This window comes from Streptomyces sp. NPDC001668, from assembly GCF_042893155.1.
GTDB lineage: Bacteria > Actinomycetota > Actinomycetes > Streptomycetales > Streptomycetaceae > Streptomyces.
In genome coordinates this window covers 1-227117 of sequence record NZ_JBIAUQ010000004.1, presented here as the reverse complement: position 1 = coordinate 227117, position 227117 = coordinate 1, and the positions used below count along the sequence as shown (strand labels likewise).

Genomic DNA, 227117 nt, shown 5'->3' with positions numbered 1-227117 from the left:
TGCCGGTGGCCAGGCGGGTGCCGGAGGCGGTCCACAGGCTGCCGGTGTGGGTGCCGGTGTTGGCGGACGACTTGTAGAAGCGGACGCCGGTGACCGAACCGGCCACCGTGGTACGGAACTTGACGCCGAGCTCCAGGGAGCTGCCGTCACCGCCGTTGACGGTGCCGGGGACCGCCGAGGCCGGCCAGATGGTGCAGGGGCAGGCCTGCGGGCCGACGGTCAGCGCGAGCGTGGTGGCGGAGCCGATGTTGACGCTGTCGTCCACCGCGCGGACCTTGATCGACGCCGGGCCCGGGGTCGTCGGGGTCCAGGTGTAGGTCCAGGACGTGAGGCCGGTGGCCGCGTTCCAGGTCGATCCGCCGTCCGTGGACACCTCCACGCGGGCCACGACGCCGCCGGAGTCGGAGGCGGTGCCCTTGACGGTGACCGGCTTCAGCGCCGGGACAGTGGCTCCGGAGGCCGGGCTGGTCACGGTGACGGCAGGGCCGGTGGTGTCGCTGGAGGCGGTGGCGGCGACGAGGTTGCTCTGCCGGGTGAGCGGCTGGACGCCCATGTCGGCGAGGATGTTGACGGTCGCCTGCTGCATGCGGGCGTCCTCGGTGACCACGGTGTCCGCCGGGTCGTACGTCGGCAGGTTGGTCAGGCCCCACGACCACTGCACGGTTCCCGCCCCGAACACCAGGGCTCCGGAGTCCTGGTCGCGGAACTCGACGAGGTTGTGGGTGGCGGTGCCGTTGCCGTACATGTTGCCCCAGTCGAGGCGGTACTTCCCGTCGTTGATGTCCACGGTGGTGGACGACAGGTCGATCGCGCCCGCGGGCCGGGTGCTGTTGGAGATGTCGCTGTCCCACTCGTAACCGAGCGTGCCGGCCGGGAAGGTGGCCGTCTGGCTCGCCGTGAGGTTCGCGATGGAGGTGCCCCGCCACAGCCGGTTCTTGCCGTACGAACCGGGGACCGTGATGGCGTCGGCGCGGTAGCCGTTCACCGTGAACATGGAGCCGGTGAGGATGTTCGGCGGCTGGTAGTCCTGACCGTAGTTGGTGCTGGCCGGGTCCATCCAGGTGCCGGTCCACTGGCCGCTCGGGTCGGCGATGCCGTTGTTCTGGGCCATCTTGGTCATCTTGTAGCAGACCAGGGTGCGGTCGGCGGTGCTGGTGCCGTCGACGCTGGGTGCCAGACGGGTCTTCCAGAACACCTCGTTGCCGCTGAAGAAGGCCTGTCCGACGCCTGCCTTGCGGGCCGCGAGGACATTGCTGTACTGGCTCTGGGTCCAGTACTCGTCGTGCCCGGACGACATGTACACCTTGTGCTTCTTCAGCAGGGTGGCGCCGTTGGCCGAGGACACGTCCACACCGGAGAGGTAGCTGACGTCGTAGCCGTTGCGCTCCAGCCAGGACAGCATCATGTACTCGGAGCCGTAGATGCCGTTGTCGCCGCCGATGTCCAGCGGCCGGTTGTAACTGACCTCGTAGGCCCGGCCGTCGGGCGCGGGGCCCGTGCCGCCGTAGAGGTCCTGGCCGCCGTAGTCGTTGTACGCCTGCCAGGTCTGGTCACTGGTCTGCACGACGACGTCGGAGGTGCTGGAGTCCTTGCGGACGACGAACGGGTACGGCATCATGCCGTCGCCGTCGGTCTGGGTGAGGTTCGCGATGTACAGACCGGAGACGGCGTCGCTGGGCACGGTCCAGTTCACGGTCACGGGCCAGTTGCCGCAGTCGACCAGGCCCGTTGCGGCCTTGGTGGTGCAACCGGCCTCTTTGTTCGTGTAGTTGGCCGGGTAGGTCGTCGCCGCCTGGGCCGGGGTGGAGATCAGACGTGCCCCGTCGCCGCCGTACCAGCCGAGACGGTAGATCTCGACGTGGTACGAGACCGGTGACTGGATCTTGAACTGGACGGTGTCACCGGCCTGGACGCTCTCCTTGGTGGAGAACCCCTTGATGTCACCGTAGGCGTTGGGCGAGTACCAGTCGGACATCGGGCTGCCCGCCTTGGAGTTCTCGCATACGACAGGGTTCGACCCCGTACCGCAGGGGTCGGACGCCGCCTGGGCGGTCCCCACCTGCGGGAGCACCGCCCATACCAACGCGGCTACGACGGCGAGGCGGCCGCCCCGGAGCCGTCTGCTCCATCTGTTCATGTGTACCTCTCAGCGGTGCTGTGCAGGACCGACCCGGAAGTCGGGGGTGAGGCGTGTGGTGAGGGGACCGATCAGCCTCGGAGCGCTTCGGCGAGCGCGGCCACGACCTGTTGCTGCTGGTCGGGGGTGATCTGGGGGTGCAGCGGCAGCGACAGGATCCGCTGCGCCGCGTTCTCGGCGTTGGGGAAGTCTCCCTGCGTGTGGCCGAGATGGCGGTAGGCCGGGGTGAGGTGGACCGGGGCGGGATAGTGCACCCCGGCGCCGATGCCCTCGGCGTTGAGCTTGCCGACGATGTCGTCGCGGTCGGCTCCGTCCACCTGGACGACGTACAGGTGCCAGACGTGGACGTTGCCCGGGGCCGTCACCGGGAGGACGACCCGTCCGGCGGCCGCGAGGTCGGCGAGGAGTTCGTCGTAGCGGGCGGCGGCCGCCCGCCGCGCCGCGTTGCCGTCGGCCAGGCGCTTGAGCTTGGCGCGCAGGACGACGGCCTGGAGTCCGTCGAGGCGGCTGTTGAAGCCGGGCACGTCATGGCGGTACTTGGCGACGCCGCCGTGGTTGGCGATCGCCCGCACCAGGCCGGTGAGTTCCTCGTCGTCGGTCAGCACCGCGCCCGCGTCGCCGTAGGCGCCGAGGTTCTTGCCCGGGTAGAAGCTGGTGGCCGCGACGCCGCCACTGCCCGGAGCGCGGCCGTCGCGGGTGGCGCCCTGGCACTGGGCCGCGTCCTCCACCACCCTTACACCGTCGGGCAGTTGGGAGGTCAGTTCGGCCACCTCGGCCATCTGGCCGTACAGGTGGACCGGGACGACCGCCCGGGTGGCCGGGGAGACGGCCTCCAACGCGGCCCGGGGGTCGAGGAGATGGCTGTCGGGCAGGCAGTCCGCCAGGACCGGTCGCGCGCCGATCCGGGCCACGGCACCCGCGGTGGCGATGAAGGTGTTGGCGGGTATCACGACCTCGTCGCCGGGGCCCACCCCGCTCGCGCGCAGGGCGAGTTCGACGGCGTCGGTGCCGTTGGCGACCCCCACGCAGTGGGCGACACCGCCGAAGTCGGCGTACTCGCGCTCGAACTGCCGGACCTCGTCGCCGCCGACGAACGCGGTGTTCGCCAGCACTCGGTCGAAGCCGGCCCGGACCTCGTCGGCGACCTCTTCGTGGGCCGCCTTGAGGTCCACAAGCGGAATCTGGTTCATGTCAGCGGTCCCCCCACTGTTGTGTCGGCAAGTTCGTCCAGCGCGGGCGCCCCCGCCGCGCGCAGCCGCCGGGCCGGGCTCCCCACCCAGACCTCACCCGGCGGAACGTCTTCCAGTACGGCACTCCCCATGCCGATCTGCGACCAGGCACCCACCCTCGTGCCCTCCCTGACCAGAGCGCCGGAGCCCACGTAGGCACCGCGCTCCAGCCGCACCGTCCCGCCCAGGCGGACCCCGGACGTGAGCGTCACGAAGTCCTCGGCCACGTCGTCGTGGGTGAGCACGACCTGCGGCATCACCGCGACATGCTTGCCGACACGCACGGCGGCGGTCAGGACGCACTGCGCGAGCAGGACCGAGCCGGGGCCGATCACCGAGTTCGCCGAGACCACCGCGCTCGGGTGGACCACGGTGGCGTAGCGGTCGTCGGGCAGGCCGAACCTGCGGACCAGCCGGGCGCGGGCCGCGTAGTCGCGCGGGTTGCCCACGCAGATCACCACCCGCGCCTTCGGCAGTTCGTGGACCAGGTCGCAGCCGCCGAGGACGGGCACGCCGGCCACGTCGGTGCCGTGCAGGTCCGCGTTGTCGTCGAGGTGTCCGAGCAGCTCGAACTCCCCGGTGTCCGCCACGGCCTGGGCGGTCTCCCGGGCGAAGCCGCCCGCGCCGACGATCACAAGTCCGGTCATCCGCCCGCCTGTTCGCGCAGCGCCGCGACGACCCGGTCCTGCTGGGCCTCGGTCATCGTGTGGAACAGCGGCAGGATCAGCGAGTCCCGGCTGATCCGCTCGGTCACCGGCAGCGGCACGCTCGGGTGCTCCGCGTAGGCGGGTTCGAGGTGCGCGGCCATGATCCCGCGCCGGGCGGAGACACCGGCGTCGGAGAGCGCGGCCAGCAGGTCGTCGCGGCCGACGGGGAAGTCCTCGGCGAGCAGCACCCAGTAGGACTGGAAGTTGCTCTGCCCGTGCGCCGGGTCGCGTACGGCGGTGAGGCCCGGGATGTCACGCAGCAACGCGTCGTAGCGCGCGGCCAGTTCGCGGCGGCGGGCGATCATCGCGTCCAGCTTGCCGAGCTGGACCAGGCCGATCGCGGCCTGGACGTCGGTCATCCGGTAGTTGAAGCCGACTTCCAGGTAGCTCTCCAGCACCGGCCTGTTGCTCGCGTGGCGTTCGGCCGCCGAGGCGTTCATGCCGTGCTCGCGCAGCCGGCGCAGCCGCGTGGCCCACTCGGCGTCGTCGGTGGTGACCATGCCGCCCTCGCCGGTGGTGACGAGCTTGCGGGGGTGGAAGGACCAGGCGGCGAGCAGCGCGCCGTGCCCGACGGGCTTGCCTCCGACGGTCGAGCCGATCGCGCAGGCCGCGTCCTCGACCAGCGGCAGGTCCCAGTCGGCGCAGGCGGCGCGCAGCGCGTGCACGTCGGCCGGCACGCCGCCCTGGTGGACGGCGAGGACGGCCTCGGTGCGCGCGGTGCGGACCTGCTCCACGGTGGCCGGTGTCAGGTTGCCGGTGACGGGGTCGACATCGGCGAACACGGGCTCCGCGCCGACGTACCGTACGGCGTTGGCCGTCGCGATGAAGGACAGCGAGGGCACCACGACCTCGTCGCCGGGTCCGACGCCGAGGGCGACCAGCGAGAGGTGCAGGGCGGTGGTGCAGGAGCTGACCGCGACGGCGTGCTCGGCGCCGACCCGCTCGGCGAAGGCCTTCTCGAAGGCGGCGACCCGGGGGCCCTGGGCGACCCAACCGGACAGCACGGCGTCGGAGGCGGCCTTGGCCTCCTCCTCGCCGAGCCAGGGGATCATGACAGGGATGCGGTCGGTGCTCACTCGGCGGCCTCCTCGGCGGCGGAGCGCTCGGCGCGCCACCACTGGACCAGGTCCCTGAGGCCCGTGCGCAGGTCGATCTCCGCGGTGAAGCCGAGGCGTTCGGCGGCCTGGGTGGTGTCCGCGAGCCTGCGGACCACCGAGTTCACCGAGCGGGCGGGCCCGTGCACCGGCTCCAGGCCCTCGGCGCCCATCGCCTCCAGCAGTCCGTCGGCGAGCTCGCGCAGCGAGGTCTCGGTGCCGCTGGCGATGTTGAAGACCTCGTCGGTGACGTCGGATTCGGCGGCCAGGATGTTGGCTCTGGCGATGTCGCGGACGTCGACGAAGTCCATGGTCTGGGTGCCGTCGCCGAGGATCAGCGGCGGCTCGCCCGCCTCGATGCGCTCCATCCAGCGGATGAGCACCTCGGTGTACAGGCCGTGGATGTCCATCCGGGGGCCGTAGACGTTGAAGTAGCGCAGCGCCACGTAGTCGAGCCCGTACATGGCGTGGAAGCTGCGCAGCATGCCCTCGTTGAAGGCCTTCGCCGCGCCGTAGAAGGTGTCGTTGTTGTAGGCGTGGTGGCGCTCGGTCGTCGGGAAGACCTCGGCCATGCCGTAGACGGACGCCGAGGAGGAGGCGATGACCTTGCCGACGCCGGCCGCGGCCGCCGCCTCGAGGACGTTGAAGGTGCCGTCGACGAGGACCTCGTTGGCGAGCCTCGGCTCCTCCGCGCACTGGGTGATGCGGATCGCGGCGAGGTGGAACACCAGGTCCGCGCCCTCGGTGACCTTCTTCACGGTGTCGACGTCCCGGACGTCGCCCTCGACGACCTCGACCACGCCGCTGGGCAGGGCCTTCGCGAGGTTGGCCCGGCGCCCGCGCACGAAGTTGTCGAGTACGACGATCTCGCGGGCGCCGCCCTGGGCCAGCAGGTCGACCAGGTTGGAGCCGATGGTGCCCGCTCCCCCGGTGACCAGGATCTTCTTGCCACGTACGCTGCTCAACTGCTGTGCCCTCTCAGGGAATCGCATCGCTTGGTTGCTGTCGTCCGACTGCTCGGTCCCGCTCAACGACCGGCGCGCAGGCCGACGACCGCGCCCTTGAACTCCAGGCTCCGGGAGGCCGCCTCGAGGATGTCCAGCACCCTCAGGCCCGCACGTCCGTCGGTGAGCGGCGCCCGTCCGGTCCTGATCGAGTCGGCGAACTCGTCGACCATGCTGCGCAGCGCTTCCTTCTCGCCGATCGCGGGCGCGACCATGTCTCCGGAGCGGTAGGAGATGAGCATGTCCCGGCGCTCGTCCACGCCGATCTCCTGCGGCGCGGCCATGTCCACGCCCCGGTCGTAGACCGACACCCGCTGGAGGGGGTTGAGGTCGTCCCAGAGCAGGGTGCGCTTGGAGCCGCCCACCATGGTGGTGCGTACCTTCGTCGGCGACAGCCAGTTGACGTGCACGTGGGCGATGGCCCCGGTGCTGAGCGTGAGCGTCAGGTAGGCGATACAGGCCTGTCCGGCGCCGATCGGGTCCGCCCCGTGGGCGGCGACGGCGACGGGCTCGACGCCCTCGGGGAGGATGAAGTCCAGGATCGACAGGTCGTGCGGGGCGAGGTCCCACAGGACGTCGATGTCCTTCTGGACCAGCCCGAGGTTGATGCGGACCGAGTCGACGAAGTGGACCTCGCCGAGCTCGCCGGAGTGGACCAGTTCCCTGATGCGGCCCACTGCGGGCGTGTAGCAGTAGGTGTGGTCGCACATCAGGGTGAGCCCGCGCTCCTCGGCCTCGGCCACCAGCCGCATCCCGTCGGCGTAGGTCGCCGCGAGCGGCTTCTCCACGAGGACGTGCTTTCCGGCACGCAGGGCGGCCAGGGCGATGTCGAGGTGGGTCCCGGCGGGCGTGGCCACGGCGACGGCGGCCACGTCGGGGTCGGCGAGTACGGCCGCGTAGTCCGAGGTGGCCTCGACGGTCGAGTAGCCGCCGAGGACCCGCCGGGCGCGGTCCACGTCGAGGTCGCACAGATGGCGCAGCCGGAACTGCTCACTGGCCTGGAAGTTGCGGACGAGGTTGGGGCCCCAGTAGCCGGCCCCGACGACCGCGACCCCCAACGGCTCACTGGTCTTGGTCACTTGGTTCCTCTTCCTTCGGTCCATCAGTAGGCCCCCGTTCCGCGCACCACCGCTGTCGTGGTGCGCGCCAGGATGGACAGGTCGAGGCTGGTCGACCAGTTGTCCACATATGCGAGATCGAGCCGGACCGCTTCCTCCCAGGGCAGGTCCGAGCGGCCGCTGACCTGCCACAGCCCGGTGAGGCCGGGCTTCACGAGCAACCGGCGCCTGACCTCGGCCGGGTACTCCTCCACCTCCTCGGGCAGCGGCGGGCGGGGGCCGACGAGCGACATGTCGCCCCTGACCACGTTGATCAGCTGCGGCAGTTCGTCGAGCGAGCTGCGGCGCAGGAACGACCCGACCCGGGTGATCCGCGGGTCCCCCTTCACCTTGAACAGCAGTCCGTCACTGTTCTGGTTGAGGTGCTCCAGCTCCGCGCGCAGGGCCTCCGAGTCGGGGCGCATCGTGCGGAACTTGAACATGGTGAAGTGGTCGCCGTACCGGCCCACCCGCTGCTGCCGGAACAGTGCCGGTCCCGAGCTGTCCATGCGGACGATCAGCGCGATCAGCAGCAGGGGCGGGGCGAGCAGGAGCAGGAGCGCCGCCGCGAAGGAACGATCCAGCAGTTCCTTCGGCAGCCGGGAGGCGCGGGAGAAGTTCGGCGCCTGGACGCGCACCAGCGGCACCCCGTTCGTGGGCCGTACCGCGAGCCGGCCGGCGGACACGTCGGCCAGGACGGGGGCCAGCAGGAAGTCGACGCCCCGGGCGGCCGCGGTCCAGGACATCCTGCGCAGGACGGAGGCGTCGAACTCGGGCGCGGGCAGCACGACCAGCGTGCCGATGCCCATGGCCCGGATGACGTCGTCCATGGTGTCGACACCGCCGAGGACCGGGATCCCCAACTTGCGGACCTCAGTGGCGTTCTGAGGATCGCTCAGGCACACGCCGGCAGCCCTCAGTTCCTGGGAACCGCTGCGCCGCAGCACGGCGACCAGCTCCGCGATGCCGTGCGCCGGGCCGACCAGGAGTGTGGCGCTGCGGCCGCGGCCCCTCGCCCATCTGCGGTGCAGCCTGCGCCGGAGCGCGTAGCGGACCAGCAGGGCGAGGGCGGCGGCCGGCATCGCAGCCATGATCATGTCATGAAGGAGGTCTGCATCGTGGGTGAACGACCAGTGCGCGACCGCGGCGAGCGCCGGCAACGCCACGGCACCGCGGAGCACCCGTCGGTACTCCTCCGTCCCCAGCCCCAAGGCGCTGCGGTCGTAGGTGCGGTGGGCGACCATGGCCACGATCCATGTCGGGGGCAGCACCAGGGCCACCGCCCAGCGGCCGTAGGCCGCGTGGATCACGAAGGCCGCGGCCACAGCGGCAAGGCTGTCCGCGGCCAGCAGGACGATCCGGTACCTCTGCTCCCAAGGTCTTCGGCGATCTTGCGGATTCCGATGTTCCACAAGCTGTTGCTCATGCGTGACCTCAATGGTCATGCGCCCCCCACACGTGCACGGTTACCCCTGACCGAACACCGATGTGCCCCCGACACAGCGGCAGTTGAAACAAAAGAAGCCGCAGCGGTTCCCCAACCGCCTCATGTCCCCATACATGTCGGCTTGGACCTCACGTTCCCCACCCAAACCGGTTCGGCGGCCCTCAATCTAGACCACCGAACGCAGTCACGGGAACAGTTGGACGAAACACACATCGCAATAGTGACATCGACTGCATACTGCCCAGGTGACGAGCATCGTGATCCCGGCCCACAACGAGGCGCAAGTCATCGGCCGGCTCCTCGATTCACTTCTGGCCGATTCCGTGGAGGACGAGACAGACATCGTGGTCGTGTGCAATGGCTGTACGGACGACACCGCGCGGATCGCGGCCGCTCGCGGTCCCCGCGTGCGCGTGGTCGAGATCCCCGTGCCGTCCAAACACGCCGCGCTGCGCGCGGGCGACGACCACGCGCGCGGCTTCCCGCGCCTGTACGTGGACGCCGACGTCGTCCTCGGGAGCGCCGACGTACGGGCGCTGACCGCGCCGCTCGACGACGACACCTCGGGCATCCTCGCCACCGCACCGGAACGGCACGTTCCGCTGGACGCCTGCGCCTGGCGGGTGCGTGCCTACTACCGGGTGTGGCAACGGCTGCCCGCCGTGCGCGAGGGGCTGTTCGGCCGGGGTGTCATCGCGGTCTCCAAGGCCGGGCACGCCCGGATCGCCGCGCTGCCGCCACTGATGGCGGACGACCTGGCCGCGTCCCTGGCCTTCGCGCCCGAGGAGCGGTGCGTGGTCGACGCGGCCCGGGTCGTGGTCCAGCCGCCGCGAACATGGCCGGATCTGATCAAGCGGCGGATCCGGGCCGCGGTGTCCACGGCGCAGGTCGAACAGCAGCACCAGAGCCCGCAGGAGGCGTCGGCGCGCACCAGCAAGGCGGACCTGATCGCCCTGGTCCGCGCCGAGCCGGGGCTCATCACGGGTGTCGTAGTCTTCGTCGCGGCGGCGGTCGTCGCCCGGCGCGGGGCCGCGAAGGCCATCCGGGCACAGGACTTCGGCACCTGGCTGCGGGACGAGAGCAGCAGACAGAACTGAAGCGCACCAGATCCGGAGCTCGCGAACATGTACCTCACCGACCGCTCGGCGCCCGCGAGGGCGGACACCGGCCAGGGCCGAAGACGCGGCCTGCGCCCCGGAGTCGCCCCGGTCGTGCTCGTGCTGGGCACGGTCAGCCTGATCACCGACATCTCCTCGGAGATGGTCACCGCCGTCCTGCCGCTCTACCTCGTCTCCACGCTCGGCTTCACCCCGCTGGCCTTCGGCACCCTCGACGGTGTCTACAACGGCGTCAGCGCGCTGGTCCAGCTGACCGGCGGCCACCTCGCCGACCGGATCCGCAACCACAAACTCCTCGCCGGCCTCGGCTACGGCCTGTCCGCACTGTGCAAGCCGCTGCTCCTGCTGGTGAGCAGCATCGGCGCGCTCGGCACGGTCCTCGCCCTCGACCGCACCGGCAAGGGTCTGCGCACCGCCCCGCGCGACGCGATGATCTCCCTGTCCACACCGTCCGCCAAACAGGGCCGGGCCTTCGGTGTGCACCGGGCGATGGACACGACCGGCGCGATGCTCGGACCGCTCGCCGCCTTCCTCATCCTGAGCGCGGCGGCCGACGGCTACGACGCGGTGTTCGGCGTGAGCACGTGTGTGGCGGTGCTCGGGGTGGTCGTGCTGGTGCTGTTCGTGCCGGGGCGGCGAAGGGGTGGGACGGACGGTTCCGCGGCGGGCGGCGAGGGTGGGGATTCCGAGGCTGTCGCCGGTAAGCCACCTGTCCGTGTCCGCGAGGCGTTCGCGCTGCTGCGCCTGCCCCGCCTCCGTGCCCTCGCCGGCTGCGCCGCACTCCTCGGCCTGACGACGGTCAGCGACGCCTTCGTCTACCTGCTCCTGCAACGCCGCGCGGGCATCGGCGAGCAGTGGTTCACGCTGCTCCCGCTGGGCACCGCCGTGGTGTTCCTGCTGCTGGCGGTGCCCGTCGGCGCGCTGGCCGACCGGGTCGGACGGCACAGGGTGTTCCTGGCCGGACACCTGGCCCTGCTGACCGGTTACGCCCTCCTGCTGTGGGCGCCGGCCACCCCGGTGCTCCCGTTCCTCGTGCTGGCCCTGCACGGGGTGTTCTACGCGGCCACCGACGGCGTACTCCCGGCCGCCCTCGCGGACATCGTGCCCGAGGAACTGCGCGCCAGCGGCCTCGCCATCGTCGGCACCAGCCAGGCGCTGGCCCGGTTCTGCTGCTCGCTGGCCTTCGGCGCGGCCTGGACGGTGTGGGGCGACGGCCCGGCGCTGGCCGCCTCCGCGGTCGGCCTGCTGTGCTGCGCGGCCATCGCGAGCAGGGTGCTGCGACCGACGGACGGCAACCGATGACCGCCGGGACCTGGACACTCCGGGACCTCGGCGGCGCAGGTGCCTCCACGATCGCCACAGCGCCGCCCATGGTCCCGGGCTTGGACGACCGATCCACCACGGACGGCACTGAAGCCCCGACAACCATTCCGACCCGGACGGTCCAGAGCCCCAACAGCCGCCACAACCTCGGCGACACAGGAGCCTCGACGATCACCACGGCGCCGCCCACGATCCCGGGCTTGGACGACCGATCCGGCCTCGGCGGTCCTGAAACCCCGATGGCCATCACAGCCCGGACGGTCCAAGGCCCGGATGACCTGCCCGGCCTCGGCGGTCCTGGAGCCCGGACACCCGTCACAGCACCGACGGCCCAGGACCCCGAGGATCGAGGCGCCACCGCCCGTCTTGACGCCCCGACGATCACCACAGCCCGGACGGTCCAGGGCCCCCACGGTCGCCCAGGCCACCACCGTCCAGCAGCACCGACGGCCCAGGGCCCGTACGACCGACCCACCACGGACGGCCCTGAAGACCCGTCGGCCACCCCGGCCCCGCCGGACCAGCACCCTGAACGACCGCGAAGGCACCGACGGTCCCGAGGCCGGCACGACCGCCGCCGCCCCCACGTTCCCGAGGCCTCGACACCCGCCGCCGTCCCGACGGTCCGTGAGTCGATGATCTCCACGACCGCCAGGGCCCCGGAGCCCCGATGACCACCACCGCCACGCCGAGGAACCACATGACACCGCTACGCCGCCGCCTGCTCGTCCTCGTCACGGCGGTCCTGCTGCTCGCGGGCGTGGGCACGGTCCTGGTGCTGCGTGCCGCCGACCGCGCGGACCGGGCGAACCGGCCCCAGTCGGGCGGCCCCGCCGTCGCCACGGGCAAGCTGACGCTCGACCAGAAGAACCGCCTGACGTTCATCAACGCGGCCGCCGGCCCGCACCGCACCGCGGTCGCCTCGGTCCCGTCCGCCGATCCGAAGGGCGGACGCACCGCCTCGGACCTCAAGTGCGCACGCTTCTACGCGGCCGCCGGCACCGGCATCTGCCTCCAGTCCAACCCCGGTGTCCTCAAGCAGAGCAACCGTGCCCTGCTCCTGGACGCCGACCTGCGCACCCGGCACACCTACGCGCTGGCGGGCACCCCCAGCCGGGCCCGGGTCTCCCCCGGCGGACGCTTCGTCGCCTGGACCGTCTTCGTCTCCGGGGAGTCGTACTCGTCGGCCTTCTTCTCCACCCGGACCTCGGTCCTGGACACCCGCACCATGAAACTGACGCCCAGTCTGGAGTCGTTCGCCATCACGCTGGACGGCAAGGCCTACCAGGCCTCGGACGTCAACTTCTGGGGTGTCACCTTCGCTTCGGACGACGACACGTTCTACGCCACCCTCAACACCGCCAACAAGACCTACCTGGTGCGCGGTTCGCTCTCCGGCCGCAAGGTCACCACGCTCGTCGAGAACGTGGAGTGCCCCTCGCTCTCCCCCGACGGCACCCGAGTGGCCTTCAAGAAGCGGGTGTTGTCGCGTACCGCCCTGTGGCACGAGTACGTCCTGGACCTGCGCACCCTCAAGGAGACCGCGCTCGCCGAACGCCACAGTGTCGACGACCAGGCCACCTGGCTCGACAACGAGACCGTCGCCTACGCCCTGCCCGCCGAGGGCAAGGTCGGCACCAGCGACCTGTGGAGCGTCCCGGCGAACGGCACCGGCAAGCCGCGTCTGCTGATCTCGGGGGCGTCCTCCCCGGCCCCTCTGTAGCGAGGGTCGCCCGGGCGGGTGAGCTGCCGCCCGCGCGACCGGACGCCTCCGACACGACGCTCTCCCCACCCCCGCATGACGGGCCCTCAGATGTCCCGTCCAGGACGCTCGAACGGTTCATTCGAAGGAGTCGTCACGCCGGACCACGCACAGGGCCCAGATGACCAGGGCCGAGAACGCGATCATCACGACCGACCACACCGGGTAGTACGGCAGGGAGAGGAAGTTGGCGATGACGACGAGCCCGGCTATGCCCACGCCGGCCACCCGCGCCCAGGTGGCCGCCCGGAAGAGTCCGAGGCTGACGACCACGGCGATCGCGCCCAGGGCGAGGTGGATCCAGCCCCAGCTGGTCAGGTCGAACTGGAAGACGTAGTTGGGCGTGTTGACGAAGACGTCGTCCTTGGCGATGGCCATGATGCCCCGGAAGATGTCGAGCACTCCGGCGAGCACCAGCATGACGGCCGCGAAGACCATCGTGCCGGCGGCCCAGTTCTGCTTGGCCGTGCTGGTGTGTGTGGTGTGGTGTGTGGCGGTCATCCTGACCCCTCGTTTCTGTCGGACGGCGTGTTCAGCGCCGCGAGGTGGCGGCGGCACCGGGGGACGTCCCCGCGCCATGGCCGCTCAGGACCAGCTCCTTCGCCCTGGCGAACTCCTCGTCCGTGATGTCGCCGCTGGCACGGATCCGCGACAGCTTGGCGAGTTCGTCGGCGCTGCTGGTCGTCCCGCCGTCCTTGGCGGTCTCCCGGATGTACGAGTCGAAGGCCTGCTGCTGCGCACGGGCCTGCGCGGCCTCACGACGGCCCATGTTCTTCCCGCGGGCGATCATGTAGACGAAGACGCCCAGGAAGGGCAGCACGATCGTGAACACCAGCCAGCCGGTCTTCCCCCAGCCGCTCATGTCGTCGTCACGGATGATGTCGACGACGACCCGGAAGAGCAGGACGAACCACATGATCCACAGGAAGAACATCAGCATGGACCAGAAGACGCTCAGCAGCGGATAGTCGTACGCGAGGTACGTGGACGCACTCATGTCTGTCTCCTCCGTCCGGGGCCTTCGCCCGGCCGCCTGTCGGTGCCGTCCTCAGCGTGCCCACGGCAAGGACCGGGTGGCTTCACCCGGCGCGGGTGAGCGGGACCCGCGGCCCCGTCACGGACCGGTGGCCGGCCCCGGAGCACCGGGCCTGCGCGGTACCAGGCGCTGGAGGCGATGCTCTCGCCCAGGGCCAGGCCGCAGACGGCGACCAGGAAGACGCCGATCAGCCAGGACAGGAACGTGAAGACCGGCCCCAGCGGGCCGAACTCGTCGAGGCTGCGTTCCATGGCGAGCGGCAGGACCAGTCGGGCCGCCCCGCTCAGCGCGACCGTGCCGGTGCCCGCGAGGACCGCTCCCGGCAGCAGACTCCGCCAGCCGATCCGGCCGCCCAGCAGCAGATACGGGGTCCACCACCACAGCAGTGTCGCCGAGAGCAGGGACATCGTGAGGCCGACGGCCGGGCCGGCGCCGAACCCCTCGCGCAGCGGCGCCTGGGCCAGCAGGAACACCAGCCAGAGCACCAGCCACAGGGGCCAGCGCCAGACCGCGGCCCGCAGCGGGGCCCGGGGCAGGCGCCAGCAGCGTTCGCAGACCGCCTGCAGGGCCCGGCTGAACGCCGTCGCGGAGGCCAGCGCCACCAGCACACCCACGGCCCCGACGGAGTCGCGGGTGGTGCCGTCGGCGTAGAAGGTCCGGCGTACCTCGTCGAGCGTGTCACCGCGGACACCCAGCACCGATCGCAGCGAGTCGGCCAGCAGGTCCTGCACCCCGGCGGGCGCGAACGCCGCCACCGTCATCAGCAGCGGGAGCCCGGCGAGAAAGGCCTGCGCGGCCAGTCTCATGGCGCCTTCCACCACGTTGAGCGCCGCCAGCCGGGGAAGGAACCGGCCCAGCGCGCTCGAGCGCACGCTCCCGGCGACCTGTGCCGCCCGCGCCCTGCGCGTGGTCCGGGTCCGGGCGGAATCCCTGGTCATGGCCTCACGCGGCCGCGGGCCCCGGTCGGTCGGCGGTGTCCGGGGCCGGTTGTGCGGCGGCGAGCACCGCCAGGACGGCCAGCACCACCACGACCAGGACGAGGACCAGGACGACCGCGCCGACGGTGGGGTGGTTCCACAGCACGAGCGCGAGGGCGCCGGCCCCGATGGTGACACCGGTGGTCCACCGCTGGTGGGCGGACAGCCAGTGTCCGGTCAGCCCGGTGGTCAGGCCTTCGCGGCGCAGTGCGCGCCCGGCGTCCGAGGCCCCGCGCCGGGCCTGGGTGCGCACGCCGCGGGCGACCCGTCCGGGACCGTACAGGTACGCGGTCAGGGCCGTGAGCAGGCAGACGACGAGGAGGGTACGGGCGGCGGCGCGCAGGAAGCGGACGAAGGTGTCGAAGATCGCCGCGGCGGCGTCGGGTGGCAGCGTCGCCGAGGGAACGGAGTCGAGGTAGACCCGCCGCACCACGACCAGCGCGACGAGCAGCAGCACCGCCATCAGGCCGACGCCCAGGGCGGTGATCATCACCATCAGCCGGTGTCCGGGAGCGACCCACACGGTGAGGGCGGCGAGGGCGAGGGTCAGGACGGGCAGCCAGGTGCCGACGATGTCCAGCAGGCGCATGGCGTCCTGGGCCTTGGCCAGTTGCTCGGCGCGGAACAGGGTGACCGTGCGGTCGGTGTCCGGGATGGCGGCGGCCTTGTCGAAGCCGGCGTCGACGAGGCGTTGCCGCACCTGGTCGACGACGACGCCGATGTCCAGCTGCACCGTGTCCCCTTCGGCCCGCACCGCGCCGTCGCGCTCACCGGTGAGCATGTTCAGCACCGTGGCATGGGCCCGCCGGTTGGCGCCCTCCCATGCCTGCTGGAACACCTCGCTGGTGACCACACGGCTCACGCTCCGGTGCACGACGGTGTGCACCGCGGAGCGCAGGGGTGAGGTGAGCGACTTCGCCCCCTCGACCACGCGGGGCGGTGCCCCGTTCTCCGCCAGTGTCCTGGTGAGCGCGGCCGTGACCGCTGCCACGTCGACCCGGGCCACCACGCGGTCGGTGAGCCGGTCGATGACGACGTTCTGCACGTCCGGGTCCGCGGACAGTGGCGCGACGGTCTGCACATACCGGTCGGTGTCGGAGACCTGGTCGTGCACCCAGGTCGCGACCAGGGCGAGCGGTGCGAGCAGCAGCGTCAGGACCAGCAGGACCATGGCCCCCGCACGGCGCGATCGCCGGTGCCGGACCTTCGCGGCGCGGCGCAGCCGCCGGTACTCCGCGTGTTCCTCGGCGGTCACGGAGTGGCCGGTGTCCGCGCCGGAGCCCGGCGTTCTGGAGGTCGAGGCGGGATTCATGGGGTCTCCCTCGTGGTGCCCGGCGGACCGGGCACGGTCTCAGACGTCCGCCGGGGACTCGTGGAGTTCGGTGCCGCCGGATCGCCGCAGCGCGGCCCGCCAGGCGAGGGCGAGCACCAGCTCGAACAGGCCGAGCAGCACGAGCCACAGGCCGAGCAGCCGGGTCAGCGCACGGGCCGACTCGGCCGGCAGGGCCAGCACCACGATCCCGGCGACGACGGCGATCACCGCCGCGCCCAGGACGAAGGCGCGGTGCGGCAGGTCCTCGGCGGCGAGCGCCGTGTACAGGGTGAGGATCCCGGACACCAGCCAGACGACTCCGACGACCAGGGAGAGCGCGGCGATGGTCTGCAGCGGGTTGCGCAGGCACAGCACTCCGGCGAGGACGTACAGCACGGCCATGAGCAGCCCGGGGAGCCGTTCGCCGGGTCCGGTCCGGGCGAAGACGCCGACGAACCGGAATGCCCCGCTCACCAGCAGGTGCAGGCCGATGAGGACGGCGAGGACATGGAGGGTCTCGTCCGGCCAGACCAGCACGAGGACGCCCGGCACGAGCGTGGCGATCGCGGAACCGAGGATCCAGGTCCAGGAACGGCCGATTCGCTCCAGCACGTCCGGGCCACCGGCCGTGCCGTAGGGATCGGCCCCGTCGGGACGGTGCTCCGCGGCGGTACCTGATGCCGGACCACGCGGCAGGGTCATGGCTCCTCCTCGCCCGGTCGAACCGGTCGTCCGCGCACCACCCGGAGCGGTGTGCGCGCGGACCCTCAGGCGGCCAGCGTCCCGCGTGGCGCCGGCGGCCGGGTCACCCCCCACGGGTGATCCGCCGGCCTCGCGGCGCCGGTGGGCTGGGATGCGAGGTCGTACGCCGCCGCGGCGGCACCGACGAAGAGAGACGAGATGAGCGCTCTCCCGGCAGCCGGGACGGAGCACGGCCGTGCGCGGGCCGCCGGTCGCGGGGGCGGGGCCTCGTCGTCGAGCCAGGAGGTTCCGTCATGACCGCACCGAACTCTCTCACGGTCTTTCTGTCGCCGGCCGAACGGGCGGCGCTCGGCACCGGCGCCCGTGCCCATGCGCCCCGTTCGAGCCACGGGTTCTTCGAGGCGGGCCGCGAGCGCTTCGACCCCGTGGAGGTGATCGAGGGTCAGTCGGCCACGCGGGTACCGGAGTTGGTGCCCATCCGCTACGGCCGGATGCTCGAGTCGCCGTTCCGCTTCTACCGGGGCGCCGCGTCGATCATGGCGGCGGATCTGGGGGCCGTCCCGAACACGGGCCTGCGGGTGCAGTTGTGCGGGGACGCCCATCTGCTGAACTTCCGGCTGCTGGCCTCGCCGGAGCGTCATCTGGTCTTCGACATCAACGACTTCGACGAGACGCTGCCCGGGCCCTTCGAATGGGACGTCAAGCGCCTGGCCACCAGCTTCGCGATCGCGGGCCGGGCGAACGGCTTCTCCCGCAAGGAGCAGAACGTCCTCGTGCGGACCTGCGCCCGGGCCTACCGGGAGCGGATGCGCGAGTTCGCGGGCATGCGCACCCTGGACGTCTGGTACGCCCAGGACGACGCCGACCATCTCCGGGCGCTGCTGGCGTCCTCGATGGACAAGAAGGCCAGGCGCCGTACCGCCCGGGCCACGGCGCAGGCCCGCACCCGCACGCATCTCCAGGCCTTCGCGAAGCTCACGCGGAGCACGCCCGAGGGCCGCCGGATCGCCGCGGACCCGCCTCTGATCACACCGCTGAGGGATCTGCTGGCCGACACGACGGACAACCAGCAGGAGAAGGAGCTCCAGGCCGTTCTGGAGGGGTACGCGCGCACCCTGCCGTCCGAACGCCGGCACCTGCTGCACCACTTCCGTCTGGTGGACATGGCCCGCAAGGTGGTGGGGGTGGGCAGTGTCGGCACCCGCTGCTGGATCGTGCTCCTGCTCGGCAGGGACGACGACGACCCCTTGCTGCTCCAGGCCAAGGAGGCCCAGCCCTCGGTCCTGTCCGCCCAGACCGGCGGCGACCGCTACGACAACCAGGGCCGCCGGGTCGTGAGCGGCCAGCGCCTGATCCAGACCACCAGTGACATCTTCCTCGGCTGGACGCACGTGGTGGGCCTCGACGGCAACGAACGCGACTTCTACGTACGGCAGTTGCGGGACTGGAAGGGCATCGCCCGGCCGGAGACCATGGACCCCGGCCTGCTCGGGCTGTTCGCCCGGCTGTGCGGTTCCTCGCTGGCCCGGGCCCACGCCCGTTCCGGTGACCCGATCGCCATCGCCGCCTACCTGGGCTCCGGCAACCGCTTCGACCGTGCCCTCACCGAGTTCGCCCAGTCCTACGCCGACCAGAACGAACGGGACTTCGAGGCACTGGCGGCCGCGGTGCGCTCCGGCCGGGTGACCGCGGAGAATCTCTGAGGGGCGCGGTGAGCCGCGGTCGACCAGATCCTGGTGCGTGGAGTGGACCCGAGGGGTTCCTGGGTGCTTCCGGCGACCGGGAGCGACCACCGTCCGGTGGCGGCCGCGATCAGCTGGTGACCGGGGGCTTTATGGGTGGGGCGCGTTCTCCGGTTCGGTGTCCGGTGGTCCCGGCAGCGGCAGTTCCCGGATCGCCGGGTCCGTGACGCCGGACAGGAGGGCCTGTGCGAAGCGGTCCGCGCGCAGGACCTGGAAGGGGCGGGAGTGGTACGGCCGTGTCGTGGGGTCGAGCGGGTCCGTGAGGGCGAGCCGGTTGTGCAGGCCGGCGACGGTCTCGTAGGCGGTGGCGGGGTGGGTCTCGCGCTGGTGAGGGTCGGTGGCCGTGAGGGCGGAGAAGGCCGTGGCCGGGTCGCGAGGATCCTTGGTGGCCGCCACCGGTGAGCCGGTCGGCCGCCGGGGAGTCGCAGAACCGTTCGACTGTGCCCCGCTGCCCACGCCTTGACGTGCCGCTGCGCCGGGAACGGCCGGTCACACCGGCGACCGCGAGCCGGGCAGGTCGCTCACTCCGGCATCCGGCGCATCTCCACCACGTGCAGGCCCAGCGACTGGCAGCGGGCCAGCAGGCCGAACAGGTGCGCCTCGTCGACGACGGCGCCGAACAGGACGGTCTGTCCGGACATGACCACGCGTTCCAGCTCGGGAAAGGCTTCGGCCAGTGTGTCCGACATGTGTCCGTCGACTCGGATCTCGTAGCGCATGGGCTGTACTCCCGCGGGCGGCCGGCAAGGCGGTCGGTGCCGTGTACTGCCATGGTCGGCTCGGAGGGCGCCCGCGGCCTCACCCGGCGGAGGTGAACCGCCGTCCGGCGGTCGGGTCAGTGCTTCAGGAACACCTTGAAGGAGATGATCAGCAGTCCCAGCAGCAGGTTGACCGTGGCGGTTGCGGCGACCAGGCGCCAGGAGGCACCGGCGCGGCGGGCCGCGGCCATCGACCATCCCACCTGTCCGGCGACCGCGACGGAGAGCGCCAGCCAGAGCGCGCCCTGCACGTCCAGACCCAGCAGCGGACTGACCGCCACCGCCAGGGCCGGCGGTACCGCCGCCTTGACGATCGGCCACTCCTCCCGGCACGCGTCGAACACGACATGGCGATCCAGGGCCTCCTTCGCCAGCCGGGACCCGAACAGCTGGGCGTGCACATGCGCGACCCAGAACGCCAGGCCGGTGAGCAGCAGCAGGAGCACCAGTTCCAGGCGTGGGAACGAACCGAGGGTGCCGGCGCCGATCACCACGGAGGCCGCGAGCATCGACCCGTAGACACCGCCGGTGCAGTCGGCGGGGGCCCGGCGTCCGGTGTCGGGCCCACGAACCGTCGTGTGGTCGGTCGTGGACATCGGTGCTCCCTGTGGGTCAGCGCGTCGATCCGGCCGCCGGGGCCGGTGCGGCGGCATGGTGTGCCTTCGTGCCGCCCTTGCGGCCGGCCGGGAGGTTCGGTGTGACGAGGAAACTCACCAGCGTGACGCCGCCGGTGGCGAGGATCGCCGCCTTCAGACCGTCGAGCTGTGCGGAGGCGTAGGAGTCCGTGACGGCCTCCACCTCGGAGGGCGGCAGTCCGGCGTCCACCGCGGCCGAGCGCACCTGGTCGGTGGTGACGAAGGAGATCCCGGACTCCAGGGCGACGCCGGTCTGCGTGCGGGCCTGTTCGGAGAGCCGCGGGTCGTCCGCGACCTGTGCGGTGAACGCGTGGGCCAGCGCCCCGAGGAGGATCGAGCCGATCAGCGCCGTGCCCAGCGCGGAGCCCAGGTTCTGCGCCGTGAACTGCAGCCCGCCGACCTCGCTGCGTTCCTCCTCGCCGACGCTGGACTGCACGACGTTGCCCAGTTGCGAGGCGAGCAGGCCGGTCCCCACGCCCACCAGGGCCATGGCGCCGGCGAACTGCGCGTCGTCGATGACCGGGTCGATGGTGGCCAGCAGCCACACGACGGCGACCACCAAGGTGACGAGGGCCAGCCTGACCATCCGGCGCGGTCCGACCGCCCGCCCGAGCGAGGAGGCGAGCAAGGAGGCCGCGAGCATGGTGACCGAGACCGGGAGCAGCCGAAGTCCGGTCTGGAAGGCGTTGAAGCCCTGCACGACCTGCAGGTACAGCGGGATGACGAAGAACAGCCCCAGCAGGATGAGGTTCTGGCTCAGCAGGGTCAGCAGACCGGAGCGCAGCGCGGGCCGGTGCAGCAGGGGCAGGTGGACGAGGGGATCGGCGCCCCGGGCCGTCCTGCGCCGCTCCCAGTGGACGAAGCCGAAGAGTACGGCCACTCCGGCCCCGACGACGAACAGCGTCGGGGAGAAGCCGAGGACGGTGAAGGGCGGGTTGCGGGGCGAGACCCACCCCCAGGTGCTGCTCTGGAGGACCCCGAGCACGCCGAGCGCCAGGCCGGTGGCCGACAGCGCGGCGCCGACCCCGTCCAGACGGGGGCGGGTGCCGGTGTGGACGGACTCGGTGATCATGCGGCGGCAGCACAGCACGGCCAGCACGACCACGACCTCGCCGGCGAACACCAGCCGCCAGGTGAGGTAGGTGGTCACCCAGCCGCCGAGCAGGGGACCGACCGCGATCCCGGCCCCGGCCAGTCCGCCGATGACGCCGTAGGCGACGGCCCGGTCGGGCCCGCGGTAGGACTCCGCGACGAGGGCGGCCATGGCGGGCAGCACCATGGCGGCGCCGAGCCCCTCGATGACCGACCAGCCCAGGGCGAGGACCCACACGGAGGGGGCCAGCGCGGTCAGGGCCGATCCCGTGGCGTACACCATCAGCCCGAGGAAGAAGAGCCGACGGCGTCCCAGGATGTCGCCGAGCCGGCCGCCGATGATCATGAAAGCGGCCATGACCAGCGCGTACAGGGTGATGACGGCCTGGATGGTGGTGACCTCGGTGTCGAAGTCGTCGACCAGCTGACTGATCGAGACGTTCATGACCGAGGTGTCCAGGACCATCAGGAACTGAGCCGTCCCCAGGACGATCAGAGCGCGCCACTGTCTCATGTGACCACCTCGCCAGGTCGGTCCGGAGCGGCGGTGGAGGCGGCCGCCCTTCCCAGCAGAGCGGAAAGGGGCGCGTCGTGCCTCACCCGTCGCGGGCGACCCGCCGGACCCTCACAGCAGTCCCAGGCCCCGGGCGCGGCGGACCGCCTCGCTGCGGCGGTTCACCGCCAGCTTGCGGTACAGGCTCTTGAGGTGGGTCTTGACGGTGTTCACCGACAGGTACAGGTCAGCGGCGATCTCCTGCGTCGACATCATCTGCGCCAGCCGCCCCAGGACGTCGCGTTCGCGTTCGCTCAGTTCCTGTACGACGACCGGTTCGGGAGGTGTGTGCGCCGCGGCCGGTCCGCCGCGGCCCGGCGGGCCGGGCACGAGCCAGCCGACGGCCAGTTCCCGCAGCGGCGGGGCGGCAAGCAGCGGTCTGATCCACCGGCCCGCGTCGAGGAAGGGGCGCCTGAGCCGTTCGCGCCGGGCGTCGAGGAGCGCCTGTGCGAGGAACCTGCGCGCGGCTTCCCCCTCCCCCGCCGCATGGGCGGCCTGAGCTCTCACCAGCGCCGCCCGGACGGTCACCGCGGGCCCTGGCCGGCTCTCGGTCGACACGCTGTCGAGCAGGTCGATCGCGGCGCGCCGGTGTCCTGCGGCGAGCTGGATGCGCGCGGCTTCCACGGCACATGCCGGCTGGTCGTCGGGCAGGTGCCGGAGCAGCTCGGCGGCCGTCTCGGGCCGTCCTTCCGCCAGCTGGGCGGTGGAGGCGACCAGTTGTTCCAGACTGTCGGCCCACGGTGAGACGACAGCGGTGGAGACGGCCGGGTCCGCCGATTCCACGGCCGCTCGCGGGTCGCCCCGGGCCAGCTGGAGCCGGGCCGCGGCGATGGCCCGCCCGGCGGCCCTGACCGGGTCCTGGATCTCGTCGGTGAGCTCGTCGGCCTCGTCGAGGAGGGCCTGGGCCCGCCCCAGTTCGTTGCGGTCGACCGCCACGGCGGCCAGCACGAGTCGCCCGATGCCGGAGCCGGAGGACTGGGGAAGGCTGAACCGCTCCGTCTCGGTCACCGCCGCGAGCGCCCGGTCCTCGGCCCTGCCGGGCCAGCCGTCCAGGTAGTCGATCAGCGCCAGGTGGCTCAGGGACTCCTTCCGGGGCAGCACCGTCGAGACCCCGCCGGGGCAGTCGGCCGCCTCGGACAGAGCGGCCCGCGCGTCCTCGAAGCGCCCCGCCCACAGCCGGGCGGAGCCGAGATGGGTCAGCAGGAGCGCGGACAGTTCGGGGTGCTTGTCCAGCAGGTGCGCGGGAACCTCGGCCCGCACCTCGTCGGCGGTCCCGGCGGCCCGTTCGGCCTGTTCCGGCGAACCGGCCAGCCTGGCGGCCACCGCCTCCAGGAGCGCACAGCTCAACTGGGCGACCGCCGGATCGCCCGCCCCGTCGGACAGCCGCGCCTGGGCGTGGTGCAGGTGGGCCCTGCCCCGGTCGAGGTCGCTGTCCGCCAGGTCGCGGGCCGCCCGGACGAGCTCGGTCGCGGGGCCCTTGGCCTCGGGTGCCATCCGGGAGAACAGCTCGTTGAGGTCGTCGGAGCGCAGAGCGGTGAAGAAGTGTCCTATGGCCAGGTCGTCGACGAGGGCACCGGCGGTGAAGTCCCAGTCCTCGGCGGCGGCACCGTGGGCGAGCACCTCCGGGAGGGTGCCGTGGCGCCGCAGCCACCGGGCCGCGGACCGGTGCAGACCGGGTTCGAGCCCGGGGTGGCGCACCCGCAGATGGGTCCGGAGTATCTCCCCGAACAGCGGGTGCAGGCGGTACCAGCCCTGTCCCAGCTGTTCGACGAAGGCGTTCTCGCGATGCAGCTCGGCGAGGATGCGGCCGGCGTCGGTGCGGTGGGTCAGCTCGTTCACCAGATCGGGGCAGAAGCGCTCCAGAACACTGACGCGCAGCAGGAGGTCCTGGGTCTCCTCCGACTGGCGTCTGAGCACTTCCGCCAGCAGGAAGTCGGCGACCGTACTGCGGTCGGCCTCGAACTCCTTGAGGTACGTCTCCGGGTCCGGGCTCTCCTGTGCGGCCAGGGCGCACAGCCGCAGACCGGCGGCCCAGCCGCCGGTGCGCTCCACCACGGCGCGCGCGGCGCCCGCGGGAAGGCTCAGTCCGTGCAGTTCCAGCAGGACCGCCGCCTCCTCGGGTGTGAAGGCGAGCTCGGCGCCGCGGATCTCGGTCAGGGCTCCGGCCGCCCGGTACCGGTGCAGCGGGAACATCGGCTCGTTGCGGGTGACGAGGACCAGGCGCAGACCGGAGCCTGCGTGCTGGAGCACGAACTCCAGCTGTTCAGGAACCTCGGAGGCGCGCACCCGATCGAACTCGTCGAGCACGACGATGGGGGCCGGATCGCGTCCGGCGAGATCCTCGGCGATCTCCGAGAGCACCCGGTGGCTCACCCGGCTCGGGTCCGCCGGGCAGTGGACGCGGTCGGACAGCGGTGTCCCGGAGGCGTTCAGGGCCTGGAGGAAGTACGCCCAGAACATGCCGGGACGCTGTTCCTCCGCCTCGACGGTGAGCCAGCTGACCGGCCGGTCCAGGCTCTCGGTCCAGTCGGCGGCCAACAGGGTCTTCCCCGCGCCGGCCGAGCCGTTGACCATGGTCAACGGGGTCTCGAGCGCCTGTCCGAGGTGCCGGGTCAGGCGTGCGCGCCGCAGGAAGGTGGCCGGCTTCGACGGTACGGCGAATCTCGTACGCAGGAACGGATCCCCGAGCGGATCGACATGGCCTCCGGCCGGAACCGGAGTGCTCCTGTCCCCTGAAACCACGGCGCTCACCACCACGCTCAGCCGGATCTTGGGCAGCGCTCCCTTCGCTCAGCTTCTCACCCTTCCGGACCGCGCACCTGTCGCACAGGGCCCCACGGGTCCCTTCGCAGGGCCGGACCGCCCTGCGAAGGGACCGGTGGACCTGCTCCCACGCCGCCCGGTCCGTCCAGCCGGCCCACCCGAGCCCCCTTCAGTGCAACTCGGCCTCCATGGGATCGTCCTCCAGGAACCCGCCCGACTGGTGGTGCCACAGCTTCGCGTACGGGCCGTCCAGGGCGAGGAGTTCCTGGTGGCTGCCCTGTTCGACGATCCGGCCGCGGTCGAGGACGACGAGCTGGTCCATGCCGGCGACCGTGCTCAGCCGGTGGGCCACCACGAGCGCCGTCCGCCCCTCCATGAGCCGCCACAGCGCCTCCTGGACCAGGATCTCGCTCTCCGAGTCCAGTGCGCTGGTCGCCTCGTCGAGCAGCAGGATCGGCGCGTCGCGCAGGATCGCCCGTGCGAGGGCGACGCGCTGGCGCTGCCCTCCGGACAGTTTCACGCCCCGCTCCCCCACCAGCGTGTCGAAGCCCTCCGGCAGGGCGTCGGCGAACTCCGTGACGTGGGCCGCCTCGGCGGCGCGGCGGATCTCGGCCTCGGTGGCGTCCGGCCGGGCGAAGGCGATGTTGTCGCGCAGGGTGCGGTGGAACATGGCCGGGTCCTGCGGGACGTAGGCCATCAGACTGCGCAGGTCGGTCTGGCGGAGCCTGCTGATGTCCTGGCCGCCGACCAGGATCCGGCCGCCGTCGACGTCCTGCATCCGCAGCAGCAGCCGGGTGAGCGTGGTCTTGCCACCGCCCGAACGGCCGACGAGGCCCACCTTCGTCCCGCCGGGCACGAACAGGTCGAGCCCCTCGAAGAGCAGCTCAGCGCCCGCGTGGGCGAAGTTCACCTGCTCGAAGCGGACGTCGGCCCTGCCGGGCAGCAGCGGCTCGGGGGACGGCGGATCGAGTACGGTCGGCGGGGTGAGCAGCAGTTCGGTGAACTGCGCGGCCTCCGTCATCGAGCTCTCCAGACGCCGGTAGATCTGGTTGAACTCGAACATGATCCGGGTCGCGTTGGAGTAGTAGGTGAACGCGACCACGACCGCCTCCACACCGTGCTCGCCCCCGCCGAGGGCGACCGCTAGCAGCAGCCCGAGCCCGTTGGTCAGCACGGACATCGGCGCGACGAAGGTGTCGATGCGCAGGTTGCCGTAGTCCCACGACCTGAGCGTGAGCCGGCGTGAGTCCGCGACGCGGGAGCGGTGTTCGGCGGCCTCGCGTTCCTCGGCGCCGAAAGCCCGGACCGTGTCCATGTTCATCAGACTGTCGGCGACGTGGCCGGCCACCCGGGCGACCGCCGCCTCGCGTTCGGCGACGAGCCTCTGGCGGCGGCGGATGAGCGGCGCCGCGCACAGCGCCGTCAGCGCGATCATGAGCAACAGCCCCACGACGAGCAGCGGTTCGTAGCGCCACAGCACCACCGAACCGAACAGCAGCGGCACCAGGCTGCCCACGATCTGGAAGGCCAGGGTGTCGACGAACGGCTCGAAACGGGTGGCGAAGCTGAGGGCGCGCTTGGTCAGCGATCCGGCGAAGTTGTCGTGGAAGAACGTGGCGTCCTTGGCGAACAGTTCGTCCATCCCGATCACGTAGAGGTGCTCGATGCCGAGCGCGTCGAGACGGTTCAGGCAGTGCAGGGCGACCCGCCACAGCGCTTCCGCGAGCAGCAGGACACCGGCGAAACCCAGGACGTACGGCAGCGCCGAGCCGACGGTGAACTCGTCGCCGTCGGCGATGTCGCCGGCGAGCTTCGCGACGATCAGCGGCGCGATGTAGTTGATGCCGGTGCTGCCCAGCGCGGACAGCAGCATGGCGGGCAGGGTCAGCCGGCGCAGGCGGGCCAACTCCCGTCCGTAGTAACGAAGTGCGAGGAGAACCGCGCCCTTGCGCGGTGTGGTCTTCTGAGCCTCAGGCGTCTGCATCGTAACCCTGTGTGTCTGGGGAGTCGCGGTCCGAGTTCGGCAGTGTCCCGCGGCGGCCACCTCGCGGTCCACGCGTTTTTCGGCAGGCCGCTGCTCTCGGGAACCGCCAAATCTCAGGTGACGCAAGGGGATTGACGTAGAAAGCGCTTGCCACCTACGGTCCCCCGAATGGGTATGGAGCGAAGATTCGGCTGGGCGTCGTTCGCCGCGGCGACCACCATGGCACTGGCGGCAGGAGTGACCGCGGCCCCGGCCGCCCACTCGGCGGACGATCCCGTGCAGATCGTGGTCGACGGGAACGACGTACGCGCCGGCAATGTGAACGGCCTCACCTACAAGGGCCTCGGCCTGCTCAGCTGCAACAGCACGAGCAACCTGCTGATGGACTACAAGGCGGAGCACCCCGACCGCTACTGGCAGCTCGTCAGGGTGCTGTTCGGCGGGAGGAACCCGCTCATCAACCATGTCAAGATCGAGATGGGTTCGGACACCAACACCTCGACCGGTTCCGACCCGGCGACCATGCGCACGGCCGACGAACTCGCCGACGCGTCCCGGTCCCCCGGCTTCCAACTGGCCGCCGACGCCAAGACGGTGAACCCGAAGCTCAAGGTCTCGATCCTGCGCTGGGTCATGCCCCAGTGGGTCCAGACCGAGTGGAACAAGGGCACCGGCACCGACGAGATGTACAAGTGGTACAAGGAGACGATCCTCGACGCTTACCAGAAGTACGGGTACATGGTCGACTACGTCGATCCGGACACCAACGAGACCACGAAGCCCGACATCTCCTTCATCAAGTGGTACAAGAACGCACTGACGAACGACACCGAATTCGCCGACCCGCGCTACGGCCTGACACCGCGTCAGCAGAGAGCGGCCGCCACGGCGTACCACGACATCAAGATCGTCGCCTCGGACGAGAACACCACGAAGAACATCGGCCCGGCGATGCTCACGGACACCGAACTCTTCGGCATGGTCGACGCGGTGGGCTACCACTACACCACCGAGGACCGGCTCGACGGCGCCCCCGACAGCGCCACCTACCGGCCGTACACGAAGCTCGCGACCGGTGACAGCGCCGAGGGCGAGGACAAGGAGGTCTGGTACAGCGAGGGCGTCGGCTCGTTCGGCTGGACGGACTACCGGGTCAACAACACCGAGGGCCCGGGCGGCGCGAGCACCGGGATCGGCGGTGTCCAGAGCGCCCTCGACCTCGCCAACCGCTCCGTGAAGAGCTACGCCAACTCCAAGCGCACGCACTACATCTTCCAGCCGGCCATCGGGGCCTTCTACGAGGGCGCGCAGTACAGCCACAAGGAGCTGGTCAGCGCCCGCGACCCGTGGTCGGGGAGCATCCACTACGACGCCGCCGTGTACGTGATGCAGCACTTCACCCAGTTCGCCAGGACCGGCTGGGAGAACGACACCAACACGGCCGGCGTCTGGCGCACCGTGCCGGAGGCGAGCTACAGCGGGGCCGGCGGCACCGAGAACGTCGACGGCTCCAACGGCGCGCCCAGCTACATGACGCTCGCCGACCCGAAGAAGAGGGACTTCTCCACGATCGCCGTCAACGACAGCGACCGGGCGAGGAGTTACCGCATCAAGGCCGAGAACATGGACCTGGGCACCGACCCCGCCATGGAGGTCTGGGAGACCCGCGCGGCGGACCCCGGCGAGGCCTACGACGCGAACTTCAAACACCTCGCCGCCGAGATCCGCCCCGACGCCGACGGCTCCTACACGTACACGGTGAAGCCGCGCTCGATCGTCACGTTCACCACCCTCGACCGCAGCCACGACAAGGCGACGAACCAGCGCCTGCCCAGGACCGCGGCCCGCACGGTGCTCGACACCGACGCGACCGGCAAGAGGCACGACACCCGCGACGGCGTCCTGTACGCCGACGACTTCGGGTACGAGGAGGAGGGCCGGGTCCAGGTCGGCACCGACAACGGCGCCCGCACGGTCACTCAGCCGTACCTCGCCTCCCGTGGCAACCAGCCCCGTTACCTGGTCGACCAGACCGGCGCGTGGGAGGTCGGCGAGGACGCGGACGGTGACAACGTCCTGTACCAGTACCTGGACCAGTCCATGAAGGACACCGGCGCCTGGAACCGGAACACCCCCAACACCACGGTGGGCGACTTCCGTTGGGAGAACTACAAGGCCTCGGTCGACGTCTCCTTCCCCGACCCGCAGGGCGGCCTCGCCACCCTGGGCGTACGCCAGCAGAAGGGCATGGCGGCGACGGACGCGGCGTACGGCATCGGGATCGGCCCGTCCGGGAAGTGGACCTTCTCCAGGTACGGCACCGCGATCCGGACGGGGACGGTCGCCGCGTCGGACAGCTACCGCCTCGCCGTCGAGGCCAGGGGCGCGACCGTCACCGCGTACGTCGACGGCCAGGCCGTCACCACCTACCAGGACCCGACGCCCGCGACCGAGGGCCGCGTCAAGCTCGGCACCGACTTCCACCGGACCGCGTTCGACAACCTGAAGGTCGAGAAGGTCGCCGGATACACCCCGTACGCCACCGCGCTGACCGACAACATGGACGGCTCCGTCGGCTACGACGGCACCTGGAGCCGCAACGCCTCCCTCGGCGACGCGATGAACTGGTACCGGTCGACGTCGACCGCCACCACCGCCGGTGCGACCGTCACCGTCCCGTTCCGCGGCACGGGCATCGACGTCATCGGCGGCAACGACGGAAGCGCCGTCCTCGACGTCTCCGTGGACGGCCGGCCCGTCGTCCGCGACGCTCGGACCGCGGCCACCGACAAACGCCAGGCGACGTACTCCCTCCGCGGCCTGCCCGACGGCCGGCACACGGTGACGTTCACCCTGAAGTCCGGGAAGATCGTCCTCGACGGATTCACCGCGATCTCCGGGGACGTGGACGGACGGGTGGACACGACACCGCTCCGCGCCGCTCTGGAGGCGGTCGGGTCTCCGGACCGGGCCGACTACACGGCCGACTCCTGGGCCCTCTTCGCCACCGCACGCTCGGCCACCAGGGCCGCGGTCTCCGGACAGCGGGGCCTCGACACCCTCGGCGTCGAACAACTCGCGAGCAGGCTGGGCGCCGCCTACGCCGGGCTGATCCGCGAGGAGGCCTGAAGAGTCCGAGAGGTCCGAGAGGCCCGACCAACGCGAGCGGCGGGCCCGCCATTTCTGGCAGACCCGCCGCTCGTCACCGTCGGGACGACAGGATTTGAACCTGCGACCCCTTGACCCCCAGTCAAGTGCGCTACCAAGCTGCGCCACGTCCCGGCCGCGATGTCCACGGGCGTCCCGTGTGATCGCGCAGGTAAACCCTACCTCACGCGCGCGGCCGGGCCGACGGGCCGGACGTCAGCCCCGGGTGGCGACGGTTTCGCGCACCTCCGTGGTCCCGGTGACGACCCGGCGCGCGGCCCGCCGTACCGGAACGAGCAGGGCCGCCAGCGCCGCCGCCAGGCACAGCGCGGCCAGCAGGGCGAAGCCCTGCGTGTAGCCGGACTCGAACGGCAGTCCCGAGGGCTGCAGGTGGCCGGTGACCAGGACGCTGGTGACCGCCGCGCCGATGGAGCCGCCGATGGTGCGGATGTTGGCGTTCATACCGGTCGCGGCGCCCGTCTGGTCGGCGGGGACGCTGCCCACGATCAGGTTGGCCATGGAGGCGAAGGCGAGCCCGATGCCGAGGCCGAACAGGCCCGCGACCACGGCGATCTGCCACTGCTCGTCGTGCCACAGGGCGAGGAACCCGCAGGCCACCGCACCCAGCGCGGCACCCGTGGTGAGCAGCGCCTTGGCGCCGACGACCGGCTCCAGACGGCCGCTCAGCACACCGGAGAGGAACATCGCCACCAGCATCGGCAGCATGAGCAGCCCGGCCGCGGTGACGCTCGCGCCGAAGCCGTAGCCCGCCGACGACGGCGTCTGGACGAAGCCCGGCAGGAAGGACCAGATCGAGTACATCCCGGCGCCGAAGAGCAGCGCGGCGGCGTTGGTGGTCCAGACGGCCGGCAGTCGCATCACCTTCAGGTCGATCAGCGGGGTGCGCGAGCGGGCCTCGGAGTACAGCCACAGCGCGAACAGCACGAGGGCCGCGGCGAAGAGTCCGAGCACCCGGGCCGAGCCCCAGCCCCACCTGGTGGCCTGGCTGAGCGGCAGCAGCAGCGCGACCAGCCACCCGGACAGCAGCGCGGCACCGGACCAATTGACGTTCCCCTGCGCCCTGTTGGGCGACTCGGGCACATACCGTACGGCGATCAGCGTCGCGGCGATCACGATGGCGACCGGGATCCAGAACAGCCAGCGGTAGTCGAGCGCGGTCACGATGGGCCCGGCGGCGACCATGCCGACGCCACCGCCGGCGGCGATGACGGCGGACAGGTTGCTGATGGAGCCGCTCACCTCGGACGCGTGGAACTCGTCGCGGATGATGCCGAAGGAGAGCGGGAACAGGGCGCCGCCGACGCCCTGGACGACGCGGGCGACGATCAGGACGCCGATCGAAGGCGCCAGCGCGGCGAGCAGACACCCGACCGCCACGGTCACCAGGACGGCGACCAGCGTGCGCTTCTTGCCGATCAGGTCGCCGACCCGGCCGAGGATCGGCGTGAAGATCGAGGCGGACAGCAGATACGCGGTCATCACCCAGGTCGCGGTGGACTGCGAGGTGTGCAGCGCCTGCTGGACGGTCGGCAGGGCCGGCGCGATCAGCGACTGGAGCATGGAGAACACGCCGGCACCGGCCGCGAGGACCGCGAAGGTGAGGCGGGTGGACTTGCGGGGCATGAGGAGCCTCTCCGAACGAACGGGATGCGGCCGGGGCCTCGTGGGAAGCGGTCGCGGAAAGACGATGGACGACCTCGACTGCTAAAGTGGAGGCACGCCTCCACTCTAACGGAGGCAACCCTCCGCTTCAACCCGTTCCGGAGGTGCACCTCCGTTTCATTGTCCCGGGAGGCAGTCGTGACCGCCCCGTCGCCGTTCCCCGTCAGCGAGATCGTCGCGGCCCGCCGACCGCACCGGAAGGACGCCGCCCGCAACTACGACGCCCTGCTGGCCGCCGCGCGCGAGGCGTTCGCCGAGCACGGCGCGGAGGCCTCCCTGGAGGACATCGCGCGGCGCGCGGGGGTCGGCATCGGCACGCTGTACCGGAACTTCCCCACCCGCCGGCATCTCTTCGAGAGCGTCTACGCGGACGAGGTGAACACCCTGGTGGAGGCGGCCCAGGAGCTCGCCGGCCAGGAGCCCTGGGAGGCACTCACGGCCTGGCTCGACCGGTTCGCGGGCTACATGGTGACCAAGCGGGCGGTGCGCGAGGCGCTCAACGACGAGTCGGAGATCTTCGCGGCGTGCCGGGAGTCGATGTACGCGGCGGGCGGACCGCTGTTCGAGCGGGCGCAGGAGGCGGGGCAGGCGCGGCGGGACATGGACTTCGTCGATCTGCTGCGGATGGTCGCCGGCATCACGGCGACGGCGTTCGACGACGACAGCCAGCGCGACCGGGTGCTGTCGATCGCGCTGGACGGGGTTCGCACCTCGCGCTGAGCGCAGCTCAGGCCACCGGTGGCGTCCCGTGCGTATGGAACGACTCGATGGTCTTCAGACCCCAGGCCTGACCCTTCTTGCGCTCCTCCTCGGTCCAGGTGACGAGCGGCCAGTCGGGCGCGAGCACCAGCCGGGTGAGCGGGTTGCACAGCTCGATACGGTTGCCGCCGGGCTCGTAGACGTAGAGGAAGAACGTCTGCTGGATGGCGTGCTTGTGCGGGCCCGTCTCGATGAACACCCCGGTGTCGATGGCGAGATCGGCCGCGCGCAGGACGTCCTCACGGGTGTCGGTGGCGAAGGCGATGTGGTGCAGCCTGCCCTGGCTGCCGGTCCAGTCCGAGGTGTAGACGACGTCGTACGACTTGTTCGTGTACGTCAGCCAGCGCGCCGCGATCTTCCCGCTGTCCAGCCGGATCTGCTCGGTGGGCCGGGCGCCGAGTACGTCCTGCTGGAACTCGGCGTTGGCGAGCACGTCGGCGGCGAGGAAGTTGATGTGGTCCAACCGCCGTACGCCGACCCCCCTGTTGGGCTTGGCCTGCGGCTGGTTCTTCAGCGCGGGCCTGAGCTCCTCGGGGGCCCGGTAGTGCTCGCTCTCCCAGTAGAGCGCGTGCTCGTGGCCGTCCGGGTCGGTGGTGACGTACAGCTTGCCGAGGCCGGGTTCGTCCTCGGCCCACCTGCCGGTGCCGCCCGCCGCCTCGTTCGCCTTGATACGGCGGTGAAGTGCCTCCTCGCTGGAGGTGCGCAGGGCGAGCCGGCCGAGGCCGGGCAGGTCGCGGGCGGTGAGGACCAGGCTGTGGTGCTCGTAGTCGTCGAAGGTCCGCAGGTAGACCGTGTCGCCGTCCTGGCCGTTGACCGTCAGGCCGAGGAAGTCGGTGAAGAAGGCGACGCTGGCGTCCAGGTCCGGTGTGAACAGCTGGGTGTGGCCGATGTGGGCGATGTCGCCGAGCGGTGGAGTCATCGGTGAGCTCCTGCGGGTCGGTCGGCGGCCCGGGGGAAGACCGTGCCGTCGAAGATCTTGCGGGCCGTCCGGACCACGGCGGTGCGCCGGGCGGAGGGCAGGCCGTCGGGGGTGGTGGTCAGGCTGCTCTCGATGTCCAGGAATCCCGTGGGGTGTTCTATGCGGACGCGGTCGCTCCCGGGACCGATCACCACGAGCCCGGCGCCCACACCGCCGTCGATCCGCAGGCCCGCGGCCACGCTCGCGGCGCCGAGAACGCCGATGGAGGTGTGGCAGCGCACGGGGATGAAGGTGCGGGTGGAGACCGCGCCGCCGTACCGGGGCGGGGCAAGCAGTGTGACCTTCGGGACGGTGTCGTCGGACACGTCACCGAGGCCCATCAGGCGCCCCGCCGCCAGCCGGACGGTGCGCAGGCGGTCGGCCAGGGCCACGTCCTCCTCCAGGTCCCGGGGCAGTTCGTAGCCGGTGACCTTCAGGGAGGTCGCCGCGATGAGCACGGTCGGCATGCCGTTGTCCACGCAGGTCACCTCGACACCGCCGATGACGTCGACGGCGTTGCCGGTGGGGAGCAACTCCCCTGCGCCCGGCGGGAACTCGATCACCACGGGCGCCGCCCTCCCCGGCACGCCCGAGATCTCCGCGTCGCCGGTGTAGTCGACGCGACCGCCGGGGGTCGGGAAGGTCGCCGTGGCGTGGTCGCCGGAGTTGACCATGCGGATCCGGACCGAGGTCTCCTTCCGCCCCGCCGGGACGAGTCCGCGTTCGACGGCGAACGGGCCGACGCCGGCGAGGATGTTCCCGCAGTTCTGCCGGTCGCTCACCTCGGGGCGGTCGACGGCGACTTGGAGGAAGAGGTAGTCGACATCGGCTTTCGGGTCGGCGGACGGTGAGATCACGGCGACCTTGCTGGTGAGCGGGTGCGCGCCGCCCAGGCCGTCGATCTGGCGGTCGTCCGGGCTGCCCATGATCCGCAGCAACAGGTCGTCACGCGGGGCGGATTCGGCGGGCAGGTCGTCGGCGAGGAAGTAGGCGCCCTTGGAAGTGCCGCCCCGCATCAGCATGCAGGGCACCTCCTCGGGCAGCGGGGTCACGACCGGTCTCCCGTGTACTCCTCGTAAGTGCGGTACTCCACCCCGAGCCTCTTCAGCGTCTCGCGCAACCCGTAGCGGTCCAGGCCGAGTTGGCCCTCGAGGAAGGCGGCGCGGGTGGCGGCCTCCTTGGCCTCGCGGGCCTCGGACCTCGCCACCGTCTCGGCGGCCCGGTCACGCGGCACGACCACGACACCGTCGTCGTCGGCGAGGATCACGTCACCCGGGTCGATCACCTGACCGTCGATGGCGATCGGCACGTTGACCGAGCCGGCGGTGGCCTTGACGGTGCCCTGCGAGGAGACCGCGCGGGACCAGGCGGCGAAGCCCATGTCCCGCAGCTCCTGGGTGTCGCGGATGCCGGTGCTGGTGACGACCCCGCGCACCCCGCGCTGCTTGAGGGCGGTCGCGAACAGCTCGCCGAACAGGCCGTCCGTGCACGGGGAAGTGGTGGTGACGACCAGGATGTCGCCCTCGCCGCACTGCTCGACGGCCGCGTGGATCATGAGGTTGTCGCCGGGCCAGCTGAGGACGGTGACCGCGGTGCCCGCGACCCGTACGCCCTGCTGGACGGGGCGGATCTCCGGGCCCAGCAGGCCGGTTCGGCCCATCGCCTCGCTGACGGTGGCAACGCCGTACCGCGCGAGTGCGTCCACGTCCTTCAGGTCCGCCTTCGGCGGGTTGGTGACGATGACGCCGCTCATGCCAGCTCCTTCGCGATCTGCGGGTAGGGGCGCATGTACGCCTCGGCCATGGTCTTGTGGGCCAGGCCCAGGTTCGGGCCCGCGTTGCGTCTGAGCTGGACGCCCCGGCGCACGGCGAGGTCGGTGTAGTAGTCCCACAGGTGCCGCTGGGCGCCGAGGCACTCCATGGCCGTGCGCTTGGTCTCCCAGACCTCGGTGATGTCGAGGAGGACCTCGGGCCTGAAGCCGCTCATCTCGGGCTGGTGGGGCTCGAAGTAGAAGACCGGCGGGGCGCCGATGATCTCGCCCTCGCCCGGGTAGCCGATGGCCTGGGCGAGGACCCGGGCCTCCAGGGCCATGCGGTGGGCGGCCGGGTGGTCGCCGTTGTACGGGTCCTCGACCGGGTGGGTGAGCACCACGTCGGGCTGGGTGGCCCGGTAGACGCCGACGAGCTTGTCGGTCAACTCGGCGGTGGCGACCAGCGGGTAGTCGCCGGCGTCGAAGAACAGCACCTCGGCGCCGAGGGTGGCGGCGGCGCGCTCGGCCTCGTCCCGGCGTATCGCCTTGATCTCGTCGAGATTCCTCCCCTCCCGCCAGGCCTTGGCGGACTCCCCGCGCTCGCCGAAGGTCAGACAGGCGATGGTGACCTTCTCGCCCCGGGAAGCGGCCAGGGCGATGGCTCCGCCCGCCCGCCACACGAAGTCCCCGGCGTGCGCGGTGATGACAAGGGTCGAACGGGGGCCGGCGGGCGCGCCCGACTGCGTCATGGCTCGGATCTCCTTGGAGTCGACAGCGGTGCGCCCGCCTCGCGCGGCTCAGTCGCGCAGCGCCTCGATCACGCTGGTGAGGTGGGCGCGGACGGCCTTCTCGGCCGCCTGCGGGTCTCTGGCCCTGATCGCCTCGATCATCGCCAGATGCTCGTTCAGGGAGTGCTGCGGGCGCCCCGGCCGAAGCGCCAACTGGAAGCGGTGCCGGACCAGTTGGGCGTTGAGCCGCTCCAGCAGATCCACGGCGGTCTGCTGGCCGGAGAACTCCCGTACCTTGGCGTGCAGCTCCTGGTTGAGCTCGGAGTAGGTCAACGGCTCACCGTCGGCCACCGCCTTGGTCATCGCCGTGCCCAGCTCGGTCAGTTCGGCGAGCTGCTCGTCACTGGCCAGGGTCGCCGCCTTGGCCGCGCACAGCCCTTCCAGGACCATGCGGCACTCGGTGATGGCGACCGCCTCCTCGACGGTCACCACCCGCACCCGGGAACCCCGGTTGCGGATCCGCTCCACGAGGCCCTGAGCCTCCAGATCGATCAGCGCGGCCCGGATGCTGGCCCGCGTCACACCGAACTGCTCGGCGAGTTCGTTCTCCACCAGCCGCTGCGCCGGTGCCATCTCGCCGTGCAGGATCGCCTGCCGCAGCTGCGCGAGCGCGTGCTGCTTGGCCTGCTCCCCGGTGCTCGGACGGGCTTCTTTCGGCATCGTTGCCCTCCCTGAGTGAGTGCCTGTCGAACCTAAATCTAGCCAGACAAGATTGTCAACAATTTTGTCCGCTGTATCGTCAGGCCCTGCCGGTACCGCTGGGCGGGTCACGTCGCTCCACGCCGAAGTCGATCGCGCCGGCCTCGCAGGCCCACGCGCACCCTTACTTGATCACCGCGTTGGCCACCACGACCACCACCCCCAGCATCGCGTCCACCACCCCGATACCGATCGCGGCCGCCCACGCGCGGTGCGACCAGCGGGCCGTGACCACCCCGAGAGTGAACAGGAGAGCGATGTTGAGGACGAAGGCCGCGTACTCGACGCCGTTCGCGGGCCACCAGCCCCAACCCGCCCCGGCCAGAAGAGCGACCGTGGGGACGACGGCCGCGATCAGGGGCCACTCGTCGGCCAGGACGCGCACGGCGTCCCAACGGCGGTGCGGAGCGCGCTCGGCGATGTAGTGGGCGTAGCCGTGTGCGAGGGCGGAGGCGAGGGCGGTGACCAACAGCCACGCGGCGTCGTAGCGGCGGCTGTCCCGGGAGGTGTGCCCGTACTGGGTGAGCGCGGCGACCATGGAGCAGGCCAGGACCGAGCCGTACACCCCGCCGAACAGGATGGCCTCGCGGGTGTCGTGCCGGTCCGCCCGGGACGCGGCGACCTGGGGGTCCGCCATGCCCTCCACGATCACCCGGACGAAGCGGTGCCGCCAGTTCGCGACGGAGTGTCCTCCCACCGGCGCCGACACTCCACACCCTGTCGGCGGTCGGCCCGGGAACGGTCTCGCTAGGGTCGCTCCATGGACCACAGCTTCGTACTGCACATCCCCGACGCCGAACTCGAATCCGAACCCCTCGCCCGGGAGCAGATCGTCTCCGGGACGCCCGAGGTGACCGGGAAGGTGGTCTGGGAGTCGCAGGACGGACGTCAGATCCGGGGCATCTGGCAGATCACCCCCGGCGTCGTCACCGACACCGAGGCCGACGAGCTGTTCGTCGTCGTCAGCGGCTCGGCCACCATCGAGGTGGAGGGCGGGCCGACGCTGAAGGTGGGGCCGGGCGACATGGCCGTACTGCGCGAGGGCGACCGTACGACGTGGACGGTGCACGAGACGCTGCGGAAGGCGTACGCGATCAACCTCTGACCGGGATCGGCGGGCACCGTCACTCCCCGGCCGGCGGTGCCGCCGTGGTCCCCCGGATCTCCAGCACCGGCGCCGCGAGATCCGTACGCCCCGCTCCCCCACGGCCCTCGAACCGGTCCAGCAGGCAGCGGGCCGCACGCCGGCCGACCTCGTGGCTGGCGTTGTCCACGGTGGTGAGCCAGACATGGCGCAGCCGGGCGATGCTCGTGTTGTCGTAGCCGACGACGGACAGGTCGCGCGGGATGCTCAGGCCGAGTTCCTCGGCGGCCGAGACCGCGCCGATCGCGGCGATGTCGTTGAAGGCGAAGACGGCCGTAGGACGGTCGGGGCGGCTCAGCAGCCGGACCGTGGTGCGGTAGCCGCCCTCCTCGGTCATGTCGCTCGGCTCGACGACCGCCCCGGCGGCGAGGCCGTGCGCCCGCATGGTCGCCTCGAAGCTCGTCCGGCGCAGCTCGCCGACCGCCCCGTACCCCGCGATGTGCGCGACACGGCGGTGACCCAGGCCGATCAGGTGCTCGGTGACCAGGCGGGCGCCGCGCTCGTCGTCGTTGGCGACGACGTCCACCCCCGGCAGCCCGGGCTCGCGCGCTCCGGCCACGACCACCGGGAGGCGTTCGGCCACCGCCCCGAGCGCGGTGGGGTCGGGCAGGGTGCCGACCACGATCAGGCCGTCCACGCCGAGGTCCAGGAAGGGGCCGGCCGGATCCTGTCCGGTACGGCGGTTGAGGCGGGCGTCGGCCAGGAGCATGCGCAGACCGTTGTCGTGGAGCAGGGAGTTGAGGCCGTCGAGCAGGTCGACGAACCAGGGGTTGCGCAGATCGTTCAGGAGGACGCCGACCGTGCGGGTGCGCTGCTCGCTGAGGCTGCGGGCGGCGGCGTTCGGGCGGTAGCCGAGGTCGCGCACGGCCCGCAGCACGGCTTCCCGTCGCTCCGGGCGCACCTGGTCGGAGCCCCGCAGTACGAGCGAGACCAGGGACTTCGACACACCGGCCCGCTCGGCCACATCGCGGATCGTCGGCGGTCTCATGGCCATGGACCGTTCCATGTGCCGGTGCGGCTTGTCAAAGGGTTGACAGCGAGGGAATGCGGCACCCAAGGTGACCTGGACAAGAATGGACCGGTCCAAAGAGGGGCTTCCCATGGTCGATACGCTCGGTGTCGCCGTCGTCGGATTCGGCTGGATGGGGCGGGTGCACACCCAGGCGTACGCCCGTGTCCCGCACCACTACCCCCTGCTTCCCCTGCGGCCGCGGCTCGTGACCGTCGCCGAGGACGTGCCGGGGCGGGCGGAGGAGGCCGCCGCGCAGTTCGGGTTCGCCTCGACGACCCGTGACTGGCGCGAGGTCGCTGCCGATCCGCGTGTGCAGGCCGTCAGCATCACCGCGCCGAACTTCCTGCACCGCGAGATCGGCGTGGCGATGGCCGAGGCCGGCAAGCACATCTGGATCGAGAAGCCGGTGGGTCTGACCGCCGAGGACGCCCGCGCGGTGGCCGACGCGGCGGCCAGAGCCGGGGTGCGGAGCGCGGTCGGCTTCAACTACCGCAACGCGCCCGCCGTGGAGACCGCCCGCGAGCTGATCGCCGCCGGCGAGATCGGCGCGGTCACCCACATCCGGGTCCGGCTCTTCAGTGACTACGCGGCCCACCCGCAGGGTGCCCTCACCTGGCGTTTCGAGCGCGAGCGGGGCGGCAGCGGGGTGCTCGGCGACCTCGCCTCGCACGGCGCCGACCTGGCCCGCTTCCTGCTGGGCGACATCGTGTCGCTCACGGCCGACACGGCGATCTTCGTACCGGAGCGCGCCCGCCCCACCGGGGCGACCGCCGGGCACACCCTGGCCACCGGGGAGCTCGGCCCGGTCGAGAACGAGGACTACGTCAACTGCCTGCTGCGTTTCGCCTCCGGCGCCCGGGGTGTCCTGGAGGCCTGCCGGGTCTCGGTCGGCGAGCAGAACAACTACGGCTTCGAGGTGCACGGCACGAAGGGCGCGGTGTTCTGGGACTTCCGCCGCATGGGCGAGCTGGGCCTCAGCCGCGGCACCGGCTACCAGGACCAGCCGGTCGGCACGGTGTATGTCGGCCCGGGCGACGGCGAGTTCGGCGCCTTCCAGCCGGGCGCGGCCAACGCCATGGGCTACGACGACCTGAAGGTGGTGGAGGCGTACCGCTTCCTGCGCTCGGTCGCCGAGGACACCTCGTACGGGGCCACTCTGGAGGACGCCGTGCGCAGTGCCGCCGTACTGGACGCCATGTCCCGGTCGGCGGCGAGCGGTTCGTGGGTGCCGGTGTCGGCATGACGCCCGCCGAACCGACCGCGGCCGGACCGTTCCCGTGTCGGCGCGCCCGCACCACCGGCCCTAGTAAGGCATGTTGTACGGCGTCACCACCTGTATCGCCGAAGGCGTGGTCGGCCCCGCCGGCGGCAACGCCCCGTGCGCCCGCATCACGATGTGACACGCCTCCCGCATGTCCTGCCGCAGATCATGATGGAGCACGGCGGACAACCGGTGCTCCCGCAACAACCGGTCGTTGTCATGGTCGAGATCGTGCGCCACGAACACCGCGCACTCCCGGCCCAGATCCTCGAACGCCTGAAGCGTGGCGATGTTGCCACCCCCGATCGAGTACACCGCGCGGATCTCCGGATCACGCTCCAGCGCGGCCTTGACGAGGTCGTACTGCGTGGCGTCCAGCCCCTGCCCCTCGGCGATCTCGACCACCGTACGGTCGGGGTGGTGGGTCCGCATCGCACTGCGGAACCCCATCTCGCGCTCCTCCTCGTTGCGGAAGAACCCGCTGCTGAGGCTGGCGAGGACGTTCCCGGGGCGGTCGCCCAGCCACTGGCCCGTCAGATACGCGGCGGTCGCCCCCGCGGCCCGGTTGTCGATGCCGACGTAGGCGAGGCGGGCCGTGGAGGGCAGGTCGGTGACCAGGGTGACCACGGGGATGCCCGCGTCCGCGAGCCGGCCGACGGCCGCCGTGATCTCGGGGACGTCCGGCGCCTTGAGGATCACGCCCTGGGACCCGCGCCGGGCTATCCGGTCGAGGATCCCGGTCAGCTCGGTCACGGGGCCGGTCTCACGGAAGTGGAAGCGGGAGCGCAGGACGGCGGGGTGCAGCGCGGGCAGCTCGGCCTCCAGGGCGGCGCGGACGGCCGTGGAGAAGCGTTCGGGTGTCTGCATCACTATGTCGATCATGAAGGTGCGGCCGACGAGCCGGACCTGGGTGCGCTGCCGGTCCAGATCGGCGATGGCCTGGCGGACCTCGCGGGCCGTGTTCTCCCGGACCCCTCCCCTGCCGTTCAGGACCCGGTCGACGGTGGCCTCGCTCAGCCCCGCCTGACGTGCGATTTCCCGAATCGGGTAGGGGTGGCCCACGCGTCTGCTCCTTGAGGGGTTTTTGATGGCTGCCTGCTGGTTGTTCGACGCCTTTGTCATGACAAGAATGACAGCGCTGAGTCGCCCCTGTCACCGAGAGGACGCCGATGTCCTTCACCGCCGTACACCGCCGCGCCTGGCTGTCCGAGCAGGACTGCGACCTCGGCTCGTTCCGCGCGATCGTCGAGCGGACGGCCGACCCCGCCGACTACCCGCACGCCTCCGGGGTGGAACGCGACGTCCTGCTCTACGACGCCGAGCGCGTCCGCGGCGCCGAGGACCGCCGGGAGGTGCAGGAGGAGCTGGTGCGGGCCCTGACCGACGGCCCCGGGGTCGTGGTCTTCCGGGGGGCGTTCCCCGATCACGCGGTCGTCGACCGGTTCACCGAGGTGTTCGACTCGCTGATCCGTGAGCAGTACGCGGCAGGCGTGACCGCGGGCGACCACTTCGCGAAGCCCGGCGCCAACGAGCGGGTGTGGAACGCGCTGGAGAAGGCGGCCCTCTACGATCCCGCGGCCTTCGCCGACTACTACGCCAACCCCGTGATCGCCCTGGTCTGCGAGGCCTGGCTGGGCCCGGGGTACCAGGTCACCTCGCAGGTCAACGTGGTCAACCCGGGCGGCCTCGCGCAGACCGCGCACCGCGACTACCACCTCGGTTTCCTCTCCGACGAGGTCGCCGCGGCCTATCCGTCGCATGTGCACCGCCTCTCCCCCGTGCTCACGCTCCAGGGCGCGGTCGCGCACTGCGACATGCCGGTGGAGTCGGGCCCGACGCTGTACCTGCCGTTCTCGCAGCTGTTCGAGCCCGGGTATCTGGCGTGGCGGCGGCCGGAGTTCCAGGCCTACTTCAAGGAGCACCACGTCCAGCTGCCGCTGGCGAAGGGCGACGCCGTGTTCTTCAACCCGGCCCTGTTCCACGCGGCCGGGACCAACCGCACCACCGGCGTGCGGCGCACGGCCAACCTGCTCCAGGTGTCGTCGGCCTTCGGGCGGGCCATGGAGACCGTGGACCGGGAGGCGGTGTCGAACGCGGTCTACCCGGTGCTGCTGCGCCGCAAGGCGGAGGGCGCCGACGCGGAGTGGCTGGACCGTGTGATCGCCGCGAGCGCCGAGGGCTACCCCTTCCCCACCAACCTCGACAGCGACCCGCCGGTCGACGGACTGGCCCCGCCCTCGCAGGCCGACCTCGTACGGCAGGCGCTCACCGAGAACTGGAACCCGCGCGTCCTGCGGGACGCACTGCGGGCCGGCGCCGACCGGCGCACGAGCTGAAAGGTACTGGCACGTTCATGGGACTCCTCGACGACAAGATCGTCCTCGTCAACGGCGGCAGCCAGGGCGTCGGCGCCGCCATCGCCCGGGCCGCCGTCCGTGAGGGAGCGGTCGTGGCCGTCACCGGGCGCAGGCCGGAGCCCGGTGAGGCGCTGGTGGCGGAGCTGGAGGCGGCCGGCGGCAAGGCGCTGTTCGTGCGCGCCGACCTGGCCGACGCCGAGCAGGCCAAGGCCTCCGTCGCCCGGGTCGTCGAGGCGTACGGCCGGGTCGACTGCCTGGTGAACTCCGCCGGGCTCACCTCCCGGGGCACACTCCTCGACACCACGCCCGAGCTGTTCGACCAGCACATCGCGATCAACCTCAAGGCACCGTTCTTCGCCATGCAGGCGGCCGTCGCGGACATGGTCGGACGCGGGGCGCCCGGCACGGTCGTCAACATCATCACGTCCTCCGCGCACGGCGGGCAGCCGTTCCTGGCGCCCTACGTCGCCGCGAAGGCCGGCCTGATCGGTCTGACCCGCAACGCGGCGCACGCCCACCGCTGGGACCGGGTCCGGATCAACGGCCTCAACATCGGCTGGACGGCGACCGAGGGCGAGGACGCCACCCAGAAGGCCTTCCACGGCGCCGGCGACGACTGGCGTGAGCAGGCCGCCGCCAAGCTGCCGATGGGCAAGCTGGGCCAGCCGGACGAGATCGCCGACTTCGTGGTCCTCCTGCTGTCCGACCGGTCGGGCGTGGTCACCGGATCGGTGATCGACTGGGACCAGAACGTCCTGGGCGGCCTCGACTGACCTCTCCCCGTCCGGTCTCCCGCATCCCCGTCCCCTCGCACAAACCGCTCGCACGACCCGCTTCCTAGGAGCTGCACCCCCATGCGCATCGGAATCCTCGGCCTCGGCCGCATCGGCGCCTTCCACGCCGAGACCCTCTCCGGACTCGACGTGGTCGAGTCACTCGTCCTCACCGACCCCTACGCGCAGGCCGCCAAGTCCGCCGCGGAGCGCTTCGGCGGCGAGGTCGTGGACTCGCCCGAGGCCCTGCTGGCGGCCGGCGTGGACGGCATCGTGGTCGCGGCGGCGACGGACGCCCACCCCGGGCTCATCCTCGCCGGCGTCGAGGCCGGCATCCCCGTCTTCTGCGAGAAGCCCGTCGCCAAGCACATGAGCGAGGGCGTCGAGGTCCTCAAGGCCGTGGCGGGCAGCGACGTGCCGATCCAGATCGGCTACAACCGCCGCTTCGACACCGGCTTCGTGAACGCCCGGGCCGCCGTGCACTCCGGCGAGCTGGGCAAGCTGCACACCGTGCGCTCGACCACCCTGGACCCCGCCCCGCCGCCGGCCGCGTACATCGCCGCCTCCGGGGGCATCTTCCGGGACTGCTCGGTGCACGACTTCGACATCATCCGCTGGGTGACAGGGCGCGAGGTCGTCGAGGTGTACGCCGTCGGCGGCAACCGGGGTGCCGACTACATCAAGGAGGCGGGCGACGCCGACACCACCGGCGCGATCCTCACCCTCGACGACGGCACCATCGCGGTGATCTCCAACTCCCGCCACAACGCCCGGGGTTACGACGTCCGCATGGAGATCCACGGCTTCACCGACTCCATCGCCGTCGGCCTGGAGGACAAGCTCCCGCTGCGCTCGGTCGAGCCCGGCGTGACCTTCCCCGCGGGCACCCCGCACGACTTCTTCATGGACCGCTTCACCGCGGCCTACCGCGCCGAACTCACCGCGTTCACCGAGGTCGTGGCCGGCACCCGGCCCTCACCGTGCACGATCGCGGACGCCCTGGAGGCGGGCTGGATCGCCGAGGCGTGCACGCTGTCCCTGCACGAGCACCGCCCGGTGACGATCGCCGAGGTCCGCTCCGCCTGACTCCGCCGCCGTGTCCCGGGCACCCGCGCCCGGGACACGGCCGGCTGAACGCTCCGCCCGCGACGCCCGTTTACGGTCACGTGATCTCTCCGTACGACCATGAGAGCCTCCCACGTCCGACCGACCCAGGAGTCACGAGCATGCAGGAGTTACGGGACACCGCGGGCCCCCGAACCGTGGCCGTCGTAGGCGCAGGACCGAGCGGCCTGGCGGTCGCCCGCGCACTGGAGCGTGCCGGGCACCGGGTGACCGTTCTGGAGGAGCGGGACACGGTGGCAGGGAAGTGCCAGAGCGTGCACGTCGACGGCCGCGCCTACGACCTCGGCGGCCACATCTGCACCAACAGATACGAACGCGTCGCGCGGTTGCTGACCGAACTGGACGTGGAGACCGAGCGCACCAGCCGTTACCGCGTCCTGGACGGCGCGGGAGGCGCCGTCCGCCAGTCGATGGCGTTCCTGCGCGACGGCGGCCTCCAGCGCTACCGGGCCCTGCGCGAGCGGGAGTTCCCCCGCATCGGCGAACCCGGGCTCGCCCACTCCGCGCGGGCGCTCGCCGCTCCGGTCGCCGACTGGCTCGCCGAGCACGGGCTGCAGTCCATGGCCGACTCCTTCGGCACCGGGTACACGGCGGCCGGGTACGGCCATCTCGACGACGACATACCGGCGCTGTACTTCGTCAAGTACGCGGAGATGACCGGCCTGTTGGACCCCGGTCCCGAACTCCTGGGCCACCCCGGTGACTTCACCGTGGCGGGCGGGTTCGCCACCCTGTGGCGCCGGGTCGCCGAGGAGCTGAAGGACGTGCGGTGCGGGGTGCGGGTGACGTCGGTGGAGCGCCGCGAGGACGGCGTACGGGTGCGCACCGACTCGGGCCCCCTCGATGCGGACGACGTGGTGCTCGCCGTCGCGCCGGACCGGATCCTGCCGGTTCTGGACGCCACCGACGAGGAGCGGGACCTGGCCGCGCGGATCCGCAGCAACGCCTACCACACCACCCTCGCCGCCGCGTCCGGCCTCCCGGAGGACGCCTTCTACTTCCTCGCCGCCCACACCGCGAGCCGCGAGAGGGCCGGTCACTGCGTCTCGTACCACCACCGCTACGAGGGCAGCGAGGTGCGGACCTTCTACTCCTACGGCCGCCCCGAGGAGGTCACCGCGCTGCTGCGGGAGGACATCGAGGCGCTCGGCGGACGCCTCACCGAGGTCCATCTCCAGCGCGCGTGGGCGTTCATGCCCCACTTCGGCAGCGCCGACCTCGCGGAGGGCGCCCTGGACCGCCTCGACGCGCTCCAGGGCCACCACCGCACCTACTACGCGGGCGGACTGCCCGCGTTCGAACTCGTCGAGTGCGCCGTGGCCCACGCCCAGGATCTCGTGCGCCGCCACTTCCCGCCCGTGCGGATCGGCGAGCCGTCGACCGGGCCGTAGCCTACGTCCCGCGCAGCTCGTCGAGCTCGCGACGGGTGCTCAACTCCTTGTCGGTCTGCCCCAGTTGGGCGAGCACGTCGGCGAGGCAGTCCAGCGCCTGCGGCAACGCGTCCGCGCCGTGCGGTTTCCGTGCCTCGGCCACCGCTTCCACGGCACAGGCGCGGGCCTCGGCCGGGTCGCCGACGGCGCTGTGGCAGCGGGCGAGGTCGACCAGGAGCCGGACCCGCAGCGGCAGCATGATCGCGGGCACGGACCAGGAGATCGCACCCCGCGCGGCCTCCCTGGCCTCGGGGCCCACGCCGAGCGCATCCTCGTAGCGCCCCAGCGCCCGCAGTCCGGAGACGAGTTCGGCCAGGACCCGGGGCCGCACCAGCCCCACTCGCGCCGACTGCCGGAACGAGAGGGCGGCGAGGAGCGCGGCGCACTCCTCGTACGCGGCCACGGACTCCTGACGGCGACCGGCCGCGGCGAGCACCAGCCCGTACAGCCGCAACGCGCCGGGGAGGGTGCCGAACAACCGCTCGCGGCGTCCGGGGGCGGGCCGGGCGCGGTACAGCTCCACGGACTCCCGGGCCGCCTCCACGGCTTCCTCGATCCGGCCGGCCTCCGCGAGCGCCCCCGCCCGCTGATGGATGACGAACGCGGCCAGCGGCGGTGACAGCCGGGTGTCCGGCAGGGCCAGCGCCGCGTCCGCGGCCGCGCACGCCTCCTCCGCGCGGTGGTTGAGCAGGAGCGCGTAGGCCCGCAGCGCCTGGGCCCGGCTGAGCCCGTGGGTCCGGCCGGGCAGTGAGCCGTACACGGCGACCGCCTCCTCGGCCCAGGCCAGCCTGCGGGCGGCCGACGGCATCCACAGCAGGACCCAGCTGGGCATCACGCAGTGCAGCAGGGCCGCCCCGAGCAGCGGTCCGCCCTTCTCCGGTGACAGCCTGGCCGCCGCGCGCGGCAACGGCAGCAGTATCCGTACGAGTCCCATCCGTACCCCCTCGCCGCCCCGCCGAGGACAGCCGCGCCATGGTCGCACAGGGCATCACGCCGATTCCGCGATTCACCGAGTACGTAACGAGCACGGGGGAACTTCGCGGAACTCCCCCCGTACGGCACGGAGTCAGCCGTACAGCGCGGGCCGCTCCACGAGTTCCACCGGCACCCTGCCGCCCTCGTGCAGCGACCGTACGCCCGCCTCGCACACCGCGGCCGCCGCGTAGCCGTCCCACACGCCGGGGCCGGTGACCTCGCCGCGCCGGGTGGCGTCGACCCAGGCCTGGACCTCGCGGTCGTAGGCGTCGGCGAAGCGTTCGACGAAGTCCTGGGCGATGGTGCCGCCCCAGCGGCCCGCCATGTTGGTGACCATGGCGTGGCCGTCGCCGACGCGGGCGGTGCCGCGTTCGCAGACCACCTCGGCCTGGACCTGGTAGCCGAAGCCGCAGTTGACGAAGATCTCCACGTCGCTCAGGGCGCCGCCGTCGGTCTCGAAGACGACGAACTGCGGGTCCTGGAGGTCGTCCGGGGCGTTCGCCGACGGGGTCGGGCGCAGCACGGTGACCGCGGTGATCTCGTGTCCGAGCAGCCAGCGGGTCACGTCGGTCTCATGGGCCACGGAGTCACTGATCAGCATGTCGCTCGTGAAGAAGGGCGGGCTGGCGGCGTTGCGGTGCCGGTTGTGCAGCATGAGCGGGCGCCCCAACTGGCCCGTCTCCAGCAGGTACTTGAGCTTCATGTACTCGGCGTCGTAGCGCCGCATGAAGCCGACCTGGACGCGCCGCCGGCCCAGCCGCTGCTCGGCCTCCAGGACGCGCAGCGCGGAGGCCGCGTCGGGGGTGAGCGGTTTCTCGCACAGCACCGGCAGGTCGTGCTCGAGTGCCTGGAGCAGGGCCGCCTCGTGGGCGGGCCCGGACGAGGCGATCAGGACGGCGTCGACGTCGGCCGCCGCCATCGCGGAGGCCGGGTCGGTGTGGGCGGTGCAGCCGTCGACGCGGGCGGCGACCTGTTTGGCGCGTTCCGCGTCGATGTCCACGACGGCGCTCACCCGGGCGCCGCTGATGACCTCGTCGATACGGCGGACGTGGTCGGCGCCCATCTTGCCGGTGCCGATGACGGCGACGCCCAGGGTGGCTCGCTCGGTCATGGTCATCCCCTTCAGGCGCCGCAGGACCTCAGGAACGTGCGGGTGCGCACCGCGATCGGCAGCGGCTTGTCCGGCTCACAGGGGTACATGTCCTGCTCGACGATGGCGAACAGCTCCACGCCGAGCTGCTGCGCGGCCACCAGCACCGGCTCCAACTCCGGTACACCGGACGGCGGTTCGCACATCACCCCGCGCTGGACGGCGGGGCCGAACGGCACCTCGTTCTTCACCACGTCCGCGAGGATCTCCGGGTCGACCTGCTTGAGGTGCAGATAGCCGATGCGCTCGCCGTACGTCTCGATGAGCTTGACGCTGTCGCCGCCGCAGTAGGCGTAATGACCGGTGTCCAGGCAGAGGTTGACGAGGTCGGAGTCCGTCGAGTCCAGGAAGCGCTCGACGTGGTCCTCGGTGTCGAGGTGGGTGTCGGCGTGCGGGTGGACGACGATGTCGAGCCCGTACGCCTCCTTCACCTCGTGGCCGAGCCGTTCCATGCCCTTGGTGAGGTGGGCCCACTGCTCGTGGGTGAGCTCCGGCGGCTCCAGGATCTCGGCCGTCTTGTCGTCCCGCCAGAAGGACGGGATGACGACCAGGTGCCGCGCGCCCATGGCCTGGGTGAGCGCGGCGACCTGGCTGACGTGCTCCCAGGTCGACTCCCAGACCGAGGGGCCTCGGTGCAGCCCGGTGAAGACCGTGCCCGCGGAGACCTTGAGGTCACGCCTGGCGACCTCGTCGGTGAGGCGTGCCGGGTCGGTCGGGAGATAGCCGTACGGCCCCAGCTCGATCCAGGAGTAGCCCGCCTCGGCGACCTCGTCCAGGAAGCGTTCCCACGGCACCTGCACCGGATCGTCGGGGAACCACACGCCCCAGGAGTCCGGGGCCGAACCGACGCGGATACGGTCGAGTGAGGCCGCCATCTCAGGCCTTCCCCTCGCCGGTGGTGGTGACGGTGAGGGCGTCCTCCTCGGGGAGCGCCTCGGTGTCGAGGCCGCGGACCTGGGACAACTCGTGTTTGAGGGCGGCGAGTTCGGCACCGCCGGCCATGTGGTTGGTGAGTTCCTCCAGGGTGATCTGCTCGCGGGACGCGGACAGTTCCATGGTGCCCAGGCGCAGCACGCTGAAGTGGTCGCCGACCATGTAGGCGTGGTGCGGGTTGTGGGTGATGAAGATGACCCCCAGACCCCGGTCGCGGGCGGCGGCCACGTACTTCAGCACCACACCGGACTGCTTGACACCCAGCGCGGCGGTGGGCTCGTCCAGGATCAGGACGCGGGCGCCGAAGTACACGGCGCGGGCGATGGCCACGCACTGGCGCTGGCCGCCGGACAGGGTGCCGATGGGCTGTTCGAGATCGTCCAGGACGATGCCCATCTCGCGCAGCTCGTGGTCGGCGGTCTTCTTCATCCTCTCGATGTCCAGACGGCGCAGCGGCCAGGGGCCCTTGGTCATCTCGGAGCCGAGGAAGAAGTTGCGCCACACCGGCATCAGGGGGACCACGGCGAGGTCCTGGTAGACGGTGGCGATGCCCTTGTCCAGCGCCTCGCGGGGGGTGGTGAAGCGGACGGGCTGTCCATCGACGAGGAACTCGCCCTCGGTGTGCTGGTGCAGCCCGGAGATGATTTTGATCAGGGTGGACTTGCCGGCGCCGTTGTCGCCGAGCACGCAGGTGACCTGGCTCGGGCGGACCTCCAGGCTCACGCCGTGCAGGGCGCGGATGTTGCCGTAGGACTTGCCCGCGTTGCGCAGCTCGACGATCACCCCGTCCGCACCGGAGGTGTCGGGGGTGTCGGCGAGGATCGCGCCGTGGGTGCCGGTCTCTTCAGTGGTCATAGCGCAGTTACCTCCGGGTCGCGGTGCGGCTGACCCACAGATTGATCATGACGGCGCCCAGCAGCATCACGCCGAGGAAGGCCTTGAACCAGTCCGGGTTCCAGTTGGCGTAGACGATGCCCTGCTGGACCATGCCGAACATGAACGCCCCGAACACCGGCCCGATCGCGCTGCCGGCGCCGCCGGTCAGCAGGCAGCCGCCGATCACCGCGGCCGAGATGTAGATGAGCTCCTGGCCCACGCCCTCGCCGGACTGCACGGTGTTGAAGGAGAACAGGTTGTGCATGCCGACGAACCAGGCCGCGAAGCCGACCAGCATGAACAGGCTGATCTTCGTGAAGTTGACCGGGACGCCGACCGCGCGGGCCGAGTCCTTGTTGCCGCCCACCGCGAAGATCCAGTTGCCGTACTTGGTGCGCAGCAGCACCCAGGTCGCCAGCGCCGCGAACACCAGCCAGTACACAATCGTGATCTTGATCTGGACGCCGGCCACTTCGAAGGAGTTCGCGAAGACCTTCTTGGCCTGGTCGAAGCCGTCCATGTCCGAGATGTCGTCGGTGGCGACGTTGCCGGTGACCAGCTTGGTCACCGCCAGGTTCACGCCCTGCAGGATCAGGAACGTGCCCAGGGTGATCAGGAAGCTGGGCAGACCGGTCTTGACGACCAGCCATCCGTTGAGGAACCCGATCCCCAGCGCCACCAGGAGCGCCACCACGATGCCCGCCCACACGTTCAGGGTGAGCTGGAAGGCGAACATCGACGCGGTCAGCGCCGAGGTGATCACGGCGACACCCGAGGACAGGTCGAACTCCCCGCCGATCATCAGCAGGGCGACCGGCAGCGCCATGATCCCGATCGTGGACGACTGGTAGAGGATGTTCGCCATCGAACTGCCCTCGCGCACCGGCGGAGCAGCGATCAGGAAGAACACCCACACCGCCACCGCACCCAGGAACACACCCACATCGGGGCGCGCCAACAGGCGCAGCGCAAGTGGTCGTTCGGCGGTCCGGCCGTCCTTGACCTCGCTGGGGCCGGGGGCCGGCGGTGTGGTCACCGCCGGCTCGGCGTGCTGGGTCATACCCATCACCTGGTGCCCTTCGCGGCGAACTTGGCCACGGCGTCGACGTTCGACTTGTCGACGAAGGCGGGGCCGGTCAGCACCGGCTGCTCGCCGCCGCCCATGTAGTTGCCGTTGTTCTTGTAGAGCCACAGCGAGTCGATCGCCAGGTAGCCCTGGAGGTAGGGCTGCTGGTCGACGGCGAACGCGATGGTGCCCTTGCTGATGGCGGTCGTCAGGTCCTTGTTGAGGTCGAAGGTGGCGACCTTCGTCTTGCTGCCGGCGTCCGACGCCGCCTGCGACGCGGTCAGCGCGATGGGCGCGCCGAGGGCGACGACGTAGTCGATGGACTTGTCCTGGCTGAGCTTGGCGGTGATCGTCGACTTCACGGACGGCATGTCGGCGCCGTTGACGTTCAGCGTCTGGAACTTGCCGGAGAAGGTCTTCTTCACTCCGTCGCAGCGCTGGGTCAGGCCGATGTTGCCCTGCTCCTGGATGACACAGACGGCGCTCTTGGCGCCTTCCTCGTTCAGCCGCTTGCCGAGCGCCTCGCCGGCCACGGTCTCGTCCTGGCCGAAGAACTCCATCAGGCCGAGCTTCTGCCACTCGCTGACACCGGAGTTGAGGCCGACCACGGGTATGTTCGCGGCCTTGGCCTTGGCGACGACGTCCTTGAGGGCGTCGGGCTTGGCGAGGGTGATGGCGATGCCGTCGACCTTCTGGTCGATGGCGTTCTGCACCAGGTTGGCCTGGCCGCCCGCGTTCGGGTCGGCGGAGTAGATCAGCTTGACGTTGTCCTTGGCGGCGGCGGCCTGGGCGCCCTTGCGGACGATGTCCCAGAAGGTGTCGCCGGGCGACTGGTGGGTGACCAGCGCGATGGTCATCCGGGGCGTGGTGGCCTTGCCCGCGGAGGCGCCGTCCGCGCTCTCCTCGGACTTCTTGCCGCCGGAGCTGCTGGAACAGCCGGCGAGCGTGAGGGCCGCGGCCGCAGCCAGGGCCACAGCGGGAGCGAATCTCCGCGAACGGGAGAGAGAAGAGCGGTCCATCTTTCCTTGCACCTCACTGTGCGACGGGGAGAACGTCGGGAAAGGGGGTGGGATCTGAGAAAACGCGCCAACTTGCGTTGGGACGGGATCCAACTCCCCTGGTGCTGCCGCTGTCAATACTTTGTTAAGACATCATTTCACGCTCAGGTCCGAATGTAAGTACAAACTATTGACAGCGTCGCCCTTCGAGTCCTACACCTGGGAGGCAACGGGCCCGGTGGCCCCGCGTCCCCAGGTCGGATCGAGGAGCGTCGCGCATGGTCGAGCCAGTGCAGCAGTTCGACGTGATCAGTATGGGCCGTATCGGAGTTGATCTCCACCCGCCGCAGTCGGGGGTGCGGCCGGCGCGGGGGGAGTCCTCCGGGAAGCCCCTCGGGGGCTCGGCCGCGAACGTCGCGGTCACCGCCGCCCGGCTCGGCCGCACCACCGCGCTCATCAGCCGTACGGGTGCCGACCCCGTCGGCACGTATCTCCACCGGACCCTCACGGATTTCGGCGTCGACACCCGCTGGGTGACGCCGGCGGGATCCTCCCCGACCCACCCCAAGACCCCTGACCTGGACATACACACCGACGAGCTCGACTACTTCGCCATCCGGGCCGCCCGGCTCTTCTGGATCACCGGAACCGGTCTGAGCGGGGAACCGAGCCGCTCGGCCACGTTGGCCGCGCTCAAGTGCCGCGACAGGGCGAGCGTCACGGTCTTCGACCTCGACCGGCCCCTTCGGAACGGCACAGCCCGGCCGGACACCGACGCAGCCCGCCCGTACTACGCCGAGGCCCTGCGGCACGCGACCGTCGCGGTCGGCACCCTCGACGAGTGCGAGCTCGTCACCGGGGCCCGCGGACCCCGGGCGTGCGCCGACGCCCTGCTGGCGGCGGGCGTGGAGCTGGCCGTGGTGAACCAGGGCCCGGAGGGCGTCCTCGCCGTGCACCGGGACGGCACCACGGCCGAGGCCGCGCCGGTCCCGGTCGAGGTGGTGGGCGGTCCGGGCGCGGACCACGCGTTCGGCGGCTCGCTGTGCCACGGGCTGCTGTCCGGCTGGGAGCTGGAGCGGACCATCCGGTACGCCACCGCGGCCGGCGCACCTGTCGACGCCCGCCACGCCTCCGCCCCCGCGATACCGGCCCAGGCGGAGATCGACGGTCTCCTGAACGGCATCACACCGTGACCGGCCCGTCCGCGGGCGGCCGCGGGTACGGGCCACGGGCTCGCCGTACGGCCGGCTGAGCCACGACCACCCCGGCCCACGCACGGGTCCGCACCACCGGCGACCAGCCGATCGCCTCTTCCTCCTCCACCCCTCCCCCTCCACCCTCCCCCTCCACACCGCACCGGAGAAGCCCTGATGAGCACCACCACCCGCCTGACCGTCGCCCAAGCCCTGGTGCGGTTCCTGTCCGTGCAGTACACGGAGCGGGACGGCGTACGGCACCGGCTGATCGCCGGGACCTGGGGCATCTTCGGCCACGGCAACGTGGCGGGGATCGGGCAGGCCCTCCTGGAGGCGGGCGAGGACGCGATGCCGTTCCACCAGGGCCGCAACGAGCAGGCCATGGTCCACGCGGCCGTGGGCCACGCCCGCCAGCTCAACCGCCTGTCCGCCCAGGCGGTCACCACCTCCATCGGCCCGGGCGCCACGAACCTGGTCACCGGCGCGGCCCTGGCCACGATCAACCGCCTCCCGGTCCTGCTCCTGCCCGGCGACTACTTCGCCACCCGCGCCGCCGACCCGCTCCTCCAGCAGCTGGAGCACCCCACGGAGGCGGACGTGTCGGTGAACGACACCCTGCGCCCGGTCTCCCGCTTCTTCGACCGGATCCACCGCCCCGAGGCCCTGATCCCCTCCGCCCTCCAGGCCATGCGCGTCCTGTCGGACCCGGCCGAGACCGGCGCGGTCACCCTCGCCCTCCCCCAGGACGTGCAGGCGGAGGCGTACGACTGGCCGGAGGAGTTCTTCGCCGAGCGGGTGTGGCGGGTACGGCGCCCCGCGCCCGACCCGGTGGAGCTGGCGGATGCGGTACAGGCGATCCGGGGGGCCGCGCGCCCGCTGATCGTGGCGGGCGGCGGAGTCCACCACAGCGAGGCCGAGGAAGCCCTCAGGGCGCTGGTGGACACCACCGGCATCCCCGTCACCTCCACCCAGGCGGGCAAGGGCTCCCTGCGCCACGACCACCCCGCGGACCTCGGCGGCATCGGCCACACGGGTACGGCGGTCGCCGACGACCTCGCGCGCACCGCGGACCTGGTCATCGGCGTGGGCACCCGCTACTCCGACTTCACGACCGCCTCCGGCACCCTCTTCCAGAACCCGGACGTGCGCTTCCTCAACCTCAACATCACCGCCTTCGACGCCCACAAGCTGGCCGCGCGGACGGTCGTGTGCGATGCGCGGGCGGGGCTGGAGGCGCTGGCGTCGGCGCTGGCGGGCCATCGCGTGGCCGAGGCCTACGAGACCGAGTACGGCGCGGGCAAGGAGCGCTGGGAGCAGGTGGTCGACCGGGCCTACCGCGCCGCCGACGAGCACGCCGTACCGACCCAGACCCAGCTGCTCGGGGCGCTGGACGCGGTCGTGGGCGACGAGGACGTGGTGATCAACGCGGCGGGCTCGCTCCCCGGCGACCTGCACAAGCTGTGGCGGGCCCGCAGCCCGCGCCAGTACCACTTGGAGTACGGCTACTCCTGCATGGGCTACGAGATCCCGGCGGCGATCGGCGTCCAGCAGGCGACCCCGGACACCCCGGTGTGGGCGCTGGTCGGCGACGGCACCTACCTGATGATGCCGACGGAACTGGTCACCGCGGTCCAGGAGGGCCTGCCGATCAACCTGGTCCTGATCCAGAACCACGGCTACGCCTCGATCGGCGGCCTGTCGGAGTCGGTGGGCGGCGAGCGGTTCGGCACGGCGTACCGCTACCGGGCCGCCGACGGCACTTTCAGCGGGGCCCCGCTCCCGGTCGACCTGGCCGCCAACGCGGCGAGCCTCGGCATGGACGTACTGCGCGCCAAGACCGTACGGGAGCTGCGCGAGGCGCTGGCCACGGCCCGCGCCTCGGACCGTCCGACCTGCGTCTACGTCGAGACGGACACCGCCACCCCGACCGCTCCCCCGGCGCAGGCCTGGTGGGACGTGCCGGTGGCGCAGACGGCGTCGCGCGAGGCCGCCGTGGAGGCGAGGACGGAGTACGACCGCCAGACGGCCGCCCGCCGCACCCACCTCTGACGGCCCCACTCCCCGAGGGAGGTACCTCCATGGCGAAGCCCGGCGGCGCGTCACGTGCCGCGACCACCCCCGCGCTCCACTGCCTGGACTTCGCCCTGGACCGGGCCAGTCCGGTGCCGCTGTACTACCAGCTGGCCCGGCAGCTGGAGGAGGCGATCGAGCACGGGGTGCTCGCGCCGGGAAACCTCCTGGGCAACGAGATCGACCTCTCGATCCGCCTGGGCCTGTCCCGCCCGACCGTCCGCCAGGCCATCCAGACGCTGGTGGAGAAAGGCCTGCTGGTCCGGCGGCGCGGGGTGGGCACACAGGTGGTGCACAGCCAGGTCAAGCGCCCCCTGGAACTCAGCAGCCTCTACGACGACCTGGAGGCGGCAGGGCAGGGTCCGGCCACCCGGGTCGTGCGCAACGAGACCGTACCGGCCCCCGCCGACGTGGCGGCCGCGCTCTCCCTCCCGGAGGGCGGCGAGATCACGGTGCTGGAGCGCCTGCGCCTGACCCACGGCCAGCCGGTGGCCGTCCTCTGCAACTACCTCCCCACCGGCCTCCTCCACCTCGACACCGACCGTCTGGAGTCCACCGGCCTCTACCGCATGCTGCGCACCGCCGGCATCACCCTCCACAGCGCCCGCCAGACCATCGGCGCCCGCTCCGCCACCGCCGAGGAGGCCGCCCGCCTCGACGAGAAGAAGGGCGCGGCGGTCCTGACCATGCAGCGCACGGCCTACGACGACACCGGCCGCCCGGTCGAGTACGGCACCCACATCTACCGGGCGTCGCGGTACGCGTTCGACTTCCGGCTTCTGGTGAGGCCGTGACGGGCCACAGCTTGACGCGGCAGGCAAAAGGACGCAGAGTCGTACATATACGCCGTAAACATATTGCGTAGACGCACGCGTGGAAGCGTTCTGGTCAGATGACACGCACCGAGCCTGTTCCGTCGACCGTCCTCGTCACCGGCGGGGCCGGCTTCCTCGGCAGCCACGCCTGTGTGGAGTTCCTCGACCACGGCTACGAAGTCGTCGTGGTGGACGACTACTCCCGCAGCACCCCCCAGACCCTCACCCGCGTGGAACGCATCGCCGGCCGGTTCGTCGGCGCCGTGTACGAACTGGATATCCGTGACCGACGCGCCCTCTCGGCGGTCTTCGACCGGCACTCCGTGGACGCCGTCGTGCACTTCGCCGCGCACAACGCCGGAGGCGAGTCGGCCCGGACGCCCGCCCCGTACTACGACACCAACGTGGCCGGCACGACCGCGCTGCTGCACGCCATGCAGGAACACGGCGTACGCCGGCTCGTGTACGCCTCCACCTACGGGGTCTACGGCGACGCCGGCCCCCACCCGCTCGACGAGTCGGCCCCGGTCCGGCCGGTCGGCCTGTACGCCACATCCAAGTGGATCTGCGAGCAGATCCTCGCCGACGTCTGCCGGTACTGGAACGGCTTCACGGTCCTGTGCCTGCGCCACGCGACTCCGGCGGGCGCCCACCCCAGCGGGCTGCTCGGTGCGGACTCCCGGGGTCTGCCGGACGGCCTCATACAGGTGCTGGCGCAGGTGGCGGGGGGCCGGCTGGACCGGCTGCGGGTCTTCGGCGACGACCACCCCACCCCGGACGGAACCGCGATCCGCGACTACCTGCACGTCATGGACGCGGCCGAGGCACACCGCATCGCGCTCGACCATCTCGTCGACACGCCGGGCATGAGCGTCTACAACATCGGTTCGGGCCGGGGCAGTTCGGTCCTGGAGGTCGTCGCCGCGTTCTCCGACGCGTCCGGCAGGTCCGTGCCCTGTGAGATCGTCCCCCGTCGGCCCGAGGACGTGGCCGAACTCGTCGCCGGCACGGGAGCCGTGGCCCGCGCCTGGGGCTGGCACCCCACCCGGGATCTCGACACCGTGACCCGGGACGCCTGGCGCTTCCAGCAGCTCAATCCTCGCGGTTACGACGGGTCCCACCGGCGGTCCAAGAGAGGGGACGACTGACTCCGGCGCTCGCCGACGGCTCGGACCTGGACGTGGTCCACGGATTCTCGACGCGGTGAAGGCGGGCGCCGCCGCCCATCCGAACCGGCCGCTCCGGGGCGTCCCGGACGAGAAGCGGGCCGCTCTCGTGCCCTGTGCCGACGCCTCGACCCGCCCCGTTCGGGGGCGCTGATGGCGTCCACGAAGATCCGGGCGCTCATGACGGGGCGCACGCCGTCTCGACCAGGGCGATGTGGCTGAACGCCTTCGGCGCGTTGCCCAGTTGACGGCACCGTCCGGGTCCCACTGCTCGGAGGCACACCGCCGCACGAACCCGCCGTGGTACTGCACCGCATGGCGTCCCAGGAGCCGCCGACACTGCGTGAGTTCGCCACCCGCGCAGGGCAGGGCGGAGGGGACGGGCTGAGCAATCGGCTCAGTGCGCCCGGTCCAGCCGCTCCCGCTGCTCCCCCGTCAGCTCCAGCTCCACCGCCGCCAGGTTCTCCTCCAGCTGGGCCGAGGTCGACACCCCGGCGAGCGGGATGATCGGCAGGTCGGCGGCGAGTTGCCAGGCCAGGACCACCTGGTTGACGGTCGCGCCCGTCTCCCTCGCCACCTCGGTCAGGGCCTGAAGGCGGGGCGGGGTCCCCGGGTGGTCGAAGTCCGCGGGGAGGCGGTCGGGGTGGGTGTACGCGCCCTTGAGGAGGGGTGAGTAGGCGACCAGGGTGAGGGCGGGTTCCGCGCGCAGGTAGCTCAGCAGGTCCGGGCCCGCGTGACCGAGGCTGCCGTCGGGGAAGAGGGGCTCCGGGACGTCGGTGCGGGGCCGCAGGTGGCTGTGCGCGTACTGGAGGACCTCGTAGGCGGGCAGCCCCGCCGCTGCCGCCAGGGCGCGGGCGCGTTCCACCCGCCAGACCGCGTGGTTGCTCACGCCGAGCAGGCCCACCGTGCCCTCGGCGACCAGTTCGGCGAATCCCTCCACCGTCTCCTGGAGCGGGACCCTGTGGTCCTTTATGTGCGCGTAGAGGAGGTCCAGCTTGGACACGCCGAGGCGTTCCCGGCTGCGTTCCGCGGACTCGCGGATCACCTTCGCCGACAGGCCCTCCGCGTTGTCGACGTAGCTCGTGCCGGGGGCCAGGGGGCGGGCGCCGAGCTTCGTGGCGATGACGATCTCGTCGCCGATGCCGCGGCTGCGCCGCCACCGGCCGAGGAGCTCCTCGCTCTGGCCGCCCTGGCCGCCGTCCTCCCAGAAGGCGTAGTTGTCGGACGTGTCGATGAAGGTGCCGCCGGCCTCGACATAGCGGTCGAGGACGGCGAAGGAGGTCTCCTCGTCGGTCCGTGAGCCGAACAGCATCGCGCCGAGCGCGAGGACGCTGACCTCGCGGCGGGTCGCCGGGTCGGTGCCGATGGTGCGGTAACGCATGGTGGTTTCCTCCCGTGTGTGCCCCGAGGACGAGTACACACGGGAGTCTTCATCCTGGAGCGCACGCGAAGTCAAGGACCCGCGCGCTCACTTGGCGAACGGGCCCTCCAGCGCCGCCCATTGGAGCAGCATGATGGTCTTGGCGTCGGCGATCTCCCCGGTCCGGATCATCTCCAGGGCCCTGCGGAACGGCAGTTCGAGGATCTCGATGTCCTCGCCCTCCTCGTCCAGGCCGCCTCCCTCGTGGGTGCGGGTCGACGGCGTGTACTCGGCGGCGTAGAAACTGACGCGCTCGGTCACCGACCCGGGGCTCATGTAGACGTCGAAGACGTGCTGGACCTCGCCGATGGTGTGCCCGGTCTCCTCGACGACCTCACGCCGTACGGCGATCTCGGGGTGCTCGTCATCGTCGTCGAGCAGGCCGCCGGGGGTCTCGATCAGCAGGCCGTCGGGGTGTCCGTTCACATACACCGGGAAGCGGAACTGGCGTGTGAGCAGGACGGTTTCGCGTTCGGTGTCGTACAGCAGCATGGTGGCGCCGTTGCCGCGGTCGTGGGTCTCACGCTGCTGGGTGCTCCAGGTGCCGTCGGCGCGCCGGAGGTCGAAGGTCGTGGCCCGCTCGACGTACCAGTGGCTGGAGAGCAGTTTCACGTCCCGGACCTTGACGCGTGGATTGCGGGTCAGGTCCAGGCCGGTGCGGTCGAGTCCGGTGCGGCCCCGGCGGTCGGGGATGTCGGCGCCCTCGGTCATCGGACACCCGCCGGGCGGGAGGAGAAGCGGGAGAAACGGTCGTAGTGCGAGTTGGTCATGACCGCTTCTACCATTCCGGGCCGGCCGGCGTCGCGTACGGCACTTCGACCACTGCCCCTGGCTCTTCGCCGGCGAGGCGCCCGAGGAACAGCGCGTGGCGCAGCGGGAGGTGCGGCGGGCCGTCGGAGGCGACAGCGGGATCGGCGAGCACTGTCACGCCGCAAGGTCCGCCACGGTCCACGCCGACCGGTACCTCGCTGTCGTGGGCGTCGGAGCCGTCGACGCCGTAGTGCTGAGTGGTGTGGTTGTCCCGGAGGGCGATGCCACCGACGCGCCGCTGTCGGCGGACGGTGTTCTCCGGGCGTTCGATGTGCGACTGGAAGACGTGGGCGAGGGCGCGTGAGTCGTTGCTGAGCGCACCGGCGAGTCGCGGCACGAAGGTGCGGCCGCGATGCTGACCCGGCAGCCGACCACTGCAAGCCGCAAGTCAACATAAAATGGAAGAAACTCTCCCGGGGTGATCGAGGGCAACGTGTCGGCCGACGGTGAGGCATCGAGCTCGTACCCGTTCGGCACCACACCTGTCGGCGAGGCGCCCGAGCGTGACGACGCGCTGCTCAGCGCCGCCGTCAGTGCCGTGGAGGTGACCGGCGCGCATGCCGCGAGTGTGTTCCTGCTCTCCGGCGACCGTCGCTCGCTCGTGCTGGCCGCGGCGTGCGGGACTCCCCCCTCCCTGCTGGGCGGGTGGCGCCGGATCCCGGTTGCCAGCCGCATTCCGCTGGCGGAGGCGTACCGCTCGGGGCGCATGGTCCACCTGACCGACGCGGAGGAGACGATGCGGCGCTTCCCCCAGCTCTCGGTCGCGGTGCCCTACCCGTTCGGCTCCGCCTCGGTGCCCGTGCGAGCGAGCGGGCGGACCTTCGGGGCCATGGCCGTGCTGTGGACGCCCGGGACCGACCGGACGGGGCTGTCGACGGCGCAGCGCCGGCAGCTGCGCTCCGCCGCCGACCGTCTGGGCACCGCACTGGCCGGTCTGAACGCCCGCCGACTTCTCGGCGAGTGGGACGAACGGACGGCTCCGGTGGTGGTCCCGATGCCGTCCGCCCCGCTGATACGGGTGGGCCTGTTCGACTGGAACCTCGGCACCGGGGCCCTCACGGCCGACGACGAGCTGTGCGCGATCTTCGATATCGCGCCCCGCGAGTTCGACGGACGTGTGGCCACCCTGATGGCCAGAATCGAAGGCGCGGACCTGCCCGGCTTCCGGTCCGCCGCCCGTGCCGCGGTCGAGGAGGGACATGTGCTCGCGCACTGCGTGAGCATCCGGGACAGCGACGGAAGGCTTCACACCGTCGAACTGTGGGGCCGGGTGCCCGAGAACCCGCACGACCCGCACACGGCGTCCCACCTGGTCGGCGCCGTGCTCGACTCCGGAAGCGGCATGGCTGCCATGGCGGCGCTCGAGCGACTCGCGGACGGCTTCTTCGCGCTCTCCCCGGACGGACGTGTCACCTACGCCAACCACAGCCTGGAGCGTCTGCTCCGGGTCCGCCAGGACGAACTGCTCGGCCAACGCCCCTGGGACGTGCTGCCCTGGCTGGCCGATCCCGCGTACGAGGACCGCTACCGGGCCGCCATGGTCTCCCAGCAACCGGTCTCCTTCCTGGTCCGCCACCCACCCGACGACTGGCTCGTCTTCTCCCTGCACCCCGGCGGGCAGGGCATGACGGGATGGGCGGCACCCCTGCGGCAGCCGCCACCGGCCGGCACCGGGCCCGGAACGTTCGTCGCGGAAAAGGGCCCGCCCGTCTCCTTGTCACCTGCGCCCACGGCCCCCCGCCTGGGCGCCCTCTACCGCGTACTCCAGCTGGGCAGCGCCCTCACCGGGGCGGTCACCGCGCACGAGGTGTTCGACGCCGTCGCCGACCAGCTTCTGCCCGCTTTCGGCGGCCAGAAGCTGGCGATGGCCGTCGTGGAGGAGCGGCACCTGCACCTGCTCGCGCAGCGCGGCTACTCGAAGCGCTTTCTCGCCCGGTTCGAAGGGGCCCCGCTGCATGCCCGACTGCCCGTGACGGACGCGCTGACCGCCGCGGCCCCGCTGTTCGTCGAGACCCGGGCGGAGCTCCTGGAGACGTATCCCGGGACCCTGGTCGGCCACTCCAACTCCTGGGCGTTCCTGCCGTTGATCGCCTCCGACCGACCGGTCGGCGCCTGCATGCTCGCCTTCGACGACATCCACCGGTTCCCCGACGAGGAGCGTGGCGTGCTCACCGCCCTGGGCGGCCTGATCGCCCAGGCCCTCGAACGCGCCCGGCTCTACGACAGCGAATTCGCCCTCGCCCGCGGCCTGCAGAACGGGCTGCTGCCCCACCGGCTGCCCACGCTGCCGGGCCTCCGCGTCACCGGGCGCTATCTTCCGGGCACCAGGGGGATGGACATCGGAGGCGACTGGTACGACGTCATCCCCGTCGGGGACGAGGTCGCGTTGATCATCGGTGACGTCGAGGGACACAGCGTGGCCGCCGCGGCCGCCATGGGCCAGTTGCGCAGCGCGATGCGGGCCTTCGTGACCGCCGGCCACGGGCCGAGTGACGTCGTCGCCAGTACCAACCGGCTGCATCTGGACCTCGACCCCGCGCTGCTCGCCAGCTGCTGCTACGCCCTCTTCGACCCCCGGTCGGGGGGCGTGCGCATCGTCCGCGCGGGCCACTGCCCGCCCCTGCTGCGCCTGCCCGACGGACACGCCGAGATCCTGAACGTACCGGGCGGCCCGCTGCTCGGCGTACAGGCGACGCCCGACTATCCGGAGACGCAGCTGCACCTCGTGCCCGGATCGGTCCTCGTCCTGTACACCGACGGGCTCGTCGAGAGGCGCGGCTCCGACATCGGTGCCGGCATCGGCAGGCTCCGGGCCTCGCTGGCCCGCAGGGGCGGGGACCGCCTGGAGGATCTGGCCGACGGGCTCCTGAAAGATGCCTGCCAGTCGCCCGACAGGAAGGACGACATCGCGCTTCTGCTCAGCGAGTACGTTCCTTGAGCAGTCCCCGACGCCGCTGTCAGGTACCCCGGTTCTTCCGGTACGCCTCCCGATAACCGGCCGGGTCCCAGGTCGTGGCGTCGACGTCGTCGGTTCGTGAATGTGGACGGGGGCCGCCTCTCCGCCGGCGGAATGGCCGGAGAGGGCGCGGTTGAACTCGTCGACCAACTGGCAGCCGGGGCGTGCCTGGGGCCGGCGCCCCCGGGACGCCTGGCGCTTCCAGCGGCTCGTCCCCACGGCTACGCGGGGTCTCCCCGGGCGGCCGGGGTCGCAGGAGAGCTGACGGCCGGTGCCGGGATGCAGTCTGTGCCTCCTGTGCTTAGGATCGATGCAGAAGGCCCAGGTCGACGCGAGATTGCGCCCGGCCTCCTCCGAGCAGGGGAGGCTCGCCTTGCGATTGCTGCCGGCCCGCCGGCTGATGGTTGTGTATGTCACGTCGACCGCGGGCGCCACGACTCTCTACATGACCATCCCCAGCTTGCGGGCGCCCATGTGGGCCCTCATCAGCCTGGGAGGCGCCCTGGCAGTCGTCACCGGTGTCCTCGCCAATCGGCCGACGCGTCGATGGCCCTGGCTGGTGTTCGCCGCCGGGCTGCTGGCCTTCGCGGCGGGCGACACCTACTACAGCGTGCAGGAGCAGTACTTCCAGGCGTCGGATCCGTTCCCGTCGCCGGCGGACGCGTGCCACCTCGCTGTGTACCCGCTTCTGGCAACGGGATTGTTCGGCCTCGTCCGATACCGCTGGGTGGACCGTGACCTGCCCAGTCGGCTGGACACGTTGATCATCACGGCCGGGCTGGCGCTGCCGGTCTGGGTCTACCTGGTGCAGCCCCTCGCCGCTTCGGAGGGCCTGACCTGGCAGCAGCGCGCGATCCGCATCGCCTACCCGCTGGGTGACGTCCTGGTGCTGGCGATGCTGGTCCGACTGCTCGTGCCCGGTCCCCTTTTCGGCCGCGAACGCTCCCTGCAGCTGCTCACCCTGGGCACTGTCACACTGTTCGGCTTCGACATCGCCCACGGGATCCGCCAGCTCGACGGCTCATGGGAGGCCGGCACGGGGCCGGCCCCCGGCTGGATCGTCTTCTGCACGGCCTGGGGACTGGCCGGGCTGCACCCCTCCATGAGGGACCTGACCGAGCCCGAACGCCGGCCGCAGTCTCCCCTCCCGCCCTGGCACGGGCTCCCGCTGCTCGCCGCGGCCACGCTGGTCGCGCCCGCGGTCCTGCTCTTCGAGGAACGGTCGGGTACCGTCAACGACGCAAGGGCGCCGGCCGCCTTCTCCAGCCTGCTGTTCGTGCTCGTGATCCTCCGTCTCGCGGGCGTGATCGTGGCACACCGCCAGTCCATGGCACGCGAACTGGCACTGCGCACGGCGACCGGCTCACTCGTCGCGGCAGAAAGAGCGCAGGAGATCGAACAGTCCTGCGACACGGCGGTCACGGAACTGTTCGGGCCGAAGGTCCGGCACGCGAGCATGCTGCTGTCGGCCCCACAGTCCCTGTGGCTGTACACCCTCCTGACGCCTTCGCCCGGGGAACGGCGCAGCACCGGCACGGACGGCACCCCGCACGGCGAGCGGACCGCCGCTCCGCTCTCCCGCACCCTCCTCGTCACCGTCCCGGAGCTCGGGCCGGACATCGCCGGCCGGCTCGGCGACCTGCCGAACGCCCTGGTGTGCCCCATGGCCCGGTCCGACCGCCCGGCCGGCGGGGACCTGCCTGGCGTACTGCTGGCCGCGGGACCCGAGCAGCAGCTCACCGAGATGCGCGGCACGCTGGAGATCCTGGCCTCGTACGCGGGGCTGGCGGCGGAACGCGTGGCGCTTCGGCGGGAGATCTTCCGGAAGGAGAGCGAGGCCTACTTCCGCACTCTGGTGCACAACGCCTCGGACGTCATCCTCATCCTCAACGACGACACAACCGTGCGATACGCCAGTCCGTCCGCCGAAGTCGTCTTCGGCAACGCCGCACTGACGGGTACGGCACTGCAGGAACTGGTGGACGCGCCGGATCGCGGCCGGGTGCACCGGACGCTGACAGTCCTGCGCAGCAGCAAGCAGGAGGAGGCCCACGACCACTGGTGGGTGCTCAAGGACGGCAGCCGCATCGAAGTGGAGGTGCGGTGCCGTGACCTGCGGCAGGACAGGACCGTGGGCGGACTCGTGATCACGCTGCGGGACGTGACCGAACAGCGTCGGCTGGAGCACGAACTCACCCAGCGGGCCTTCCACGATCCACTGACCGGTCTGCCCAACCGGACACTCCTGCTGGAGCGGACCGAGCGCGCCCTGCTGCGTGGCCGCCGGGAGTCGACTCTCACCTGTCTGCTCTTCATCGACCTGGACGACTTCAAGATCGTCAACGACACACTGGGCCATTCGGTCGGCGACCAGCTCCTCACCACGGTGGGAGAACGCCTGTCGAGGACGCTGCGCCGCACCGACACCGCGGCGCGTCTGGGCGGTGACGAGTTCGCGGTACTGATGGAGGGGGCGAGACAGCCCGTCGATGCCGAACTTCTGGCCGCACAGGTGATCCAGAGCCTCAACCGGCCCTTCCGGTTGTCCGACGATTCGGTGAGCGTCTCCGCCAGCGTGGGCGTGGCCACGGCGTGGGACAGCGCGGACCCCGAAGAGTTGCTGGCCCTCGCCGATCTGGCCCTGTACGCGGCCAAGAACGCGGGGAAATGCCAGTGGCGCCGCTTCCAGCCGGTTCTGCGTGACCACATGGCGGAGCGCCACGACCTGCGGGCGCGCCTGGACCGGGCGATCGCCGATGAGGAGTTCAACCTCCTCTACCAACCGGTGGTGGACATCACCGTGGGCGAGGTCGTCGGCTTCGAGGCACTGGCCCGCTGGCCGCACACCCGACGCGGGATCGTCCCACCGCTCGAGTTCATCGCACTCGCCGAGGAGACCGGGCAGATCACGCCGTTGGGCGCCTGGGTGCTACGGAACGCCGCTGCCGACATCGCCCGACTGCGGAGTCGGAGCCCACGGCCCCTACCGCCGCCGTACGTCAGCGTGAACGTCTCGGCCCGACAATGGCAGGACGCGGGCTTCCTGAACGAGGTGCGCAGGTCCCTCGACACCGCCGGCCTTGATCCGGGCTCACTGCAGCTGGAGCTGACCGAGTCGGTGCTCATGCGGCGGGACGACCACATCGACGGCCTCCTTCGGGCGCTGAAGGACCTCGGGGTTCGCATCGCGGTCGACGACTTCGGCACGGGATTCTCGTCACTGCGCTATCTGCGGGATTTCCCCATCGATGTACTCAAGATCGACAAGTCGTTCATCGACGACATCCCGGAGGACCCCAAGCAGGTCGCGCTCGTCGAGGGAATCGTCCACCTGGCTGACACGCTCGGCCTGCCGGTGATCGCAGAGGGCATCGAGGAACACGCACAGCGCGAGCTGCTCGCCTCCATCGGCTGCCGGTTCGGGCAGGGATACCTGTTCGCCCCGCCGATGAACCTGGAGGAGAGCGAGGCCATCCTGTGGCGGCCCGACAGCAATCCTGCGGCGGGCGCGGCAGCACCACAGCGCCCCCTGGACTCATGGGAGTTCGGCCGTGAGCGGCGCCGGGCGTGATCCGGTGGAACCGACGGTCGGTTCACGCCACCGAGCGACCGGCCGCCGGTGACCCGGATCAACGCCGACCCGTCGCTTCCCGGCTGCGGGGAATCCGGGACGGTGTTGCGGACAGCGCGAACGCCGTCTCCGCCAGGGCGATGTGGCTGAACGCCTGCGGTGCGTTGCCCATCTGGCGTCCGGTGTCCGGGTCCCACTGCTCCGACAGCAGTCCGACGTCATTGCGGACGGCGAGCACACGCTCGAAGGCCTCGCGGGCCTGTTCGGCGTGTCCCGACGCGGCGAGGGCCTCGGCATACCACAGGGAGCATGCCACGAACGCGCCCTCGTGGCCGTGCATGCCGTCCACACCGTGGGCACCGTCACCGCCCGGCGCATAACGCCACAGGAACCCCCCGTGGTCCAGCCGCTGCATCTCGCGGACGGTGCACAGCACCCTCGGGTCCCCGGCGGGCAGGAAGCCGAGCCGGGGCATCAGCAGGGCCGAGGCGTCCAGGTCGGCGCAACCATAGGACTGCACGAAGGACCGCTGCTTCGCGTCCCAGCCCTGCCGGAGGACCTGCCGGTGCACCTCGTCCCGCATGGCCCGCCACTCGGCCGAGGATCCGTTGCGGCCCAGCAGCTCTCCCATGCGCAAGGCGCGATCGGCGGCCACCCACACCATGACCTTGGAGTGGACGAACTGCCGCCGCGGCCCCCGCACCTGCCACAGGCCCTGGTCGGGTTCCCGCCAGTGCCGCTGCAGGAAGCCCATCATCTCTCCGACCAGGTCCCACACATGGGCGGGCATGGGCATGCCCGCCCGCAGGGACAGGTACAGCGTGTCCAGGACCTCGCCGTACACGTCCAGCTGGAACTGGCCGAAGGCGGAGTTCCCGAACCGTACCGGCTGCGAACCCTCGTAGCCGGGCAGCCAGGGCGCCTCGGTCTCCGGCAGCAGCCGCTGTCCGCCGAGGCCGTACACGGTCTGCAGGCCGACCGGGTCACCCGCTATGGCCCGCACCAGCCAGTCCAACCAGGCCGCCGCTTCGTCCCGGTAGCCGCTGCGCAGCAGGCAGGACAGGGTGCGCGTGGAGTCGCGCAGCCAGCAGTACCGGTAGTCCCAGTTGCGTTCGCCCCCGATGCAGCCGGGCAGCGACGTGGTCGGCGCGGCGACGATGCCGCCGGTGGGCGCGAAGGTGAGCGCCTTCAGCGTGATCAGCGAGCGCACCACGGCGTCCCGCCACGGCCCCTGGTAGCGGCACTGGCCCGCCCAACGCCGCCAGAGGTCGCAGGTCTCCTTGAGCATCGTCTCCGCCGGGACGGACACCGCCGCGGGCGGCCCGGGGCGGTGCGAGGGCGACCACACCAGGGTGAGGGCGAGCCGCTGGCCGGCCAGGACGGTGAAGTCGAGGACCGTGGAGCCCTCTTTGCCGAGGGCGCGCACGGGGCCGTCCGCGCCCAGCCACACGGAGTCGGGCCCGGCGACCGCGACGGTGCAGTCGTCGGTGACCCTCACCCAGGGCACCACGCGACCTTGGTGGAAGCGCAGGCGCAGTTCGCTGCGTACGGACACGGCACCCGACAGACCCTCGATCACACGGACGATGCACGGCACTTGGGCGCGGGGCGGCATGAAGTCGGTGACCCGGACCGCTCCCTCCGTGGTCTCCCACCAGGTGTCCAGAACGAGCGTGTCGGGCAGGTAGCGGGTGCAGCAACCGGAGCGACCCGCCAGAAGCCGTTGTCCTCCGTACCCACCAGCGCGGCCAGACAGGCCGGCGAGTCGAAACGGGGCAGACACAGCCAGTCGATGGATCCGTTCCGGCCGACCATGGCGGCGGTTTCCAGGCCGCTGAGGAGGGCGTAGTCCTCGATGGGTGCGCTCATGATCGGTGTCTCCGTCCCCACATCTGGGTGACAGGTCGCGCGCGGACCGGACCCCTGGCAGCTCGGGCGGTCGGTTCGGGCACCGGCGTCTGCGGGACGCGGGCGTCGGACTGTCCGCGGCGGAAGCCGTCGACGACGCCGGAGATGTCGCCGACGAAGAGGTTGCGGAGGCGGGTTCCGGCTCCGCCGCACACGGTGAGAGCGTTCATGATGACCGTCCCGCCGGGGAGTGCTCCTGGGGACGTACGGATGTGTCCGAGCGGCCCGCGAACCAGGCGACGGTGCGGCGCAGCCCCGCTTCCAGCGGCGTCCTCGGGTGCCAGCCGAGCCCTTCGCGGGCACGCGTGATGACGGGGCGCCGGCAAACCGGGTCGTCGACGGGCAGGGGCAGGAAGCTCAGTCCGCGGTCCGATCCGGTGATCAGCAGCACCAGCGCGGCAAGCTCACGCACGGTCCGCTCGCTGGGGTCGCCGAGGTCGAAAGGACCGGCCACATGGGTGTCGATCATGGCCAGCAGGCCGCCGACCAGGTCGTCGACGTAGCAGAAGCCGCGGGTCTGGCTGCCGTCCCCGAAGAGGGTCAGCGCCTCCCCGTCCAGTGCCTGTCGGATGAAGGTGGAGACTACCCGGCCGTCGTGCGACCGCATGCGCGGACCGTAGGTGTTGAAGATCCGCACGATGCCGGCGTCGGCGCCCTCGCTGCGGCGGTACGCCATGGTGAGGGCCTCGGCGAAGCGCTTGGCCTCGCCGTAGACGCTGCGCGGTCCGACGGGGTTGACGCGCCCCGAGCAGTCCTCGTCCTGCGGGTGCGCCTCGGGGTCGCCGTAGACCTCGCCGGCGGAGGCCAGAACGAAGCGGGCCTGGTGCCGGAGCGCCAGCCTGAGCAGGTTCTCCGTGCCCCGGCTGCCGACGGCCAGCGTCTGCAGCGAGCGGCGGGAGCAGTCGCACCGCGAGGCGGTGCTCGCGAGGTGGACGACGGCGTCCACGCTCCCGGTGACTCTGATCCGCGCCGTGACGTCGCACGGGACGCACTCGAAACCGGGCTCGTGCAGGAGGTGGCCGACGTTCGCCGCGCGGCCCGAGGAGAAATCGTCCAGGCAGCAGACACGGTCGCCCCTGCGCAGTAGGGCTTCGCACAGATGCGATCCCACGAAGCCGCTTCCACCGGAAATCACCACACGCACGGGCTTCTCCTGTCGATCAGCCGGGCCGCGGACGGCCCGGAGCGCACAGCCGCCGGCCCGCCGGGTGCCAGGCCTGGGCGTCAAGGGTGTGGCGGGCGTCGACCATGGCCGGTTTGCGCACCACGGTGGCGAGGGCCGCGGGGTCGAGTTCCTGGTGCTGGGGCTCCTGCGCCACCGCGAGCGCCGGTGAGTCCCGTACGTCGTGGCTGGCGGGCTTGAAAGCGGCCCCAGGGCCGCGACGCTGCGGTCCGCGAGCAGGCGGCCAGGGGTGGCACGTACACCGCGCCCGGCCGCGCCTCGGCGCGCCGAGCGAACGCCCGCAACGATGCGTTCCGGTCGCGTGGTGTCCTGGATCGCGCAGCCCTCGCGCGGACGCTCCGGGTTCCAGGCGACGTCGGCCCTGCAAACCGCCAGGGCCCCGTTGTGGCCGGCACCGCGCAGCCCCGGTGCCAGTCACACCACGCCCGGGACATGGCACAGGTCGGCGGCTCGCGAGCTCGATGACCGTCAAACGCATGTCGCCCTCCTTGGACGGTGTGTGGTCGGAGAATGGTAGGAAAGATGTACATTTACATCGTAAACTTACATAAGCAGCTCTGGAGAGGCAGGTCAACCCATAGCGCGAAGAGGTTCTCGGCCGGGTGAACGCGGTCGTACACGACAGCACGCAAAACGCCAGGCGGCATGATGTCCGCAGGTCTCACTGCGGCAGAGTCACTCGCCCGTCCCGGTGAACTGATCGAGCAGCGCGTCCAGTCCCGCTGCCAGCCCCTCCGGTCCACCGCGCTCGGTGAGGGCTGGGGCGGCCTTCCGCAGGCCGGGCAGTTCCTGGGGCGGCATGCGGTGCAGGCCCAGACGGAACGCCGGATCCGATTCCTCGGGGTTGTCCACCATGGGCCGCAGTTCCACGGACGCATAGCCGAGCAGCCAGGCGGTGAAGGCCTGGAAGGCGGCGACGGTGCGGGCGTCGTCGAGCCCGGCCTCCCCGAGCAGGGCGAGCACCCGCTCGTGGTCCTTCAGGACAGCGAGCGGCCGACGCGCGAGCGGAACGGCCAGCATGCGCGTGGTGAGCAGGGGGACTGCCTGGGGGTGCTCGAGGCACACCTCGTACGTCGCCCGTGCGATGCGGTGGAGTCCGGTGCGCCACGAAGGCGCCTCAGCCGTGGGACCCGGCCCGGCGGCCAGACGCTCCTCCAGCTCCAGGTACAGCGCCTCGACCAGGCCGTCCAGGAGGGCATCCTTGCTCGCCGCGTACCGGTAGAGCGCCATCGCCTCCACACCGAGCTCCGCGCCCAGACGGCGCATGCTGAGCGCCGACAGACCCTCCCGGTCCACCAGCTCCAGGGCGCTGGTCAGCACACGCTCCCGGCTGAGCCGGCCATAGCGTCCCTGGTCGCCGGCCCGGCGGGCCGGTACGGCTCCGGCCTCCTCGTCGGCCCCGCGTCCTGCGGCCTGCTCCTGGGCCATGCCCTGCCTCCAGATGGTCAGCCTGCCTGTTTGTCCGCTGGTGTTGACTCTACGCACTTGGCGGCGCAATGTGTACGTATACGACGTAAGCATACGCCACAAGTGGGCGCACTGCGGCGCGGCGTTCGTATCGCGGCGCCGTCGTTCGTCAGGAATACCAGGAGCGCTCCTCAGGAAATCCAGGAGCGGGGAGCCAGAAATGACAGTTCATCGGCTGCGACCCCGACAGGATCAGGTCACTCACGCCGCTCGGTCCGGCCCGAACGGCACGTCTGCGACCGAGCGGCTCCGGGAACCGGATGTGCCCTTCGCCGTGACGTGGATCAGCCCCGAGGCCCGGCGCGGGGCACAGCGCGTGCTCTCCTCGGGCTGGGTGACCATGGGCCGGGAGACGAAGCTGTTCGAGGAGGAGTTCGCGGCGTACGTCGGCGCCGAGCATGCGGTTGCCGTGAGTTCGTGTACGGCAGCGCTCGAACTGGCGCTGCGCGCCCTACGGCTGCCGGCCGGCGGGACCGTCCTGGTTCCGGCCGTGACGTTCTGCGGCGCGGCCGAGGCCGTCCTGCACGCCGGGCTGCGGCCCGTTCTGGTCGACGTCGATCCGCACACCGCTATGCCGACCCCGGCCACCGTCGCCCGGGCGGCCCGGGCGTGCGGCGGCCCCCAGGCGATGATGGTCCTGCACTACGCAGGGGCCCCGGCACCGGTCGCCGAACTGGCGCAGGCCGCGCGACTGCCCTTGACGCACGTCATCGAGGACGCCGCCCACGCGCTGGGCACGTCGGTGGGCGACCGGCCCGTGGGGAGCCTGTCGCGAGCGACCTGCTTCAGCTTCTACGCCACCAAGAACCTGCCCATCGGCGAGGGCGGCATGGTCACCACCGACGACCCGGAACTCGCGGACCGGATCCGCCGTACGCGCCTGCACGGCATGTCCGCCGACGCCTGGCGACGTCATCTGCCGGGCGGCAGCTGGCGATACACCGTCGAGGAGGCCGGCCTGAAGGCCAACATGACGGATGTCCAGGCGGCCATCGGCCGGGCCCAGCTCCGCCACTTCGACGCCGGGCAGGAGCGGCGGCAGACCCTGGCCGAGCGGTACGACGCGGCGCTGGAGACCGTCCCCGGACTCGCGCCGCTCGACGCCGTCACTCCAGGGCGGCACGCTCATCACCTCTACGTCGTGCGCGTGCTGGAGGAGTACGGAACCGGCCGCGACGAACTGATCGACCGGCTGGCGGAGCACGGCATCGCCACCTCCGTGCACTTCATCCCCCTGCACCACATGCCGTACTTCCGGCACACGGCGATCATCCCGCCAGGCGGTCTCCCGGGCACGGACGCGCTCTTTCCGCAGCTGATGTCGCTGCCCCTGTACCCGAAGCTCACCGAGCGGCAGGTCGACCGGGTCTGCGCCGGGCTGGCCCGACGGGCGAGGAGACGCCGGCCCGCAGGCCTCCGCACCCTGGTGATCGGCGCCGGGGAGGCCGGACGAGGACTCGCCCGGGACCTGGCGCACACCCCGGAGTTCGGACTGGACCCGGTCGGTTTCCTGGACGACGACCCGGCCAAACGCCGTACCGCCGCCGTCGGGGACCTGCCCGTCCTCGGGCATCTCGACGACACCCGCACGGCCGTACTCGAGCACCACATCCAGGCGGTCGTGGTCGCCATCCCCGCTCTGGCCCCGGACCGCTTCCGCCGGGTCGCGCGGGCTGCCGAGACCGCCGGGGCGAGCGTGCGGTACCTGCCCTCGTTCATCGCGGCGCTCCAGCGCGACGTGATGGGCAGCGACATGCGGTCCCTGGACGTGGGCGAGCTGATCGGCCGCGCCGAGATACACGTGGTCGGCCCGCAGGCACGGTCGGTGATCGCCGGGCGGCGGGTCCTCGTGACCGGTGCCGGCGGTTCGATCGGCAGCGAACTGTGCCACCAGCTACGCGCCTTCGGCCCGAGCCGGCTCTTCCTGCTCGACCACGACGAGTCGAACCTGCACCGGCTGCAACTGGAACTCTACGGCGACGCCCTGCACGCCGACGACGTGGTGATCTCGGACATCCGGGACCGCCCCCGCATCGACCAGCTCTTCCGCGAGCTGCGCCCCGAGGTGGTCTTCCACGCCGCCGCCCACAAACACCTGCCGCTGCTCGAGCTGTACCCATGCGAAGGCGTGAAGACGAACGTCCGCGGCACAGAGAACCTGGTCCGCGCCGCCGCGGCCGTCGGAACCGGGCGCTTCGTGCTGATCTCCACGGAGAAGGCGGCAGACCCGGTGTCGGTGCTCGGTGCGACCAAGCGGCTGGCCGAACTCGTCGTACGGAACGCTCAGCAGGACGCTCCGCCGGGCACCGTGTTCGCGGCCGTCCGCTTCGGCAACGTGCTGGGCAGCCGCGGCTCGCTGCTGTCGGTCGTGGCGCAGCAGCTGGGTGCGGGGTCACCGGTGACCGTCACCCACCCGGACGCGACCCGGTTCTTCATGACCGTGGAGGAGGCCGTCGGGCTGGTCCTCGAGTCGGCCCGCACGGCTCGCGGCGGCGAGGTGTTCGTCCTGGACATGAGCGGCCCCGTGCGGATCGTGGACCTGGTCCGCAAGTTCGCCCGCTCCGTGCACGTCCCGGACGTCGACATCCGCTACACCGGGCTGCGGCCGGGCGAGAAGCTCAACGAGACGCTGTTCGCGGCCCAGGAACAGCACATCCGCACCTCCCATCCGCACATCCTTGCCGCGGTTCCCACCGCCCGGAGCGCGCCGCTGGCGCAGCATCTCCCCGCCCTCCACACCGCGGCGGAGCGCAACGACGACGCCGATGTGCGCCGCATCCTCACCAGGCTCCTCCCGGGATTTCCCGCGGCTGAGCCGACCCGCCGACTGCACGACGCGCTCGCAGATCCGTACCCGGACGACTTCTGATGTCCGCACACCGCCCGTGGCCGCAGTGGGCGCCGAGGCAGCCGGTCGCGAAACGGCGCCACCGGCTCCTGCGCACGCTCCTGGTGCTCGGCCTCGCCGCCGTACTCGCCCTGGTCGGTCTCGGCGCCGGCGCCGTGTGGTGGGGCACCAACCACTACGGCGACCAGGTCACCCGCATCCCCGACGCCTTCCCGACCGGCCCGCGCCCGCCCAAGCCCGCCAAGCACGACGGCGGAACGACCTTCCTGCTGGCCGGAGTCGACAGCCGCTCCAAGCAGCCGACCACCGGCAACGATGCCACGACGCGCCTGTGGAGGTACGGCGCCCAGCGCAGCGACACCATGATGCTGGTGCACCTGAGCGCCGACAAACGCACCGTCCACGTGATGTCCATCCCGAGGGACAGCTGGGTACCCCTCCCGGGGCACGGCTCGGCGAAGGTCAACGCCGCGTTCTCCTGGGGCGGGCCGCCCCTCATGATCCAGACGGTGGAGCAGCTCACCCGGACCCGCGTCGACCACTTCGGTGTCATCGACTGGCACGGCTTCAAGGCCCTCACCGACGCGGTCGGCGGCGTACCCATGACGGTCCCGAGGGACTCCTACGACCCGGTGCTGCAACAGCACTTCACGGCCGGCACCCACGTCATGCACGGCGAGGAGGCGCTGGCGTACGTCCGGCAGCGCCACGGCGTGCCCGGCGGCGAGCTGGACAGGATCAAGCACCAGCAGCAGTTCCTGCGCAGCCTGGTCGGCGAGATGCGCGGCGAGGTCGGCCTCACCGACCCCCTGGGGACCGCCCGGATGCTCGACGCGATCACACGCACGGTGAGCGTGGACAACCGGATGTCAAACGGCGATCTGCGCGACCTGGTGGTCGGACTGCGCCACCTGGACGCGTCCGACGCCCACTTCACCACCGCGCCCGTCGTCCGGTCGGAGATGATCCGCGGACAGTACGCCCTGATCCTGGACCAGGCGAAGCTGCGGACGCAGTGGCACGCGGTCGAGACGGGATCCTCCTGACGTGACACACGAGTCCGGCGAGTCCGACAACACTCCTGGCGGGTCGGCGCCGCCTTCACGAGGCTCCATATCACCATGTACGTCACCCCAGAGCCACGCTCCCGACCGACCTGCACGCCACCGGCGTGGCGGCGACGCGTGGACATTCCGCGCGGCCTGACACAGTCGGCCGGCTAGAGACGAGGCAGGATGAGGCACACCGCTCGCGCCACCAGCCGCAGGTCCGTGGCGAGCCGTCGGTCGCGCAGGTACGTGAGGTCCAGGGCGAGCTTGGGGTGCAACTGCAGCGCCACATAACACTCCTCCGCATGGGCGGCGTCGTCCAACTCGCCGCACCGCTGCGCCGCGTAGAGCGCGCCGGGGCCGATGACGCCGGGCCGGACGTCCAGCAGCCGCAGCTCCTCCGCGGTGTAGTACGGCAGGAACCGTTCGGCCTCCGGGCGCGGGCCGATCAGTGTCATGTCGCCGCGCAACAGGTTGATCAGCTGCGGGAGTTCGTCCAGCCGGGTGGGGCGCAGCCACCGCCCGACGCGCGTGACGCGGAGGTCCACGGCGCCGCTCACCGCGGGCCCCTCCCGGTCGGCACCGACGACCATGGAACGGAACTTGAGGATGGTGAAAGGCCGCAGCCCGCGCCCCACGCGCCACTGCCGGTACACGGCCGTGCCGCGGCTGGTGCACCGCACCAGAAGGGCGATCAGCACCATCGGCACCAGCAGCACCAGCAGCAGCACCAGGGCGACGGCGATGTCCAAGGCGCGGCGCAGCCGGGTGTCCGCGCGCAGCTCCGGCACCGTCGTGTGCGGCAAGGTCCGCGCGGTCACCATGGTCAGCACACCTCTCGCAGCACCTGGAACGGCTCCGCGGCGTGGCGCCCGACCCGGCTGCCCCAGTAGGCGGCGCGCTCCCGCAGGGCGCGCAGCGAGCGTGGGTGCGGATAGTCGCGCACCTCGGTCTCGTAGCAGCTCATCGCTTCGAGCTTGTCGTCGAGCGTGCTGGTGATGTCGATGTGGAGCGAGGGGGTGAACGGGTGGTCGGCCGACCATGCCCACTCCGTGGACGAAGGGGTCTCGAACACGGCGAACCGGCGCAGCCCGGGCAGCACATAGGGGCGGCAGGCCGTCCAGGCGGCGCGGGCCACGACCCCGTGATCGGAGTTCACGTCGCCGGGGAAGTGCGTGTAGACGAGGTCCGGGCGCAGCGCGTCGACCACCGTCTCCACCTGCTGCACCACCTCGATCAGAGGCAGCACGTCCAGCCGCTGGTCGGGCAGTGACCACAGCTCCAGGGAGGCCAGTTTCAGCACTCGCGCCGCCCGCTCAGCCGACTTGGCGAGTTGCTCGCTCAGCCCCTCCCGATACCGGCTGGACGCCCCTTCGGTGAGGACGACGGCGTGGACGTCGTCGCCGTCCCTGGCATGCCGGGCCAGGGTGCCGCCCGCGCCGAGCAGCTCGTCGTCGGGGTGCGCGGCCAGGACGAGTACGGTGCTCATCGCGCCCCCGCCTCGGGCCGCGGGCCCTGGCCCAGCACCCAGCGGGCCACTTCGGGCGGCACCGCCTCGAACCGTGCGCCGGGCCGGACTCCGGCCTGCCGGGACCACAACGCCGCGGGCTGCGGCAGTTCGTCCGGGCCGCTCATGTCGGTGACCAGGACGCTGCCGTCCCGGGTGGCGACCCGTACCCCGTCGGGTTCCACGGAGAGCACCGAGCCCTGCGGCCCACCGGGCTCGTCCCCGCTGGGCAGACGGGTATGCCAGACCATCACCCGCTCGCCGTGCAGCACACCGAACGCGCCCGGGTACGGCGTGGTCAGCGCCCGCACCCAGTCGTGCACCGCGCGCGCCGGGCGGTCCCAGTCGATGACGCCCATGGCGGGCGTGCGGCGGGGCAGCACATCACCCTCGGCGGGATCCTGCGGGCAGCGTGGCGCGGTGCCCGTGAGCAGGGCGGGAAGGTGCGCGATCAGCATCCCGGCACCGGCCCGCGCCACCCGGTCGTACACCGTGCCGCAGGTGTCCTCGGGCCCGATGGGTACAGTGCGCTGATCGACGATGTCACCGGTGTCCACCCCCGGGTCGAGCATCATCATCGTGTTGCCGGTGACGGTCTCGCCGCGCAGGATCGCCCAGTTCACCGGAGCGCGCCCGCGATGGCGCGGCAGCAGGGAGGCGTGGTAGCCGACGCAGCCGTGCCGTGGTACGGACAGAAGGTCGGGGCCGAGCAGCCGAGTCCAGCCGACGACGACCATCAGATCCGGATCCAGTGCGCTGACCCGCGCCACCACGTCAGGTGTGTTGAGGTCGGTCTCGCGAATCAGCGGGACTCCGGCGGCCCGGGCGGCACCGGGGAGGTCGGCGGCGCCCGACAGCCGGCGCCGGTTCTCGTCAGGCAGCGTGATCACGGCCACGACGCGGATCAGCGGCGACTGAAGCAGGGCTGTGAGCGCCGCCTGGGCCTCGTGCACGGCGCCGATGAAGACGACGCGGCCGGGCCGGTGTACGGCGGAGGAGCGAGCGGATGCGATGCGCATGGCGATTCCTTCGGGATGGGGTGCCGCGTGCGGCCACGACACGGGTCAGGGTCACCAGCACCGCGGTGGTGATCAGGTAGGCGATGCTGGACGCCACGGCAGCTCCGACCACCCCGTACCGGGGGATCAGCAGCGCGTCCAGTACGACGGTCACGACGACTCCGGCCCCCATGCCCCAGGAGCTCATCCCGGGCCTGCCGACGCCGAACAGATAGGCGGTGGACACGGCTGCCGCGCCCTCGACGGCCAGCCCGACCAGCAGGACGCAGGCGGGGACGACGGCGCCTTGGAAGGCCCGGCCGTACAGCAGTGGCAGCGCGATCACCGACGCGCCCACCAGTGGCGGCACCAGCGCGGCGGTCAGCGCCGTGGCCCTCGGCAGGATGCGGCGCATCTCCTCGCGGGCGAGCCGCGGACCGTCGCGGGAGAACCTCGGGTAGAGCACGTAGTGCATGGCGACGGCCGGCAGCCGCATCAGCTCGGCGAACTTGGACGCGACGGCGTACACGCCGAGCATGGCGGGGCCGGACAGCGCGCCCACGATGAGGAAGTCCAGCCGGAGATTGACCAGCATCAGCACGTTGCCCAGCTGGCCGCGGGCGCCGTAGCGCAGCACCTCGGCGGCGAGCGGCGCCGACGGCCGGCCCCAGCCGCGTGCGAATCCGGTACGCGCCAGCCGGCCCAGCGAGGTGGCGGTGGCGGCCGTGCCGCCACCGACGAGCCCGGCGACGACCGCGCCGGAGCCGTGCAGCCCGGCGAGCAGGGCCAGACCGTAGGCGGGCAGGAAGAGGAACTCCTCCGCGACGATGACCAGGTTGGCACCTCGTATGTCGGCCTGCCCCTGGCAGCAGGCCTTGCCCCACACGGTGAGCAGCTGGGTGACCACCGTGAGCGCCACCAGGGTCAGTTGCCAGCGCGGCACGGTGGTGAAGAACCGGTCGAGCAGCGGCACCGCGGCCAGCCACAGCAGCGCACCGGCCGCCGATCCGGCGACGGCGAGCAGCGCCAGCGTGGGCCGCAGCCGGGGGTCGTCGCGCTGTTCGCCGGCCAGGAAGTAGGCGCTCGCCAGCGGCAGTCCGCAGCTGACCACGACTCCGGTCAGCCAGGGCATCACCCTGAGCAGCGCGTACTCGCCGAGGACCTCGGCTCCGGACAGCCGGGCGACCAGCAGACTGGCGACGAAGACCACGCACACCGCGGCGCCTTGAGCCGCCAGGTTGCCGGCCATGCTGCGGCGCCCCAGGCCGGGCGCCTGCCGCCCGCTCCCGTGGTCCTGGCCCGCGGTCCTGGTCATGGCCCGCCTCCGTGTGCCTGTGGGAGGCCCGGGTGGTCGGGCTCGGGATCCGACGCCAGTACGGCCACCATCGCGAGCACCATCCACAGGAACCGGAAGTGCAGCACCTCGTAGTACGCACCGGCCACGACCAGGCCGAGAAGCGCCGCGACGAGCCCGGCCGGGCGGGGGACCTGGGCGGCGAAGCCGGTGCCGGGCGGCGCACGCAGCACTCGGGAGGACCGCCAGGCCGCGGACGACAGCAGCGTCAGCAAGGCCACCACGCCGAGCGGGCCGCGTTCGACGAGGGCCGCGACGTAGTCGTCGTGGGCTTCCTTGGCGTAGGCGAACTGGCCGTCCGTCAGGAGTTGCTTCGTCGAACCGGGGCCAGTGCCGGTCAGCCAGTGTTGCCCGTACAGCTGGACGCTCTCCTGCACCAGCGTGCCGCGCTGCTCGGAGCTCGCCCCGCTGCGGCCCACCGTGTTGACCAGCTCCGCCTGCTGGGACAGCCGGGCCCATTCCTGCACATGGGCGAGGGGAGCCGCGGTGAGGGCACCGCCGACCACGAGGGAGACGGCCAGCACCACGACGGCCGCGGCGACCGCGCCGCCCTTGCGCCAGGCCTTGTACGCGACGAGGAAGACCAGGCCGACGGCCAGCATGAGGACGCCGCCGTTCGACTGGCTGAGCAGCAGCGCCCAGACCAGCATCGCGTATCCGTACCAGCGCAGCACGCGGCCGCGCGGGCGCTGGGCGGCGTACACCATGAAGAGCGACACCACCCAGTAGGTGGCGGCGTAGTTGGGGTCTCCCAGGGTGAACAGCTTCCGGTCGCCCTCGGTCGGGGAGATCCCCTCGATGGCGGTGATGTGGGCGAGACTGGCGCCCACCAGGACGGACGCCCAGACCACGGCCGCGTAGGCGAACGCCGAGGTGAGCAGGCGCAGGAGACCCGGCCGGCGCGCGAGGTTGTACAGCGCGATGCACCACGCCAGCAGGAGCGTGTCCCGGCACAGGTTGATCAGCGTGGTGCCCGGCAGCGGCCCGGCCAGGCCCGCGAGGCCGCCGCTCAGCAGCATCAGGGCGCCGGCCACCGCGTACGGGGCGCCGAGCCGCCGGCCGCAGGTCGCCGCCCACAGCAGGCTCAGCAGGACCGTGGTCACGGTGAACAGGTCCACCGGCGAGCTGTTGCCGGGGCCCGCGGGGCGCAGGATCGGCTGGAAGACCAGCGCGGCACAGGCGACGAACGCTGTCGTGCGCGTGAGTGCCTCGTGCCGGGCGGTGGCCTTGGTACGCACGGGTGTGAGCCCGGCCGCGGTCACGGTGACCATGACGCCTCCTCCGTCGAGGAGAGGCGGACGAACGCCTGGGTCTGCGCGCGGGTGAACTCGGGATCCGTGGCCTCCGCGGCCACCGCGGCCAGCTCCGCCAGCACGGCGTCCCGCCCGCACGCGGGGGGCAGACCGAACCGTCGCAGCGCTGCCGCGAGGAAGCCGCGGACCAGGCGCGGATACCAGCCCGTACCGTCCAGCGCGTAGGCCAGGGCCGCGCCCGGCTGTCCGGAGACAAGCCCAGGATGGCCGGGGACCCGATGCCCGGGCCGGGTGCGCCGGTCAAGGTACTCGCTGTAGGCCACGACGAATCGCGCGGGATCCGAGAGGGGGCTGCCGGCGGTCCGGGCGTGCTCCCAGTCGACGACGCCGGAGACCCGGCCGTCGCGCACCAGGATGTTCCCGGGCCAGAAGTCCCCGTGTACGGCGGTCAGAGGAGCGCAGTACCGCCGCAGACGGCGGCGCAGCGCGCGCAGTTCCTCCCTGGCGCGCTCGTCGTCCAGGCGCGGGCCCAGTACCTCGGCCACGCCCGGGGCGAAGTCGAGCGGGGCGCTCTCACCGGCGGTGACCGACTGCAGGGCGGCCAGCCAGGCCGCGGCGGCGGCGAAGTCCGCGCGCACCGGCGCCGGTCGTGCGTGGTGCCCCGGCCGGTGGTACGCGACCAGCATCGGCACTCCCGGCAGGGCGGTGGTGGCCAGCGCCGGCAGACCATCGTGCCGCAGCAGGCCGACCACGGCGGGCACGGCCGATCGGGTCTCGTCCAGCGGCAGCGTCGCCATGGCCTGCAGTTGCGCGGCCTCGCGGACGATCCCGGGCACGCCGCCTGGCCCGGTCGGGACCTTCACGGCCAGTGCGGGCACCGCCGAACCGGGCGGGAACAGCAACAGGATGAGGCGGGCGTTCGGATCGTGGCTGTGGTCCAGCAGCACGAGGGGGCCGGCCGCGAGCAGGCGCCCGATGTCGTTGTCGGCGGTACCGGCCGGTCCATGGTCGCCGCCCGGCCCGGGAACCGTCAGCCGCGGCACACAGCGTCGTACCGCGGGAACGGCCAGCGCCGCCCGGGCGGCCGGATAGAGCCACGCCGGGAGCGACGGCGGCACCGCCAGCAAAGACTCGCGCACGTAGGACAGCACCGGCGCCCGGTCCTCGGCGACCACGACGGGATGCCGGCGCGAGGGCAGGGCCACGTACCGCCGCCCGGGGGGCAGCAGTTCGCGCCACATCCGGTCCCGGGGCGGGGCCGCGGCGGTCATGACAGCACCGCGAAGGGCCGTAGTCGGGCGACCGGCCGGACCAGGCCGTTACCGGACAGGATGGCGACCGCCGCGTCGACCCCGGCGTCGTCCAGTTGCGGCACGTGGCGCGGGGTCGCCCGGTCGTAGGTGAAGCGCAGGGTGTGTCGGTGGCGGGGGTCCGGTCCGCTGCGGCCGCTGCGCTCGAACTCGCTGATGATGCTGCCGGTTCCGTGGCAGGCGGTGTAGAGGCTGCGGCCGGCCTGCGGGGCCGGGACGCACAGGAACGACGAGGTGCGGTTCGTACCGGGCACCAGCAGTGGCTGGCCGGTGCGCGCGAAGGCGGGGTGACCTGCCATCAGCTCGGGCGTCCAGGCGCGGGCCGCGTTGTGGCGGTGCACGAATGCAGGCTCTCCGTCGACGAGTTCCTCGTAGACGGAGTTGTGCGGGGAGTCCACCACGAGCCGCAGGCCGGCCCCGAAGGCGACGCGTGCGAAGGACCGAAGCGACGCGTAGGTGGCGAGGCGGTAGGCGAAGCCGTAGTTCATGGCGAGCCGCTGGGCGAGCAGCACCCGTCGGCCCTCGTCGCCCTCGATCGGCAGCGAGGGGCAGCCGTGCTGGAAGTACGCCGCGTACCGCTGCCGGGCCTCGGCCACGCCGCCCGGTCGCAGCAGGTGCGACAGCGGCTTCTGCAGGGCCATCTCCGTGCGCAGCAGCCGGGAGGCGGCCTGCCGGCGTGCGTACAGCTCGCCGATCTGGCCGGTCAGCACGCCGCCGCCGTTGTGGAACTGCACGGTCACCTGCCCCTGGTGCACACCGAGCCGCTCGGCGATCTCCGGTTCCAGGACCTCCTCGACCTCCTGGAGTTCCAGGAAGTGCGTGCTCGGGCCGATGCCGCCGAACCGCAGCCGGGCCAGCTGCACACAGAGCCAGGGCAGTTCGCGGCGGGCGCGGCGGGCGCCGCCGTACTCCTCGACCGGGAGCCGCCCGAACTCCTCGATCCGCTCGATGTCCGCCGCGTCGACGCCGAACCGCTCGGCTGCGAAGGGCGCGCCTTCGACGGCGGCCCGCAGCACCTCGGAGCGGGACAGCTCGAACTTCCAGCGCGGCGGGTCGGGGTACCGCTGTCTGACCCGTCGGTAGAACTCCTCGACGGCGGCCGCGGAGGGGCGGGACACGTCCAGGACGGCGAGTGCCATGCCGCAGTTCAGCGCGGCGTCGGTGAGTACCGGCCGGATGGCTCCCCGGGTGGCCACCGCGATGCTTGAGGGCATCTCCGACTTGCCCTTGTGGCAGAAGTCCGGCAGTACTACCGGCGGCGCGGCCAGGTCCGCGGTCTCGGTGCCCCGGCGGAGCCGGGCGAGCAGCCTCGGATCGGCCGGCGCCTCGGCACTGTCGAACACGGTGAGGTCGGCTCGTGAGCCGCTGACCGGCCCGCTGATGATGTCGACACGCACGGGTACTCCTCGGGTTCAGGGCAGTTCGTCCGGTGGGGTGTAAGCGGCGGCGAGCTCTTCGCCCAGCGCCTTGCCGCTGAACGCGTCGCCGATGTGCGCACGGGCGTCGGCGGCCAGTCGGGCCGCCTCCCGCGGGTGGTCCAGCAGGTGACCGATCGCCAGGGCTAGCAAGTCGGGCCGCTGCGGGGGCACGAGCAGCCCGGTACGGCCCGGCACCACCACGTCCGGCACCGAGTTGACTGCCGTGGCCACGACGGGAACCCCGCTCACCATCGCCTCGACGACGGCGACCGGAAGCCCCTCGTACCGGCTCGGCAGCGCGAACACGTCGAACGCCGGCAGCAGGTCCGGGACATCGGAGCGCTCCCCGGCGAGCACCACCGGCGCTCGCTCGCGGACAGCCAAGTCCCTCACCCGATCGGCCAGTTCGCCACCGCCGACCCATAGTCCGGTGAGGCCTGGGCGGTTCAGTGCGGCCAGCGCGCGGACAAAGGTCTCGGGGTCCTTCTGGTAGGCGAGGCGCCCGACGGCACCCACCACCGGCCCCGGGCAGGTGAGGCCGAGCGCCTGGCGGGCGCGCGCACAGGTGGCCGACGTCCTGGCCGGCGCGTCGAGGTCCACCGGAACACCGATGGTGCGCACCCGCTCCGGAGACACCAGGCCGCGGCGTACCACCTCGACCGACACGGCCGAGCCCACGCACAGCGCCACATCGGTGAAGCGCCCGACCCGCCGCTCGATCCTGACGTACGCGCCGCGCCGCGTGGCGGACTGGAACTCGTGGTACGGCAGCCCGTGGAACGTGTGGACGATGCGCGGCACCGCGGACCGGTGCGCCGCAAGCCGCCCCAGCGTTCCCGCCTTCGCGCTGTGGGTGTGTACGACGTCGAAACCGCGCCGCACGAAGAGGCGGGTCAGCCGGTGCAGTGCGCGCAGGTCGTCGGCGGGGGCGATCGGCGAGCGCAGCGCGGGTTCGACGACCACTTCGATGCCGGACTCGGCGGCGAGGCCGAGCAGCCGGTCGCCGCTGCCGGTGATGATCGTCGTGCGGTAGGCGGCCGGGTCCAGGGCCTGCGCGCCGCGCAGGGCGACGATGCCGGCTCCGGCCTCGAAACGGGTGACCACGGTGGCCACGCGCAGTCTGGTCATGGCAGTGCCTCCGTCCTCGCGGGAGCCTCGGCCGCGAGGCCGTACAGCGCGGCGAGACCTTCCTCCGGTTGGTCTCCGAGCACGATCTCGTGTGCGGGGAGCCGCCGGGCTATGTCCTGGGCCACGACTTCGACGGGCGGGTGGGCAGGCCCCCGGCCGGTGCCCAGCGCGAGGGCGGCCGCGAAAGGCCAGTAACGGCGCAGTTCCCCGGCCATGTACGTGCCGGCGACCAGTACTCGCGCCGCCTGGGAAGGGGCAAGGGGACGCACCGTCGGACGCCCCGAGGGTGTTCTGCGCAGCACCACGAGTCGGTCCGGGCGCAGGCTGTCCACCCGCCCGGGCAGGGGGCGCTCGGTGCGCCCGTAGGCCATGCGCCGACCGCCACCGCCGTCGACGCGCATCGGCTCGACGAGACCGTGGGCGTCCCCGCCGTCGGTGACGCACAGGTTGTCGGAGCAGGCGTGTTCCCCGGACGCCACGGCGCCCAGCAGCAGTGTCGACCGGCCCGTCCCGCCCGGCCCGGCCAGCAGCGGCACGGACGGGCCGACGGTCAGCGCGCAGGCGTGCACCGGCACCCGCCCCCGGCACCCGGCCCACCACAGCGCGGGGTACTGCAACAGCACCGCGCGGGCGAGCAGATGGAAACGCGAGCGCAGCAGACGTGCAGCGACGTGCTCCCGTACTGGCGGCCGCCACCGGGCCTCCACCCTCAGTTGCCCCGTGGCAGCGGTCAGACGCAGGTCGAACCCGCTGCCGCAGGCATTGCACAGCACCACCGAGCCGTCCCGGGCGTGGGCGCCACGGGTGAGCGGCGCCCAGCCGCTGACGTCGAAGGCGGTGTGCTGAGACTGCACCTCGACGTGCACGTCGGCGGGGCGTCCGTCGGCAGGCCGCCAGGTTCGGGCTCCTCCCTCGGCCAGCAGCCGGGAGAGAGCGGCCCAGCGGCAGTCGATCAGGAGCCGTTCCCCTGCCTGGATCAGCATGGCGCGCATCAGTCCTGCCCCGATCCGGCCGCCTTGGCGAAGCGGCTGTGGCGCCGCGGCCGGCTCCGGGCGGGATCGCCCAGGACACCGATGACCGGCCAGCCGGTCGCGGCCGCCAGGTTCCGCACCCGGCGCAGTTCGGTGTACGGCGGAAGATCGGGCTCCACCGCGACCAGGACGTGCCGGGCGCCGTCGGCGGCGTCGTCCACCTGGTGCAGTGCACGCACCCGGAGGGCGTGGACCTCGGACCGAGCCGCGCCGGCGACACGTGCGACGCGGCTCTCCGCCACGGCCGTGCCCTCGCGGGCCTCCGAGCGCTCCTGGACCGCTGTGGCCCCGCGGCCGCCCCGGTCGTTGCGGACCGTCGTGGCCCCGCTTGCCTGGGAGAGCTTCCCGATGCCTCCCGGTCGCTCGTGCCCGTCGTTCCCCTTCGACGCCGGTCCCGCGGTGTGCGGACCACCCGCGCGGCCGGAGCGGAGCCCCGTTCCCGGGGAGCCGACCGCCACTGCGAGCCGTGCCTCCAGTTCCTGCGCGAGGCCGGCCAGGCGCTCGTCGCTGATCGGCCCGGTCAGCACGACCGTGCCCGCCCCGGTGCGGGCGGCGGCCCGGCGCAGTGCGACGACGGTGTCGGTGTCGACCACGGGCCGCGCGCCGGGGCCCGCCCCGCTGGTACGGCGGCGGGATCCGGGGAGCCGGCCCAGCACGGGAGTGTCGAGCTCCCGGCCGAAGGCGTCCTGGCCGGCCACGCGCGGCCGGACCAGCTCGATCAGTGTCACCATCAGCAGGCCCGTCACCAGCCCGACCGCACCGGACAGTGCCAGATCGGTGCCGCTCAGTCGGGCCACCGGCACGGCGTCATCGGCCGAGGACAGCAGCGAGCCCGTGCTGTCGCCAAGACCGGCGCCCTGCGCCGCGCGCAGCGAGCCCTGGACATCGAGGATCTGCTGGTCCAGGGAGCCGAGTTGGGCGGTGAGCTGCCCGGACTCCGTCGCGCTCTTGGCGTCCGGCAGCTGCGCGGCTACGCGCAACCGCTCCGACTGCAGCGAGTGTTCGCGGTCCGTCAGCTGGGTGATCAGCAGGTTTCCGGAGCCGTTGACGAAGTCCACGAGCTGCTCCGAAATCGCGCCCGCGAGTTTCTCGGCCGTCCTGGCATCGCGGTCGGTGACCTTGACGGTGAACACAGAGGAACCGCCCAGCCGGGAGACCTTGGTCTCGTGGGCCACCTGGGCCGGGCTGCGGTCGGTGATGTGTGCCTGCTTCAGGGCCACGTTGACGACGGAACCGCTGGTGGTGACGGCCCTTACACGGCTGAGCATGGCGTTGGCCTGGACGTCGGTCGTGGGCAGCGTGGCGGACGCCTGTACGCGCGCTTTGGAGACGTACATACGTGCGCTGCCGGCTTCGAGGGCGCCCACGACCAGCATCGGCACGACGACGCACAGCACGAGCAGACGCCAATGGCCGCCGACTACACGGCGCAGAGCTTCATTGAATTCCATCGCACTTCCTCAGTAAGATCACAAACGGCATTTGTCGGAATTGCAAGGATTGTGGGGGTGGTCCAGTGCCCGGAGCATGCAAGTCCATGGCCGACCTCCACGCCCGGCGCGGGCGGCGGCGCAGACGCCGGGCGATCCTCTCCGCCGGTCTGCTGCTGGCGGTCACGCTCTCCTGCGGGCAGGAGGACTCCGCATCGGCACGGCCGTTTCTCTCCGTGGCGCTCAACACCACGGATCCGGCCACGGTCCGCTACGGCTACTCGCTGATCGACGTCACGCCCGAACACGTATCGAAGATCACTACCGGCCAGCGCGCCCTGGTGTGGCTCGGCGGGTACGACAAGGCGCGCTGCGTCTGGAACTGGAGCGACGCGGAGCTCAGGAAGCGCTTCGCACGCTACGACCTGACCCGCTCCGAGGGGATCGCCGGATACTTCGTGGCGGACGAGCCCAACACCAACCTCAACTGCCCCGGGGCCGCGGCCGACGTGCGCGAGCGGTCGGCGCTCGTACGCTCCCTCGACCCGGACACCGACCGTTTCACGCTGGTGAACGTGGATGATCCCGACCAGTTCACGGCGTTCCGCGACACGACGGACATGATGAGCGTCGACGTGTATCCCTGCTTGGCCGACAAGCCGTGCGACTGGTCGCAGATCCCGCGGGCCGTGAGCCGGCTGCGCAAGGCGGGGGTCACCCGCTACATGGGCATGCTCCAGGCCTTCTCGTACGAGCAGTGGCGCTGGCCGACGGCCGCCGAGCTGACCGGAATGATCGCGCAGTGGCAGCGCTCCGACTGGCAGGGGCAGCTGACGTTCTCGTGGGAGTACAAGGGCGGCAGGCTGACCGAGCACCCAGAACTGCTCGGCGTACTGAAGAGACTCAACGACGCACCGCATGAGCTGTTTCCACTTCCGTGAGTTGCGCTGGAAAGCCGGGCAGCATGCGGGCCAGGATGCGGCGGGTTTCCGCCCGGTCGTTGCGGGCCGCCGCCTCGTACAGAGCCTCGAGCGGGCGCAGCGCGGCGGCGAGGGCCGGCCGGGAGGACGGGGTGGCGGCGAGAATCCGCGGATGGCGGGTCGGGGCGTAGGCCTCTTGCGTGGAGAACAGCGTTTCCCGCATCTTCTCCCCGGCCTGCAGGCCGGTGAAGCGGATCTCGGGGTCCGGCACGTTCATCGTCCGGGCGAACGCGCGGACCAGGTCGAGGATGCGCACCTCCTCGCCCATATCCAGGACGAACACCTCGCCGCCGACCGCCATCCTGGCCGCTTCGAGGACCAGCCCGACGGCCTCCTCCACCGTCATGAAGAACCGCGTCACGTCCGGGTGGGTGACCGTCAGCGGCCTGCCCGAGCCCAGTTGTTCGGCCAGCACCGACAGCAGCGAGCCGCGGCTGCCGAGCACGTTGCCGAACCGCACGGCGGTCAGCACCGTCGAACTGCCCGCGCCCGCCTGCACGATGAGCTCGGCGAGCCGCTTGGTGGCGCCCAGCACCGAGACCGGATCGGCGGCCTTGTCCGTGGAGATCAGAACGAACCGTTCGACGTGAGCCGCGAACGCGGCGCGTACGAGGTTCTGCGTGCCCAGCACGTTCGACTTCACGCCCTCGCAAGGGTGGCGCTCCAGCAGCGGCAGGTGCTTGTGCGCCGCGGCGTGGAAGACCACGTCCGGGCGGAGTTCGGCGAGGACCTGGTCGATGCGGGCCCGGTCGCGGATGTCCGAGATGACGATGTCGTCGTGCAGCGCGCGGCCGTAGAGCTCGAGGCCGAGCCGGTGCAGATGGGACTCGTCATGGTCGAGCAGGAACAATCGGCCGGGCTCGAAGACGCGCACCTGACGGCACAACTCGCTGCCGATCGAACCACCGGCCCCGGTCACCAGGACCCGCTTGCCCGTGATGATCGCGCCGGTCCGGTGGCTGACCACGGGTATCTCGGAGCGGCCGGTCAGCCGGCGCACGTCCAGGGCGCGCATGTCGTCGCCGACGACGTCCCGGCGCAGCGCCGCGACGAACGACGGCAGGTAGCGCACGCTCGCGCCGTTCGCCTCCGCCGCCCGCGCGACCTGGCGGAAGCGCTGGGGGGAGAGCTCCGGTATGGCGACCACGACGACCTCGACGCCGTGCTCGATGACGGTCGCCGCGGCGTCGTCGAGCCCGCCCAGCACCTCCACCCCGTCGAGGCCGCACTTGGCCGGGTCATCGTCGAGGAAACCGAGCGGCAGCAGCCCGAACTGCGAGATGCGCAGCAGATCCCGGGCCAGCGCCCGCCCGGCCTCGCCGGCGCCCACGATCAGGGTGCGCAGGCCAGTGGTTGCCGATGCCGTCATCGCGGACTCCTCGGATACAGTGACTCCGTCGTACGTTTACGACGTATACATACACCTTTGCCCTATTTGAGCTATCCGTCAAGCAGGTGATGAGTTATCCGATACGCCCAAAGAGGTGATGATGTACATATAGATCACAAATGTAGGATTCTGTGCACACGGCGGCGGGAAGGGGTTCAATCGACCGGTTGCGCCCGGTGAGAGCCCGCAGCCGGCGCGGGTCAGGGACTTTCCTGCCACCCGACTGCCGTGCCTGGGGTTCGACCAGGGTCGCGTGCCGCCCTGGGTCAGGGTCGCCGACGGCTGCACCGTCGCCATCAGCGGCTACCCATGACGCTTCCGTCCGCCGGTCCAGGGGTGATTCCGGCCTCGCGCAGGGTCGCGCCCGGCAGAGCTGTGCCCCCCAACCGCCCTCTGTGTGAAGGCGGTTGGGGGGCACTTTTTTCATTGCACTGCAGGGACCTCGACGGTCACCTCCCTGACCCGCATAGCCCACGGCGCGTCGAGGGCGCCGCCGGGGTGGAGGGCGATGTTCATCACAAGGCGCATGGGTTCGGTGGCCGCGTACGCAACGGTCCCGGCCTCGACTCCGTTGGCGGTGAAGCGGATAGCCTTGTCGTGCCATTCGGCGGTGTACACCGCCGTGCCGTTGGGGACGTCGCGCGAGGGCGGGCCTTCGCCGCAGTCCCCGAAGACCGCCTTGGTGGCCAGGGTGTGGACGGTCTGCTTGGTAACCCACTGACCGCCGAGGCCGCACTCCATGACGTCAACTTCGCCGCACTTCGGCCAGTCGAAAGACTGACCGATGGCCCACAGGGCGGGCCAGACTGCGGAGTTCTCCGGGTCCAGCTCGGCGACGTAGACAAGGCGAGTGCCGGGGACGAAGGGTGCCTCTCGAGAGACCAGCCTGGCCGATGTCCGGTCGGGCCGGGCGAACAGGGTGACACCCTGCTCGGTGGTGACGTGGTTGCTCCCGGTGTACACCTGCCGGCCGACGTGGTTGCCGCCCAGGTCGAACTCCCACCGATCGAGTACGCCGGAGGCGAAGGTGTCGTGGAAGACGGGGCCCCCCGCGAACGGCGGGGCCGGGGTGACCGGCGCCGCCGGGGCGGGCCTGATGCGTCGGTAGGGCCTGCGGAGCAAGCCCTTCATGTCAGCCACTCCTGACGTGTCGGAACGTGCGGGTGAGGGCGGCGCCCCCTGCGATGAGGGCGAACGCGGCCAGCGCCAGGTACAGCGCCATCAGGGGAGTGAAGCCGGCCCCGGTGTGGGCGAGGACGCCCCCGCCGATGCCGGTTCCGGTGGCAATGCCGGGAAGGGTGTTGTGATACATGATGGTTCCTTTCACCAGGTGGTACGGCGGCGGACGGCCGATTTGGCGAACGCCGAAACAGCTACTGCTTGGAGGAAGTACTCGTAGGGGATTTCGTAGAGGGTCGCCGAGGCGAGCATCTGCTTCCTTCCCAACCGCCGTACTGTCACGGCGTGTTCGACCATGAACAAGGCGGTCAGCGCCAGCCATGCCGGGTAGAGGTGGAAGGCTCCGGCGGTGAGTCCGTAGACGATCGTCGCCATATAGGCGATCGATACGATGCAGCCGAGAAGGGTGAGGAGTTGCCGTCCCCAGTAGGAGCGCCAGGTGATCTTGGTGATCCCGTACTGGAAGCAGTTCTCCAAAGCGCCTCGCTTCCAGCGTTCCCGCTGGCGCCACAGCTCTCGCCAGGTCGGCATGACCTCGGTGACGAGCGTGCACTCGGGGGCGGAGAGGAGCTTCTTGCCAAGGTGCTTGAGCGCCAGCGAGAGCTCATTGTCCTCGGTGAGAACGCTGGTGTCATACACGCCCTCGCCGGGGGGGATGCGCCCGGTCCTGCGCGCTTCGATGACGTCGCGCAGCGCGCCGACGCGAAACATGACGGCCGTGCCGGTGAGGACCAGGGTCCGCCCCGCGAGGGAGTTGACGTCCCCGGCGTAGCGGACGTACTCCAGCCTCTGGAAGTGCCCTACCGTTCCGTCACCGGGCGAACCCCGGAACACCCCACCGACGGCGTCATAGCCCGCCTCAAGGCGTCTCAGTGCGTTTCCGACGAAGTCGGCGTCGAGGACGCTGTCGGCGTCGGTCACAAGGACGGCATCGCCATCGGCGAGTGTGGGCAGCACCTGGGCGATCACCTGGTTCAGCGCGCCCGCCTTCTTGTGGCGGTTGGCGAGGGTCGGCCGGACGTCTGCTCCGGCGCCCTCAGCCCGCTGGGCGGTGAGGTCGGTGCAGTTGTCGGCGATGACGAGGATCTTGTCCGGGGGGCGGTCCTGGGCCTTGAGGGCGCCAACGGCGGAGGCGATGCCGTCCTGCTCGTTGTGCGCGGGGATCAAGGCAAGGACCGCGATCCTTTCCGCCTGTTCCGCGGAGGACTTCCCGATCTCGCCGACAGACACGCCCCTCTCCGGCGCACAGTGCGAGTCATCACTGGCCTGGATACGAGGATGCATATGTGTCATGGCGACGGCCTCATTCGGTTCAGCCGTTCGGGGGGCTGCTACAACCTGCGCCCACTCCCTGGCGACAATGTAAGTTTACTTCGTATACTGACACTGTTGCGCATTACGTCCATATGGTCAAGCAGTGAGGAGGTGAGGGCGACTGAGCCGGGAGCGCGTGCTGGCGAACGCGCCGTATCGCTCTGCCTGCTCTCGCAGTGATGCCGCGAGGCCGTGGGCCTGCGTCCGCTCCTCGATGGCCCTGAGCCGGGCGTACTGGGCCAGGAACGCGACGCGTAGTACCAGCAGCAGCGACAGGCTGGCCATCAGGCCGACGATCACCGTGACGTTCACGGGCTCGTCCCGGATGCCACCGACATCGGCAAGCACGATCAAGGGCCCCATCAGGATGAGCCCGATCAGGATCGACAGTCGCCGCCGGGGCAGCCTCTCCTGGTCCTGTGCCGGCTGTGCCGTCCGGGCGACGGATGAGTGCAGCGCCGCCGCCCCCAACAGGAGGGACGAGACCATCCACCCACTTCGGACACGTCCTCCGCGATCGCGGTCCCCCTCGACGCCGGCGTTCCGTAGTAGAGCCCGTCGGCAGCGAGCAGGACCACCAGCCATCCGATGCACAGTTCGCTGCGCGGGCAGGGGGAAATAATGGACGCCCACGACAGAATGCCGAACCCCAGCGTGACGATTCCCCCGTCCAGCAGCCCGGCCCGGTGCAGGCTGCCTTCCTGCTGCCGGGCCGGCGTCACCAGGCCCGCGGCGAACAACAGGTGGCTGCCCAGGTAGAGCATGTAGGCCACACCCGGAAACGGACCTCGGCGTCACGGACCTGCTACAGGCCCCAGATCGTGTCCGCCGCAGCGCACGGTGCCATGGCCGCCGTGAAGAGATACCACGGAAGGACCGCTGGCGGCCTGTTCCTGGTCACTCCCACTGCGATCGCGAAGACGACCGAGGCGGACACCAGCACCGGCAGCATGTAACGCACGGCGGACGAGGCGACCGGATAGGTGACGATCACCGCGGTCCCTGCTGCCGTATACGCCCGGGCCGCCATGTCTCGCGTATCACGGCGGGAGGGCAACCGGACGTGAACCCTGCCCACAGGTTCTCCTTCCCTCCTCCGGCCCACCATCCCTGGCGGCCGTCTGCGGGCGGCTCCTCAGCCGCGTTCGTGGCCGGGAGGGCGGGAGCGGAGCGTCTCCAGGGTCCGACAGGTGCGGTCGAGTTCGGCCTGGAGGCGGGGAGCGGTGTCGGCCAGTGAGGCCGGGTCTCCGGCCCGCGCGTGCTCTTCCACCTCCTGGCAGCGGGCGGCGAGCCCCTCGGCGCCCAGGTTGCCGGCAGCGCCCTTGAGGCTGTGTGCCTGATCTGCGATCTCCTGCGCGTCGTGGCGGTCGAGCGCGTGGAAGAGCGCGCTGGTCATCTCGGGGGCCCGGGCGAGGAAGTGGTCCACCAGCCCGTCCACCAGTTCGTGCTCGGCCGGGGCGCCGGCGCCGCGCAGTTCGTTCAGCCGCTGCTCGATGGAGACGCGCAGGTCCTCGCTGTCCGCTGGGTGGGTGGGGTGGACCCAGCGGGTGAGGGCTTCTTCCAGCTCGTCGGCGGTGACGGGTTTGGAGACGTAGTCGTCCATGCCCGCGTCCAGGCACCGTTCCCAGTCCTCGGCGAGGGCGCGGGCAGTCATGGCGATCACCGGCAGGTGACCGCCGTTGTCCCGTTCCCGGCTGCGCAGTTCCCGGGCGGCGCTGTAGCCGTCCATCCGGGGCATCTGACAGTCCATGAGCACAGCCTGATAGCTGTGTTCCTCCGTCATGCGCAGGGCCTGGACGCCATCGGTGGCGGTATCCGTGCTGTAGCCGAGCCGGGTGAGCATGCCCTGGGCGACCATCTGGTTGATCTGGTTGTCCTCGACCAGTAGGAGATGGCCTCGGTGGGCGGTCGAGGAAGTGATGGGCGCGGGTGCTGCCGAGGCCGGCGTGGCCACCGGCCATGTCTGGGTGGTGAGTTCGACCAGGGAGTCCAGGAGCTGGGACTGGTGGACGGGCTTGGGCAGGCTGCGGGCGATTCCGGCCGCCTCTAGCTCGACGGCGGGCACCGGGGGGCCGGAGGTGAGCAGCAGCAGCCGTACGCGGGCGAAGTTCTGGTCGGTGGTGATCCGGCGGGCGAGCTCCATGCCGTCCATGTCTGGCATGTAGTGGTCGAGGAGTGCCAGGGCGAAGGGACGGCCCGCGGCCTCTGCCTCGTGCAGGGCCACCAGGGCCTGGGGGCCACAGGTGACCACGGTCGGCTCGATGTGCCATCTGCGCAGTTGCGTGTCGAGGATCAGCCGGTTGGTGTCGTTGTCGTCGACGACCAGGACCCGCAGCCCACGAAAAGTGTCGGGTTGCAGAGGGGCCGGGGGCTGCTCGGAGGTGTCGGGTGCGCGCACAGGGACGGTGAAGTAGAAGGTGCTGCCCTGGCCTGGCAGGCTGGTGAGGCCGATGGACCCTCCCATGGCCTCGATGAGCCTGCGGCAGATGGCCAGCCCCAGACCGGTGCCTCCGAAGCGGCGGGTGGTGGAGGCATCAGCCTGGGAGAAGGCGTCGAACATCCGCCCCTGATCGGCCTCGGCGATGCCGATGCCGGTATCGGCCACCTCGAATTGCAGCCACGGCGCCCGCTCTGCGGGTGGCCGGGACCGGGCCGGATGGGCACGGAGCAGGACCTCGCCGGATTCGGTGAACTTCACCGCATTGGACGCCAGATTGAGCAGGATCTGCCGCAGCCGACCAGAGTCCCCGAGCACCACCGCGGGCAGGTCGGGACTGCAGTCGCTGAGCAGTTCCAGACCCTCGGCCTGGGCGGTCTGCGCCACTAGCGAGACGACTTCCTCCACCAGCACCTGCGGACTGAAGGCGACCTCGTCCAGTTCGAATTTGCCCGCCTCCAGCTTGGAAAAGTCCAAGACGCCGTTGATCAGCGACAGCAGCGCCGTGCCGGCGGCCCGAATGCCCTGCGTGTAGCGGCTCTGCTCGGCATCCAGTTCGGTCCCCAGCAGCAGGTCGCTCAGCCCGATGACGCCGTTGATGGGGGTGCGGATCTCGTGGCTCATGGAGGCGACGAAGTGCGATTTCGCCTGGGATGCGGCGATCGCCTGGTCGCGGGCCTCCGCCAGAGCGGCTTCGGCCTGCTTGCGCTCGCTGATGTCCCGGATGAAGGCGTTGAAACAGCGCGCCTTCGCCGACTTCAGCCGCCACACCGACAGTTCGACCGGGATCTCGTGGCCGTCGTGATGCAGGGCGGTGAACTCGATCTGACGGCCCAGCACATGAGCCTCCCCGCCCGCCAGAACCCGCTGCAGAGCGGCCATGTGCGCGGCACGGTACCGCTCAGGAATGATCGTCTCCGTCAGGGGACGGCCCATCGTCTCACGGTGGCTGAACCCGAACAGCCTCTCTGCGCCCAGGTTCCAGTCGATGACCAGGCCGTCCTCGTCGATGGCGACGAAGGCGTCCCGGGCGGACTCGATGACCGAACGTGCCTGATCCTGCAATAGCCGCAGCGCTTCCTCCCTGCGCCGCTGGCCCTCCGCCTCACGAGTGAACCCATGCACTTCGAGCGGCTCGCCTGCGGGGTCCCTCACCACCCAGGACGTCGTCTCCGTCCACACCCAGTGCCTGTCGGCGTGCCGCAGACGCAGACACACCGCCACCCGGCCGTCACGGAGCAGATCCCGCTCCGCCCACTCGAATTCCTCCACATCGCCCGGATGCACCCAGGACTCCACCGACGTTCCCACGATCTGCTCGACCGGCCGACCGAGCATTGCCTGCCCCGCGGCGGAGACCTCCCGGTAGAGTCCGTCCATCGTCCGGCGGAAGACCATGTCCGGAGAGTTCTTCAGCAGCAGTCGAAACCGCTCCTCGTCGTCGGCCGCATACTGCCTTGGCGTGGCTGTGGACTCCGGTTCCATCGTCCGCCTCCACATCTCAGGAGCGACCACAAGGCGCGGCCGGGGCCACCGCCCGACCGGTCGCGACGCATTCGGTGTGGCGGGCGATGACTGAGATCAAGCGATCCGCTCGTCGGACATTTCCAGCAAAGAATGAACCACTGAAGATCGCAAACCGAGGGAGCGGACGCCGACCCGGGGCTGCGGTCGGCTGCGGTATTCGGTGGCCTCGTTGCCAGGCACCGTCACGCTCATGCCTTCCCGCGCCGGTCTTCTGACGGCGACTCAGTTTCGGTATGCACGAGGGCATGCCCCCGATGACCGGATTCGCCGGGCCTTCCGGAAAACGAGCGGTCCTCGATCAGCGCCCCAGCCGATTGGGTCTCTTGGTGACGGCTCGCGCCGCGGGCTCGCGTGCCTCGCACGGAACGGGGCGGGCAGCGCGACGAACGCGATCAGCGCGATCCCGTCGGCTGGGCGAGGCGGCGGGCGGGCAAGGTGGCGGTGGGCATCGGGAGGGTGTCGCGCCCGGTGCTGTGGAGGCGCTGCACGTACTCCTCACGCGGTACGAGAACACAGCCCAGGTCACGGACGTGCGGGCGGTCCCGCTGCGCGTCGAGCAGTTCGCCGCCGGCCTGCGCGAAGCGCGCCGCGAGATCGGTCACCGCGACCTTCGAGGCACCGGGACGGTGGAAGAACATCGAGTCCATGCTGAAGACCGATCCGACCTGAAGGCCGAAGACACCGCCGATCAGATCGCCGTCCTCCCACACCTCGACGCTGTGGGCATGACCCTGATCGTGCAGGCGGACCAGGCTCGCGACCAGTTCGTCGGTGAGCCACAGGGGGACGCGGCCGGCGCGGCATTCGCGGACCACCCCCTCGAACCGCCGGTCCAGGCTGGTCGACCACGGCAGCCGGTTGCGCAGCCGCCGGGCGAGGCTCCGGCTGAGGTGCGCGGCCGAGACGGGCAGCACCGGCCTGGGGTCGGGCGACCACCAGGAGACGGCGTAGGGATCGGCCGATACCTCGCCCACGAGCCGGATGCGGCCCTCCTGCACCTGATCGGCGAAGACCACCTCGTTGAGGGCGCGGGTGTACTCGTCGGACGCCGGGAACGGATAGACGCCGGCGCGGTACGCCGCCAGGAGGCCGGCGGGGCTGAGATCAGTGCCGAAGGCCACCGGACCGTCGGGCGCCGCCCCCAGCACGTCCAGCGCCTCCCAGCGAGGGCACCGGCTCACCACTGGGCCGCTCCCTGTCCTTGGCCCTTCACCGGCCGGACGTCGTCGGCCTGCTGGAGGAAGTCGATGTAGCGGTCCATCATCTCCGCGTCCACCGGCGGAATGTCGACCCCGGCGTCCGCCAGCGCCCGTTCCGCGTTGCCGCGGGTGAACTCCGTGAAGACGCCCTGGAAGTACATCTCGCTCACGGTGATGTCGGCGCGCGCGCACCGGTCGACGAAAAGCGGGACGAACGGGGTGATCGGGTCGGTGGGATGCCCGGCCGCGTACTTCACCAGAGCGGCGACCCACTCGGCGTACGGGACCTCCTGGACCGAGTGACCCCGCCGGCGCAGGCGCTCGGCCAGCGAACTCAGCAGCGCGGGGCGGGGGTTGGTGAGATGGTAGACCTCGCCGCGAGCCTGACCGCGGGTGGAGATGTGTCCGATGGCACGGGCAAGGTGGTCGGCCGGCAGGAAGTCCAGGGGCAGCCGGACGTCCGGGCACAGCCCGGTCCGCGCGATGAAGTCGAAGAGGGCGGCCAGTTCGCTGCTGGTGTTCAACACACCGGTTCCGCTGCGGCCCGTGATGTCCATCAGGCGGTAGACGGTGACCGGCAGGCCCGCGTCGGAGGCTTTCCTCAGCAGCGCTTCGCCGACCCATTTGGTCTCCACGTATCCCACCGACAGATACTCGGGGAAGCGCAGCGGCGTGCTCTCCGTCACCTCGTGCACCCCGGCCGGCCCGAATCCGGCGAGCACCGCCATGCTGGAGGTGAAGTGGACGGGGACGTTCCGGTGGGCAGCCAGGCGGATGATCTCGTATGTTCCGTCGACGTTGGCCGCACGCAACTCGTGGTACGGGTAGATGAAGTTGACCTGGCCGCCGAAGTGGTAGACGGCGTCAATGGTCGATCCCAGCTCCTCGAACCGGCTTGGGGACAGACCCAGTCCGGGCTTGCCCAGGTCGCCGACGACCGGCTGGACGCGCCCGCTGGGCAGATCGCTGCGGACGTACCGCTGGTGGTTCGCGCGGATCCGTTCCATGCCGTGTTGATCGTCGGATGCCCTGACCAGGCAGAGAACCCGTCCCGTCGTCCTGCGCAACAGCTCGTCGATCATGTGCGCGCCGCAGAACCCCGTCGCCCCGGTGAGGAGGACGTCGCCGGGGCGCCCAGGGTCCCGAGGCGGTGCGTCACGGCCCACGCCCGGAATGTGCCGATCGGTCTCGGCGGCGAAGTCGACGCTCCCGCCGCCCGGGTGGGCCAGTGTGCCGGCACGTGCCTGGCGTACGGACTCGGCGAACGCGGCGAGCGTCGGATACCGCAGCAGCGAACGGGTCAGGTCGCGGATCTGTGTGACGCCGATGCCGAACACGACGCGGGTCCGGGCGAGCATCTCCATGGCCAGCAACGAGTTGCCGCCCAACTCGAAGAAGTCGTCGTGTGGTCGGACATAGTCCACATCCAGGATCTGGCCCCACAGCTGGGCCATCCCCTGCGGTACCGGAAAGTCGTCGGCGCCGGTCGGCGGCGCCGCGGTCAGGGCTTCCGGCACAGCCCTGCGGTCGACTTTTCCGCCGGGTGTGAGGGGCAGCCGCTCCACCGCCTGGAAGGCCGCCGGTATCATGTGGCCCGGCAGGATCTCGGCGAGCGCCGACCGCAGCCGTGCGCGCAACACCGCCTCGCCGCCGGCCGGCAGCGAGGTCGGCGTGAAGTACGCGATGAGGTCCCGGTCGCCTCCTGCGTGTGTCCGGGCCACCACCATCGCCTGGCCGATCTCCGGGTGGGAGGCGAGCGCGGCCTCGACCTCGGCCGGGTCGACCCGGAACCCGCGGATCTTCATCTGGTCGTCGACCCGGCCCAGCACTTCCAGGTTGCCGTCCGAGCGTCGACGGCCCAGATCCCCGGTGCGATACATCCGGCCCCCGGGCGCCGAGCCGTGCGGGTCGGGCAGGAACTGCTCCGCGGTCAGGGCAGGTTGCCGCCAGATACCGCGTGCCAGACCCGGGCCGCCGATGTAGAGCTCGCCGCGCTCGCCCGGCTGCACCGGGCGCAGTTCGGCGTCGAGCACGTGGACCTGACCCCCTTCCAGGGGCCTGCCGACCGGGGCGACGGCGGTGTCCGGCGCGGCGAGCACCTCCTCGTTCAGGTCGCAGAGCGTGGAGGTGATGGTGGTCTCGGTGAGTCCGTAGGCGTTGACGAGCCGCGCGCCGGGGATCCGGTGCCGAATCGCGCGGCAGTCCTTCGCGGTGACGATCTCGCCGCCGACGATGACGAGCCTCAGCGACGCGAGGCTCTCGTCGCGGTCCGGGACGGAGATGATCCGATGCCAGTAGACGGGGGTCAGGTCGGCGACGGTGATCCCGTGCTCCGGAAGGCGCTGCAGCAGTTCGGTGGGCGCCCAGGTATGAGTTCCCGCGAGGACGAGTGTCGCGCCACTGATCAGCGTGGCGAAGATCTGCTCCAGTGAGGTGTCGAAGCCCAGCGCCGCGGCGTGCAGCACCCGATCGCCGGGCCTGAGTTCGTATGCCCGGGCCACCGCGGTGAGGGAGTGGGCCAGCGACCGGTGCGTGATCATCACACCCTTGGGCGGTCCGGTGGATCCGGAGGTGTAGATCACGTAGGCGAGGTCGTCCAGCCGGGGGCCGGGGGCCGGCCGCTGTCCCTCCGGTGGCACCTGCGTGGCCGGTTCGCCGGTGTGGATGATCCGAGCCTCGCACCCGGCGAACATCGGGGCGTGCTCGCGGCTCGATACGATGAGACGTGAACGGCTCTCCCCGACCAGTCCGGCCGCCCGTCGCCGCGGAGTCGCCGGGTCGAGGGGCAGGAACGCGCCGCCGGAGCTCAGCACCGCCAGTAGTGCGACGACCAGCTCGGGCCCGCGGTCGAGGCACACGGTGACGAGGGACTCCGGGCCGAGACCCGACTGCCTCAGCCGGTGGGCCAGCCGGTCCGCGCGGTCGGTCAGCTCGGCGTAGCTGAGCCGGCCCTCGTCCGAGAGCACCGCGAGAGCGGACGGCTCGCGCCGCGCCCGCTCCCGGACCAGCTCGGGCACGGTGCCCCGCCCGGGCCTCCCCCCGGTGCGGGCGCTCGCAGGCCGCATGTCGGTCCACAGGCGGTCGACCAGGGTCGCGCACCACCCGGCGGGCGCCGGCCCGCCGAGGCGACGCCACCCTGCCGGAATCGGGCGGTCGGCGGGCCAGATCGCGTACTGCTCCTCGTCGTTGCACAGCACGACGCACCGCGCGGCCGACTCTGCCGACAGCTGTTCACGTTCCGTCACGTCGGGCCTCCTGCCTAGCGGGAGAGGGCCGCCGCCATCACCGTTTCCTTTCGGCGGGCGCCCCGGACAATCCTGCCAGGCGGCCGAGCGGCGGCCCGAGGACGAGGTGCTCCGCCTCCTCGGCCCTGACCGGCTTGGCGAAGAGGTACCCCTGGCCGAGTCGGCAGCCCATGGAGATCAGCAACTCCTGCTGCCTCACGTCCTCCACTCCTTCGGCGATCACCGTGAGGCCGAGGGTGTCGGCGAGATGCGTGATGCCCTCGACCAGGGCGTACTGCTCAGTCGAGCGCCCGAGTTGGTCGACGAACGACTTGTCGATCTTGAGTATCGAGATCGGGAACTCGCGCAGATAGCTCAGCGACGAGTAGCCCGTTCCGAAATCGTCGATCGCGAAGCGGATCCCGAGGTCGGTGAGCGAACTCATCTCAGCCAGTATGCGCTCGTCGTTGTACATCAACACACTCTCGGTCAGTTCCAGTACGAGAGACGACGGTTCGATTCCGGAGAGTTGCAAGGCGCGCCGCACCACGTTGTGGAACTCGTCGTCCCTGAACTGACGCGGCGACACATTCACACTGACGTAAGGTGCGTTGCGGTCGGCCGGCCCGTGGCGCAGCACGGAGTCCTCCCACCGGACAGCCTCGGCCGAGGCCTGATCAAGCACCCAGGCGCCGAGCGCGACGATCTGCCCGCTCTCCTCGGCCAGCTTGATGAACTGCTCCGGCAGCACCATGCCGCGCGTGGCGTGGGGCCAGCGAACGAGCGCCTCGAAGCCGGCGATCTGCCCGCTGGGCAGTTCCACGATGGGCTGGTAGAGCACCGTGAACGACGTCTCGACCGACGAACTGTCCAGGCCCGCCTGCAACTTGGCACGCTCGGCCATGCCGCTCTGCAGCTCCGGGTGGTAGCGGCGCCACTGGCGCTTCCCCGCCGTCTTTGCCGCGTACAGCGCGAGATCGGCGTGTGACAGAAGTTCGACCGAGTCGATACTGTCGTCCGTCGTCGCCACGCCGACACTGGCGTACGCGCTCACCGGCCCCACACTGAGCCGGAACGGCTCGGCGAACACGGTCATCACGTGCTCGGTGAACTTTTCCACGCCGGCCGGGGTGGCAGAGCCCTCCACCAGCAGTGCGAACTCGTCGCCGCCGACGCGCGCGGCGGTGTCGGAGGCACGGACGGTGGTCTGCAGCCGCAGTGACAGCGCGACCAGGAGTTCGTCGCCCACACCGTGGCCGTGTATGTCGTTGACGACCTTGAATTCGTCCACGTCGACGAAGAGCACACCGACCACGGTGCCCTCGCGCTGAGCCTGCACGAGAGCGTGGTTGATCCGCTCCTGGAAGAGCACGCGGTTGGCCAGGCCGGTGAGCGAGTCGTGGAACGCCTGGTGGGTGAGTTCGCGTTCGAGTTTGCGCTGTTCGGTCACGTCCCGCAGGGTGAGCACCACGCCGCCGACGGTGGCCTCTTCGCGCAGGTCGCTCCACCTCACCTCGACCTCGATGGTCGCCCGGTCGGTGCGCACCATGCGCCAGTGCTCGCGCCTGGCCTGGTACTCGCCGTTCCGTATCCGGCCGAGCGTCTCGGCCACTGCGCGGCTGTCCTGCGGCGGTATCAGATCAACGAGCAGGGTGCCCTCCAGGTCCGGGACGCCGAGCACCTGGTCGGCGGAGGGGCTGGCGTAACGGACCCGGTCGTCGTCGTCGAGGATCAGGATGACGTCGGAGGTGTTCTGCACCAGCGTACGGAAGTACATCTCGCTGTTGCGCCGGTTGACCTCCTCGGCGAGGGCGACCCGCGCCGCGGCGAGTGCCGACTGCGCGGCGAGAGTCGCCAGCGTGTCGCGGAGCACGAGCAGGTCGCGCTCGTCCCCGGCCACGATCAGCGCTCCGATGAGCGGGTCGCCAGAGGGGTTGACCTGCGAGATGAGCGGACAGACCAGTGCGTGGCCGGGGCGGTTCGCGTCCTCGTCCAGGCCGGTGAGGTGGGCGGCAAGATCGGGCCCCACACCGTCGATGGTCACCAGGCGGATCTCGCCGGACGCGATCAGTTCCCGTATGGCCGCGGTGGCCCGCGCGGACCGAGGTCCCTCGCCGCCGCGCGACCCGTTCACCCAGATGTGGTCCGGCAGGGTGAGCAGCGCGGAGCGCGGCGGGCTGTGCGCCGTCAACTCCGTCACGGCCGAGTTGACGGCGGCGGCCAGATCCCGCAGATCGCCCGCTCCGCCCAGCGACGACACCGCGTTGAGCAGCACCTTCTCCCGGCCGACCGCCCGCCGGTGGGTCGCCACCACACCCGCCAGGCGGTAGAGGACGAGGAGGAAGAGCACGGCGGAGAACACCCCGATGACACCGACGTCCGACCTCACACCGCGCACCGCCTCCGTCAGGAGGATGACCGGCGCGATCAACGACGCCAGGGCGAGCAGACTCAGCCGTCCCGTGCCCGTCTCGGCGCGCCATTCCACCGGCTGGGTCAGCGACCGCATGCTCGGATCGAGCGCGGCGGCCGCCCAGGCGCCGTACAGGACGGCCCAGCCGAGATCGACCGCGGTACCAGTGCGCCAGGTCCCGTTCACTTGAATCAGTCCATAGGCCACATCGGCTGTGAGCAGACCGACAGTGCCCGCAGTGAGCAGCATCAGCGAGCGGCTCTTGCCGCCACGGCCGGCGAGCAGGCGCAGCAACATCGCCAGTACGAGGATGTCGCCGAGCGGATAAGCGATGGAGAACGCCTTCTGCACCCAGGTGAGGCCCTCGACGCGGGCATACGGATCGATGAGGAAGAGCCACGACAGCAGCGCCAGGCCCGCTGTCAGCGTCAGAGCGTCGACAAGGCTCACGCGGTCGCGCCAACTCGTGCGCCAGTGGACAAGACTCAGCAGCCCGGCCGCGTAGAGCGGATATGCCGCAAGATAGAATCCGTCGGCGATCGACGGAAACGGGATCTCGTCCTTGAGCAACTCGATGAGGATGATCTGCGTGGCCTGGCCCGCGACGAAGGCAAGGTTTCCCGCGGCCAGCAACAGCCAGGGGAGCCGGTGCACCGGGTGATTGAGAAAGACACCGAGCACAATACCGAAAACGCCGACGACCCCAATGAAGACGAAGATCATCCGCTGTTCCGGGAATACGTAGTAGAACGCTGTCAGCGCGACGATACCTGTGCTGACAGCAGCCATCGCAGCCTGGCTTCGCAGTGGCGCGTTCATCCCAACTAACCTCCTGGGAGGGATACTTGCTGGGCAGGCCCGGGCTGACAAGGCAAAGGAGAATTCTCCAGGCCGGGACTTGGCCTGGCCGCGCCGATGAACACGATCGGTGTATACGCGGCCGCCGGTATACGCGGCCGCCGGTATGCGGAATCCTTATCACCGAGACATCGACGTGTCTTCCACCCAGCTTACCCGGATCGCCATTTTCCGCACGCGCACGGAGAGATACCGCGTCGCGTCGCGAGCTATCGCGCCTTGCGCGAAAATGGAGTATAAGGAGGACGCAGCAACCGGACCGGATCCGCCCAGCGACGATCGGCTCCTGACGGCGCGTGGAGTCCCATGCTCTCCGATTACCGCCGGATCTTCTCCCCCGCAGGCAGTCTGCTCTTCTCCGCCGCGGGCTTCATTTCACGCCTTCCGCTGTCGATGATCGGCGTCGGCATCCTCATCATGCTGTCGCAGCTCGGCGGTCAGTACTGGCTCGCCGGCGCGGTCTCCGCCACACAAGCGCTCGCCGCCGCGGCGATCGGACCGCAGATCTCCCGGCTGGTCGACCGTCATGGCCAGCGCCGGATCGTCCTCCCGGCGACGGCCGTGACGGTCGCCGCCATCTGTGCGCTCCTGCTGTGTGCCCGGTACGCCGCCCCGGACTGGACGTTGTACGTCGCGGCAGCGGTGGCGGGCTGCATGCCCAGCATGGGCGCGCTCGTCAGGTCCCGCTGGGCGGAGATCCACCGGGAGTCACCGCGGCTGCTGCACACCGCGTTCTCCCTTGAGTCGGTGCTCGACGAGGTGGTCTACGTCGTCGGCCCCGCCCTGGCGATCACACTGTCGACCAGTGTCGGCGCCGAGGCAGGGCCGCTGATGGCCGCGGTTCTGCTCACCGTGGGCGTCCTGCTGTTCGCCGCCCAGCGGCGTACGGAACCGCCGGTGCGTCCCGGGCCACACAGCGCCGGGGCCAGCGCCCTGCGCGTTCCGGGACTCGGCCTGCTGGTGCTGACGCTGACGTCGGTGGGCGCGTCCTACGGTTCGGTGGAGGTCACGACGGTGGCGTTCGCCGACGCACACCACCACAAGGCGCTCTCCGGCCTGCTGCTGGGCGTGTACGCGCTCGGCTCGGGCCTGGCGGGCGCGGTCTTCGGTGCGATCAGTCCGCGGGGGGCCATCACGCGGCGTTTGCTGGCCGGCGTCTGGGTGATGGCCCTGACGATGGCACCACTGTTGTTCGCGCCGAGTCTCGCGGCGCTGGCGGGGATGCTCTTCGTGGCGGGCATGTCCGTCGCGCCGGTCCTGATCACCACCATGGGACTGGTGGGCAACCTGGCGCCAACCGCCCAGCTCACCGAGAGCATCACCTGGATCGTCTCAGGCCTCTCCGCCGGGGTGGCTCTGGGCTACGCCACCGCCGGGTGGGTGGTCGACATGGTGGGGGCCTCGCTGGGCTACTGGGTGCCGTGCGCGGCGGCCCTGCTCGCCGCCTCGGCAGTCTCCCTCGCCCTGCCCCGGCTGACCCGCGTCGGCGTGCGGTGAGGGCGGCCGGGCCCCGCCGCGAGTGGTCGTGCGCCCAGGTCGGCCCACGGCACGCGCCGGATCCGCGACGAGAGCCGACAGCACCCTTGTGTGCGGTTCACAGGGCCCCCTGGCCGCACCCGAGATGCCGATGCGCGTCTTCCGCCGCCTCGCGAGCACCGTGTGGCCCCAAACGGATCATCGAGCCATGCTCGGATGCGTGTGCGCCGACCAGGGCGCCGAGGCGCACACATGGCGGGCGGGGGAGCGGCCACCGCTTCGCCACCCAGGTGCGCGGCCACCACCCCGTAGATGGCCGGCGGCGGAACCTGGAACGGCTCCGGGGCCCTACCGGCCGGGTGGCTCAACCCGGGCCGCGTGGTCTTCGTCGTGGTCGACACTGCTCAAGCTGTGAGATTTACGTGCTGCTCGGTACGCCGGGCCACCGGCACACAGCTCTAGACGAGGACGAGGGCCTCGGGCAACACCATGCTGATCTGCGTCTCGGTTCCCGCGGCCGCCCCGGCCGGGGCTCGGGACTCAGTCGTCGCGTCTGATGCTCTCGCTCGGCAGGAATTTCTGGCGAGCCCAGAGACTCAGCAATGCCGTGCCGCCGACGAGAGGCGGCACCGGGTCTCGGCCAGGCGGAGCCAGCACGTATCCCAGCGCCGCAACCGTGCAGACCGTCAGGGGGATGAACGCCGCCGCACCCTCCATCCCCCATCGCAGCGCGGGCTGTGCGGCGCCCAGGGCGCTCGCCCCTCCGGACACCCAAGGGCAGACCGCGACCACCAGCAGCCCCGCGGTAGCGCAGGGGTCCACCAGCTGACAGGACATCACCTCGGGGCCGTGCCGGCCGACCGTCAACAGTCGCAGAGTATCGCCGATCAGCATGAGGGACAGCCCGGCGATCCCGACCCACAAGGTGGCTCTCTGGTCGCTCCGTACACGACGGCGCAGGGCGAACAAGAAGCTGAGGAACACGACCTCCCCGGCCCACAGGGCACCGACCATCCCCGTCCCCAGCCGCCAGCCGCCACCGGCCCCTCGCAGCAGTACCCATCCCGTCATGAACGCGGCCCCGGCTGTGACGACCCCGTCGAACACACGCCGCAGCAACATGTGCCGACCTGTACTGGCATCGGCCGCGACCACCAGGCCGGCCATCCCCAGGCCGACCATCAGCGTCACTCCGGTGACCACCACCGAGCCCAGCAACGATCCCCCGTCCCGTCCCGAAACCACGGGCTGAGCCGACAGCAGGGTGACCGCTCCCCGGTACACACCTCCGGCTACCGCGGAACCTCCCAACAGCAGCACACGCGTCCGCACCCGTCCGCTCGTTCCCCTCGCGCGGAGCATCAAGGAGGCCGCCAACCCCCAGCAACCGGTGGACGGCCCGAAAGCCACCATCCGCTCCGCCCCGCTCCCGGCCGCCCACGCCCCGCCGATCGTCAGCACTGCCCCCACCAGACATGCCACGCCGATCGCGCCCCAGGTCCGTGGCCAGGTCCGAGGGCAGCGGCCCGCGCGGAGCCCGGACACGTCCGGCGACTTTCCCAACCCCGACATCAGGTGCGCCTTTCCACCGGTCCTCCGTCCGCAGGGCCTCCCCGCAGTCCCCGATCCACTCGGAAACCGTAAAGACTCGCCATCGGCCCCGAACGGAACCATCGGTTCATTCACTCGTACTGCGTAAGGAAGGAGAAAACACCGACCCTCCGCCTCGCGCGGCCCTCGTCTCGGCAGAGAATCCGGGACGCGTTCCCCTCCGGCCTGCGGTGTACTCCGCTGCGAGCACCAGACGCCCCGCGGCAGACGCCGGTCCGGGCGGGGGCCGCCCCGTACCCGACTCGGGCGACAGGCCGCGCGGGAGGCGCCGCGTCACGACCACCTTCGTCTCCGCGTCCTCCAGCAGCAGGCGGAGCCGCACCGGCGGATGCCCCGCCGCGGCGAAGACGATCGAGGCAGCCGCCGACGATGGTGTCCGGACCCGACGCCCGGTCCGCGCAGTCGGCGGGCGACGCTACCTGCGCCTTCGGGAGTTGCGCGTAGGTGAGCCGTAGCGTGTTGTCCGTCACCGCTTCGGTGTCCGCAGATGCGTCTGGACGGGCGCGGCGGGGCACTGGCCCGTCGAGGGCGGAATTGCGCACAATAACGGGCCATATGGCGCACCTTGGCCAGGGTCAAGGCGCGCGTCACCGCAGTCAGGGGCTCTGGTCCCCAACCGGTCCCAAGAATGATCAAGGGGCCGTCTCAGATCTTCTCTGATACGGCCCCTTGACCTACGACTTCGCAAAGTCGGGACGACAGGATTTGAACCTGCGACCCCTTGACCCCCAGTCAAGTGCGCTACCAAGCTGCGCCACGTCCCGGTGCACTGCCCCGCGGTGGATCGCGGGAACGCGCGTACAGAACTTTACCCCACGTCGGGTGCCGGACCGAAGCGGGCACCGGGCGCGGGACAATCGACGTATGGCCAGTACATCCTCAGGACGGCAGACGGGCGCGCGGGACCGGGACGGCGACGGGCGGGCGCGCAACGCCCGGCCGCGGGACGGGCTCGGGCGGCCGCTGCCGTACGGCGCGGACGGCGTCGCCCGGCAGCCGGAGGGCGTGGTGCGCACCCCGCAGGAGACCGTGGCCGAGGCTCAGGAACTGCTGGACGCGGGCCGCCCCTTTCATGCGCACGAGGTCTTCGAGGACGCCTGGAAGTCGGGACCCGACGAGGAGCGGGCCCTGTGGCGGGGGCTGGCCCAGCTCGCGGTGGGACTGACACACGCGGCCCGGGGGAACGTCACGGGCGGGGCGAGGTTGCTGCGACGCGGCGCCGGGGCCGTGGAGGAGTGGGGCGCGTCCGGTGCCGGGCGGGGGCGGCCGTACGGGATGGATCTGGCCGGGTTGACGGGGTGGGCGCGGCAGCTGGCGAGGGATGTGGAGCAGGGCGGCTCCCCGGTGGACGCGCGGGCTCGCGGGCCTCGGCTGCGGGGGTGAGGTGACGCCGGGCGCATCACGCTGCACCAGGGCAACGGGCACGACGCCCCGACGACCGAGCCGCTGGGCCACGGCCGCCGGCCATGCCCGGCGCACTGGGCTTGCAGCGCGGTTGCGGGCCTGACTGACGCCGGGCGCGGACCCGGCACACGATTGCCGGCGCCGTGCCCCCTCGCAAGCCCGAAGCCGTCGCCCCCGACCCCGTCCCCGGACGCGGTGCCGTCGCTGTCAGTGGGGTGGGGCAGACTCGGGGTGTGCGAAAGATTCATGTGATCGGTATCGGCGCGGGCGACCCGGAGCAGCTGACCCTCCAGGCGGTGCGGGTGTTGCGGAGCACGGACGTGTTCTTCGTGCTGGACAAGGGCGAGGTGAAGAGCGACCTGACGCAGTTGCGCCGGGACATGCTGGACGCGCACATACCGGAGGGGACGTACCGGGTGGTCGAGGCCCGGGACCCGGAGCGTGACCGTGGTGCGGGCGGTTCGGCGTACTCCCCGGCCGTCGGGGACTGGCGCAGCGCCCGTGCCGACATCTACGAGCGGCTGATCGCCGAGGAGCTGGGCGAGGAGGAGAGCGGCGCGTTCCTGGTGTGGGGGGATCCCGCGCTGTACGACAGCACGCTCGGCATCCTGGAGGAGATCCTGGAGCGGGGCTCGGTGTCCTTCGAGTACGACGTCGTGCCCGGCATCAGCAGTGTGTCGGCGCTGGTGGCACGGCATCGCACCGGGTTGAACCGGGTCGCGCGGCCCGTCCAGATCACCACCGGGCGGCGCCTTGCCGAGGGGTTCCCGGAGGGCGTGGACGACGTGGTCGTGATGCTCGACGCCCACCAGGCCTTTCGCGCGTACGCCGACGACGACATCGACATCTACTGGGGCGCCTACATAGGCACGCCCGACGAGATCCTCGCGTCCGGGCCGATCGCCGAGGCCGCGCCCCGCATCGAGCGGCTGCGGGCCGAGGCCCGGGAGCGCAAGGGCTGGATCATGGACACGTATCTGCTGCGCCGCAACCCGAAGGAGCAATGACCCGAAGCGGCGGTATCCGGAGCATGGGCAGGCACCCGGGCGGACCGCCCGGCATGCACGGATGGCCCAGCGGTGTGATCGTGCCCTTGTGACCGTCGCCGAGGAACCCGCGGAATCCGCACCACCCGCACCCGCCATACCGCCCGCACCGCCCGCCGCCGCCCAGCCCCCCGTACTGGACGCGCGCCGCCGCAACGTCGTCTTCGTGACGATCATGCTGGGGATGCTGCTCGCCGCCCTCGACCAGACCATCGTGGGCACCGCGCTGCCGACGATCGTGTCGGATCTCGGCGGCGCCGAGCACATGTCGTGGGTGGTGACGTCGTATCTCCTCGCGGAGACCGTCGCGACGGTACTGGTCGGCAAGTTCGGCGACCTGTTCGGCCGCAAGGTGGTCTTCCAGGTGTCGGCGATCGTGTTCATCACGGGCTCGTTCCTGTGCGGTCTGGCCTCCAACATGTCGTTGCTGATCGTGTGGCGGGCGATGCAGGGCGTCGGGGCCGGTGGTCTGATGGTGACGGCGATGGCGTTGATCGCCGATGTCATCCCGCTGCGCGAGCGCGGCAAGTACCAGGGCGCCATCGGGGCCGTGTTCGGCGTGGCCACGGTCATCGGTCCGCTGCTCGGCGGGCTGTTCACCGACCATCTGACCTGGCGCTGGGCGTTCTACGTCAACGTTCCGATCGCGATCGTCGTGGTCGTCGCGGCCGCCCGCACCATCCCCGTGGTGAAGTCGGCGGTGCGGCCCGTGGTCGACTACCTGGGCATCGCGTTCGTCGCGGTGGGTGCCAGCGCCCTGATCCTGGCGACGAGTTGGGGCGGCAACGAGTACGCGTGGGGTTCCGGCGTCATCATCGGCCTGTTCGTCGGAGGTGTGATCGCGCTCGGTCTTTTCTGCTGGGTGGAGACCCGGGCTGCCGAACCGATGCTGCCGATGCGGCTGTTCGCCAACCCGGTGTTCACGGTCTGCTCGATCCTCAGCTTCATCGTGGGCTTCGCGATGCTGGGCGCGATGACGTATCTGCCGACGTATCTCCAGTACGTCGACGGCGACTCGGCCACGGTCTCCGGGGTACGGACGCTGCCCATGGTGGTCGGCCTGCTCATCGCGTCGGTCGCGAGCGGCAACGTGGTCAGCAAGACCGGGCACTACCGGCTGTTCCCGATCGCCGGCTCCCTGGTGATGGGGCTCGGGCTGTTCCTGATGTCCCTGATGGGGCCATCGACCGGCACCTGGCTTGAGTCGTTGTACATGTTCGTGCTGGGTACCGGCATCGGGCTGTGCATGCAGGTCCTGACGATCGCCGTGCAGAACACCGTCGAGTACGCCGACCTCGGCACCGCGACCTCCGGGGTCACCTTCTTCCGTACGCTGGGCAGCTCGTTCGGCACCGCGGTCTTCGGCACGATCTACACCAACTCCCTCACACCCAACCTCAAGGACGGCATCGCCTCCGCGGTGCGGGCGGCGGGCGGTGGACTGGATCCGGCCGCCGTGACCAAGGCCGCGACCAGCCCGGCGGGACTGCACGGACTTCCCTCGGCCGTCGCCGCGCCGATCATCGACGCGTACGCCGACACGATCCAGACCGTCTTCCTGTGGACCGTGCCGGTCGCCGCGCTCGGCTTCGTCGTCGCCCTGTTCCTCAAGCAGGTCCAGCTGCGCGACAGCGCGCGGGCCGGTTCGACCGACATGGGCGAGGGGTTCGCGTCACCGTCCGGGGCGGACTCGCAGCGGGTGCTGGAGGCCGCCGTCGGGAAGATCATCGGCAGTACGGACCTGGACACCGCGCGCCGGATCATCACGGACTCCGACACCCGGCTCGATGTCGCCGGGGCCTGGGCCGTGATGCAGGTGGAACTGCACACGCGGATGGTCGGCCACGCCAGCCTCGGCATGATCGCCGCGCGCCGTCATCTGCCGCCCGAGGTGCTGCTGCCGGTCTTCGACCGGATGGTCGAGGAGGGTTATCTGACCCGGGCCGGCCATCTCCTCTCCCACACGCAGGCGGGCGCGCGCGAGGCCCGGGTCATCAGCACGGCGTGGGGCAACTGGCTGGCGGACCGGGTGCAGCAGGACATCGGCCGCCCCTCGGGCACGGACCTGCGCGCCGCCGTCGACACGATCGCCAAACGCCTCCTGGTGGAGGACCTGAGCACCGGACTGCCGCAGCGCACGAGGGAGTTGGCGGGCAGCACCACCGCATGAAAACCGGGTGCCCGACAGGACGGGTGACCGTCATACTCGCGGGATGTCCCCCGTGCCCACCCGGTTCCACGACCCCGGCTCGACGGCCTTCGACTTCAGCGGCACCGTGCTTGTCCGCTGCCCGCGCTGCGTCGGGATCGCGCACTTCGAGCGGTGGACGCGTCCGGAACCCCACGTGATCTGCCGTTCCTGCGGCCTGTCCAGACGCGTGGACGGATGCGCCTGGCCCGACCTGTGGCTGCGTACCGGGACGAGGCACGGTGAACTGTGGGCGTACAACCTCGCCCACCTCGACCTGATCAGGCGGTTCGTGGCCGCCTCCTTGCGTGAGCGGGGCCCCTGGTACGAGCACGGCAGGAAGATGACCTGCCTCGCCCGTCTGCCCGCCTGGGTCAAACGCGCCAAGAACCGTGACGAGGTGCTCCGCGTGATCGACCGCATGCGGGGCTCCGTCACGGCGAGTTGAGGTCCAGCCACTCCAGGACGCCCGCCACGTCGGGCACGGACGTCACACCGTCCGGGAGGGGCGGCCGGCGTACGACGACCACGGGCAGGGCCAGTTCACGGGCGGCCGTGAGTTTCGCGGAGGTTGCCGTTCCCCCGCTGTCCTTGGTGACCAGGACGTCGATGCGGTGGTCGTAGAGGAGCGTCGACTCGTCGGTGACCGTGAACGGGCCGCGGGCCAGGAGCACTTCGGTGCGCGGGGGCATGGGCGGCTCCGGCAGCTCCACCGACCGTACGACGAAGTGCAGTTCGGTGAGGTGGGCGAAGGCGGCGAGCTCCATGCGTCCGGTGGTCAGGAACACCCGTCGGCCGAGGCTCGGCAGCAACTGCGCGGCCTCGTCGAGGGAGTCGACCGGATGCCAGCGGTCCCGCGGTCCGGGTTGCCAGCCCGGGCGGCGCAGCACCACGGAGGGCACGCCGGTCACCGCGGCCGCCCGGGCCGCGTGGGCGGTGATCGCGCGGGCGAAGGGATGCGTGGCGTCGACCAGCGCGTCGACATGCTCCTCCCGCATCCAGTCGGCCAGCCCCGCCGCCCCGCCGAACCCCCCGATCCGCACCTCCCCAGCGACCGCGCCCGGCCGCGTCACCCGCCCCGCGAGAGAGGTGGTGACGCGCACGCCCGGCCGCGACACCAGCGCGGCGGCCAGTTCGCGGGCCTCGGTGGTGCCGCCGAGGATCAGGATGTGCGGGGACATGGCGGGTAGCGTACGAGGTCAGGGGCGCGAGGCGGCACGGCGGGTGGGCGGCTTCGACCGACGTCCGCCCCCTCTCCGGCAGGAGACGCGGGACGCACGACGACAGGCGTTCCCGCCCGTCCGTGGTTATCGTCCGGGCATGGCATCCGTACGCGCGATCCTGATCGACATCGACGGAGTTCTCACCGTGTCGTGGGAGCCCTTGCCGGGGGCTGTGGCGGCCCTGCGGGAGATCCGGGAGGCCGGTTTCGGGGTCGCTCTCGTGACGAACACGACCTCGCGGACGCGGGCGTCGATCGCCTCGGTGCTGGAGGGGGCCGGGTTCGAGGTGTCGGCGCAGGACATTCTCACCGCGCCCGCGGTCACCGCCGCGTATCTCGCCGAGCACTGGCCCGGTGCCCGGTGCACGCTGCTGAACAGCGGGGACATCGCCGAGGATCTCGCGGGTGTCACGCTCGTCGACAACAGGGCCGAGGATGTCGATGTCGTCGTCCTCGGTGGCGCCGGGCCGGAGTTCGGTTACCGGGCGCTCAACGACGCCTTCGGGCATCTGCAGCGCGGGGCCCGGCTGGTGGCGATGCACCGCAATCTGTACTGGCGTACGGCCGACGGGCTCCAGCTCGACGCCGGGGCCTTCCTGGCCGGTCTGGAGAAGGCCGCCCGGACCGAGGCCGAGGTCACCGGCAAGCCGTCGCCCGCGTTCTTCGAGGCCGCGCTCGCCCGGCTCGGGGTCGGGGCGGACGAGGCGCTGATGGTGGGCGACGACATCGAGTCGGACGTGCTGGCCGCGCAGCGCGCCGGGCTCACCGGGGTGCTCGTGAAGACCGGAAAGTACCTGCCGGAGGCCCACCGGGCGGCCAGTGGCGCACCCCACCACGTGATCGATTCGTTCGCGGACCTGCCGGCGCTGCTCGACGTGTCAGCGGAGCAGTAGCTGTACGCCGCCCACGATCGTCGCCGCGATCACCAGCTGTTCGAAGAGCCGCTGGTTGATGCGGTTCACCGCCCACTTGCCGAGGAACGCGCCGGGCACGACGAACGCGACGAGGGCGAGGTCGAGCAGCAGCGAGTGGCCGTCGATCAGGCCGAGGCCGACGCTGAAGGGCACCTTGGAGACGTTGACGATCAGGAAGAAGAACGCCGAGGTGCCGAGGAAGCCGAGTTTGCGGAAGCCCGCCGACAACAGGTACATCGACATCACCGGGCCGCCGGCGTTGGCGACCATCGTGGTGAAGCCGCCGAGGACGCCGTAGGAGCGCGCCTTGACCCGGCCGGTCCGGGTGGCGACCGAGTCGGGTTCCTCCTCCGCGTCGGCCACGCGGCGGCGCCAGACCGTCACCGCGGCCATGAACAGCAGGATCGCGCCGATCGACGTCCGGACGATCCCGTCGTCCGCCCACTGCAGGAACAGCGTGCCGGCGACCACGCCGACCGCGACCGCCGGGAACAGGCGCCAGAGGGTGGGCCAGTGGGCGTGCCGTCGGTAGGTGAGCACCGCGAGCACGTCCCCGGCGATCAGGATCGGCAGCAGCGCGCCGGTGGAGGCGCGGGCGGGGAGCACCGCGGCGAAGATCGCGAGGCTGATCGTGTTGGCCCCGCTCACGGCCGTCTTGGAGAAGCCGACGAGCAGGGCCGCGGCGGCCAGCGCGGCGAACCCCCCACCGGAAATGTGCCAGAGCGTCATCGTGTCCATGCGGAGACCGATGCTAGGTGCAGGTAAGAGATCTTGTAAGTGCCGTCTCGCCGAGTGGTCCTGTGCGGACCCCGGGCTAGTGCCGCTCCACCAGCACCGCGCTCCCCTGCCCCACGCCCACGCACATCGTCGCCAGCCCGCGCGCCGCCCCCGTGCGCCGCATCCGGTGCAGCAGCGTCGTGAGGATGCGGGCGCCCGAGCAACCGAGGGGGTGGCCGAGGGCGATCGCGCCGCCGGTGGGGTTGACGCGGTCGGGGTCGATGCCGAGCTCGTCGACGCAGGCGAGGGCCTGGGCGGCGAAGGCCTCGTTGAACTCGGCCTCCTCGATGTCGCCGACGCTCCAGTCCACGCGGGCGAGCGCCTTGCGGGTGGCGGGGACCGGGCCGATGCCCATCACGTCGGGGTGGACGCCGGCCGAGGCGCCGGCGACGTACCGCCCGAGGGACTCAAGGCCCAGGTCGTCCAGGGCCTCTTCGCTGACCAGCAGGAGGCCCGCCGCGCCGTCGTTCATGGGTGAGGCGTTGCCCGCCGTGACCGTGCCGTCGGCCCGGAAGACGGGCTTGAGGCGGGCCAGCTTCTCGTAGGAGGTGTCCTCGCGGATGCACTCGTCGGCCTCGACGAGCACGCCGTCGGGGCGCTCCACGGGCAGCAGTTCGTCGTCGAAGTGGCCGTTCTTGCGGGCCTCGGCGGCGAGGCGGTGGCTGCGCAGGGCGAACTCGTCCTGGCGCCTGCGCGGGATGCCGTAGCGCTGGGCGACCTCCTCGGCGGTCTCGCCCATGGGCAGCAGGGCGTGGAGTTCCTTCATGGCCGGGTTGACCAGGCGCCAGCCGAGCCGGGTGTCGTGCGTCTCGATCCGGTGCGGGAGGGCCTCGTCGGGGCGGGGCAGCACGAAGGGCGCGCGGCTCATCGACTCGGAGCCGCCCGCGAGCACGATGTCGGCCTCGCCCGCGGCGATGGTGCGGGCGGCGGTCGTCACGGCCTCCAGGCCGGAGGCGCACAGCCGGTTCACGGTGGCGCCGGGCACGGTCTCGGGCAGTCCCGCGAGCAGCGCGGCCATGCGGGCCACGTTGCGGTTGTCCTCGCCGGCCTGGTTGGCGGCGCCCCAGTAGACGTCGTCGATACGCTCCGGGTCGAGAGCCGGCACGTCGGCGACCAGGGCCCGGATCACGGTCGCGGCGAGGTCGTCGGGGCGTACGGCGGACAGGGCGCCGCGGAGTCTGCCGATGGGGGTGCGGCGGGCGGCCGCGAAGTGGACGGGGCGCACGAGGGGACTCCTGACCGTCGTCATGGGTGAACCGGGGAGCTTGGATCAGCCCGGACCGCTTTAATTAGCACTGCTAGTTTCGGACTATAGCGCAGCTGGAGGAGACATGACCGAGCACGTCCTCACCGGAACCCGCGGGACCCTCACCGTGCGCGAGTGGCCGCACGACAGCCCCCGCTACGTGGCCCTCCTGGTGCACGGATACGGCGAGCACATCGGCCGGTACGAGGAGCTCGCCGGAGTGCTCGGGGCGCACGGCGCGGCCGTCTTCGGCCCCGATCACACCGGGCACGGGAAGTCGGCCGGCGAGCGGGTCCTGATCGAGGACTTCGAGGACGTGGTCACGGATGTGCACGCGGTGGCCGAGCTGGCCCGGGGAGCCCATCCCGGCGTGCCCCTCGTCGTGATCGGGCATTCCATGGGCGGGCTGATCGCCGCCCGCCTCGCACAGCGCCACGGCACCGAGCTCGCCGCCCTCGTGCTGTCGGGCCCGGTGATCGGCGCCTGGGAGCTGCCGGGCGCGCTGCTCGCCCTCGACGAGATCCCGGACACCCCGATCAGCCCGGCCTCGCTCTCCCGTGACCCGGCGGTGGGCGCCGCGTACCTGGCGGATCCGCTGGTCTGGCACGGGCCGATGAAGAGGCCCACGGTGGAGGCGTTCGCCCGCACCCTCAAGACCGTGTCCGAGGGCGGCGGCCTCGGCCCGCTCCCCTTGCTGTGGCTGCACGGCGACGACGACCGCCTTGTCCCGCTCGCCGGGAGCCGTGTCGGTGTCGAGGAGATCAGGGGCGAGAGGTTCACCGAGCGGATCTACGCCGGCGCCCGGCACGAGGTGTTCAACGAGACGAACAAGGCGGCGGTCTTCGCAGATGTGACGGACTTCCTCGACGGGGTGCTCATGAGCTGAGACACCCCTGTTTGCACGAGTACGCCCGGGGCACTCGCGCCCCCATGGAGTGGTTGCGTCGAGCGGCCTGCGTGGGAGAGGACCCTGAGCTGTTCTTCCCTGTGGGCACGCAAGGACCCGCGCTGCGGGAGATCGCGGCGGCGAAGCGCGTCTGCGCCCGCTGCCCGGTCTCCACGGAGTGCCTCGAGATGGCGCTCAGCAATGGGCAGACGTCCGGCGTGTGGGGCGGAACCTGCGAGCAGGAACGCGACGAACTGCTCCGTACCGGCATTGACCATGCCAGAAGGAGGAGCACGGTATGACTGTGGTCAGGAGCACTCTGTCCGACTCGGCCCGCGAGACGGCCGGGGACGCCCTGCAGAGCACCCTGGTGGATCTGATCGGCCTGTCGCTGATCGGAAAGCAGGCGCACTGGAACATCGTGGGCCCGCGTTTCCGGTCCATCCATCTCCAGCTGGACGAGGTGGTGTCGACGGCCCGGACGTTCTCCGACACGGTGGCGGAGCGCGCCTCGGCCCTGGGTGTGCCGCCGGACGGCCGGCCCGAGACGATCGCCGCCGCCTACACGCTGCCCGGCTCGAAGAACGGCTGGATCCGGGACGACGACGTCGTCCGGCTGATCGTGGAGACGCTGGAGGCGGCCATCGGCCGGCTGCGCGAGCGCATCGAGGCCACCGAGAAGGCCGATCCGGTCACCCAGGACCTGCTGATCGGCATCACCGCCGAGCTGGAGAAGCAGCGCTGGATGTTCGAGGCCGAGAACTGGCCCAAGGACTGACCGGCCCGCGATTCCCACGGAAAGGCGCATGCGATGACCGACGCTCTCGAACTCGACGCGCTGTGGGAGGACTTCCACCGCGCGGTGAACATGACCTCGCAGGAACTGGCCGCCTGGCTGCGGATCAGCGACGCCGACGAGTCCGCCGAACCGCTGCCGGAGCACGCGGGTGAGCCGACCGGGCAGCACGTTCTCGCGATCCTCCAGAAGCGGCGCACGGACCTGACCGACGACGACATCGAAGTCATGTACGAGGTCGTGGACACCGTGACCGCGGATGCCGACCTGGAGGACGAACCGCAGGCCGAGGACAGTGTCCGCAGGCAGCGTCTGATGTCCGTCGGACACGACCCGCTCAGGCGGTGACCAGGGCGGAGCGCGTCGTACGGGAACTCGTCGGCGCGCACGGACGGACGTACGCCGGGGAGGCGGGCATCACGCTCAAGGACACCCCGCAGCCCCTGTACCGGCTGCTGGTGCTGTCCCTTCTGCTCAGTGCCCGCATCCGCGGCTCCGTCGCGGTCGCCACCGCTCGCGAGCTGCACCGGGCCGGCCTGCGCGATCCCCGCAGCATGGCCCGCGCCACCTGGCAGGAGCGCGTGAACGCGCTGGGCCGCGGCGGCTACCGGCGCTACGACGAACGTACGGCGACCCAACTCGGCAAGGGCGCCGAGCTGTTGACCGAGCGATGGGGCGGTGACCTGCGCCGGCTGCGCGCGGAGGCGGACGGTGACGTCGCCGAACTGCGGCGCCTGCTCCAGGAGTTCCCCGGCATCGGGCCCGCCGGTGCCGACATCTTCCTCCGCGAGGTCCAGGGCGTCTGGCCGGAGGTCTCGCCCTACCTGGACCGCAGGACGCTGGCGGGTGCCGAGCGGCTCGGCCTGCCGAAGGATCCCGACCGGCTGCTGTCCCTGGCCGGGGACGCCCAACCGGACGTCCTGGCAGCCGCGTTGGTGCGGGCGGCCATCGACGACGAGGTGGCCGAAGACAGCCTCCGCCGCGCCGGGTGACATGGCACACTGCTCGCACATCTTGTCGAGCAGAGGAGTGTTGTGTGACCGGGACCGAGTCGGCCGGCCGGCGGATCGACACGAGCAGGCCGCATCCGGCCCGGGTGTACGACTGGTTCCTCGGCGGGAAGGACAACTACCCCGTCGACGAGGAGCTCGGACGGCAGATCACGGCACAGGGTGACGCCCCCCGGCAGGCTCGCGCCAACCGCCGGTTCATGGAGCGGGCCACCCGGGTCGTCGTACGGGAGGCGGGAATCCGCCAGTTCCTCGACATCGGCTCCGGCATCCCCACCGAGCCCAACCTCCACCAGATCGCCCAGTCCGCCGTACCGGACGCCCGGATCGTGTACGTCGACAACGACCCGATCGTCCTCGCCCACGCCGCGGCCCTGCTGCACGGCACCCCGGAGGGGGCGACCCACTACCTCCAGGCCGACGCCCGCGATCCGCAGCGGATCCTGCAAGGAGCCTCCGCCGTACTGGACTTCGACCAGCCCGTCGCGCTGTCGCTGGTCGCGCTGCTGCACTTCATCCCCGACGAGGACGGCGCCCAGGAGCTGGTGGACACGCTGGTCGACGCGCTGGCGCCGGGTAGTTGTCTGGTGCTCTCGGCGATGACGGCGGACTTCGAACCGGAGAAGGTGAACGCGGGCATCGCGGCCTACACGGCCGGCGGGGTGACCCTGGTGGCACGCACCCACGACGAAGTGAGCGGTCTCTTCAAGGGACTTGAGCTGCTGGAGCCGGGGATCGTGTCCCTGTCCCGCTGGCGTCCGGACGAGCGGGAGGACGGCGAGCTCGTGTCGCTGTACGGGGCGGTCGGCGTCAAGCGCTGAGATCCGCTCGCCCGGCATCCGCGGGAAAGACCCTCAGCCCAGCAGCCATCCTCCGTCCACGCTCAACTCCACCCCGTTGATCGAGCCGTTGCGCAGCAGGAAGTCCACGGCGTCCACCACGTCCGCCATGGTCGCGAGCCGCCCGGTCGGGGTCCTGGCCCGCAGTCCCGCCAGGACCTGCTCCGGCTTGTCCCGCCAGTAGGGGCTGTCCCCCACCACACCGGGATGGACGGCGTTCACGCGGACGGGGGCGAGTTCGACGGCCAGGGTGTGCATCAGCCCGGCCACCCCGGCGTTGACGGTGGCCACGGTCGTCGCGCCCGGGTAGGGCCGCTCCTTGGCCTGGCCGCCGAACAGGACGATGGCGCTGTCGTCGTGCAGCCGGGACCGCAGCGCGTGCACGACGGCGGTGTATCCGACGAGCTTGAGCGTGACGAGGTGGACGGCGGCGTCGATGTCGTAGTCGGTCACCCGGTTGTCGTCGCGGGAGATGCCCGCGATCACCAGGTGGTCGACGGTGCCCACCTCGTCCAGTGCCTCGGCGATCTCCTTCGGCCGCGCGAGGTCCAGGGCGAGTTCGCGGGCGCCGATCTCCTTGGCCGCGGTGCCGGTGCGGTGGGTGTCCCGTCCGGTGATCACCACCTCGTCGCCGCGCTCCGCACGCACCCGGGCGAACTCCCGCCCGATGCCCGAGGTTCCGCCGATCACCACCACGGCGCTCATCGTGAAGCCTCCCTCAGGTAGTCCCAGTCCCGCGTGAACCGGTAGGAGTGCCGTACCGGCGGCTGCGGCGCCTGTGTCTCCAGCCAACGCAGCGGCCCGTCACCGGCGTTGGAGAAGCCGTGCACACAACCGGCGCCCGCCCAGGCGCAGTCGCCCGGACCGAGCCGGTAGCGGGTGCCGTCGAAGACCGCGTCCGCCTCCCCTTCGAGGAACAGATAGGTCTCCTCGAAGGGGTGGTCGTGCGTGCCCGCGACGCCGTCGGGCGCGTACTGCACCATGAACATCGTCGAGGCCACCGCGCCCAGGTCGCCGTCGACCATCATCTTCACGGTGATCCCGCTGTAGACGAGCAGCGCGGTCCGCATGCTCGCCGACACCGCCAGCAGGTCCTGCGACTGCTTGCCCGGGTCCATCTGCGCGGGCTCGAAGTGACCGAAGGACCGGGTGCGGGGGTCGCGTACGTCGACACGGACGGGCGGGCGCGAGGGCCAGGCGGGGACCGTCTGGGTGTCGTAGCCGTACCGGGCCCGCGGTACCGGCGCGAGCATGTCCGCCCAGCGGGCGACACCGTCCCCGGCGCCGCGCCAGGCGTGCGGGACCCCGGTCGGCAGGAGGCCGTAGTCGCCTTCCTCCAGCAGATACGACCCCTCGGGCACATTGAGGACCACGGTCCCGTCGAGGACGTGGAAGCTCTCCTCGTACGAGTGCACATGGGCCGCGACGCTCCCGTCGGGGCGCAGCTCGCACACCCCGAAACCGGTGTGCGAGCTGCCGTCGGCCTCGCCGACCAACTCCCGTCGCCGGTAGCCGTGTTCGTCGTACGACGGCTGCGGCTGGTCGGCGGCCCGGCGGACCAGGTGCCGTGTCACGCCCGGGCCTCCTTCGCGGCCAGCAGCCGGTCGCGGGACTCCTCGACCAGGCGCAGGGCGCGGGTCACGTCGGCCGTGAGCCTGCCGTCGCGCTTGCGGACGACGCCGTCGACGATGACCGTCTCCACGTTGGACACGTCGGCGCTCAGGGCCACCGCGGCGGCCGCGTCGTGAACGGGGGCCACGTTCAGGGCGGTTGCGTCGATGGCGACGACATCCGCGCGCTTGCCGGGGGTGAGGGATCCGGTGCGGTCCTCCAGGCCGGCGACATGCGCGCCGTTGCGGGTGGCGATCTCCAGCATCTGACGTGCCGTCAACATGGTGTCGGGGACCGGTGTGTCGGCCTGCCAGCTGTCCGCGTTGACGCGGGCGCGCTCGGCGCCGAAGGCCGCGCGGATCTGGGTGAACATGTCGCCGGGCACCGTGGTGACGACGTCGATGCTGAGCGAGGGGCGCAGGCCGTGCTCGATCGCCTTCATCACCGGCGGCCAGCCGTGCCCCATCTGCGTCTCCACCTGCGGCGCGATGGAGACCGTACCGCCGCTGTCGGCGACCAGCCGCCACTCCTCCTCGCTGAGGTAGCAGCAGTGGATGTAGGTGGTGTCGGGGCCGAGGAGTCCGAGGTCGTGGAGTTGCTTGACCATGCCGAAGCGGCCGGCGAGCCGTCCCATGGCCACGTGCACGGTGATCGGGATGTCGAGCTCGCGGGCGAGGGCCCACTCGGAGCTGACGACGTCGTTGACGCAGAAACCGGGGCCGCGGGTGGCGAGGGCGAGGGTGAGCAGGCCGTCGTCGGAGTCGGCGGAGAAGTACTCGCTGCGGATACGGCGTACGTCGTCGCCGGGGATCGCGATCTTGCTCTCGAACCAGTAGTCGGCGAGGGAGGTGTTGGCGCTGCCGTAGGCGTACTGGGCGCGGATGCCGGTCTCTGCGAGGGCCCGGATCGCGGCGTCGGGGTGCTCGGGCGTGTTGTTGATGTGGGACCAGTCCACGAGGGTGGTGATGCCGGCGTTGAGGCACTCGAGCGCGCCCGCGAGGTTGGCCGCATAGACGTCCTCGGGGGTGTAGAGGGGGGCGAAGGTGTCGAGGATGTCGACGAAGTAGTCGTCGAGGGTGGCGTCGGGGGCCACGTTGCGGATCGACGCCTCCCAGGTGTGGCGGTGGGTGTCGACGAAGCCGGGGATGACGATCCGGCCGCTCATGTCGAGGACTTCGGCGTCCGCGCTGATCTCGCGCTCCACCGCCGCGATCTTCCCGTCCTCGATCAGAACGTCCCCCCTCGGCAGGTCCCCGACCGCGGGATCCATCGAGAGCACATGCCCGGCGCGAAGGAGTATCCGATGGGTCATGGCGCTTCCTCCTGAGGGGTGTTCAGTACGCGGCCAGGCTCCTGACGGCCGCCACGACCTTGTCGACGGTGGGGATGACCTGTTCCTCCAGCGCGTCCGCGAACGGCAGCGGCACGCACTCCCCCGCCACCCGCCGCACCGGCGCGTCCAGCAGACCGAAGCCCTCGTCGGCGACGACGGAGACGACCGTCGCGCCCCAGCCGCCCTGGTAGGGGTTCTCCTCGACGGTGACCAGGCGGGAGGTCCGCCCGAGCGAGGCGAGGACGGTGGCCATGTCGAGGGGCACGAGGGAGCGCAGGTCGACGACCTCGACGTCGATGTCCTCCTCGGCGAGCCGTGCCGCGGCCGCGAGGGCGACCGGCACCATCGAGGCGAGCGCCACCAGCGTCACGTCGGCCCCCTCGCGCACGACGGCGGCACGCCCCAGCTCGACCACGTGGCCGGGCGGCGGGGGCGGGCCCTTGGTGGCCAGCAGACCCTTGTGCTCGAAGAACACGACCGGGTCGTCGCTGCGGATCGCCGCCGCCATCATCCCGACGACGTCCGCGGGAGTGGAGGGGGCCGCGATCTTCAACCCGGGGACGGTCAGTGCCCAGTTCTCGGTGGCCTGCGAGTGCTGGGCGCCGAAACCGAGCCCACCGCCGTTGGCGGTGCGAACGACGAGGGGCACGGTGACCTGACCGCCCGTCATGTAACGCACCTTGGGTATCTCGTTGGCGAGGTAGTCCCAACAACAGGCCAAAAAGTCCGCGAACATGATCTCCGCGACGGGCCGCATCCCGGTCATCGCGGCCCCCATCGCCGCGCCCACGATGGCCTGTTCGGAGATCGGCGTGTCCCACACCCGCTCGGGCCCGAACTCCTTGTGCAGCCCGACGGTCGTCTTGAACACCCCGCCCGCTCCGCCGATGTCCTCCCCCAGACAGACCACCGACGGATCGCGCCGCATCTCCCGCGCGATGCCCTCGGCGACCGCCTCCCGGTACGTGATCACGTCCGCCATGCCGCACCTCCGTCCGCCCACACGTCGGTGAAGGCCTCGCGCGGATCCGGCGGCGGCGCGTTCTTCGCCGCCTCGATCGCCTGCCGTACGACCGCCTGCGCGCGCTCGTCGGCCGCGGTGAGCGTCTCCTCGGGCACCCCGGCCTCGACGAGCCGCCCCCGCGCGATGTCCAAGGGGTCGTGCTTGAGCCAGCGTTCGACCTCCTCGGCCGGGCGGTAGGCCGCCGGGTCGGCCCTGCTGTGCCCGAAGTGCCGGTAGGTCTCGGCCTCCAGCACGGCGGGCCCGTCTCCGGCCCGGGCCCGCCGCGCCAGCCGTGCCACCGCCTCCCGCACCGAGACGACGTCGTTGCCGTCGACGACCTCGCCGGGGATGCCGTACGCGGGCGCCCGGTCGGCGGCGGGCCGGGGCACCGCGGTGACGTCCGCGATCGGCGTGTACTCCATGTACAGGTTGTTCTCGCAGACGAACAGCACGGGCAGCTTCCATACGGCCGCCAGGTTCAGCGCCTCGTGGAAGGCGCCGATGTTGGTGGCGCCGTCCCCGAAGAAGGCGACCGCGAGCTGTCCGGTGCCGCGCATCTTCGCCGACCAGGCGGCGCCGACCGCCATCGGGAGGTGGGCGCCGACGATGGCGTAGGAGCCGAGCATGTTGGCGGAGGCCTTGGTGAGGTGCATGGAGCCGCCCTTGGCACCGCACAACCCCGTTGCCCGGCTCATGAGTTCGGCCAGGCACTCCTCGGGGGTGGCGCCGCGGGCCATCGCGTGGTGGTGGCCGCGGTAGGTGGCGAAGACGTAGTCGTCGTCGCGCAGGGCGGCGCTCGCGCCGACGGCGATCGCCTCGTGGCCGGCCGCGAGATGGGTGGTGCCTTTGACGAGGCCCTGGAGGAACAGGTCGTGGGCGGCCTTCTCGGTACGGCGGATGAGGACCATCTGCTCGTAGAGCGTGAGGAGTTCGTCAGGACGGGTCATCGGACGCGCTCCGGTTGAGATGGGACTGCGCCTCCCGGGCGGTGTTGAGCTCGCCGCCCACCGTCCAGTACTTGCGGCCCGCGACCAGGAGCTCCTCGGCGGGGAACTTGGTGATGACCTCGCAGCCGTCGGCGGTGACGACCAGTTCCTCCTCGATCCGGGCGGCGGACCAGCCGTCGGCGGCGGGCCAGTAGGTCTCCAGGGCGAACACCATGCCCTCTTCGAGGACTTCGGGATGGTCGAGGGAGACCAGACGGCTGAAGATGGGCTTCTCCCAGATCGACAGTCCCACCCCGTGGCCGTACTGGAGCGCGAAGGCGGCGGTCTCGTCCGCGAAGCCGAACTCCTCGGCACGCGGCCACACCTGGACGATGTCGGCGGTGGTGGCGCCCGGCCGTACGAGGGCTATCGCCTGGTCCATATACTCACGGCACCGCACGTACGCGTCCCGTTGCGCGCGGGAGGCGCTGCCGACGGCGAAGGTGCGGTAGTAACAGGTGCGATAGCCGAGGTGGCTGTGCAGGATGTCGAAGAAGGCGGGGTCGCCGGGGCGGATCAGACGGTCGCTGTAGACGTGCGGGTGCGGTGAACAGCGCTCTCCGGAGATGGCGTTGACACCTTCGACGTACTCGCTGCCCAGGTCGTAGAGCACCTTGCTGACCAGTCCGACGCACTCGTTCTCGCGGACTCCGGGGCGGAGGTGGCCGTAGAGCTCCTCGTAGGCCGCGTCGACCATCGCGCAGGCCTGGGCGAGCAGGGAGATCTCGTCGCCGGTCTTGATGCGGCGGGCCTCCAGAAAGACCTGCTGTCCGTCCACGACGTCGATGCCCTCGGCGCGCAGGGCGGCGAGGACGGGCATCTCGGCCACGTCGATGCCGAGCGGTTCGCCGGCCAGGCCGTGGGCGCGGAGTTCGGCGGCGATCTTCGCGGCGACGTCCTCCGCGATGCCGGCGTCCGGGTGGAAGGCACCGCGCAGGGTGGAGATGCCGGCGCGGGCCCCGGTGGGAGGGCCGCCCTTGCCGTCGCTGTAGTCGAGCCACGGGTTGTAGAGCTGGTGGTGGCGGGCCGCGGAGCCGAAGTCCCAGACGACCGGTTCGCCGCCGCGGACCAGCAGGGCGAAGCGGATCAGCTTGTCCATCGCCCAGGTGCCGATGTGCGTGGCGGTCATGTAGCGGATGTTGGCGAAGTCGAAGCTGAGCACCGCGCCCAGCTCCGAGCGGTTCAGGGTCTCGTGGAGCCTGGCCAGGCGCTGTCCGCGCAGCCGGTCCAGGTCTACGCGCTGTTCCCAGTCGACGGCATTGGGGCCGTAAGTGCGGATCGCCATCGCGACCACCCCCACCATCGAGTCAACGACCGGTCGCGGGGAGTGTCAAGTGTCACTGAACACATTGGCTTGCCACGAACCAGACGCCCACGGCCGGTTCCTCGCCGTCGTTGCGGTAGCGGTGGGGGGTCGTGGACTCGAAGCAGACGGCGTCGCCGGGGTGCAGGACCTGCTCGTCGAAGCCGAGGGTGAGGACGAGTTCGCCGGAGGTGAGGTAGCCGTACTCGGTGCCGGGGTGCCGCATCAGGCCGCCCGAGGTCGAGGAGGAGCCACCGGGCCGGTACGTGACGAGCAGGAAGTCGACGTCGGTACCGGGGACGTGCCCGAGGCGTTCCCACACGACACCGGAGTCCAGTTCCAGCACGTCCCGCTCACCAGGCGTGACCAGGGGGCCGATGCGTCGGCCGGGGTCGGCGGAGAAGGCGGCCAGGGCGTGTACGACGGTGGCCTCACTCGGCGCCGCGGCGGTCTCCGGCATCTCGAAGAGGGCTTCGACGGAGATGCCGAGCGCGGTGGTGATGGCGTACAGGGTGCTGACCGACGGCTGGCTCTTTCCGGTCTCTATCTGCGAGACCAGGCTCGCGGAGACACCGACCTCGCGGGCCAGGGCGCGCAGTCCCAGGCCGCGCTCCAGACGCGCCTGCCGGATGCGCGCACCGACGGACGGCACGGGGGCAGGGGACACGGGCGGACTCCTCTCGTGTGCAGCCCCATTGAACAACCCGGGTCGTCACCGGGGAAAGGCCGGCGTGCCCCGGGGCAGAGCCTCCGCGTCCCCCGGAACAGACCACGGCACCCCCGGACCCGACCGCACCCCCTCCCGCAGCGCAGACCACCCCGCCCCCGGAGCAGCATCCCCGTGACGCCCCCGGAAGAGCACTTCGGTGTCACCCCTGGAGCAGCACTGCCGTGCCCCCCGACAGCACCCACGTGACACCGCCGGAGCAGCACCCCCGTGACGCCTCCGGGGCAGCACTCCCGTGACACCCCCGGAGCAGCACTCCCGTGACACCCCCGGAGCAGCACCCCTGTGACACCCCCGGAGCAGCACCCCCGTGACGCCTCCGGGGCAGCACTCCCGTGACACCCCCGGAGCAGCACCCCTGTGACACCCCCGGGGCAGCACTCCCGTGACACCCCCGGAGCAGCACCCCTGTGACACCCCCGGAGCAGCACTCCCGTGTCACCCCGGAAACAGCGCCCGCACCTCCCACCCGTACTCCGCCCGCGGCCCCGCGTACAGCTCGCCGCCCAGGGCCGTCACCCGTTCCTTCAGGCCGACGAGCCCGAAGCCGCCCCCGTGCGCCGCCGCAGGCAACTGGCTGCCGCCGCGCCCGTCGTCCGACACGGACACCTCCAGGCGGGCCCGCTCGTAGCGCAGTCCGACGGTGACCTCGGTGGCGTCGCCCGCGTGCCGCCGTACGTTGGTCAGGGCTTCCTGCACCACCCGGAAGGCGGCCGCCTGGACCTCGTGCGGAAGGTCGTCGGGCACCCCCCTCCCGCGGTGCAGGGTGGCCTTCTGGATGGGGCTCGCGAAGCCGTCGACGAGATCGGCGATTCCCGCGAGGTCGCCCACCGGGCGGCGGTCGGCCGCGTCCTCGGTGTCGCGCAGCACGCCGACGGTGCGGCGCATCGACGCCAGCGCCTCGGTCGCGGCCCGCTCGATTCCGGCGAGGACGGGGTCGAGTTCGTCGGCGCCGGTGTCGGCCATCATGCGGGCCATCTGCGTCTGCACCAGGATGCCGGTGACATGGTGGGCGACGAAGTCGTGCAGGTCGGCGGCGATGGCCAGGCGTTCCGTCCGCCGGGTCTCGCTGACGGCGACGGTCCGCCGGTAGTCCTGCGAGCGCAGATAGGCGGCCAACGCCACGGTGAGGCCGACCAGGAGGAGCCCGATCAGCATGAACCCGAGCATGGTCTCCTGCTCGGCCGCATAGGGCCGTACCGGAAGCGCCAGCACGGCACCCCCGTCGAGTCCGGCGCAGGCCACGACCCAGGTGCGCGGGCAGTGCCGAACGGCGAGGAACAGCAGGCACAGCAGGATCGCCAACTCGCCGGGGCCGAACAGGACGCCGGAGCGCGCCACCGAGTCCACCGTGCAGACCAGGGAGGCGGCGGCCGGGACGATGGTGCGCAACTGCGGCGTCAGCCAGCGGGGGTGCCGGGCGCCCGGCCACAGGACGGCGACACCGCCGAGCAGCAGGGTCGCGGCCAGCGGCCAGGAGGGAGCGTCGCCCTCGTTCGCGTAGGTCACATCGACGAACACGGCGGCGAACAGCGCACCGACACCGGCGCCGCCCGCGCAGCCCCGGGCAGATACGGACTTCATGCCGCTCACGGTATGCGCAGCCGCCGTCGCCGGGATCGGCCGAACGGTCGAGGAAGGCCCTGTTCCGGGCCTGCGGACCTTGGCCGTTCGGCCGAGGCGGGCGCTCGTGCCCGCGGGGGAGAGTGGAGCCACTTCCCCGCCAGGAGTCCTCCACCCGGAAGGCCCCTCACTGTCCTCAGGAGCACGCGATGCGACGCAAGACCCTCGTCACCGCCGTCGGCGCGGTGGCCGGCGCGGCCGCCGTCTTCGGGCTCGGCACCCACTTCCTCGCCGGCACCGAGTCGACCACGGCACTGGACACACGGAGCACGGCTTCCGTCGGCGGCCACAAGGCGCTGGCCGCGTATGTCGTCGAGGGTCGCACCCAGGGCAAGTACCACCCGCTGCCGTGGGTCGGTGTGAAGGTCACCGACGTCTCCTGCCCGAGCGGGCTCAAGGCCGTCACCGGCGCCACCCTGACCTGCACCGGCACGAAGAGCGGCGGCGGGACCGTCGACATACCCGTCACCGTGGTCAAGGCCTCGGCCACGTCCGTCACCTGGAAGTTCGACCGCTAGCAGAGGACCCGCCCACGTCATGAACACCGTCCTGGCCGGTTACGGCCTCGTCAAGAAGTACGGCTCCACCACCGCTCTCGCCGGGGTGGACGTCGAGGTCCGCGAGCGCGACTCGCTGGCGATCATGGGACCGTCCGGCTCGGGGAAGTCCACCCTGCTGCACACCCTCGCGGGGATCGTCCGCCCGGACGGCGGCGAGGTCCTGCTGCGCGGCGAGCGAAGCGAGAGGGGGGTCCTCCCGGCCGAAGGCTGGGGGCGCATCGACCGGCTCGGCGAGAACAGACTGAGCGCGTTGCGCCGCAGGCGGTTCGGGTTCGTCTTCCAGTCGGGCCAACTGCTCCCGGAGCTGCCCGCCGAGGAGAACGTGGCGCTGCCGCTGATGCTGGAAGGCGTCCCCCGCAGACAGGCCGTCGAGCGGGCCCGCCGCTGGTTCGCGCCGCTGGGCCTCGACGGTCTCGCGCACCGCAGGCCCGGACAGCTCTCCGGCGGTCAGGCCCAGCGTGTGGCGATCGCCCGGGCCCTGGCCGTCGAACCGGACGTGGTCTTCGCCGACGAACCGACCGGCGCCCTGGACCAGGCCACCAGCGCGGAGGTGGTCCGGCTGCTGACGTCGGTCACGCGCGAACAGGGAGCCGCCCTGGTGATGGTCACCCACGACGCGGATGTCGCCGCGCACTGCGACCGCGTCCTTCAGGTCCGCGACGGCCGGATCAGCGGCCACAGCCAGTACACGGTCGCCTGAGCGGCAGGAGATGACATGCGTTCCCCCGTTCTGCCCCTGACCTGGCACCTCATCCGGTCGTCCGGCCGCCGCGGACTCCAGAGCCGGCTGCTCGCGGCCGGTGCGGCCGCCGTCGGCGCGTTCGTCCTGCTGGTGATGGTCGCGGCCGCCCTCGGCTCCGGCGCCCGAGCCGACCGCACCGCCTGGCGCACCCCCGAGACCGCCCGCCACGGCACGGCGATTCAGGCGCTCGCGACGACATATGTGCGGCACGAGCCCATCACCGTGGTCTCCCTCGCCCAGCTCCCCGGGCGCCCCGGGACCCCCGCGCCGCCCGGCCTCGCCGCCTTCCCCGGGAAGGGCGAGGTGTACGTCTCCCCCGCCCTCGCCTCGTTGCTGCACGAGCTGCCGACGAGCCGGCTGGCCGACCGCTTCCCGAAGGTGTCGTCGTACGGCACGATCGGCGCCGCCGGTCTGGCCTCGCCGGACGAGCTGGTGGCCGTCGTCGGACGCGCACCGACCGATCCAGCGGTGTCGGCAGAGGCCGAGGGCTCCACGGTGTCCGACATCGGTCAGGCCGCCCGGGCCGAGATCACCGGCTTCTCCGGGACGCACGCGAGTCTGTTCACCTCCTACGACCAGCAGACCGCGCTGGTGGGCGTGGCGTTGCTCGTGATGCCGGTGGTGGTCCTCGCGGCGGCCTCCGGACGGCTGGGCGCGGCCCGGCGCGAGCAGCAACTGGCCGCGCTGCGCCTGGCCGGGGCGACCCCGCGCCAGATCATCGGCATGACGGCACTGGAGACCGCGGCGCTCGGCGCGGCCGGTGCCTTGACCGGTGCGGCGCTGTATGTGGTGCTGCTGCCGCTGCTCGCCGAGATCCCGTACGGCATCGGCGGCTGGTACGTGAGTCAGCTGTGGGTGGGACTGCCGTGGCTGGCGGCGGTCGTGGTGGCGGTCACCGCACTGATCACGGTCAGCGCGGTGTCGATGCTGCGTCAGGTCGCGACCTCGCCGTTGGGCGTGGCCCAGCAGGCGGCCCCCCGGCGAACCCGGGTCATCCGGCTCGTGGTGTTCGTGGCGGTCCTGCTCCACCTGTGGAGTTCTGCCGGCGGCGGACAGTTGTCGACCCGTCAGGTGCTCGGTCTCCTGCTGCTGTTCTACGGGGCGTTCTGGCTGTTCGGGCCGTGGGTGGTGGACCGGCTGGGCCGACTGGTCAGCCGCTTCGCGCGGGGCCCGGCGACCCTGCTGGCGGGCCGTCGTCTGAGCGATGATCCCCGGGGTGCCTGGCGTACGGTCAGCGGTCTGGTGCTGGCCGGGTTCGCGGCGGGATTCTTCGCCGTGAGCATGGTGGGCATGGACGGTTCGGCCTACCGGGACCAGGTCGCGGTGGCCGGCGCGCATGCGTCCGAGGTCCGCGCGCTCCTGCGGGACGCCGGTGTCCCCGCCACCGTCGAGGCGGTCGGCGAGGACGACTGGGACGGGCTGCTGAACGGCACCGCGGGCGTGATCGTCCACATGTCCGGCGGCGGTCAGGCCCGTCTGGACACGGCCGTCACCGCGTTGACGCCCGCGAACCCGGCACGGCCGCCCTTCACCCAGGACTACGCGACGGCGGGCGACCGCACCGGCATCGGCCGCTTCGCCGAGGTCAGCACGGCGACTCTGGCCCTGAGCTTCCTGGTCGCCACGGCCTCCGCAGGCCTCACCGCCGCCGCGGGACTCCTGGACCGGCGCCGGGTCTACGGACTCCTCCGCCTGGCCGGCACACCGCTGAAGGTGCTGGACGGAGCCCGCGTCCGCGAGACCGTCATCCCGCTGGTCGCCCTGGCCGGGGGCACCACGGCCGTCGGCGTCTACACCTCCTACCGCCTCAACAAGGCCTTCGGTGCCTCGATCAACGCGTCGGGCGCGCTGGAGCTGGCCGTGTGCGTGGCCGTGGGCGCGTTGGCGATGTTCGCGGCGATCGGGGGCAGCAGGCCGTTGCTGCGCAGGGTGACGGAGGACGCGGCGCGCAGCGCGGACTGAACCGGGCCCTCGGACCGACGCCGAGCCCGACCGTCACCGTCCAGCCCCCGGACCGACACCGAGCCCGGCCCTCACCGTCCAGCCCCCGGGCCGCCGTCGAGCCCGGCCGTTCCGGGCCGCACCCGCCCGAGCCGTCACTGCCCATCCACCGCACACCGTCCGCACCCGCACCGTCCGCCCCCGCACACCGTCCGCCCCCGAACTCCCCTGAGGCATGATCGACCCATGACGAGCCCCTCCCCGCCGGCTGTGCCCATCCGGGTGCTGATCGCCGACGACCAGGACATGGTCCGTACCGGTTTCCGCTTCTTCCTGGACGCGCAGCCCGACATGACCGTGGTCGCCGAGGCCGCCGACGGGGAGACGGCGGTGCGGCTGGCCCGGGAGGTGCGGCCCGATGTGTGCCTGCTGGACATCCGGATGCCGAAGCTGGACGGCCTGGAGGCCACCCGGCTGCTGGCGGGGCCCGATGTCGCGGACCCCCTGCGGGTGGTCGTGGTCACCACGTTCGACCTCGACGAGTACGTCTACGGCGCTCTCCGCGGAGGTGCCTGCGGGTTTCTGCTGAAGGACTCCGGGCCCACCCTCCTCGCGGAGGCGGTCCGTGCGGCCGCGGCCGGTGACTCGCTGGTCTCCCCGTCGGTGACCGTGCGGCTGCTCCGGCACGTCACGGAAGACCCGCCGCCCGCGCCGGCCGTCGCGGCCCGCCCCGCGCCGCCGGCCACCGAGCCCCTCACCGACCGCGAACTCGACGTGGTCCGCCTGGTCGCCCTCGGCCGTACGAACGCGGAGATCGCCGCGGAGCTGTACGTCTCGCTCTCCACGGTCAAGACCCACCTCTCCAGCGTCCAGCTGAAGCTCGCCGCACGGAACCGGGTGGAGATCGCGGCGTGGGCGTGGCAGCGCGGACTCGTGCGGCCGGACAGCTGAGTCAGCTCTTCTTCTTGGCCCCTCCCAGCAGTTCCTCCAGCCGGTCGAAGCGCTCGTGCAGGGCGTGCAGGGTCTCCGCGCCGACCTGGTGGAGTCCGTGCCGCCGCTTCTGCTCCCGCGCCACGAACCATGTCGCGAGGGCCGCGGTGACCATGCCGTACGTCGTGATCCCGACGACCATGACGACCGTGCCGACGGCCCGGCCCCACCAGGTCACCGGGAAGAAGTCGCCGTAGCCGACAGTGGTCGCCGTCTCCACCGACCACCACAGGGCCTTCGGGTAGGAGGTCAGATTGGCGCCCCGTGCCCCGTCCTCGGCGCCGAGGACGGCCCAGGACCCGATGAGCATGACGACGAGCAGTACGGCCGTCGCACCGCCCGCCGCCTTCAGATGGAGCGAGCGCCCTTCCCGGCCCAGCAGCAACGCGACCGCCCTGGTGAGGAATCCGGGCAGCATGTGCACTCCTCGCGCCAAGGGGTCCGTACCCGGCAAGTTTCGCCGCCCCGGGAGTCGGAAGCATCTCGGACGGGGCGTTCAGGTCGCCGTTTCCGGGACAAGCTGATCATCGGGCGGCACAATGGCGGCAACGGCCACAGGCGCGAGAAGGAGCACAGTCGTGAGTGAGAGCCACACCCCGTCGGGCGCATCGGCGAGGCTGAACACAGGTGTGGCGCACAACGCGCGCGTGTGGAACTACTGGATCGGCGGCAAGGACAACTACGAGGTCGACCAGGCGGTCGGCGATCATGTCGCCGGGATGTTCCCGATCATCCGGGAGATCGCCCGCGCGGACCGCTGGTTCCTGGGCCGCTCGGTGCGCTTCCTCGCCGAGGAGCAGGGCATCCGGCAGTTCCTCGACATCGGCACCGGACTGCCGACGGTGGACAACACCCACGAGATCGCCCAGCGCATCACACCCGACGCGCGGATCGTCTATGTGGACAACGACCCGATCGTCCTCGTCCACGCCCGCACCCTGCTGACCAGCACCCACGAGGGCGTCACCGACTACATCGACGCCGACGTCCACGACCCGGCCGCCATCCTCGAACGCGCCTCACGGACCCTGGACTTCAGCAAGCCGGTCGCGGTGATGATGCTCGGCATCCTCAACTTCGTCCTCGACACCGACGAGGCGCGCAGGATCGCACGCGAGGTCATGGCCGCCATGCCGGCCGGCAGCCATCTCGCCCTGACGCACCCCACGTTCGACGCCGAGCTCGGCGGCGAGGGCCAGATCCCCGCCATGAAGTTCTGGAACGAGAACGCCACTCCGCCGATCACGGCCCGCAGCGGTGAGGACATCGCCATGTTCTTCGAGGGGCTCGACCTCCTCGAACCGGGCCTGGTCTCCTGCTCGCAGTGGCGTGCCGAGTCCGACTCCCCGGCCGTGGTACCGCAGTTCGGCGCGGTGGCCGTGAAACGCTGACGCGGGACCCGTTCCGGCCGAGCCCGTCGTGGAGGACGTATGACCACCCTTGCCGACCCCGTCCCCGGCGGCCGTCCCGGGGACGTGGACCGGGCGATCGCGATGGGCGAGGAGCTGTCCGCCAAGGGCGTGCACGGCGTGGTCCTGGCCTATGTCGACACGGCGGGCGTCTGCCGGGTGAAGACGGTCCCGACGGCCAAGCTGGCCTCCGCCGCGGCCTGGGGCGTGGGCATGTCGCCGGTGTTCGACACGTTCCTGGCGAACGACTCGATCGTCACCACCGACGGCCTGGGCTCCCCCGACGGCGATCTGCGCCTCTATCCCGATCTCGACCGGCTCGTGGCCCTGGCCGGGCAGCCCGGCTGGGCGTGGGCGCCGGTCGACCGGATCACCCAGGAGGGCGAGCGGCATCCGGGCTGCTCCCGCACCGTCCTCAGGCGGATCGTCACCGACGCCGCCCAGCGGCACGGGATCACCTTCCAGGCGGGCGTCGAGATCGAGTGGGCGGTGGGACGGGGCCCGGCGGCGGACGGTGACTTCGTGCCCGCGGTGTCGGGACCGGCGTACGGCGCCACCCGGCAGGTGGAGCTCAGCGACTACGCGGCCGATCTGCTGGCGGCCTGCGCCGCGCAGGGCATCGAGGTCGAGCAGCTCCATCCCGAGTACGCGGCCGGGCAGTTCGAGATCTCGACGGCTGCCCTGGACCCGGTGGCGGCGGCCGATGTCAGCGTCCTGGTACGGCAGACGATCCGGGCGGTGGCCCAGCGGCACGGGCTGGTCGTCTCCTTCGCCCCGGCGGTCTTCGCGGAGGGCGTCGGCAACGGCGGCCATCTCCACCTCTCCGCCTGGCGCGAGGGCGTGAACCTGCACTCGGGCGGCAAGGGCCGGTACGGCATGACCCGCGAGGCCGAGTCGTTCGTCGCCGGTGTCCTCGCCCATCTGCACGCGCTCGCGGCCCTGACCGCGCCGAGCCCGGCGAGCTATCTGCGCCTCAAGCCCTCCCAGTGGGCCGGGGTGTTCACCACCTGGGGCCGCGAGACCCGGGAGGCGGCCGTCCGGATCGTCACCGGCACGGCGGGCCTGACCGACCGGGCCGCGAACCTGGAGCTGAAGCCGGTCGACCTGGCCGCGAACCCGTATCTCGCCCTCACCGGTCTGATCGCCGCCGGGCTCGACGGGCTGACCTCGGCCATGCCGCTGCCCGCGGAGGTCACCGGCGACCCGGCCCTGCTCGCCCCCGAGAGAGCCGCAGCGATGGGCGTACGCCGGCTGCCGACCTCCCTCTCCCAGGCGGTCAGGGCGTTCCGCGCCGACGAACAGCTGCGGGCGGCGCTGGGCCCGGTCCTCGCCGACGCCGTGGTCGCCGTGCGGTTCGCGGAGAGCGACTGTGTCGCCGAGCTGGACGACGAGCAGATCGCGGCGGCGTACCGGTGGAAGTACTGAGCATGAGCGGACGCGTCCACGAGGCCCTCGCCGCCACCCGGCTGGTGGACCACCACTGCCACGGGGTCGTCACCGACGGACTCGACCGGACGGGCTTCGAGTCGCTGCTCACCGAGGGCGCGGTCTGGCCCGGGATCTCCCCATTCGACACCCCCGTCGGTGTCGCGGTCCGCCGCCACTGCGCACCCCTGCTGGACCTCCCCCGCCACGCGCCGCCCGACGCCTACCTGGCCCGCCGTGCCGAACTCGGCCCTCTGGAGGTCAGCCGCCGCTTCCTGACCGCCGCGGGCACGGACGTGTTCTGCGTCGACACGGGGTACACACCGGACCGCATCACCTCGCCCGGGGAGCTGGCCCGGATCGCGGGCGGGACGGCCTACGAGGTCGTACGGCTGGAGAGCGTCGCCGAGGAGGTGGCCGCGCGGGGCGTGGCGCCGCGCGCGTACGCCGACGTGTTCCGGGCGGCCGCCCTGGAGGCCGTGGGGCGGCCGGGTGTGGTGGCCGTGAAGTCGGTCGCCGCCTATCGCACCGGCTTCGACCTGGACCCGGTGCGCCCCTCGGACGCGGAGGTCACCCGTGCCGCCGCCGACTGGCTGGCCCGCGGCGGCCGGCTGGCCGATCCGGTGCTCGTACGGCATCTGCTGTGGACCGCCGTGGATCTGGGGCTGCCGCTCCAGCTGCACACCGGGTTCGGCGACAGCGACATCCGGATGCACCGTGTGGACCCGACCCACCTCACGGACTGGCTGCACCTGACCGCGGGCACCGTCCCGGTCCTGCTGCTGCACTGCTGGCCGTACCAGCGGCAGGCCGCCTATCTGGCCGCGGTGTTCGAGCAGGTGTACCTGGACGTGGGCCTCACCCTGCACCACGTCGGCCCCGCGCGGTCCCGGGCCATCCTGGCGGAGGCGCTGGAGATCACGCCCTTCCGCAAGCTGCTGTACAGCTCCGACGCGTACGGGGTGGCCGAGTTCCATCTGCTCGGCGCGCTGTCCTTCCGGCAGGGCCTCGCCGGACTGCTCCAGGAGCGGGTGGACGCCGACGAGCTGAGCCTGGCGGACGCGTTGCGCATCGCGGCCTGGACGAGCGGGGACAACGCCCGCCGCCTCTACGGACTTCCCGCCCCGTCCCCGTCCCACCAGGCGGGCGCGACTGAGCGCCCGCCGTCCCCGGAAAGTATGATCTAGCAATGTCTGACTTGACGGATACCACGCCCGGCTGGCTGAGCGCCGACGATCTCGAGCAGGCGCGCGCCCGGATGCCCATCCTGTACGTCGAGGCCGTGCCCGTGCGCGTCGACGACAACGGCGAAGTCACCAGCGTCGGCCTGCTGCTGCGCATCGGACCCGACGGAACGGTCAGCCGGACTCTGGTCTCCGGCCGCGTTCTGCACCACGAGCGGGTCCGGGACGCGCTGTTGCGGCACCTGGAGAAGGACCTGGGCCCCGTGGCGCTGCCCAGGATCCCGTCCTCGCTCCAGCCGTTCACGGTGGCGGAGTACTTCCCCACCCAGGGCGTCACGCCGTTCCACGACCCGCGTCAGCACGCGGTGTCCCTCGCCTACGTCGTCCCGGTGGCCGGCGACTGCCGGCCGCGGCAGGACGCCCTGGACCTGGTGTGGTTCAGTCCGCAGGAGGCCCTGTCACCGGCGGTGTCGAGCGAGATGCCCGGTGGTCACGGAGTTCTGCTCAAGCAGGCGCTGGCCCACGTGGGCTGCGCGATCTGAGGCCCCGGTCAGTCGGTCTCCTTGCGCTGCGTGGTACCGGGCGCGCCGCCGTCCCGCGTCCACTCGACGACGAGTTTGCTGCCGAAGCGGACCAGGTGGCTGCCGACGGCGGTCTCCAAGAGATCGAGGTGCTCGGACTCCGTCTCCAGGGTCAGCAGCAGCGCGCCCTCGGCCGCGGTGAGGGAGCCCTTGCCTCCGTTCGGGAAGAGCAGGGTGCCCTCACCGCTGTCCTCGTCCCAGCTGGTCTGAAGCCGACGGCCGAGGTGTGCGGCGAGCTGCTTGGCGTAGCGGTGCGGGCGGTCGGTGGCGACGCGGGCTTCGGAGCGGGGCACGGGTACTCCCAGGAGTGCGGTGGCACGGTACGGACCCGATGCTGCCGCAACGCCGGGCGCCCCGCACCCATTCCGCACCCCTCGCACACCGCAACGTATGCGTGCGCCCTACGCGCGGGCCTTGTTCGTCATGGAGAACTCGTCGGCCTCCGCCAGGTCGAAGTCGCCGTGGTCGCTGCCCAGGCCCTGCGCCACCAGTGCCGCCGCGGCGCTGCCCAGGATCGCCGCCTCGCGCGGCGTCCGGCCCAGGCTCATCCCGCGCAGGAAGCCCGCCGAGAAGGCGTCGCCGCAGCCGGTGGTGTCGACGACCTCGACCTCGAAGGCGGGGACCGTCTCCGTGCCTTCGGCGGTGACCAGGAGGGCGCCGTCGCCGCCGCGGGTGACCGCGACCAGGCCCACCCCGCCGGCCAGGAGCTTCTTCGCGCCGGTGACGACGTCCTGTTCCTCGCTGAAGCCGAGGACCTGGTCCTCGTTGGGGAGCAGGAAGTCGACGTACGGGAGCAGCGGTTCGATCTGGTCGAAGGTGCCGAGCGCGCCCGGGGCGAGGAGGTCCACCGACGTCACCACGCCCTGCTCCTTGGCGTGCGCCAGGATGCGGGCGGCGACGTCGGCGCCGATCAGCTCGGGGCCGCCGAGGTGCAGGTGACTCGCCTCGGCGAGCGCGTCCCAGGGGACGTCGTCGAGGCCGTAGGTGATGTTGGCGCCGAGCAGGTGGAGGGTGGGGCGGTCGCCGTTGGGGCGGATGGGCAGGACCGTCGCGGAGGTGGAGGTGTCGATGCGGCGGACGAGCAGGGAGGTGTCGATCCCCGCCTTGTCGAGGAGCTGGGTGAGCAGGTCGCCCGTCGGGTCCGTGCCGATCGCTCCCGCGGTGCGCACCGAGGCACCCAGTTTGGCGAGGGTGAGGGCGGTGCCCGCGGCCGTGCCGGCGGCGGTCATGCGGATGTCCTCGACCAGGGTCGCGCCCTGACCCTCGGGTATCTCCTCGACCGGCCGGACCAGGACGTCCAGCACGTGCACGCCCAGCGTGACGACGTTCATCGATTCCCCTCCTGTGCGGATTGCGTGGTGCCGTAGTTGCGGGCGAGGGCGGCCTCGATCACCGCGATCTGCTGCTGTTCGTCGAGGAAGCGCGGGGTGCCGAGGGCGGCCGCGCGCTGGTACACACCGCAGGCCCACTCCAGGAGCAGCGCGTGCTCGACCGCCTTGTCGAGAGTCGGGGCGTGGGTGACGGCCCCGTGGTTGGCCATCAGGGCGGCGCCCCGGCCCTCCAGTGCGGTGAGGACCGACTCGGCGAGTTCCGGGGTGCCGAAGGTGGCGTAGGGAGCGACCCGGACGGTGCCGCCGAGGGCCAGCAACTGGTAGTGGACGCAGGGCAGTTCGTCGAGCACGAGGGAGAGGGCGGTGGCCATCGGGGCGTGGGTGTGCACGACGGCGGTGGTGCCGTAGCGGCGGTAGACGCCCAGGTGGAGATCGAGCTCCGAGGTCGGCAGCAGGCTTCCGGCCACGATCTCGCCGTCGAGGTCCACGACGGTCACCTGCTCCGGGGTGAGCTCGGCCAGGGTCGCGCCGGTCGCGGTGATCGCCACGCGGTCCTCGACGCGTAGGCTGACGTTGCCCGCCGTACCGATGAGCAGTCCCTCGGCTCCCAGACGGCGGCAGGCGTCCGCCACGGCGGCCCGCTCCTCGCTCAGCACCGGGCTTGAGTCGGTCATGCGCGCGACGCTAACCTAAACCTGAAACAAAGTCACGTTCACGTTCGGAGGTCGTCCCGTGAGGTTGTCACGTGGGTGAGCGGAGGTCGTGCCGTGGCTGAGCCGGACCCGGGCAGCGACCCGGCCGGATGGATGGCCTCCCTGCGCCGCACTCCCCAACAGGCCCGCAGCCGGGCCCGGTTGGCGAGGGTGCTGGAAGCCGCGGAGCGCATCCTGGTCGAGGAGGGCGTCGAGTCGCTCACCACGACCCGGATCGCCTCCGAGGCGCGGGTGTCGGTCGGCTCGCTCTACCAGTACCTGCCCGACCGCGGGGCGATCATCGAGGCGCTCGCGGCCGGTTACTTCGCGAAGCTGGAAGCGGCGATGGACGCACTCGTGGAGGCCGCGGCCACCGAGCAGTGGGAGGACCCGGTCGGGGTCCTCATCGACGCGTACGCCGAGATCTACCGCAGCGAACACGGCTTCCGCGCCCTGTGGTTCGGCAGCGGACTGACCGAGCGGACCCGGGCCGCGGACCGTGAGCACAAGCACCGGATGGCCGACGGGATCCGCCGCATCCTGCTCGCCCTGCGTCTCGCCGAGGACGACGAGACCCTGGCCCGGGTCTGCCACGCCGCGATCCTCGCCGCCGACGCCCTCGCCCAGGAGGCCTTCCGCCAGGACACGAAGGGGGACACCGCGCTGCTGGAGGAGGCGAAGATCCTGCTGCGCGGCTATCTGACAGACATCGCGGCGCGATACAACGGACCCTGACATCCTCGGCGCAATGGCGGTCTCATGCGGCTCACCTTCACCGGCCGGGTGATCGAATGGCGCGGCCCGGCCCCCTACTACTTCGTGCCCGTGCCGGACCAGGAGTCCGCCGACATCGGCGAGGTGGCCCGGATGGCCACGTACGGCTGGGGCGTGATCCCCGTCGAGGCCCGGATCGGCGAGGTCACCTTCACGACCTCGCTGTTCCCGAAGGACGGCGGCTGTCTGCTGCCGCTCAAGAACGCGGTGCGCAAGCCGGAAGGGCTCGGCGCGGGCGACGACGTGCGGGTGGAGATGACGGTCCGCTTCTAGTGGAGCGCGGCCCCTCACGGCCCTGGACGTCCGTCCGCTCACGTCCACGTATCGTTCAGCCGTGACCGAGACCGAGCCCCTGCGGCTGCCCGACATGCCGTTGCACGATCCGTTCGTCGTCGCGGACCGGGGGACGCGGACGTACTTCCTCTACACGTCCAACGAGCCGTCCGTCTCCGGTGTGGAGGGGGTCGGGACCATGGTGTACCGCAGCCGGGACCTGCGGGACTGGACGCGGCCCGTCGTGGTGTTCCGGACGGACGACCAGGACGGGATCTGGGCGCGGGCGGGCGGGTGGGCGCCGGAGGTGCACGCGTGGGGCGGCAGGTACTACCTGTTCACCACCGTGCACGACGAGAGCCGGCCCCTGCCGGTGCCGCCGGCCGGGCGCTGGGGTACGCCGTTCCAGGTGCCCAACCACGCACGCGGCACGATCACCGCCGTGTCCGACTCGCTGCTCGGGCCCTTCACCGCCGTCGACCCGTCCGGGCCCACTCCGCCCGCAGGTCTGATGACTCTCGACGGCACGCTGTACGTCGATCCGGCCGGGCAGCCCTGGATGGTGTACGCGCACGAGTGGCTCCAGACCGTCGACGGGACGATGGAGGCCGTCCGGCTCGCTCCCGATCTGACCGGGACGGTCGGAGAGCCCGTCTTCCTGTTCAAGGGCTCGGACGCGTTCTGGCTGAGTGAGCAGATCCCCGCGGGCGTACCGCACCAGCTCGCGCCGTACGTCACCGACGGCCCGCAGCTCCACCGCACCCCCGACGGCGCCCTCCTCATGCTGTGGTCGACGTACGAGAAGAACACCGCCGGTGCGGACGGCACCGTCAGCGGCGGCTATGTGCAGACCTACGCCGTCTCCAAGTCCGGTGAGCTGACCGGCCCTTGGGAGCAGCGTCGGCCGCTGGTCCGGGACGACAGCGGGCACGGCATGCTGTTCCGGGCCTTCGACGGCCGGCTGATGATGATCCTCCACCATCCCTTCGAGAACGCGCGCGGAAAGCTGTACGAGATGCGGATCGAGGGTGACGAACTGCGGGTGCTGCGGCAGTGCACCGACCTCGACGGCGACGGGACCGGTGCCTGAGGTCCGGTTCTGCGCGGCGCCGATCACCCGGCCCCGTTCGGCAGTTGTCGACAGCCCGGCCACCGGTTCCGTCAGCGCCGCGCGGCCCGGCGAGTTCCCCCGGCGCCACGACCGTGCCGTCCGGTCCGTCCACCGGTTCCACGGCCGTGTCCACGCGTACGGCGGCGATCCGCTCGGCTCGTCCTCGTGGGTCGAGTCGCCGAACCCGGTGTTCCAGCGGTCCGACGCCAACGGTGTGTACGGCCCCGGCCACCACGGCTTCTTCAAGTCGCCCCGCACCGCCAGGGCCCAGAGATTCACCTGGAACCCCGACGGCACCCCGCCCCACCGGCCTCAGATCGCCTCGCGGATCGCCTGTTCGAAACCCTCCACGTGGCTGCGCGCGAGCCGCGCCGCCTTCTCGGGGTCACCGGCCACGATCGCCTCGATCAGCGGTCCGTGCTCCTCGACATGGCCGGCCATGTCGGACAGCCGGTCCACGAACAGGCACCAGATGCGGGTGGCCAGGTTGTCGTGGCGGACGAGGGTGTCCTCCAGGTACGGGTTGTGGGTGGCCGTGTAGATGGCACGGTGGACCTGGAGGTCCAGGTGCATGAGCTCGGTGGAGTTCCGGCCGGGACCCCCGGCGGTGTCGAGTTCCCGGCGCAGCGCCGTCAGGTTCGCCCGGTCGGTGGCCGTGGCACGCCGGGCGGCCTGTGCCGCGGCCAGGGGTTCCAGTTCCTGGCGGACCTCGGAGATGTGGGCGAGGTCGGTGATGTTGACCTCGGTGGCGAAGGTGCCGCGCCGAGGGTAGGTCGTGATCAGGCGCTCGTACTGGAGCCGCTTGAGCGCCTCGCGCACGGGCGTGCGTCCGACGCCGAGCAACTGCCCCAGCTGCTCCTCGTTGATCGGCGCGCCCGGGCGGATCTCCAGCATGACGAGCCGGTCCCGGATGGCGCGGTACGCGCGCTCGGCGAGCGACAGCTCCTCGATCTCGGTCGCGGTCTGCTGCATGGATGCCCCCTTGACCTGTGCGGCGAGCTCCCATACCTTACCGCACAGGCTGATATATCAGTTGCTCATTAGCTGGCTCTCAGGATGGTGCACCGATGGCAACGAGCACGTCGCCCACCTCGCCGCTCACCACACCCACCTCGCCGCTCTCTCTCCCGCTCAGCGAAATCGACCCGGACGTCGCCGAGGCGGTGGCCGCCGAGCTGCGTCGCCAGCAGTCCACGCTAGAGATGATCGCCTCGGAGAACTTCGCCCCGGCCGCGGTGATGGAGGCCCAGGGCTCGGTCCTGACCAACAAGTACGCCGAGGGCTACCCGGGACGCCGCTACTACGGCGGCTGCGAACACGTCGACGTGGTCGAGCAGTTGGCCATCGCCCGGGTGAAGGAGCTCTTCGGCGCCGAGGCCGCGAACGTCCAGCCGCACTCGGGCGCCCAGGCCAACGCGGCCGCGATGTTCGCCCTGTTGAAGCCCGGCGACACGATCCTCGGCCTCGACCTGGCGCACGGCGGGCACCTGACCCACGGCATGCGCCTGAACTACTCGGGCAAGCTGTACGACGTCGTGCCGTACCACGTGCGCGAGTCCGATCTGCGGATCGACATGGACGAGGTCGAGCGGCTCGCCCTCGCCCACCGGCCGAAGATGATCGTCGCCGGCTGGTCGGCCTATCCACGGCAGCTGGACTTCGCCCGGTTCCGCCGGATCGCCGACGCGGTGGGCGCGTATCTGCTGGTGGACATGGCGCACTTCGCGGGCCTGGTGGCCGCGGGCCTGCACCCCAGCCCGGTGCCGTACGCAGACGTCGTCACGACCACCACCCACAAGACCCTCGGCGGCCCGCGCGGCGGTGTCATCCTCAGCCGCGCCGACCTGGCCAAGAAGATCAACTCCGCGGTCTTCCCCGGCCAGCAGGGCGGCCCGCTGGAGCATGTGATCGCGGCGAAGGCGGTGGCCTTCAAGGTGGCTTCCTCGGACGAGTTCAAGGAGCGCCAGCGGCGCACGCTGCGGGGTGCGAAGATCCTCGCCGGACGGCTGCTGTCCGACGACGTGGCCGAGGCCGGGATCACCGTGCTGACCGGCGGCACCGAAGTCCACCTGATCCTGGTCGACCTGAGGAAGTCCGAGCTCGACGGAAAGCAGGCCGAGGACCGGCTGCACCGCATCGGGATCACCGTCAACCGCAACGCCGTGCCGTTCGACCCACGCCCGCCGATGGTGTCGTCGGGCCTGCGGATCGGCACCCCGGCCCTGGCCACCCGCGGCTTCGGCGAGACGGAGTTCCGCGAGGTCGCCGACATCATCGCCGAGAGCCTGAAGGGCGAACGCCCCGAGGACGAACTGCGTGCCCGGGTCGAGAAGCTCGCCGCTGCCTTCCCCCTCTACCCCCACCTCGACGGAGGCGCGGCATGACCGCCGAACCGCTGCCGGAACACCCGGACTTCCTCTGGCGCAACCCCGACCCGAAGCGGTCGTACGACGTCGTCATCGTCGGCGCGGGCGGCCACGGCCTCGCCACCGCCTACTACCTCGCCAAGAACCACGGCATCACCGACGTGGCCGTCCTGGAGAAAGGCTGGCTCGCGGGCGGCAACATGGCCCGCAACACCACGATCATCCGCTCCAACTACCTGTGGGACGAGAGCGCGGCGATCTACGAGCACGCCCTGAAGCTGTGGGAGGGCCTGCCGGAGGAGCTGGACTACGACTTCCTGTTCAGCCAGCGCGGGGTCCTCAACCTCGCGCACACCCTCCAGGACGTCCGCGAGGGCGTGCGCCGCGTGAACGCCAACCGGCTCAACGGGGTGGACGCCGAGTGGCTGGAGCCGGACGAGGTCGCCAAGGTCTGCCCCATCCTCAACGTCTCGTCCCGCACCCGGTATCCCGTGCTCGGCGCCACCTTCCAGCCCCGGGCCGGCATCGCCAAGCACGACCACGTCGCCTGGGCGCTGGCCCGCCGCGCCGACGAGCTGGGCGTGGACCTGATCCAGGGCTGCGAGGTCACCGGCTTCCTCAAGGACGGCGACCGGATCGTGGGCGTCGACACCAACCGGGGCCGCATCCACGCCGGCCGGGTCGGTCTCGCGGCCGCCGGACACAGCAGCGTGCTGGCCGAGCGCGCGGGCGTACGGCTGCCGGTGCAGTCCCACCCGCTCCAGGCCCTGGTCTCCGAGCTGCACGAACCGGTGCATCCGACGGTCGTCATGTCGAACCACGTGCACGTGTACGTGTCCCAGGCCCACAAGGGCGAGTTGGTGATGGGCGCGGGCGTCGACTCGTACAACGGCTACGGCCAGCGCGGCTCGTTCCATGTGATCGAGCAGCAGATGGCCGCCGCCGTCGAGCTGTTCCCGGTCTTCGCGCGGGCGCATGTGCTGCGCACCTGGGGAGGCATCGTCGACGTCACTCCGGATGCCTCGCCGATCATCGGCAGCACCCCGGTACCGGGTCTGTACGTCAACTGCGGCTGGGGCACCGGCGGTTTCAAGGCCACTCCGGCGGCCGGCTGGACCTTCGCGCACACCATCGCCACGGGCGAACCGCATCCGCTGAACGCCCCCTTCGCCCTCGACCGTTTCACGACCGGGGCGTTGATCGACGAGCACGGCGCCGCGGCAGTGGCCCACTGAGGCATCGAGGCTGAGGCATTGAGGAGAACCCCATGCTGCTGATCACCTGCCCCTGGTGCGGTCCGCGCAACGAGACCGAGTACCGCTACGGCGGACAGGCCCATGTCCCCCACCCCGAGTCCCCCGCCGACCTGACCGACGAGCAGTGGGCCGAGTACGTCTTCTACCGCGACAACCCCAAGGGCCCCTTCGCGGAACGGTGGATGCACAGCATCGGCTGCCGCCGCTGGTTCAACGTCCTGCGCGACACCGCCACCCACGAGGTGCTGACCTCGTACCGGCCCGACGAGCCACGCCCCGAGACACCCCAGCCCGGAGGGACCCGATGACCGACCAGCACTTCCGGCTGCCGCGAGGCGGCCGTGTCGACCGGGGCACCCTGCTGCGCTTCACCGTCGACGGACGGGAGTTGAGCGGCCACCCCGGCGACACCCTCGCCTCGGCGATGCTGGCGAACGGGCTGGTCGAGGTCGCCCCCTCGCTGTACCGCGACCGCCCGCGCGGCATCGTCGCCGCTGGCGTCGAGGAGCCCAACGCCCTGGTGCAGCTGGGCGGTCCGTGCTCGGAGGGAATGCTGCCTGCCACGACCGTCGAGCTGTACGACGGTCTGTCCGCCACCACGCTCTCCGGGATGGGCCGGCTCGACCCCACCCCGGACCCCGCCGTCTACGACAAGAAGTACGTCCACACCGACGTCCTGGTCGTCGGCGCCGGACCCGCGGGCCTCACGGCGGCCGCCACGGCCGCCGCCTCCGGCGCCCGCGTGATCCTCGTCGACGAACAGCCCGAGCCCGCCGACTGGGAGCGGTCCGACGAGCTGCGCGCGGCCCTCGACGCCGCCCCCGAGGCCGTCGTACTGCATCGGACCACGGCCTTCGGGTCGTACGACGACAACTACGTGCTGGCGTTGCAGCGGCGCACCGACCATCTCGGCGCGGACGCCCCCGAAGGCGTCTCGCGGCAGCGGCTGTGGCACATCCGGGCCCGGCAGGTCGTGCTGGCGACCGGCGCGCACGAGCGTCCGCTGGTCTTCGCGGGCAACGACCGGCCCGGCGTGATGCTCGCGGGGGCCGTGCGCACCTACCTCAACCGGTATGCCGTGGCGCCCGGTTCACGAGCGGTGGTGAGCACGACCAACGACAGCGCGTACGACACGGTCGCCGAACTGTGTGCCGCCGGCATCCCCGTCGCCGTCGTCGTGGACGCCCGCCCCGAACTCTCCGACCGGGCCGCCGAGGTGACCGCGGCGACGGGCGTGCGGGTGCTGACGGGCAGCACGGTGGTCGACACCTCCGGCGACCGGCGGCTGACCGGCGTCACCGTGCGGGCCCTCGATGCCGAGGGTCAACTCACCGGTGAACCCGAGTCGTTCGACTGCGACCTGCTCGCCGTCTCGGGCGGCTGGAGCCCCGTGGTGCATCTGCACAGCCAGCGTCAGGGCACGCTGCGCTGGGACTCCGGGCTCGTCGCGTTCGTACCGGACGGGGCCGTACGGGACCAGCAGGTCGTCGGGGCGGCCCGGGGAACGTACGACCTCGACGGCTGTGTGGCCGAGGGGGCACGGGCCGGAGCGCTGGCGGCGACCGCGGCGGGGTTCCCGGTGACCGTACCGGACGAGAGCGCGGGACACCCACCCGCGCCGACCCGTGCCCTGTGGCTGGTGCCCGCCCCCGAGGGCGAACCCGGCGCCTGGGACGGTCACTTCGTCGACCTCCAGCGCGATGTCACGGTCGCCGACGTCTGGCGCTCCACCGGCGCCGGCATGCGCGGGGTCGAGCACGTCAAGCGGTACACCTCGCTCGGCACGGCGAACGACCAGGGCAAGACGTCCGGCGTCAACGCGATCGGCGTGATCGCCGAGGCCCTCGGCGGTTCGCTGGGCGAGATCGGCACCACGGCCTACCGCGCGCCGTACACGCCGATCGCCTTCGCCGCCCTGGCGGGACGCGAGCGCGGCGAGCTGTTCGACCCGGAGCGGACCACGTCGATCCACGCCTGGCATGTGGCGCACGGCGCGGAGTTCGAGGACGTCGGGCAGTGGAAGCGCCCCCGGTACTACCCCCAGGCCGGTGAGGACATGGACGCGGCCGTGGCGCGCGAGTGCCGGGCGGCCCGGGAGGGCGTGGCCTTCATGGACGCGTCCACCCTCGGCAAGATCGAGATCTGGGGCGCGGACGCGGGCGAGTTCCTCAACCGGATCTACACGAACGCCTTCAAGAAGCTGAAGCCCGGCACGGGCCGCTACGGCGTGATGTGCAAGCCCGACGGCATGATCTTCGACGACGGTGTGACCCTGCGCCTCGACGACCACCGCTACTTCATGACCACTACGACGGGCGGTGCCGCGAACGTCCTGGACTGGCTGGAGGAGTGGCTTCAGACCGAGTGGCCCGAACTCGACGTCCACTGCACCTCGGTGACCGAGCAGTGGGCGACGATCGCCGTCGTCGGTCCGCAGTCGCGCGCGGTCCTCGCCCATCTTGCCCCGGACGTCGACCTGTCGAACGAGGCCTTCCCGTTCATGGCCTTCCGCGAGACGACCCTGGCCTCCGGCATCCCGGCCCGCATCTGCCGGATCTCCTTCTCCGGCGAACTCGCCTACGAGATCAACGTCTCGGCCTGGTACGGCCTTTCGGTCTGGGAGGAGGTGGACGCGGTCGGACGGCCGTACGGCATCACCCCGTACGGCACCGAGACGATGCACGTCCTGCGGGCCGAGAAGGGCTACATCATCGTCGGCCAGGACACCGACGGCACGATCACCCCGCAGGACGCGGGCATGAGCTGGGTGGTCTCCAAGCAGAAGGAGTTCATCGGCAAGCGGTCCTTCGCCCGTGCCGACACCTCCCGCGGCGACCGCAAGCAACTGGTCGGCCTGCTCCCGGCGGACCGTACGACCCGGCTCCCCGAGGGCACCCAACTCGTCGCGCCGGACGTCGACCTGGGGACGGTGCCGGTGCCGATGCTCGGCCATGTCACCTCCAGTTACCACAGCCCGGCCCTCGGCCGCCCCTTCGCCCTCGCCCTCGTCGCCGACGGACAGGCGCGGAAGGGCCAGACCCTGCTCGCCCCGGTGGGCGAGGCACTGGTGCCGGTCGAGGTGACCGACTTCGTCCTCTACGACCCCGAAGGGACCCGGCGAGATGGCTGAACCGATCATGGCGGGGCCGGTGGCTCTGCGCACCAGCCCCCTGTCGCACCTGGAGGAGCGGATGCGCGCCGCCGCCGTCACCGGCGCCCGGGGCGTCACGCTCGCCGAGCTGCCGTTCCTCACGATGGTGAACGTACGGGTCGCGCCCGCGTCCGAGGCGGCCCACCGGATCGGGCGGGTTCTGGGAGCGCCGCTCCCCGGCCGGTGCGGTGACACCGCGGCCCACGGCCCCCACACGACCGTGTGGCTCGGCCCCGACGAGTGGCTCGTCCTGTCCCGGGCCGACGCGAGCGCGGTGACCACGCAGCTGCTGGAGGCACTCGCCGGCGACCCCGGTTCGGTGGTGGACGTCTCGGCGAACCGCACCACGCTGGAGCTGACCGGCCCGGCCGCCCGCGAGGTGCTGGAGAAGGGCTGCCCCCTGGACCTCCACCCGCGCGCCTTCGGCCCCGGCCACGCGGTGTCGACCACGGTCGGCCCGATCGCGGTACTGCTCTGGCAGACCGACGACACTCCGACGTACCGCCTGCTGCCGCGATCCTCCTTCGCCGACTACCTGGCCCGCTGGCTCATGGACGCGATGAGCGAGTACGGAGGTCCGCGGGTCGCCTGACAAGCGGGCCTGCGGGGCGTCCGACGAGCGGGGCCGCCGGGTGGGAGCACCCGCAGCAGCGCACACGAAAAGGGCCCCCGCAGGCTCTCGCCTGCGAAGACCCTTCGCACCGTCGGGACGACAGGATTTGAACCTGCGACCCCTTGACCCCCAGTCAAGTGCGCTACCAAGCTGCGCCACGTCCCGGTGCCGTCTGACCTGGGGTTTCCCCTGGCCGAACGCGCACAGAAACCATACCGCACTCGGGTCGGTGGTCGCGCACTCCTTTCTCCGCTTGACCTCAAGTTTGGTTGAGGTTGCCCAACGCCGCGGGAGCGCATCGGCGCCTTCCTCACCCCCTGGGCAGCCCCAGCTCCGGGTACGCGTCGAGCAGCCGGGGCGGGGCCGCCTGCCGCCAGGAGTCGGCAAGGATGTCCCGCAGTTCGCCCTCGTCCTCGATCGCCGCGAGACGGGCGCGCACCCACGCGAACTGCGCCTCATGCCCGGCGATCCAGAACTTCCCCGGCTCGGCCAGCACCAGCTCGTCGCGCTCCTCCTTGGGGCAGCGCACGGCGATGGACGTCTCGTCCTCGGGCAGCGTGGCGAACATCTTGTCCGCGACCCGGAACGTGGGCATGCTCCAGGCGATCTTCTCCGTCGTGTCCGGCAGGGACAGGGCGATACGGCGTACGTCTTCGGCGTCCGGCATGACAGGCACCGTAGCGGCTGCCACTGACAATCACCTGGTCGGAGCGGTTTCTCCGAGCCGCTTGTAGTACAGGGTCGTCGGCCGCAGGACCCCGGCGGGATCGGCCGCGTAGTCGGGGATGACCCCGGCACGGATCCAGCCGGCCGAGCCGTAGAGGCGCTCGGCGGGGCTGTCGGTCTCGGTGTCCAGGTGGAGCAGGGTGATGCCGGCCGAGCGGGCGGTCTCCTCCGCGGTGTCGAGGAGCCGGCGCCCGAGACCCTGACCGCGCGCGTCCCGGTGCACCATCAGCTTGACCAGCTCGGCACGGTGGCGGGAGTTGGGCTTGTCGGGGAAGGCCAGGCTGACGGTGCCGACCACGCGGTGACCGTCGTACGCCGCCCACACCGCGAGGTGTCCCGCGGCCACGGCGCGCCCTCGCTCCCGCCACCAGGCGACGGCCGCCGTGCGGTCCATGGGAGCGAGGAAGCCGATGGAGGCGCCGCCGTCCACGGTGTCGACCAGCAGATCGGCCAACTTGTCGACGCGTTCGGGCAGTTGGGTCCGGTCGAGGCGGGTGATGATCACGGGAGGACCACCGCCAGCACATACCGCGCCATGTCGGGGCCCCCGCACCGGAACCGCGTCGGTCCCCACACCCGCAGCCGCAGGCAGTCCCCGGTGCCGAGGCGGTGTTCGACGTCCTGCGCGGTGACGTCGAGTGTGCCCTCCAGCACCCAGATGTGCTGCTCCAGGCCGGGCACGGGCGGCCGGTCGTACGCGATGTCGGCACCGGCGGCGAGCCGTCCCTCGACGAGTTCACCGCGCAGCCCGGGGTGCGGCGGCGACACGGACCGCCGTACGAACCCGGAGACCCGGTCCTCCCACACCTGCTGGTCGGCGCCCCGGACCAGCGGCGCGGGCTCGGCCTCGACCTCGCTGAGCAGCTGGGACATGGTCCGTCCGTACACCCCGCACAGCCGGTTCAGCAGCGAGGCGGTGGGGCTGATCTCGGCCCGCTCGGCACGGGAGAGGGTGGACTTGCTCACCCCGCTGCGGTCGGCCAACTCACCCAGGGACCAGCCGCGTTCGGCCCGCAGCTCGGCGAGCCGAACGCCGAGGCGGGTGTCGACGGGGTCGGGTCCGGAGTCATCCTGTCTCACATTCGGGACACTATCCCAGATACGAGAACCCCTCTACCCCTTGCCCGTCTACCTTCTTGCCCCTTTACCTCCCTACCCCTCGGAGACGGCCGCGAGCGCGTCGAGGACGGGACGGATCAGGGGGTGCTCCTCGGCTCCCCGCCGTACGGCCGCGAAGACCCGGCGGGTCGGGGCCACCCCGTCGACCGGGCGTACGACCACCCCGGCGAGGTCCATCCCGATCAGTGCCGAGCGCGGCACCAGCGCCACCCCCGCGTCCGCCGAGGCCAGGGCGACCACCGCGCGGAAGTCGTCCGAGGAGTGCTCGAGGCGTGGCTGGAACCCGGCGTGCTCGCAGGCGAGGACCACGACGTCATGGCAGGGGTTGCCCGGGTAGGGGCCGATCCACGGGTCCTTGGCGAGCTCCGCCAGCGGCACCTCCCCCGCGTCGGCCAGCCGGTGACTCACCGGCACGACCGCGTCGAAGGGCTCGGCGTACAGGGGCACATGCGTCAGACGGGGGTCGTCGGCGGGCGGGGCCCCGCGGTACTCCACCGCGACCGCCACGTCGACCTGCCGGTCCAGGACCATCGGCAGGCTGGCGTCGCCCTCGGCGTCCAGGACCCGGATGCGGATGCCGGGGGCGGTGGAGGCGAGGCGGGCCACCGCGGGCGCCACGACCAGGGCGATACCGGTCGCGAAGGAGGCGACGGTGACCGTGCCGGCGGCGCCCGAGCTGTAGGCGGCCAGCTCGGCCTCGGCCCGCTCCAGCTGGGCGAGGACCGCGTTGGTGTGGCTGAGCAGGATCTCGCCCGCCGGGGTCAGCCGTACGCCCTTGGCACCGCGCTCCACCAGGCGGTGTCCGGTCTCCTGCTCCAGGGCCGTGAGCTGCTGGGAGACCGCCGAGGGCGTGAGATACAGCGCGGCGGCAGCCGCCGTGACCGTGCGGTGGTCGGCCACCGCACGGAGGATGTGGAGCCGCCGCGCTTCGATCATGAGATCGATTATCGCAAGATGTCCGTCGCCGTGAGCCCGGGCTACGCCGTCAGCTCGGCCCTGGCCGCGACGAAGGCGTCGACCGCGCGGTTCACGTCCTCCGTGGAGTGCGCGGCCGACAGCTGCACACGGATGCGCGCCTGCCCCTGCGGTACCACGGGGTACGAGAAGCCGATCACGTACACGCCCCGCTCCAGGAGCAGCTCCGCGAGGCGGGCCGCCTTGGCCGCGTCGCCGATCATCACCGGGGCGATGGCGTGGTCGCCGGGCAGGACGTCGAAGCCCTCCTCCGTCATCCGGCGCCGGAACAGCGCGGTGTTCTCGCGCAGCCGCACCCTCAGGTCGTCCGCCGACTCCAGCAGGTCGAGGACCTTGAGGGAGGCCGCGGCGATCACCGGGGCGAGCGTGTTCGAGAAGAGGTACGGCCGTGAGCGCTGGCGCAGCAGCGCCACGATCTCGGCGCGGGCGGCGACGTAGCCGCCGGAGGCGCCGCCGAGCGCCTTGCCGAGGGTGCCCGTGATGATGTCGACGCGGTCCATGACGCCGTGCAGCTCGGGGGTGCCGCGGCCGCCGGGGCCGACGAAGCCGACCGCGTGGGAGTCGTCGACCATGACCATGGCGTCGTAACGGTCGGCGAGGTCGCAGATCTCCTTCAACGGCGCCACGTAGCCGTCCATCGAGAAGACGCCGTCGGTGACGACCAGCCTGCGGCGGGCGCCCGCGGCCTCCTTCAACTGCCGTTCCAGATCGGCGAGATCACGGTTGGCGTAGCGGAAGCGGCGGGCCTTCGACAGCCGGATGCCGTCGATGATCGACGCATGGTTCAGGGCGTCGGAGATCACCGCGTCCTCGGGGCCGAGGAGGGTCTCGAAGACACCGCCGTTGGCGTCGAAGCAGGAGGAGTACAGGATCGTGTCCTCCTGGCCGAGGAACGTGGAAAGGCGCGCCTCCAGCTCCTTGTGGACCTCCTGGGTGCCGCAGATGAAGCGGACCGAGGCCATGCCGTAGCCCCAGCGGTCCAGGGCCTCGTGGGCGGCGGCGATCACCTCGGGGTGGTCGGCAAGGCCGAGGTAGTTGTTGGCGCAGAAGTTGAGGACCTCGCCGGGGCGGCCGCCCGCGGACACGTTCACGGTCGCCGACTGCGGGGTGTCGATCACCCGCTCGGGCTTGTGCAGTCCGGCGGCGCGGATCTCGTCGAGGGTGGCGCGCAGGTCGTCGCGCACGGAGTCGAACATCGTCAGTCCCTAGGTCAGTTGGTCCAGTCGAGGATGACCTTGCCGCCGCGGCCGCTCGCCGCGTCGGCGAACGCCGCCTCGAAGTCGCGGTAGCCGTACCGGCCGGTGATCACGGGGGCGAGGTCGAGGCCGCCCTCCAGGAGGACCGACATCGCGTACCAGGTCTCGAACATCTCACGGCCGTAGATGCCCTTGATGGTGATCATCGAGGTGACGATCCGGGCCCAGTCGACCGGGAACTCCGCGGCCGGCAGTCCCAGCATCGCGATCCGGCCGCCGTGCGTCATGTTGGCGATCATGTCGCGCAGGGCCTCGGGGCGCCCCGACATCTCCAGGCCGATGTCGAAGCCCTCCCGCAGCCCCAACTCCCGCTGTCCGTCGGCGATCCCGGCCTCCGACACGTTCAGCGCCAGGCTCACCCCGATCTTGCGGGCCAACTCCAGGCGCTCCTCGCTGACGTCGGTGACGACGACGTTGCGGGCCCCCGCGTGCCGGGCGACCGCCGCCGCCATCAGCCCGATCGGGCCGGCCCCGGTGATCAGCACGTCCTCACCGACCAGCGGGAAGGACAGCGCGGTGTGCACGGCGTTGCCGAACGGGTCGAAGATCGCGGCCACGTCGAGTTCCACGGGGACGCGGTGCACCCACACATTCGCGGCGGGCAGGGCGACGTACTCCGCGAAGGCCCCGTCCCGTCCGACGCCGAGCCCGACCGTGGCCCGGCACAGGTGCCGCCGCCCGGCCAGGCAGTTACGGCACTTGCCGCACACGAGGTGCCCCTCACCGCTCACCCGGTCGCCGGGCTTGATCTCCGTGACACCGCGCCCGGTCTCCACGACCTCGCCGACGAACTCGTGTCCGAGCACCAGCGGCGTCCGGATCGCCTGCTGCGCCCAGCCGTCCCAGGACCGGATGTGCAGATCGGTGCCGCAGATCCCGGTGCGCAGCACCTTGATCAGTACGTCGCCGGGTCCGACGGCGGGCTCCGGCACGTCCGCGAGCCACAGCCCGGGCTCCGCCTTCTCCTTGACCAGCGCCTTCACGCTACGGCTCCTGTGGGTGCGAGGGGTGGAAACGTCCAGCAATCTGCCGTACGGCACCGTCCTGGTCCATCGAGGATTTCTTAAGCGGTGCCACAGCTCCGCTTCACACCTGGCCACCGCTCCACGCCGACGGCGACGCCGTCAAACGCACCACATGCTCGTAGATGACCACACGGTGCCCGGGCAGCAGCGAGAATCGTCCTGGGACGCCCGGCCCGCCGCGGCCGCCCCGAGCATTGACCGCCGTACGGCCGACTGATGTGGAGCCGCTGATGACCACCGCCCGGGACCTCGCGATCGTCGCCCTCGACAGGGCCGCCGACAAGCCGGTGGAGCAGGGCGATCTCTCGCTCGCGCTCGCGGGGGCCGAGCTGCTCGACCTCCTCGACGCCCGCGCCCTCGTCCTGGACGGCGACCGCATCCTCCCCCAGGCTCAATCCCCCACGGGTGACCGCCTGTTGGACGAGGCGGCCGAGGCTGTCGTACGCCAGGAACCGTACGAGTCGGTCGAGGACTGGCTGTGGCGCCGGGGCCGCGGGCTGTCCGCGGCCTACGTCGACGACATGGAGCGGACCGGGGTGACGACCCGTTCCCGGGGCCGCCGGATCCCGCTGCGGACGGGACGGACGGAACTGGTCGACTCGCCTGCCCGCCGGGAGGCCGAGGAGCGCCGGGCGGCGGGCGAACCCGTCCTCGCCGCCCTGGCGTCCGCCGCCGGGATCGGCGACGAACCGACCGACGAACTCCCCGACGAGGCGGTCACCGTGCTCGCCGCCGTCGGGGACGCGGTGATGGAGCTGGAGGCCGTACGCCAGCGCAAGGTCATCGAGAACGCCGCGTTCGACAACGTCTGGCGCGGTTACTAGGCAGCGCTGTCACCCAGCGGGGTACGGCAGTCGAGTCCTGCCGTCGGCACGTCCCGTGCTCGTCGGCGACGGCGAGCGCGAGGGTCCCCTCGCTTTCGCCGTCTCGCCCGTCACAGCACCGGGAGCCCGTCGGCCTGCCGTCGCTCCAGCCGCGCGACCAGTTCCGCCGCCGACGACTTGATGGTCTCCAGGCCTGCCTTCCCCCAGATCCGCGGCTCCACGTCCACCACGCACACCGTGCCCAGCACCATCCCCGTGGAGTCGATGAGCGGTGCGCCCAGATAGGAGCGGATGCCGTACTCGTCGACCACCGGATTGCCCGCGAACCGCGGGTAGTCGCGCACATCCTCCAGAACCAGCGCTTTGCGGCGGACGACCACATGGGGGCAGAACCCATGGTCGCGCGCCATATAACGGCCCACTTCCGGCTTGGCCTCGGCGCCGTCCACCGGAGGCCGGGCCGCGGGAATCCTGAGACCGGCGAAGAACTGCCGGTGCTCGCCGAGGAAGTTGACCATGCCGTACGGCGCCCCCGCGCGCTCGGCGAGCCGCTCGGCGAAGGCGTCCAGTGCGGGCTCCGGATAGTCCCCGAGGCCCAGCTGGCGAAGCCGTCTGGCGCGGTCCGGGGCCTCCTTGTCCTCCGGCGTGAGCAGCAGACGACCGGCCGGGCGTGGTGGGTCATAGCTCATGGGCGGCCGTCGCTGTAGACGTCGGTCATATGCGGCTCCGTGGAGGTGTATGCGGGGATCACATGTGGGCGCCGTGGCTCGGCGCGGGCGCCGGGCTGTGGGCGATGAGATGCCGTACGAGGGTGAGCAGGGTCTGTACACCGGAACTGGAGATCCGGGCGTCGCAGCGCACGATCGGGATCTCCGGGGGAAGGTCGATGGCGGCGCGGACCTCCTCGGGGTCGTAGCGGTAGCCTCCGTCGAACTCGTTGATCGCGACGATGAATCCGAGGCCGCGCTGCTCGAAGAAGTCCACGGCCGCGAAGCAGTCCTCCAGTCGGCGGGTGTCGGCGAGGATCACCGCTCCGAGCGCCCCCTCGGAGAGCTCGTCCCACATGAACCAGAACCGCTCCTGCCCCGGCGTGCCGAACAGGTACAGGACGTGTTCCGGATCGAGGGTGATGCGGCCGAAGTCCATGGCCACCGTCGTCTCGACCTTGTTCTCGATGCCGTCGAGACTGTCGGTGGCGGCGCTGACCGTGGTGAGCAGTTCCTCCGTGCTGAGGGGGGCGATCTCGCTGACCGCGCCCACGAAGGTCGTCTTGCCGACTCCGAACCCGCCCGCCACAAGGATCTTGAGTGCGGTGGGGAACGGGTCAGAGTTGTCGTCGTAGTCCATCGAGCACTGCCTCCAGAAGAGCCCGGTCAGTCGGGTTGTGGGTGAACTCGGGGGGCTTGGTGGTCAGCGCCCCGCAGTCCACGAGGTCGGACAGCAGCACCTTGGTGACCACCGCCGGCAGCTTGAGATGGGCGGCGACCTCGGCGACCGAGACCGGCGCGCGGCACAGGTCGAGCGCCTGCGCGTGCTCCGGGCCGAGGTAGCCGATGGGGGTGGCACCGGTGGCCATCACGTGCGACAGCAGGTCGAACGTGATGGACGGCCGGGTGCGGCCGTTGCTGACCGTGAAGGGCCGCACCAGCCGCCCGGCCGCGTCGTCGAGCCAGGGCCCGTCGCCGGCCGCCGCCACGCTCAAGGCCTCATCGCCGTGGATTCGACGGCGTGCTGCCGGGGCGCGGTCACCAGGTAGGGGCGGACGCTCTTGACGAGCATCGCCATCTCGTAGCCGAGCACGGCGGCGTCGGCCTCGCGTCCCGCCAGCACGGCGAGACAGGTGCCGGAACCGGCGGTGGTCACGAACAGCAGCGTCGAGTCGAGCTCGACGACGACCTGGCGGACTTCTCCGCCGTCGCCGAAGCGGACGCCCGCGCTGCGGCCGAGGGAGTAGAGGCCGGAGGCCAGGGCCGCCATGTGGTCGGCGCTGTCCCCGTCGAGCCCGTGGACCGACTTCACGAGACCGTCGCAGGACAGCAGGACCGCGCTGCTGGTGTGCGGCACACGCTGCACGAGGCCGCTCATCAGCCAGTCGAGGTCGGATACATGGCCGGTCGGCGCTTCGCTCGCCATGGTGGATCGACTCCTTGAGGTACGAAGGTCTGCGGGAGCGCTGGGGGGTGGGTTGAACGCGGGGATGGTCATCCGGCGGGTGCGCTCCCGTCGTGCCGGGGGGTGGTGCGGTCGTGATCGAGGCCGTACGCCTCGGATATGCGGGGCCGCTCCATGGGGGTTACGTCGATGGCGGCGGGGTCGGTCGTGGCCGTTCCGGTGTGGGCGGTGTCCATGTGCGCACGGCCCGCTGCGGCCGTGTCCGGGTGATTCAGGTGGGCCGGGTCCATGTGGCCGGACTCCCTGCGCGGCCCCGGCAACGGTGTGGTCGGTTCGCTGTGCTCCGGCTCCAGGTTCTGCTGGGCCTCGGCGAGGCTGATCCCGCGCTGGAAGGCCGCCATGAGTCCGGGGTCGTGGCCGGCCACGTGCTCGGTGTCCTGCCGTGGCGCCGGGCCGCCGCGGAGCTGGGGTGCGATGTGCTCCTGGGCGCGGCGCCGGGGCAGTTGGGGCTTGCCCATGGTGCCGCGCACGGTCCCGGTGCGTGGGGTGGGCGGCGCGGCCGCGTGCTCGGCGACCAGTCGCCGGTCGTCGGGCCTGATCCCGGGCACGGCCTCGGCGGGGGTGGGCCGGGAGACACCGGCCCCACGGACCGGCAACGGCGCGGGACGCCCGGTCGGCGCTCCCCCGCCGTTCGGCCCGCCTCCCACAGCGGGCTGCCGGTCGGTCACCGTTCCCTCGCCGTCGGGAATGCCGCTGCCACCGCCGCCACCCGGCGCACGGCCCGTGTCATCCGGCGCGCGGCCATTGCCGTTCTGTCCCGGCCCAAGACCGTTCCGTACGTGCCGGGCGCCCTGCGAAACCGCCGCGCCGTTCTTGTCCCTCGGCGCCGCACTGCCGTTGAGACCGGGCTCCGTGCCCCGCGACGTTCGCCGCTGCGGGTCGGCCCCGGGCCGTGGCTCCGCGGGCGCTCCCCGGTGGCGCGGCTCGTGGCCCGGCGGTGGGTTGCCCGGGCCCGCCGGGGATACGGCGGCCCCCGCGCCCCCGCCCGTCACCGCGGCTTCCGGCGGCTGCGCACCGACCGCCCCCGGCGCCGAGCCCAGCAGGGCCTGCGGCACCACGAGGACGGCCTGGACGCCGCCGTAGATGTTGGTCTGGAGCCGGACGTGGATGCCGTGCCGCTTCGCGAGCTGCGAGACCACGAAGAGCCCGATGCGCCCGTCCGCCAGCAGACTCGCGACGTTGACCTGGTCCGGGTCCGCCAACAGGGCGTTCATCCGGTGCTGTTCGGCGACCGGCATGCCGAGCCCCCGGTCCTCCACCTCGACGGCGAGCCCGGAGGTCACGAGGTTGGCGCGCAGCAGCACTTGGGTGTGCGGTGCGGAGAACACCGTGGCGTTCTCGACCAGTTCGGCCAGCAGGTGGATGACGTCGGCGACGGCGTGGCCCCGCAGGGTTCCGTCGATCGGTGGCACCAGTTTGACCCGCGAGTACTGCTCGACCTCCGCGATGGCCGAGCGCAGCACCTCGGTCATCGAGACGGGGTTGCTCCACTGGCGGCGCGAGACGGCACCGCCGAGGACGGCGAGGTTCTCGGCGTGCCGGCGGATCCGGGTGGCGAGGTGGTCGACGTGGAAGAGCCCCTTGAGCAGGTCGGGGTCCTCGATCTCGTTCTCCAGCTCGTCGAGGATCGAGATCTCGCGGTGCACCAGCGACTGAAGCCGCCGCGCGAGGTTGACGAAGACCTCCAGTTTCTGTTCGCTGCCGGCCTGGCTGGAGAGCTGGGCGGCCTGGACGACGGCGGTGACGGCCCCGTCGTGGGCACGGGCGAGGTCGGCGGCGAGCAGGTCGAAGTCGTCGGCGTCGTCGGGCGGTCCGCTGCGCGGGCTGAGCCCCGGAGGGACCTCGCCACGGCGCAGCCCCTCGACCAGGGTCCGCAGGTCGGCCTCGCGGCGCGCGCTGCTGCGGCGCAGGGCGCCGACGCGATCGCTCACCGCCTTGGCGGCACGGTCGGCCGCCACGGCGGCGATGAGGATGCCCGCCAGGGTCACCGAGACCGCCCCGGCCAGCACACCCCACAGGATGAGGCCGGGCTGTGCCCCGGTGGAACGGACGGTGAACAGGACGGCCGCGCAGCCGCTGAGGGCGACCGCGATCGGCGGGAGCACGGCCAGTCGCAGCAGTTGCGGCCGTATGTGCGTCTCAGGCAGCGAGGGGGCGGGGCGGGCGACCGGCCGCCCGTGCCGCCCGCCCTCACGGCGGTCTGCGCGTGCGGCCGGTGCGCGGAGGTGAGACATCGGTGTCCTTGTAGTGGTCCGTCGGTCCTGTTGGCCGGAGGGCCCCGGGCCGGCCGGCCCGTATCGGCGGGCTCCGGCACGTGTCCCTACGGGTTTCGGGGCGGGTTGCCGGGCGGCTCGCGCGGCGGCATGGTCGTCGGTCACCGGCGCGTCGCCTCCCTCCTCCCCGCGCCTCGGCTGTGCGCCGTGGGCATGCGTCATGACGTACCGGTCGAGAGACCGAAGACTTCAACCCCTCGTCGCCCGGCGGACACTCACAGTAGTCGCCAACGCATCATGTGCGAGCGGCAGTTGACAAACTCCTCCGCGGAGCGTCCCGCTCTGGTATGAGCCCTCGCACAGCAGACCGACACATCGACAGACGGAGCCCACCCGGATGAGTGAATACCGATCATCCCTGGTCAGAAGCGGTCAGGCGCGACCGCCGAGGCTCGGGTGACACACGGCGCCGGATCACCACGCCGACCCGCGCTCGGCGTACGGCAGACCCACCGGCACCCCTCCGGAGCCTTGGCCCGAGCCTTCCGCATTGTCACTGAGCGTGTCGAGACCCATCACGAAAAGAGGCATCCGCGTACCAACGGGAACAGGCAGGCGATCCCTGATCGCCTGCCTGTCAGGACTCCCCCCCCCCGGCCCCACCCACCCAGGGGCCCATGGAACTGCGGGACCGGCCCCCCACTCAGCCCTCGACCACGACCCCCGGCTCGTCCGCAACCGTCGGCAGCACGGCCCAGCCCCCGACCGGAGCCTTCGCCACGCCCCGCCACCAGGGATCGACCACCGGCACCGCCCCCGGCTCGAACGGCTCTCCCGGTCGCGGCGACGCCATGGCGATCCCCGCCTTGTGAGAGAGCAGCATCGTCTGCTCCGCGGGCTCCACCCAAGGATGCTGCGCGAGATTGAATGAACCCCAGTGGATCGGCAGCAGCACCCCCTCCGCAGCGTCCCCGCCCTGCAGGTCCAGATGGGACCGCACGGCCTCCTCGGGCGTCATGTGGATGTCGGGCCAGAATTCCGAGTAGGCGCCGAGCTGGATCATCGTGGCGTCGAAGGGCCCGAAGGCCGCGCCGATGTCCTTGAACCCCTCGAAGTACCCGGTGTCTCCGCTGTGGAAGATCCGGTGCTCCCCGCCGGCGACGACCCAGGACGCCCACAGCGTGTGCTGGGTGTTCCGCAGCCCCCGTCCGCAGAAGTGCCGCGCCGGGGTGGCCGTCAGCGTCAGCCCGGCGACCTGCGTCGACTCGTGCCAGTCCAGCTCACGCAGCCGGTCCGCGGACACACCCCAGTGCTCGAGGTGGGCCCCCACCCCGAGCGGCACGGCGAAGACGGTGTCCGTCCCGGCCAGTGCCTTGATCGTGGGCATGTCCAGGTGGTCGTAGTGGTCGTGGGAGATGACGACCACGTCGACCGGCCCGAGCGCGGCGAGCGGCAGCGGCACGGGGTGCAGCCGCTTGGGCCCGGCGAAGGGGAACGGGGAGCACCGCTCACCCCATACGGGATCGAACAGCACTCGCCGCCCGTCGATCTCGGCGAGCACGCTGGCGTGTCCCATCCAGGTCAGTCGCAGCCCGGTGGCGGGCGGCTTGGACAGGTCGGCGAGCGTCGTGGCATGTACCGGGATCCGGCCTTCGGGGACCCGGCGGGACCGGCTGTCCCGGTCGAAGAAGACCTTGGCGAACTCCATCAGCCCTTCGGGCCGGATCCGCACGTCTCCGTCGGGGTTCTGGAAGACACCGTCCTTGAAGTGAGGGGATCTGCGGATACGCGCCATGCGCTCACCGCTCGGGTCCGCACCGAAGGCCGCGGGCTGCAACGCGCGGAGCCCGGAGCTCAGGGGACGGAAGCCGGTCACGGTACCTCCAGGTGGAGTCGCTGAGGCATCCATTATGGTCCGCCCCGCTGACAGCGCCGGCGTCTGTCCGGTCACACGGGGAAGGACGCAGCCGGAGCGGATCACGTTGACAGGGTGCACCCGGGTGCCAATACTGACCCCCCATTCAGTAGCCACCGACCGCACCGGAGCCCGCGTGACCACCCCCTTGCTGTCGCTCACCTGGACCGACCACGTCACCGGCCGCCAGGGCTTCCTGGTCGTCGACCGGCTCGTGCGCGGTGTCGCCAGCGGCGGCCTGCGGATGCGCCCCGGCTGCACACTGGACGAGGTCACCGGCCTCGCCCGCGGCATGACCATGAAGGAGGCCCTGCACTACGACCCCGCGGCACGGTACGTCCCGCTGGGCGGGGCGAAGGGCGGCATCGACTGCGACCCCCGGGACCCGGAGGCGTACGGTCTGCTCGTGCGCTACCTGCGCGCCGTGCGGCCGTACATCGAGAACTTCTGGACGACCGGCGAGGACCTCGGTCTCAGCCAGGACCTGGTGGACCGGGCGGTCGTGGAGGCCGGTCTGGTCTCCTCGATCCAGGCGGTCTATCCGCTGCTGGACGACGAGGCCGCGGCCCGGCGGCGGCTCGCGGACGCGTTCGCCGTCGAGGTGGACGGGATCGGACTCGACGAGCTCGCGGGCGGCTGCGGGGTGGCGGAGTCGGCGCTCGCCGCCCTGGACGCGGCCGGGGTGCCGTACGCGGGCACGCGCGTGGCCGTCCAGGGACTCGGCACGATGGGCGGGGCCACGGCCCGCTTCCTCACGCGCGCGGGACTCACGGTCGTGGCCGTCGCCGACATCAAGGGCACGGTCTTCAACCCGGCGGGACTCGACGTCGAGGCACTGCTGGCCGCCCGGGACACCCACGGCACCGTGGACCGCTCCGCCCTGCGCCCCGCCGACCGCGAACTGCCCGGTGACGCCTGGCTGTCGCTCGACGCGGAGGTACTGGTGCCCGCGGCGGTCTCGTACGCGATCGACACCGGCAACCAGGAGCGTATCCGGGCCCGTTGGATCGTCGAGGCGGCCAACATGCCCGTCCTGCCCGCGGCGGAGGCGCTGCTGGCCGCGCGCGGGGTGACCGTCCTGCCGGACGTGGTGGTCAACTCCGGGACGAACGCCTGGTGGTGGTGGACCCTGTTCGGCGACATCGGCGCGGACGCGGACGAGGCCTTCGCACACCTACGACGTTCCATGCGCGCCCTGGTCGAGCAGTTGCTGGCGCGCGCGGAGACGGACGGCACCTCGCCGCGCGCCGCCGCCCACGCACTGGCCGCCGACCGGTTGCCGGTGATCGCGGAGCGGTTCGGCCAGTACCGCTGACCTGGCTCGCCGGGCGGTGGCCCACGCGGGACGGATTAGGGTGATCCCGTGGCGAGAGTGCGGTTGACAGTGGCCGAGCGGCGCGAGGAGTTGCTGCGGGCGGCCATCGAGCAGATCGAGGCGCGGGGCGTGGCGGCCGTCAGGATCGCCGACGTGGCCTCGGCGCTCGGGGTGAGCAACGCCCTGGTGCTCTATCACTTCTCCACGAAGGAGAAGCTGGTCGCCGCCGCGTTCACCTACGCCGCCGAGGACGACCTGGCCCATCTGCGCAAGCTCCTCGGCCGCCGCACCAGCGCCCTGCGCCGGCTCCGGTCCGCCGTGCGCTGGTACGCCCCGACGGGCCAGGCCAAGGGGTGGCGGCTGTGGATCGAGGGCTGGGCGGTGGCCTTGCGCGAACCGGCGCTCCAGGAGCTCACCCGCGACCTCGACCGGCGCTGGAAGGCGGCGCTCACGGAGGTGATCGCCGAAGGCGTGGCCGCGGGCGAGTTCCGCTGCCCGGACCCGCAGGCCACGGCTCTGCGCCTCACGGCCCTCCTGGACGGCCTGGCCGTCCAACTCACGTCCTACGCGGGCGCGGTACCCAGGTCCCGGGCCCAGGAGTGGGTGGACGAGGCCCTGGCGCGCGAACTCGGGCTGGAAGGCCCGGGACCCGCGTAACGGCCGGGTCGGCCGGAACCCGCCCCGCCCGACCTCGACCACCCGCCTCCGCCGCCCAACCCCGTCCGCGGCTCAGCCGTCCATCCGCGTCCGCCCGCCCCAGCCACTCACCCCCGTACGCGTGGCCGCGCCACCGCGCCCGTCGGACCCGGCCACCGGCCCTGTCCGGGGCTCAGCCGTCCATCCCCGTCCGCCCGGCCCAGCCATCCGTCCCCGCCCGGGCGGCGGCCACTCACCCCCGTCCGCGCAACCCGGCCACCGCATCCATCCACGTGACCCAGCCACCGCGCCCGTCCTCCGCCCGGCCATCGGCCCTGTCCCGGGCCCATCCATCTCCACGTGACCCAGCCACCGCGCCCGTCCCCGGCCCAGCCATCCATCCCCGCCCGCGCGGCCCAGCCACTCACCCCCGTCCGCGCAACCCGGCCACCGCATCCATCCACGTGACCCAGCCACCGCGCCCTCCTCCGCCCGGCCACCGGCCCTGTCCCGGGCCCATCCATCTCCACGTGACCCAGCCACCGCGCCCGTCCTCCGCCCGGCCATCGGCGCTGTCCCCCCGGCCCAGCCATCCATCCCCGCCCGGGCGGCAGCCACTCACCCCCGACCGCGTAACCCGGCCACCGCACCCGTCCGCGAGACCCAGCCACCGCATCCGTCCACGAGACCCAGCCACCGCGCCCGTCCCCCGCCCGGCCATCCATCCCCGCCCGCGCGGCCCAGCCACTCACCCCCGACCGCGTAACCCGGCCACCGCATCCGTCCACGTGCCCAATCCACAGGCCCCGTCCCCGGCCCGGCCTCCCGAGCTCCGTCTGCCCAGCCCCGCCGCCCTACCCGCGTTCCGCCCGCGGCTCAGGCCACCGAAGCGATCCGCGTCTTGATGTCGTCCGGCGACAGCACGCCCTTGGCCGTCACATGGTCCCCGGAGGACTCCCCGCGCAGCCGGCGTCCGATCCACGGCACCAGGTACTCCCGGGCCCAGTGCACGTCGTCCCGCCGCACGTCCAGCGGGCCGCGCGGGGGAAGTGGCGGCCAGGGCTGGTCCGGATCCGCCGGCACCTCCAGACCGAGGACCTGGCCCGCCCGGAGCGCCACGCGCGTGTGCCCCTCCGGAGACAGGTGCAGCCGGTCGCCGTCCCAGGCCCGCCGGTCCTGGATGGTCTTCAGGGACCACAGGTCGAGCACCGGGCAGCCGTAGCGGTCGGCGACGGCCCGCACATGCCCGTTGTACGTGGCGATCTTGCCGCGCAGATGCTTGAGCACGGGCACACCACGGGTGTCGAAGCCGGTCGTCACCATGACCGTGCCGCACACCTCGGTGAGCCGGGCGACGGCCCGCTCGAAGCGCTCGGCGACCTCGTCGGGATCGGTACCGGGCCGGATGATGTCGTTGCCGCCGGCGCAGAACGACACCAGGTCCGGTGCCATGTCGACGGCCTGCGGAAGCTGGTCCTCGACGATCTGGTCGAGCAGCTTCCCGCGTACGGCGAGATTGCTGTACCTGAAGTCGCCCTCGGGCCGCCGGTCCGCGAGAAGCACCGCGAACCGGTCGGCCCAGCCGACGAACGCCCCGTCGGGGCCGGGGTCGCCGACGCCCTCGGTGAAGCTGTCCCCCACCGCCACGTACGACCCGATCACTGAGCTGCTGTCATTCTTCGAATCGTCTGCCACAACCGTTCATGATTCACCTTCGAATGTGACCTACGCGACCGTAGGGAGGACTTGACGGGCGGTGAGATAAGCCACTCCTAAAGTGTTGGCCAAGCCAGGAATACGCCTCTCATCAGGAGTGTTGACGCTGCGACCGCCACACCCTGAAGTCCCTGATCCGGAAGTGGCTCCAAGTGGTCCGGAACGCGAAGTGCCCGCTGGTGTACGGCTCCGGGTCGGTGTAGTCGAACACGAGCCGGCCGTTGTTCCACCACTGGACCGTGGAACCGTCGGAGACGATCCGCACCCGGTTCGGCTGGTTCGCGACGAGCAGCGGCGCGGTGTAGTCGTAGATCAACGGCCGCACACCCGGTTCTCCGACGTACCGGCGCAGTCGTGTCGTGGTGTTGTAGTTCGCCCCGTAGCCGGCGTAGTAGGTCTTCAGGTAGTCGTACTCCGCGAGTGCCCCGCCCCGGTGGGTGGCGAAGAGGTCGTCGGGGGACCGGACGTCGACCGCGTTCCAGAAGTTGTTCAGGTCGGACACCCGGTCGTTGACCCCGCCCTCGGACACGGGCGTGGCGGTGTACTCCAGGACGTACGGCCCCTGGAGCGCCTGCCTGAACCAGATCGTCGCACCGGCGGGCACGTCGACCTCCAGGACCCCGCGCTCCGCGGTGACGGTGCCGCCCTGCTCCAGTTCGACGGCCCAACGGCCGAGGCCGTGGCGGAAGTCGTCGTGGGCGAGGAGGCGCCGGTGGCGGGGTGAGGCGCTCGCGGTGCCCGCGGGGACGAGGGCGGCCAGGGCGGCACCTGCGGCGAGGGCTCCGAAGGCTCTGCGGGTGGTCGTCACGTCAGGGGGTTCCTTTCGGGGGACTGCTTCGAGGATTCCGGGCACTGCTCCGAGGATTCCGGGTACCGATTCAAGGCTTCGGGGTGCCGCCTCGAGAGGAGGCCGATCAGCCGGTCGGCCACCTTGCGGTGGCCCTGGGCACTGGGATGGACCGTGCCGTTGAAGTCGCCCCGCGTGGCATCGAGCCAGCCGGTCGTGTCGACGAACTCGACGCGTCGATCGGCGAGTTCGTCGACGACGAAGGCTATGTCGGTGGCATGGCTGCCGTCGAAGGGGCGCAGGGCGAGGATGCGGGCGTGTGGCGCGGCGGCCCGGAGCCGGGTCAGATAGGCGCGGTAGGCGGCGCGGAACTCGGTGGAGCCGGACGCGGCGTCGTTGGTGCCCTGGTTCACCACGATCACATCGGCCCTGTGGTCCGAATCCGCCCTGGAGCCCGCGTAGTTCCAGCCGTACGCGTCGGACGCGGCGGGCACTCCCCCGTTGCCGGTCCGGATCACCCCCTGCCGTCCGAACCCGACCTGGGTGAGCGAGGCGTGCAGGGCATCGGCGACCAGCGTGGGGTAGGCGGCCGTACCGTCCGCGCAGTCGGAGGTGTTCTCCTCGCACAGGGCCATGACGCCCTGGGTGATCGAGTCGCCGTAGAACACCAATTCACGCTTCTTGGCGGGGGGTTGCGGCAGCAGCTGCCCCCGGATCCCGGTCAGCGCCACCCCCGTCTCCAGTGGCGGGATCCACCGGTTGACCCGCGAGAAGACGTCCTTGACGGAGATCTCGACGGAGTGCGGTCCGCTGCCGCTTGCCGTGATCGCCAGGTCCGCCCGGTCGACGGAGTGCACCTGCCCGGGGCCGCCGTCGACCGACACGTGGATCTGTGCGGGGACGGTGACGGACGAGATGTCGAAGAGGGCGTGGACGGACCGGCCGGTGAAGCGGAAGCGGAGCCGGGAACCGGAGTTGACGGTGACGGCGGCTTCGGCGGTCCGGCCCCAGTGCCCCTCGTAGGCGATACGTCCGTCGTCGGGGCCTACGACGGTCGAGGCACCGGACGCCAGGGCGGGCGGCATCGCGCCGGCGAGCAGACCCACGACGGTGGCCGCGGTCGCAAGGGTGCGTCTCATGACGGGATCCGGTCTCCGATCAGGGCCAGGTTCTGGATCGCCGCGAGGGCCCACTGGGCGGAGGAGTTGGTGGAGATCCAGGGGATCTCCCGCGTGGTCCGCAGGACCGCCGGGGTCTTGATCGTGACCGGGTTCCAGTCGTTGGACGGGAAGTAGGTGTCGCTGCCGGTGAAGAACTCGTTCCACGCGCGCGTGGCGAGCGTCGGGTCGTTCTTGCGCTGGGCCGCGTAGGCGGTGATGCGCGAATGCGCGGCCGGGAGCGCCGACTTCCAGGTGGAGCCGGTGAGCTGACGCTTCTGGGCGTCGGTGGCGTTGTAGTACTGCGCGTAGTTCAGCCACGCCGTTCGGAACTCCGGTACCTCCTCGCCCAGCAACGAGACGATCTCGCTATTGGTCTCGACGAGGCCGAACACGGCACTGAGATGGGACACGTTGACGGCCGTGTCGGTCGTCACGGCGAACTTCCCGGTGTCGGCGTCGAGCAGACCCGTCCCCGTGAAGAAGCCGTTGGGCTGTGCGGCGATGGTCCGCAGCGAGTTGAGGAGCTTGGCCTTCGCCCTGGTCGCCCCCGGGCCGCCCCGCTCCCATTCCGTGAGCCAGGCCGCCGAGATCCCTCCCCAGTCGGTGCCGAAGCCGACCGACAGGGCGTGCCGGTCGCCGGGCTCGTAGCCGTCGGTGCGGACCTTGCGCTGCGGGTCGACCTCGAGGAACGTCAGCTCCACGTCGGCGAGTTCGCTCAGCAGGTCCCCGGTGCGCTCGTCGCCGGTGAGGTAGTAGTGGAAGCGGCGGTTGGCGGCCGTGGAGATGCGGACCTGCTTGGCGCTGTCCGCCCAGTGCTGCACTCCGTGCCGGGTGCCGAGGCCCGCCCACTTGCCGAGGTGGTAGACGTCGACCTCGCCGGTGTGCCGGGTCATCGCCTCCGCGAACCGGAACACCTCCGCGGAGCCGGTCCGCAGGAAGTGGTACCAGAGCCAGAGGTCGGTGCCCAACTCCGAGTTGTCCCAGGCGAATCCGCCGATGTCGTAGCGCCAGACGTGCCGGTCGTTGTCGTAGGTGTGCTGGACGTCGCCGTAGTCGAGGAAGCCGTACCAGCGGCGCTCCTCGCGCTGGTCGCGGTAGTAGGCGAAGAGGTCGTCGAGGTGGTCCTCGATCGCCGCGCGGGCTTTCGAGGAGCGGTCCACGGGCGCCCAGTCGCCGAACACGCCTGCGGAGCGCAGCCGTTGGGGAGTCGCGGCGAGCAGCGGAGGAGCGGCCACCGCCTTCGCCTGGGCCGCCAGGACATCGGCGGGCGGGGTCTTCTCCACGGCCCAGAAGGTCAGTTCACTGGTGCGGGCGATGCCGTACGGGGTGCCGAAGCCCGGCTGATAGTCCTCGTACGTGATCTCCAGACCGCCGTCGGACTGTTCCTCGTAGGTGTCCTGACCGAGGCCGTCGTGATAGAAGCGCAGGTCGAGGGGCTGGGCCTCGGGTGAGTAGAGCCAGAGGGTGACCTCGGCGGCCGCGGACTCGGCGCCGCGCACATCGAGTTGGGCGGGGTGCCGCTGCCAGAAGTCCCGCAGGCCGAAGGAGAGTCCGCCGCTCGGGCCGCCGACGTATCCGAAGCCGGCCGCGCGCTGTCCGGCCGCGGCCGGGATCCAGCCGTAGCCCGCCGTGGTGCGCTTGCGGATCTGGTAGCCGTCGGCGGTCGGCTGGGTGAGCGTGTAGTCGCCCCACCGCGGGATGTACGCCAGCCTGCTCGCCACCCGGGTGTCCCAGCCGGCGGTGTCCGGCAGCCGTTCGCCGGCGATCTGCGCGGCCCGCACCGCCGCGCCCGGGTCGCGCCGCAGCCCCGTGACTCCCTGGACGGCCTCGCTGAACAGGCCGCCGCCCGAGTCGGCGAACCGCACATGGCGGTCGTAGGGCTGGTCGCTCAGCGGCACGGTGAAGCGGACGCCGAGTCCGCGCAGGAAGTCGCCCTGGTCGGAGCCGGGCCGCTGCTCGCCGTCCCAGACGAAGGTGTGCACCAGGCGGAAGGATTCCGCACCGGCGAAGAAGGCGAACCGCAGCACGAACGGCAGCCAGGCCCTGCCGCCGTGCCGGTGTCGCCCTTCGACCCGGATGACGGCACGGACGGGTCCGTCCTGCTCGACCGTGATCTTCTCGATCCGGCCCGCGAAGCTGTCGAGGTCCGCGCCCTCCCGAACGGAGTCCTGGCGCAGGGCCACCAGCCGTCCGTCGCGGGCGATCTCGGTCGTGCCGCGCCGGATGCCGCGTACGACGGTGTCGGAGCCCTTGGCCCCGAAGACGGCGGTGATCACGCCGGTCGACACCTCGATCCGGCCGCCGTCGCCCCGGCCGACGGTGACCCGGTGGGCGGGCTCGGCCGGACTGCCCGCGCTCAGCACATAGCGGTCGGCCCGCGGTGCGTCGGGGGCGATCGCGTGCGCGGTCCACTTCACCGAGCCGTCGGGCCAGTAGGCGGTGGGCCAGCTCTGCACCGGAACCTCGTCGCCACCGGTGGTGGCGAGCCGGAACCGCTGCTCCGGGCGGTGGGTGCCGCGCGCCCACGGCACGCCCCAGGTGGCGCCGGCGTGGACGTCGGGCGCAGAGCCCTCCAGCCAGTGGAGCTCGGTGTCGTCGTCACCGGCCACCGCGGCGGCCGTACGGGACTGGGCCCAGGAGAACTGGGTGAGGGCGGCCGCGGCTGCGGCGCCCTTGAAGACGGTGCGTCGGTCGACGCCGGACACGGTGACCTCCGAAGGTCGTGGAAAGCGCTTACGCGGCAACGGAGTTCACTGTGTCCCGGCCCTCCCCTCCCTGTCGACGCTCTGAGCACACCCGCCACAAGATCGCAATGAAGTGATCATGAAGGCGCAAACATCCGCACGTGGGAGCTGCCGAGAAACACCGAAGGCCGGACCCGGGGATCGGGGTCCGGCCTTCGGTGGTACAGGGGACGTCAGCCGACGGCGACGCCCTTCGAGCGGAGGTAGGACACGGGGTCCACGTCGGAGCCGTAGTCCGGCGTGGTGCGGATCTCGAAGTGCAGGTGCGGTCCTGTCACATTGCCGGTCGCGCCGGAGAGGCCGATCTGCTGGCCCTCGGTCACGGTCTGGCCGGCCGAGACGGAGAGCTGGGACAGGTGCGCGTACTGCGCGTAGTAGCCGTCGTTCAGCTTGATGACGACCTGGTTGCCGTAGGCGCCGCCCCAGCCCGCGGAGACGACCGTGCCCGCGGCCACGGCCTTGAGCGAGGTGCCGGTCGGGACGACGAAGTCGACGCCGGTGTGGTAGCCGCTGGACCACATGCTGCCCGCGACGCGGTAGCCGGTGCCGATGGTGGCGCCGCTGACCGGGAGGGTGTAGCCGCTGGAGCTGGTGGTGTCGGAGCTCTGGGTCGCGGTCGTCGACTTCGCGGACGACTTCGACTCCGCCTTCTCCACCGTCGCCGAGGACGACTTCGGGGAAGACGGCTTCAGGCCGGAGGTGTCGGTCCTCGTCGTGCTCGCCTTCGCCTTCCTGCCGATGGAGAGCTTCAGACCGGGGTGGATCAGCGACGGGTCGTCGCCGACGGCCGCGCGGTTGTCGGCGTACAGCTTCTTCCAGCCACCGCTGACATTCTGCTCATCGGCGATCTTCGAAAGATAGTCGCCGACCCGCACCGAATAAGTGCGCACGGTCGAGGTCTTGGCGGCAGCCTTCTTCGCGGCCGTCTTTTCGGCGGACTTCTGCGTGACCGGAAGGGACTGAACGGCCTTTTCCGAAACGGACTGCGGGGTGGCGGCGTGAGCGCCGGTGGCCCCCATGAGCGGGAGGGCGAGCGCGGCGCCCCCGGTTCCGGCGACGGCGATCGAGCGGGTGAAGCGCTGGGACTTCGGACGGCGGTGCTTACCCTTCGCGGGCATGACGAATTCCTCTCCGGCGCCTGCGAGGTGAGCTGTCGGGTGCGGGCTGGAGATGCCCGGCCGCGTCGGGACGCGGCTAAACCCCAAGCCGTTCCGGAGACCGGAACAGGCGGTACTACCTGTGGGTCCCCCGCTCCTGCCGTGCACGGGTGAGTGTGTGTGGGGAATCCGTTCGGCGGCAGGATTGGGCGTCCGACCGGATCGGTGGCGAACGTAAACGAGCAAGACGCAAAGGGACAAGTGAGAGGTTCCCTGTGCATGCGTTCCCATTGATCGGGTATGAGAATTACCGGTCACCCTGTGTGAATCGGACGCCCGCCATCCGACCCGAATCCCCTTGCGGAACCTGTGAATTACGTGAACATGACGTGCGACTCACCGTCACGGATATGACGCTCCTCACGTCACGAATTCACAGGAACCCCAATCCCGGGCGGAGTTGGAAGGAAGCTATTAATTCGGACAGAAGCCCTAGATACGACGCAGTCGGATAACCGCGGCATCGAGGTCCCCGTGCAAACCGGTGCGAAGTCCGTGATGCAGCAGTACGGCCCCTCGGTGGACTTCGCCCGTTTCGGGGCATTCGTACGATGCTGTCGGGTCGAGTCCGCGCAGCCGCAGCGAGGGGACGGGCTCGCCGTACTTCTGCGCCTGGAGCCAGGCGAGGACGACCGCCTCGTCCCCGAGGACGTACTGCACCGCGCTCAGCCCGCCCCGCGGAGGCCGCAGCCGGTAGAGGTCGCCACGCTGCACCAGGGGCCGGATTTCCTTGTAGAGACCCACCCAGCGCCCCGCCTCGGCGAGCTCCTCCTCGGTCCACTCGGCGAGGTCCCCGCCGACTCCGAGCACCCCGGCCATCGCGCTGACGAACCGGAACCGCAGCGAGCTCACCCGGTCGTTGAGCTGGGTGTTGGGACTGTCGGTGACCCAGGCGGCCATCACGCGCGCGGGATGGACCTGGCTGAAACCGTGCTGGATGGCGAGCCGGTCCAGCGGGTCGGTGTTGTCCGAGGTCCACACCTGGTCGGTACGGCTGAGCACTCCGAGGTCGATCCGGCCGCCGCCGCCCGAGCAGGACTCGAAGGCGACGCCCGGGTGGGCGTGGCGCAACCGGTCCAAAAGGTCATAGAAGCCGCGTACGTGGTCGACCCACAGGCGCTGCGGGTAGGGCTCACCGGGCCAGCCCGCGTCCGTGAAGCAGCGGTTGAAGTCCCACTTCACATAGTCGATCGGGGCCGAGGAGAGCAGGGTGTCGAGCTGCTCCCACAGATACTCCTGGACGTCCTCACGCGCGAGGTTCAGCACGAGCTGGTTGCGGAACTCCGTCCGCTTCCGTCCCGCCTGGTACTGCACCCAGTCCGGGTGGGCGCGGTACAGCTCGCTGTCCGGGTTGATCATCTCGGGCTCGACCCAGATGCCGAACTGCATGCCGAGCGCGCGCACGTAGTCGCCGAGCGGCTTCAGGCCCGAGGGGAAGCGGTCGGGGTTCGGCGTCCAGTCGCCGAGCCCGGCCCGGTCGCTGGTGCGGGCACCGAACCAGCCGTCGTCGACCACGAACAGCTCGACACCCATCGCCGCGGCCCGCCGGGCGAGGGTGCCCTGCTGCTCCTCGGAGATGTCGAAGTTCGTGGCCTCCCAGGAGTTGAACAGCACGGGCCGGTCCTGGTCCGCGTCCGGGATGACGTACGCCCGCTGGTAGGCGTGCCAGGCGCGGCTGGCGCCGCCGAAGCCGCCGTCGCTCCACAGGCCCGCGAAGACGGGCGTCCTGAAGGACTCCCCCGCCGCCAGCCGGAGCAGACCCGAGTCGTCGTATCCGGCACCGCCGGTGATCTGCACCCGCGCGTCGGGCAGTTGCGCGACCGCGATCCGCCAGGACCCCGACCAGCCGAGGGCGCAGCCGTAGACCTCGCCGCGCTCCTCGGTGGCGTCGGTGTCGAGGGCGACCCACGGCAGGTGCTGGTGCCCGGTGTGGCCGCGGCGGCTGCCGATGATCTTCTCGCCGTAGGTGAGGGGGGTCTGGGTGAGCAGGGACTCGGCGGCCCAGCGGCCGTGCAGCTGGGACAGCCGCCAGCCGTCCTCGCGGTCGGGCAGGGTCCAGGTGGCGGAGTCGGCGCGCAGCAGCTCGACCGGTGCCGGGCTCTCGTTGTCCAGGGTCACCCAGCGCTCCAGGACGTCGTCGCGCATCCGGTAGTGCAGGGTGATGGTCAGCCCGCCGTCGCGGAACCGCAGCCGCAGCTCGTCGCCCTCGCCGGCGTAGTCCTCGAAGATCCACTCGGTGCCGCGCCGCTCGTCGGTGCGCACGGACAGGGCGGGGCGGGTGAAGCGGGGGCCGCCCTCCACGGGGTACTCCTCGCGCCCGTCGAGCGTGGCCTCGAAGGGCCGGTACTCCGGCAGCGGCCTCACGGCGAGGGCCTCGGCGTCGGCGAGGGCGATCCTCGGGCCCCAGTGCAGGTGCACCAGCTCGTCGTCGGCGGTGAGGTGCAGGGCGTAACTGCTGGCCGGCCCGGACAGAATCCACGTACGGCCGTTCTCGGCGATCTCCAGCATCGGGGTTCCCTCACAGGTTCGAACAGGTGGCGACAGGTGCCCACAGGTGCGCTCAGGCGCCAACATCATCAGCCGCTTCGAGCCTCGGCTGCAACGGCTGTGGACAACTCGTTGACGGCCCTGTGGACAACTCATTGCCCCAGGAATCCATGTCGTATCGTCGAGAGCGTGCCCCGTCGACGAGCCGCGTCGGCGGAGCCCGGCTGGGAGGAGCCCCCGTGACGCAGCAGATCCCGTCGACCGAACCCGAGCTGTCAGGTGTCCGCAACTTCCGCGATGTGGGCGGACTGCCGACGGCGGACGGACGGCGGGTGCGGTACGGGGTGCTGTTCCGCAGCGGTCACCTCGCGCACGCGACCGAGGAGGACGCGGCCTTCCTGGCGTCCCTGGGGCTGCACACGATCTTCGACTTCCGCAACGCGGCGGACCAGAAGCTGGAGGGCCCGGACGTCGAGCTGCCGGGCGTCACCAATGTGAACCTGCCGCTGAGCGACCCGGCGGAGGGCACCTGGTTCTGGAAGATGGTCCGCGACGGCGACATAGAGCAGCTGCGTGAGCTCCTCGGCGACGGCAGGGCCGCCAAGCGCATGACCAACTCCTACCGCACGATGGTCAAGGAGCGCACCGTCGAGCACTCCCAGGTGCTGCGCTCCCTCGCCGAGGACAGCGTGCCCGCCCTCATGCACTGCGCGGCCGGCAAGGACCGCGCGGGTCTGTCCGTCGCGGTGACCCTGCTCGCCCTGGGCGTGGAGCGTGAGGCGATCGTCGCCGACTACCTGGAGTCGAACGCCAAGCACCGCCGCTACAAGGTGCGCCGCACCAGCACCTCGGCCGACGCCTACTCCCCCGAGGTGATGGAGCTGCTCAGCCCGCTGTTCGAGGCGCGCGCCGAGTATCTGTCGGCGGCCTTCGACACCATCGAGGAGACGTGGGGCGGCGTCGAGGAGTATCTGAGGGAGGGCCTCGGTGTGACCCCCGAGATCCGCGAGCGGCTGCGGGAGCGCCTGCTCGACTGAGCCGTACGGCGGCTACTGCCCGGCTCCCACCTCGAAGAGCAGGAAGATGAAGGCCGCGAAGACGTGGCCGACGACCAGGTAGATGATGAGGCGCACCCACACCGCACGGGGGAACTTCTCTTCCATGTCGCTCATGGCGTCTCTCCAGGAGTGGGACCCAGGCACAGCGTGGCCGTGGGACTCTGCAGCAGGGTGTGGACGAACAGGAGCTCGACGCCGTCGGGGTCCTGGGCTGCGATGCGGTGCGGGGTCAGCGAGTCGAAGTGCGCGCTGTCGCCCGGGCCGAGCCGGTGCGTGGTGTCGCCGAGGCGGAGCCTGAGCCGTCCCCTGAGGACGTACAGCCATTCCTCGCCGGGGTGCACCCGCACGATGTCGCCCTGGGAGCCGTGCGGCACCCGCACCCGCAGGGCCTGCATGCCGCGTCCCGGCGCGCCCGCCTGGAAGTAGGTCCAGCCGCCCGCCGCGGTCGGTTCCATGTCGGCGCCGCGCACCACGGCGTCCCGTTCGGCGACCGTCTCGCCGAGCAGTTCCGAGACCGTCGTACCGTAGATACGGGCGAGCGCGAGCAGCATCGGCAGCGAGGGCTGGCGCTGCCCGGTCTCCAGCCGGGAGAGGTGGGCGGGGGAGAGTCCCGCGGCACCGGCCGCGGCCTCCAGGGTGAGGGAGGCGCGGCGGCGCAGGGCGCGAAGCTGGGGAGCCACCGAGGGCAGCTCCGCGAAGGCTTCCGGGGAGGTCATACCTCCATTGAGTCGCAGATTTGCCCCTGCGGCAATTTTCTTGCCCCAGAGGCAAATCAGCTGGTCAGCGGTTGGCCACCGCCTGCTTCACCAGCGTCTTGCCGAAGTCCCACATCAGCCCGCCGCCGCTGTGCGCGTCGTCCATGACCTCGGTGAAGGCGTCGACGAACCGGTCCACCTCCTTCTCCCCGACGACGAGCGGCGGGATGAGCTTGATGACCTCCAGGTGGTCGCCGGAGACCTGGGTGAGGATCCGGTGCCGCTGGAGGAGGGGGACGACGACCATCTGCGCGAACAGGCCCTTGCGCGCGGCCTGGAGCATCGTCCAGCGGCTGCGCAGCTTCAGTGACTTCGGCCTGCCGAACTCGATACCGATCATCAGGCCCCGGCCGCGGACGTCGGCGAGCAGCTCGTACTTGTCGATCAGTGCAGCGAGCCGGGACCTCAGCAGGTCGCCGGTGGCGCGGGCGTTCGCGACGATCTGCTCGTTCTCCATGACCGACAGGACGGCGAGCCCGGCCGCCATCGCCTGGGCGTTGGACCCGAAGCTCGCCGAGTGCACCAGCACCCGGTCCATCGACGAGTAGACCTTCTTGAAGATCCAGTCCTTGCCGAGGGTGGCGCCGACCGGGACGTAGCCGCCGGAGAGCGCCTTGGCCACACACACCAGGTCGGGCTCGACCCCGTCCTCGTGCTGGTAGGCGTAGAAGTCCCCGGTCCGGCCGAGCCCGGTCTGCACCTCGTCGGCGATGAGCAGCGCCTTGTGCCTGCGCAGCAGCTCCTGTGCGGACCGCAGATACCCGGGCGGCGGCTCGTGCACGCCCTTGCCCTGGATCGGCTCGACGACCAGGGCGGCGACGTCCCCCTTCTTCAACTCCCTGGCCAGCGCGTCGAGATCGCCGAGGGGTACGGCGGTGTCGGGCAGCAGGGGCGCGAACCCGTCACGAAAGCCGGACTCGCCGTTGACCGAGAGCGAGCCCGTGGTCAGCCCGTGGAAGGCGTGGTCGCAGTACAGGACCCGGGGCTTCCCGGTCGCGTACCGGGCGAACTTGAGCGCGGTCTCCACCGCCTCGGTGCCGCTGTTGCCGAAGAACACCCGGTCCAGGTGCGGGCTGTGGGTGAGCAGCTTCTCCGCGAGCAGCCCGGGCAGCGGCTGGCAGTCGAAGCGGGTCAGGTCGGCGAGCTGGGCGTCGAGGACGTCGTGCAGTGCCTTGCGGACGACGGGGTGGTGGCGCCCCAGGCCCATCACCCCGAACCCGGCGAGCATGTCCAGGTAGTCGTTGCCGTCCGCGTCCCAGAAGTAGGCGCCCTCGCCGCGCTCGTAGACCTTGTCGAAGCCGATGGTGTGCAGCATGCGCGGGAGCTGGTGGTTCAGGTACTTCCCGTGCAGCTCGTAGCGCTCGGCTCCGCGCTCGGCCAGGAGTCTGCCGAGGTCGAACTCCGTGCTCATTCAGCTTTCTCCTTGACTTCGGCCTGTTCCCGCGTGCCGACTTCGACCTGTTCCCGCGCTGCTTCCTTCACGGCCAGGCTCGCGCTGATCCGCCCCGCCACCTCGACCGGCGTCAGACCGATGTCGGCGAGCACCTCGCCCCGCTTGGCGTGCGCGAGGAACTGTTCCGGGATCCCGAACCGCCGTACGGGCACGTCGACTTCGGCGTCGCCGAGGGCCAGGGCCACGGCGGAACCCACCCCGGCGGCACGGCTGTTGTCCTCGACGACGGCCACCAGCCGGTGTTCCGCGGCGAGTACCGGCAGCGCGGGGTCGACGGGCTTGACCCAACGCGGGTCCACCACCGTGCAGTTGATGCCCCGCGCTGCCAGCAGCTCGGCGGCCTGGAGGCAGACCGGGGCCATCACACCGACGGCGACCAGGAGGACGTCCGGCGCGTCCGGGGAACGGTGCAGGACGTCCAGACCCCCCACCCGGTCGATCGCCGGCACCGCGGGACCCACCGACTCCTTCGGGAACCGCACCAGCGTCGGCGCGTCGTCCACGGCGACCGCCTCCCGCAGCTGCGCGCGCAGTTGATCGGCGTCTCGGGGTGCGGCGATCCTGAGGCCGGGGACGACCTGGAGGATCGACATGTCCCACATGCCGTTGTGGGAGGCCCCGTCCACACCGGTGATCCCGGCCCGGTCCAGGACGAACGTGACCCCGCAGCGGTGCAGGGCGACGTCCATCAGGAGCTGGTCGAAGGCCCGGTTCAGGAAGGTCGCGTAGACGGCGACGACGGGATGGAGCCCGCCCGTCGCGAGCCCCGCCGCCGACACCGCCGCGTGCTGCTCGGCGATCCCGACGTCCCACACCCGGTCGGGGAACCGCGCCGCGAACTTCCCGAGCCCCACCGGGTGCAGCATGGCCGCCGTGATCGCCACGACGTCCTCGCGCTCCTCCCCGATCGCCGCCATCTCGTCGCCGAACACCGAGGTCCAGGAAGGCCCGTTGGAGGGGGCGAGCGGCTCGCAGGTGAGGGGGTCCATCACCCCGACGGTGTGGAAGTGGTCCTCCTCGTGGGCGAGGGCGGGCTCGTAACCGCGCCCCTTCTCGGTCAGGCAGTGGACGAGCACCGGGCCGTGGAAGCGTTTCGCCCGCCGCAGCGCCGACTCGACGGCCCCGATGTCGTGTCCGTCGATCGGGCCGACGTACTTCAGCCCGAGGTCCTCGAACATGCCCTGCGGCGCGAAGGCGTCCTTGAAGCCCTTCTTCGCGCCGTGCAGGGACTCGTAGACGGTGTTGCCGACGAGCGGGGTCTTGAGGAGTACGTCCTTCCCCCAGGCCAGCACCTTCTCGTAGCCGTCGGTCGTGCGCAGGGTGGCCAGGTGGTTGGCCAGGCCCCCGATGGTCGGCGAGTACGAGCGCTCGTTGTCGTTGACGACGATGATCAGCGGCCGGTCCTTGGCGGCCGCGATGTTGTTCAGCGCCTCCCAGGCCATCCCGCCGGTGAGCGCGCCGTCACCGATGACGGCGACCACGTGGCCCTTCTCGCCCTGCACCTGGCGGGCCTTGGCGAGACCGTCGGCCCAGCCGAGCGCGGTGGAGGCGTGGCTGTTCTCGACGATGTCGTGCTCGGACTCGGCGCGCGAGGGGTAGCCGGACAGGCCGCCCTTGGAGCGCAGCTTGGAGAAGTCCTGACGTCCCGTCAGGATCTTGTGCACATAGCTCTGATGGCCGGTGTCCCACACGATGCGGTCGACCGGCGACTCGAAGACCCGGTGGAGGGCGATGGAGAGTTCCACCACCCCCAGGTTGGGCCCGAGGTGGCCACCGGTCCTGGCGACCGAGTGCACCAGGAACTCCCTGATCTCCTCGGACAGTTCACTGAGATCCGACTCGGACAGCGCCTTCAGGTCGCGTGGTCCCCGGATGTTCTCCAGCATCGTCACGCTCGGGCCCCCTTCGGTCCGTGCTGTTCAACTCACGGTGACGGCCGGCTCCCCCGACGCGACGCCGTCCTGCTCCATCTGTTCGGCGATCTTCATCGCCTCCTCGATGAGGGTCTCCACGATCTTCGACTCCGGCACGGTCTTGATGACCTCTCCCTTGACGAAGATCTGCCCCTTGCCGTTGCCGGAGGCGACCCCCAGGTCCGCCTCCCGCGCCTCGCCGGGACCGTTGACCACACACCCCATCACCGCGACCCGCAGGGGTACTTCCATGCCCTCCAGGCCCGCGGTGACCTCGTCGGCCAGCTTGTAGACGTCGACCTGTGCGCGCCCGCAGGACGGACAGGAGACGATCTCCAGGCGCCGCTGCCGCAGGTTCAGCGCCTCCAGGATCTGGATGCCGACCTTGACCTCCTCGGCGGGCGGGGCGGACAGCGACACCCGGATGGTGTCGCCGATCCCCCTGCTGAGCAGCGCCCCGAAGGCCACCGCCGACTTGATCGTCCCCTGGAAGGCGGGCCCGGCCTCGGTGACCCCGAGGTGCAGCGGGTAGTCGCACTGCTCGGCGAGCTGCTGGTAGGCGGCCACCATCACCACGGGGTCGTTGTGCTTGACGGAGATCTTGATGTCCCGGAAGCCGTGCTCCTCGAAGAGCGAGGCCTCCCACAGCGCGCTCTCCACCAAAGCCTCAGGAGTCGCCTTCCCGTACTTCTGGAGCAGCCGCCGGTCCAGCGAACCGGCGTTCACCCCGATCCTGATCGGCGTGCCGTGGTCCTTCGCGGCCCGCGCGATCTCCTTCACCTTGTCGTCGAACTGCTTGATGTTCCCGGGATTGACGCGTACGGCAGCACAGCCCGCCTCGATCGCCGCGAACACGTACTTGGGCTGGAAGTGGATGTCCGCGATCACCGGGATCTGCGACTTGCGGGCGATGGTCGCCAGGGCGTCCGCGTCGTCCTGGGTGGGACAGGCGACGCGGACGATCTGGCAGCCGGACGCGGTGAGCTCGGCGATCTGCTGGAGCGTGGCACCGATGTCGGAGGTACGGGTGGTCGTCATCGACTGCACCGACACCGGGGCCCCGCCCCCGACCGCCACCGGCCCGACGTGGATCTGCCGCGACAGGCGCCGCTCGGCGATCGGCCGGACCGGTACCTCGGGGACGCCCAAGGAGATGGCGGTCATGGCGTTACTCTCGGTTTCCGTTGACGGTCTCGCGCATGGCCCGCAGGGACTCCTTGAGGGAGCCCATGGTGGCGAGGACGGCGGTGGGCTCGTAGCCGCAGTGCGCCATGCAGTTGGCGCAGCGCGGGTCCTTGCCGCGGCCGTACTTGTCCCAGTCGGTCTCCTCGATGAGTTCGCGGTACGTCGGCACGTACCCGTCGCTCATCAGGTAGCAGGGGCGCTGCCAGCCGAACAGGGAGTAGTTCGGGATCGCCCAGGCCGTGCACGGGAAGTCGACCTTGCCCTCCAGGAAGTCCAGGAAGAGCGGGGAGTGGTTGAGCCGCCACTTCTTGCGGTTGCCGCCCGCGAAGGCCTTCTTGAAGAGTTCGCGGGTCTGCTCCACGCCCAGGAAGTGCTCCTGGTCGGGCGCCTTCTCGTAGGCGTAGGCGGGCGAGATCATCATCTCGTCGACCTTGAGGTCGTCGTTGAGGAAGTTGAGCACCTCGATGATGGTCTGCGGGGTGTCCGTGTTGAAGAAGGTCGAGTTGGTGGTGACCCGGAAGCCGCGCTTCTTGGCCTCCTTGATCGCCTCCACCGCCTCGTCGAACACGCCCTCCTTCGCCACCGACTCGTCGTGCCGCTCCCGCAGCCCGTCGATGTGCACCGCGAAGGCGAAATAGGGAGAGGGCGTGAACTTGTCCATCTTCTTGCGCAGCAGCATGGCGTTGGTGCAGAGGAAGACGTACTTCTTCTTCGCCACCAACTGCCGCACGATCTCGTCGATCTGAGGGTGCATCAGCGGCTCACCGCCGGCGATGGACACCATCGGCGCACCGGACTCGAGCACCGCTCCGACGGCCTGCGCCACCGGCATGCGCTGCTTGAGGACGCCCGCGGGATGCTGGATCTTGCCGCAGCCCTCGCACTTGAGGTTGCACGCGAAGAGGGGCTCCAGCTCCACGATCAGCGGGAACTTGTCCCGCTTGCGGAGCTTCTGTTCGGCCAAGTATGTAGCGACCTTGATGGACTGACGCAGCGGCATGGCCATCTGGCTCACCTCCTGGGGAGCAGCAAGGAACGGTGCCATTCATAAAAAGCGGGAAGGACGGAACGAAGAACGCGGAAGGCTGATATTCCACCGCGTACCGTGCCGATCCGGACGAGTTCATGTTGTGGAGCGTCCACGACCACCCGGACGGCCGCAACGGGGCGCTCGCCCGCGCGCACGGCGCTCAGGAGCGTGGCCGCGGACTCCATGTCGACCGCGATCGCGCCGGTGGCGAACAGCTCCGACCGTTCGTGACCGCGGACGACATGATCGGAGCCGGTGAGGGGTCCGGTGTGCACGGTACGTCCCGGTACGGCCCGTACGAGCTCCTTGACGAGCAGGTCGGTCTCCACACAGGGAACGGTTCCGTCCGGATCCCGGGTCTCCTCGGCGACCACCAGATCGCCGGGGTGCATACCGGGGGCGAGCCCCGCACAGAAGCCGGTGGCCAGTACGGCGGCCCCGGCGAGGGCCGGGTCGGCCAGGCGCCGGGTGACGGAGCGTTCCGCCGCCTTGGGGCCCATGCCGGTCCTGAGCAGGGTGACCGGCCCGCCGGCCCCGCCGCGGTCGCCGGTGCGCAGGGCGAGGTGCTCGATGCCGAGAGCGCAGGCGATCAGCAGCGGGGCGGTGGCGGGCTGGGTGCTCATCAGAGGGCCTCGGTCCGGGAGAACGGTTCTCCATGGACGTAACGGCCCAGGGCGGTGAGCGGGAAGACCTGCCGGTAGAGGTGGTAGTTGATGGAGAAGTTCCAGGGGAAGCCGGTGCCGGTGAAGTAGGGCTCGTCCCAGGAGCCGTCCTCGCGCTGGGTGCTCGCGAGCCACTCGATACCGCGCTCGACCGCCTTGGAGTCCCTCTCCCCCGCGGCCAGCAGCGCCATCAGCGCCCAGGCCGTCTGGGAGGCGGTGGAGGCGCCGCGGCCGCTCCACTCCTTGACGTACTTGTAGGAGCGCAGGTCCTCGCCCCAGCCGCCGTCGTCGTTCTGCACCTTCTCCAGCCAGGCCACCGCCCGCCGGATCGCCGGGTGCGAGGCCGGCAGCCCGGCGGCCGTCAGCGCGGGCACCACCGACCCCGTGCCGTAGATGTAGTTGACGCCCCAGCGCCCGAACCACGAGCCGTCCGGCTCCTGTTCGGCGAGCAGCCACTCGATGCCGCGCCGGGTGCGCGGGTCATGGGAGAGCCCCTCGAAGGCGAGCATCTCCACCACGTGGGCGGTGACGTCGGCGGACGGCGGGTCGATGACCTCACCGAAGTCGCAGAACGGCAGCCGGTTGGGGAACGGGCTGGTGTTGTCGACGTCGAACGCCGCCCACGCCCCGTTCTTCGACTGCATCCCCAGGTTCCAGCGCACCCCGCGCCCGATGGCCTTCTCCACCCGCTCGGGGTCGTGGTGCCGGACCCGGCGCAGCGCGAGGACGACCTCGGCGGTGTCGTCGATGTCGGGGTAGTTGTCGTTGTGGAACTCGAACGCCCAGCCGCCCGGCGGGAGTTGGGGTCGCTTGACCGACCAGTCCCCCGGCCGCACGATCTCCTCGCCGAGCATCCAGTCCGCGGCCTTGACGAGCTGCGGGTGGTCGGCGGGCACGCCCGCGTCGGCGAGCGCGATGGTGGCGAGGCAGGTGTCCCACACCGGCGACTGGCAGGCCTCGATCATCCGGGACCCGTCCTCGCGCCAGATGGCGAAGCGGTCCAGCGACTCCAGACCGGCCCGCATGACCGGGTGCTGGAGGTCGTAGCCGAGCAGATGCAGGGCGATCACCGAGTACACGGCCGGGGGCTGGATCCCGCCCCAGCAGCCGTCGTTCTCCTGCCGTTCGATGATCCAGCGGGCCGCGCTGTTCATCGCCGCTCTGCGGAGTCTGCGCGGGGCGACCTTGCGCAGCTGGTGCAGGGCCTTGTCGAGACGCTGGAAGGCGCCGTCCCAACTCGCCACGGGGGCGAGGGGTTTGGCCGGGTTCGGGTCGGCCGGGTCGATGTGCAGTTCGTCGAGCGGGAAGGGCGCGGGCCGGACCGGGCGCTTCGCGGACACGATCGTCAGCGGGACGATGGTCTGGCGGGCCCAGCAGCCGAAGTCGTAGATGTTGAGCGGGACCCACTTGGGGAAGTAGATGAGTTCCGGCGGGAGTTCGGGCAGGTCCTCCCACTTCCACCAGCCGAACAGGGCGAGCCAGATCCGGGTGAACACCCGGGCGGCGGCGATACCGCCCTGGGCGCGGATCCAGGCGGAGGCCTTCGCCATGTGCGGGGCGTCGGGCGCGTCGCCGTCCATGCGGAGGGCGACGTATGCCTCGATGGTGGTGGAGAGTTCGCCGGGCCCGCCGTAGAAGCTGGCCCAGGTGCCGTCCTCGCGCTGCTCGCCGCGGATGAACTTGGCGGCGGCCCGGGTGGTCGACTCGTCGCGGATGCCCAGGAACTGACGGAGCAGCAGGTCCTCGGCGTCCATCGTGACGTTGGTCTCGAGGTCGCCCTTCCACCAGCCTTCGGCGTCCTGCCGGGCGAGCAGGTGGTCGGTGGCGCGCTGGACGGCACGCACGGCGGCTTCTTGTATCCCGGCCGCCACGGGGGTGTCGAGGTGGGTTTCGCTGGCCGCGGCAGCGCGGGGCGGCAGTGCCCCGGTGCTTCCGTCGGTCGTCGCTGTCATGGCTTCCCCTTCGTGCAGTGTGCAATGTGGTGCTCTGCTGTGGGTCCGCCGTCGGCCGGTGCCTTTCCTTTCCTCGCAGCACCGGCCGGCGACTACGCGAGGGCTATTCGACCGATAGTGATCATCTCTTTCGTACGACGACGAAGTCGGCGAGCGCCGTGAACTGGTCCCGCACCCGGTCGGGCATGTCGACGGCGTTCAGGGCTTCGATGGCGATGGTGTGCTGACGGCGGGCCTCCGCGGCCGTCCACTCTCGGCCGCCGGCCTCCTCGATGAGGGCGGCGCGGGCCGCGAACTCCTCCTCGGAGAAGTTCTCGAAGTCGCTGCTCTTGGCGTCGGCGGCGAGGATCTCACCGAGCCGCTCGGAGGCGGCGCCGCCCGCCGCGAGCGCGGCCACGACCGGCAGGGACTTCTTGCGCTGGCGCAGGTCGCTCCAGGTCTGCTTGCCGGTGGAGACCGGGTCGCCCCAGATGCCGAGGAGGTCGTCGACGGCCTGGAAGGCGAGGCCCAGGTGGTAGCCGTACTTCTCCAGGGTGTCGGCGGTGCGGTCGTCCGCGCCGCCGAGCACGGCGCCGATGGAGCTGGCGCAGGCGAGCAGGGCGCCGGTCTTGTTGCCCTCCATCTCCAGGCACTCCTCGACGCTGACGCGGTCGCGGTGCTCGTAGGAGATGTCCTGCGCCTGGCCGTCGATCAGGGCGCGAGTGGCGGTGGTCAGACGGCGGGTGGCGCGGCCGGCCTCGACAGTGCCGAGCTCCAGCAGGACCTCGTTGGCCAGGGCGAACAGGGCGTCGCCGACCAGGATGGCCTGAGCCGGGCCGTGCACCTTCCACACGGTGTCGCGGTGGCGGCGCTGCTCGTCGCCGTCCATCAGGTCGTCGTGCAGCAGTGAGAAGTTGTGGACCAGTTCGACGGCGACCGCACCGGGGATGCCGGTCTCGGGCGCGGCGCCGGTGACCTCGGCCGACAGGACGGCGAGGGCGGGGCGCACGGCCTTGCCGCCGTCCCCGTCCGCGGGGTTGCCCTGGGCGTCGATCCAGCCGAAGTGATAGGCGGAAACGGTGTCCATCGGGGATGCGAGGCGGTCGACGGCCGCCTTCAGCACCGGAGTGGCCAGGGTCCGGCCGCGCTCCAGGAGCGCGGTCACGTCCACCGCGGACCTCGCAGCGGCCGTCTCGGCCGGGGGCACAGTGGGCACAGTCTCTCCTCTTGTCGCGGTACCGGAGGTGCTGGGGCCGGATACGCCGTGCTGGTCGAGCATCACGCGGCCTCCTCGAACTCGAAGAGACGGGCGGGGCGGGGCCGGCCCAGGGCGGCGAGGGCGGCGTCCGCCGCACTCACACCACTGCGGACCGCACTCTCCATGGTCGCGGGCCACCCTGTGGCGGTCCACGCGCCGGCCAGGTAGAGGCCGGGGGCTTTCGTACGGGCGCCGGGCCGCAGCCGTCCGACGCCGGGGGTGGGGGCGAACGTCGCCGTGCGCTCCCTGGTCACGAAGAAGTCCTTCACCTCGGCGCCGCGCGCGAGGGGCAGCAGCCGCTCCAGCTCGGGCAGATACCGCTCGCGCAGCGCGGCCACCGGCTCGTCGATCTCGTCGTGGGCGGCCGACTGGGACAGGGCGAGGTACTGGCCCGCGCGCAGCCCGGAGGCGGCGGTGCGGTCGAAGACCCACTGCACGGGGGTGCCGAGGGCCGCGAAGAACGGCTTGTCGAGGACCTTGCGGTCGTAGACGACATGGACGTTGAGGATCGGCGCGGTGCCGATCTCCCGAAGATTTTCCGGGGCGTCGAGCGCGCCCTCCGGCAGCAGGTCACACGCCTCGCCCTGGGCCACGGCGAGCACCACCGCGTCGGCCCGGAGTGTCTCCCCGGGAACCTGAACGCTCCAAGTGCCGTTCTCGTCAGTAGAGATGGAGGTGACGCGTGTACGGACCTCGGTACGCACGCCCGCGGAGTCGAGCGCCTTGCGGGCCAGCCGGTCATGCAGTTCACCCAGCGGGACATGCGCCCAGCCGATGTCGGCCGCTCCCGGGTCGGACAGCAGACCGGTCTTGAACACCATCGCGGCGAGCCCCAGCGAGGCGTCGCCCGCGACCGCGTTGAGGGTGGCGACCCCGACCAGGTCCCACAGGGCCTCGACGGCACGCGCCGACTGACCGTGCGCGGTCAGCCAGCTGCCGAAGTCCTGTGCGTCCAGGCTCGGATCGGCGAGGTCGAGACCCTTGAGCGCGAGCGCGGCACGCCCCACAGCGGCCCGCTCGGCGAGCGAGAGATGCGGGTACGTGGCGAGGCTGCGCCCCAGATGCAGGGGCACCGGCAGCGCGTCGCGCCGCAGTCTGCCGAGCCGCCGGCCCTCGGGCCGGGCCACGTCGAGCACGGGCACGTCGAGACGATCCTGCAGCGGTGCCAGCGCCGTCCCCTCGATGCGGTCGAGGAACCAGCGGTAGGCGGTGCAGCAGCGCAGGTAGACGTGCTGTCCGTTGTCGACGGTCAGTTCGCCGCGCTGGAAGGAGAAGGCGAGTCCGCCCAGGCGTGGTCTGCCTTCGAGCAGGGTGACGCGCACTCCGGCGTCGGCGAGCGCGAGCGCGGCGGTGATCCCGGCGAGCCCACCGCCGATCACGACGGCGTCCCGCCCGGACTGCTGCCCGTCGGTCATCGCGCACCCTCCCCTGCCCGGACGCCGTGGTACTTGATCGGTGCACGGCCGGCCGTTGCAGTCAGGGACGCCGTCCCCGGCTGGAGGGTTGCGTGCCACTTTCCTCCGGCAGCATCACCTTGGACCGAATTGTCCACCTCGTCCATCAGGCACGCCTCCTGAGGGTCTGCCGCGTCACATGCCGCGCGTCCAGACCGGACAGGCCGCGGGCGGCGACGTACGCCTTCTCGCGACCGGGCAGCGAGACCCGGCCGCGCAGCACCGCCTCGGGGTCGCGCTCGATGCGGTCGAGCAGACGGCGGTAGATGCCGGCCATGGCGGCGACACAGGCGCCGCTGCGCCGGTCGAGCATGGGGAGCAGCCGGTAGCCCTCGGCGAAAAGGGCGCGGGCCCGTCGCACTTCGAAGTGCACGAGGCCCGCGAAGTCGGCGCCCTCCGGTGGTTTCGGCCCCTTGAAGCCGGCCGAGCAGCCGAACTTCGCGAGGTCGTCGGCGGGCAGATAGATCCGCCCGCCCTCGGCGTCCTCCCGGACGTCCCTGAGGATGTTGGTGAGCTGGAGCGCGAGACCGAGCGTGTCGGCATACTCCGGCGCGCGTTCGGCGGCGCGCGCCCCGGGTTCCGTACCGAACACACCCAGCGAGAGCCGGCCGATGGCGCCCGCCACACAGCGGCAGTACACCTTCAGGTCGTCCCAGGTCTCGTAGGTCTCACCGCGTACGTCCATCAGGACGCCGTCGATCAGCTCGTCCAGGCCGCCCAGCGGGATCGGGAAGGTCTCGGCGGCGTGGGCGAGGGCGACGGCCACCGGATCGGTGTCGTCCTCGTCGACCGAGCCCTCCCGCACCCGGGTCAGCATCGCCCGGGTGTCCTCGAGTCTCGCCGCCTTGACGTCGTCCGCCAGCGCGCCGTCTCCGATGTCGTCGACGCGCCGTGAGAACGCGTAGAGCGCCGACATCGCACGCCGCTTGGACGTCGGCAGCAGCCTGATGCCGTACGCGAAGTTACGGGCCTGCTGTCCGGTCACTGCCTCGCAGTAGCTGTAGGCGGCGAGTACCGGTGCGGACGCGTGTGGTGGTGCCTCCACCGTCCGGATCACCCCTCTCCTCGCAGAGTGACGCCCACCTCGCGCAGCAGCTGGAGCTTGCCGGGCTTGGGCGGGCCGGGAAGTACGTCGTGTTCTGCGGCGGCGATCGCGCGGAGCGCCGCCCTTCCCCCCGCCACGAACCCTGCGAGCAGCAGCTTCAGTCTGCCGTGGACGCTACCCACCAGGGGGGCGCCTTCATTCAGGAGTTCGCGGGCGCGTTGTGCTTCGTATGCAACCAGAGCGCGCACCGATGCGCCCGCGCTTTTCGCGGCGAGATCCGCCTCCTGGACGTGAAAGCGCTTCATGTCCGCGGCGGGCAGATAGATGCGGTCGCGGCCGAGGTCCTCGGCGACGTCCTGGAGGTGCTCGACGATCTGGAGGGCCGTACAGATCGCGTCCGAGAGGCGGATCCGCTCGGGCGTCGAGGTGCCGGTGACGGCGAGCACGAGACGGCCCACGGGGTTGGCGGACAGCTCGCAGTAGGCGAGCAGGTCGTCGTAGGTCTCGTAGCGGGTGACGAGCTGGTCCTGGCGGTTGGCGGCGATCAGGCCGAGGAAGGGCTCGGGGGTGAGGGAGCGGCGGCGGACCGTGGGCTGGAGGCGGCGCAACAGCGGGTGGCGGGGCTCTCCGGAGAAGACGCGGTGCAGGTCGGCCTCGAAGGCGTCCAGCAGGGCCAGCCGGTCCTCGGCCTCCTCGGGCGACACGCCGAGCAGCCGGGCGTCGGCACCGCCGGGGGCGAGATCGCCGTCACCGATGTCGTCGACGAGGCGCGCGAAGCCGTAGACCGCCATGAGGTCGGTGCGCCAGTCCTTGGGCAGGAAGAACGGAGCCACGGGGAAGTTCTCCGCCGCGGCCTTGTCGAGCGTTCCGCGCTCCGTTGTGCCGGGGCGCGTCGTGCCGGTCTCCGTCATCGCGGCCTGCCCGGGGCGGGGACGGCACGTGCTGCGTTGAGCTGGGGAGTTTCCGTAGCCATCGCCGTCACATCTCCCGTTCTACACCGCCGACCCAATACCCACTATTTCGGACACGCCGCCCGGCCGTCCGCACGGCGTCCCAGTGATCGGGTGTCGCGCATTATCGCCCTACTTGGAGCGATTCGGCACCGGTACAGCTTACGTTGTACAACGCGGCAAGGATCGTCGGGGTGTCCTGCACATCACAACAACACACCGATTGGCCCCAAGATTCCTAAGGGGCGCCGAAGTTGACGTTTCCTTTGCAGACGCGGGGCCCCGCCGGAACAGTTCCGGCGGGGCCCGGTCAAGCGGAGCGGTGTCTTTCGTCCGGGGCGGGTGGACTACTTGCCCGTGAACTTCTCGTACTCCTTGATGACCTCGTCGGTCGGGCCGTCCATGCGCAGCTCGCCGCGCTCCAGCCACAGGACGCGGTCGCAGGTGTCACGGATCGACTTGTTGTTGTGACTGACGAGGAACACCGTGCCGGCCTCCTTGCGCAGTTCGCGGATGCGTTCCTCGGAACGCTTCTGGAACTTCCGGTCACCGGTCGCCAGCGCCTCGTCGATCATGAGGACGTCGTGGTCCTTGGCGGCGGCGATGGAGAAGCGCAGCCGGGCCGCCATGCCGGAGGAGTAGGTGCGCATCGGAAGGGTGATGAAGTCGCCCTTCTCGTTGATCCCGGAGAAGTCGACGATCTCCTGGTAGCGCTCCTTGATCTGCTCGCGGGACATGCCCATGGCGAGCCCGCCCAGGATGACGTTGCGTTCGCCGGTCAGGTCGTTCATCAGGGCCGCGTTGACGCCGAGCAGGGACGGCTGGCCGTGGGTGTAGACCTTGCCGCTCTCGGCGGGCAGCAGGCCGGCGATCGCGCGCAGGAGGGTCGACTTGCCGGAGCCGTTGGAGCCGATCAGGCCGATCGCCTCGCCCTTGTAGGCGACGAAGGACACGCCCCGCACGGCGTGCACCTTGCGCACACCGCGCTCCTCGCCGCGCTTGAGGATGCGGCTCAGCGCGGCGGTCGCGCTGCCCTTGCCGGTCTTGGCGCCGTTGACGCGGTAGACGATGTGCAGGTCGTCCGCGATGACGGTGGGGGTCTTCTCGTCCCTGGGGTCCTCAGCCACGGCCGTACCTTTCCTCCGCCTTCCAGAAGTACACGAAGCCGCCGAGCGCGAAGAGCGCGGCCCAGCCGCCCGCGGCCGCCCAGACGTGGTCGGGCAGGTTCTCGGCGCCGTACTCGTCGATCAGGGCGAAGCGCATGAGGTCCATGTAGATGGCCGCCGGGTTCCACTGGAGCACCGTGGCGAGCCACTGCGGCTTGTCGGCCAGCATGATCGGGATCGAGAACATCACGCCGGACGCGTACATCCACGTACGCATCACGAACGGCATGAGCTGGGCCAGGTCCGGGGTCCTGGCCCCGGCGCGGGCCATGATCAGCGCGAGGCCCGTGTTGAAGAGGAACTGGAGGATCAGCACCGGGACGATCAGGGCCCAGGACAGGTCCGGGTAGTGGCCGAAGCCGACCGCCACGGCGAACAGCACGACCATCGAGAACAGCAGCTGCTGGAGCTGCTGGAGCGCGAAGGAGATCGGCAGGGAGGCCCGCGGGAAGTGCAGCGCGCGCACCAGGCCGAGGTTGCCGGAGATCGCGCGGACGCCCGCCATCACGGAGCTCTGCGTGAAGGTGAAGACGAAGACACCCGTGACCAGGAACGGGATGTACACGTCCTTCGACATGCCCCGGCTGGCGTTCAGGATGACGCCGAAGATGAAGAAGTAGACGCCCGCGTTCAGCAGCGGCGTCGCCACCTGCCACAGCTGGCCGAGCTTGGCCTGGCTGTACTGGGCGGTCAGCTTCGCCCGCGAGAACGCGAGGATGAAGTGGCGCCGGTCCCAGAGCTGGCGGACGTACTCGACGAGTGAGGGCCTGGCGCCGCTCACGGTCAGGCCGTACCGGCCGGCGAGCTGTGCCGCCGTGAGGCCCTCGTCGGGCGACGCGGGCGCGCTCACCGCGACCGTGCCGTCGTGCGTTGTCTCACTCACTGATGGATAGCTTTCCTCTTCGGGATGCTTCGGGATGCGCGGCCTGTACGGGCAGGGCAGGAGCGGGGGCCGTGGTGCGGCCCGGCCGCTCTCAGGACCGAGCTTGTCAGATGACCGGGGGCCGGCCCAGTCGGGTCAGGCGCCAGACGGTACGCCACTTCATCGGCCTGCGCGGACCGCACGGCGTGCTCCAGCCCTCCCGGAAGCCGCCGAACCAGGCCTTCAGGGCCGGCCGCGAGGGGCGGCGCAGCAGGGTCAGCAGCATCCAGACGCCCAGGTAGACCGGGACGAGGAGCGCGGGCAGGTTGCGGCGGGCGAGCCAGACGCGGTTGCGGGCGACCATGCGGTGGTAGACCGCGTGCCGCGAGGGCGCGGTCGTCGGGTGGTACAGCACCATGTCGGACCGGTAGTCGATCATCCAGCCCGCGTCGAGGGCCCGCCACGCCAGATCGGTTTCCTCATGCGCGTAGAAGAACTCGTCCGGGAGGCCGCCGACTTCGGCGAAGACCTGGGTGCGTACGGCGTTGGCGCCGCCGAGGAAGGTGGTGACCCGGGAGGAGCGCATCGGGTCGGCGGCCCGCAGCCGGGGGACGTGCCGGCGCTGGGTGACCCCGGTGTCGGGGTCGGCGATGCGGAAGCTGACGATGCCGAGTTTCGGGTCGGCGGCGAAGGCCTGGCGGCACAGTTCGGCGGTGTCGTGGTTCGGCAGGAGGCCGTCGTCGTCCAGGAAGAGCAATATGTCGACGTCGCGGCCGCTGGGGCCGAAGGCCTCGATGCCGACGTTGCGGCCGCCGGGGATGCCGAGGTTCTCGGGCAGCTCGATGGTCCGGACACCGTCGGGGACGTCCGGGACGGGCGAGCCGTTTCCGACGACGACCACCTCGACCGGGTCGCCGTCCTGCTTGGCGACCGAGTCGAGCAGGGCACGCAGCTCCTCGGGCCGGTTGCCCATGGTGATGATGACGGCGCCGACCTTCATGCCGGTGCTCACTTCAGCCTGCTGGAGGCGAGGATCGACACGAGGTGCAGCAGGGTCTGGAGCAGGGCGATCCCGGCCATCACCGCGACACCCAGCCGAGAGAAGAACAGGTCGTCGCGCATCTGGTCCACGACCGCGAGGACCAGGATCACCAGGGACGCCTCGATGCCGAGGATCAGCCGGTGGAACTTGAACGCGGCGGCGGCCCGGCGGGCCAGTGCCATGCCGGAGGAGCGCATCTCGGCGGCCGCCTCCTGCACGGGCGGCTTGCCGGCCTGGTGCCGGGCGACGCCCACGAGGTCGGTCTCGGCCTTGATGAGGATCGCGCCCAGGGCGGCGAGGGTGCCGAGGAAGGCCCACAGCCAGTCGATACGGCCGCCGCCGAACAGGTCGGCGGCGCGCAGGCCGAAGCCCACCAGCACGGCAGCGTCGGTCAGGTAGGCGCCGACGCGGTCCAGGTAGACGCCGTTGAGGGAGTACTGCTTCTTCCAGCGCGCGATCTCGCCGTCGACGCAGTCGAGCAGCAGGTACATCTGGACGCACACCACGCCGAGCACGGCTCCCGGGATCCCCGGCACCAGGAGGGCCGGGGCCGCGAGGACGCCGAAGACGGTCATCAGGTACGTGAGCTGGTTGGGCGTGACCCTGGTGTTCACCAGGTAGCGGTCCACCCGCAGGGACACCTCACGCATGTAGAGGCGTCCCATCCAGTGCTCACCGCTGCGCCGGTCCTTGACCCCCGCGGGGTGGACGACCGGACGGAGTTCAGCTACCGATGGCCTTGACATAGTCGGTGTAGATGTCCTTGATCTGGTCGGTCTTGAGGTCGAGGTGTTCGAGGATGGTGTAGCGGCCGGGGCGGGTCTGCGGGGCGAACTCCACGGCGCGCACGAACTCCGCGGGCGTGAAGCCGATCTCCTCCGGCAGCACCGGAAGTCCGTGCCTACGCAGCACCTCGGCCATGTACGCCGATTCCTCGTGGGCTCCGCGCAGGTACATCGCGAAGGCCGCGCCCAGGCCGCACTGCTCGCCGTGGGCGGCGGCGCGCTTGGGGTAGAGCAGGTCGAACGCGTGGTTGATCTCGTGGCAGGCACCGGAGGACGGGCGGGAGTCGCCCGACACCGACATGGCGATACCGGTGAGGACCAGTGCCTCGGCCAGCACCTGGAGGAAGTTGTCGTCGCCGACTCCGCCGGGGTGGCGGAGCACCGCCTCGCCGGCCTGGCGGGCCATCGCCGCGGCGAGACCGTCGATCTTCTCGCCGTTGACGCGGTTGGCCAGTTCCCAGTCCGCGACCGCGGAGATGTTGGAGATGACGTCGCCGATGCCGGAGCGCACGAAGCGGACGGGGGCCTCACGGATCACGTTGAGGTCGATGACCACGGCGATCGGGTTCGGCACCCCGTACGAGCCGCGGCCGGCGTCGTTGTCGAGGGTCGCGACCGGCGAGCAGAGACCGTCGTGCGCGAGGTTGGTGGCCACGGCGACCAGCGGCAGGCCCACCCGGGCGGCCGCGAACTTCGCGCAGTCGATGATCTTCCCGCCGCCGAGGCCGACGATCGCATCGTAGTGGCCGGCCTTTATGTCGTTCGCCAGCCGGACCGCGTCGTCGATCGTGCCGCCGTCGACCTCGAACCAGGTGGCCCCGGGCAGACTCGGCGCGATCCGCTCGCGCAGCCTGGCACCCGAGCCGCCGCTGACGGCGACGGCGAGCTTGCCGGACTGCGAGATGCGTTCGTCGGCGAGGACACAGCCGAGGTCGTCGAGGGCACCCGGGCGGATGTCCACGACCAGCGGTGAGGGGATCAGCCGGGTCAGTACTGGCACGCGATCTCCCGTCCACGGGCGAGGTCGTCGTGGTTGTCGATCTCCACCCACGGGACGTCGCCGATCGGCGCGACGTCGATGCGGAAGCCGCGGTTCACCAGCTCCTGGTAGCCGTGCTCGTAGAACTGCTGCGGGTCGGTCTCCCAGACCGTCTTCAGCGCGTCGGCCAGTTCGGGGGCGGCGTCGCCCTCGATGAGGGTGACGCCGATGTACTCGCCGGTGGCCTCGGCCGGGTCCATCAGCTTGGTGATCTTCGTCATGCCCTTCTCGGGGTCGACGACGACCTTCATCTCCTCGTCGGCGAGATTCTTCACCGTGTCCAGCGCGAGGATGATGCGACGGCCCTCACCGCGGGCGGCGAGCAGCGTCTTCTCGACGGAGACCGGGTGCACGGTGTCGCCGTTGGCGAGGATCACGCCGTCCTTGAGGGCGTCACGGCCGCACCACAGGGAGTAGGCGTTGTTCCACTCCTCGGCCTTGTCGTTGTCGATGAGGGTGAGCTTGAGGCCGTACTTCTGCTCCAGGGCGGCCTTGCGCTCGTACACGGCTTCCTTGCGGTAGCCGACGATGACCGCGACCTCGGTCAGGCCGATCTCGGCGAAGTTGCCGAGGGTCAGGTCGAGAACCGTGGGTTCGCCCTCTATGCCCGCGGGGCCCACCGGCACCAGAGCCTTGGGGAGGCTGTCGGTGTAGGGGCGCAGACGGCGTCCGGCGCCGGCCGCCAGCACGAGGCCGATCATGCGGTTTCTCCTTCGTCGTGTACGGCGGGCGCCCCAGCGGACACCCAGAAACGGATGCTCTCGACGACCACCACCAGGGCCACGGCCACCGCCAGGGCCGTGAGCGCGACCGTGAACTGCGAGGCGGTGAGCGCGGCGGCCAGGACGGTGACGAGCAGCGTCCGTCCCTCGTGTCCCCCGACAGCGCGCACCAGCCAGGCCGGCGGCGCTCCGGCGTTGCCGCGGATGCGGTACACCGTGTCGTAGTGATGGTAGGCGACTGCCCCTACCAGGCCGAAAGCCGCAGGAAGGGCTCCGTTCACATCCGCTTTGGCCGCCAGAACGAGAACCGTGCAGTATTCGGCGGCGCGGAAGAGCGGGGGGACGAGCCAGTCGAGGGAGCCCTTGAGGGGGCGGTACAGGGCCTGACCGGCGGCAACCGCGTAGACGAAGGCACCGGCGACAGGAGCCCAGGTCACGCCCGAGAACAGGGCGACGGTCAGGATGGCGACGCCGGCCACCGCCGCCGGGAGCGGGCCTCCGAGAGGGGCGCGCGCGGGCTTCGCGAGGAGTCCGGCCAGCGGTCCGTTGTCCGCGAGGTCCGCCAGTGCCTGCGCAGCCCGGTCCGTCCGCTGTGCCTTGCGGGTCAGCGACCGCAGCACCCGGCCCGCCGTGGTGTACGTCGCGGCGAAGGCGCACCCGATGAGCAGGGCGTAGAAGGTGATCCGCGGAGTCGTCACCGCGGTCAGCACCGCGATCATCGCCCAGCGCTCGCCGATGGGCAGGACGATCATCCGTCGCACCCACACCGTCCAGCCGACGCTGTCGAGCTTGTCCGAAAGGGCCGCCGTGGGGCTGGTGTTGGCGGTGGCGTCGTGGTTGGCCTCGTTGAAGGAGAAGTCGACGACGTGCCGGCAGGTCTGGAGGATCATCGCGCCGAGAGCCAACGCCCATACGTCGTCGCCGCCCCGGGCCGCTCCGAGGGCGAGGCCCGCGTAGTAGGCGTATTCCTTGGCCCGGTCGAAGGTTGCGTCGAGCCAGGCGCCGAGCGTGGAGTACTGGAGGGAGTAGCGGGCGAGCTGGCCGTCGGTGCAGTCCAGGACGAACGAGGCGATCAGCAGGACGCCCGCCGCGATGAAGCCGCCGCGGGTACCCGTGGCCGCGCAGGCCGCCGCGATCAGGGCGGTGATCAGGGAGGCGGTGGTGACCTGGTTCGGGGTCAGACCGCGGCGGGCGCACCAGCGGGCGATGTAGCGGGAGTAGGGGCTGATGAAGTGCGTGGTGAAGAAGCCGTCGCGGGACTTCACCGCGGACTTCAGGCGTACGGCCTCGTCGTCGACGTCCGCCACGGCCTGCCGCGCCTCGTTGCGGGCCTGGGGGTCGGCGGGGACGGCGGCGACCAGGCTGCCGAGCTCGGGGCGGTGCACCTCGGCGCCGTCCTCGGCCAGCGCGGTGACGATGCGGTCCGGGAGGCTGTCCACGGCGATCGCGGTGCCGCCGCCCGTGGCGTTCTCGCGGGCCAGCGCCCGGGTGAGGCGCACGCGGCCGTCGGGCTGCGCGGTGACCGCGCCCGGCACGGCGGCGAGGGAGAAGCGGGGGTCGGTGAGGCCCAGGCGCAGGGCGTGCACGTGGCCGACGAAGCGGGCGTCGACGAGGGCGACGCGCTGCTCCCCGGGCGCCTCGGCGACCAGTCGCTCGGCGTCGGCGGCGTCCACGGCGACCCGCACGTCGAAGCCGAGGGACCGCAGATCACCCTCGATCGACGATCCGGGGACCGGCTGACCGGTGAGGATGGCGGTCGACAACCGAACTCACTCCCTGGGTGCCGACGCGCGGGCGCCGGTCATGTGCACGATGGGGGCGCCCCTTGGCTGGACCAGGCGGGCGGCATGTCGGCAGAGGCTATCGGATGCCAAGAAGGCGGCGTTCACCGCCCGTTAACGGACCGATCAACAGCGTCTCCCCCGGCCTTTGCCGCGATCATCATGTGTGATTCGGGGCCCCGCCCACAAACCGCGCTCCACAGAGCGGACATCCAGGACATCGAGGGGCCGCGGGGCGTCGGCATAGGGTGGGCGACCATGACGTGGCTGATCACCGGCGGTGCCGGGTACATAGGGGCGCATGTGGCGCGGGCCATGACGGGGGCCGGGGAGCGGGTGCTCGTCCTCGACGACCTCTCGGCGGGCGTGCCCGCGCGGCTCCCCGCCGACGTGCCGCTGGTGCGGGGCTCCGCGCTGGACGGCGGCCTGCTCGAGCGGGTGCTGGCCGAGCACGCGGTGACGGGTGTGGTGCATCTCGCGGCGCGCAAGCAGGTCGCCGAGTCGGTGGCGCAGCCGGCCCGCTACTACCAGGAGAACGTCGGCGGTCTCGCGACGCTCCTGGAGGCGGTCGCGGAAGCCGGTGTGGAGCGTTTCCTCTTCTCCTCGTCGGCGGCCGTCTACGGCAACCCCGATGTGGGCCTGATCACGGAGGAGACGCCCTGCGCCCCCGTGAACCCGTACGGCGAGACGAAGCTCGCCGGGGAGTGGCTGGTGCGGGCGGCCGGACAGGCGCACGGGATCTCCACCGTCTGCCTGCGCTATTTCAACGTCGCCGGGGCCGCGGCGCCGGAACTCGCCGACACCGGTGTCTTCAACATCGTGCCGATGGTCTTCGACCGGCTCACCCGCGACGAGGCTCCGCGGATCTTCGGCGACGACTATCCGACGCCGGACGGCACCTGCGTCCGTGACTACATCCATGTGTCCGACCTGGCCGAGGCGCACCTGGCGGCGGCCCGGCGGCTGTCCGAGGGCGACCTGAGCGGTGATCTGACGGTCAACATCGGTCGCGGCGAGGGCGTTTCCGTGCGCGAGATGGTCACGGTCATCGGCGAGGTGACCGGGGACCGGCGCCCGGCCGTCGTGGAGCCCCGGCGGCCCGGGGACGCGCCCGTGTCGGTGGCCTCGGCCGCCCGCGCAGCCGAGGCCCTCGGCTGGAGCGCGCGGCGCGGAGTGCGCGAGATGATCGACTCCGCCTGGCGGGGCTGGCTGCTGCACCACCGCTGAGGTCCCCCTGACCTGCGGTTCGTTTCCGCAGGTCAGGGCACATGACAACGGTGTTCAGTGCCGCGTTGCCCGATACCCCCCGCCCGTAGTTCACTGTGATCCCGGGCGGGCTGTCCGGCCGTTCCGGGTCAACGCGTAGGAGGCGGCTTCCATGGGGGCAGGGCACGACCACGGGCACGCGCACTCGCATGCGCCGGCCGGCGGTACGGCGACCGCGGCGTACGTCGGCAGGCTGCGGGTGGCGCTGTCGATCACGCTCACCGTCATGGTGGTCGAGATCGTCGGCGGCGTCGTCGCGGACTCCCTCGCCCTGGTCGCCGACGCGGCCCACATGGCGACGGACGCGCTGGGCCTCGGCATGGCCCTCCTCGCGATCCACTTCGCGAACCGCCCCGCGACCGGCAACCGCACCTACGGATACGCCCGCGCCGAGATCCTCGCCGCCCTCGCCAACTGTCTGCTGTTGCTCGGCGTCGGCGGCTACGTCCTGTACGAGGCGATCCAGCGGTTCGTCACCCCCGCCGACACCGAGGGCGGGCTCACCATCGTCTTCGGCGCGATCGGCCTGGTCGCCAACATGATCTCGCTGACCCTCCTGATGCGCGGCCAGAAGGAGAGCCTCAACGTGCGCGGGGCGTTCCTGGAGGTCGCGGCCGACGCGCTGGGCTCGCTCGCGGTGATCATCTCGGCGGCGGTGATCCTGACCACGGGCTGGCAGGCCGCCGACCCGATCGCCTCGCTCGTGATCGGCCTGATGATCGTGCCGCGCACCTTCAAGCTGCTGCGCGAGACCCTCGACGTCCTGCTGGAGGCGGCGCCCAAGGACGTCGACATGACGGAGGTGCGCACCCACATCCTGGCCCTGGACGGCGTGGAGGACGTCCACGACCTGCACGCCTGGACCATCACCTCGGGGATGCCGGTGCTGTCCGCGCACGTGGTCGTGCGCACCGACGTCCTCAGCGCCATCGGCCACGAGAAGATGCTGCACGAGCTCCAGAACTGCCTGGGCGACCACTTCGACGTGGAGCACTGCACCTTCCAGCTGGAGCCGAGCGGGCACGCGGAGCACGAGGCGCACCTGTGCCACTGAACGCTTCCGCGCAGTGATACACGTGTACGGTGCATGAAACGCTCGTTCTGGCGGAATGCAGCGATCCGGCGCACCTGAGCGTCCTCCACCCCACAGTCCCGCCCCGAGCGGTTCCCCGCCCGCCGCGCCGGGCACGATCAACTGCCGGGAGTGCCTGATTCGTACGGCACACTTGGGGCGCGAAGACCGATGTGAAGGATGGGTATGCCGACCACACCTGCCACCACGACGCACACACCGTCGAACGGCGCCGCGAACGCGATCCTGCTGGAACTGGTCGACGAGCACGGTGTGACGATCGGCACAGCGGAGAAGCTCGCCGCCCACCAGCCGCCGGGGCAGCTGCACCGCGCCTTCTCGGTGTTCCTCTTCGACGAGCGGGGCCGGCTGCTCCTCCAGCAGCGCGCGCTCGGCAAGTACCACTCCCCCGGTGTGTGGTCCAACACCTGCTGCGGCCACCCCTACCCGGGCGAGGCACCCTTCGCGGCCGCCGCCCGGCGGACGTACGAGGAGCTGGGCGTCTCTCCGTCGCTGCTCGCCGAGGCGGGCACGGTCCGTTACAACCACCCGGACCCGGACTCGGGCCTGGTCGAGCAGGAGTACAACCACCTGTTCGTCGGCATGGTCCAGTCCCCGCTCGGCCCGGACCCGGAGGAGGTCGCCACGACCGCCTTCGTGACCCCGGCCGAGCTGGCGGAGCGGCACGCCAAGGACACCTTCTCGGCCTGGTTCATGACGGTGCTGGACGCGGCCCGTCCCGCGGTCAGGGAGCTGACGGGCCCGTCCGCCGGCTGGTGAGGGGCCCTCGGGCCCTCAGGACACGCGGACGGCCTTGAGCGGCAGCGCGGCCCAGATCACCTTGCCGCCGCTGGACGTGTGCTCCACGTCGCAGGCCCCGCCCGCCTCCCGGGTGATCTCGCGCACCAGCAGCAGCCCCCGGCCCCCGGTCTCGCTGTGCGCGGCCTCCAGGGCGGTCGGGCGGTAGGGGTGGTTGTCCTCGACGGACACCCGCACCCACTCCGCGCCGACGGCGACCTCCACGGCGAGCATCGGCGAGAGCAGGGCCGCGTGCCGGACGGCGTTCGTGACGAGCTCGGACACGATCAGCAGGAGGCCCTGGACGAGGTCGTCCGAGACGGGCACCCCCTGGCGGTACAGCAGGTCCCGTACGGCGTGTCGCGCCTGCGGGACCGACGCGTCCACGGCGGGGGCGGTGAACCGCCACACGCCCTCGTACGGCAGTGGGTCCGGTGTGCCCGGATCGAGGGGGGCCGGCCCGAGGGGGTCCGGTTCGGGTGGATCCTCTCCGCTGTCCGTCGGGCGAGGGCCGAACCCGCGCCCCTGGTCGTCCATTCTTCGGTCGCCACCCTTGCGCTCGATTGTCACCACGTGTCGAGTGTTGGCAGCGCGTCGCTCCGCTCCGGATGCCTGAACAGAAGTCAGCGCATATCGAATGCCCCTGACCGATTCCGTGCGGAACCATTCGAGTCGTGCCGATTTGGCGACGGCCTCCTGCTGTTCGATGACCGTATCGAGGATCTTGCGTTCAGTACGGTCGAGGCCTGCGGCTAGCATCCGAGGCATGGAGCTCTCGGAGCCGCAGCTGCTGCACACCGTCGTCGACTCGGTCGCCACCGTCGTGGTCCACCATCCGGCCAAGCGCAATGCCATGACGGCCGCGATGTGGCGGGCGCTGCCGCCGCTGCTGGACACGCTGGCCGCCGATCCGGATGTCCGGGCGCTGGTGCTGACCGGGGAGGGCGGGACGTTCTGCGCGGGTGCCGACATCTCCACGCTGCGCGGGTCGTCCGAGGAGGCGCAGGGGCTCGCGGTGGACGCCGAGGAGGCCCTCGCCGCGTTTCCGAAGCCGACGCTGGCGGCGATCCGGGGGCACTGCGTGGGCGGCGGGTCGCAGCTCGCGGCGGCGTGCGATCTGCGGTTCGCCGAGGAGGGCGCGCTGTTCGGGGTGACTCCGGCGAAGCTCGGGATCGTCTATGCGGCCTCCTCCACCCGGCGGTTGGTGTCTCTGGTCGGGCCGGCCACCGCCAAGTACCTGCTGTTCTCCGGTGAGTTGATCGACGCGGAGCGGGCGCTGCGCACGGGGCTGGTCGACGAGGTGCTGCCCGAGGGTGAACTCGCCAAGCGGGTCGGCGAGTTCAGCCGGATCCTGGTGTCCCGCTCGCGGCTGACGCAGGCCGCGGCGAAGGAGTTCGCGAACGGCCGCACGGACCGGGACGAGTACTGGACCGGACAGGCGCGGAGCAGCGGCGACACGGCGGAGGGGGTCGCCGCGTTCCTGGAGCGCCGCCGGCCGCGGTTCACGTGGTCGGTTCCTGGCCGAGGATGAACCGGCTCCTCGACCGGAGCAGCTCGACCACCTCCGCGGGCGCCTTCTGCGGGGCTCCGGCGTCGTAGGGCGGCTGCGGGTCGTACTCGATGCCCAGCTGTACGGTCTGGGCCACGAAGTCGCCGGAGATCCGGCCGAGCAGGGCGAGCCCCATGTCGATGCCGGAGGAGACCCCGGCCGCCGTCACGTACTTGCCGTCCGTGACGACCCGCTCCCCCGTCGGCTTCGCCCCGAACTTCCTCAGTTCGTCGAGCGCCAGCCAGTGCGAGGTCGCGCGGCGCCCTTCGAGGAGGCCGGCGGCGGCGAGCAGCAGGGAGCCGGTGCACACGGAGGTGGTCCAGGTGCTGGTGGCGTCGGCGGCGCGGATCCAGTCGAGGAGGGCCCTGTTCGTCATCTGCGGCGTCTGGCCCGGGCCGCCCGGGACGACCACGAGCTCGGGGCCCGGTACTTCGGCCAGGCTCCGGTCGGCGATCAGCGTGAGGTTTCCGCTGTCGCTGCGGACGGGTCCTGCCTCCTCGGCGACGAAGACGACCTCCGAGTCGGGGAGGCGGCCGAGTGTCTCGTACGGTCCTACGGCGTCCAGGGCGGTGAAACGGTCGTAGAGGACGATGGCGATCTGCACGGGAGGTCCCTTCAGCGGGCCGGGGTCGGGTGGAAGCGGCGGCGGTACTCGGACGGGGCGGTGCCGAGGGCTTTGACGAAGGCGCGGCGCATGCCTTCCGGGGTGCCGTAGCCGCTGGCGCGGGAGATCTCCTCGATGCCGTCGGAGGTGTCCTCCAGGAGGCGACGGGCGTGCTCCAGGCGGACCCGGTCGACGTAGCGGCCCGGTGTCATGCCGGTCTCGGACTGGAAGGCGCGGGCGAAGTGGCGGGGCGAGAGGCGGGCCCGCGCGGCGAGGGCCTCGACGCTCAGGTCGTCGGCGGGATGCTCGGTGATCCTCCCCCACTGCCTTAAGGGCGTGGGAGGTGCCCCCAGCTGGACCTCGCGCAGCGGCTCGCGCCGCGCGGTCTGGGCGGCGAGCTGGGCGCTGAACTGGGCCTGGTTGCCGGGGCGGCGCAGGAAGACGACCAGGTGGCGGGCGATGGCGAGGGCGGTGTCCCGGCCCAGGTCCTCCTCGACCAGGGCGAGCGCGAGGTCGATGCCCGAGGTGACGCCGGCGGAGGTCGACACCGCTCCGTCGCGCACATAGATCGGGTCGGGGTCCACCTCGACGGCCGGGTGGTCGCGGGCGAGCCTGTCGCAGTACGCCCAGTGCGTGGTGACCCGGCGGCCGTCCAGCAGCCCCGCCTCGGCGAGCCGGATGGCACCGGTGCACACCGAGACCAGGCGCTCGGCCCGGGGCCCGTGCTCCCGCAGCCAGTCGGTGAGGCGGGCGTCGGGGCGCCGGGTGCCCTGGCCGCCGGGCACGAGGAGGGTGTGCGGGGCGTCGGCCCGCGTAAGGGATTCGTCCGGTACGACGGTCAGGCCGCCGGAGGTGCGCACGGCAGCGCCGTCCAGCGACGCCGTCCGGATGCGGTAGATGCCCGGGGTGTGCTTCTCGGCCCCGGCGAAGACCTCCAGGGGGCCGGTGACGTCGAGACTCTGCACGCCGTCGAAGAGGACGAAGAGAACGGTTCGCTGCGCCATGTCCCCGATTCTTGGGCCGGGACCCGATGGCCGCAATGACGGGTTCCCCACCTTTCCTGCCATGCCGGACGCAGCCCACCGGGCCCCGGCAGGAAGGGGACGCGGCCGTCGGACGGCCCCGCGCACGCGGGGTCCTGGACGCCGACGGCGAGCTGACCGGGCGGGGCGTCGCCGTGCGGGACGGGATCGAGGCGGAGACGGACGGCCGCGGGGGCCCGGCCCGCGGACCTGATCGGCAAGCGCCGATCTTTCGGCGCCCCGAAGATTGCCGGGCCGTCTGGGAGGTACCCGTTCCTTTCCCGGTCGTCGTGGCCGGGAGAGGAAAGGGGATTCACATGTTCCGCGCGATCGCAGACGTCCTGCGCCAGGTCGGTGGCGCCATCGCCACCGTGGTGACCCTGCCCTTCCGGGCACTGGCCCGGCTCTTCGGCGGTGCGTCCGGCTCCACGCGGAGCCGCAGGGCCTGATGTCCACGGCCCGATGACCGCGCCCTGATCCCCCACTGTCGGTGCCGCCTGCCACAATTGCCGCGCAACCTCAGTGAGAAGGCGGTACGGGATCGTGACGACACCCGGGTCCAGCGGGTCCAGCAGCGCAGGGTCGATCGAAAGCAGGATCGCCGAGGAACTCGGCGTACGGGAGCGGCAGGTCAAGGCTGCCGTGGAACTGCTCGACGGCGGTTCCACGGTTCCCTTCATCGCCCGCTACCGCAAGGAAGCGACCGAGATGCTCGACGACGCGCAGCTGCGCACGCTCGAGGAGCGGTTGCGGTATCTGCGGGAGCTGGAGGAGCGGCGGACGGCCATCCTCGACTCGGTGCGCGAGCAGGGCAAGCTCACCGAGGAACTGGAGGCGCGGATCCGGGGCGCGGAGACCAAGGCGCGCCTGGAGGACATCTATCTGCCGTTCAAGCCGAAGCGCCGCACCAAGGCCCAGATCGCCCGCGAGGCCGGTCTGGAGCCGCTCGCCGAGGGCCTGCTCGGTGACCCGGGTGTCGCACCGCTCGCCGCGGCCGCCGCGTTCGTCGACGCCGACAAGGGCGTGCCGGACGCGCAGGCCGCGCTGGACGGCGCCCGGGCGATCCTGACCGAGCGCTTCTCGGAGGACGCCGACCTGATCGGCGAGCTCCGCGAGCGCATGTGGGTGCGCGGACGGCTGGCCGCCAAGGTGCGCGAGGGCAAGGAGGAGGCCGGCGCCAAGTTCGCCGACTACTTCGACTTCGCCGAGCCCTTCACCGACCTGCCCTCGCACCGGATCCTGGCGATGCTGCGCGGCGAGAAGGAGGAGGTCCTCGACCTCGTCCTGGAGCCCGAGGAGCCTTCCGAGCAGCCCGGCCCGTCCTCGTACGAGGGGATCATCGCCTCGCGGTTCGGGATCGCCGAGCGCGGCCGTCCCGGCGACAAGTGGCTGACGGACACGGTCCGCTGGGCCTGGCGGACCCGCATCCTCGTCCACCTCGGCATCGACCTCAGGCTGCGCCTGCGGACGGCCGCCGAGGACGAGGCGGTCAACGTGTTCGCGGCCAACCTCCGCGACCTGCTGCTCGCCGCCCCGGCCGGCACGCGCGCCACGCTGGGCCTGGACCCCGGGTTCCGTACGGGCGTGAAGGTCGCCGTGGTCGACGCGACCGGCAAGGTCGTCGCCACCGACGTCATCCACCCGCACGTCCCGGCCAACCGGTGGGACGAGGCGATCGCCAAGCTGGCCCGTCTCGCCAAGGAGCACGCGGTCGAGCTGATCGCGATCGGCAACGGCACGGCGTCCCGCGAGACCGACAAGCTCGCCGGGGAACTGATCACCAAGCACCCGGAGCTGAAGCTCACCAAGGTGATGGTGTCCGAGGCGGGCGCCTCCGTGTACTCGGCGTCCGCGTTCGCCTCGCAGGAGCTGCCGGACATGGACGTGTCGCTGCGCGGCGCGGTCTCCATCGCGCGCCGGCTCCAGGATCCCCTCGCGGAGCTGGTGAAGATCGACCCGAAGTCGATCGGTGTCGGCCAGTACCAGCACGACCTGTCCGAGGTGAAGCTGTCGCGTTCACTGGACGCGGTGGTGGAGGACTGTGTGAACGGCGTGGGGGTCGACGTCAACACCGCCTCCGCCCCGCTGCTCGCCCGGGTCTCCGGGATCACCTCCGGGCTGGCGGAGAACATCGTGTCGCACCGCGACGCCAACGGCCCGTTCAAGTCCCGCACCGAGCTGAAGAAGGTGGCCCGGCTGGGCCCCAAGGCGTACGAGCAGTGCGCCGGGTTCCTGCGGATCCGCGGCGGTGTCGATCCGCTGGACTCCTCCAGCGTGCACCCCGAGGCGTACCCGGTGGTGCGGCGGATGGTGAAGACCGCGGGGCAGGAAGTCGCCTCCCTCATCGGCAACACCGGTGTGCTGCGGTCGCTGCGGCCGCAGGACTTCGTGGACGAGACGTTCGGTCTGCCGACCGTGACCGACATCCTCAAGGAGCTGGAGAAGCCGGGGCGCGATCCTCGGCCCGCGTTCAAGACAGCGACCTTCAAGGAGGGCGTCGAGAAGATCTCCGACCTGGTCGCCGGGATGGTCCTCGAAGGGGTCGTGACGAACGTGGCGGCCTTCGGGGCGTTCATCGACGTCGGTGTCCACCAGGACGGTCTGGCACATGTCTCCGCGCTGTCGAAGACGTTCGTCAAGGATCCGCGGGATGTGGTGAAGCCGGGCGACATCGTCAAGGTGAAGGTGCTGGAGGTCGACATTCCGCGGAAGCGGATTTCTTTGACGCTGCGGCTCGACGACGAGGCCCAGGCGAAGACCTCCGGTGGGGAGCGGCGACAGCAGCGGGGTGGGCGGCCGCCTCAGCAGCGGCAACAGCCTCAGCGGCAGGCACCTGCTCCGGCCAACAGTGCGATGGCTGATGCTCTGCGCAAGGCCGGGTTGCTCGAATCCAAGAAAAAGGGGCGGTAGCGGTTGTGGGGAACTGCGGGCCGCCTGTGGCTGGTCGCGCAGTTCGCCGCGCCCCTGGGTAGGTCAGCGTTCCGTTACCTTGCCTGCTGAGACCTCCAGTCGTCGGGTCACGTGGACCGCGTCCAGCATTCTGCGGTCGTGAGTGACCAGCAGCAGCGTGCCCTCGTAGGCGTCCAGCGCCGATTCCAGCTGTTCGATCGCCGGCAGGTCCAGGTGGTTGGTCGGTTCGTCCAGGACCAGGAGGTTGACGCCCCTGCCCTGGAGGAGCGCCAGCGCCGCCCTCGTCCGCTCCCCCGGTGACAGCGTCGCCGCGGAGCGGGTGACGTGGTCGGACTTCAGGCCGAACTTGGCCAGGAGGGTGCGGACCTCCGCCGGTTCCGTGTCGGGGACCGCCGCGCAGAAGGCGTCCAGCAGGGACTCCTCGCCGTGAAACAGCTTGCGGGCCTGGTCGACCTCGCCGACCAGGACGCCGGAGCCCAGGGAGGACTGGCCGGCGGTCAGGGGGACGCGGCCGAGCAGGGCCCCGAGGAGGGTCGACTTGCCGGCGCCGTTCGCGCCCGTGACCGCCACCCGGTCCGCCCAGTCGATCTGGAGGGAGACCGGGCCGAGGACGAAGTCGCCCTGGCGTACCTCGGCGTCCCGCAGCGTCGCGACGACCGCGCCGGAGCGGGGGGCCGAGGCGATCTCCATGCGCAGTTCCCACTCCTTGCGCGGCTCGTCGACGACGTCGAGGCGTTCGATCATGCGCTGGGTCTGGCGGGCCTTGGCGGCCTGCTTCTCGCTGGCCTCGCTGCGGAACTTGCGGCCGATCTTGTCGTTGTCGTTGCTCGCCTTGCGGCGGGCGTTCTTCACACCCTTGTCCATCCAGGAGCGCTGCATCTGTGCCCGGTCCTGGAGGGCGGCCCGCTTGTCGGCGTACTCCTCGTAGTCGTCCCTGGCGTGCCGGCGGGCGACCTCGCGCTCCTCCAGGTAGGCCTCGTAGCCGCCGCCGTAGAGGGTGATCTGCTGCTGGGCCAGGTCGAGTTCGAGGACCTTGGTGACCGTGCGGGTGAGGAACTCGCGGTCGTGGCTGACCACCACCGTGCCGGCCCGCAGGCCCTTCACGAACCGCTCCAGGCGCTCCAGGCCGTCCAGGTCGAGGTCGTTGGTCGGCTCGTCGAGGAGGAAGACGTCGTAGCGGGAGAGGAGGAGGGAGGCGAGGCCCGCCCTGGCCGCCTGGCCGCCCGACAGGGATGTCATCGGCTGGTCCAGGTCGACCGCGAGGCCCAGGGAGTCGGCGACCTCCTCGGCGCGTTCGTCGAGGTCGGCGCCGCCGAGGTCCAGCCAGCGCTCCAGGCTGGTGGCGTACGCGTCGTCCGCGCCGGGGGCCCCGTCGACCAGGGCCTGGGTCGCCTCGTCCATCACCCGCTGGGCCTCGGCGACTCCGGTGCGGCGGGCGAGGAACTCGCGCACGCTCTCGTCCGGGCGCCGCTCCGGCTCCTGCGGGAGGTGTCCGACGGTGGCCGTCGGCGGGGAGAGCCTGAGCTCCCCCTCCTCCGGTGCGAGCAGGCCCGCGAGCATCCTGAGCAGCGTGGACTTGCCCGCGCCGTTGGCCCCGACCAGGCCGATCACATCTCCGGGCGCGACGACGAGGTCGAGCCCGCTGAACAGGGAACGGTCGCCGTGGCCGGCGGCGAGGTTCTTGGCGACGAGGGTGGCAGTCATCAGACCGTCGATCCTAATGGCCGTGGCGGACGGCCGGCGTTTCGGTTTCTCAGCGGGCCATCGCCTCCACCAGGACACTTCCCGAGGTCCGCGCCACCACGAACGATTCTCCTCGCACCGCCTTGGCGTCCAGGGCGATCCGGTGCCGGCCCGCCTCCAGGACACCGTCGAAGACCTCCCGGGCGTGGGTGCGGTACAGCCGGTCAAGACGGTACGTCGTCAGGCGCACCCGGCACGGTGAGGTGACCTCGACGCCCGCCTCGCCGTCGGCGGCGACCAGGCGGGTCAGACGGCGCTGTTCGACGGGGCTGCGGTCCAGGGCGTGCTCGATCTGGGCCACGAGCAGCGGGACGATCGGGGCGAGCCCGTCGACGTAGACCACGTCGACGCCCGCGCGTTCGAAGGAGCGGCGTACGGCGGCACGTTCCTCCTCGGTGACCGCGCGGCCGTAGGCGACGGCGCCGTAGCCGCGCAGTTCGTCGGCGGGGACGTCCACCACACCGTGGGTGATGTCGGCGCCGATGCCGATGGTGCGCAGGGCGGCAGCGAGTTTGGCGAGGACGGCGACGCGGGCGCCGATGAGCAGGACACGGCGACGGGTGCTCTCCGGGTCGCCGCCGCTTCGGAGCAGGGAGTCGAGGGCCGCGCGGTACTCGGCGCCGCGGAAGCGGAAGGGCCCGATGCCGTGGTAGCCGTTGAGGTGGAGGTCCACGGCGTCGTCGGTCTGCCAGGCGAAGTCCCGCCAGATGAAGTCGTCGCCGTCCCGTTCGATGGCGGCGGTGACGGCTCCGCAGGCGAGGTCCTCGCACTCGGGGCAGCCGTAGATGACGTAGCGGCCGCCCGGAAGCGGGGCGTCCGACTCGCCCAGGAGGCTGCGGACCTGGGCGGTGAAGATCGCGGGTGGGATGTCGGAGGCGAGTGGGGAGACGGCGTCGAGGTCGGAGAGCTGGAAGAGGAGCGGGCGGCCGTCGACGATGAAGTCCATGAAGTCCCGGTGTATCTGGAAGTCACCGTTGGCGAGGACTCCACCGGCACGCATCGCCGGTGCCAGGCCGAAGGTCGCGTATGCGGCAGACATGGTGTGAGTATTCCCGCCTTTGGGGCGGTCTGAGCACGGCATGGGGCATTCCGCTCACAGCGGGTGCCGGATCGCCCCACGCGGGCGAGGAGTCGGCGTCCGCCCCGGCCTTGTCGGCGTACGCGTGGTCGAAGAAGTAGCGGACCCGGCCGAGCTGGACGGGCGGCGGGGAGGAGGCGGCCGGGTTCGCCTCCTCCCCTGCGGGTGCCGTACTCAGCTGTGGTCGTGGCCCAGCGGGTCGCCCTCCGTCTCGGTGCCGGGGCCCGGGCCGATCTGGATCCCGAAGTCGCCGTCGTACTTCTTGTGTCCCTCGATCACGGCCAGTTCGACGGCCTCGGACCCCATCTCGCCCCGCACGATCAGCGGGTCCCGGCGCAGATCGCGCATCAGGGCCACGCACATGCCGATCATCACGAGCACGAAGGGCGCGGCGGCCAGGATCGTGAGGTTCTGCAGGCCGGTGAGCGCGTCGCCCTGGCCGCTGCCGACGAGCAGCATGATCGCGCCGACCGCTCCGGTGACCACGCCCCAGAACACGACGACGAAACGGCCGGGTTCGAGGGCGCCCCGCTGGGAGAGCGTGCCCATCACGATGGACGCGGCGTCGGCGCCCGAGACGAAGAAGATGCCGACCAGGATCATCACCAGGAGGCTGGTGACGGTCGCGGCGGGGAACTCCTGGAGGACGCCGAAGAGTTGGCCCTCCGGGGTGTTCTCGCCGCCGAGCGCGCCGCCCTCCTTCAGCTTCATGGCCGTACCGCCGAAGATCGCGAACCAGACGAGGCTGACCGTGCTGGGCACGAGGATGACGCCGCCGATGAACTGGCGGATGGTGCGGCCGCGGCTGATGCGGGCGATGAACATGCCGACGAAGGGCGTCCAGGAGATCCACCAGGCCCAGTAGAAGACGGTCCAGCTGCCCAGCCAGTCCGCGACGCCCTTGCCGCCGCTGGCCTCGGTGCGGCCGGCGAGCTGGGGCAGTTCGCCGAGGTAGGAGAAGACCGAGGTGGGCAGCAGGTCGAGCACGATGATCGTGGGGCCCGCGATGAACACGAACACCGCGAGGATCAGGGCGAGCACCATGTTGGTGTTGGACAGCCACTGGATGCCCCGCTCGATGCCGGAGACGGCCGAGAGGACGAAGGCCAGGGTCAGTACGGCGATGATCGTGACGAGCAGGCCGGTGCTGACGTCGTCCATCCAGTCCAGTTCCCGGAAGCCGGAGCCGATCTGGAGGGCGCCGAGGCCCAGGGAGGCCGCGGAGCCGAAGACGGTCGCGATGATCGCGAGGATGTCGATCACCCGGCCGACGGTGCCGTTCGCGTGCTTCTCCCCGATGAGCGGGGTGAACACGGCGCTGATGGTCTGGCGCCTGCGCTTGCGGAAGGTGCTGTAGGCGATGCCGAGGCCCACCACCGCGTAGATCGCCCACGGGTGCAGCGTCCAGTGGAAGAGGGTGGTGGCCATCGCCGTCTCCATGCGTTCACCGGAGTTGGCGGGGTTCGTGCCCGGGGGCGGGGTCGTGTAGTGCGAGAGGGGCTCGCTGACGCCGTAGAACATCAGGCCGATGCCCATGCCGGCGCTGAACATCATCGCGACCCACGACACCGTCTTGAACTCGGGCTCCTCGCCCTCGGCGCCGAGGTGGATGCGGCCGTAGCGGCTCATCGCGAGCCACAGGGCGAACACCACGAAACACGAGGCGGCCAGCATGAAGGCCCAGCCGCCGTTGTGGATCAGCCCGTTGAGCATGCTCGTGGAGACGTCCTCCAGGGAGTCCGTCGCCGCCCAGCCCCAGATCACGAAGGCCAGGGTGATGACGGCGGTGACACCGAACACCACCCGGTCGGTCTCGTAGCCGAGAATGCCGGCGGGATCTCTCCGGCCGCCTCTCTTCTTCAGGTCTTCAGTCATCTGCGGCACCTTCCCCTGGGGCGGTGGATACACCGGTTTTCACGCAGTTCCCCAGGACCTACCACAGGTGCCGCAGATCTCGACCGATTCAGCAGCCGGTGTCGGGCTCCCCGGCCGCCAGGTGATACGGCGCGCGTTCGTCGAGGAGCAGCGGGACGAGGGCGCGCAGGGGCTGGTTCAAGGAGACGTAGGTGCCCTTCGTCCGCACTCCGTGCAGGGCGAGTTCGTCCTTCACCTCCGTGTACTGGGCGTCGGTGAGCCGGTACCCGCAGGGCGGGTCCGGGATCACCTCGGCCGGTTCGGGCGGGTCGTTGTCGGCGCCGCCGAGGAAGACCGGGCCCGCGGTGGGCTTGTGACGGGCCTCGGTGGTGGCCCTCCCGATCTGTTCGCGACGGGTGTCGGCGTATCCGAACAGGCCCTTCAGAGCGGCCAGTTGGGAGTTCACCCGGCGACGGTTGTTGCCCGCCTCGTCCGTGTCCCTCAAGGGCTCGACGCGGCTCTCGATCAGCAGGCCGATCGCGTGCTTGACGCCGGACATGTTGCGCAGGATGCGTTCCTGGCCGTCTCCCGCGACCTGTTTGACGGGATCGCCGGTGACCGGGTCGGTCCAGATGCCGTACGTGCCGGTCGAGTATCCGGCCTGTTCGGCGGCGGGGCGTACATACGCCCGGGACAGGGTCTCGGCCTCGTCGTGGACGGCCTGGTCGGTGTTGAGGTTGCGGGGCCAGAGGTCGAAGAGGTCCTTGTCGTAGTACCGGGGCGTGGCCGTGTACTCGTGCAGGTCGTAGATCACGTCCGGTCGCCGGTCCCGCACGACCCTCGCCATGGCGCGGGCCTCGGCGGTGGCGAGGGCGAGGTGGTCGCGGTTGATGTCGACGCCGTCGCTGTTGCCGCGGGTGTCGGCGGCCCGGCCGTCCGGGTTGGCGGTGGGCACGACGAGCACGGTGGTGCGGTCGAGGAAGCGCCGGGTGCGGGCGTCCTTGGCGTACGCCAGGTCGCGGACCTTGGTGAGACAGGCCTCGCGGCCCGAGGGCTCGTCGCCGTGCTGGCTGCACACGAGGAGCACCTTGGTGGGGGCGTGGCGGGCGCCGACCTGGACGAGGTGGAGGGGGCGGCCCTGTTTCGTCGTACCGATGCGGGTGAGGGAGGCCCGGTCGCTCCGGCCGACCTGGGTGAGGAAGTCCCGCTCCTCGGACTCGCTCGTCCAGCGGGCGCCCTCGGTTCGTTCGAAACCGGTGCGGGGCGGGGCCTCGGCCGCGTGGGCGGGCGCGGCGACCAGGGATGCGACCAGGGCCGCCGCGCCTGCTGCGGTGACGGTTCGGGTCCTCATCCCCCCTCCGGGATCCGGTGGACGGTGCGCGGAGCGCGGACCCCGTCGAGGGCCGCGGTCTCGTCCGGTACGGCTGTCCCGGCGCCCTTCGTCGCCTGCGCGAAGGCGGAGGCGCCGCCGACCAGCGGGACCCGGGCCGACGTACGGGACAGATCGATCGTCAGCGTCGGCTTGGTGGACGGCGGGTCGATGAGGTCCTTGTCGGTGCCCGCGACGATCAGGGCGAGACGGTGGCCCGCCGGCACGACGTGGTCGGTGGCGCCCAGGTCGAGGGTGATCGTGTAGGCCCTGCCCGGGGTGAGCGGGACGCCCTTGCCTGGGTCGGCGTAGTTGCCGAGGTCGGCCCAGCCGCGGCTGACCACGGTGTAGTCGACGGCGGCGGTCTTCGCCCGGGTCTGCTTGAAGCAGGCGCTGTCGCCGGCGGTGCTCAGACCCCAGCAGGTGCGGTCGGCGAGGGTGCTGATCCCTTCGCCGCTCGCCGCGTAGTCGCGGATGGTGTCGGGGCCGAGGTCCACGAGGACGGCGGAGAGGTGGGCCGTCGAGGTGGTCGGGGTCGCGGTGACCGTGACCTCGGAGGGGCCGGACAGGCGGAGGTCCTTGGTGAGGGTCCCCGTCGTGAAGCCCGCCTTGTCGGGGGTCGGCGTGTCGATCCTGGCGGCCCAGTCGGTCTCGCTCAGCGCCGGGTCGTCGGTGACGGTCTCGGCGCCCTTGGCCCTGGTGAGGCCGAGGGTGCCGACGCCCGGCAGCGAGCCCTTCGCGGGGCGCAGGGTCGCCGCGGACGTGCCGCGCGGGGGCCAGGTCTTCGAGGTGACCCACTGGTCGGGGTGGCGCTCGATGTCGGCCATGGGCTCGCGGTCGACGCCGTTGTCGTAGCCGAGGAGTTCGTGGTCGAACCAGCGGTGCAGGGTGTCGACCCAGGCCGAGCGGCGGAAGTCGAAGGGGTCGACGTGGCCGGTCTGGGAGAGCCAGATCTTGCGCTCGACGCCGTTCTTCGCGAGCGCGTCCCACCAGGGACCGACGTGCTGGAGGCGGACGTTGAGGTCCTGCATGCCGTGCACGAGGAAGACGCTGGCCTTGACCTTCTTCGCGTCCTTCACGTAGTCGCGCTCGGTCCACAGCGGGGTCCGGTCACCGGTGCGGGGCGCCTGGTCGACGAGTTTCCGCTGGACGGCGGCGCACTTGGCGCGGGCGTCCGGGCTGTCGACGTAGTCGGAGAGCCAGTCGGGCCCTGAGTCGTAGAGCGGGGCGCCCTGGGAGAAGTAGTAGTCGTACCAGCTGGAGATGGCGCTGATCGGGACGACGGTCCTCAGGCCCTTGACGCCGGTGGCGGCGACGCCGTTGGCGATGGTGCCGTCCCAGCTCTTGCCGATCATGCCCGTTTTGCCGTTGGTCCAGGTGGCCTTGGTCTTCTGGGTTCCCGTGCGGCTCGTGTAGGCGGTGGCCCGGCCGTTCAGCCAGTCGACCACCGCTTTCGCGGACTGGATGTCGGAACGGCCACCGACGTCCACACAGCCGTCGGAGCGGTTGGTGCCGGCGAGGTCGACGCCGACGAAGGCGTAGCCGCGGGGCACGAAGTAGTTGTCGTAGAACAGCGGCATCTGGACGACGTCGCCGTTCGCGTCGTAGGTCTTCAGCTGGCTCTCGTTGCCGCGCCCGCAGCAGGAGTAGTACGGGCTCGCGTCCATGATGACCGGGACCTTGCGGCCCTTCTGGGCCGGTTCGCGGGGCCGGACGATGTCGACGGCGACGCGGTCGGTCCGTCCGTCGCCGTCCCCGTCGAGCCGGGTGTCCACCCAGACGGCCTCGCGGACGGCGTTCTCGTAGGAGTAGATCGGTTGGCTCTCCCGCGGGGTCGTGCGTGCCTGTGCCTGCGCGGTCGCGGGCGCGAGGAAGGTCGCCAGCAGGGCGGCGGTGGCCGCGGTGGCGGTCGCGAGCGGTCTCCAGGTCGTGAAGCGCGTGCGTATCGACATGCGCGGACGGTACTGCGGTGAACTCCCGCACAAAAGAGGGCCTCTTGGGGTCATGACGGCCGAATGGCGATCGTGTGCCAGGGGTGGCCGTGGACACATCCGGCTCACAGATGGTGAATAGGGTCCGAACAGACTTGGTCCCCCCACGACTTGGATGGAGCTTTCGTGCACCGCAGACTCATCGCACCGGGCGCGTTCGCGGCGGCCTCCCTGATGCTGGCGATCCCGGCGTCGGCGGCGGCCTTCTCCCCCGGCGCGCCGGGTATCGGCGACCCCTACTACCCGGCCTACGGCAACGGCGGATACGACGTCTCCCACTACGACCTGCGGCTGAAGTACCAGCCCGCGACAGACGAGTTGGAGGGTACGGCGACTCTTCTCGCGCGCACCACGCAGGATCTGTCGCGCTTCGATCTGGACTTTCTCCTCGACGTGAGCGAGGTGCGCGTCAACGGCGCCGAGGCGTCGTTCAGCACCTCGGGAGAGCACGAGCTGGAGATCACGCCGAAGTCGCCCCTGCCCAAGGGGACTTCCGTGACCGTGGTGGTCCGTTACAGCGGGGTCCCGTCGTCCAAGCAGGCGTACGGCTTCACGAGCTGGCACCGCACCGCGGACGGCGGGGTCGGGGCGAACGAACCCGAGGCGGCCTGGTGGTGGTTCCCGAGCAACGACCACCCGCTCGACAAGGCCACCTACGACATGTCGGTCCTGGTGCCGGACGGCAGCCAGGCCATCTCCAACGGGACACTCCAGTCGACGAGTTCACGCCTCGGCTGGACCCGCTGGAACTGGCGCTCGGACAAGCCGCAGGCCACGTATCTCGCGACGCTCGCCGTCGGCCGCTTCGACCTCACGACCGGGACGACCGACGGCGGCATCCCGGTCGTCAACGCCTACAGCAAGGACCTCGGGCCCGACGCCGGTGCCGCGCGGGCGAGCGTCGAGCGGACCGGGGAGATCGCCGACTGGCTGAGCGGCTACTTCGGGCCGTATCCCTTCGACGCGCTCGGCGGCTATGTGCCGAACACGAACACCGGCTACGCGCTGGAGACCCAGACCCGGCCCTTCTACAGCCCCCGGCAGTTCGCGAACGGGTCCAACACCTCCGTGGTCGTGCATGAGTTGGCCCACCAGTGGTACGGCGACCTGGTGTCCGTGCGCGGGTGGAAGGACATCTGGATCAACGAGGGGTTCGCACGGTACGCGCAGTGGCTGTGGTCCGAGCACGAGGACGAGGGGACCGCGCAGGAGCTCGCCGACTACGTGTACGCCTCGCACCCGGCCGACGACCCGTTCTGGACGGTGAAGCCCGGTGACCCCGGGCCGGAGAACCAGTTCGACATCGCCGTCTACGACCGGGGCGCGCTGGCCCTGCAGGCGCTGCGGAACGAGATCGGCGACGAGGCGTTCTTCGCGGTGCTGAAGGGCTGGCCGCAGAGGTACGCCTACGGCAACGCGTCGGTGGCCGACTTCCAGAAGTACGCCGAGGAGGTGTCGGGGCGGCCGCTGGCCGCGCTGTTCGACACGTGGCTGTTCCAGCCGTCGAAGCCGGGGGTGCCGGCCGCGCGGGGGGCGTCGATCGCGGAGGCGCCGGTCGCGCCTGTGCGGCCGAAGTCGTGGAAGAAGATCGCGGCGACGGACGACGTACACGCCGGATAGGGCGCCAGGGCGGCCCTATCCTTCGGCCCCGGTCGAGGTGTGGGCCGCCCCGACCGGTTTGGACTCCGGGGAGCCGCGCTGTCTGAGGTAGACGGAGAGGATGGCCATGGAGGCCACGGCCAGGAGTTCGGACTGCCAGTTCTGCAGGGTGCGGCTCCAGAAGTCCGCGGAGCCCAGGTAACCGCTCCAGCTCATGGGGGCCTGGAGCTGACGGAGTTGCTCTTCGTTGTAGGCGGCGACTCCGCCGATCGACTGGGCCAGCCAGGAGAAGACGAAGATGGCGCCCATGACCAGTCCGAGGGAGTGGGAGTAGAGGCCCTGGCGCAGTCCACCGGCCCGGGCCCAGCGGGGGGAGTCCCGGTGGGCGTACTGTCCGACCTGCTGGTCCCGGTCCGACTCCGTTCCGGCCTTGTGCATCTCCTTGGACTCGGGTGAGCCCCGCTGGAGGAGCCAGACGGTCGCCGTGATGTAGAGGAAGAACTGGAGGTACTCCGACTGCCAGTTCTCCGTGACGTCGACGGCGAAGTCGGAGGACATCAGGTACTCGCCGAAGCCGACCTGGGCGAGACCGTCGGTGGTGAGCTGGTTGTTGAACTCCGCGTAGCCCGCGATCGCCTGTCCGGCGAGGGCCAGCAGGAACCCGATGCCGAAGGCGAGGCCGAGGCCGTTGTCGCGCAGGAAGCCGCGGGTGCGTGTGGTCATCGGTGCATCAGCCCCATGGCGGTGAAGTAGACGAGGCCGCTGAGGACGACGACCAGACAGAGCGTGAACAGGGTCCGCATACGCCCTCAGCCTCCCTGGAGCGTGCACTGGTACGGCCGGCCCGGGCGGGGGGTGCAGCCGGCGGCGACGACCTTCCAGCCGTCGGGGAACAGGGAGAGGAAGAGGGTGTCCGCGTCCAGGACGACGCGGGCCTGCCGGCCGTAGAGGTCCACTCGGTGGGCGGTGCCGCCGCGGGGGATGTCCTGGGAGGCGATCGCCTTCTCGCAGCTCGCCTTCTCGGAGTCCTCAAGTTCGCTGCGGGTGTCCGGTGCGAGGGCGGTGCACAGGCCTGCGGGGTCGTCGGCGCGCAGCAGTCGCTCGAACCCGGCGGCCGCGGACTCGGCGTCCGATCGGCGCTCTGCGACGCTGCCGCAGCCCGCGAGGACCAGTCCCAGCAGGGCCAGGAGGATCAGCGCGCTGATCCGGTGCGGCGTTCTCACCCGGGCCGGGTACCCGTTTCCTCCCGATTCAGCCGGGGTCAGTCGTGGTCGTAGACGGTGACGGAGAGGCCCCGCTTCACCAGCCGCTCCATGATCAGCGGCTCTGTTCGGGACCACGTCCCGCCGGCCAGTCCACACCCTATTCGGGGCATGTGCACGGACGCGTCAAGTTCCCTTGCCTTGTCGGCCAGCCGTCCCAGGGCCTCGTCGATCGCGTCGTAGCGGACCGGGACGCCCCTGCTGCCCCTCCGTATGCCCCGCTGCCCGATCATGTTGGCCACCCACACGTATGGCTCGACCTGCACGAACTGGGCGGCCCCGAGTGCGAAGTCGTTCGACGCGCGCCCTCGGTACCAGGCCCGGTAGGCGGCCTCCGGCTCGGGCCAGCGGCGTGACACCGCCACAACGAAGCCCTTGCCCCAGCCGCCGATGTCGTTGCAGACGTGTGCGATCAGCTTGGTGCCCTTGACGGACGGAGCGGTGGCGTCGCCTCGGATGTACGTGATCTCCCCCATGACGCCACCGTAGAGGGCGCCACTGACAATGGGCCCTCCCCAGTGCGCGAGGTCGGTCAGTCCGTGAGGTCGGTCAGTTCGTGGTCTGTGGTGTGTTCGACCCTGCGGCGGACGGCGAACCAGCCGCCCACCAGGAGTGCCGCGATCAACGGGATCAGCAGGAGCGTCCTGCGGCCGACCTCCGGGTCGTTCCACATCATGCCCAGGCAGGCCAGGAGGAAGGCGATCGTGGTGATCTCGGTGGCCGGGCTGAAGGGGAGGCGGAAGGAGGGGCGGGTGAGCCCGCCCGACCGGGCGCGGCGGACGAAGACCAGGTGGCAGATCATGATGATCACCCAGGTGCTGATGACGCCGAGGGAGGCGACGTTCAGCACGATCTCGAAGGCCTGGCTCGGCATGAGGTAGTTCAGGCCCACGCCGAGGACGCAGACCGCGCAGGTGAGAAGGATGCCGCCGTAGGGGACCTGGCTGCGGTTCATACGGGCCGTGAACTTCGGGGCCGAGCCCGCCGTAGCCATCGAGCGCAGGATGCGGCCCGTGGAGTACAGGCCGGAGTTCAGCGAGGACATCGCCGCCGTCAGGACGACCAGGTTCATCACGTCACCGGCCGCCGGGACGCCGATCTTCGACAGGACCGTGACGAAGGGGCTCTCGTCGGCCGAGTAGACCGAGCCGGGAAGCAGCAAGGCGAGGAGGACGACCGAGCCGACGTAGAAGACGCCCACCCGCCACATGATCGAGTTCACCGCGCGCGGGACGACCTTCTCCGGCTCCGCCGTCTCCCCCGCCGCGACACCGACCAGCTCCAGCGCTGCGTACGCGAAGATCACGCCCTGCACGACGAGGACGACCGGCATGACGCCGTACGGGAAGACGCCGCCGTTGTCGGTGATCACCGAGGGGCCGGGGGTCCGGCCGCCCACCTCGTGCTGGGTGGCCAGGAGGAAGATGCCGATCAGCAGGAAGCCGACGAGCGTGGCGACCTTGATGATCGCGAACCAGAACTCCATCTCGCCGAAGATCTTCACCGAGATCAGGTTCACGGCGAGGACCACGGCAAGGGCGATCAGGGCCAGCGTCCACTGCGGGATGTCGGTGAACAGGCTCCAGTAGTGCGTGTAGAGCGCGATAGCGGTGATGTCGGCGATGCCGGTCGTCGACCAGTTCAGGAAGTACATCCAGCCGGCGACGTACGCGCCCTTCTCGCCCAGGAACTCGCGCGCGTACGACACGAAGGAGCCCGAGGAGGGGCGGTACAGGACCAGCTCGCCCAGGGCGCGGACGACGAAGAAGGCGAAGACGCCGCAGACCAGGTAGGCCAGCGCCAGCGCCGGGCCCGCGGTGTGCAGGCGCCCTCCGGCTCCCAGGAAGAGGCCGGTGCCGATCGCGCCGCCGATGGCGATCATGTTGACGTGGCGGGCCTTGAGGTCCTTGCTGTAGCCGGCGTCGCCCGCGTCGGCGGGCGCATGGGCCACGTCGGTGCGGGAGGCGGCCTGTGCCGATTGCACGGCGTCCTTGCTCACAGTGGTTCCACTCTCTGGTGCGCCCCGGCGGGTCCCGCTCGGGTGTCCGGACGTGCGTCGGCCCGTACCTCCTGGTGAAGGGCACAGGCCGAGGGGTCGCCTTCCCCGGAAACGACCCCGCACGCGGTGGCGGCCGTCACAGCGGGGCCCCTGTGACCACGAGAGTCGGAGCCGGTGACCGGGCGCCTCGCAGCCGGGCTCATGGGCCGGCTGCGGCTGTGTGTGGACGCGATGGTGCGGAGGAACTGCGCAGGTCCGCCGTGGTGGCGCCCACCACGGCGACGGCGCCGAGACAGAGCAGGCCACCGCTGACGAGGGCGGCTGCTCCCGAGGTGGCGTCTGCGACGAGACCGCCGCGCATGTTGCCGAGGTCGGGTCCCGCCTGCCCGACGATCTGTTCGGCCGCGCTGACGCGGCCGAGCAGATCGTGCGGGGTGTGCGTCTGGACGACGGTGCTCCGGGAGACGACGGAGACGGTGTCGGCGGCGCCGGCGATGACAAGGAAGGTCAAACCGGCCCATGGGTTGGGCGAGAGGCCGAAGAATGTGAGTGCTGCGCCCCAGGTGGCGGATCCGCCGAGCATGGTCAGACCGGGGCGGGGGAGCCGGGTGAAGGTTCCGGAGAGGAGTGACGCCGCGACGCCGCCGACGGCGATGGCGGTGAGGAACAGCCCGAGGGTGCGGGGGTCGCCTCCGAACCGTTCGGCGTTGATCAGGGGGAACAGGCTGATGGGCATGGACAGCACGGTGGTGGCCAGGTCTGTCAGCAGGGCCCCGCGGATGACGGGGGTGCGGGCCAGGAAGGCCAGACCGTCCAGTACTCCGCGCAGGCCGGGCCGCGCGGGCTCGTCCCCAGGGGCCGTCTTCGGCAGGCCGAACGCTCCGTAGAGCGCGGCGATGAAGGTCAGGGCGTCGATCAGGTAGCAGGCGCCGACTCCCGGCCCGCCCACGATGAGTCCGCCCAGTGCGGGACCGAGCAGCATGGCGCCCTGGAAGGCGATGCGTCTCAGCGCCAGGCCCGCGGCCAGTTGGTGCTTGGGCAGGAGGTGGGGAATGAAGGTGCGCGAGGCGGGGCCGCTGCCTGCGCCGAAGCAGGACTGGAGTGCCACCAGCCCCAGGACGCCGACCGCAGGTACGTGCCCGAGGAAGCCCTGCAGTGCGAAGAGGAGCGAACACGCGGCCTGTCCGCCGATCGTGAGCAGGTAGAACTTGCGGCGGTCCACGCGGTCGGCGAGCGAGCCGGCGAACAGCCCGAGCGCGACGAGGGGAATCGCCTGGGCCAGCCCGACGGCGCCCGTCCACGTGGTGCTCTTCGTCATCTGCCAGACCTGGAACATGACGGCGACGCGTGTCATCTGACTGCCGAAGCCGGACAGGGTCTCCCCGATCCACAACCGCCGGAACGGTGGTGAGGACCGTAACGGAGCCACGTCGATCAGCGTCCGTTTCAGCCCCACGCGGGATCCTCCGCCAGCTTCGCAGCGATCCTGTCGTGGAAACTCCTGCGCTCCAGCGCTCGCTCGATATCGGCGACGACCTGGGTGAGCGGGTAGGGAATCTCCGCATCCAGTTCAGCGACGGCAGCCTCGGTGGCCCGCCATTCCGCCGCCAGGCGATCCACGATGCGGCGGGCCTTGTCGGTGAGCGTCACCTTCCTGGTCCGCGCGTCGTCGCCCACGACGGTCTGGACCCAGCCGGCCGTGCGCATCGCGGCGACTTTCTGACTCAGTGCCGAATGCGTGCGCTGGACCGACTCGGCGAGTTCCGCGATGGTCATGGGCCCGCTGGCGTGAAGCCTGAGCAGCTCCATGACGTAGCTGGGCTTGAGCCCGTCGATCTGCCGCTCGGAGTAGATCTGGGCGATGTCGGCGTCCATGGACGCCTGGAGCAGACGCAGGGGGCGCCAACGGCTCTGCCGCGTCGGATCGAGTGCGTGGGGGTCAACCATGACCCGTACTGTAACAGTGCTTATATAAGTACTGTTACTTCTGGCCACCACGCGCATGACCGTTCGGGTGTCACAGCAGTGGTGAGACAGCGATACTGCTGCACATGACGACCGACCCCTCCCCCGCTGCCTCGGAGCCGACCCTCACCGTCGACGAGCTGGCCGCGCGGGCGGGGGTCACGGTGCGCACGGTCCGCTTCTACGGCACGCGAGGGCTGCTGCCGCCGCCGGTGATCGGTCCGCGCCGGGTCGGACACTACGGCCGCGAGCACCTGGCGCGACTGGCGCTGATCGAGGAGCTCCAGCACCAGGGGATGACGCTCGCGGCGATCGAGCGGTACATGCAGCAGCTTCCCGCCGACCTGAGCGCCCACGACCTCGCGATCCACCGTGCCGTGGTGGCCTCCTGGGCCCCGGACGTCGTGGAACGGGTGACGCGCGGGGAGTTGCAGCGGCGGGCGGGGCGGGCCCTCGACGACGACGACCTGGAAAGGCTCGCCGCGATGGACGTCGTACGGCCGGACGGTGACGGTTACCAGGTCGACCTGGGCCTGCTCCGGCTCGGTGTCGGACTGCTCGACGTCCCGCTGTCCCAGGAGGCGATCCTGGCCTCGCGGAAGGTGCTCATCGAGCACTCCCGGGCCGCCGCGCACGAGTTGTCGCAGCTGTTCCGGGGCGAGGTGGCCCAACGCGACGCCGAGGACGTGCGATCACTGTCCGCGCACATGGAACCCCTGGTCGTGCAGGCCCTGTTGACGACGTTTCAGCGGTCCCTGAAGGAGGAGCTGCGGGGGTGGACGTCGGAGGTGGGTGGCGCGTCCTGACGCGAGACGCGTGCGCGTGCGTCCGTTACGGCCGCAGTGGTACGTCGACGAGCAGCGGGCCGGTGAGTCGGCCCGCGCCGGAGACCAGTTCCTTCACGTGGTCGGCGCTGTCGGCCCGGATCGCGTCGACGCCGAAGAAGCGGGCGGCGTGGGTGAAGTCGAGTGGGCCCAACTCGGTGCCGGGGCAAGTGCCTTGCGCGCCCATCGCCCGGTAGGTGTCCTGGACGGTGCGGTAGACGCCGTTGTTCATCACCACGAACAGGACGGGGGTGTTCTGGCGGGCCGCGCTCCACAGTCCCTGGAGCCCGAAGAGGGTGCAGCCGTCGCCCAGGACGGCGACGACGGGGCGGTTCGGTTCAGCGAGTGACCGGCCCACGGCGGCGCCGATGCCCCAGCCGAGACCGCCGCCGACCGTGTGGGTGTAGCTGCCCGGACTCTCCAGGTGCACGTATTGGCGGAGCAGCAGGCCGACGGTGATGGCCTCCTCGACGACCACGGCGTTGGGCGGAAGGCCGCTCGCCACGGCGTGGGCGGCGGCCCGAGGAGCCAGCGGTGCCGGGGAGTAGGCGGCGCGGGCCACGGACTCGGCGCGGTCGCGTTCGCCGGCGTGCTGTTCGCCGGCGCGGAGGATGCGGGTCTTCGCGGTGTGCTCGGGTACGCGGTCGCGGAGCAGGTCCGCGAGGCGGTGCAGGGAGGGCGCGAGGGCGCCGACCAAGCCGGTGTCCGCGGGGAAGTTACGGCCGATCTCGTCCGGGTCGGAGTCGAGTTGGAGGACGGTGAGGCCGGGGGGCAGGGCGGGGCCCGGGGTGTAGTGGTGGGGGGTGAAGGCGTGGGCGCCGGCGATCAGGACGGTGTCGTAGGGGGCGAGGGCCTCCCGGATCGCGTCGTGGCGCGGGGGGAGCATGCCCGCGTACAGGGGGTGTGTGGTCGGGAAGTCGAGCGCGTCCGCCATGGGCTGGTGGTGGACGGTGGCCCCGCAGGCCTCGGCGGTGCGGACGAGAGCGGCGAGGGCGTCCTCGCGGGCCACTCCGTCGCCTGCGACGATCGCGGGGCGGGCGGCCGATCCCAGGAGTACGGCGGCCCGTTCGATACCGGGGGCCGGGCCGGGCGGGGGTGTGGGGGTGCGGGGCGGAATCTCCAGTTCCGTGTCCTCCTGGAGGAGGTCCGTGGGGACGGAGAGGAACACCGGTCCTGCGGGCGGGCGTTGGGCGAGGGCGAAGGCCCGGCGGAGGGCGAGGGGGAGGTCCCGGGCGTGCTGGATGTCGTACGTCGCCTTCACGGCGGGGGTCGCGAGGCCGATCACGTCGCCGGAGAGCATGGGGTCCTGCTGGAGGTGGCGGCGGTCCTGCTGGCCCGCGGTGACGACCAGGGGGGTGCGGGAGCGGCGGGCGTTGAGGAGGCCGATGAGGCCGTTGGCGAGGCCGGCCGCGATGTGCAGGCTGACGAAGGCGGGGCGGCGGGTGGCCCTGGCGTAGCCGTCGGCCATGGCCACGACCGAGCCCTCGTGGACGCCGAGGACGTATTCGGGGGCGTCCGCTGTCTCTGCGAGGGCTGCCAGGAAGGGGAGTTCGGTGGTGCCCGGGTTGCCGAAGACACGGTCCACGCCCTCGTCTCGGAGGATGTCCAGGAGGGCGAGGGCGGGGCGGTGACCCATGGGGGCTCCTCGGGGGCGGAGGGGGCAGCGCTGGGGCCTGGTGACCGGCTTGTGGGTCAGCGTCGGGGAGGTGGAGGGTACGGGGCAAGGGGGCGTGTCGCTCTGAAGTACGGGGCGGCGGGGAGGTTTTCGCCCCCGCCGCCCCTGCCCGTCCCATCAGCAGGGGCGCTGCCCCGTCGACCCCGGGCCTGGGGGCTGCGCCCCCAGACCCCCATCGGCCCGAAGGGCCTCGCCCTCACACGCCGGACGGGCTGAGATACCTGGACCGGCGTTCAAAACCCCCGTCACTCGTCCCCGAACCGCTCCCCCTTCTCCGCCTTCTCCACCAGCAGGGCCGGTGGTGTGAAGCGGTCCCCGTAGTGGTCGGCGAGTTCACGCGCGCGTGCCACGAAGCCCGGAAGGCCGCCCTCGTAGCCGTTGATGTACTGGAGGACACCGCCCGTCCAGCCGGGGAAGCCGATGCCGAAGATGGAGCCGATGTTGGCGTCGGCCACCGAGGTCAGGACGCCTTCCTCCAGGAGCCTGACCGTGTCCAGGGCCTCGGAGAAGAGCATGCGTTCCTGCATGTCCCTGAAGGGGATCTCCGAGCCCTCGCGCGTGAAGTGCTCGCGCAGGCCCGGCCAGAGGGCGACGCGCTTGCCGTCGTCGCCGTAGTCGTAGAAGCCGCCTCCCCCGCTGCGCCCGGTGCGGCCGAACTCGTCGACCATGCGGTCGATGACCGCCTCGGCGGGGTGGGGCGTCCAGGTGCCGCCCGACTCCTCCACCACCTGCCTGGTCTCCTTGCGGATCTTGCGCGGGAGCGTCAGCGTCAGCTCGTCCATCAGGGACAGGACCTTCGCCGGGTAGCCCGCCTGTGCCGCCGCCTGTTCGACCGACGCGGGCTCGATGCCCTCGCCGACCATCGCCACGCCCTCGTTGAGGAAGTGGCCGATCACCCGGGAGGTGAAGAAACCGCGGGAGTCGTTGACGACGATCGGCGTCTTCTTGATCTGCCGGACCAGGTCGAAGGCGCGGGCCAGTGCCTCCTCGCCCGTGCGCTCGCCCTTGATGATCTCGACCAGCGGCATCTTGTCGACCGGCGAGAAGAAGTGCAGGCCGATGAAGTCGCTCTGGCGCTCCACCCCTTCGGCGAGGGCGGTGATGGGGAGCGTCGAGGTGTTGGAGCACAGCAGCGCGTCCGGTTCGACGATGTGCTGGATCTCCTGGAAGACCTTGTGCTTGAGCGACGAGTCCTCGAAGACGGCCTCGATGACCGCGTCGCAGCCGGCGAGGTCCTGGGGGTCGGCGGTCGGGGTGATGCGGGCCAGGAGGGCTTCCGCCTTCTCCTGGGTCGTACGGCCCCTGGAGACCGCCTTCGCGCAGAGCTTCTCCGAGTACGCCTTGCCCTTGGCGGCCGCCTGTGCGGACACGTCCTTCAGGACCACGTCGATGCCCGCGCGGGCGCACGAGTACGCGATGCCCGCGCCCATCATCCCCGCACCGAGTACGGCCACCTTGCGGACCTGGCGGGGCTCGATCCCCTTGGGGCGGTTCGCGCCGGAGTTCACCGCCTGGAGGTCGAAGAAGAACGCCTGGATCATGTTCTTCGAGGTCTGACCGGCGGCCAGTTCGACGAAGTAGCGCGCCTCGATGATCTGCGCGGTCTCGAAGTCGACCTGGGCGCCTTCCACGGCGGCCGCGAGGATGTTGCGCGGGGCCGGGTAGGGCGCGCCGTTGGTCTGCTTGCGCAGGCTCGCCGGGAAGGCGGGGAGGTTGGCCGCGAACTTCGGGTTGGCGGGCGTGCCGCCGGGGATGCGGTAGCCCGGCTTGTCCCAGGGCTGCTGGGACTCGGGGTTGGCCTCGATGAACGCGCGGGCCTTGGCGAGGAGTTCGTCCTGCGTGGTGGCCACGTCGTCGACCAGGCCGTTCTGCAGGGCGCGCCGGGGGGCGTACTGCGTGCCCTGGAGCAGGACCTTCAGGAGGGCGTCGGTGATGCCGAGGAGGCGGACGGTGCGGACCACGCCGCCTCCGCCCGGCAGCAGGCCGAGCGTGACCTCGGGGCAGCCGATCTTGGAGCCGGGCGCGTCCAGGGCGATGCGGTGGTGGCAGGCCAGGGCGATCTCGTAACCGCCGCCGAGGGCCGCGCCGTTGATGGCGGCGACGACCGGCTTGCCGAGGGTCTCGATGCGGCGCAGGTTGCGCTTGATGGCGAGGCCGCCGTCGAAGAGGTCCTGCGCGGTCTCGGGGGTGACCCGGATGAGGTCGCGCAGGTCGCCGCCGGCGAAGAAGGTCTTCTTGGCGGAGGTGATGATGACACCGCGGATGGTGTCCTTCTCGGCCTCCAGGCGGTCGGTGATCACCGCGAGGGAGTCGCGGAACGCCTGGTTCATGGTGTTGGCGGACTGGTTCGGGTCGTCGATGACGAGGGTGACGACGCCGGTGCGGTCCTGTTCCCAGCGGATGGTCGTGGACTGAGTGCTCATGTGGAAGTGCTCCGTGTGATCCGTCGTATCCGTGGGAGGGGGTCAGATGCGCTCGACGATGGTGGCGATGCCCATGCCGCCGCCCACACAGAGCGTCGCGAGGCCGTACCGCTTGTCCTGGCGCTCCAGTTCGTCGATGAGGCTGCCGAGGATCATGGCGCCGGTCGCGCCGAGCGGGTGGCCGAGCGCGATCGCGCCGCCGTTGACGTTGACCTTGTCCAGGGAGAGGCCCATGTCCCTGACGAAGCGCAGGACGACGGCCGCGAAGGCCTCGTTGATCTCGACGAGGTCGATGTCGTCGATGCTCAGGCCGGCCTTGGCGAGGGCCTTGCGGGTGGCGGGCGCCGGGCCGGTGAGCATGATGGTGGGCTCGGAGCCGGAGACCGCGGCGGAGACGATCCGCGCGCGGGGGGTGAGGCCGTAGCGCTCGCCGACCTCCTTGGAGCCGATCGCGACCAGCGAGGCGCCGTCCACGATGCCGGAGGAGTTGCCCGCGTGGTGGACGTGGTCGATCTTCTCGACCCAGTGGTACTTCTGCAGGGCCACGGCGTCGAAGCCACCCAGGTCGCCGATGTCCGCGAAGGACGGCTTGAGCTTCGCGAGGGAGTCCGCGGTGGTGCCGGGGCGCAGGTGCTCGTCGTGGTCGAGGACGGTCAGACCGGCCCGGTCCTTCACCGGGACGACCGAGCGGTCGAAGCGGCCCTCCTTCCAGGCCGTCGCCGCGCGCTCCTGCGACAGAGCCGCGTACTCGTCGACGTCACGCCGGGAGAAGCCCTCGATGGTGGCGATCAGGTCGGCGCCGATGCCCTGCGGCACGAAGTTGACGGCGAGGTTGGTCATCGGGTCGTTGAACCAGGCGCCGCCGTCGGAGGCCATCGGCACCCGGGACATCGACTCGACGCCGCCCGCGAGGACCAGATCCTCCCAGCCCGAACGCACCTTGGCGGCGGCCATGTTGACGGCCTCCAGGCCCGAGGCACAGAAGCGGTTCTCCTGCACGCCCGCGACCGTGTCCGGCAGGCCCGCGGCGATCGCGGCGATGCGGGCGATGTCGGAGCCCTGGTCGCCGACCGGGCCGACGACGCCGAGCACGATGTCGTCGACGGCCGCCGGGTCCAGGTCCGGGAAGCGGGCCCGGATCTCGTGGATGAGTCCCACGACCAGGTCGATGGGCTTGGTGCCGTGCAGGGAGCCGTTCGCCTTGCCGCGGCCGCGCGGGGTGCGGATCGCGTCGTACACATACGCTTCGGTGCTCACGAGGAAGCCTTTCAATGAGGGTCAGCTCAGCAGGGAACGGCCGATGATCTCTTTCATGATCTCGGTCGTGCCGCCGTAGATGGTCTGGATCCGGCCGTCGGTGAAGGCCTTGGCGACCGGGTACTCGCTCATGTAGCCGTAGCCGCCGTGCAGTTGCAGGCAGCGGTCCGCGACCCGCTTCTGGAGCTCGGTCGCCCACCACTTGGCCATGGAGGCGTGGACGGCGTCCAGTCCCCCGTCCGAGTGGTCCTCGACGCAGCGGTCGACGAACGTCCGCGTGACGGCGCACTCGGTGGCCATCTCGGCTATCTCGAACCGGATGTGCTGCTTGGTGGCGAGCGGCCGGCCGAAGGCCTCGCGCTCCTTGACGTACTCGGTGGTGATCTCCAGGAGGTGTTCGGCGGCGGCGATCGCGGAGACGGCGATGCTCAGCCGTTCCTGGGCGAGGTTGGTCATCAGGTGTCCGAAGGCGCCGTCGCGCTCGCCGAGGAGGTTCTCCTTGGGCACGCGTACGTCGTGGAAGAACAGCTCGGCGGTGTCCTGGGCCTTCTGGCCGATCTTGTCGAGGTTGCGGCCGCGCTCGAAGCCCTCCATGCCACGCTCGACGGCCAGCAGCGACAGTCCGCGGGCCCCGCCCTCGGGGGTGGTCCTCGCGACGACGATCACCAGGTCGGCGATGATCGCGTTGGAGATGAAGGTCTTGGAGCCGTTCAGCAGCCAGTGGTCGCCCCGGTCCTGCGCGTGCGTGCGGATGCCCTGGAGGTCGGAGCCCGCGCCGGGTTCGGTCATGGCGATGGCGGTGACGAGCGAGCCGTCGCAGAAGCCGGGCAGCCAGCGGCGCTTCTGCTCCTCCGTGGCGAGGCCGGTGAGGTAGGGGCCGATGACGTCATTGTGCAGGCCGAGCGCGAGTCCGGGGGCGCCCGCGCGCGTGAACTCCTCGGCGAGGACGGTGGCGTAGCGGAAGTCGGTGGTGCCGCCGCCCCCGAACTCCTCGGGCACGGCGAGCCCGAGCAGCCCCTGCTTGCCGGCCGCCCGCCAGGCCTCGCGCGAGACGATGCCGTCCTTCTCCCACTGCGCGTAGTGCGGCAGGACCTCCCTGGCCAGGAAGGCGCGCACGGTCTCGCGGAACGCGTCGTGCTCGGGGGCGAAGAGCTGCCGCTTCATTCGGGGCCTTTCCGGGGTTCCTGGTCTTTCACGAGGTCCGGTACACCCCAGTCGCGTGCCACGTCCGCGGTGTCGGCGCCGGCCCGGGCGGGCCCGGTGCGGACGGCCGTGGGGGTGGCGGAGAAGCGGGGCGCGGGCGCGGGCTGGGTGATGCCGCCGTGGTCGGTGAAGGTGCCGCGGGCGGCGAGGTGCGGGTGGTGCGGGGCCTCGCGCAGCGACAGGACGGGCGCCACGCACGCGTCGGTGCCCGCGAAGACGGCCGCCCACTCGTCTCGCGTACGGCTTCGGAAGCGGGCCGCGACCGCCTCGCGCAGGTCGCCCCAGCGGGTCCAGTCCTTGCGGGCGTCCGCGAAGTCCGGGACGCCGAGCAGGTCGAGGAAGAGGTCGTAGAACCGCGGCTCCAGCGCGCCGACCGCCATGTACTTGCCGTCGGCGGTCTCGTAGGTGCCGTAGTACGGGCAGCCGCCGTCGAGGAGGTTGGCGCCGCGCCGGTCCTGCCAGCCGCCGGCCGCGGTCATGGCGTGGATCATCGCGGCGAGGTGGGAGGTGCCGTCGACGATGGCGGCGTCGACGACCTGGCCGGTGCCGGTCGCGCGCGCGTGGTGCAGGGCGGCGAGGACGCCGACGACGAGGTAGAGGGCACCGCCCGCGTAGTCGCCGAGGAGGTTGGCGGGGACGGCCGGGGGACGGCCCGGTTCGCCGATCATGCCGAGGGTGCCGGTGAGGGCGATGTAGGCGATGTCGTGCCCGGCGCGCTGGGCCAGCGGTCCGTCCTGGCCCCAGCCGGTCATACGGCCGTAGACGAGGGCGGGGTTGCGGGCGTGGCAGTCCTCGGGGCCGACGCCGAGGCGCTCGGCGACACCGGGGCGGTTGCCCTCGATCAGGATGTCGGCGCGGGCGGCGAGGCCGAGCACGCGCGCGGGTCCCTCGGGGGCCTTGAGATCGACGACCACCGAGCGCTTGTTGCGGTTGGTGATGTCGTGGTCGGGGTCGATCGAGAGGGCGGCGCCGCCCGGGCGGGACACCTGGACGACGTCGGCCCCGAGGTCGGCGAGGAGCATGGCGGCGAACGGGCCCGGCCCGATACCGGCCAGCTCGACCACGCGCACGCCGGTGAGCGGGCCGTGCCCGGGCGTCGTTGCCGTTGTCATCCAGCCCCCATTGGCGTGACACAACCGATGTAACACCAGTGATGCTAAGAACACGTTCCAGTGGACACAAGACCTGAACGAGCAAGCGCTTAGCCAATTATCGGCCGGTCACCGCTCGTCGAGCTCGGATATCAGCCGTTTCGGAGCGATCGCGCCGACGGTCTCGCCCCACGGCTGTATCGATGTGCGGCTCCGCCGCGTGGCTTCGGTGGCACCCGGCAGCGCGAGGGCGAACTCGCGCACTTTCTCCCACTTCTTCAGGGCGTTCCTGGGTACGGCCACCGTCCCACCTCCGGCCTCCTCGTCGGGCTCCGCACTCCTCACGCTAGCCTCGGCCACCGACAACGGCGCGTGCGACGGGATCTGGAGTGTCATGAGCAGGCTGAAGAGGGCGGACCGTCCCTACGACATCGTGCTGTTCGGAGCGACCAGTTTCGCGGGAGCGCTCACCGCGGAGTACCTCGCCGCACACGGTCCAAAGGATCTGCGCTGGGCGATCGCCGGCCGCAACGAGGACAAGCTCAGGGCGCTGCGCGAACGGCTGCCGGAGGGCACGGAGGTCGGGGTGCTCACGGCCGACGTGTCGGCCCCGGAGTCGCTGCGCGCCCTCGCCGGGCACGCGCGCCTGGTCGCCACCACCGTCGGGCCCTATCTGACGTACGGTGAGGAGCTCGTCGCCGCCTGCGCGGACGCGGGGACGGACTATCTCGACCTCTCCGGGGAGCCGGAGTTCGTGGACCTGATGTACGTCCGGCACGACGCACGCGCGCGTGAGACAGGTGCACGGCTGGTGCACGCGTGCGGGTTCGACTCGATCCCGCACGATCTCGGGGCGTACTTCACGGTCCGGCAGCTGCCGGAGGGCGTGCCGCTCACCGTCGACGGATTCGTGACCGCGGACGGCATGTTCTCCGGCGGGACGTTCGCCTCGGCCCTCAACCAGTTCGCCCGGGGCCGGCAGATGATCGCCGCCGCCCGGGACCGGGGACGGCACGAGCCGCGCCTGGTGGGCCGGCGGGCCTCCGCGCCGACCGGTACCCCGCGCTACGCCCAGGAGGTCGGCGCCTGGGCCCTGCCGCTGCCGACCATCGACGCGCAGATCGTCGGGCGCTCCGCGAAGGCCCTGGACCGCTACGGGCCCGATTTCCGCTACCGCCACTACGCGGCCGTACGGCATCTGCCCGTGGCGGTGGGCGGGGTCGCGGCCGTGGGCGCGCTGTTCGCGGCGGCCCAGGTGCCACCCGCAAGGCGCTGGCTGTCCGGCCGCGTCAGGCCGGGTGACGGGCCGAGCCCGGAGAAGCGGGCCAAGAGCTGGTTCTCGGTGCGCTTCGTCGGCGAGGGGGGCGGCCGACGGGTGTTCACCGAGGTCAGGGGCGGCGACCCCGGGTACGACGAGACGGCCAAGATGTTCGCCGAGTCGGCGCTGTCCCTGGCCTTCGACGACCTCCCGGAGACGTCCGGTCAGGTCACGACCGCGGTGGCGATGGGGGACGCGCTGATCGAGCGGCTGCGGCGGGCCGGGATCACCTTCCGCGTGGCATCGGCTCGATGAGCCCGCGTCAGAAGGACCAGCCGGCCACCGTGTAGATCATCCCCGCGATCCAGCCGAGCCCCGCGAGCACGCCGAGGACCAGCGCGGCGGTCACGGCACGCTCGACGGGCCGGTTCGGGTCGGCGAGGGGCTTGGGGGAACGCTGGGTCATGCGGTGCGTCGTCATGCGGGACAGCCTGCCGATCGCACCGGGGCACGCACATCCGTACAGATACTCAGACGACGTACTCAGTACCGTTCCCAGAGACTGAGCGGGAGTGAGTCCTGTTGCCAGGATTCGTGCTCAGCCGAACGTCCCGAACGGTGTTGGGTGTTCTGGTTGCCCGCTTTCGCTCTGCGTCCGGGCGGCACGTATCTGGTGCGTGGTCCGGGAACGGGAGGGCGGGGTCCTTCGCGCCCAGGGGCATACCGGTCGGCCTGGACGGTCCGATGCCCGTGCACATCGCTCTGGTGTGCACGGGGCGGTGTCGTCCGTCGCCGGATCGGGTGTCCCTGGGCGCGCCGTCC

The 227117-nt window shown here is 71.3% G+C and carries 196 protein-coding genes, 3 tRNA genes, 2 pseudogenes and 1 riboswitch (1 of these 202 running past the window's edge); of the genes and pseudogenes, 62 read left to right on the top strand and 139 right to left on the bottom strand.

The features are described from left to right. From ACFYZ8_RS14415 to ACFYZ8_RS14385, 7 genes are all read right to left on the bottom strand, one after another. Positions 1-2137, bottom strand: partial view of a DUF4082 domain-containing protein gene (locus tag ACFYZ8_RS14415; protein WP_388532569.1) — the 5' portion only. It extends 1466 nt beyond the left edge of the window; 2137 of the gene's 3603 nt are visible here — the first part of the coding sequence; the start codon lies at positions 2135-2137; its stop codon lies beyond the left edge, outside the window. A 71-nt stretch (positions 2138-2208) separates the two neighbouring features. Continuing rightward, on the bottom strand, positions 2209-3327 hold the full coding sequence (locus ACFYZ8_RS14410; protein ID WP_388532567.1) for a DegT/DnrJ/EryC1/StrS family aminotransferase: 1119 nt from the start codon (positions 3325-3327) through the stop codon (positions 2209-2211). After that, the gene (locus tag ACFYZ8_RS14405) at positions 3324-4013 is read right to left on the bottom strand and encodes an acetyltransferase (RefSeq protein ID WP_359031073.1); all 690 of its coding nucleotides are present in this window, start codon (positions 4011-4013) and stop codon (positions 3324-3326) included. Before ACFYZ8_RS14405 ends, ACFYZ8_RS14410 begins: the two co-directional genes overlap by 4 nt. Continuing rightward, on the bottom strand, positions 4010-5149 hold the full coding sequence (locus tag ACFYZ8_RS14400; RefSeq protein WP_359031072.1) for a DegT/DnrJ/EryC1/StrS family aminotransferase: 1140 nt from the start codon (positions 5147-5149) through the stop codon (positions 4010-4012). The genes ACFYZ8_RS14405 and ACFYZ8_RS14400 overlap by 4 nt, the downstream gene beginning before the upstream one ends. After that, positions 5146-6132 carry an NAD-dependent epimerase/dehydratase family protein gene (locus ACFYZ8_RS14395; protein ID WP_359031071.1) on the bottom strand — a complete coding sequence of 329 codons (987 nt, stop codon included), beginning with the start codon at positions 6130-6132 and terminating at the stop codon, positions 5146-5148. The genes ACFYZ8_RS14400 and ACFYZ8_RS14395 overlap by 4 nt, the downstream gene beginning before the upstream one ends. A 62-nt stretch (positions 6133-6194) precedes the next feature. Next, complete coding sequence (locus tag ACFYZ8_RS14390) at positions 6195-7250, bottom strand: Gfo/Idh/MocA family protein (RefSeq protein WP_388532565.1); 1056 nt, start codon at positions 7248-7250, stop codon at positions 6195-6197. Positions 7251-7273: 23 nt separating this feature from the next. Further along, positions 7274-8593 carry a sugar transferase gene (locus ACFYZ8_RS14385; protein WP_359031069.1) on the bottom strand — a complete coding sequence of 440 codons (1320 nt, stop codon included), beginning with the start codon at positions 8591-8593 and terminating at the stop codon, positions 7274-7276. A 367-nt stretch (positions 8594-8960) separates the two neighbouring features. Here ACFYZ8_RS14385 and ACFYZ8_RS14380 point away from each other — a divergent pair, with 367 nt between their 5' ends. The 3 genes from ACFYZ8_RS14380 (at position 8961) to ACFYZ8_RS14370 (ending at position 12879) form a co-directional block, all read left to right on the top strand. Next, positions 8961-9812 carry a glycosyltransferase gene (locus tag ACFYZ8_RS14380; RefSeq protein ID WP_388532563.1) on the top strand — a complete coding sequence of 284 codons (852 nt, stop codon included), beginning with the start codon at positions 8961-8963 and terminating at the stop codon, positions 9810-9812. A 27-nt stretch (positions 9813-9839) separates the two neighbouring features. After that, entirely contained in the window at positions 9840-11135 is a 1296-nt protein-coding gene (locus ACFYZ8_RS14375) for an MFS transporter (RefSeq protein WP_388532562.1), read from the top strand. A 691-nt stretch (positions 11136-11826) separates the two neighbouring features. Further along, positions 11827-12879, top strand: coding sequence for a TolB-like translocation protein (locus ACFYZ8_RS14370; protein ID WP_388532560.1), 1053 nt, complete (start codon positions 11827-11829; stop codon positions 12877-12879). A 117-nt stretch (positions 12880-12996) separates the two neighbouring features. Here the strand turns inward: ACFYZ8_RS14370 and ACFYZ8_RS14365 are convergent, their stop codons facing one another. From ACFYZ8_RS14365 to ACFYZ8_RS14345, 5 genes are read right to left on the bottom strand one after another with little or no spacing between them, the layout of a single operon-like run. After that, the gene (locus tag ACFYZ8_RS14365; RefSeq protein ID WP_388532558.1) at positions 12997-13419 is read right to left on the bottom strand and encodes a hypothetical protein; all 423 of its coding nucleotides are present in this window, start codon (positions 13417-13419) and stop codon (positions 12997-12999) included. 31 nt (positions 13420-13450) lie between these two features. Continuing rightward, entirely contained in the window at positions 13451-13915 is a 465-nt protein-coding gene (locus ACFYZ8_RS14360) for an SHOCT domain-containing protein (RefSeq protein WP_388532556.1), read from the bottom strand. Next, positions 13912-14892 carry a YhjD/YihY/BrkB family envelope integrity protein gene (locus ACFYZ8_RS14355; protein WP_388532554.1) on the bottom strand — a complete coding sequence of 327 codons (981 nt, stop codon included), beginning with the start codon at positions 14890-14892 and terminating at the stop codon, positions 13912-13914. Before ACFYZ8_RS14355 ends, ACFYZ8_RS14360 begins: the two co-directional genes overlap by 4 nt. A 4-nt stretch (positions 14893-14896) precedes the next feature. Further along, positions 14897-16243, bottom strand: coding sequence for a hypothetical protein (locus ACFYZ8_RS14350; RefSeq protein WP_388532552.1), 1347 nt, complete (start codon positions 16241-16243; stop codon positions 14897-14899). 39 nt (positions 16244-16282) lie between these two features. Beyond that, entirely contained in the window at positions 16283-16945 is a 663-nt protein-coding gene (locus ACFYZ8_RS14345; protein WP_388532550.1) for an HdeD family acid-resistance protein, read from the bottom strand. Between the two features lie 293 nt (positions 16946-17238). Here ACFYZ8_RS14345 and ACFYZ8_RS14340 point away from each other — a divergent pair, with 293 nt between their 5' ends. Continuing rightward, entirely contained in the window at positions 17239-18648 is a 1410-nt protein-coding gene (locus ACFYZ8_RS14340) for a DUF2252 domain-containing protein (RefSeq protein ID WP_388532548.1), read from the top strand. Positions 18649-18777: 129 nt separating this feature from the next. On the opposite strand, the gene ACFYZ8_RS14335 is transcribed toward ACFYZ8_RS14340, so the two are convergent. From ACFYZ8_RS14335 to ACFYZ8_RS14310, 6 genes are all read right to left on the bottom strand, one after another. Beyond that, entirely contained in the window at positions 18778-19083 is a 306-nt protein-coding gene (locus ACFYZ8_RS14335; protein WP_388532546.1) for a hypothetical protein, read from the bottom strand. A 125-nt stretch (positions 19084-19208) separates the two neighbouring features. Continuing rightward, positions 19209-19406: a hypothetical protein gene (locus tag ACFYZ8_RS14330; RefSeq protein ID WP_388532544.1), complete on the bottom strand. Its 198-nt coding sequence runs from the start codon at positions 19404-19406 to the stop codon at positions 19209-19211. A gap of 116 nt (positions 19407-19522) precedes the next feature. Continuing rightward, positions 19523-20041 (bottom strand): hypothetical protein, encoded by a 519-nt coding sequence (locus tag ACFYZ8_RS14325; RefSeq protein ID WP_388532542.1) that lies wholly within the window; start codon positions 20039-20041, stop codon positions 19523-19525. A gap of 16 nt (positions 20042-20057) precedes the next feature. Then, positions 20058-21686, bottom strand: a complete 1629-nt coding sequence (locus ACFYZ8_RS14320) for an MFS transporter (protein ID WP_359030019.1) — start codon at positions 21684-21686, stop codon at positions 20058-20060. Positions 21687-21797: 111 nt separating this feature from the next. After that, a complete protein-coding gene (locus tag ACFYZ8_RS14315; RefSeq protein ID WP_388532540.1) occupies positions 21798-24482 on the bottom strand; it encodes a LuxR C-terminal-related transcriptional regulator in 2685 nt (894 codons plus the stop codon). A gap of 175 nt (positions 24483-24657) precedes the next feature. Continuing rightward, positions 24658-26472: an ABC transporter ATP-binding protein gene (locus ACFYZ8_RS14310; RefSeq protein WP_359030017.1), complete on the bottom strand. Its 1815-nt coding sequence runs from the start codon at positions 26470-26472 to the stop codon at positions 24658-24660. A gap of 168 nt (positions 26473-26640) precedes the next feature. Here ACFYZ8_RS14310 and ACFYZ8_RS14305 point away from each other — a divergent pair, with 168 nt between their 5' ends. After that, positions 26641-29601: a GH59 galactosidase gene (locus ACFYZ8_RS14305; protein WP_388532538.1), complete on the top strand. Its 2961-nt coding sequence runs from the start codon at positions 26641-26643 to the stop codon at positions 29599-29601. 79 nt (positions 29602-29680) lie between these two features. Here the strand turns inward: ACFYZ8_RS14305 and ACFYZ8_RS14300 are convergent. Together ACFYZ8_RS14300 and ACFYZ8_RS14295 are read right to left on the bottom strand one after the other, a co-directional pair. Next, positions 29681-29754, bottom strand: a tRNA-Pro gene (locus ACFYZ8_RS14300). Between the two features lie 81 nt (positions 29755-29835). Beyond that, positions 29836-31263, bottom strand: a complete 1428-nt coding sequence (locus tag ACFYZ8_RS14295; RefSeq protein ID WP_388532536.1) for an MFS transporter — start codon at positions 31261-31263, stop codon at positions 29836-29838. 177 nt (positions 31264-31440) lie between these two features. On the opposite strand from ACFYZ8_RS14295, the gene ACFYZ8_RS14290 reads away from it, so the two are divergent. After that, positions 31441-32022: a helix-turn-helix domain-containing protein gene (locus ACFYZ8_RS14290; RefSeq protein WP_359030014.1), complete on the top strand. Its 582-nt coding sequence runs from the start codon at positions 31441-31443 to the stop codon at positions 32020-32022. Positions 32023-32029: 7 nt separating this feature from the next. On the opposite strand, the gene ACFYZ8_RS14285 is transcribed toward ACFYZ8_RS14290, so the two are convergent. The 6 genes from ACFYZ8_RS14285 to ACFYZ8_RS14260 all read right to left on the bottom strand — a co-directional run bounded on the left by ACFYZ8_RS14285 (position 32030) and on the right by ACFYZ8_RS14260 (position 36893). After that, entirely contained in the window at positions 32030-32980 is a 951-nt protein-coding gene (locus tag ACFYZ8_RS14285; protein WP_388532534.1) for a catechol 2,3-dioxygenase, read from the bottom strand. Further along, positions 32977-34041, bottom strand: coding sequence for a 4-oxalomesaconate tautomerase (locus ACFYZ8_RS14280; RefSeq protein WP_388533733.1), 1065 nt, complete (start codon positions 34039-34041; stop codon positions 32977-32979). The genes ACFYZ8_RS14285 and ACFYZ8_RS14280 overlap by 4 nt, the downstream gene beginning before the upstream one ends. A gap of 26 nt (positions 34042-34067) precedes the next feature. After that, entirely contained in the window at positions 34068-34772 is a 705-nt protein-coding gene (locus ACFYZ8_RS14275; protein WP_359030012.1) for a 4-carboxy-4-hydroxy-2-oxoadipate aldolase/oxaloacetate decarboxylase, read from the bottom strand. Further along, positions 34769-35518, bottom strand: a complete 750-nt coding sequence (locus ACFYZ8_RS14270) for a PIG-L deacetylase family protein (protein ID WP_359030011.1) — start codon at positions 35516-35518, stop codon at positions 34769-34771. Before ACFYZ8_RS14270 ends, ACFYZ8_RS14275 begins: the two co-directional genes overlap by 4 nt. A gap of 48 nt (positions 35519-35566) precedes the next feature. Then, entirely contained in the window at positions 35567-36217 is a 651-nt protein-coding gene (locus ACFYZ8_RS14265; RefSeq protein ID WP_388532531.1) for a GntR family transcriptional regulator, read from the bottom strand. A 163-nt stretch (positions 36218-36380) separates the two neighbouring features. Then, positions 36381-36893: a hypothetical protein gene (locus ACFYZ8_RS14260; protein ID WP_388533730.1), complete on the bottom strand. Its 513-nt coding sequence runs from the start codon at positions 36891-36893 to the stop codon at positions 36381-36383. 123 nt (positions 36894-37016) lie between these two features. On the opposite strand from ACFYZ8_RS14260, the gene ACFYZ8_RS14255 reads away from it, so the two are divergent. Next, a complete protein-coding gene (locus ACFYZ8_RS14255) occupies positions 37017-37361 on the top strand; it encodes a cupin domain-containing protein (protein WP_352380520.1) in 345 nt (114 codons plus the stop codon). Between the two features lie 19 nt (positions 37362-37380). Here the strand turns inward: ACFYZ8_RS14255 and ACFYZ8_RS14250 are convergent, their stop codons facing one another. Continuing rightward, a complete protein-coding gene (locus ACFYZ8_RS14250) occupies positions 37381-38388 on the bottom strand; it encodes a LacI family DNA-binding transcriptional regulator (protein WP_359030037.1) in 1008 nt (335 codons plus the stop codon). Positions 38389-38500: 112 nt separating this feature from the next. Here ACFYZ8_RS14250 and ACFYZ8_RS14245 point away from each other — a divergent pair, with 112 nt between their 5' ends. Beyond that, positions 38501-39655, top strand: coding sequence for a Gfo/Idh/MocA family protein (locus tag ACFYZ8_RS14245; protein WP_388532529.1), 1155 nt, complete (start codon positions 38501-38503; stop codon positions 39653-39655). Between the two features lie 60 nt (positions 39656-39715). Here ACFYZ8_RS14245 and ACFYZ8_RS14240 read toward each other — a convergent pair whose 3' ends face one another. Beyond that, positions 39716-40735 (bottom strand): LacI family DNA-binding transcriptional regulator, encoded by a 1020-nt coding sequence (locus tag ACFYZ8_RS14240; RefSeq protein ID WP_359030036.1) that lies wholly within the window; start codon positions 40733-40735, stop codon positions 39716-39718. A 107-nt stretch (positions 40736-40842) separates the two neighbouring features. Between ACFYZ8_RS14240 and ACFYZ8_RS14235 the strand changes: the two genes are divergently transcribed. The 4 genes from ACFYZ8_RS14235 (at position 40843) to ACFYZ8_RS14220 (ending at position 45319) form a co-directional block, all read left to right on the top strand. Next, positions 40843-42009 carry a phytanoyl-CoA dioxygenase family protein gene (locus ACFYZ8_RS14235; protein ID WP_359030008.1) on the top strand — a complete coding sequence of 389 codons (1167 nt, stop codon included), beginning with the start codon at positions 40843-40845 and terminating at the stop codon, positions 42007-42009. 17 nt (positions 42010-42026) lie between these two features. After that, positions 42027-42803 carry an SDR family oxidoreductase gene (locus ACFYZ8_RS14230; RefSeq protein ID WP_388532527.1) on the top strand — a complete coding sequence of 259 codons (777 nt, stop codon included), beginning with the start codon at positions 42027-42029 and terminating at the stop codon, positions 42801-42803. Positions 42804-42884: 81 nt separating this feature from the next. Then, positions 42885-43889 carry a Gfo/Idh/MocA family oxidoreductase gene (locus ACFYZ8_RS14225; RefSeq protein ID WP_388532525.1) on the top strand — a complete coding sequence of 335 codons (1005 nt, stop codon included), beginning with the start codon at positions 42885-42887 and terminating at the stop codon, positions 43887-43889. A gap of 140 nt (positions 43890-44029) precedes the next feature. Continuing rightward, complete coding sequence (locus tag ACFYZ8_RS14220; RefSeq protein ID WP_388532523.1) at positions 44030-45319, top strand: protoporphyrinogen/coproporphyrinogen oxidase; 1290 nt, start codon at positions 44030-44032, stop codon at positions 45317-45319. Position 45320: 1 nt separating this feature from the next. Here the strand turns inward: ACFYZ8_RS14220 and ACFYZ8_RS14215 are convergent, their stop codons facing one another. From ACFYZ8_RS14215 to ACFYZ8_RS14190, 6 genes are all read right to left on the bottom strand, one after another. Then, positions 45321-46292: a tetratricopeptide repeat protein gene (locus ACFYZ8_RS14215; RefSeq protein ID WP_388532521.1), complete on the bottom strand. Its 972-nt coding sequence runs from the start codon at positions 46290-46292 to the stop codon at positions 45321-45323. Positions 46293-46424: 132 nt separating this feature from the next. After that, a complete protein-coding gene (locus tag ACFYZ8_RS14210) occupies positions 46425-47444 on the bottom strand; it encodes a Gfo/Idh/MocA family protein (protein ID WP_388532519.1) in 1020 nt (339 codons plus the stop codon). A gap of 11 nt (positions 47445-47455) precedes the next feature. After that, positions 47456-48358 (bottom strand): sugar phosphate isomerase/epimerase, encoded by a 903-nt coding sequence (locus tag ACFYZ8_RS14205; RefSeq protein ID WP_359030002.1) that lies wholly within the window; start codon positions 48356-48358, stop codon positions 47456-47458. Between the two features lies 1 nt (position 48359). After that, positions 48360-49271 (bottom strand): ATP-binding cassette domain-containing protein, encoded by a 912-nt coding sequence (locus ACFYZ8_RS14200; RefSeq protein WP_359030001.1) that lies wholly within the window; start codon positions 49269-49271, stop codon positions 48360-48362. A gap of 7 nt (positions 49272-49278) precedes the next feature. After that, the gene (locus ACFYZ8_RS14195) at positions 49279-50358 is read right to left on the bottom strand and encodes an ABC transporter permease (RefSeq protein ID WP_359030000.1); all 1080 of its coding nucleotides are present in this window, start codon (positions 50356-50358) and stop codon (positions 49279-49281) included. Continuing rightward, positions 50358-51377 carry a sugar ABC transporter substrate-binding protein gene (locus tag ACFYZ8_RS14190; RefSeq protein WP_359029999.1) on the bottom strand — a complete coding sequence of 340 codons (1020 nt, stop codon included), beginning with the start codon at positions 51375-51377 and terminating at the stop codon, positions 50358-50360. Before ACFYZ8_RS14190 ends, ACFYZ8_RS14195 begins: the two co-directional genes overlap by 1 nt. A 257-nt stretch (positions 51378-51634) precedes the next feature. On the opposite strand from ACFYZ8_RS14190, the gene ACFYZ8_RS14185 reads away from it, so the two are divergent. The 4 genes from ACFYZ8_RS14185 (at position 51635) to galE (ACFYZ8_RS14170) (ending at position 56585) form a co-directional block, all read left to right on the top strand. Beyond that, on the top strand, positions 51635-52549 hold the full coding sequence (locus ACFYZ8_RS14185; RefSeq protein ID WP_388532516.1) for a PfkB family carbohydrate kinase: 915 nt from the start codon (positions 51635-51637) through the stop codon (positions 52547-52549). 177 nt (positions 52550-52726) lie between these two features. Beyond that, positions 52727-54601 (top strand): 3D-(3,5/4)-trihydroxycyclohexane-1,2-dione acylhydrolase (decyclizing), encoded by a 1875-nt coding sequence (gene iolD, locus ACFYZ8_RS14180; protein WP_388532514.1) that lies wholly within the window; start codon positions 52727-52729, stop codon positions 54599-54601. Between the two features lie 29 nt (positions 54602-54630). Continuing rightward, the gene (locus ACFYZ8_RS14175; RefSeq protein ID WP_388532513.1) at positions 54631-55416 is read left to right on the top strand and encodes a GntR family transcriptional regulator; all 786 of its coding nucleotides are present in this window, start codon (positions 54631-54633) and stop codon (positions 55414-55416) included. A 98-nt stretch (positions 55417-55514) separates the two neighbouring features. Beyond that, positions 55515-56585 carry a UDP-glucose 4-epimerase GalE gene (gene galE / locus ACFYZ8_RS14170; protein WP_388532511.1) on the top strand — a complete coding sequence of 357 codons (1071 nt, stop codon included), beginning with the start codon at positions 55515-55517 and terminating at the stop codon, positions 56583-56585. Positions 56586-57000: 415 nt separating this feature from the next. Here galE (ACFYZ8_RS14170) and ACFYZ8_RS14165 read toward each other — a convergent pair whose 3' ends face one another. The 3 genes from ACFYZ8_RS14165 to ACFYZ8_RS14155 form a co-directional block, all read right to left on the bottom strand. Beyond that, positions 57001-57984 carry an aldo/keto reductase gene (locus ACFYZ8_RS14165; RefSeq protein WP_388532509.1) on the bottom strand — a complete coding sequence of 328 codons (984 nt, stop codon included), beginning with the start codon at positions 57982-57984 and terminating at the stop codon, positions 57001-57003. Positions 57985-58071: 87 nt separating this feature from the next. Further along, positions 58072-58734: an NUDIX domain-containing protein gene (locus ACFYZ8_RS14160; protein ID WP_388532507.1), complete on the bottom strand. Its 663-nt coding sequence runs from the start codon at positions 58732-58734 to the stop codon at positions 58072-58074. Between the two features lie 67 nt (positions 58735-58801). Next, positions 58802-59170 (bottom strand): hypothetical protein, encoded by a 369-nt coding sequence (locus tag ACFYZ8_RS14155; RefSeq protein ID WP_388532505.1) that lies wholly within the window; start codon positions 59168-59170, stop codon positions 58802-58804. Positions 59171-59251: 81 nt separating this feature from the next. Here ACFYZ8_RS14155 and ACFYZ8_RS14150 point away from each other — a divergent pair, with 81 nt between their 5' ends. Both ACFYZ8_RS14150 and ACFYZ8_RS14145 read left to right on the top strand, forming a co-directional pair. Beyond that, entirely contained in the window at positions 59252-61771 is a 2520-nt protein-coding gene (locus tag ACFYZ8_RS14150) for a SpoIIE family protein phosphatase (RefSeq protein WP_359029991.1), read from the top strand. 418 nt (positions 61772-62189) lie between these two features. Next, on the top strand, positions 62190-65360 hold the full coding sequence (locus ACFYZ8_RS14145) for an EAL domain-containing protein (protein ID WP_388533726.1): 3171 nt from the start codon (positions 62190-62192) through the stop codon (positions 65358-65360). A gap of 58 nt (positions 65361-65418) precedes the next feature. Here ACFYZ8_RS14145 and ACFYZ8_RS14140 read toward each other — a convergent pair. The 4 genes and pseudogenes from ACFYZ8_RS14140 to ACFYZ8_RS14125 form a co-directional block, all read right to left on the bottom strand. Then, positions 65419-67229 (bottom strand): annotated as a pseudogene (locus ACFYZ8_RS14140) (glycoside hydrolase family 15 protein). A gap of 205 nt (positions 67230-67434) precedes the next feature. Continuing rightward, entirely contained in the window at positions 67435-68412 is a 978-nt protein-coding gene (locus tag ACFYZ8_RS14135) for an NAD-dependent epimerase/dehydratase family protein (RefSeq protein ID WP_388532503.1), read from the bottom strand. Between the two features lie 16 nt (positions 68413-68428). After that, positions 68429-68587, bottom strand: a complete 159-nt coding sequence (locus tag ACFYZ8_RS14130) for a hypothetical protein (RefSeq protein ID WP_388532501.1) — start codon at positions 68585-68587, stop codon at positions 68429-68431. A gap of 539 nt (positions 68588-69126) precedes the next feature. Next, complete coding sequence (locus ACFYZ8_RS14125) at positions 69127-69879, bottom strand: TetR/AcrR family transcriptional regulator (protein ID WP_388532499.1); 753 nt, start codon at positions 69877-69879, stop codon at positions 69127-69129. A 313-nt stretch (positions 69880-70192) separates the two neighbouring features. On the opposite strand from ACFYZ8_RS14125, the gene ACFYZ8_RS14120 reads away from it, so the two are divergent. Together ACFYZ8_RS14120 and ACFYZ8_RS14115 are read left to right on the top strand one after the other, a co-directional pair. Then, positions 70193-72787 (top strand): DegT/DnrJ/EryC1/StrS family aminotransferase, encoded by a 2595-nt coding sequence (locus tag ACFYZ8_RS14120; protein ID WP_388532497.1) that lies wholly within the window; start codon positions 70193-70195, stop codon positions 72785-72787. Continuing rightward, positions 72787-73812, top strand: coding sequence for an LCP family protein (locus tag ACFYZ8_RS14115; RefSeq protein ID WP_388532495.1), 1026 nt, complete (start codon positions 72787-72789; stop codon positions 73810-73812). The genes ACFYZ8_RS14120 and ACFYZ8_RS14115 overlap by 1 nt, the downstream gene beginning before the upstream one ends. Positions 73813-73985: 173 nt before the next feature. Here ACFYZ8_RS14115 and ACFYZ8_RS14110 read toward each other — a convergent pair whose 3' ends face one another. From ACFYZ8_RS14110 to ACFYZ8_RS14065, 10 genes are read right to left on the bottom strand one after another with little or no spacing between them, the layout of a single operon-like run. Further along, the gene (locus tag ACFYZ8_RS14110) at positions 73986-74639 is read right to left on the bottom strand and encodes a sugar transferase (protein WP_359029982.1); all 654 of its coding nucleotides are present in this window, start codon (positions 74637-74639) and stop codon (positions 73986-73988) included. Positions 74640-74641: 2 nt separating this feature from the next. Next, positions 74642-75304, bottom strand: a complete 663-nt coding sequence (locus ACFYZ8_RS14105; RefSeq protein WP_388532493.1) for a PIG-L deacetylase family protein — start codon at positions 75302-75304, stop codon at positions 74642-74644. Beyond that, positions 75301-76275, bottom strand: coding sequence for a methionyl-tRNA formyltransferase (locus tag ACFYZ8_RS14100; RefSeq protein WP_388532491.1), 975 nt, complete (start codon positions 76273-76275; stop codon positions 75301-75303). Before ACFYZ8_RS14100 ends, ACFYZ8_RS14105 begins: the two co-directional genes overlap by 4 nt. Next, positions 76196-77635 (bottom strand): lipopolysaccharide biosynthesis protein, encoded by a 1440-nt coding sequence (locus tag ACFYZ8_RS14095; RefSeq protein ID WP_388532489.1) that lies wholly within the window; start codon positions 77633-77635, stop codon positions 76196-76198. The genes ACFYZ8_RS14100 and ACFYZ8_RS14095 overlap by 80 nt, the downstream gene beginning before the upstream one ends. After that, on the bottom strand, positions 77632-78945 hold the full coding sequence (locus ACFYZ8_RS14090; protein WP_388532487.1) for an O-antigen ligase family protein: 1314 nt from the start codon (positions 78943-78945) through the stop codon (positions 77632-77634). The genes ACFYZ8_RS14095 and ACFYZ8_RS14090 overlap by 4 nt, the downstream gene beginning before the upstream one ends. Continuing rightward, positions 78933-80198 (bottom strand): phosphotransferase family protein, encoded by a 1266-nt coding sequence (locus tag ACFYZ8_RS14085; protein WP_388532485.1) that lies wholly within the window; start codon positions 80196-80198, stop codon positions 78933-78935. The genes ACFYZ8_RS14090 and ACFYZ8_RS14085 overlap by 13 nt, the downstream gene beginning before the upstream one ends. Beyond that, positions 80195-81634 carry an RtcB family protein gene (locus ACFYZ8_RS14080; RefSeq protein ID WP_388532483.1) on the bottom strand — a complete coding sequence of 480 codons (1440 nt, stop codon included), beginning with the start codon at positions 81632-81634 and terminating at the stop codon, positions 80195-80197. The genes ACFYZ8_RS14085 and ACFYZ8_RS14080 overlap by 4 nt, the downstream gene beginning before the upstream one ends. Before the next feature lie 15 nt (positions 81635-81649). Beyond that, on the bottom strand, positions 81650-82783 hold the full coding sequence (locus ACFYZ8_RS14075) for a glycosyltransferase (protein WP_388532482.1): 1134 nt from the start codon (positions 82781-82783) through the stop codon (positions 81650-81652). After that, the gene (locus ACFYZ8_RS14070) at positions 82780-83775 is read right to left on the bottom strand and encodes a hypothetical protein (RefSeq protein ID WP_388532480.1); all 996 of its coding nucleotides are present in this window, start codon (positions 83773-83775) and stop codon (positions 82780-82782) included. The genes ACFYZ8_RS14075 and ACFYZ8_RS14070 overlap by 4 nt, the downstream gene beginning before the upstream one ends. Next, complete coding sequence (locus tag ACFYZ8_RS14065; protein ID WP_388532479.1) at positions 83775-85265, bottom strand: hypothetical protein; 1491 nt, start codon at positions 85263-85265, stop codon at positions 83775-83777. Before ACFYZ8_RS14065 ends, ACFYZ8_RS14070 begins: the two co-directional genes overlap by 1 nt. 86 nt (positions 85266-85351) lie before the next feature. Between ACFYZ8_RS14065 and ACFYZ8_RS14060 the strand changes: the two genes are divergently transcribed. After that, a complete protein-coding gene (locus tag ACFYZ8_RS14060) occupies positions 85352-86185 on the top strand; it encodes a hypothetical protein (RefSeq protein ID WP_359029972.1) in 834 nt (277 codons plus the stop codon). On the opposite strand, the gene ACFYZ8_RS14055 is transcribed toward ACFYZ8_RS14060, so the two are convergent. The 9 genes from ACFYZ8_RS14055 to ACFYZ8_RS14015 form a co-directional block, all read right to left on the bottom strand. Further along, positions 86148-87593 carry a polysaccharide biosynthesis protein gene (locus tag ACFYZ8_RS14055; protein ID WP_388532477.1) on the bottom strand — a complete coding sequence of 482 codons (1446 nt, stop codon included), beginning with the start codon at positions 87591-87593 and terminating at the stop codon, positions 86148-86150. The two genes, ACFYZ8_RS14060 and ACFYZ8_RS14055, sit on opposite strands and share 38 nt — an antisense overlap. Positions 87594-88037: 444 nt before the next feature. Next, positions 88038-88745, bottom strand: a complete 708-nt coding sequence (locus ACFYZ8_RS14050; RefSeq protein ID WP_388532475.1) for a hypothetical protein — start codon at positions 88743-88745, stop codon at positions 88038-88040. Position 88746: 1 nt separating this feature from the next. Then, positions 88747-88926 (bottom strand): hypothetical protein, encoded by a 180-nt coding sequence (locus ACFYZ8_RS14045; protein WP_359029969.1) that lies wholly within the window; start codon positions 88924-88926, stop codon positions 88747-88749. Between the two features lie 11 nt (positions 88927-88937). Next, entirely contained in the window at positions 88938-90023 is a 1086-nt protein-coding gene (locus ACFYZ8_RS14040; RefSeq protein ID WP_359029968.1) for a glycosyltransferase family 2 protein, read from the bottom strand. A gap of 180 nt (positions 90024-90203) precedes the next feature. Further along, positions 90204-90596, bottom strand: a complete 393-nt coding sequence (locus ACFYZ8_RS14035; RefSeq protein ID WP_388532473.1) for a hypothetical protein — start codon at positions 90594-90596, stop codon at positions 90204-90206. A gap of 646 nt (positions 90597-91242) precedes the next feature. Further along, positions 91243-94029, bottom strand: a complete 2787-nt coding sequence (locus ACFYZ8_RS14030) for a response regulator (protein ID WP_388532471.1) — start codon at positions 94027-94029, stop codon at positions 91243-91245. Between the two features lie 434 nt (positions 94030-94463). Continuing rightward, positions 94464-95252, bottom strand: a complete 789-nt coding sequence (locus ACFYZ8_RS14025; protein WP_388532469.1) for a leucyl/phenylalanyl-tRNA--protein transferase — start codon at positions 95250-95252, stop codon at positions 94464-94466. Beyond that, the gene (locus tag ACFYZ8_RS14020; RefSeq protein WP_388532467.1) at positions 95249-98515 is read right to left on the bottom strand and encodes an amino acid adenylation domain-containing protein; all 3267 of its coding nucleotides are present in this window, start codon (positions 98513-98515) and stop codon (positions 95249-95251) included. The genes ACFYZ8_RS14025 and ACFYZ8_RS14020 overlap by 4 nt, the downstream gene beginning before the upstream one ends. Before the next feature lie 37 nt (positions 98516-98552). After that, complete coding sequence (locus ACFYZ8_RS14015; RefSeq protein WP_388532465.1) at positions 98553-101726, bottom strand: putative bifunctional diguanylate cyclase/phosphodiesterase; 3174 nt, start codon at positions 101724-101726, stop codon at positions 98553-98555. Positions 101727-102071: 345 nt separating this feature from the next. Here ACFYZ8_RS14015 and ACFYZ8_RS14010 point away from each other — a divergent pair, with 345 nt between their 5' ends. Further along, positions 102072-103262: an MFS transporter gene (locus ACFYZ8_RS14010; RefSeq protein WP_388532463.1), complete on the top strand. Its 1191-nt coding sequence runs from the start codon at positions 102072-102074 to the stop codon at positions 103260-103262. Between the two features lie 519 nt (positions 103263-103781). Here ACFYZ8_RS14010 and ACFYZ8_RS14005 read toward each other — a convergent pair. Both ACFYZ8_RS14005 and ACFYZ8_RS14000 read right to left on the bottom strand, forming a co-directional pair. Then, positions 103782-104432: a hypothetical protein gene (locus ACFYZ8_RS14005; protein ID WP_359029960.1), complete on the bottom strand. Its 651-nt coding sequence runs from the start codon at positions 104430-104432 to the stop codon at positions 103782-103784. Positions 104433-105542: 1110 nt separating this feature from the next. After that, positions 105543-105616 (bottom strand) — tRNA-Pro (locus tag ACFYZ8_RS14000). 100 nt (positions 105617-105716) lie between these two features. On the opposite strand from ACFYZ8_RS14000, the gene ACFYZ8_RS13995 reads away from it, so the two are divergent. The 4 genes from ACFYZ8_RS13995 to ACFYZ8_RS13980 all read left to right on the top strand — a co-directional run bounded on the left by ACFYZ8_RS13995 (position 105717) and on the right by ACFYZ8_RS13980 (position 109938). Beyond that, positions 105717-106235, top strand: coding sequence for a DUF309 domain-containing protein (locus tag ACFYZ8_RS13995; protein WP_359029959.1), 519 nt, complete (start codon positions 105717-105719; stop codon positions 106233-106235). 254 nt (positions 106236-106489) lie between these two features. Further along, entirely contained in the window at positions 106490-107263 is a 774-nt protein-coding gene (cobF, locus tag ACFYZ8_RS13990) for a precorrin-6A synthase (deacetylating) (protein WP_359029958.1), read from the top strand. 88 nt (positions 107264-107351) lie between these two features. Then, positions 107352-109472: an MDR family MFS transporter gene (locus ACFYZ8_RS13985; protein ID WP_388532459.1), complete on the top strand. Its 2121-nt coding sequence runs from the start codon at positions 107352-107354 to the stop codon at positions 109470-109472. Between the two features lie 43 nt (positions 109473-109515). Next, entirely contained in the window at positions 109516-109938 is a 423-nt protein-coding gene (locus ACFYZ8_RS13980) for a hypothetical protein (protein ID WP_388532457.1), read from the top strand. On the opposite strand, the gene ACFYZ8_RS13975 is transcribed toward ACFYZ8_RS13980, so the two are convergent. After that, positions 109925-110671, bottom strand: a complete 747-nt coding sequence (locus ACFYZ8_RS13975; protein WP_388532455.1) for a cobalt-precorrin-6A reductase — start codon at positions 110669-110671, stop codon at positions 109925-109927. The two genes, ACFYZ8_RS13980 and ACFYZ8_RS13975, sit on opposite strands and share 14 nt — an antisense overlap. Before the next feature lie 139 nt (positions 110672-110810). Here ACFYZ8_RS13975 and ACFYZ8_RS13970 point away from each other — a divergent pair, with 139 nt between their 5' ends. Then, positions 110811-111605: an HAD-IIA family hydrolase gene (locus tag ACFYZ8_RS13970; protein WP_388532453.1), complete on the top strand. Its 795-nt coding sequence runs from the start codon at positions 110811-110813 to the stop codon at positions 111603-111605. Here the strand turns inward: ACFYZ8_RS13970 and ACFYZ8_RS13965 are convergent. Then, on the bottom strand, positions 111591-112364 hold the full coding sequence (locus tag ACFYZ8_RS13965) for a sulfite exporter TauE/SafE family protein (RefSeq protein WP_388532451.1): 774 nt from the start codon (positions 112362-112364) through the stop codon (positions 111591-111593). The genes ACFYZ8_RS13970 and ACFYZ8_RS13965 overlap by 15 nt on opposite strands. Positions 112365-112440: 76 nt before the next feature. Beyond that, positions 112441-113628: a thiolase family protein gene (locus ACFYZ8_RS13960; protein WP_388532449.1), complete on the bottom strand. Its 1188-nt coding sequence runs from the start codon at positions 113626-113628 to the stop codon at positions 112441-112443. Positions 113629-113734: 106 nt separating this feature from the next. Here ACFYZ8_RS13960 and ACFYZ8_RS13955 point away from each other — a divergent pair, with 106 nt between their 5' ends. Genes ACFYZ8_RS13955 through ACFYZ8_RS13930 form a run of 6 tightly spaced genes read left to right on the top strand, consistent with a single transcriptional unit; the run spans position 113735 to position 117162 of the window. Then, a complete protein-coding gene (locus ACFYZ8_RS13955) occupies positions 113735-114535 on the top strand; it encodes an alpha/beta hydrolase (protein ID WP_388532447.1) in 801 nt (266 codons plus the stop codon). Between the two features lie 44 nt (positions 114536-114579). After that, positions 114580-114837 (top strand): WhiB family transcriptional regulator, encoded by a 258-nt coding sequence (locus ACFYZ8_RS13950; protein ID WP_359029952.1) that lies wholly within the window; start codon positions 114580-114582, stop codon positions 114835-114837. After that, complete coding sequence (locus tag ACFYZ8_RS13945) at positions 114834-115313, top strand: DNA starvation/stationary phase protection protein (RefSeq protein WP_359029951.1); 480 nt, start codon at positions 114834-114836, stop codon at positions 115311-115313. Before ACFYZ8_RS13950 ends, ACFYZ8_RS13945 begins: the two co-directional genes overlap by 4 nt. 33 nt (positions 115314-115346) lie before the next feature. Next, positions 115347-115679, top strand: coding sequence for a DUF3140 domain-containing protein (locus ACFYZ8_RS13940; protein WP_359029950.1), 333 nt, complete (start codon positions 115347-115349; stop codon positions 115677-115679). After that, a complete protein-coding gene (locus ACFYZ8_RS13935; protein ID WP_388532445.1) occupies positions 115676-116323 on the top strand; it encodes an endonuclease in 648 nt (215 codons plus the stop codon). The genes ACFYZ8_RS13940 and ACFYZ8_RS13935 overlap by 4 nt, the downstream gene beginning before the upstream one ends. A 44-nt stretch (positions 116324-116367) precedes the next feature. After that, complete coding sequence (locus ACFYZ8_RS13930) at positions 116368-117162, top strand: SAM-dependent methyltransferase (protein WP_388532443.1); 795 nt, start codon at positions 116368-116370, stop codon at positions 117160-117162. 33 nt (positions 117163-117195) lie between these two features. Here the strand turns inward: ACFYZ8_RS13930 and ACFYZ8_RS13925 are convergent, their stop codons facing one another. The 8 genes from ACFYZ8_RS13925 to ACFYZ8_RS13890 all read right to left on the bottom strand — a co-directional run bounded on the left by ACFYZ8_RS13925 (position 117196) and on the right by ACFYZ8_RS13890 (position 125727). After that, entirely contained in the window at positions 117196-117885 is a 690-nt protein-coding gene (locus ACFYZ8_RS13925) for an SDR family oxidoreductase (RefSeq protein ID WP_388532441.1), read from the bottom strand. After that, positions 117882-118754 (bottom strand): cupin domain-containing protein, encoded by an 873-nt coding sequence (locus ACFYZ8_RS13920; protein WP_388532439.1) that lies wholly within the window; start codon positions 118752-118754, stop codon positions 117882-117884. Before ACFYZ8_RS13920 ends, ACFYZ8_RS13925 begins: the two co-directional genes overlap by 4 nt. Further along, positions 118751-120103: an amidohydrolase family protein gene (locus tag ACFYZ8_RS13915; RefSeq protein WP_388532437.1), complete on the bottom strand. Its 1353-nt coding sequence runs from the start codon at positions 120101-120103 to the stop codon at positions 118751-118753. The genes ACFYZ8_RS13920 and ACFYZ8_RS13915 overlap by 4 nt, the downstream gene beginning before the upstream one ends. Before the next feature lie 22 nt (positions 120104-120125). Continuing rightward, positions 120126-121106, bottom strand: a complete 981-nt coding sequence (locus ACFYZ8_RS13910; protein ID WP_388532435.1) for an alpha-ketoacid dehydrogenase subunit beta — start codon at positions 121104-121106, stop codon at positions 120126-120128. After that, positions 121094-122074 (bottom strand): thiamine pyrophosphate-dependent dehydrogenase E1 component subunit alpha, encoded by a 981-nt coding sequence (locus ACFYZ8_RS13905; RefSeq protein ID WP_388532434.1) that lies wholly within the window; start codon positions 122072-122074, stop codon positions 121094-121096. The genes ACFYZ8_RS13910 and ACFYZ8_RS13905 overlap by 13 nt, the downstream gene beginning before the upstream one ends. Beyond that, on the bottom strand, positions 122061-123398 hold the full coding sequence (locus ACFYZ8_RS13900; protein WP_388532432.1) for a M24 family metallopeptidase: 1338 nt from the start codon (positions 123396-123398) through the stop codon (positions 122061-122063). The genes ACFYZ8_RS13905 and ACFYZ8_RS13900 overlap by 14 nt, the downstream gene beginning before the upstream one ends. Before the next feature lie 52 nt (positions 123399-123450). After that, positions 123451-124083 (bottom strand): helix-turn-helix domain-containing protein, encoded by a 633-nt coding sequence (locus ACFYZ8_RS13895; protein ID WP_388532430.1) that lies wholly within the window; start codon positions 124081-124083, stop codon positions 123451-123453. Between the two features lie 498 nt (positions 124084-124581). Then, complete coding sequence (locus ACFYZ8_RS13890) at positions 124582-125727, bottom strand: sensor histidine kinase (protein ID WP_388532428.1); 1146 nt, start codon at positions 125725-125727, stop codon at positions 124582-124584. Positions 125728-125915: 188 nt separating this feature from the next. Here ACFYZ8_RS13890 and ACFYZ8_RS13885 point away from each other — a divergent pair, with 188 nt between their 5' ends. The 4 genes from ACFYZ8_RS13885 (at position 125916) to ACFYZ8_RS13870 (ending at position 129960) form a co-directional block, all read left to right on the top strand. Then, positions 125916-126284 (top strand): DUF4333 domain-containing protein, encoded by a 369-nt coding sequence (locus tag ACFYZ8_RS13885; RefSeq protein WP_359029939.1) that lies wholly within the window; start codon positions 125916-125918, stop codon positions 126282-126284. 19 nt (positions 126285-126303) lie between these two features. After that, complete coding sequence (locus ACFYZ8_RS13880; RefSeq protein ID WP_388532426.1) at positions 126304-127026, top strand: ABC transporter ATP-binding protein; 723 nt, start codon at positions 126304-126306, stop codon at positions 127024-127026. Between the two features lie 15 nt (positions 127027-127041). Further along, positions 127042-129030: an FtsX-like permease family protein gene (locus ACFYZ8_RS13875; RefSeq protein ID WP_388532424.1), complete on the top strand. Its 1989-nt coding sequence runs from the start codon at positions 127042-127044 to the stop codon at positions 129028-129030. Positions 129031-129255: 225 nt separating this feature from the next. Then, complete coding sequence (locus tag ACFYZ8_RS13870; protein ID WP_359029936.1) at positions 129256-129960, top strand: response regulator transcription factor; 705 nt, start codon at positions 129256-129258, stop codon at positions 129958-129960. A gap of 1 nt (position 129961) precedes the next feature. On the opposite strand, the gene ACFYZ8_RS13865 is transcribed toward ACFYZ8_RS13870, so the two are convergent. Next, positions 129962-130417 (bottom strand): potassium channel family protein, encoded by a 456-nt coding sequence (locus ACFYZ8_RS13865; protein WP_359029935.1) that lies wholly within the window; start codon positions 130415-130417, stop codon positions 129962-129964. A 160-nt stretch (positions 130418-130577) separates the two neighbouring features. Between ACFYZ8_RS13865 and ACFYZ8_RS13860 the strand changes: the two genes are divergently transcribed. From ACFYZ8_RS13860 to ACFYZ8_RS13845, 4 genes are read left to right on the top strand one after another with little or no spacing between them, the layout of a single operon-like run. Continuing rightward, positions 130578-131390 carry an SAM-dependent methyltransferase gene (locus ACFYZ8_RS13860; protein WP_388532422.1) on the top strand — a complete coding sequence of 271 codons (813 nt, stop codon included), beginning with the start codon at positions 130578-130580 and terminating at the stop codon, positions 131388-131390. Positions 131391-131429: 39 nt separating this feature from the next. Further along, positions 131430-132833: a glutamine synthetase gene (locus tag ACFYZ8_RS13855; RefSeq protein WP_388532420.1), complete on the top strand. Its 1404-nt coding sequence runs from the start codon at positions 131430-131432 to the stop codon at positions 132831-132833. A 2-nt stretch (positions 132834-132835) separates the two neighbouring features. Then, positions 132836-134020 (top strand): amidohydrolase family protein, encoded by a 1185-nt coding sequence (locus tag ACFYZ8_RS13850; protein WP_388532418.1) that lies wholly within the window; start codon positions 132836-132838, stop codon positions 134018-134020. A gap of 2 nt (positions 134021-134022) precedes the next feature. Beyond that, on the top strand, positions 134023-134559 hold the full coding sequence (locus tag ACFYZ8_RS13845; RefSeq protein WP_359029931.1) for an NUDIX hydrolase family protein: 537 nt from the start codon (positions 134023-134025) through the stop codon (positions 134557-134559). A gap of 8 nt (positions 134560-134567) precedes the next feature. On the opposite strand, the gene ACFYZ8_RS13840 is transcribed toward ACFYZ8_RS13845, so the two are convergent. The 3 genes from ACFYZ8_RS13840 to ACFYZ8_RS13830 all read right to left on the bottom strand — a co-directional run bounded on the left by ACFYZ8_RS13840 (position 134568) and on the right by ACFYZ8_RS13830 (position 136603). Then, positions 134568-134891: a DUF2218 domain-containing protein gene (locus tag ACFYZ8_RS13840; protein ID WP_359029930.1), complete on the bottom strand. Its 324-nt coding sequence runs from the start codon at positions 134889-134891 to the stop codon at positions 134568-134570. Between the two features lie 108 nt (positions 134892-134999). Beyond that, positions 135000-135929 carry a carbohydrate kinase family protein gene (locus ACFYZ8_RS13835; protein ID WP_388532415.1) on the bottom strand — a complete coding sequence of 310 codons (930 nt, stop codon included), beginning with the start codon at positions 135927-135929 and terminating at the stop codon, positions 135000-135002. After that, a complete protein-coding gene (locus ACFYZ8_RS13830; RefSeq protein WP_388532413.1) occupies positions 135926-136603 on the bottom strand; it encodes a class II aldolase/adducin family protein in 678 nt (225 codons plus the stop codon). Before ACFYZ8_RS13830 ends, ACFYZ8_RS13835 begins: the two co-directional genes overlap by 4 nt. A gap of 93 nt (positions 136604-136696) precedes the next feature. On the opposite strand from ACFYZ8_RS13830, the gene ACFYZ8_RS13825 reads away from it, so the two are divergent. From ACFYZ8_RS13825 to ACFYZ8_RS13815, 3 genes are all read left to right on the top strand, one after another. Next, complete coding sequence (locus ACFYZ8_RS13825; protein ID WP_359029927.1) at positions 136697-137356, top strand: TetR/AcrR family transcriptional regulator; 660 nt, start codon at positions 136697-136699, stop codon at positions 137354-137356. A gap of 24 nt (positions 137357-137380) precedes the next feature. After that, positions 137381-137668: a DUF1905 domain-containing protein gene (locus ACFYZ8_RS13820; protein ID WP_388532411.1), complete on the top strand. Its 288-nt coding sequence runs from the start codon at positions 137381-137383 to the stop codon at positions 137666-137668. 94 nt (positions 137669-137762) lie between these two features. Beyond that, on the top strand, positions 137763-138758 hold the full coding sequence (locus ACFYZ8_RS13815; protein ID WP_388533724.1) for a glycoside hydrolase family 43 protein: 996 nt from the start codon (positions 137763-137765) through the stop codon (positions 138756-138758). A 333-nt stretch (positions 138759-139091) separates the two neighbouring features. On the opposite strand, the gene ACFYZ8_RS13810 is transcribed toward ACFYZ8_RS13815, so the two are convergent. Continuing rightward, positions 139092-139751: a GntR family transcriptional regulator gene (locus ACFYZ8_RS13810; protein ID WP_388532409.1), complete on the bottom strand. Its 660-nt coding sequence runs from the start codon at positions 139749-139751 to the stop codon at positions 139092-139094. Positions 139752-139846: 95 nt separating this feature from the next. On the opposite strand from ACFYZ8_RS13810, the gene glyA reads away from it, so the two are divergent. From glyA to ACFYZ8_RS13785, 5 genes are read left to right on the top strand one after another with little or no spacing between them, the layout of a single operon-like run. Continuing rightward, positions 139847-141163 (top strand): serine hydroxymethyltransferase, encoded by a 1317-nt coding sequence (gene glyA, locus ACFYZ8_RS13805; RefSeq protein WP_388532407.1) that lies wholly within the window; start codon positions 139847-139849, stop codon positions 141161-141163. Then, entirely contained in the window at positions 141160-142380 is a 1221-nt protein-coding gene (locus tag ACFYZ8_RS13800; protein WP_359029923.1) for a sarcosine oxidase subunit beta family protein, read from the top strand. Before glyA ends, ACFYZ8_RS13800 begins: the two co-directional genes overlap by 4 nt. A gap of 32 nt (positions 142381-142412) precedes the next feature. After that, on the top strand, positions 142413-142709 hold the full coding sequence (locus tag ACFYZ8_RS13795) for a sarcosine oxidase subunit delta (RefSeq protein ID WP_359029922.1): 297 nt from the start codon (positions 142413-142415) through the stop codon (positions 142707-142709). Next, the gene (locus tag ACFYZ8_RS13790) at positions 142706-145531 is read left to right on the top strand and encodes a sarcosine oxidase subunit alpha family protein (protein WP_388532405.1); all 2826 of its coding nucleotides are present in this window, start codon (positions 142706-142708) and stop codon (positions 145529-145531) included. Before ACFYZ8_RS13795 ends, ACFYZ8_RS13790 begins: the two co-directional genes overlap by 4 nt. Then, complete coding sequence (locus ACFYZ8_RS13785) at positions 145524-146144, top strand: sarcosine oxidase subunit gamma (RefSeq protein WP_388532403.1); 621 nt, start codon at positions 145524-145526, stop codon at positions 146142-146144. Before ACFYZ8_RS13790 ends, ACFYZ8_RS13785 begins: the two co-directional genes overlap by 8 nt. 112 nt (positions 146145-146256) lie before the next feature. Here ACFYZ8_RS13785 and ACFYZ8_RS13780 read toward each other — a convergent pair. The 7 genes from ACFYZ8_RS13780 to tdh all read right to left on the bottom strand — a co-directional run bounded on the left by ACFYZ8_RS13780 (position 146257) and on the right by tdh (position 151224). Continuing rightward, a tRNA-Pro gene (locus ACFYZ8_RS13780) sits at positions 146257-146330 on the bottom strand. Positions 146331-146475: 145 nt separating this feature from the next. Then, entirely contained in the window at positions 146476-146832 is a 357-nt protein-coding gene (locus ACFYZ8_RS13775) for an MmcQ/YjbR family DNA-binding protein (RefSeq protein WP_359029919.1), read from the bottom strand. Positions 146833-146862: 30 nt separating this feature from the next. Then, positions 146863-147396 (bottom strand): GNAT family N-acetyltransferase, encoded by a 534-nt coding sequence (locus ACFYZ8_RS13770; protein ID WP_388532401.1) that lies wholly within the window; start codon positions 147394-147396, stop codon positions 146863-146865. Beyond that, positions 147393-147971 carry a helix-turn-helix domain-containing protein gene (locus tag ACFYZ8_RS13765; protein ID WP_388532399.1) on the bottom strand — a complete coding sequence of 193 codons (579 nt, stop codon included), beginning with the start codon at positions 147969-147971 and terminating at the stop codon, positions 147393-147395. The genes ACFYZ8_RS13770 and ACFYZ8_RS13765 overlap by 4 nt, the downstream gene beginning before the upstream one ends. A 72-nt stretch (positions 147972-148043) precedes the next feature. Beyond that, positions 148044-148946, bottom strand: coding sequence for a LysR family transcriptional regulator (locus ACFYZ8_RS13760; protein WP_359029916.1), 903 nt, complete (start codon positions 148944-148946; stop codon positions 148044-148046). 41 nt (positions 148947-148987) lie between these two features. Further along, a complete protein-coding gene (locus ACFYZ8_RS13755; RefSeq protein ID WP_388532397.1) occupies positions 148988-150181 on the bottom strand; it encodes a glycine C-acetyltransferase in 1194 nt (397 codons plus the stop codon). Between the two features lie 14 nt (positions 150182-150195). Continuing rightward, entirely contained in the window at positions 150196-151224 is a 1029-nt protein-coding gene (tdh, locus tag ACFYZ8_RS13750) for an L-threonine 3-dehydrogenase (protein WP_359029914.1), read from the bottom strand. A 272-nt stretch (positions 151225-151496) separates the two neighbouring features. Here tdh and ACFYZ8_RS13745 point away from each other — a divergent pair, with 272 nt between their 5' ends. After that, the gene (locus ACFYZ8_RS13745) at positions 151497-152090 is read left to right on the top strand and encodes a GPP34 family phosphoprotein (protein ID WP_359029913.1); all 594 of its coding nucleotides are present in this window, start codon (positions 151497-151499) and stop codon (positions 152088-152090) included. Between the two features lie 110 nt (positions 152091-152200). On the opposite strand, the gene ACFYZ8_RS13740 is transcribed toward ACFYZ8_RS13745, so the two are convergent. The 6 genes from ACFYZ8_RS13740 to ACFYZ8_RS13715 all read right to left on the bottom strand — a co-directional run bounded on the left by ACFYZ8_RS13740 (position 152201) and on the right by ACFYZ8_RS13715 (position 158351). After that, positions 152201-152779, bottom strand: a complete 579-nt coding sequence (locus tag ACFYZ8_RS13740) for a GAF domain-containing protein (protein ID WP_359029912.1) — start codon at positions 152777-152779, stop codon at positions 152201-152203. Between the two features lie 58 nt (positions 152780-152837). After that, the gene (locus ACFYZ8_RS13735; RefSeq protein ID WP_123994032.1) at positions 152838-153437 is read right to left on the bottom strand and encodes an ATP/GTP-binding protein; all 600 of its coding nucleotides are present in this window, start codon (positions 153435-153437) and stop codon (positions 152838-152840) included. Further along, complete coding sequence (locus tag ACFYZ8_RS13730; RefSeq protein ID WP_123994878.1) at positions 153415-153786, bottom strand: DUF742 domain-containing protein; 372 nt, start codon at positions 153784-153786, stop codon at positions 153415-153417. Before ACFYZ8_RS13730 ends, ACFYZ8_RS13735 begins: the two co-directional genes overlap by 23 nt. A gap of 2 nt (positions 153787-153788) precedes the next feature. After that, positions 153789-154223 (bottom strand): roadblock/LC7 domain-containing protein, encoded by a 435-nt coding sequence (locus ACFYZ8_RS13725; protein ID WP_351989839.1) that lies wholly within the window; start codon positions 154221-154223, stop codon positions 153789-153791. A 68-nt stretch (positions 154224-154291) separates the two neighbouring features. Next, positions 154292-156496 carry a sensor histidine kinase gene (locus ACFYZ8_RS13720; protein WP_388532394.1) on the bottom strand — a complete coding sequence of 735 codons (2205 nt, stop codon included), beginning with the start codon at positions 156494-156496 and terminating at the stop codon, positions 154292-154294. 682 nt (positions 156497-157178) lie between these two features. Then, positions 157179-158351, bottom strand: a complete 1173-nt coding sequence (locus ACFYZ8_RS13715; protein ID WP_388532392.1) for an MBL fold metallo-hydrolase — start codon at positions 158349-158351, stop codon at positions 157179-157181. Positions 158352-158526: 175 nt separating this feature from the next. On the opposite strand from ACFYZ8_RS13715, the gene ACFYZ8_RS13710 reads away from it, so the two are divergent. Both ACFYZ8_RS13710 and ACFYZ8_RS13705 read left to right on the top strand, forming a co-directional pair. Continuing rightward, positions 158527-159705 carry a Glu/Leu/Phe/Val dehydrogenase dimerization domain-containing protein gene (locus ACFYZ8_RS13710; RefSeq protein WP_359029909.1) on the top strand — a complete coding sequence of 393 codons (1179 nt, stop codon included), beginning with the start codon at positions 158527-158529 and terminating at the stop codon, positions 159703-159705. A gap of 48 nt (positions 159706-159753) precedes the next feature. Continuing rightward, positions 159754-160362 carry a TetR/AcrR family transcriptional regulator gene (locus ACFYZ8_RS13705; RefSeq protein WP_359029908.1) on the top strand — a complete coding sequence of 203 codons (609 nt, stop codon included), beginning with the start codon at positions 159754-159756 and terminating at the stop codon, positions 160360-160362. Between the two features lie 855 nt (positions 160363-161217). On the opposite strand, the gene ACFYZ8_RS13700 is transcribed toward ACFYZ8_RS13705, so the two are convergent. The 6 genes from ACFYZ8_RS13700 to ACFYZ8_RS13675 form a co-directional block, all read right to left on the bottom strand. Then, positions 161218-162003 (bottom strand): SGNH/GDSL hydrolase family protein, encoded by a 786-nt coding sequence (locus ACFYZ8_RS13700; RefSeq protein ID WP_359029907.1) that lies wholly within the window; start codon positions 162001-162003, stop codon positions 161218-161220. 145 nt (positions 162004-162148) lie between these two features. Beyond that, entirely contained in the window at positions 162149-162865 is a 717-nt protein-coding gene (locus ACFYZ8_RS13695; RefSeq protein ID WP_388532390.1) for a DUF6250 domain-containing protein, read from the bottom strand. Then, positions 162862-163983 carry a GDSL-type esterase/lipase family protein gene (locus ACFYZ8_RS13690; RefSeq protein WP_388532389.1) on the bottom strand — a complete coding sequence of 374 codons (1122 nt, stop codon included), beginning with the start codon at positions 163981-163983 and terminating at the stop codon, positions 162862-162864. The genes ACFYZ8_RS13695 and ACFYZ8_RS13690 overlap by 4 nt, the downstream gene beginning before the upstream one ends. Continuing rightward, positions 163980-166709, bottom strand: a complete 2730-nt coding sequence (locus tag ACFYZ8_RS13685; RefSeq protein ID WP_388532387.1) for a Tat pathway signal sequence domain protein — start codon at positions 166707-166709, stop codon at positions 163980-163982. Before ACFYZ8_RS13685 ends, ACFYZ8_RS13690 begins: the two co-directional genes overlap by 4 nt. Positions 166710-166921: 212 nt before the next feature. Further along, positions 166922-167866 carry a peptidoglycan DD-metalloendopeptidase family protein gene (locus ACFYZ8_RS13680; RefSeq protein ID WP_388532386.1) on the bottom strand — a complete coding sequence of 315 codons (945 nt, stop codon included), beginning with the start codon at positions 167864-167866 and terminating at the stop codon, positions 166922-166924. A gap of 4 nt (positions 167867-167870) precedes the next feature. After that, a riboswitch (cyclic di-AMP (ydaO/yuaA leader) is annotated at positions 167871-168028 on the bottom strand. A 309-nt stretch (positions 168029-168337) separates the two neighbouring features. Then, on the bottom strand, positions 168338-170413 hold the full coding sequence (locus tag ACFYZ8_RS13675; RefSeq protein WP_388532384.1) for an alpha-galactosidase: 2076 nt from the start codon (positions 170411-170413) through the stop codon (positions 168338-168340). Positions 170414-170631: 218 nt separating this feature from the next. On the opposite strand from ACFYZ8_RS13675, the gene ACFYZ8_RS13670 reads away from it, so the two are divergent. Next, a complete protein-coding gene (locus ACFYZ8_RS13670) occupies positions 170632-171429 on the top strand; it encodes a tyrosine-protein phosphatase (protein ID WP_359029901.1) in 798 nt (265 codons plus the stop codon). 12 nt (positions 171430-171441) lie between these two features. Here ACFYZ8_RS13670 and ACFYZ8_RS13665 read toward each other — a convergent pair whose 3' ends face one another. The 20 genes from ACFYZ8_RS13665 to ACFYZ8_RS13570 all read right to left on the bottom strand — a co-directional run bounded on the left by ACFYZ8_RS13665 (position 171442) and on the right by ACFYZ8_RS13570 (position 192465). Further along, the gene (locus tag ACFYZ8_RS13665) at positions 171442-171564 is read right to left on the bottom strand and encodes a DUF6126 family protein (protein WP_359029900.1); all 123 of its coding nucleotides are present in this window, start codon (positions 171562-171564) and stop codon (positions 171442-171444) included. Next, positions 171561-172166: a helix-turn-helix domain-containing protein gene (locus tag ACFYZ8_RS13660; protein WP_388532381.1), complete on the bottom strand. Its 606-nt coding sequence runs from the start codon at positions 172164-172166 to the stop codon at positions 171561-171563. Before ACFYZ8_RS13660 ends, ACFYZ8_RS13665 begins: the two co-directional genes overlap by 4 nt. Positions 172167-172230: 64 nt before the next feature. After that, positions 172231-173616 (bottom strand): aspartate aminotransferase family protein, encoded by a 1386-nt coding sequence (locus tag ACFYZ8_RS13655; RefSeq protein WP_388532379.1) that lies wholly within the window; start codon positions 173614-173616, stop codon positions 172231-172233. Further along, positions 173613-175550, bottom strand: coding sequence for a 1-deoxy-D-xylulose-5-phosphate synthase (dxs, locus tag ACFYZ8_RS13650; RefSeq protein ID WP_388532378.1), 1938 nt, complete (start codon positions 175548-175550; stop codon positions 173613-173615). Before dxs ends, ACFYZ8_RS13655 begins: the two co-directional genes overlap by 4 nt. Before the next feature lie 27 nt (positions 175551-175577). Beyond that, positions 175578-176735 (bottom strand): flavodoxin-dependent (E)-4-hydroxy-3-methylbut-2-enyl-diphosphate synthase, encoded by a 1158-nt coding sequence (ispG, locus tag ACFYZ8_RS13645; RefSeq protein ID WP_359029896.1) that lies wholly within the window; start codon positions 176733-176735, stop codon positions 175578-175580. Between the two features lie 4 nt (positions 176736-176739). Beyond that, positions 176740-177762 (bottom strand): adenosyl-hopene transferase HpnH, encoded by a 1023-nt coding sequence (hpnH, locus tag ACFYZ8_RS13640; RefSeq protein WP_359029895.1) that lies wholly within the window; start codon positions 177760-177762, stop codon positions 176740-176742. Positions 177763-177767: 5 nt separating this feature from the next. Beyond that, positions 177768-178409 carry a 1-hydroxy-2-methyl-2-butenyl 4-diphosphate reductase gene (locus ACFYZ8_RS13635; protein ID WP_388532377.1) on the bottom strand — a complete coding sequence of 214 codons (642 nt, stop codon included), beginning with the start codon at positions 178407-178409 and terminating at the stop codon, positions 177768-177770. Then, positions 178409-180400, bottom strand: a complete 1992-nt coding sequence (gene shc, locus ACFYZ8_RS13630) for a squalene--hopene cyclase (protein ID WP_388532376.1) — start codon at positions 180398-180400, stop codon at positions 178409-178411. Before shc ends, ACFYZ8_RS13635 begins: the two co-directional genes overlap by 1 nt. 121 nt (positions 180401-180521) lie before the next feature. After that, positions 180522-181586, bottom strand: a complete 1065-nt coding sequence (locus tag ACFYZ8_RS13625) for a polyprenyl synthetase family protein (RefSeq protein ID WP_078936292.1) — start codon at positions 181584-181586, stop codon at positions 180522-180524. Between the two features lie 71 nt (positions 181587-181657). Continuing rightward, positions 181658-183052, bottom strand: coding sequence for a hydroxysqualene dehydroxylase HpnE (gene hpnE, locus ACFYZ8_RS13620; protein WP_388532374.1), 1395 nt, complete (start codon positions 183050-183052; stop codon positions 181658-181660). Further along, entirely contained in the window at positions 183049-183198 is a 150-nt protein-coding gene (locus tag ACFYZ8_RS13615; protein ID WP_359029891.1) for a DUF6380 family protein, read from the bottom strand. The genes hpnE and ACFYZ8_RS13615 overlap by 4 nt, the downstream gene beginning before the upstream one ends. Then, entirely contained in the window at positions 183198-184148 is a 951-nt protein-coding gene (gene hpnD / locus ACFYZ8_RS13610; protein ID WP_388532373.1) for a presqualene diphosphate synthase HpnD, read from the bottom strand. The genes ACFYZ8_RS13615 and hpnD overlap by 1 nt, the downstream gene beginning before the upstream one ends. Beyond that, positions 184145-185047 carry a squalene synthase HpnC gene (gene hpnC, locus ACFYZ8_RS13605; RefSeq protein WP_359029889.1) on the bottom strand — a complete coding sequence of 301 codons (903 nt, stop codon included), beginning with the start codon at positions 185045-185047 and terminating at the stop codon, positions 184145-184147. The genes hpnD and hpnC overlap by 4 nt, the downstream gene beginning before the upstream one ends. Before the next feature lie 386 nt (positions 185048-185433). Continuing rightward, on the bottom strand, positions 185434-186213 hold the full coding sequence (locus ACFYZ8_RS13600; RefSeq protein WP_359029888.1) for an ABC transporter ATP-binding protein: 780 nt from the start codon (positions 186211-186213) through the stop codon (positions 185434-185436). Further along, on the bottom strand, positions 186206-187135 hold the full coding sequence (locus ACFYZ8_RS13595) for an ABC transporter permease (RefSeq protein ID WP_359029887.1): 930 nt from the start codon (positions 187133-187135) through the stop codon (positions 186206-186208). The genes ACFYZ8_RS13600 and ACFYZ8_RS13595 overlap by 8 nt, the downstream gene beginning before the upstream one ends. A 106-nt stretch (positions 187136-187241) precedes the next feature. Further along, entirely contained in the window at positions 187242-188114 is an 873-nt protein-coding gene (locus tag ACFYZ8_RS13590) for a glycosyltransferase (protein ID WP_359030033.1), read from the bottom strand. 8 nt (positions 188115-188122) lie between these two features. Next, positions 188123-188902, bottom strand: a complete 780-nt coding sequence (locus ACFYZ8_RS13585) for a CDP-alcohol phosphatidyltransferase family protein (protein WP_388532371.1) — start codon at positions 188900-188902, stop codon at positions 188123-188125. Next, positions 188880-189941 (bottom strand): iron-containing alcohol dehydrogenase family protein, encoded by a 1062-nt coding sequence (locus ACFYZ8_RS13580; RefSeq protein WP_359029885.1) that lies wholly within the window; start codon positions 189939-189941, stop codon positions 188880-188882. The genes ACFYZ8_RS13585 and ACFYZ8_RS13580 overlap by 23 nt, the downstream gene beginning before the upstream one ends. After that, complete coding sequence (locus ACFYZ8_RS13575; protein WP_359029884.1) at positions 189929-190681, bottom strand: phosphocholine cytidylyltransferase family protein; 753 nt, start codon at positions 190679-190681, stop codon at positions 189929-189931. The genes ACFYZ8_RS13580 and ACFYZ8_RS13575 overlap by 13 nt, the downstream gene beginning before the upstream one ends. Beyond that, a complete protein-coding gene (locus ACFYZ8_RS13570) occupies positions 190678-192465 on the bottom strand; it encodes a DUF5941 domain-containing protein (protein WP_388532368.1) in 1788 nt (595 codons plus the stop codon). The genes ACFYZ8_RS13575 and ACFYZ8_RS13570 overlap by 4 nt, the downstream gene beginning before the upstream one ends. A gap of 276 nt (positions 192466-192741) precedes the next feature. On the opposite strand from ACFYZ8_RS13570, the gene galE (ACFYZ8_RS13565) reads away from it, so the two are divergent. From galE (ACFYZ8_RS13565) to idi, 3 genes are all read left to right on the top strand, one after another. Then, positions 192742-193710, top strand: a complete 969-nt coding sequence (gene galE / locus ACFYZ8_RS13565) for a UDP-glucose 4-epimerase GalE (RefSeq protein WP_359029882.1) — start codon at positions 192742-192744, stop codon at positions 193708-193710. A gap of 151 nt (positions 193711-193861) precedes the next feature. Continuing rightward, a complete protein-coding gene (locus ACFYZ8_RS13560) occupies positions 193862-194803 on the top strand; it encodes a cation diffusion facilitator family transporter (protein ID WP_388532366.1) in 942 nt (313 codons plus the stop codon). A 204-nt stretch (positions 194804-195007) separates the two neighbouring features. Then, entirely contained in the window at positions 195008-195601 is a 594-nt protein-coding gene (gene idi / locus ACFYZ8_RS13555) for an isopentenyl-diphosphate Delta-isomerase (protein ID WP_031036715.1), read from the top strand. A gap of 15 nt (positions 195602-195616) precedes the next feature. Here the strand turns inward: idi and ACFYZ8_RS13550 are convergent, their stop codons facing one another. Next, positions 195617-196156: an ATP-binding protein gene (locus tag ACFYZ8_RS13550; protein ID WP_359030032.1), complete on the bottom strand. Its 540-nt coding sequence runs from the start codon at positions 196154-196156 to the stop codon at positions 195617-195619. A 229-nt stretch (positions 196157-196385) separates the two neighbouring features. Between ACFYZ8_RS13550 and ACFYZ8_RS13545 the strand changes: the two genes are divergently transcribed. Next, positions 196386-197150 (top strand): enoyl-CoA hydratase/isomerase family protein, encoded by a 765-nt coding sequence (locus ACFYZ8_RS13545; protein WP_359029879.1) that lies wholly within the window; start codon positions 196386-196388, stop codon positions 197148-197150. On the opposite strand, the gene ACFYZ8_RS13540 is transcribed toward ACFYZ8_RS13545, so the two are convergent. Further along, positions 197122-197772: a DJ-1/PfpI family protein gene (locus ACFYZ8_RS13540; RefSeq protein ID WP_359029878.1), complete on the bottom strand. Its 651-nt coding sequence runs from the start codon at positions 197770-197772 to the stop codon at positions 197122-197124. The two genes, ACFYZ8_RS13545 and ACFYZ8_RS13540, sit on opposite strands and share 29 nt — an antisense overlap. 11 nt (positions 197773-197783) lie before the next feature. Beyond that, positions 197784-198776: a GlxA family transcriptional regulator gene (locus tag ACFYZ8_RS13535; protein ID WP_388532363.1), complete on the bottom strand. Its 993-nt coding sequence runs from the start codon at positions 198774-198776 to the stop codon at positions 197784-197786. 335 nt (positions 198777-199111) lie between these two features. Here ACFYZ8_RS13535 and ACFYZ8_RS13530 point away from each other — a divergent pair, with 335 nt between their 5' ends. Both ACFYZ8_RS13530 and ACFYZ8_RS13525 read left to right on the top strand, forming a co-directional pair. Continuing rightward, on the top strand, positions 199112-199243 hold the full coding sequence (locus tag ACFYZ8_RS13530) for an LPFR motif small protein (RefSeq protein WP_388532361.1): 132 nt from the start codon (positions 199112-199114) through the stop codon (positions 199241-199243). Positions 199244-199337: 94 nt separating this feature from the next. Then, entirely contained in the window at positions 199338-201704 is a 2367-nt protein-coding gene (locus ACFYZ8_RS13525; RefSeq protein ID WP_388532360.1) for a Tex family protein, read from the top strand. 63 nt (positions 201705-201767) lie between these two features. Here the strand turns inward: ACFYZ8_RS13525 and abc-f are convergent, their stop codons facing one another. From abc-f to ACFYZ8_RS13500, 5 genes are all read right to left on the bottom strand, one after another. Then, positions 201768-203408, bottom strand: coding sequence for a ribosomal protection-like ABC-F family protein (gene abc-f, locus ACFYZ8_RS13520; RefSeq protein WP_388532358.1), 1641 nt, complete (start codon positions 203406-203408; stop codon positions 201768-201770). Positions 203409-203457: 49 nt separating this feature from the next. After that, positions 203458-204486: an oxidoreductase gene (locus tag ACFYZ8_RS13515; protein ID WP_388532356.1), complete on the bottom strand. Its 1029-nt coding sequence runs from the start codon at positions 204484-204486 to the stop codon at positions 203458-203460. A 213-nt stretch (positions 204487-204699) separates the two neighbouring features. Further along, complete coding sequence (locus ACFYZ8_RS13510; RefSeq protein ID WP_388532354.1) at positions 204700-206400, bottom strand: BCCT family transporter; 1701 nt, start codon at positions 206398-206400, stop codon at positions 204700-204702. Between the two features lie 88 nt (positions 206401-206488). Next, positions 206489-207730, bottom strand: coding sequence for a M14 family metallocarboxypeptidase (locus ACFYZ8_RS13505; RefSeq protein WP_388532353.1), 1242 nt, complete (start codon positions 207728-207730; stop codon positions 206489-206491). Then, positions 207727-209700 carry a Xaa-Pro dipeptidyl-peptidase gene (locus ACFYZ8_RS13500; protein ID WP_388532352.1) on the bottom strand — a complete coding sequence of 658 codons (1974 nt, stop codon included), beginning with the start codon at positions 209698-209700 and terminating at the stop codon, positions 207727-207729. Before ACFYZ8_RS13500 ends, ACFYZ8_RS13505 begins: the two co-directional genes overlap by 4 nt. Before the next feature lie 165 nt (positions 209701-209865). Between ACFYZ8_RS13500 and ACFYZ8_RS13495 the strand changes: the two genes are divergently transcribed. Then, a complete protein-coding gene (locus ACFYZ8_RS13495) occupies positions 209866-211359 on the top strand; it encodes a M1 family metallopeptidase (protein ID WP_388532350.1) in 1494 nt (497 codons plus the stop codon). A gap of 15 nt (positions 211360-211374) precedes the next feature. On the opposite strand, the gene ACFYZ8_RS13490 is transcribed toward ACFYZ8_RS13495, so the two are convergent. From ACFYZ8_RS13490 to ACFYZ8_RS13465, 6 genes are all read right to left on the bottom strand, one after another. Then, the gene (locus tag ACFYZ8_RS13490; RefSeq protein ID WP_388532348.1) at positions 211375-212061 is read right to left on the bottom strand and encodes a DUF6766 family protein; all 687 of its coding nucleotides are present in this window, start codon (positions 212059-212061) and stop codon (positions 211375-211377) included. Between the two features lie 86 nt (positions 212062-212147). After that, the gene (locus ACFYZ8_RS13485; RefSeq protein ID WP_359029868.1) at positions 212148-212561 is read right to left on the bottom strand and encodes a hypothetical protein; all 414 of its coding nucleotides are present in this window, start codon (positions 212559-212561) and stop codon (positions 212148-212150) included. Between the two features lie 38 nt (positions 212562-212599). Further along, the gene (locus ACFYZ8_RS13480; RefSeq protein WP_388532346.1) at positions 212600-213076 is read right to left on the bottom strand and encodes a macro domain-containing protein; all 477 of its coding nucleotides are present in this window, start codon (positions 213074-213076) and stop codon (positions 212600-212602) included. Positions 213077-213132: 56 nt separating this feature from the next. Next, positions 213133-214599, bottom strand: coding sequence for an amino acid permease (locus ACFYZ8_RS13475; protein WP_388532344.1), 1467 nt, complete (start codon positions 214597-214599; stop codon positions 213133-213135). Between the two features lie 199 nt (positions 214600-214798). Beyond that, a complete protein-coding gene (locus ACFYZ8_RS13470; RefSeq protein ID WP_388532343.1) occupies positions 214799-216055 on the bottom strand; it encodes an MFS transporter in 1257 nt (418 codons plus the stop codon). After that, on the bottom strand, positions 216046-216546 hold the full coding sequence (locus tag ACFYZ8_RS13465; protein ID WP_388532341.1) for a MarR family winged helix-turn-helix transcriptional regulator: 501 nt from the start codon (positions 216544-216546) through the stop codon (positions 216046-216048). Before ACFYZ8_RS13465 ends, ACFYZ8_RS13470 begins: the two co-directional genes overlap by 10 nt. Positions 216547-216650: 104 nt before the next feature. On the opposite strand from ACFYZ8_RS13465, the gene ACFYZ8_RS13460 reads away from it, so the two are divergent. Next, positions 216651-217370, top strand: a complete 720-nt coding sequence (locus ACFYZ8_RS13460; protein WP_359029866.1) for a MerR family transcriptional regulator — start codon at positions 216651-216653, stop codon at positions 217368-217370. Positions 217371-217395: 25 nt separating this feature from the next. Here ACFYZ8_RS13460 and ACFYZ8_RS13455 read toward each other — a convergent pair whose 3' ends face one another. The 6 genes from ACFYZ8_RS13455 to ACFYZ8_RS13430 all read right to left on the bottom strand — a co-directional run bounded on the left by ACFYZ8_RS13455 (position 217396) and on the right by ACFYZ8_RS13430 (position 225340). Further along, positions 217396-219024 (bottom strand): thiamine pyrophosphate-binding protein, encoded by a 1629-nt coding sequence (locus ACFYZ8_RS13455; protein ID WP_388532339.1) that lies wholly within the window; start codon positions 219022-219024, stop codon positions 217396-217398. Between the two features lie 284 nt (positions 219025-219308). After that, positions 219309-221486: a 3-hydroxyacyl-CoA dehydrogenase NAD-binding domain-containing protein gene (locus tag ACFYZ8_RS13450; RefSeq protein WP_388532338.1), complete on the bottom strand. Its 2178-nt coding sequence runs from the start codon at positions 221484-221486 to the stop codon at positions 219309-219311. Between the two features lie 42 nt (positions 221487-221528). Further along, positions 221529-222743, bottom strand: a complete 1215-nt coding sequence (locus ACFYZ8_RS13445; protein ID WP_388532336.1) for an acetyl-CoA C-acetyltransferase — start codon at positions 222741-222743, stop codon at positions 221529-221531. A gap of 21 nt (positions 222744-222764) precedes the next feature. Further along, positions 222765-223907: an acyl-CoA dehydrogenase family protein gene (locus tag ACFYZ8_RS13440; protein ID WP_388532335.1), complete on the bottom strand. Its 1143-nt coding sequence runs from the start codon at positions 223905-223907 to the stop codon at positions 222765-222767. Next, positions 223904-225058: a CaiB/BaiF CoA transferase family protein gene (locus ACFYZ8_RS13435; protein WP_388532333.1), complete on the bottom strand. Its 1155-nt coding sequence runs from the start codon at positions 225056-225058 to the stop codon at positions 223904-223906. The genes ACFYZ8_RS13440 and ACFYZ8_RS13435 overlap by 4 nt, the downstream gene beginning before the upstream one ends. 108 nt (positions 225059-225166) lie before the next feature. Beyond that, positions 225167-225340, bottom strand: a complete 174-nt coding sequence (locus tag ACFYZ8_RS13430; RefSeq protein ID WP_389049808.1) for a hypothetical protein — start codon at positions 225338-225340, stop codon at positions 225167-225169. Positions 225341-225431: 91 nt separating this feature from the next. On the opposite strand from ACFYZ8_RS13430, the gene ACFYZ8_RS13425 reads away from it, so the two are divergent. Beyond that, the gene (locus ACFYZ8_RS13425) at positions 225432-226610 is read left to right on the top strand and encodes a saccharopine dehydrogenase family protein (RefSeq protein ID WP_388532331.1); all 1179 of its coding nucleotides are present in this window, start codon (positions 225432-225434) and stop codon (positions 226608-226610) included. A gap of 7 nt (positions 226611-226617) precedes the next feature. On the opposite strand, the gene mmpA is transcribed toward ACFYZ8_RS13425, so the two are convergent. Together mmpA and ACFYZ8_RS13415 are read right to left on the bottom strand one after the other, a co-directional pair. Beyond that, positions 226618-226776 carry a morphogenic membrane protein MmpA gene (gene mmpA, locus ACFYZ8_RS13420; RefSeq protein ID WP_162951986.1) on the bottom strand — a complete coding sequence of 53 codons (159 nt, stop codon included), beginning with the start codon at positions 226774-226776 and terminating at the stop codon, positions 226618-226620. A gap of 62 nt (positions 226777-226838) precedes the next feature. Beyond that, a pseudogene (locus tag ACFYZ8_RS13415) lies at positions 226839-227117 on the bottom strand (IS200/IS605 family accessory protein TnpB-related protein); the annotation flags it as partial.

What these genes read in the sequence shown, in the direction of transcription:
- ACFYZ8_RS14360 (WP_388532556.1), bottom strand. Translation starts at nt 13,915, where the DNA reads ATGAGTGCGTCCACGTACCTCGCGTACGACTATCCGCTGCTGAGCGTC.
- abc-f (WP_388532358.1), bottom strand. Translation starts at nt 203,408, where the DNA reads ATGACTGCCACCCTCGTCGCCAAGAACCTCGCCGCCGGCCACGGCGAC.
- ACFYZ8_RS14255 (WP_352380520.1), top strand. Translation starts at nt 37,017, where the DNA reads ATGGACCACAGCTTCGTACTGCACATCCCCGACGCCGAACTCGAATCC.
- ACFYZ8_RS13800 (WP_359029923.1), top strand. Translation starts at nt 141,160, where the DNA reads ATGACCGCCGAACCGCTGCCGGAACACCCGGACTTCCTCTGGCGCAAC.
- ACFYZ8_RS14125 (WP_388532499.1), bottom strand. Translation starts at nt 69,879, where the DNA reads ATGGCCCAGGAGCAGGCCGCAGGACGCGGGGCCGACGAGGAGGCCGGA.
- ACFYZ8_RS14230 (WP_388532527.1), top strand. Translation starts at nt 42,027, where the DNA reads ATGGGACTCCTCGACGACAAGATCGTCCTCGTCAACGGCGGCAGCCAG.
- ACFYZ8_RS13480 (WP_388532346.1), bottom strand. Translation starts at nt 213,076, where the DNA reads ATGGGGGAGATCACGTACATCCGAGGCGACGCCACCGCTCCGTCCGTC.
- ACFYZ8_RS13955 (WP_388532447.1), top strand. Translation starts at nt 113,735, where the DNA reads ATGACCGAGCACGTCCTCACCGGAACCCGCGGGACCCTCACCGTGCGC.
- ACFYZ8_RS13900 (WP_388532432.1), bottom strand. Translation starts at nt 123,398, where the DNA reads ATGGCGATCCGCACTTACGGCCCCAATGCCGTCGACTGGGAACAGCGC.
- ACFYZ8_RS14370 (WP_388532560.1), top strand. Translation starts at nt 11,827, where the DNA reads ATGACCACCACCGCCACGCCGAGGAACCACATGACACCGCTACGCCGC.
- hpnH (WP_359029895.1), bottom strand. Translation starts at nt 177,762, where the DNA reads ATGGCCATGCCGCTGCGTCAGTCCATCAAGGTCGCTACATACTTGGCC.
- ACFYZ8_RS14320 (WP_359030019.1), bottom strand. Translation starts at nt 21,686, where the DNA reads ATGAGACAGTGGCGCGCTCTGATCGTCCTGGGGACGGCTCAGTTCCTG.
- ACFYZ8_RS14095 (WP_388532489.1), bottom strand. Translation starts at nt 77,635, where the DNA reads ATGACCAGGACCGCGGGCCAGGACCACGGGAGCGGGCGGCAGGCGCCC.
- ACFYZ8_RS14060 (WP_359029972.1), top strand. Translation starts at nt 85,352, where the DNA reads ATGGCCGACCTCCACGCCCGGCGCGGGCGGCGGCGCAGACGCCGGGCG.
- ACFYZ8_RS14330 (WP_388532544.1), bottom strand. Translation starts at nt 19,406, where the DNA reads ATGCGCTACGAGATCCGAGTCGACGGACACATGTCGGACACACTGGCC.
- ACFYZ8_RS14115 (WP_388532495.1), top strand. Translation starts at nt 72,787, where the DNA reads ATGTCCGCACACCGCCCGTGGCCGCAGTGGGCGCCGAGGCAGCCGGTC.
- ACFYZ8_RS14085 (WP_388532485.1), bottom strand. Translation starts at nt 80,198, where the DNA reads ATGACCGCCGCGGCCCCGCCCCGGGACCGGATGTGGCGCGAACTGCTG.
- ACFYZ8_RS13965 (WP_388532451.1), bottom strand. Translation starts at nt 112,364, where the DNA reads ATGGACACGATGACGCTCTGGCACATTTCCGGTGGGGGGTTCGCCGCG.
- ACFYZ8_RS13975 (WP_388532455.1), bottom strand. Translation starts at nt 110,671, where the DNA reads ATGTCCCCGCACATCCTGATCCTCGGCGGCACCACCGAGGCCCGCGAA.
- ACFYZ8_RS13530 (WP_388532361.1), top strand. Translation starts at nt 199,112, where the DNA reads ATGTTCCGCGCGATCGCAGACGTCCTGCGCCAGGTCGGTGGCGCCATC.
- ACFYZ8_RS14110 (WP_359029982.1), bottom strand. Translation starts at nt 74,639, where the DNA reads ATGGTGACCGCGCGGACCTTGCCGCACACGACGGTGCCGGAGCTGCGC.
- ACFYZ8_RS14145 (WP_388533726.1), top strand. Translation starts at nt 62,190, where the DNA reads ATGGTTGTGTATGTCACGTCGACCGCGGGCGCCACGACTCTCTACATG.
- galE (WP_359029882.1), top strand. Translation starts at nt 192,742, where the DNA reads ATGACGTGGCTGATCACCGGCGGTGCCGGGTACATAGGGGCGCATGTG.
- ACFYZ8_RS14250 (WP_359030037.1), bottom strand. Translation starts at nt 38,388, where the DNA reads ATGAGACCGCCGACGATCCGCGATGTGGCCGAGCGGGCCGGTGTGTCG.
- ACFYZ8_RS13795 (WP_359029922.1), top strand. Translation starts at nt 142,413, where the DNA reads ATGCTGCTGATCACCTGCCCCTGGTGCGGTCCGCGCAACGAGACCGAG.
- ACFYZ8_RS14405 (WP_359031073.1), bottom strand. Translation starts at nt 4,013, where the DNA reads ATGACCGGACTTGTGATCGTCGGCGCGGGCGGCTTCGCCCGGGAGACC.
- ACFYZ8_RS14065 (WP_388532479.1), bottom strand. Translation starts at nt 85,265, where the DNA reads ATGGAATTCAATGAAGCTCTGCGCCGTGTAGTCGGCGGCCATTGGCGT.
- ACFYZ8_RS13790 (WP_388532405.1), top strand. Translation starts at nt 142,706, where the DNA reads ATGACCGACCAGCACTTCCGGCTGCCGCGAGGCGGCCGTGTCGACCGG.
- ACFYZ8_RS14035 (WP_388532473.1), bottom strand. Translation starts at nt 90,596, where the DNA reads ATGGTCTCGTCCCTCCTGTTGGGGGCGGCGGCGCTGCACTCATCCGTC.
- ACFYZ8_RS14030 (WP_388532471.1), bottom strand. Translation starts at nt 94,029, where the DNA reads ATGGAACCGGAGTCCACAGCCACGCCAAGGCAGTATGCGGCCGACGAC.
- galE (WP_388532511.1), top strand. Translation starts at nt 55,515, where the DNA reads ATGACACGCACCGAGCCTGTTCCGTCGACCGTCCTCGTCACCGGCGGG.
- ACFYZ8_RS13855 (WP_388532420.1), top strand. Translation starts at nt 131,430, where the DNA reads ATGACCACCCTTGCCGACCCCGTCCCCGGCGGCCGTCCCGGGGACGTG.
- ACFYZ8_RS14200 (WP_359030001.1), bottom strand. Translation starts at nt 49,271, where the DNA reads ATGACCACTGAAGAGACCGGCACCCACGGCGCGATCCTCGCCGACACC.
- ACFYZ8_RS14210 (WP_388532519.1), bottom strand. Translation starts at nt 47,444, where the DNA reads ATGACCGAGCGAGCCACCCTGGGCGTCGCCGTCATCGGCACCGGCAAG.
- ACFYZ8_RS13545 (WP_359029879.1), top strand. Translation starts at nt 196,386, where the DNA reads ATGGAGCTCTCGGAGCCGCAGCTGCTGCACACCGTCGTCGACTCGGTC.
- ACFYZ8_RS13870 (WP_359029936.1), top strand. Translation starts at nt 129,256, where the DNA reads ATGACGAGCCCCTCCCCGCCGGCTGTGCCCATCCGGGTGCTGATCGCC.
- ACFYZ8_RS14285 (WP_388532534.1), bottom strand. Translation starts at nt 32,980, where the DNA reads ATGACTCCACCGCTCGGCGACATCGCCCACATCGGCCACACCCAGCTG.
- ACFYZ8_RS13665 (WP_359029900.1), bottom strand. Translation starts at nt 171,564, where the DNA reads ATGAGCGACATGGAAGAGAAGTTCCCCCGTGCGGTGTGGGTGCGCCTC.
- ACFYZ8_RS13425 (WP_388532331.1), top strand. Translation starts at nt 225,432, where the DNA reads ATGAGCAGGCTGAAGAGGGCGGACCGTCCCTACGACATCGTGCTGTTC.
- ACFYZ8_RS14235 (WP_359030008.1), top strand. Translation starts at nt 40,843, where the DNA reads ATGTCCTTCACCGCCGTACACCGCCGCGCCTGGCTGTCCGAGCAGGAC.
- ACFYZ8_RS13515 (WP_388532356.1), bottom strand. Translation starts at nt 204,486, where the DNA reads ATGTCTGCCGCATACGCGACCTTCGGCCTGGCACCGGCGATGCGTGCC.
- ACFYZ8_RS13455 (WP_388532339.1), bottom strand. Translation starts at nt 219,024, where the DNA reads ATGGGTCACCGCCCCGCCCTCGCCCTCCTGGACATCCTCCGAGACGAG.
- ACFYZ8_RS14215 (WP_388532521.1), bottom strand. Translation starts at nt 46,292, where the DNA reads ATGGGACTCGTACGGATACTGCTGCCGTTGCCGCGCGCGGCGGCCAGG.
- ACFYZ8_RS14365 (WP_388532558.1), bottom strand. Translation starts at nt 13,419, where the DNA reads ATGACCGCCACACACCACACCACACACACCAGCACGGCCAAGCAGAAC.
- ACFYZ8_RS13585 (WP_388532371.1), bottom strand. Translation starts at nt 188,902, where the DNA reads ATGTCAAGGCCATCGGTAGCTGAACTCCGTCCGGTCGTCCACCCCGCG.
- ACFYZ8_RS13680 (WP_388532386.1), bottom strand. Translation starts at nt 167,866, where the DNA reads ATGCCCGCGAAGGGTAAGCACCGCCGTCCGAAGTCCCAGCGCTTCACC.
- ACFYZ8_RS13590 (WP_359030033.1), bottom strand. Translation starts at nt 188,114, where the DNA reads ATGAAGGTCGGCGCCGTCATCATCACCATGGGCAACCGGCCCGAGGAG.
- ACFYZ8_RS13745 (WP_359029913.1), top strand. Translation starts at nt 151,497, where the DNA reads ATGACCACCGCCCGGGACCTCGCGATCGTCGCCCTCGACAGGGCCGCC.
- ACFYZ8_RS13500 (WP_388532352.1), bottom strand. Translation starts at nt 209,700, where the DNA reads ATGTCGATACGCACGCGCTTCACGACCTGGAGACCGCTCGCGACCGCC.
- ACFYZ8_RS13880 (WP_388532426.1), top strand. Translation starts at nt 126,304, where the DNA reads ATGAACACCGTCCTGGCCGGTTACGGCCTCGTCAAGAAGTACGGCTCC.
- ACFYZ8_RS14160 (WP_388532507.1), bottom strand. Translation starts at nt 58,734, where the DNA reads ATGACCGAGGGCGCCGACATCCCCGACCGCCGGGGCCGCACCGGACTC.
- ACFYZ8_RS13510 (WP_388532354.1), bottom strand. Translation starts at nt 206,400, where the DNA reads ATGACTGAAGACCTGAAGAAGAGAGGCGGCCGGAGAGATCCCGCCGGC.
- ACFYZ8_RS13505 (WP_388532353.1), bottom strand. Translation starts at nt 207,730, where the DNA reads ATGAGGACCCGAACCGTCACCGCAGCAGGCGCGGCGGCCCTGGTCGCA.
- ACFYZ8_RS13830 (WP_388532413.1), bottom strand. Translation starts at nt 136,603, where the DNA reads ATGACCGACTCAAGCCCGGTGCTGAGCGAGGAGCGGGCCGCCGTGGCG.
- ACFYZ8_RS13465 (WP_388532341.1), bottom strand. Translation starts at nt 216,546, where the DNA reads ATGGTTGACCCCCACGCACTCGATCCGACGCGGCAGAGCCGTTGGCGC.
- ACFYZ8_RS13915 (WP_388532437.1), bottom strand. Translation starts at nt 120,103, where the DNA reads ATGACCCATCGGATACTCCTTCGCGCCGGGCATGTGCTCTCGATGGAT.
- ACFYZ8_RS14175 (WP_388532513.1), top strand. Translation starts at nt 54,631, where the DNA reads ATGGCGAAGCCCGGCGGCGCGTCACGTGCCGCGACCACCCCCGCGCTC.
- ACFYZ8_RS14090 (WP_388532487.1), bottom strand. Translation starts at nt 78,945, where the DNA reads ATGGTCACCGTGACCGCGGCCGGGCTCACACCCGTGCGTACCAAGGCC.
- ACFYZ8_RS14350 (WP_388532552.1), bottom strand. Translation starts at nt 16,243, where the DNA reads ATGAATCCCGCCTCGACCTCCAGAACGCCGGGCTCCGGCGCGGACACC.
- ACFYZ8_RS13760 (WP_359029916.1), bottom strand. Translation starts at nt 148,946, where the DNA reads ATGATCGAAGCGCGGCGGCTCCACATCCTCCGTGCGGTGGCCGACCAC.
- ACFYZ8_RS14055 (WP_388532477.1), bottom strand. Translation starts at nt 87,593, where the DNA reads ATGACGGCATCGGCAACCACTGGCCTGCGCACCCTGATCGTGGGCGCC.
- ACFYZ8_RS13460 (WP_359029866.1), top strand. Translation starts at nt 216,651, where the DNA reads ATGACGACCGACCCCTCCCCCGCTGCCTCGGAGCCGACCCTCACCGTC.
- hpnC (WP_359029889.1), bottom strand. Translation starts at nt 185,047, where the DNA reads ATGACGGAGACCGGCACGACGCGCCCCGGCACAACGGAGCGCGGAACG.
- ACFYZ8_RS14345 (WP_388532550.1), bottom strand. Translation starts at nt 16,945, where the DNA reads ATGACCCTGCCGCGTGGTCCGGCATCAGGTACCGCCGCGGAGCACCGT.
- ACFYZ8_RS14260 (WP_388533730.1), bottom strand. Translation starts at nt 36,893, where the DNA reads ATGGCGGACCCCCAGGTCGCCGCGTCCCGGGCGGACCGGCACGACACC.
- ACFYZ8_RS13740 (WP_359029912.1), bottom strand. Translation starts at nt 152,779, where the DNA reads ATGAGCTATGACCCACCACGCCCGGCCGGTCGTCTGCTGCTCACGCCG.
- ACFYZ8_RS13970 (WP_388532453.1), top strand. Translation starts at nt 110,811, where the DNA reads ATGGCATCCGTACGCGCGATCCTGATCGACATCGACGGAGTTCTCACC.
- ACFYZ8_RS13980 (WP_388532457.1), top strand. Translation starts at nt 109,516, where the DNA reads ATGTCCCCCGTGCCCACCCGGTTCCACGACCCCGGCTCGACGGCCTTC.
- ACFYZ8_RS14050 (WP_388532475.1), bottom strand. Translation starts at nt 88,745, where the DNA reads ATGAAGGGCTTGCTCCGCAGGCCCTACCGACGCATCAGGCCCGCCCCG.
- ACFYZ8_RS13635 (WP_388532377.1), bottom strand. Translation starts at nt 178,409, where the DNA reads ATGAGCACCCAGCCCGCCACCGCCCCGCTGCTGATCGCCTGCGCTCTC.
- ACFYZ8_RS13775 (WP_359029919.1), bottom strand. Translation starts at nt 146,832, where the DNA reads ATGCCGGACGCCGAAGACGTACGCCGTATCGCCCTGTCCCTGCCGGAC.
- ACFYZ8_RS13945 (WP_359029951.1), top strand. Translation starts at nt 114,834, where the DNA reads ATGACTGTGGTCAGGAGCACTCTGTCCGACTCGGCCCGCGAGACGGCC.
- ACFYZ8_RS13910 (WP_388532435.1), bottom strand. Translation starts at nt 121,106, where the DNA reads ATGGCGGACGTGATCACGTACCGGGAGGCGGTCGCCGAGGGCATCGCG.
- ACFYZ8_RS13535 (WP_388532363.1), bottom strand. Translation starts at nt 198,776, where the DNA reads ATGGCGCAGCGAACCGTTCTCTTCGTCCTCTTCGACGGCGTGCAGAGT.
- ACFYZ8_RS14375 (WP_388532562.1), top strand. Translation starts at nt 9,840, where the DNA reads ATGTACCTCACCGACCGCTCGGCGCCCGCGAGGGCGGACACCGGCCAG.
- ACFYZ8_RS14340 (WP_388532548.1), top strand. Translation starts at nt 17,239, where the DNA reads ATGACCGCACCGAACTCTCTCACGGTCTTTCTGTCGCCGGCCGAACGG.
- ACFYZ8_RS14325 (WP_388532542.1), bottom strand. Translation starts at nt 20,041, where the DNA reads ATGTCCACGACCGACCACACGACGGTTCGTGGGCCCGACACCGGACGC.
- ACFYZ8_RS13735 (WP_123994032.1), bottom strand. Translation starts at nt 153,437, where the DNA reads ATGGACTACGACGACAACTCTGACCCGTTCCCCACCGCACTCAAGATC.
- ACFYZ8_RS13835 (WP_388532415.1), bottom strand. Translation starts at nt 135,929, where the DNA reads ATGAACGTCGTCACGCTGGGCGTGCACGTGCTGGACGTCCTGGTCCGG.
- ACFYZ8_RS13865 (WP_359029935.1), bottom strand. Translation starts at nt 130,417, where the DNA reads ATGCTGCCCGGATTCCTCACCAGGGCGGTCGCGTTGCTGCTGGGCCGG.
- iolD (WP_388532514.1), top strand. Translation starts at nt 52,727, where the DNA reads ATGAGCACCACCACCCGCCTGACCGTCGCCCAAGCCCTGGTGCGGTTC.
- ACFYZ8_RS13615 (WP_359029891.1), bottom strand. Translation starts at nt 183,198, where the DNA reads ATGGACGAGGTGGACAATTCGGTCCAAGGTGATGCTGCCGGAGGAAAG.
- ACFYZ8_RS14355 (WP_388532554.1), bottom strand. Translation starts at nt 14,892, where the DNA reads ATGACCAGGGATTCCGCCCGGACCCGGACCACGCGCAGGGCGCGGGCG.
- ACFYZ8_RS13785 (WP_388532403.1), top strand. Translation starts at nt 145,524, where the DNA reads ATGGCTGAACCGATCATGGCGGGGCCGGTGGCTCTGCGCACCAGCCCC.
- ACFYZ8_RS13995 (WP_359029959.1), top strand. Translation starts at nt 105,717, where the DNA reads ATGGCCAGTACATCCTCAGGACGGCAGACGGGCGCGCGGGACCGGGAC.
- ACFYZ8_RS13450 (WP_388532338.1), bottom strand. Translation starts at nt 221,486, where the DNA reads ATGAGCACTCAGTCCACGACCATCCGCTGGGAACAGGACCGCACCGGC.
- ACFYZ8_RS14190 (WP_359029999.1), bottom strand. Translation starts at nt 51,377, where the DNA reads ATGGACCGCTCTTCTCTCTCCCGTTCGCGGAGATTCGCTCCCGCTGTG.
- ACFYZ8_RS13435 (WP_388532333.1), bottom strand. Translation starts at nt 225,058, where the DNA reads ATGACAACGGCAACGACGCCCGGGCACGGCCCGCTCACCGGCGTGCGC.
- ACFYZ8_RS14015 (WP_388532465.1), bottom strand. Translation starts at nt 101,726, where the DNA reads ATGAACGCGCCACTGCGAAGCCAGGCTGCGATGGCTGCTGTCAGCACA.
- ACFYZ8_RS13905 (WP_388532434.1), bottom strand. Translation starts at nt 122,074, where the DNA reads ATGACCCGTCCTGACGAACTCCTCACGCTCTACGAGCAGATGGTCCTC.
- ACFYZ8_RS14220 (WP_388532523.1), top strand. Translation starts at nt 44,030, where the DNA reads ATGCAGGAGTTACGGGACACCGCGGGCCCCCGAACCGTGGCCGTCGTA.
- ACFYZ8_RS13885 (WP_359029939.1), top strand. Translation starts at nt 125,916, where the DNA reads ATGCGACGCAAGACCCTCGTCACCGCCGTCGGCGCGGTGGCCGGCGCG.
- ACFYZ8_RS13820 (WP_388532411.1), top strand. Translation starts at nt 137,381, where the DNA reads ATGCGGCTCACCTTCACCGGCCGGGTGATCGAATGGCGCGGCCCGGCC.
- ACFYZ8_RS14275 (WP_359030012.1), bottom strand. Translation starts at nt 34,772, where the DNA reads ATGAGCGGCGTCATCGTCACCAACCCGCCGAAGGCGGACCTGAAGGAC.
- ACFYZ8_RS14070 (WP_388532480.1), bottom strand. Translation starts at nt 83,775, where the DNA reads ATGCGCGCCATGCTGATCCAGGCAGGGGAACGGCTCCTGATCGACTGC.
- ACFYZ8_RS13440 (WP_388532335.1), bottom strand. Translation starts at nt 223,907, where the DNA reads ATGAAGCGGCAGCTCTTCGCCCCCGAGCACGACGCGTTCCGCGAGACC.
- ACFYZ8_RS13660 (WP_388532381.1), bottom strand. Translation starts at nt 172,166, where the DNA reads ATGACCTCCCCGGAAGCCTTCGCGGAGCTGCCCTCGGTGGCTCCCCAG.
- ACFYZ8_RS14280 (WP_388533733.1), bottom strand. Translation starts at nt 34,041, where the DNA reads ATGCTGATGCGGGGCGGCACTTCCAAGGGCGCCTACTTCCTCGCCGAC.
- ACFYZ8_RS13815 (WP_388533724.1), top strand. Translation starts at nt 137,763, where the DNA reads ATGCCGTTGCACGATCCGTTCGTCGTCGCGGACCGGGGGACGCGGACG.
- ACFYZ8_RS13875 (WP_388532424.1), top strand. Translation starts at nt 127,042, where the DNA reads ATGCGTTCCCCCGTTCTGCCCCTGACCTGGCACCTCATCCGGTCGTCC.
- ACFYZ8_RS13725 (WP_351989839.1), bottom strand. Translation starts at nt 154,223, where the DNA reads ATGGCGAGCGAAGCGCCGACCGGCCATGTATCCGACCTCGACTGGCTG.
- ACFYZ8_RS14270 (WP_359030011.1), bottom strand. Translation starts at nt 35,518, where the DNA reads ATGACGCAGTCGGGCGCGCCCGCCGGCCCCCGTTCGACCCTTGTCATC.
- ACFYZ8_RS13755 (WP_388532397.1), bottom strand. Translation starts at nt 150,181, where the DNA reads ATGTTCGACTCCGTGCGCGACGACCTGCGCGCCACCCTCGACGAGATC.
- ACFYZ8_RS14310 (WP_359030017.1), bottom strand. Translation starts at nt 26,472, where the DNA reads ATGCAGACGCCTGAGGCTCAGAAGACCACACCGCGCAAGGGCGCGGTT.
- ACFYZ8_RS14185 (WP_388532516.1), top strand. Translation starts at nt 51,635, where the DNA reads ATGGTCGAGCCAGTGCAGCAGTTCGACGTGATCAGTATGGGCCGTATC.
- ACFYZ8_RS14410 (WP_388532567.1), bottom strand. Translation starts at nt 3,327, where the DNA reads ATGAACCAGATTCCGCTTGTGGACCTCAAGGCGGCCCACGAAGAGGTC.
- ACFYZ8_RS13845 (WP_359029931.1), top strand. Translation starts at nt 134,023, where the DNA reads ATGTCTGACTTGACGGATACCACGCCCGGCTGGCTGAGCGCCGACGAT.
- ACFYZ8_RS13925 (WP_388532441.1), bottom strand. Translation starts at nt 117,885, where the DNA reads ATGAGCGCCGTGGTGGTGATCGGCGGAACCTCGGGCATCGGGCGGGAG.
- ACFYZ8_RS13940 (WP_359029950.1), top strand. Translation starts at nt 115,347, where the DNA reads ATGACCGACGCTCTCGAACTCGACGCGCTGTGGGAGGACTTCCACCGC.
- ACFYZ8_RS14045 (WP_359029969.1), bottom strand. Translation starts at nt 88,926, where the DNA reads ATGTATCACAACACCCTTCCCGGCATTGCCACCGGAACCGGCATCGGC.
- glyA (WP_388532407.1), top strand. Translation starts at nt 139,847, where the DNA reads ATGGCAACGAGCACGTCGCCCACCTCGCCGCTCACCACACCCACCTCG.
- ispG (WP_359029896.1), bottom strand. Translation starts at nt 176,735, where the DNA reads ATGACCGCCATCTCCTTGGGCGTCCCCGAGGTACCGGTCCGGCCGATC.
- ACFYZ8_RS14225 (WP_388532525.1), top strand. Translation starts at nt 42,885, where the DNA reads ATGCGCATCGGAATCCTCGGCCTCGGCCGCATCGGCGCCTTCCACGCC.
- ACFYZ8_RS14165 (WP_388532509.1), bottom strand. Translation starts at nt 57,984, where the DNA reads ATGCGTTACCGCACCATCGGCACCGACCCGGCGACCCGCCGCGAGGTC.
- mmpA (WP_162951986.1), bottom strand. Translation starts at nt 226,776, where the DNA reads ATGACGACGCACCGCATGACCCAGCGTTCCCCCAAGCCCCTCGCCGAC.
- ACFYZ8_RS14265 (WP_388532531.1), bottom strand. Translation starts at nt 36,217, where the DNA reads ATGCCGAAAGAAGCCCGTCCGAGCACCGGGGAGCAGGCCAAGCAGCAC.
- ACFYZ8_RS13690 (WP_388532389.1), bottom strand. Translation starts at nt 163,983, where the DNA reads ATGAGACGCACCCTTGCGACCGCGGCCACCGTCGTGGGTCTGCTCGCC.
- hpnE (WP_388532374.1), bottom strand. Translation starts at nt 183,052, where the DNA reads ATGACCGACGGGCAGCAGTCCGGGCGGGACGCCGTCGTGATCGGCGGT.
- ACFYZ8_RS14075 (WP_388532482.1), bottom strand. Translation starts at nt 82,783, where the DNA reads ATGACCAGACTGCGCGTGGCCACCGTGGTCACCCGTTTCGAGGCCGGA.
- ACFYZ8_RS13890 (WP_388532428.1), bottom strand. Translation starts at nt 125,727, where the DNA reads ATGAAGTCCGTATCTGCCCGGGGCTGCGCGGGCGGCGCCGGTGTCGGT.
- ACFYZ8_RS13850 (WP_388532418.1), top strand. Translation starts at nt 132,836, where the DNA reads ATGAGCGGACGCGTCCACGAGGCCCTCGCCGCCACCCGGCTGGTGGAC.
- ACFYZ8_RS14010 (WP_388532463.1), top strand. Translation starts at nt 102,072, where the DNA reads ATGCTCTCCGATTACCGCCGGATCTTCTCCCCCGCAGGCAGTCTGCTC.
- ACFYZ8_RS13950 (WP_359029952.1), top strand. Translation starts at nt 114,580, where the DNA reads ATGGAGTGGTTGCGTCGAGCGGCCTGCGTGGGAGAGGACCCTGAGCTG.
- shc (WP_388532376.1), bottom strand. Translation starts at nt 180,400, where the DNA reads ATGACAGCGACGACCGACGGAAGCACCGGGGCACTGCCGCCCCGCGCT.
- ACFYZ8_RS13720 (WP_388532394.1), bottom strand. Translation starts at nt 156,496, where the DNA reads ATGTCTCACCTCCGCGCACCGGCCGCACGCGCAGACCGCCGTGAGGGC.
- ACFYZ8_RS13675 (WP_388532384.1), bottom strand. Translation starts at nt 170,413, where the DNA reads ATGCTGGAGATCGCCGAGAACGGCCGTACGTGGATTCTGTCCGGGCCG.
- ACFYZ8_RS14205 (WP_359030002.1), bottom strand. Translation starts at nt 48,358, where the DNA reads ATGGCGGCCTCACTCGACCGTATCCGCGTCGGTTCGGCCCCGGACTCC.
- ACFYZ8_RS13550 (WP_359030032.1), bottom strand. Translation starts at nt 196,156, where the DNA reads ATGGACGACCAGGGGCGCGGGTTCGGCCCTCGCCCGACGGACAGCGGA.
- ACFYZ8_RS13560 (WP_388532366.1), top strand. Translation starts at nt 193,862, where the DNA reads ATGGGGGCAGGGCACGACCACGGGCACGCGCACTCGCATGCGCCGGCC.
- ACFYZ8_RS14305 (WP_388532538.1), top strand. Translation starts at nt 26,641, where the DNA reads ATGGGTATGGAGCGAAGATTCGGCTGGGCGTCGTTCGCCGCGGCGACC.
- ACFYZ8_RS14105 (WP_388532493.1), bottom strand. Translation starts at nt 75,304, where the DNA reads ATGAGCACCGTACTCGTCCTGGCCGCGCACCCCGACGACGAGCTGCTC.
- ACFYZ8_RS13655 (WP_388532379.1), bottom strand. Translation starts at nt 173,616, where the DNA reads ATGAGCACGGAGTTCGACCTCGGCAGACTCCTGGCCGAGCGCGGAGCC.
- ACFYZ8_RS14295 (WP_388532536.1), bottom strand. Translation starts at nt 31,263, where the DNA reads ATGCCCCGCAAGTCCACCCGCCTCACCTTCGCGGTCCTCGCGGCCGGT.
- ACFYZ8_RS13575 (WP_359029884.1), bottom strand. Translation starts at nt 190,681, where the DNA reads ATGATCGGCCTCGTGCTGGCGGCCGGCGCCGGACGCCGTCTGCGCCCC.
- idi (WP_031036715.1), top strand. Translation starts at nt 195,008, where the DNA reads ATGCCGACCACACCTGCCACCACGACGCACACACCGTCGAACGGCGCC.
- ACFYZ8_RS13490 (WP_388532348.1), bottom strand. Translation starts at nt 212,061, where the DNA reads ATGACCACACGCACCCGCGGCTTCCTGCGCGACAACGGCCTCGGCCTC.
- ACFYZ8_RS13810 (WP_388532409.1), bottom strand. Translation starts at nt 139,751, where the DNA reads ATGCAGCAGACCGCGACCGAGATCGAGGAGCTGTCGCTCGCCGAGCGC.
- ACFYZ8_RS14195 (WP_359030000.1), bottom strand. Translation starts at nt 50,358, where the DNA reads ATGGGTATGACCCAGCACGCCGAGCCGGCGGTGACCACACCGCCGGCC.
- ACFYZ8_RS14245 (WP_388532529.1), top strand. Translation starts at nt 38,501, where the DNA reads ATGGTCGATACGCTCGGTGTCGCCGTCGTCGGATTCGGCTGGATGGGG.